At 48.0% G+C, this 211147-nt stretch carries 190 protein-coding genes and 1 riboswitch; of the genes, 110 read left to right on the top strand and 80 right to left on the bottom strand.

Translation table 11 applies throughout. From position 1 onward, the window contains the following. The first annotated feature begins 315 nt into the window (after window positions 1-315). Window positions 316-2070 (top strand): T9SS type B sorting domain-containing protein, encoded by a 1755-nt coding sequence (locus tag BM202_RS24030; RefSeq protein ID WP_245776759.1) that lies wholly within the window; start codon window positions 316-318, stop codon window positions 2068-2070. Window positions 2071-2116: 46 nt separating this feature from the next. Here BM202_RS24030 and BM202_RS24025 read toward each other — a convergent pair whose 3' ends face one another. Beyond that, window positions 2117-2830: a YebC/PmpR family DNA-binding transcriptional regulator gene (locus tag BM202_RS24025; protein ID WP_093830917.1), complete on the bottom strand. Its 714-nt coding sequence runs from the start codon at window positions 2828-2830 to the stop codon at window positions 2117-2119. A 105-nt stretch (window positions 2831-2935) separates the two neighbouring features. Further along, on the bottom strand, window positions 2936-4189 hold the full coding sequence (gene lysA, locus BM202_RS24020; RefSeq protein WP_093830915.1) for a diaminopimelate decarboxylase: 1254 nt from the start codon (window positions 4187-4189) through the stop codon (window positions 2936-2938). Between the two features lie 42 nt (window positions 4190-4231). Here lysA and BM202_RS24015 point away from each other — a divergent pair, with 42 nt between their 5' ends. The 7 genes from BM202_RS24015 (at window position 4232) to BM202_RS23985 (ending at window position 11704) form a co-directional block, all read left to right on the top strand. After that, a complete protein-coding gene (locus tag BM202_RS24015; protein ID WP_093830913.1) occupies window positions 4232-5623 on the top strand; it encodes an alkaline phosphatase D family protein in 1392 nt (463 codons plus the stop codon). A 93-nt stretch (window positions 5624-5716) separates the two neighbouring features. After that, window positions 5717-6448 carry a 6-phosphogluconolactonase gene (locus tag BM202_RS24010; RefSeq protein ID WP_093830911.1) on the top strand — a complete coding sequence of 244 codons (732 nt, stop codon included), beginning with the start codon at window positions 5717-5719 and terminating at the stop codon, window positions 6446-6448. Between the two features lie 120 nt (window positions 6449-6568). Continuing rightward, on the top strand, window positions 6569-7897 hold the full coding sequence (locus tag BM202_RS24005; protein WP_262507704.1) for an NCS2 family permease: 1329 nt from the start codon (window positions 6569-6571) through the stop codon (window positions 7895-7897). 22 nt (window positions 7898-7919) lie between these two features. Next, window positions 7920-8771, top strand: a complete 852-nt coding sequence (locus tag BM202_RS24000) for a 5'-methylthioadenosine/adenosylhomocysteine nucleosidase (protein WP_093830907.1) — start codon at window positions 7920-7922, stop codon at window positions 8769-8771. A 143-nt stretch (window positions 8772-8914) separates the two neighbouring features. Further along, window positions 8915-10096, top strand: coding sequence for a glycoside hydrolase family 1 protein (locus tag BM202_RS23995; RefSeq protein ID WP_394333803.1), 1182 nt, complete (start codon window positions 8915-8917; stop codon window positions 10094-10096). A gap of 50 nt (window positions 10097-10146) precedes the next feature. Continuing rightward, entirely contained in the window at window positions 10147-10581 is a 435-nt protein-coding gene (locus BM202_RS23990; protein ID WP_093830903.1) for an META domain-containing protein, read from the top strand. Window positions 10582-10621: 40 nt separating this feature from the next. Beyond that, window positions 10622-11704 (top strand): lipase family protein, encoded by a 1083-nt coding sequence (locus BM202_RS23985; protein ID WP_093830901.1) that lies wholly within the window; start codon window positions 10622-10624, stop codon window positions 11702-11704. A 71-nt stretch (window positions 11705-11775) separates the two neighbouring features. Here BM202_RS23985 and BM202_RS23980 read toward each other — a convergent pair whose 3' ends face one another. The 4 genes from BM202_RS23980 to BM202_RS23965 form a co-directional block, all read right to left on the bottom strand. Further along, entirely contained in the window at window positions 11776-12504 is a 729-nt protein-coding gene (locus BM202_RS23980; RefSeq protein ID WP_093830899.1) for an esterase family protein, read from the bottom strand. Between the two features lie 73 nt (window positions 12505-12577). Next, the gene (locus tag BM202_RS23975) at window positions 12578-13171 is read right to left on the bottom strand and encodes a GDSL-type esterase/lipase family protein (protein ID WP_093830897.1); all 594 of its coding nucleotides are present in this window, start codon (window positions 13169-13171) and stop codon (window positions 12578-12580) included. A 29-nt stretch (window positions 13172-13200) separates the two neighbouring features. Next, window positions 13201-14274 (bottom strand): homoserine O-acetyltransferase family protein, encoded by a 1074-nt coding sequence (locus tag BM202_RS23970; protein ID WP_093830895.1) that lies wholly within the window; start codon window positions 14272-14274, stop codon window positions 13201-13203. A gap of 93 nt (window positions 14275-14367) precedes the next feature. Then, a complete protein-coding gene (locus BM202_RS23965; RefSeq protein WP_093830893.1) occupies window positions 14368-15681 on the bottom strand; it encodes an O-acetylhomoserine aminocarboxypropyltransferase/cysteine synthase family protein in 1314 nt (437 codons plus the stop codon). 219 nt (window positions 15682-15900) lie between these two features. Continuing rightward, a riboswitch (SAM riboswitch) is annotated at window positions 15901-16005 on the bottom strand. 187 nt (window positions 16006-16192) lie between these two features. Here BM202_RS23965 and BM202_RS23960 point away from each other — a divergent pair. Further along, window positions 16193-16519 carry a DciA family protein gene (locus tag BM202_RS23960; protein WP_093830891.1) on the top strand — a complete coding sequence of 109 codons (327 nt, stop codon included), beginning with the start codon at window positions 16193-16195 and terminating at the stop codon, window positions 16517-16519. A 32-nt stretch (window positions 16520-16551) separates the two neighbouring features. On the opposite strand, the gene BM202_RS23955 is transcribed toward BM202_RS23960, so the two are convergent. The 5 genes from BM202_RS23955 to BM202_RS23935 all read right to left on the bottom strand — a co-directional run bounded on the left by BM202_RS23955 (window position 16552) and on the right by BM202_RS23935 (window position 22162). Beyond that, window positions 16552-17253 carry a class I SAM-dependent methyltransferase gene (locus tag BM202_RS23955; protein WP_093830889.1) on the bottom strand — a complete coding sequence of 234 codons (702 nt, stop codon included), beginning with the start codon at window positions 17251-17253 and terminating at the stop codon, window positions 16552-16554. Between the two features lie 39 nt (window positions 17254-17292). Then, a complete protein-coding gene (locus tag BM202_RS23950; protein ID WP_093830945.1) occupies window positions 17293-18456 on the bottom strand; it encodes a glycosyltransferase family 87 protein in 1164 nt (387 codons plus the stop codon). Between the two features lie 27 nt (window positions 18457-18483). Continuing rightward, on the bottom strand, window positions 18484-19290 hold the full coding sequence (locus tag BM202_RS23945) for a polysaccharide deacetylase family protein (protein WP_093830887.1): 807 nt from the start codon (window positions 19288-19290) through the stop codon (window positions 18484-18486). Further along, window positions 19236-20240, bottom strand: coding sequence for a glycosyltransferase family 2 protein (locus BM202_RS23940; protein ID WP_093830885.1), 1005 nt, complete (start codon window positions 20238-20240; stop codon window positions 19236-19238). The genes BM202_RS23945 and BM202_RS23940 overlap by 55 nt, the downstream gene beginning before the upstream one ends. Before the next feature lie 320 nt (window positions 20241-20560). After that, the gene (locus BM202_RS23935; protein WP_093830883.1) at window positions 20561-22162 is read right to left on the bottom strand and encodes a Na+/H+ antiporter; all 1602 of its coding nucleotides are present in this window, start codon (window positions 22160-22162) and stop codon (window positions 20561-20563) included. A gap of 116 nt (window positions 22163-22278) precedes the next feature. Here BM202_RS23935 and BM202_RS23930 point away from each other — a divergent pair, with 116 nt between their 5' ends. Continuing rightward, entirely contained in the window at window positions 22279-23271 is a 993-nt protein-coding gene (locus BM202_RS23930; RefSeq protein ID WP_093830881.1) for an ion channel, read from the top strand. 51 nt (window positions 23272-23322) lie between these two features. Then, entirely contained in the window at window positions 23323-24228 is a 906-nt protein-coding gene (locus tag BM202_RS23925) for a S66 peptidase family protein (RefSeq protein WP_093830879.1), read from the top strand. 47 nt (window positions 24229-24275) lie between these two features. Here the strand turns inward: BM202_RS23925 and BM202_RS23920 are convergent, their stop codons facing one another. Next, on the bottom strand, window positions 24276-25634 hold the full coding sequence (locus BM202_RS23920) for an amidohydrolase (RefSeq protein WP_093830877.1): 1359 nt from the start codon (window positions 25632-25634) through the stop codon (window positions 24276-24278). Window positions 25635-25938: 304 nt separating this feature from the next. Here BM202_RS23920 and BM202_RS23915 point away from each other — a divergent pair, with 304 nt between their 5' ends. The 10 genes from BM202_RS23915 to BM202_RS23875 all read left to right on the top strand — a co-directional run bounded on the left by BM202_RS23915 (window position 25939) and on the right by BM202_RS23875 (window position 41030). Continuing rightward, a complete protein-coding gene (locus BM202_RS23915) occupies window positions 25939-29097 on the top strand; it encodes a SusC/RagA family TonB-linked outer membrane protein (RefSeq protein ID WP_093830875.1) in 3159 nt (1052 codons plus the stop codon). Window positions 29098-29110: 13 nt separating this feature from the next. After that, window positions 29111-30721: a RagB/SusD family nutrient uptake outer membrane protein gene (locus BM202_RS23910; protein ID WP_245776758.1), complete on the top strand. Its 1611-nt coding sequence runs from the start codon at window positions 29111-29113 to the stop codon at window positions 30719-30721. An 893-nt stretch (window positions 30722-31614) separates the two neighbouring features. Next, the gene (locus BM202_RS38295; RefSeq protein ID WP_245776757.1) at window positions 31615-31869 is read left to right on the top strand and encodes a carboxypeptidase-like regulatory domain-containing protein; all 255 of its coding nucleotides are present in this window, start codon (window positions 31615-31617) and stop codon (window positions 31867-31869) included. 26 nt (window positions 31870-31895) lie between these two features. Further along, window positions 31896-34811, top strand: a complete 2916-nt coding sequence (locus tag BM202_RS23905) for a SusC/RagA family TonB-linked outer membrane protein (protein WP_245776756.1) — start codon at window positions 31896-31898, stop codon at window positions 34809-34811. A gap of 20 nt (window positions 34812-34831) precedes the next feature. Further along, entirely contained in the window at window positions 34832-36331 is a 1500-nt protein-coding gene (locus tag BM202_RS23900; RefSeq protein WP_093830941.1) for a RagB/SusD family nutrient uptake outer membrane protein, read from the top strand. 221 nt (window positions 36332-36552) lie between these two features. Then, complete coding sequence (locus BM202_RS23895; RefSeq protein WP_093830939.1) at window positions 36553-38052, top strand: arginine deiminase family protein; 1500 nt, start codon at window positions 36553-36555, stop codon at window positions 38050-38052. Window positions 38053-38187: 135 nt separating this feature from the next. Further along, a complete protein-coding gene (gene ctlX, locus BM202_RS23890; protein ID WP_093830873.1) occupies window positions 38188-39117 on the top strand; it encodes a citrulline utilization hydrolase CtlX in 930 nt (309 codons plus the stop codon). 161 nt (window positions 39118-39278) lie between these two features. After that, complete coding sequence (locus BM202_RS23885; RefSeq protein WP_093830871.1) at window positions 39279-39755, top strand: MarR family winged helix-turn-helix transcriptional regulator; 477 nt, start codon at window positions 39279-39281, stop codon at window positions 39753-39755. 46 nt (window positions 39756-39801) lie between these two features. Further along, window positions 39802-40011 carry a hypothetical protein gene (locus tag BM202_RS23880; protein WP_093830869.1) on the top strand — a complete coding sequence of 70 codons (210 nt, stop codon included), beginning with the start codon at window positions 39802-39804 and terminating at the stop codon, window positions 40009-40011. Window positions 40012-40307: 296 nt separating this feature from the next. Further along, a complete protein-coding gene (locus tag BM202_RS23875; protein ID WP_177236666.1) occupies window positions 40308-41030 on the top strand; it encodes a head GIN domain-containing protein in 723 nt (240 codons plus the stop codon). 91 nt (window positions 41031-41121) lie between these two features. On the opposite strand, the gene BM202_RS23870 is transcribed toward BM202_RS23875, so the two are convergent. Next, window positions 41122-41964, bottom strand: coding sequence for a porin family protein (locus BM202_RS23870; protein ID WP_093830865.1), 843 nt, complete (start codon window positions 41962-41964; stop codon window positions 41122-41124). A 235-nt stretch (window positions 41965-42199) separates the two neighbouring features. Here BM202_RS23870 and BM202_RS23865 point away from each other — a divergent pair, with 235 nt between their 5' ends. The 8 genes from BM202_RS23865 (at window position 42200) to BM202_RS23830 (ending at window position 48912) form a co-directional block, all read left to right on the top strand. Continuing rightward, entirely contained in the window at window positions 42200-42913 is a 714-nt protein-coding gene (locus BM202_RS23865; protein WP_093830862.1) for an SDR family oxidoreductase, read from the top strand. 130 nt (window positions 42914-43043) lie between these two features. Further along, window positions 43044-43793, top strand: a complete 750-nt coding sequence (gene sufC / locus BM202_RS23860) for a Fe-S cluster assembly ATPase SufC (RefSeq protein ID WP_093830860.1) — start codon at window positions 43044-43046, stop codon at window positions 43791-43793. 123 nt (window positions 43794-43916) lie between these two features. Beyond that, window positions 43917-45242, top strand: coding sequence for a Fe-S cluster assembly protein SufD (sufD, locus tag BM202_RS23855; protein ID WP_093830858.1), 1326 nt, complete (start codon window positions 43917-43919; stop codon window positions 45240-45242). 107 nt (window positions 45243-45349) lie between these two features. Then, the gene (locus BM202_RS23850) at window positions 45350-46267 is read left to right on the top strand and encodes an esterase-like activity of phytase family protein (RefSeq protein WP_093830856.1); all 918 of its coding nucleotides are present in this window, start codon (window positions 45350-45352) and stop codon (window positions 46265-46267) included. A gap of 114 nt (window positions 46268-46381) precedes the next feature. Next, on the top strand, window positions 46382-47620 hold the full coding sequence (locus tag BM202_RS23845) for a cysteine desulfurase (protein ID WP_093830854.1): 1239 nt from the start codon (window positions 46382-46384) through the stop codon (window positions 47618-47620). A 5-nt stretch (window positions 47621-47625) separates the two neighbouring features. Further along, a complete protein-coding gene (locus tag BM202_RS23840; RefSeq protein WP_093830852.1) occupies window positions 47626-48060 on the top strand; it encodes a SufE family protein in 435 nt (144 codons plus the stop codon). 12 nt (window positions 48061-48072) lie between these two features. Beyond that, a complete protein-coding gene (locus BM202_RS23835; RefSeq protein ID WP_093830850.1) occupies window positions 48073-48384 on the top strand; it encodes a DUF59 domain-containing protein in 312 nt (103 codons plus the stop codon). Window positions 48385-48480: 96 nt separating this feature from the next. Then, window positions 48481-48912, top strand: coding sequence for a BrxA/BrxB family bacilliredoxin (locus tag BM202_RS23830; protein WP_093830848.1), 432 nt, complete (start codon window positions 48481-48483; stop codon window positions 48910-48912). Window positions 48913-48981: 69 nt separating this feature from the next. Here the strand turns inward: BM202_RS23830 and eboC are convergent, their stop codons facing one another. Both eboC and BM202_RS23820 read right to left on the bottom strand, forming a co-directional pair. Continuing rightward, entirely contained in the window at window positions 48982-49857 is an 876-nt protein-coding gene (gene eboC, locus BM202_RS23825; RefSeq protein WP_093830846.1) for a UbiA-like protein EboC, read from the bottom strand. A gap of 75 nt (window positions 49858-49932) precedes the next feature. Continuing rightward, window positions 49933-50865 carry a TatD family hydrolase gene (locus BM202_RS23820; protein WP_093830844.1) on the bottom strand — a complete coding sequence of 311 codons (933 nt, stop codon included), beginning with the start codon at window positions 50863-50865 and terminating at the stop codon, window positions 49933-49935. Window positions 50866-51027: 162 nt separating this feature from the next. Between BM202_RS23820 and BM202_RS23815 the strand changes: the two genes are divergently transcribed. Both BM202_RS23815 and BM202_RS23810 read left to right on the top strand, forming a co-directional pair. Continuing rightward, window positions 51028-51696 carry a DUF4136 domain-containing protein gene (locus BM202_RS23815; RefSeq protein WP_093830843.1) on the top strand — a complete coding sequence of 223 codons (669 nt, stop codon included), beginning with the start codon at window positions 51028-51030 and terminating at the stop codon, window positions 51694-51696. Between the two features lie 6 nt (window positions 51697-51702). After that, window positions 51703-52377, top strand: a complete 675-nt coding sequence (locus BM202_RS23810) for a porin family protein (RefSeq protein ID WP_093830841.1) — start codon at window positions 51703-51705, stop codon at window positions 52375-52377. Between the two features lie 24 nt (window positions 52378-52401). On the opposite strand, the gene BM202_RS23805 is transcribed toward BM202_RS23810, so the two are convergent. From BM202_RS23805 to rpsU, 3 genes are all read right to left on the bottom strand, one after another. After that, window positions 52402-53076 carry an EboA domain-containing protein gene (locus tag BM202_RS23805; protein WP_093830839.1) on the bottom strand — a complete coding sequence of 225 codons (675 nt, stop codon included), beginning with the start codon at window positions 53074-53076 and terminating at the stop codon, window positions 52402-52404. Window positions 53077-53109: 33 nt separating this feature from the next. After that, window positions 53110-54012 (bottom strand): tyrosine-type recombinase/integrase, encoded by a 903-nt coding sequence (locus tag BM202_RS23800; RefSeq protein ID WP_177236665.1) that lies wholly within the window; start codon window positions 54010-54012, stop codon window positions 53110-53112. A gap of 229 nt (window positions 54013-54241) precedes the next feature. Beyond that, the gene (gene rpsU, locus BM202_RS23795) at window positions 54242-54439 is read right to left on the bottom strand and encodes a 30S ribosomal protein S21 (protein ID WP_093830837.1); all 198 of its coding nucleotides are present in this window, start codon (window positions 54437-54439) and stop codon (window positions 54242-54244) included. A 58-nt stretch (window positions 54440-54497) separates the two neighbouring features. On the opposite strand from rpsU, the gene BM202_RS23790 reads away from it, so the two are divergent. The 3 genes from BM202_RS23790 (at window position 54498) to BM202_RS23780 (ending at window position 56889) form a co-directional block, all read left to right on the top strand. Next, a complete protein-coding gene (locus BM202_RS23790; protein WP_093830835.1) occupies window positions 54498-55466 on the top strand; it encodes a Ppx/GppA phosphatase family protein in 969 nt (322 codons plus the stop codon). Between the two features lie 243 nt (window positions 55467-55709). Next, a complete protein-coding gene (locus tag BM202_RS23785) occupies window positions 55710-56222 on the top strand; it encodes a PaaI family thioesterase (RefSeq protein ID WP_093830833.1) in 513 nt (170 codons plus the stop codon). Between the two features lie 13 nt (window positions 56223-56235). Continuing rightward, window positions 56236-56889, top strand: a complete 654-nt coding sequence (locus BM202_RS23780; protein ID WP_093830831.1) for an alpha/beta hydrolase — start codon at window positions 56236-56238, stop codon at window positions 56887-56889. 12 nt (window positions 56890-56901) lie between these two features. Here the strand turns inward: BM202_RS23780 and BM202_RS23775 are convergent, their stop codons facing one another. The 5 genes from BM202_RS23775 to BM202_RS23760 form a co-directional block, all read right to left on the bottom strand. After that, entirely contained in the window at window positions 56902-57774 is an 873-nt protein-coding gene (locus BM202_RS23775) for an NmrA family NAD(P)-binding protein (RefSeq protein ID WP_093830829.1), read from the bottom strand. Window positions 57775-57903: 129 nt separating this feature from the next. Continuing rightward, on the bottom strand, window positions 57904-58608 hold the full coding sequence (locus BM202_RS23770; RefSeq protein WP_093830827.1) for a carboxypeptidase-like regulatory domain-containing protein: 705 nt from the start codon (window positions 58606-58608) through the stop codon (window positions 57904-57906). A 71-nt stretch (window positions 58609-58679) separates the two neighbouring features. After that, window positions 58680-58826 (bottom strand): CcmD family protein, encoded by a 147-nt coding sequence (locus BM202_RS37345; protein WP_177236664.1) that lies wholly within the window; start codon window positions 58824-58826, stop codon window positions 58680-58682. Window positions 58827-58838: 12 nt separating this feature from the next. Then, a complete protein-coding gene (gene ccsA / locus BM202_RS23765; RefSeq protein ID WP_093830825.1) occupies window positions 58839-59540 on the bottom strand; it encodes a cytochrome c biogenesis protein CcsA in 702 nt (233 codons plus the stop codon). Window positions 59541-59612: 72 nt separating this feature from the next. Further along, window positions 59613-60365, bottom strand: a complete 753-nt coding sequence (locus BM202_RS23760; protein ID WP_093830823.1) for an SDR family NAD(P)-dependent oxidoreductase — start codon at window positions 60363-60365, stop codon at window positions 59613-59615. Window positions 60366-60572: 207 nt separating this feature from the next. Between BM202_RS23760 and BM202_RS23755 the strand changes: the two genes are divergently transcribed. The 9 genes from BM202_RS23755 (at window position 60573) to BM202_RS23715 (ending at window position 69995) form a co-directional block, all read left to right on the top strand. Then, window positions 60573-61736: a 3-dehydroquinate synthase gene (locus BM202_RS23755; RefSeq protein WP_093830935.1), complete on the top strand. Its 1164-nt coding sequence runs from the start codon at window positions 60573-60575 to the stop codon at window positions 61734-61736. A 106-nt stretch (window positions 61737-61842) separates the two neighbouring features. Next, window positions 61843-63093, top strand: a complete 1251-nt coding sequence (eboE, locus tag BM202_RS23750) for a metabolite traffic protein EboE (protein WP_093830821.1) — start codon at window positions 61843-61845, stop codon at window positions 63091-63093. 51 nt (window positions 63094-63144) lie between these two features. After that, a complete protein-coding gene (locus BM202_RS23745; protein WP_093830819.1) occupies window positions 63145-64548 on the top strand; it encodes an alkaline phosphatase family protein in 1404 nt (467 codons plus the stop codon). Window positions 64549-64587: 39 nt separating this feature from the next. Further along, window positions 64588-65139 carry a hypothetical protein gene (locus BM202_RS23740; protein ID WP_093830817.1) on the top strand — a complete coding sequence of 184 codons (552 nt, stop codon included), beginning with the start codon at window positions 64588-64590 and terminating at the stop codon, window positions 65137-65139. 209 nt (window positions 65140-65348) lie between these two features. Then, the gene (locus BM202_RS23735; protein WP_093830815.1) at window positions 65349-66428 is read left to right on the top strand and encodes a hypothetical protein; all 1080 of its coding nucleotides are present in this window, start codon (window positions 65349-65351) and stop codon (window positions 66426-66428) included. A 24-nt stretch (window positions 66429-66452) separates the two neighbouring features. Beyond that, on the top strand, window positions 66453-67028 hold the full coding sequence (locus BM202_RS23730; protein WP_093830813.1) for an RNA polymerase sigma factor: 576 nt from the start codon (window positions 66453-66455) through the stop codon (window positions 67026-67028). Further along, the gene (locus BM202_RS36725; RefSeq protein WP_143100737.1) at window positions 67009-68232 is read left to right on the top strand and encodes a hypothetical protein; all 1224 of its coding nucleotides are present in this window, start codon (window positions 67009-67011) and stop codon (window positions 68230-68232) included. The genes BM202_RS23730 and BM202_RS36725 overlap by 20 nt, the downstream gene beginning before the upstream one ends. A 238-nt stretch (window positions 68233-68470) precedes the next feature. After that, the gene (locus tag BM202_RS23720) at window positions 68471-68875 is read left to right on the top strand and encodes a hypothetical protein (protein WP_245776755.1); all 405 of its coding nucleotides are present in this window, start codon (window positions 68471-68473) and stop codon (window positions 68873-68875) included. A 307-nt stretch (window positions 68876-69182) separates the two neighbouring features. Next, window positions 69183-69995 (top strand): LytTR family transcriptional regulator DNA-binding domain-containing protein, encoded by an 813-nt coding sequence (locus BM202_RS23715; RefSeq protein ID WP_093830807.1) that lies wholly within the window; start codon window positions 69183-69185, stop codon window positions 69993-69995. Window positions 69996-70020: 25 nt separating this feature from the next. On the opposite strand, the gene BM202_RS23710 is transcribed toward BM202_RS23715, so the two are convergent. Both BM202_RS23710 and BM202_RS23705 read right to left on the bottom strand, forming a co-directional pair. Continuing rightward, window positions 70021-70494: a response regulator gene (locus tag BM202_RS23710; RefSeq protein WP_093830805.1), complete on the bottom strand. Its 474-nt coding sequence runs from the start codon at window positions 70492-70494 to the stop codon at window positions 70021-70023. A 333-nt stretch (window positions 70495-70827) separates the two neighbouring features. Further along, the gene (locus BM202_RS23705) at window positions 70828-72027 is read right to left on the bottom strand and encodes a glycosyltransferase family 1 protein (protein ID WP_093830803.1); all 1200 of its coding nucleotides are present in this window, start codon (window positions 72025-72027) and stop codon (window positions 70828-70830) included. Window positions 72028-72427: 400 nt separating this feature from the next. Here BM202_RS23705 and BM202_RS23700 point away from each other — a divergent pair, with 400 nt between their 5' ends. From BM202_RS23700 to BM202_RS23690, 3 genes are read left to right on the top strand one after another with little or no spacing between them, the layout of a single operon-like run. Further along, on the top strand, window positions 72428-73609 hold the full coding sequence (locus BM202_RS23700) for an acyl-CoA dehydrogenase family protein (protein ID WP_093830933.1): 1182 nt from the start codon (window positions 72428-72430) through the stop codon (window positions 73607-73609). Further along, window positions 73593-74345 carry a PIG-L deacetylase family protein gene (locus BM202_RS23695; RefSeq protein WP_093830801.1) on the top strand — a complete coding sequence of 251 codons (753 nt, stop codon included), beginning with the start codon at window positions 73593-73595 and terminating at the stop codon, window positions 74343-74345. Before BM202_RS23700 ends, BM202_RS23695 begins: the two co-directional genes overlap by 17 nt. A 3-nt stretch (window positions 74346-74348) precedes the next feature. Then, the gene (locus BM202_RS23690; RefSeq protein WP_093830799.1) at window positions 74349-74945 is read left to right on the top strand and encodes a class I SAM-dependent DNA methyltransferase; all 597 of its coding nucleotides are present in this window, start codon (window positions 74349-74351) and stop codon (window positions 74943-74945) included. A gap of 2 nt (window positions 74946-74947) precedes the next feature. Here BM202_RS23690 and BM202_RS23685 read toward each other — a convergent pair whose 3' ends face one another. Then, on the bottom strand, window positions 74948-76123 hold the full coding sequence (locus BM202_RS23685) for a glycosyltransferase family 2 protein (protein ID WP_093830797.1): 1176 nt from the start codon (window positions 76121-76123) through the stop codon (window positions 74948-74950). A 193-nt stretch (window positions 76124-76316) separates the two neighbouring features. On the opposite strand from BM202_RS23685, the gene BM202_RS23680 reads away from it, so the two are divergent. Genes BM202_RS23680 through BM202_RS23660 form a run of 5 tightly spaced genes read left to right on the top strand, consistent with a single transcriptional unit; the run spans window position 76317 to window position 81628 of the window. After that, the gene (locus BM202_RS23680) at window positions 76317-77183 is read left to right on the top strand and encodes an SDR family oxidoreductase (protein WP_093830795.1); all 867 of its coding nucleotides are present in this window, start codon (window positions 76317-76319) and stop codon (window positions 77181-77183) included. A gap of 5 nt (window positions 77184-77188) precedes the next feature. Beyond that, window positions 77189-77806 (top strand): gluconate 2-dehydrogenase subunit 3 family protein, encoded by a 618-nt coding sequence (locus BM202_RS23675; RefSeq protein ID WP_093830931.1) that lies wholly within the window; start codon window positions 77189-77191, stop codon window positions 77804-77806. Window positions 77807-77866: 60 nt separating this feature from the next. Beyond that, on the top strand, window positions 77867-79411 hold the full coding sequence (locus tag BM202_RS23670) for a GMC family oxidoreductase (RefSeq protein WP_093830793.1): 1545 nt from the start codon (window positions 77867-77869) through the stop codon (window positions 79409-79411). Window positions 79412-79468: 57 nt separating this feature from the next. Further along, window positions 79469-80809 carry a family 1 glycosylhydrolase gene (locus BM202_RS23665; protein ID WP_093830791.1) on the top strand — a complete coding sequence of 447 codons (1341 nt, stop codon included), beginning with the start codon at window positions 79469-79471 and terminating at the stop codon, window positions 80807-80809. Between the two features lie 12 nt (window positions 80810-80821). Next, complete coding sequence (locus BM202_RS23660) at window positions 80822-81628, top strand: alpha/beta fold hydrolase (RefSeq protein ID WP_093830789.1); 807 nt, start codon at window positions 80822-80824, stop codon at window positions 81626-81628. 46 nt (window positions 81629-81674) lie between these two features. Here the strand turns inward: BM202_RS23660 and BM202_RS23655 are convergent, their stop codons facing one another. The 4 genes from BM202_RS23655 to BM202_RS23640 form a co-directional block, all read right to left on the bottom strand. Further along, window positions 81675-82244, bottom strand: a complete 570-nt coding sequence (locus BM202_RS23655) for a YceI family protein (protein WP_093830787.1) — start codon at window positions 82242-82244, stop codon at window positions 81675-81677. Window positions 82245-82288: 44 nt separating this feature from the next. Continuing rightward, entirely contained in the window at window positions 82289-82744 is a 456-nt protein-coding gene (locus BM202_RS23650) for a MarR family winged helix-turn-helix transcriptional regulator (protein ID WP_093830785.1), read from the bottom strand. 56 nt (window positions 82745-82800) lie between these two features. Next, a complete protein-coding gene (locus BM202_RS23645; RefSeq protein ID WP_093830783.1) occupies window positions 82801-84789 on the bottom strand; it encodes a hypothetical protein in 1989 nt (662 codons plus the stop codon). 62 nt (window positions 84790-84851) lie between these two features. Then, window positions 84852-85382, bottom strand: coding sequence for a GNAT family N-acetyltransferase (locus tag BM202_RS23640; RefSeq protein WP_093830781.1), 531 nt, complete (start codon window positions 85380-85382; stop codon window positions 84852-84854). Between the two features lie 78 nt (window positions 85383-85460). On the opposite strand from BM202_RS23640, the gene BM202_RS23635 reads away from it, so the two are divergent. The 16 genes from BM202_RS23635 (at window position 85461) to BM202_RS23565 (ending at window position 101997) form a co-directional block, all read left to right on the top strand. Beyond that, window positions 85461-86051: a Maf family protein gene (locus BM202_RS23635; protein ID WP_093830779.1), complete on the top strand. Its 591-nt coding sequence runs from the start codon at window positions 85461-85463 to the stop codon at window positions 86049-86051. A gap of 169 nt (window positions 86052-86220) precedes the next feature. Beyond that, entirely contained in the window at window positions 86221-87801 is a 1581-nt protein-coding gene (locus BM202_RS23630) for an alpha-amylase family glycosyl hydrolase (protein WP_093830777.1), read from the top strand. A gap of 665 nt (window positions 87802-88466) precedes the next feature. Next, entirely contained in the window at window positions 88467-89063 is a 597-nt protein-coding gene (locus tag BM202_RS23625) for a hypothetical protein (RefSeq protein ID WP_093830775.1), read from the top strand. Window positions 89064-89206: 143 nt separating this feature from the next. Continuing rightward, window positions 89207-89329 carry a hypothetical protein gene (locus BM202_RS38770; RefSeq protein WP_262507703.1) on the top strand — a complete coding sequence of 41 codons (123 nt, stop codon included), beginning with the start codon at window positions 89207-89209 and terminating at the stop codon, window positions 89327-89329. Then, window positions 89299-89814, top strand: a complete 516-nt coding sequence (locus tag BM202_RS23620; RefSeq protein WP_317039714.1) for a M20/M25/M40 family metallo-hydrolase — start codon at window positions 89299-89301, stop codon at window positions 89812-89814. Before BM202_RS38770 ends, BM202_RS23620 begins: the two co-directional genes overlap by 31 nt. Window positions 89815-89929: 115 nt before the next feature. Then, window positions 89930-91354 (top strand): arylsulfatase, encoded by a 1425-nt coding sequence (locus tag BM202_RS23615; RefSeq protein ID WP_093830773.1) that lies wholly within the window; start codon window positions 89930-89932, stop codon window positions 91352-91354. A gap of 215 nt (window positions 91355-91569) precedes the next feature. Then, complete coding sequence (locus BM202_RS23610; protein WP_093830771.1) at window positions 91570-92493, top strand: aspartate carbamoyltransferase catalytic subunit; 924 nt, start codon at window positions 91570-91572, stop codon at window positions 92491-92493. A 49-nt stretch (window positions 92494-92542) separates the two neighbouring features. Beyond that, window positions 92543-92740, top strand: a complete 198-nt coding sequence (locus BM202_RS23605) for a type II toxin-antitoxin system HicA family toxin (protein ID WP_317039713.1) — start codon at window positions 92543-92545, stop codon at window positions 92738-92740. A gap of 18 nt (window positions 92741-92758) precedes the next feature. Then, complete coding sequence (locus BM202_RS23600; protein WP_093830769.1) at window positions 92759-92977, top strand: type II toxin-antitoxin system HicB family antitoxin; 219 nt, start codon at window positions 92759-92761, stop codon at window positions 92975-92977. A 255-nt stretch (window positions 92978-93232) separates the two neighbouring features. Beyond that, window positions 93233-94237, top strand: coding sequence for an ABC transporter transmembrane domain-containing protein (locus BM202_RS23595; RefSeq protein WP_093830767.1), 1005 nt, complete (start codon window positions 93233-93235; stop codon window positions 94235-94237). Then, the gene (locus BM202_RS23590; RefSeq protein ID WP_093830765.1) at window positions 94230-95582 is read left to right on the top strand and encodes an HlyD family secretion protein; all 1353 of its coding nucleotides are present in this window, start codon (window positions 94230-94232) and stop codon (window positions 95580-95582) included. The genes BM202_RS23595 and BM202_RS23590 overlap by 8 nt, the downstream gene beginning before the upstream one ends. After that, complete coding sequence (locus BM202_RS23585) at window positions 95579-97168, top strand: TolC family protein (protein ID WP_245776754.1); 1590 nt, start codon at window positions 95579-95581, stop codon at window positions 97166-97168. Before BM202_RS23590 ends, BM202_RS23585 begins: the two co-directional genes overlap by 4 nt. A 126-nt stretch (window positions 97169-97294) precedes the next feature. Beyond that, on the top strand, window positions 97295-99187 hold the full coding sequence (locus BM202_RS23580; RefSeq protein ID WP_093830761.1) for a CocE/NonD family hydrolase: 1893 nt from the start codon (window positions 97295-97297) through the stop codon (window positions 99185-99187). A 153-nt stretch (window positions 99188-99340) separates the two neighbouring features. After that, the gene (locus BM202_RS23575) at window positions 99341-100444 is read left to right on the top strand and encodes a vWA domain-containing protein (protein WP_093830759.1); all 1104 of its coding nucleotides are present in this window, start codon (window positions 99341-99343) and stop codon (window positions 100442-100444) included. A gap of 75 nt (window positions 100445-100519) precedes the next feature. Beyond that, the gene (locus BM202_RS23570; RefSeq protein ID WP_093830757.1) at window positions 100520-101323 is read left to right on the top strand and encodes a serine hydrolase; all 804 of its coding nucleotides are present in this window, start codon (window positions 100520-100522) and stop codon (window positions 101321-101323) included. Next, a complete protein-coding gene (locus BM202_RS23565) occupies window positions 101320-101997 on the top strand; it encodes a uracil-DNA glycosylase family protein (RefSeq protein WP_093830755.1) in 678 nt (225 codons plus the stop codon). Before BM202_RS23570 ends, BM202_RS23565 begins: the two co-directional genes overlap by 4 nt. Before the next feature lie 75 nt (window positions 101998-102072). On the opposite strand, the gene BM202_RS23560 is transcribed toward BM202_RS23565, so the two are convergent. Beyond that, window positions 102073-102582: a lipocalin-like domain-containing protein gene (locus BM202_RS23560; RefSeq protein ID WP_093830753.1), complete on the bottom strand. Its 510-nt coding sequence runs from the start codon at window positions 102580-102582 to the stop codon at window positions 102073-102075. A gap of 337 nt (window positions 102583-102919) precedes the next feature. Between BM202_RS23560 and BM202_RS23555 the strand changes: the two genes are divergently transcribed. The 3 genes from BM202_RS23555 (at window position 102920) to BM202_RS23545 (ending at window position 106579) form a co-directional block, all read left to right on the top strand. Further along, on the top strand, window positions 102920-103240 hold the full coding sequence (locus BM202_RS23555) for a heavy metal-binding domain-containing protein (protein ID WP_093830751.1): 321 nt from the start codon (window positions 102920-102922) through the stop codon (window positions 103238-103240). Window positions 103241-103360: 120 nt separating this feature from the next. Then, a complete protein-coding gene (locus BM202_RS23550; protein ID WP_093830749.1) occupies window positions 103361-105607 on the top strand; it encodes a choice-of-anchor Q domain-containing protein in 2247 nt (748 codons plus the stop codon). A gap of 216 nt (window positions 105608-105823) precedes the next feature. After that, window positions 105824-106579, top strand: coding sequence for an SGNH/GDSL hydrolase family protein (locus tag BM202_RS23545; protein WP_093830747.1), 756 nt, complete (start codon window positions 105824-105826; stop codon window positions 106577-106579). 115 nt (window positions 106580-106694) lie between these two features. Here BM202_RS23545 and BM202_RS23540 read toward each other — a convergent pair whose 3' ends face one another. Beyond that, entirely contained in the window at window positions 106695-108227 is a 1533-nt protein-coding gene (locus BM202_RS23540; RefSeq protein WP_093830745.1) for a P-loop NTPase family protein, read from the bottom strand. A gap of 265 nt (window positions 108228-108492) precedes the next feature. Here BM202_RS23540 and BM202_RS23535 point away from each other — a divergent pair, with 265 nt between their 5' ends. Next, entirely contained in the window at window positions 108493-110052 is a 1560-nt protein-coding gene (locus tag BM202_RS23535; RefSeq protein ID WP_093830744.1) for an IPT/TIG domain-containing protein, read from the top strand. A gap of 92 nt (window positions 110053-110144) precedes the next feature. Here the strand turns inward: BM202_RS23535 and BM202_RS23530 are convergent, their stop codons facing one another. Further along, window positions 110145-111083 (bottom strand): NAD(P)-dependent oxidoreductase, encoded by a 939-nt coding sequence (locus BM202_RS23530; protein WP_093830742.1) that lies wholly within the window; start codon window positions 111081-111083, stop codon window positions 110145-110147. A 156-nt stretch (window positions 111084-111239) separates the two neighbouring features. Here BM202_RS23530 and pdxA point away from each other — a divergent pair, with 156 nt between their 5' ends. The 4 genes from pdxA (at window position 111240) to BM202_RS23510 (ending at window position 115172) form a co-directional block, all read left to right on the top strand. Further along, window positions 111240-112730: a 4-hydroxythreonine-4-phosphate dehydrogenase PdxA gene (pdxA, locus tag BM202_RS23525; protein ID WP_093830740.1), complete on the top strand. Its 1491-nt coding sequence runs from the start codon at window positions 111240-111242 to the stop codon at window positions 112728-112730. 90 nt (window positions 112731-112820) lie between these two features. After that, on the top strand, window positions 112821-113708 hold the full coding sequence (locus BM202_RS23520; RefSeq protein ID WP_093830927.1) for a YicC/YloC family endoribonuclease: 888 nt from the start codon (window positions 112821-112823) through the stop codon (window positions 113706-113708). Window positions 113709-113897: 189 nt separating this feature from the next. Next, complete coding sequence (locus BM202_RS23515; protein ID WP_143100736.1) at window positions 113898-114500, top strand: hypothetical protein; 603 nt, start codon at window positions 113898-113900, stop codon at window positions 114498-114500. Window positions 114501-114536: 36 nt separating this feature from the next. Next, on the top strand, window positions 114537-115172 hold the full coding sequence (locus tag BM202_RS23510) for a DNA-3-methyladenine glycosylase (protein WP_093830736.1): 636 nt from the start codon (window positions 114537-114539) through the stop codon (window positions 115170-115172). Between the two features lie 5 nt (window positions 115173-115177). On the opposite strand, the gene BM202_RS23505 is transcribed toward BM202_RS23510, so the two are convergent. Both BM202_RS23505 and BM202_RS23500 read right to left on the bottom strand, forming a co-directional pair. Continuing rightward, a complete protein-coding gene (locus BM202_RS23505) occupies window positions 115178-115828 on the bottom strand; it encodes a hypothetical protein (protein ID WP_093830734.1) in 651 nt (216 codons plus the stop codon). 90 nt (window positions 115829-115918) lie between these two features. Then, window positions 115919-117835 (bottom strand): pseudouridine synthase, encoded by a 1917-nt coding sequence (locus BM202_RS23500; RefSeq protein WP_093830732.1) that lies wholly within the window; start codon window positions 117833-117835, stop codon window positions 115919-115921. A 292-nt stretch (window positions 117836-118127) separates the two neighbouring features. On the opposite strand from BM202_RS23500, the gene BM202_RS23495 reads away from it, so the two are divergent. Next, the gene (locus BM202_RS23495) at window positions 118128-120158 is read left to right on the top strand and encodes an acetoacetate--CoA ligase (protein WP_093830730.1); all 2031 of its coding nucleotides are present in this window, start codon (window positions 118128-118130) and stop codon (window positions 120156-120158) included. Window positions 120159-120184: 26 nt separating this feature from the next. On the opposite strand, the gene BM202_RS23490 is transcribed toward BM202_RS23495, so the two are convergent. Further along, entirely contained in the window at window positions 120185-120370 is a 186-nt protein-coding gene (locus tag BM202_RS23490; protein ID WP_093830728.1) for a type II toxin-antitoxin system HicA family toxin, read from the bottom strand. Continuing rightward, the gene (locus BM202_RS23485; protein WP_093830726.1) at window positions 120370-120585 is read right to left on the bottom strand and encodes a type II toxin-antitoxin system HicB family antitoxin; all 216 of its coding nucleotides are present in this window, start codon (window positions 120583-120585) and stop codon (window positions 120370-120372) included. Before BM202_RS23485 ends, BM202_RS23490 begins: the two co-directional genes overlap by 1 nt. Before the next feature lie 227 nt (window positions 120586-120812). Here BM202_RS23485 and BM202_RS23480 point away from each other — a divergent pair, with 227 nt between their 5' ends. The 5 genes from BM202_RS23480 to BM202_RS23460 all read left to right on the top strand — a co-directional run bounded on the left by BM202_RS23480 (window position 120813) and on the right by BM202_RS23460 (window position 126753). After that, a complete protein-coding gene (locus tag BM202_RS23480) occupies window positions 120813-124262 on the top strand; it encodes a pyruvate carboxylase (protein WP_093830725.1) in 3450 nt (1149 codons plus the stop codon). Window positions 124263-124272: 10 nt separating this feature from the next. Then, window positions 124273-124596: a DUF3467 domain-containing protein gene (locus tag BM202_RS23475; protein ID WP_093830723.1), complete on the top strand. Its 324-nt coding sequence runs from the start codon at window positions 124273-124275 to the stop codon at window positions 124594-124596. Between the two features lie 175 nt (window positions 124597-124771). Further along, a complete protein-coding gene (gene rpsL / locus BM202_RS23470; protein ID WP_093830721.1) occupies window positions 124772-125200 on the top strand; it encodes a 30S ribosomal protein S12 in 429 nt (142 codons plus the stop codon). A gap of 130 nt (window positions 125201-125330) precedes the next feature. Continuing rightward, entirely contained in the window at window positions 125331-125798 is a 468-nt protein-coding gene (rpsG, locus tag BM202_RS23465) for a 30S ribosomal protein S7 (protein WP_012928933.1), read from the top strand. 85 nt (window positions 125799-125883) lie between these two features. Further along, complete coding sequence (locus BM202_RS23460) at window positions 125884-126753, top strand: aldose 1-epimerase family protein (protein WP_093830925.1); 870 nt, start codon at window positions 125884-125886, stop codon at window positions 126751-126753. A 71-nt stretch (window positions 126754-126824) separates the two neighbouring features. On the opposite strand, the gene BM202_RS23455 is transcribed toward BM202_RS23460, so the two are convergent. The 5 genes from BM202_RS23455 to BM202_RS23435 all read right to left on the bottom strand — a co-directional run bounded on the left by BM202_RS23455 (window position 126825) and on the right by BM202_RS23435 (window position 133541). Then, window positions 126825-128411, bottom strand: coding sequence for a hypothetical protein (locus BM202_RS23455; RefSeq protein WP_093830719.1), 1587 nt, complete (start codon window positions 128409-128411; stop codon window positions 126825-126827). A gap of 305 nt (window positions 128412-128716) precedes the next feature. Continuing rightward, complete coding sequence (locus tag BM202_RS23450; protein ID WP_093830717.1) at window positions 128717-129397, bottom strand: OmpH/Skp family outer membrane protein; 681 nt, start codon at window positions 129395-129397, stop codon at window positions 128717-128719. A 19-nt stretch (window positions 129398-129416) separates the two neighbouring features. Continuing rightward, window positions 129417-129986: an OmpH/Skp family outer membrane protein gene (locus BM202_RS23445; RefSeq protein WP_093830715.1), complete on the bottom strand. Its 570-nt coding sequence runs from the start codon at window positions 129984-129986 to the stop codon at window positions 129417-129419. Between the two features lie 117 nt (window positions 129987-130103). Beyond that, window positions 130104-132701 carry an outer membrane protein assembly factor BamA gene (gene bamA / locus BM202_RS23440; protein WP_093830713.1) on the bottom strand — a complete coding sequence of 866 codons (2598 nt, stop codon included), beginning with the start codon at window positions 132699-132701 and terminating at the stop codon, window positions 130104-130106. A 102-nt stretch (window positions 132702-132803) separates the two neighbouring features. Then, on the bottom strand, window positions 132804-133541 hold the full coding sequence (locus BM202_RS23435; protein WP_093830711.1) for an isoprenyl transferase: 738 nt from the start codon (window positions 133539-133541) through the stop codon (window positions 132804-132806). A gap of 263 nt (window positions 133542-133804) precedes the next feature. Between BM202_RS23435 and BM202_RS23430 the strand changes: the two genes are divergently transcribed. The 4 genes from BM202_RS23430 (at window position 133805) to BM202_RS23415 (ending at window position 140179) form a co-directional block, all read left to right on the top strand. After that, window positions 133805-134755: a fasciclin domain-containing protein gene (locus BM202_RS23430; RefSeq protein ID WP_093830709.1), complete on the top strand. Its 951-nt coding sequence runs from the start codon at window positions 133805-133807 to the stop codon at window positions 134753-134755. A gap of 92 nt (window positions 134756-134847) precedes the next feature. Next, on the top strand, window positions 134848-135777 hold the full coding sequence (locus tag BM202_RS23425) for an FKBP-type peptidyl-prolyl cis-trans isomerase (RefSeq protein WP_093830707.1): 930 nt from the start codon (window positions 134848-134850) through the stop codon (window positions 135775-135777). Window positions 135778-135996: 219 nt separating this feature from the next. Then, window positions 135997-136887, top strand: a complete 891-nt coding sequence (locus BM202_RS23420; protein ID WP_093830705.1) for an FKBP-type peptidyl-prolyl cis-trans isomerase — start codon at window positions 135997-135999, stop codon at window positions 136885-136887. Window positions 136888-137128: 241 nt separating this feature from the next. After that, window positions 137129-140179: a TonB-dependent receptor gene (locus BM202_RS23415; protein WP_093830703.1), complete on the top strand. Its 3051-nt coding sequence runs from the start codon at window positions 137129-137131 to the stop codon at window positions 140177-140179. A gap of 78 nt (window positions 140180-140257) precedes the next feature. Here BM202_RS23415 and BM202_RS23410 read toward each other — a convergent pair whose 3' ends face one another. The 5 genes from BM202_RS23410 to BM202_RS23390 form a co-directional block, all read right to left on the bottom strand. Further along, window positions 140258-141049 (bottom strand): 3-hydroxyacyl-CoA dehydrogenase, encoded by a 792-nt coding sequence (locus BM202_RS23410; RefSeq protein ID WP_093830701.1) that lies wholly within the window; start codon window positions 141047-141049, stop codon window positions 140258-140260. 143 nt (window positions 141050-141192) lie between these two features. Beyond that, the gene (locus BM202_RS23405; RefSeq protein ID WP_093830699.1) at window positions 141193-142788 is read right to left on the bottom strand and encodes an FAD-dependent oxidoreductase; all 1596 of its coding nucleotides are present in this window, start codon (window positions 142786-142788) and stop codon (window positions 141193-141195) included. A gap of 31 nt (window positions 142789-142819) precedes the next feature. Next, window positions 142820-143509: a YjjG family noncanonical pyrimidine nucleotidase gene (locus tag BM202_RS23400; protein WP_093830697.1), complete on the bottom strand. Its 690-nt coding sequence runs from the start codon at window positions 143507-143509 to the stop codon at window positions 142820-142822. Window positions 143510-143594: 85 nt separating this feature from the next. Beyond that, window positions 143595-143900, bottom strand: a complete 306-nt coding sequence (locus BM202_RS23395; protein ID WP_093830695.1) for a (2Fe-2S) ferredoxin domain-containing protein — start codon at window positions 143898-143900, stop codon at window positions 143595-143597. A gap of 51 nt (window positions 143901-143951) precedes the next feature. Continuing rightward, complete coding sequence (locus BM202_RS23390) at window positions 143952-144653, bottom strand: hypothetical protein (RefSeq protein WP_093830693.1); 702 nt, start codon at window positions 144651-144653, stop codon at window positions 143952-143954. Window positions 144654-144720: 67 nt separating this feature from the next. Between BM202_RS23390 and BM202_RS23385 the strand changes: the two genes are divergently transcribed. After that, window positions 144721-145164: a response regulator gene (locus BM202_RS23385; protein WP_093830691.1), complete on the top strand. Its 444-nt coding sequence runs from the start codon at window positions 144721-144723 to the stop codon at window positions 145162-145164. Here the strand turns inward: BM202_RS23385 and BM202_RS38765 are convergent. Genes BM202_RS38765 through kaiC form a run of 4 tightly spaced genes read right to left on the bottom strand, consistent with a single transcriptional unit; the run spans window position 145161 to window position 148817 of the window. Continuing rightward, window positions 145161-146474, bottom strand: a complete 1314-nt coding sequence (locus BM202_RS38765) for a sensor histidine kinase (RefSeq protein WP_093830689.1) — start codon at window positions 146472-146474, stop codon at window positions 145161-145163. The two genes, BM202_RS23385 and BM202_RS38765, sit on opposite strands and share 4 nt — an antisense overlap. Window positions 146475-146479: 5 nt before the next feature. Next, window positions 146480-146797 (bottom strand): circadian clock KaiB family protein, encoded by a 318-nt coding sequence (locus BM202_RS23375; protein ID WP_093830687.1) that lies wholly within the window; start codon window positions 146795-146797, stop codon window positions 146480-146482. Next, the gene (locus tag BM202_RS23370; RefSeq protein WP_093830685.1) at window positions 146798-147091 is read right to left on the bottom strand and encodes a circadian clock KaiB family protein; all 294 of its coding nucleotides are present in this window, start codon (window positions 147089-147091) and stop codon (window positions 146798-146800) included. Window positions 147092-147116: 25 nt separating this feature from the next. Further along, window positions 147117-148817: a circadian clock protein KaiC gene (gene kaiC / locus BM202_RS23365; protein ID WP_093830683.1), complete on the bottom strand. Its 1701-nt coding sequence runs from the start codon at window positions 148815-148817 to the stop codon at window positions 147117-147119. 442 nt (window positions 148818-149259) lie between these two features. On the opposite strand from kaiC, the gene BM202_RS23360 reads away from it, so the two are divergent. Further along, window positions 149260-149739 carry a hypothetical protein gene (locus BM202_RS23360; protein ID WP_093830681.1) on the top strand — a complete coding sequence of 160 codons (480 nt, stop codon included), beginning with the start codon at window positions 149260-149262 and terminating at the stop codon, window positions 149737-149739. An 81-nt stretch (window positions 149740-149820) separates the two neighbouring features. Here the strand turns inward: BM202_RS23360 and BM202_RS23355 are convergent, their stop codons facing one another. The 6 genes from BM202_RS23355 to BM202_RS23330 form a co-directional block, all read right to left on the bottom strand. Next, window positions 149821-152796 carry a protein O-mannosyl-transferase family gene (locus BM202_RS23355; RefSeq protein WP_093830679.1) on the bottom strand — a complete coding sequence of 992 codons (2976 nt, stop codon included), beginning with the start codon at window positions 152794-152796 and terminating at the stop codon, window positions 149821-149823. A gap of 367 nt (window positions 152797-153163) precedes the next feature. Continuing rightward, window positions 153164-153754: an outer membrane beta-barrel protein gene (locus BM202_RS23350; protein ID WP_093830677.1), complete on the bottom strand. Its 591-nt coding sequence runs from the start codon at window positions 153752-153754 to the stop codon at window positions 153164-153166. Between the two features lie 429 nt (window positions 153755-154183). Then, the gene (locus tag BM202_RS23345) at window positions 154184-154588 is read right to left on the bottom strand and encodes a hypothetical protein (RefSeq protein WP_093830675.1); all 405 of its coding nucleotides are present in this window, start codon (window positions 154586-154588) and stop codon (window positions 154184-154186) included. 22 nt (window positions 154589-154610) lie between these two features. Beyond that, window positions 154611-155852 (bottom strand): efflux RND transporter periplasmic adaptor subunit, encoded by a 1242-nt coding sequence (locus tag BM202_RS23340; RefSeq protein ID WP_093830673.1) that lies wholly within the window; start codon window positions 155850-155852, stop codon window positions 154611-154613. An 8-nt stretch (window positions 155853-155860) separates the two neighbouring features. Next, window positions 155861-160255: a CusA/CzcA family heavy metal efflux RND transporter gene (locus BM202_RS23335; protein ID WP_093830671.1), complete on the bottom strand. Its 4395-nt coding sequence runs from the start codon at window positions 160253-160255 to the stop codon at window positions 155861-155863. A 260-nt stretch (window positions 160256-160515) separates the two neighbouring features. Beyond that, window positions 160516-160902, bottom strand: coding sequence for a hypothetical protein (locus BM202_RS23330; RefSeq protein WP_093830669.1), 387 nt, complete (start codon window positions 160900-160902; stop codon window positions 160516-160518). Between the two features lie 441 nt (window positions 160903-161343). Here BM202_RS23330 and BM202_RS23325 point away from each other — a divergent pair, with 441 nt between their 5' ends. Then, a complete protein-coding gene (locus BM202_RS23325) occupies window positions 161344-162579 on the top strand; it encodes a PQQ-dependent sugar dehydrogenase (RefSeq protein WP_093830667.1) in 1236 nt (411 codons plus the stop codon). Window positions 162580-162912: 333 nt separating this feature from the next. Here BM202_RS23325 and BM202_RS23320 read toward each other — a convergent pair whose 3' ends face one another. Together BM202_RS23320 and BM202_RS23315 are read right to left on the bottom strand one after the other, a co-directional pair. Beyond that, complete coding sequence (locus BM202_RS23320; RefSeq protein ID WP_093830665.1) at window positions 162913-164367, bottom strand: Gfo/Idh/MocA family protein; 1455 nt, start codon at window positions 164365-164367, stop codon at window positions 162913-162915. Between the two features lie 172 nt (window positions 164368-164539). After that, window positions 164540-164878 (bottom strand): hypothetical protein, encoded by a 339-nt coding sequence (locus BM202_RS23315; protein ID WP_143100735.1) that lies wholly within the window; start codon window positions 164876-164878, stop codon window positions 164540-164542. A gap of 250 nt (window positions 164879-165128) precedes the next feature. Between BM202_RS23315 and BM202_RS23310 the strand changes: the two genes are divergently transcribed. From BM202_RS23310 to BM202_RS23295, 4 genes are all read left to right on the top strand, one after another. Next, window positions 165129-166289, top strand: a complete 1161-nt coding sequence (locus tag BM202_RS23310; RefSeq protein ID WP_093830661.1) for a sensor histidine kinase — start codon at window positions 165129-165131, stop codon at window positions 166287-166289. A 13-nt stretch (window positions 166290-166302) separates the two neighbouring features. Then, on the top strand, window positions 166303-167064 hold the full coding sequence (locus BM202_RS23305) for a LytR/AlgR family response regulator transcription factor (RefSeq protein WP_093830659.1): 762 nt from the start codon (window positions 166303-166305) through the stop codon (window positions 167062-167064). 126 nt (window positions 167065-167190) lie between these two features. Beyond that, on the top strand, window positions 167191-168123 hold the full coding sequence (locus BM202_RS23300) for a sugar phosphate isomerase/epimerase family protein (protein WP_093830657.1): 933 nt from the start codon (window positions 167191-167193) through the stop codon (window positions 168121-168123). Between the two features lie 74 nt (window positions 168124-168197). Further along, window positions 168198-168608 carry a hypothetical protein gene (locus BM202_RS23295; RefSeq protein ID WP_093830655.1) on the top strand — a complete coding sequence of 137 codons (411 nt, stop codon included), beginning with the start codon at window positions 168198-168200 and terminating at the stop codon, window positions 168606-168608. A gap of 27 nt (window positions 168609-168635) precedes the next feature. On the opposite strand, the gene BM202_RS23290 is transcribed toward BM202_RS23295, so the two are convergent. After that, window positions 168636-170078 (bottom strand): glycoside hydrolase family 125 protein, encoded by a 1443-nt coding sequence (locus BM202_RS23290; protein WP_093830653.1) that lies wholly within the window; start codon window positions 170076-170078, stop codon window positions 168636-168638. A gap of 230 nt (window positions 170079-170308) precedes the next feature. On the opposite strand from BM202_RS23290, the gene BM202_RS23285 reads away from it, so the two are divergent. Beyond that, entirely contained in the window at window positions 170309-173779 is a 3471-nt protein-coding gene (locus BM202_RS23285; RefSeq protein WP_093830651.1) for a ThuA domain-containing protein, read from the top strand. Window positions 173780-173895: 116 nt separating this feature from the next. On the opposite strand, the gene BM202_RS23280 is transcribed toward BM202_RS23285, so the two are convergent. Beyond that, the gene (locus BM202_RS23280) at window positions 173896-174093 is read right to left on the bottom strand and encodes a hypothetical protein (protein ID WP_177236662.1); all 198 of its coding nucleotides are present in this window, start codon (window positions 174091-174093) and stop codon (window positions 173896-173898) included. 446 nt (window positions 174094-174539) lie between these two features. Between BM202_RS23280 and BM202_RS23275 the strand changes: the two genes are divergently transcribed. Beyond that, window positions 174540-176891: an ABC transporter permease gene (locus BM202_RS23275; protein WP_093830649.1), complete on the top strand. Its 2352-nt coding sequence runs from the start codon at window positions 174540-174542 to the stop codon at window positions 176889-176891. A 109-nt stretch (window positions 176892-177000) separates the two neighbouring features. Beyond that, window positions 177001-177744: a DUF3108 domain-containing protein gene (locus tag BM202_RS23270; protein ID WP_093830647.1), complete on the top strand. Its 744-nt coding sequence runs from the start codon at window positions 177001-177003 to the stop codon at window positions 177742-177744. Window positions 177745-177762: 18 nt separating this feature from the next. Here BM202_RS23270 and BM202_RS23265 read toward each other — a convergent pair whose 3' ends face one another. After that, window positions 177763-179304 carry a YifB family Mg chelatase-like AAA ATPase gene (locus BM202_RS23265; RefSeq protein WP_093830645.1) on the bottom strand — a complete coding sequence of 514 codons (1542 nt, stop codon included), beginning with the start codon at window positions 179302-179304 and terminating at the stop codon, window positions 177763-177765. 194 nt (window positions 179305-179498) lie between these two features. Here BM202_RS23265 and BM202_RS23260 point away from each other — a divergent pair, with 194 nt between their 5' ends. Beyond that, complete coding sequence (locus BM202_RS23260; RefSeq protein ID WP_093830643.1) at window positions 179499-180020, top strand: hypothetical protein; 522 nt, start codon at window positions 179499-179501, stop codon at window positions 180018-180020. A gap of 204 nt (window positions 180021-180224) precedes the next feature. Here BM202_RS23260 and BM202_RS23255 read toward each other — a convergent pair whose 3' ends face one another. The 3 genes from BM202_RS23255 to BM202_RS23245 all read right to left on the bottom strand — a co-directional run bounded on the left by BM202_RS23255 (window position 180225) and on the right by BM202_RS23245 (window position 182819). Next, the gene (locus BM202_RS23255; protein ID WP_143100734.1) at window positions 180225-180761 is read right to left on the bottom strand and encodes a hypothetical protein; all 537 of its coding nucleotides are present in this window, start codon (window positions 180759-180761) and stop codon (window positions 180225-180227) included. 100 nt (window positions 180762-180861) lie between these two features. Beyond that, window positions 180862-181767 (bottom strand): 16S rRNA (cytosine(1402)-N(4))-methyltransferase RsmH, encoded by a 906-nt coding sequence (gene rsmH / locus BM202_RS23250; protein WP_093830639.1) that lies wholly within the window; start codon window positions 181765-181767, stop codon window positions 180862-180864. A gap of 44 nt (window positions 181768-181811) precedes the next feature. After that, complete coding sequence (locus BM202_RS23245; RefSeq protein ID WP_143100733.1) at window positions 181812-182819, bottom strand: hypothetical protein; 1008 nt, start codon at window positions 182817-182819, stop codon at window positions 181812-181814. A gap of 186 nt (window positions 182820-183005) precedes the next feature. Between BM202_RS23245 and BM202_RS23240 the strand changes: the two genes are divergently transcribed. The 4 genes from BM202_RS23240 to BM202_RS23225 all read left to right on the top strand — a co-directional run bounded on the left by BM202_RS23240 (window position 183006) and on the right by BM202_RS23225 (window position 188015). Further along, window positions 183006-184256 (top strand): peroxiredoxin family protein, encoded by a 1251-nt coding sequence (locus BM202_RS23240; protein WP_093830635.1) that lies wholly within the window; start codon window positions 183006-183008, stop codon window positions 184254-184256. Window positions 184257-184440: 184 nt separating this feature from the next. After that, the gene (locus BM202_RS23235; protein WP_093830633.1) at window positions 184441-184911 is read left to right on the top strand and encodes a MarR family winged helix-turn-helix transcriptional regulator; all 471 of its coding nucleotides are present in this window, start codon (window positions 184441-184443) and stop codon (window positions 184909-184911) included. Between the two features lie 12 nt (window positions 184912-184923). Next, a complete protein-coding gene (locus tag BM202_RS23230) occupies window positions 184924-185523 on the top strand; it encodes a nucleotidyltransferase (protein ID WP_245776752.1) in 600 nt (199 codons plus the stop codon). Window positions 185524-185564: 41 nt separating this feature from the next. Next, complete coding sequence (locus BM202_RS23225) at window positions 185565-188015, top strand: 3-hydroxyacyl-CoA dehydrogenase/enoyl-CoA hydratase family protein (protein WP_093830631.1); 2451 nt, start codon at window positions 185565-185567, stop codon at window positions 188013-188015. A gap of 124 nt (window positions 188016-188139) precedes the next feature. Here BM202_RS23225 and BM202_RS23220 read toward each other — a convergent pair whose 3' ends face one another. After that, entirely contained in the window at window positions 188140-189132 is a 993-nt protein-coding gene (locus tag BM202_RS23220) for a hypothetical protein (protein ID WP_093830629.1), read from the bottom strand. A gap of 113 nt (window positions 189133-189245) precedes the next feature. Between BM202_RS23220 and BM202_RS23215 the strand changes: the two genes are divergently transcribed. Next, window positions 189246-189884, top strand: coding sequence for a DUF1345 domain-containing protein (locus tag BM202_RS23215; RefSeq protein WP_093830627.1), 639 nt, complete (start codon window positions 189246-189248; stop codon window positions 189882-189884). Window position 189885: 1 nt separating this feature from the next. Here the strand turns inward: BM202_RS23215 and BM202_RS23210 are convergent, their stop codons facing one another. Continuing rightward, window positions 189886-190068 (bottom strand): hypothetical protein, encoded by a 183-nt coding sequence (locus BM202_RS23210; protein ID WP_093830625.1) that lies wholly within the window; start codon window positions 190066-190068, stop codon window positions 189886-189888. 76 nt (window positions 190069-190144) lie between these two features. Continuing rightward, window positions 190145-191380 (bottom strand): nucleoside recognition domain-containing protein, encoded by a 1236-nt coding sequence (locus BM202_RS23205; RefSeq protein WP_093830623.1) that lies wholly within the window; start codon window positions 191378-191380, stop codon window positions 190145-190147. 148 nt (window positions 191381-191528) lie between these two features. Between BM202_RS23205 and BM202_RS23200 the strand changes: the two genes are divergently transcribed. Then, window positions 191529-192212 carry a M15 family metallopeptidase gene (locus BM202_RS23200; RefSeq protein ID WP_093830621.1) on the top strand — a complete coding sequence of 228 codons (684 nt, stop codon included), beginning with the start codon at window positions 191529-191531 and terminating at the stop codon, window positions 192210-192212. A gap of 70 nt (window positions 192213-192282) precedes the next feature. On the opposite strand, the gene BM202_RS23195 is transcribed toward BM202_RS23200, so the two are convergent. The 3 genes from BM202_RS23195 to panC are packed head-to-tail and all read right to left on the bottom strand — an operon-like array spanning window position 192283 to window position 193824. Next, window positions 192283-192789: a DUF6169 family protein gene (locus BM202_RS23195; RefSeq protein WP_093830619.1), complete on the bottom strand. Its 507-nt coding sequence runs from the start codon at window positions 192787-192789 to the stop codon at window positions 192283-192285. Beyond that, window positions 192761-192943, bottom strand: coding sequence for a hypothetical protein (locus tag BM202_RS36720; protein ID WP_143100732.1), 183 nt, complete (start codon window positions 192941-192943; stop codon window positions 192761-192763). Before BM202_RS36720 ends, BM202_RS23195 begins: the two co-directional genes overlap by 29 nt. A gap of 41 nt (window positions 192944-192984) precedes the next feature. Further along, window positions 192985-193824, bottom strand: coding sequence for a pantoate--beta-alanine ligase (panC, locus tag BM202_RS23190; protein ID WP_093830617.1), 840 nt, complete (start codon window positions 193822-193824; stop codon window positions 192985-192987). A gap of 136 nt (window positions 193825-193960) precedes the next feature. Between panC and BM202_RS23185 the strand changes: the two genes are divergently transcribed. Further along, a complete protein-coding gene (locus BM202_RS23185) occupies window positions 193961-194767 on the top strand; it encodes a glycogen/starch synthase (protein ID WP_093830615.1) in 807 nt (268 codons plus the stop codon). Between the two features lie 189 nt (window positions 194768-194956). Then, a complete protein-coding gene (gene glmS, locus BM202_RS23180; RefSeq protein ID WP_093830613.1) occupies window positions 194957-196795 on the top strand; it encodes a glutamine--fructose-6-phosphate transaminase (isomerizing) in 1839 nt (612 codons plus the stop codon). 103 nt (window positions 196796-196898) lie between these two features. Here the strand turns inward: glmS and BM202_RS23175 are convergent, their stop codons facing one another. The 5 genes from BM202_RS23175 to BM202_RS23160 form a co-directional block, all read right to left on the bottom strand. Further along, window positions 196899-197372: a hypothetical protein gene (locus BM202_RS23175; protein WP_093830611.1), complete on the bottom strand. Its 474-nt coding sequence runs from the start codon at window positions 197370-197372 to the stop codon at window positions 196899-196901. A 380-nt stretch (window positions 197373-197752) separates the two neighbouring features. Further along, on the bottom strand, window positions 197753-197896 hold the full coding sequence (locus tag BM202_RS37850; protein WP_218160593.1) for a hypothetical protein: 144 nt from the start codon (window positions 197894-197896) through the stop codon (window positions 197753-197755). A 49-nt stretch (window positions 197897-197945) separates the two neighbouring features. Beyond that, window positions 197946-200162 carry a penicillin acylase family protein gene (locus BM202_RS23170; protein WP_093830609.1) on the bottom strand — a complete coding sequence of 739 codons (2217 nt, stop codon included), beginning with the start codon at window positions 200160-200162 and terminating at the stop codon, window positions 197946-197948. A gap of 37 nt (window positions 200163-200199) precedes the next feature. Beyond that, on the bottom strand, window positions 200200-201786 hold the full coding sequence (locus tag BM202_RS23165) for an amidase (RefSeq protein WP_093830607.1): 1587 nt from the start codon (window positions 201784-201786) through the stop codon (window positions 200200-200202). 210 nt (window positions 201787-201996) lie between these two features. After that, on the bottom strand, window positions 201997-202842 hold the full coding sequence (locus BM202_RS23160) for an SDR family oxidoreductase (protein ID WP_093830606.1): 846 nt from the start codon (window positions 202840-202842) through the stop codon (window positions 201997-201999). A gap of 98 nt (window positions 202843-202940) precedes the next feature. Between BM202_RS23160 and BM202_RS23155 the strand changes: the two genes are divergently transcribed. The 5 genes from BM202_RS23155 to BM202_RS23135 all read left to right on the top strand — a co-directional run bounded on the left by BM202_RS23155 (window position 202941) and on the right by BM202_RS23135 (window position 206666). Continuing rightward, on the top strand, window positions 202941-203390 hold the full coding sequence (locus tag BM202_RS23155; RefSeq protein ID WP_093830604.1) for a winged helix-turn-helix transcriptional regulator: 450 nt from the start codon (window positions 202941-202943) through the stop codon (window positions 203388-203390). A 107-nt stretch (window positions 203391-203497) separates the two neighbouring features. Next, complete coding sequence (locus BM202_RS23150; protein ID WP_245776751.1) at window positions 203498-204073, top strand: RNA polymerase sigma factor; 576 nt, start codon at window positions 203498-203500, stop codon at window positions 204071-204073. Beyond that, complete coding sequence (locus BM202_RS23145) at window positions 204045-204767, top strand: hypothetical protein (protein WP_093830602.1); 723 nt, start codon at window positions 204045-204047, stop codon at window positions 204765-204767. Before BM202_RS23150 ends, BM202_RS23145 begins: the two co-directional genes overlap by 29 nt. A 2-nt stretch (window positions 204768-204769) precedes the next feature. Continuing rightward, on the top strand, window positions 204770-205846 hold the full coding sequence (locus BM202_RS23140; protein ID WP_093830600.1) for a hypothetical protein: 1077 nt from the start codon (window positions 204770-204772) through the stop codon (window positions 205844-205846). Window positions 205847-205973: 127 nt separating this feature from the next. Next, window positions 205974-206666, top strand: coding sequence for a hypothetical protein (locus BM202_RS23135; RefSeq protein ID WP_177236661.1), 693 nt, complete (start codon window positions 205974-205976; stop codon window positions 206664-206666). 729 nt (window positions 206667-207395) lie between these two features. Here the strand turns inward: BM202_RS23135 and BM202_RS23130 are convergent. The 4 genes from BM202_RS23130 to BM202_RS23115 form a co-directional block, all read right to left on the bottom strand. Next, window positions 207396-207872 (bottom strand): hypothetical protein, encoded by a 477-nt coding sequence (locus BM202_RS23130; protein WP_093830598.1) that lies wholly within the window; start codon window positions 207870-207872, stop codon window positions 207396-207398. Further along, entirely contained in the window at window positions 207857-208750 is an 894-nt protein-coding gene (locus BM202_RS23125) for a sporulation-delaying protein SdpB family protein (protein WP_093830596.1), read from the bottom strand. Before BM202_RS23125 ends, BM202_RS23130 begins: the two co-directional genes overlap by 16 nt. Continuing rightward, a complete protein-coding gene (locus tag BM202_RS23120; RefSeq protein ID WP_177236660.1) occupies window positions 208747-209250 on the bottom strand; it encodes an SdpA family antimicrobial peptide system protein in 504 nt (167 codons plus the stop codon). The genes BM202_RS23125 and BM202_RS23120 overlap by 4 nt, the downstream gene beginning before the upstream one ends. A gap of 67 nt (window positions 209251-209317) precedes the next feature. Beyond that, entirely contained in the window at window positions 209318-210136 is an 819-nt protein-coding gene (locus BM202_RS23115; RefSeq protein ID WP_093830592.1) for a sporulation delaying protein family toxin, read from the bottom strand. Window positions 210137-210834: 698 nt separating this feature from the next. Here BM202_RS23115 and BM202_RS23110 point away from each other — a divergent pair. Then, on the top strand, window positions 210835-211147 hold a 313-nt coding region (locus BM202_RS23110; protein WP_143100731.1), incomplete at its 3' end, for a helix-turn-helix domain-containing protein.

The raw sequence follows: 211147 nt of genomic DNA, 5'->3' as shown, positions 1-211147 counted from the left end.
GACAATCTCAACAAACGCCCCCTCCTGACCCCCATCCCCGACCTGTGCGTGGAGGCTGGCACCCTGATCAACCAGCCCGTCACGGCCACCGATCCCGATGGCCAGCGCGTCATCATCACCGGCTTCGGGGGCGTCTTCAACGTGGGCCAGGATGGCACTGCTCTGGCGCCCGGTGAGCTCATCCAGCCCGCCTACGCCCGACTGCTCAACGGGGGGGTGGCCCAGGCCCAGCCCGCCACGGCCACCTTCAGCTGGCAGACCAACTGCAACCAGCTCCGGGAAGCCCCCTACGATGTGACCTTCAAGGTCAGCGATGTGCCCCCCAGACCCACCCCCTCGCTGGTCTCGTTTCAGACCTTCCGGATTCGGCTGGTGGGTCCCTCGGTGAAGAACCTGACGGCCCGGGCCACGGCCACGGCTAACGGGCGGGCCATCCAGCTGAGCTGGGACGCTTACAGCTGCGGAGCGGCTGGCACCACCCTAAGCATCTACCGCAAGGAAGGCTGCGCGCCGATTGAATCTCAGACTTGTGTGACGGGGGCTCCGGCGGGTTACACCAAGATTGGGGAGGTACCCAGCACGGCCACTACGTATACCGATACGTCCAGCCTGAGACGGGGGGTGAGCTACTCCTACCGCCTGGTAGCGGTGTATCCCGACCGCAATGGCGGCTTCAATGGAGGAGAAAGCATTGCCTCGACGCAAGCCTGCGTAGAATTAGCCTTGCTGGCCCCGGTCATCACCCAGGTTACCGTTGACTCTACGGGCCCCGATGGCCCCCGAAATCCTCGCATTACCGTCAAGTGGACACGGCCGCTGGGGCTCAACCCCGGCGATCTGCCGGGTCCCTACCAGTATCGACTCCAACGGGCTGAAGGGTTAACTGGCACCAACTATGCCCCCATTGCCACCATCAACACGACACTATTAGCCACGGCTCCCGACACGATCTACGTCGACCGGGGCAGCTCCACCAGCGCCATTAACACGGTGGCCAATGCCTACCGGTATCGATTGGAGTTCTATTACACCCTCAACGGGGTGCTAACTCGCCTGGACGTGACCGAGCCGGCTTCCTCCGTGCGGCTGGCCGCGGCACCCGCCAACCGGCAAATCGTGCTGAGCTGGCAGGCCAATGTCCCCTGGAGCAATGATGGTCAGAAACATGACATCTACCGGAGTCGCAGTGGACCGGGGGGACCTTTCAACAAGATCCGGGAGGTGCAGGTGATGACACCTACGTATACCTTCACTGATGATGGAAGTGATACGTTCCTGGCCGATGGCAACACCAGTCGGGTGCTCTCCGTCGACAGTAGCTACTGCTACCGGGTCATGACCACGGGTGTCTACACCGACCCCCAGCTGGCTCGATTGGGGCCGCTGACCAACTACAGTCAGGTGCTCTGTGCCAGCCCCGCGGACACCACCCGCCCCTGTCCGCCCACCCTGCGACTCGACTCCCTGAACTGCGCCAGCCTCACCCCCGAGAGCTTCTGCAACACCACCAGCTTTACCAACAAACTCAACTGGACACCCGCCAGTGGACCCACCTGCGATAGCAGGGTTGCTTCCTACAAGCTCTACTACGCCCGCTATGCCCAGGACACCCTGGGCCTGCTCACCAGCGTGGCCGCCCCCACCACCTCCTTCGAGCACGCCAGCCTGAGCACCGTGGCCGGCTGCTACTACGTCACCGCCGTCAGCCAGCGGGGACTGGAAAGTCAGCCTTCCAACAAGGTCTGTAATGAGGCCTGCCCCTCGCTGGTCTTGCCCAATGTGTTCACCCCCAACGGAGATGGCAAGAACGATCAGTTTGTGCCCCTGAAGTGTCCCCGGTTTGTGGAGCGGATCGAGTTTGTGGTCTACACCCGGTGGGGGGCCAAGGTCTACGAGAGTAGTGGGGCGAGTCTGGCCTGGGATGGCAAGAGCAATGAGGGGGCCGAGATGCCCACGGGCTTGTACTACTATCAGGCCACGGTGCACTACGCTTTGCTGGAGCGGAATGCGCCCCCCCAGATTCTGAAGGGCTGGGTCCAGATCCTGCGAGAAGCTGTTTCCCTTAGATAAGTAAAAAATGAAGAAGGCCGGTTCGATAACCGGCTTTCTTCATTTTTTACTTCATGTTGTGATATACCGTCTGCACATCGTCGTCCTCTTCGATACGTTCGATGAGTTTTTCAACGTCAGCAACTTCTTCGTCCGTTAGTTCTTTGAAATCGTTTGGAATTCGCTCAAATTCAGCCTGTTTGATTTCGTAGCCTTTTTCTTCCAGAAATTTCTGGATACTACCGAAAGCCGTAAACTCACCGTAGATGACGTACTGATTGGTTTCCTCTTCGAACTCAATATCATCGCCCCCAACATCAATTAGTTCGAGTTCGAGCTCTTCCTGATCAACGCTATCTGCTGGAATCCGAAACACCGATTTGCGGTCGAACATAAAATCCAGCATCCCCTGCGTGCCCAGGCTACCACCCAGTTTGTTAAGGTAACTGCGCACATTAGCAACCGTGCGATTGTGGTTATCGGTAGCCGTTTCGATTACCAGCGCAATGCCGTGTGGGGCATAGGCTTCGTAAACGATTTCTTTGTAGTCCTCCTGGTCTTTCGACGATGCTTTTTTAATCGCCCGGTCAACGTTTTCCTTCGGCATATTAGCCGCTTTGGCGTTCTGGATAATAGCCCGAAGCCGTCCGTTACTATCTGGGTCAGGACCACCGCTTTTAACGGCCATTACAATATCTTTTCCGATGCGGGTAAAGGTCTTGGCCATCTGCCCCCACCGTTTCATTTTCCGGGCTTTCCGGTATTCAAATGCGCGTCCCATTCTAATGAAAATTTAAAACACGGCGGGAACGCAGGTTTACATGAAGAACACAGAGAACCTCCCTTACCTCCGTGTAAACCTCCGTTCCCGCCGTGTTTGACTTTACTATTTTTTTACGAGTTCTTCCTCAAATTCAATAATCTCCTGTCCACGTAACAAGTCGTCGAAGGTTTCACGCTGCCGAATCAGGTACGGTTTGCCTTCGTACACCAACACTTCGGATGGACGGAAACGGGCGTTATAATTCGAAGCCATACTAAAGCCATAAGCACCCGCATTTTCGAACGACAATACGTCGCCGGGTCGAACTTCGGGCAGTGGCCGGTCGGTGGCGAACGTATCGGTCTCGCAGATGTAGCCCACTACAGTATATATCTTCTCTGCTCCCAACGGATTTGAGATATTTTTGATGTCATGATAAGCGTCATACATCATCGGCCGAATCAGGTGATTTAGACCCGAATCTACCGCAGCGAACGTCCGTGTTGGGTTTTCTTTGACAATGTTGGTTTTGACCAGCAGGTGACCGCTTTCGCTTACTAAAAACTTACCCGGCTCGAACCATAATTCCAGGTCACGACCGTATTGCTGACAAAAATTCTGGAAGGCTTCTGACACCTGACGACCTAATTCAGCGACGTCGGTTATGTGATCGCCCTCTTTGTAAGCAACTTTAAAACCGCTGCCAAAGTCAATAAACGTTAGATCGGGATAATCGGTGGCGAGGTCGAACAGTACGTCGGCACCTTTCAAAAAAGCGTTGGCATTCTTGAAATCCGAGCCCGTGTGTATGTGCAATCCAGCAACCGGAATCTGATATTTCTTAACAATAGCCAAGATATCAGGCCGTTGCAAAATTGAAATACCGAATTTGGAATCAGCATGGCCGGTCGAAATTTTGATATTTCCCCCCTCGCTGATGTGCGGGTTGATACGTATACTGATGGCAACACGACTGCCGTAGGTCTGCCCCACCCACTCCAGCAGGGACAGGCTGTCTACGTTTAGTTGCAAACCCATATCAACGGCTTCGCGGATTTCCTCGAACGATACACCACTTGGGGTAAACATGATCCGTCCCGGCTCAAAGCCTGCCAGCATGCCCATACGCGCTTCGTTGACCGACACCGAATCCATTTCGACGCCCTGCTGGCGCATCAACTTAAGAATCGATACGTTGGTTAATGCTTTTGCCGCATATTTAATCTTTAGGTTAACCCCGCTGAAAGATGACCGGAGTAAGCCGATTTTTTCGATAATTTTGTCGGCATCATAAACGTAGACTGGTAAGCCAAATTCGTCGGCAATTGCCAGTACATCAACATCCTGAATTGTGTATCGTTGGTTTGAGAGCTGCATATTTTCAGTAAACGAGCCGCAAAATTACGCCATCTTTCCACCATGTACAAGATTCGTTCTTACTTCCTGATGCTTACTCTTTTGAGCATCTATTCGTCATTTGGTCAGAAGCCTCAGCTTGTTCCGCTGAGAATCGATCCGCCAGGCGCTTCTTCACCCAAAGACAACTCGTCCGTACTTCAGGCTGGCCCGATGGTGGGCTACTCAGACACCCGTGAAGTAAAGCTCTGGGTGCAGACCAAAAAAGCCGCTAAAGTTCAGATTCGATACCATGAGGTCGGCAAGAAAACACCGGCGTATCTGACCAACGAAGTCTATACGAACCGGCAAACGGTTTTTATAGCCCACCTGCTCGCCGACAAGGTGGAACCCGGAAAAAAATACACGTACGACGTGTTGGTAGCGGACAGAAAGGTGAGCCTGCCCTACCCGACTCAGTTCCAAACCCAAAGCCTGTGGCAGTGGCGGGTGGACCCACCGGCGTTTCGCTTCGCCGTCGGAAGCTGCACATACGTCAACGAACCTGAGGTGGACCGCCCCGGCAAACCCTATGGCGGAGGCTACGAGATTTTTTCAGCAATATCAGCGCAGAAACCCGATTTCATGATCTGGTCTGGTGACAATACTTACACCCGCGAGGTGGACTGGAACAGCCGAACAGGTGTTCTCCGGCGCTATACACACACGCGTTCGTTGCCCGAAATGCAACCGCTGCTGGCCAATACGCATAACTACGCGCTGTGGGATGATCACGATTACGGTCCAAATGATGCCGATCGGTCTTACTGGCTGAAACCGGTCACGCTCGAAGCGTTTAAGCTATTCTGGACAAACCCGAACTATATTTTCCCGGAAGGTTGCGCCGGTACGTTCTTCTGGAACGATTGCCAGTTTTTTCTGCTCGATGATCGGACATTCCGAGCGCCCAACGATATGCCCGACGGTCCCGAGAAAGCCTATTACGGTGAAAAACAAATGCAATGGCTGGTGGACGCGCTGACGTTCAGTCAGGCGACGTTTAAATTCATTGTATCGGGCGGGCAGATTATCAATCCAACCAAAGCGTTCGAAAATTATTCGATCTACGGCACCGAGCGCGACCGTCTACTGAAAACCATTACCGACGCCAAAATTCCGGGCGTATTATTCATAACGGGCGATCGACATCATTCGATTTTGCATAAACTGGATCGGAGTGGTACGTATCCGCTGTATGATTTGACCATCTCACCCCTAACGTCCTCCGTTGCTCAACCCCGCGCAGATGAACTTAAGCAGCCTACCTATGTAGAAAATACGGTAGTAACGGAACGCAATTTTGGTCTTCTGAACGTTAGCGGTCCCTTAAAAGACAGAGTGCTGAATATCAAGGTATACGACCAGAAAGGCGCCGAACGCTGGAGCCGCGATATAAAAGCGAGTGAATTGAAGTGAGTTTGAGGTTTACAGTATTCAGTTCACGGTGGCTGACGCAGGTATAAACCATAAACTGAATATTATAAACCGAATACCGTAAACCAGACCCCCATGACCATCCACCAATTTCCCGATTACAGTACGTTATCGAAGTACACGGCTGAGCACATTGCCGCTATTATTAATCAGAAACCGGATGCCTTGCTCTGCCTCGCATCGGGTGACACGCCCGTTGAAACATTTCGTCAGTTTGTCAAACTCGCGCAGGATGAGCGCGTCGATGTGAGCCAATGTACGTTCGTGGGGTTAGACGAATGGGTTGGTTTTGGACCCGAGGATGTTGGCAGTTGTTCCAATTACGTATTTCGTGACCTGTTCACGCCATTGAATCTCCGCCCGGATCAGATTCACGTTTTCGATGCCAAAGCGGATGACCTTGCGGCTGAGTGCACCCGCATAGACGCTGTTATTGATGCTCGGGGCGGCCTGGATTTGCTGCTCGTTGGTATGGGGATGAATGGCCATATCGCACTGAATGAACCCGGTACGTCCTTCACACTAGGCTGCCACGTGTCTGAATTAGCCGAAAGCACCATAACGGTTGGACAAAAATATTTCGAGAAAGAAACCGCGCTGAGCCAGGGCATTACGCTCGGTTTACGCCACCTAAGTGAAGCGAAAGAAGTGATTTTACTGGTTAGCGGAGAAAAGAAAGCTTCTATCTTACATGACGCGTTGAAAGGTCCAGTTTCGGAGCAGGTTCCCGCCAGTATCATGCAAACGCACGCGAACGGGCAGGTCTGGATAGACGAGGACGCCGGAAGTTTCCTGACCAATTTTTGAGATTGTGGCCTGAAGTTCGTAGTTTGAGGCTATTCGTAGGCGTTTTTTGTTAAGAAATTCCTACGAATAGCCTGTATATATCTCATTTTGAGGTGCTACATCAACAAACGGCAAACACTATTGACTACTTCTTCCTCTCCAGCGGTTCCTGTTGTCTCCCGACGTACTGAAGTTTTAGCCGGTATTTCAACGTTTCTGGCCACGATGTACATCATCGTTGTCAATCCCGCTATTCTGAGTCAGGCCGGATTACCGTTTAGTGGCGTACTCACCGCTACGGTCCTACTCTCCTTTTTTTGTAGTCTCATGATGGGCCTCTATGCCCGCAACCCGATTGTCGTGGCGCCGGGCATGGGCATGAATGCGTTTTTCACCTTCACGGCGGTAAAGGGGATGGGTCTCCGACCCGAAGTTGCCCTCGGAGCCGTGTTCTGGGCGGGTATGCTGTTTCTTGTCATGTCTCTCCTGAATGTCCGTTCGGCTATTGTAAGGACAATTCCAGTGCCAATACGTTATGCCGTTTCGGCGGGAATCGGGCTATTTATTACGTTGATCGGCTTCGAAAACGCGAAATTCATCATCGCTAATCCGGCTACGTTGGTCAGTATTGCCAGCTTTAATGATCCCATTGTGCTGACATTTGTTTTCGGTTTGCTGCTGACGAGTGCTTTAGTTGTACGCGACGTACCGGGCGCGATCATCATCGGTATTGTGCTGACTACGTTAGCCGCCTGGCCCATTGGCCGGTACTGGGGCGATGCATCAGCGGTGAATTTCGGGCAGAAAACATTAGTAAATTTTCAGGGCATTTTGGCCGCACCTGATTTCTCCTTGATCGGTAAACTAGACCTGATGGGATCGCTGCAATGGTCACTTTGGCCGGTCATTTTCGCTTTTGCTTTCACCGATCTGTTCGACAGCCTGTCTACCTTCGTGGGCGTTGCTGAAGCCGGTAATCTACACGATGCCGATGGGCAACCACGCAACCTGAATCGCTCCCTTCTGACGGATGCCGTATCGACTACGCTGGCAGGCATTCTGGGCACCAGCCCTGGTACGGCCTACATTGAGTCGGCGGTGGGGATTGCGCAGGGCGGTCGTACGGGGTTGACGGCGATAGTTGCTGGTTGCTGTTTTTTGCCATTTCTATTTCTTTCTCCGGTCTTATCGGTTATTCCATCCATTGCCACCGCTCCGGCTCTTGTGCTGGTCGGGGCCTTTATGATGAAGCCTGTTACGCGCATAAAGTGGGATCAGTTAGACGACGCTCTACCCGCTTTTCTAGCCCTCGCGTTAATTCCCTTTAGCTATTCCATCACCCAGGGCCTAATTTGGGGGTTTCTGTCGTGGACGGTCATAAAAGTGGCGGTGGGTAAAAGCCGGGAAGTACCCCTTGGCCTATGGATTGTAGACGTATTTTGCGTGTTGGCCTTGACGGCTGGCCATTGATTCTAAAATTGATCTATTTATAATGAGAAAACTGCCCCTGATTGCCTATTTTTTTACTCTTTCGACCGCTGTTGCGGTACTCTTTCCCTCTCTCACTTTTGCACAGCGGTACAAACCGCGCTCCATAACGGGTTTGCTGGGTGCTTTTGGCGCGGAGGTAGCATTGGTAAAAAAAGCCATCCACAAACCTAAAAACGTTATCGTTGATGGTTTATCCTTCACAACCGGACGTATTGGCAAGCAGCGGGTTGTGGTCGCAGAAACTGGCATCGGCAAAGTTAATGCCGCGATGACGACAGCTCTGATGCTCGACCATTTCCGACCGACGCGAATACTATTCACCGGCATTGCAGGCGGCACAAATCCAGACTTGCAACCGGGCGACATCGTTATTGCCAGCCGAACAGCTTACCATGACTATGGCTCCATTACAGATAAAAACACACCAACCAAACAAACTCGTAACGCAATTACCAAAGAGTTTAACCCAGTCTATTTCCTGGCCGATTCAGTGCTGTTGCATCTGGCCGAGAACGTAGTGAAACGTGTTCCATTAGAAGGTATTCCACTCGCATCGGGTGGCGTTTCAGATCGGCCGGTCAAGGTGATGACAGGAACGGTCGTGACAGGCGATGTCTTCGTTGCTTCGTCGGATAAAGGAAAAAGTCTTCGAGCTGATTTTGGAGCCGATGCCACCGAAATGGAGGGCGCAGCCGTCGCGCAGGTATGTTATCAAATTCAGGTACCCCACCTGATTATCCGTAGCCTGAGCGACCGCGCTGATGCCGAAGCACACATTGCCTACGACAAATTTTATCCCACGGCAGCCCGCAATTCGGCCAATGTAGTCATTGCACTTATTAAAGCGTTGTGACCTACGTAGCGTTTCAGACTGATGCTTAGCAATCAACTGAAATCTATAAGTGGGAAAGGCGAAAATTCCCTTTCCCTCACACAGTCAAACATCCGGGCCATTTTTCCAGTCATATTTAGTTAACACTAACCATATTACATTTGATACTCAACACAAATACGTCTCTTCAAACCAATCCATTTCAATCGTTCTGGTGGGCTGGTTTCGAATGCACAGATCAACTCAACTGTTTTGGTAACCGTGTTGATTTCCTACCGCTGACCGGGCATTTACAACTCCTCGAAACAGATTACGAGCGACTGAATCCGTTCAATATCCGCACCGTTCGGGAAGGGATTCGGTGGAGCCAGGTTGAAAAAACGGCCTATCAATACGACTGGAGCACGGTTGAGCACATGCTGACGGTCGGTCATCGCCACGGCATTCAACAAATATGGGATCTCTGTCATTTCGGGTATCCCGACGATCTGACGCCTTTACATCCGATGTTCGCCCGTCGGTTTGCGGCTCTATGCCGGGCATTTGTTCGCTTTTACCGTGACCGATATCCCCACGAAACGTTAATCGTTACGCCCATTAACGAGGTTAGTTTTATGTCATGGCTGGGGGGCGATGTGCGTGGTACGTCCCCTTACTGTACCAAGCAAGGTTGGGAAGTAAAACTCGGACTCATGCGTGCCTACATTGAGGGCGTAGCGGCTATGCGAGAAATAGATCCAACCATTCGCATTTTAACGACAGAGCCACTCGTTCATATGGTCCCGCCTATAAATGCAACCAGGGAGCAGATTATAGCGGCTGCCATCGCTGACGAAAATCAATTTCAATCGGTTGATATACTGGCTGGGTTCATTGCGCCGGAATTAGGCGGCTCACCCAAATACCTCGACTTGCTCGGATTCAATTACTATTACAACAATCAATGGATTAACGGCACAGGTCAATTTATGGGCTGGAATGATGCCATTCCTGACCCGCGCTGGGTGCCGTTCCGGCAACTTCTGATGACAGCGTATCGGCGTTACAAAAAACCCATTGTCCTGACCGAAACCAGCCATCCAGGTATAGACAGGCCGCAATGGATTGAGATGATTGGTCGTGAATGTGCCGCTGTTCTGCAGGCTGGCGTACCACTTTTAGGCGTATGTTTATACCCAATTATTGATCGTCCTGACTGGGACCATCTTGATCAATGGCACAAGGCGGGTTTATGGGATGCCGATCTTTCAACCGATCCGCCCGGCCGAGTGCTATATGAACCGTATGGGCGTGCTTTATTAAGGGCTCAGAACGAGGTGGAAGAAGCCCGTTTTTTACCCATTTAAGAAAACGAAAAAGCTCATAAGCAGTTATTCGACTAACTAATACACGTAATATGAACTTTCAATCGATTGGTTCTTTATTCGTAAGTTTGAGTTTACTGGTTATGGCCTGTTCATCCTCAAAGCCAGCAACGGATACTTTATCTTTAACAGAAACACGATGGGTATTGGTTGACGTGCAGGGGCAACCCGTTAAATCATCGGGCACCGATCGGGATGCATCAATTCAGTTTACAGACGCAGATCATAAAGTCACGGGATCGACGGGTTGCAATCGCATGTTTGGTACGTATGAATTACCTGACGCGGGTAAAATAAAGTTCGTCGGCATTGGTTCAACAAAAATGGCCTGCCCGGATATGAGTACCGAAAGTGCTTTTGTCAAAGCCCTGGAACAAACGAATGCTTACAGTATTTCGGGAAATGAATTGCAGTTAAAAAATGACCAGACGCTGGTAGCTCGCCTACAAGCTCAAGCATCGAACTAGCGTAACGTTGAGCCCAGACACTCTCATTTCAGGTATGCTTATGAAACACCTCATTATTGTTCTCGCTCTCATCAGTCTACCATTTTCGTTGTTTGGGCAAAAACTTAAACCGGGTTTTGATAAAGCCGAATATATTGAGTTACTGAAAGTATCGGCCCAAGTTGGTGACTCTGCTTACATCAAGGCCATTCCACTACCACAACGATTCAAATTTGCGTACCGCTCCCCCGTTGTCGGTCTGGAAAATCGCTGGGATCTTTGGATTGATAATCAATCGGTTGCTGTACTCAGCATTCGCGGAACAACTGTAAACAGTGTTAGTTGGCTGGGTAATTTTTATGCCGCTATGGTGCCGGCAAAAGGCGAGATCCAGATTAGCGATACCGAAAAATTCACGTATGAACTGGCAACAAGTCCCCGGGCCGCCGTTCATGTGGGTTGGTTAGTAACTATGGGTTTCCTGGCCAAGGATATTTTACCCAAAATTGACTCATGCTATAAATCAGGCATCAAGGACATGATCATCATGGGGCACAGTCAGGGCGGGGCGCTTGCTTTTTTGCTGACATCTCACTTGAAAAATCTGCAAAAACAGTCCCGAATTCCCGCCGATATTCGTTTCAAGACGTACTGTAGCGCGGGCCCAAAACCAGGAAATCTACCGTACGCGTATGAATATGAAGCCGCTACGCAAGGTGGCTGGGCCTATAATGTTGTCAACTCGGCGGACTGGGTTCCAGAAGTGCCTCTTACTGTACAAACGGTAAATGACTTTAACCCGACTAACCCATTTGCAAGTGCGCCCGCCCTGATAAAGAAACAGAAGTTCCTAAATCGTATTGCACTAAAATACGCCTACAATGGCATGAGTAAACCAGCGCTGAAGGCACAAAAAAACTACCAGAAATATTTAGGTAAGTTAGCCTCCAGGACGGTTAGCAAAAATTTGAATGGCTACGTATCGCCTGAATATTATAACAGCAGTGATTACGTTCGGACTGGTACAACCATCGTGTTGCTGGGAGACAGCGACTATTTCAAGAAGTATCCGGATAGCAAAGAAAACGTTTTTATACACCACCTTCATCCACCCTATTTATACCTGGCGGAGAAGTTGCCCTAATTTGATATGTACGGATTGGAAAGTTCAAACAACACCGAATAACGTATTGTCAACTTCATAGTTACTGCCTTTTATAGATACAGCTGCACCATTTTCTGCCAGTCGTTTGACTCATGAGCCCGACCATTCCAGACATGCATTTCGTGGTTAATGTTCTTGGATGCAAATGACGCGCTCAAGCTAACGTTGCTGTCCATAAACGGGTCTTCAACGCCAATCGTCATTACGATTTTCAATCGACGCAAATGCTCAAGAACGGCACTGTCGGCCAGATTCGGCAGGAAGTGATTGGGGCTATGGAAATAAATCTCCTCGTCGTAATAATCGTCAAATAAACCGCGGAATTCTGCCACTGGCTCCGACAAGTTATATCGCCCACTGAACGCCACTATTTTATCAAACCACTGCGGATTTCGGAGGGCGATGTTCACCGCATGATACGCACCCAGGCTGCAACCGTGCGAAATCATGAACGGCTGTGAGTTTTTTAGCCGGGAAAACGGTAAGACTTCATTCAGAATATACCGCTCATACTGCCCATGCCGACGAATACGGTTTTGCGGAGTTGTATATCGATTGTAGACACTTTCCCGATCCACACTATCTACGCAAAAAAGTTGGAGCCACCCATTCTCCAGTTGCTCCGTCAATGCGCTGACAAGACCCAAATCTTCGTACTCATGAAATCGTCCGCGCCGGGTCGGAAAGACCAGAACCCGAGCTCCTGCGTGACCAAATATAAGTAACTCCATATCACGATTTAGATTCGGGCTAAACCATTTATGATACTCACGGTGCATAACAGTAGCGTTAGTTAGCAGTGAAGTTGCAACATTTGGACTTAAATTCTACAAAGGCTAGGTAAACAAATCGTTAAAAAATTCGGGCTTCTCGTATCAATTGCTGCTGCCAGGCTCGGTAACCGGCCGGGCTCAAGTGCAAGCCATCACGCTCAAAAAATTCCTGACGTGGTCTCCCGTTGCTGCCAAGTAAGGGTGAGGTCATGTCAATATATTGATAATTCGTATTTTTAGCTAGTTCGCCACATATCAATTCGTTGGCCTGTCGTATTTCCTGAGCAATATTCCAGCGGGCAGGACTGATTTTAATGGACAAAAAAGCTAGTGGCACATCAGGCAGTGTGTTACGTAGTTTTTCGGCAAAAGCACAAAAAAAGAGATACACTTCTTCAGGGTGCCGACCATCACCAAGATCATTGTCACCTGCATAAAAGACAATAGACTTAGGATTTGCCGGAACAATCAGTCGCTCGAAAAACCACGCACAGGCAGCTAGTGTAGAGCCACCAAAACCTAAGTTGAGCGAATTAATTTGAGGAAAATCCTGACTCAATGTCGACCAGAGACGCATTGAGGAACTACCATAGAAAATAACTCTGTCTGTAGCCAGTGGCAACGTAGCTATTTTATCTTCCAATTGCCGAACTTCGGCATCATACCAAACCATACTAGACTATTTAACGTACTAACAGCCAATTATTTCAGGCTTAGTCGATGCGATACATTCGGCGAACTTGCGCTCGCCATCCATTTGCGAATAATTCCGGCCAACGGCCGAAATTCAATAAGAAAACCGTCGTGTCCGTAAAGTGAATCTATCTCTTCATAGGCTGCGTCTGGAATATGGCGGGCCAGAAACTGCTGTTCCGAGGGGGGGAAAAGCAGATCAGAGCGAATACCAACCACCAGCGTTCGAGCCTTGATCTGTCCCAGCGCATTGGGAATACTGCCCCGGTTGCGGCCAACGTTGTGCGAATCCATTACTTTTGAGAGTATCCAGTACGTGAACGCATTGAAGCGGTCAACTAGTTTCTCTCCCTGGTACCGTTGATAACCAGCAGCTTTATAGCCATCCAGTTGTTCGTTATTATCAAGCGCCTGCGTAAAGCCGTACGTATCATAGTTCCGGTACGAAATCATAGCCATTGCTCGTGCTGCTTTCATCCCTGCCAGCCCTGCGTCATCGCGTCGTTCGGCCCAGCTTGGATCGGCCTCAATAGCCATCCGTTGCGCTTCGTTGAAGGCTATACACCAGGGCGAAGCCATGGCACTGGCCGCAATCAACACCAGATTGTCAATGAGATCCGGCTGCAAAATAGCCCATTCAACAGCCTGTTCACCCCCTACCGAGCCGCCAATGCAGGTATGAATTTTTTCAATACCTAATTCCTGACGTAGCAAATCCAGCGCACCGACCATATCACGAATTGTAATAGCCGGGAAGTCATGATGAAATGGTTTACCAGTCGCCGGGTTTAGGGACAGTGGCCCTGTAGAGCCATAACATGACCCTAATACGTTGGCGCAGACAATAAAATCCCGCTCGGGATCGAAATATTTTCCCGCACCAACCATACCGCCCCACCAGTCGCCGACATCGGCGTTTCCCGTCAGGGCATGACATACCCACACAACATTCGACCGCTCACCCGTTTCAAGGGTAGATGGGTTTAGCGTACCGCGTGTGGTATAGGCCAGCCGAAAACCCGGCAGACTCTCTCCCGATTCGAGCGGGAACGAATATTTATAATCAAAATACTGGAGGCTCAATTAAAAAATGTTTACGGTTTTCGGTTTATAGTCTATGGTCTGCAAGTGTCATAAGTACAGACCATAAACCATAACCGGAAACCAACCCAAAAACTACGTTAGAACTGGTTCGGCAATAGCAGCAAAGGCCTGTTCGAAATCAGCTTTGATATCATCAAAATATTCGATGCCCGCCGAAACACGTAACACGCCCGACTCAACCCCGGCACTGGCCTGCTCCTGTTCACTCAGTTGCTGGTGTGTTGTCGCTGCCGGGTGGATAATGAGTGTTTTTGCATCACCAACGTTGGCCAGATGACTCACCAGTTTCAAACTGTTAACAAACAGGTCAGCTGCATCTTTGCCACCTTTCACTTTGAACGTAAGCACGCCACCAAACCCCCGTTTTAAATATTTTTTTGCCAGATCATGATATGGGCTACTTTCCAGACCCGGATATTTTACGGCTTCAACCTGTTCATGCTGTTCCAGCCATTGAGCCAGTGCCAGCGCATTCTGCACCGTTCTGTCCAAGCGCAACGAAAGTGTTTCCACCCCCTGCAACAGCAGGAATGAGTTGAATGGACTAATGGCCGGGCCAAAATCGCGCAGCCCTTCAACACGGGCCCGGATGATGAACTGAATATTACCAAACGGTCCACCAACGCCAAATACGTCGCTGAACACCAGACCATGATACCCTTCTGATGGTTCACTGAACTGCGGAAACTTGCCGTTGCCCCAGTTATAGTTACCGCCATCTACAATTACGCCACCTATACTCGTACCATGACCGCCAATCCACTTTGTTGCCGATTCGACTACAACAGCCGCTCCATGTTCGAGTGGCCGGAAAAGATAGCCTCCTGCACCAAACGTATTGTCTACGATAAGCGGTAAATCATGTTCTTTGGCAAGAGCAGCAAACGCATCAAAGTCAGGAATATTAAATTCAGGATTCCCAATCGTTTCGAGGTAAATCGCTTTTGTTTTTTCGTCAATCAATTTCGCAAACGCTTTGGGATCACTCCCTTCAGCAAATCGCGCTTCGATACCCAGGCGCTTAAATTGAACCTTAAACTGGTTATATGTACCGCCGTATAGAAATGAAGTCGTAACAAAGTTGTCGCCTGCGCCCAGAATATTGCTTAACGCGATAAACTGAGCCGCCTGTCCTGAAGCCACTGCCAGAGCGGCCACACCACCTTCCAGAGCCGCAATGCGCTTCTCGAACACGTCGGACGTAGGATTCATAATGCGGCTGTAAATATTCCCAAATGCCTTCAGTGCAAACAAATCAGCTCCGTGCGCCGAATCGTTAAACACAAAGGAGGTCGTTTGATAAATGGGAACAGCGCGCGCGTTGGTAGCTGAATCGGGCTCCTGACCAGCGTGTAGCTGGAGCGTATCGAAATGAAGTTCAGACATGATTTTTATCGTTAATTGTTAGGAATAAGTGATTGGTTTTATTTCTGGTAGAAAGTCTGTAAGCGGATTAATCCTGGTAGCCACATTTCTTACAGGAAACAGACTACGTATGATTAATAGCCAGACACACGACAAACCCTCCCGGTTTTCGTGGTGGTTGAAGATTGCTTAGCAGGCCCTGGTGGGCATACAGCGCTGATTGTCGTGCATGTAAGTTCAGATTTATAGGCCCTAAAATAGCTTTAGGCAGGAGTTAGCACCTTGCCGTGTGGTAGGTTGCCAGCGGTTCACAGAGCCTGATCTCTCCCCGCTTCTTTATAAATCAATGCGCGTCGGTGATCGAATAATAGACGCGTAGCAATTGACTTGATGGCGCAAGTATACTAGCCAGACGGCGTGAATCCAAACACGCTCTGTTTTTTCTAGCCTGGAAGTTTTTTTTGCTTCGTCTGGCAACCGGTCATTTGTTACGTCGATTCATTGTTTACTTTTGTGGTAAGACACCGACTTCATGAACCAGCCGTACCGCTATAATCGCGAAAATGCTACCCGAGTAGCCGGAGTTACGTCCTTAAAAGACGCGATCAATCAATTGCTCAAAACGTACCAACTCCAGACCCGCTTCAATGAAACCTATCTCGAAGCGTTTTGGGGTCGTATGATGGGACCTGCTATTGCCTCCCGTACAAACCGGCTTTATGTGCGCGATCGTAAACTTCATATTGAGATCGCATCGGCTCCGCTACGTAATGAACTCGTTAACGCCAAGCAAAAACTTATTCAGCTGGTTAATAAAGACATGGGCACCGATGTCATTGAGGATGTCATTTTCATTTAGATTTTTAGGGGTTGCTGATCTTCAAAAATTGATCAGAATTGAATCAGCAAGTTTTGCCGTTCTTGCTGCAATGTTAACGGTTCGCTGATAAACCGGGCCTCTACCCCTACCCTCCGGGTTATATCCAGCCACTCCTGCTTCGACAGAATCAAAAAACCATTCTCTTTGCGAACAGCGTAATAGGGTGAAAAACGTAACCGGACTAATAGCTTAAGCATAGACAGTAGCTGCCCTTGTTTAAGCGACCGTCCAATAATACTCAGTATATCTTTCAGTACGCTTCCTCCGACCATCAAATCGCAGATCAGCGCTTTTGCACCCGGTGCTGCTACGTGCTTGATTGATCTAATCAACTGTTCGACTTCGTCAGCGCTACGGTAATACTGCACAACGCTCATGACGATGAAGGCTCCAAACTTCTCATCCGCTATTGGACTAAAATTCAAATAATCGTCGGCCGACAGATCGTGAAAATAAACGTTTGGATGGCTTTTGTGTTTGACGCGCGCCATTTCGTTGTATCGTTTCGAAATATCAAGACCATGAATTTCGCACACCCGATCATGCCATGCATCTTCCAGATTGCCCGGTCCAGAGCCGATATCGAGCACTTTCAACGTTTTCGATAAAGGAATATAATCCTCTACTCGTGCCAGAAAGTAAGTATAGTTCGCTGACATGGAGTCGTCAAACTCATTCTCCTTTTGCCAGAAATCCAGCCAAGTTGATGCCATAAGTGTTTTGTATTTATGACAATACGCTAGTGATTAATATTATGAATGTGCCGGTAGATCTATTTGCCGATGCTCTATCAGCGCTGATACATGCATTAGATAAATTACCCGGAACCAGATTAGCACACAGGGTAATGCTTTTAGCACGTAAGGTTTGACAAATTGCTCGCGTAGAAAAACTGGAAAGATGTCGCTTGGTGAGAAAACAGTAAAGATCAAGCAACTGATAAGCAAGAACCAATCAAGCCATAGTTTGGGGCAATAAAACCACCAGACAAGTACACCCGTAACGGCTGTGATATAGGTAGGCGATTCAGAAACTGGATTGAATATGACCTGAAAAATCAGGATAGAGGCTACCATAAGCATCCGAAAATCAGTTTGCGTAAACTTTCGAACCTGAATATAAACCGTACAGAAGAGTACTATTCCCAGACCGACGATTACAGATGTGGCCACATCAGGCGAAATGAATACGTGGGTTAGCCGATGAATTGACGTATTGGCCCATTTATCATGGTCAGATTTAACGAATAATTCGCTAATCCATAAATCATATTGCCAGATAAGCTTATCAAATGATGTAAAGAAGAGCGGCAATAATCCAAGTAAGACAGCCCAAAGCGAGGCCGACACTAAAAAACGACCTTTTTGAGGATAAAGCAGAAATAATGCACCCGCCACCAGACTGTATATTTTAATATTGAAGCCAAGTACAATAAAAAACGCGGCCCAGAAAGGTTGTTTTTTTTCAAAACTGATGAAGGCAAACAGAGGGATTGCAGCAATGAATGGATTTGTCTGACTATTGACCAGGGAAGTAAAAAGCTCCTGTAAACCAAACCAATAGGCGAAAACTTTTTGCTGATGCGTGAAAGGCATTCGATAAATGGCCAGTACCCAGACTCCGGCAAACAAAAAATGCCATAAAAATAAACCTACCGAATAAGGCAGCGCAAAAACAGGAGAAAACAGGGCTGCAAACGTAGGGGCGTAATGGTAGTGATCACTGTATTCGGTTGGGTAAAGCGCATAAAGACTTTTCCCATGTATTAAATGCTCAAGTGAATAGTAAAAAATCTGGTAGTTGTTGGAGCCGTCAACCAGAATAATTCGAAGACTAACAAATAAGGTAAGTAGAGCGTAGATACTAAATATAACCCGATAGTTGCTAAAAAACGGTTTTTTAAAAAATGCTACCATCCGGTAAAATAACATAAAGACTGACGTCTAGCGCGAATGCGATTTGAGTTGCTGCGTAAAATCGCCCATCGTGCTGAATTCACCAAGCGGTTTCAGATAACGTAGTAAGTTTTCGACGCGGTCGAGCAACTGATCTTTAGAATGCCGACGTACGTAGCCAGGTATCTTCTCATAGTCCGACAAGTCTGTAAACTCCCATGGATGAACATATAGATTCAGGAAACCATCCGTTCGCAGCGTTTGGCGACAGAGTCGTTTGTAAAATGCAAATGGAAAGTTTTTCAGACTTAACCAGAACAATGGCAAGCGTAGTCGGGGTGTGACCGATGCCGGAATTTGCCAGACGCCCCTTTCCTGAAACGGGTGCCGAGGTTCGCCCCAGTGATTATACCGACCCGGCAACCAGGTTGGATGCAAAGATGAGTTATACTGATAACCAGCCTGTTGCAAGTCGTTTGGATCAACAAAGCCCATCCGTGCGCGACGAAAGCCCGTTACCGGCTGATTCAATAACTCCTCCAATGCCAACCGGGATTTGAGTAAATCGGCGGGTTCGAACGTCGTATGGTAATAGCCGTGCGACGCGATTTCGTGTTTTTGAGCTAGTTTCCGAATAAGTGATGGCTCATGAAGGGCGTAGTTAGCGGTTGTAAACAACGTAGTACGAGCCCCAATCATGTCAAACCGTTCTGCGAGTGATGTCAATCCTCGCGTTGAAACGGCCACTTGTTCACTAAGGGGAATATCATGGCCGAATTCAAGCGCCGTATCAAACTCTTCTACATCAACGGTGAATAAAATATCTCGTCTTCCTTGCTTGTCTGGGCTTGCCATGATGTTACAGTCTCCTCTATCTCGCTCGTATCGCCGATAATATAGGCTGGTCTGCCTTTCACCTCAACAAACGTTTTGCCCAAATATACGCCGATAATGCCGATCATGATGAACTGAACGCCCCCAATCAATACCATCAGCACAACCAGCGTCGTCCAACCAGATACTGTAGCGTTTGTGAAGAAATACTCGTAGGTTGCTTCAGCCCCAAACAGCAGGGCGAAGAACGACATACAGAAACCGAGCAATACTGATAGATATAATGGCCGTGTCGAAAAGGACGTAATGCCCATTGCAGCCAGTTTAAGCATTTTTCGGAATGAATATTTCGAGCGACCAGCGTATCGAGCGGCTGGCTCATAAAGTACACGACACTGGCGGAACCCTACCCATGAAATAGCGCCACGCAGGAACAGATCATTTTCTTTAAACTGTTTGATCGTGTCTACTACTTTCCGATCGAGCAATCGAAAGTCGGCCGCGCCGTCTTCAATAGCAAGATTCGACGCACTACGCAGCAGTCGGTAGAAGTACTTTGAGGTCGCCCGTTTAAACAAGGACAATTTAGGGTCTGGCGCACGAACGGTATACACCACTTCATAGCCTTCGCGCCACTTGGCAATCAGCGTTGGGATCAGTTCCGGTGGGTGCTGAAGATCAGCATCCAGGCAGATTACAGCGTCTCCACGAGCGTTATCATAGCCCGCTCGCAGTGCCATTTGGTGACCAAAATTTCGCGAAAACGAAATGAATCGTACAACCGGATATTCTTTACTCAACTCCCTCAGCACATGACGAGTCTGATCGGAGCTACCGTCATCAATAATCAGGATTTCGTAGGATTCGTACCGCTTCATAACGGCTATGAGCCGATGCACGAGTACAGGTAAATTTTCTTCTTCGTTGAAAGCTGGTACGACCAAACTAATCATACCTGAATGAAATTTCATGTTCTAATCGTTAAACAGACACAGTTACGGAGAGCCGTTTGTAAATTTCCGGTTAAATATAGGTATATATACCTAATAATTCATCACTATTTCGTGAAATTTAATGAGTACTGTATTTATTATACTTACTATAGACTAAAAATCAATCAGTTATCATAATTCACTATGGTCAACCTCATTTAATTCATCTGTAAATACAGCTTATGGATCTTGTTCCACTTTCAGTTAACACCCCTGTAGAGAAAGGAAGCAACGGTTATAGGAATTTAAAACACATACCTTCCATTTAGTTTATAAGTGATTTAGCAAAAAGTCTTAAATCATATGGATGGTTGCACTAACGAAAGGCGGGCTGCCTCCAAATCCAGCTCCTGCTCCAGTTTGCGAAGGATCTCATCGTCCAGCAAGCTACCCGAACGCTGCTCACTCAGCACAGTCCGCTCTATAGATAATAGTTCCAGTTGAAGTCGGATAGCCTGTTGGTAAAGTTCGGCCGGCCGTTCGGACAAACTGCTTGCCCGAAGCATGCCATTTAGCTCGTTAATACGTAGTTCGTATGTGTTTTTGACGTAATTCAGTACGTCATCATGAACGGACCCGGCTGAGTGATTAGCTTCTAAGTGCGTGATAGCCTGTTGCGCCATTTTCCGACGCAGCTTGCGTTCTTCCTGTTTCTCATCGACCGTCTCCCGCACATTCAGTTCGTCAATCAATACGGGCAGCGTTAATCCCTGGAAGACTAACGTACAGAAAATAACCCCGAACGTAATAAACAGGATTAAGTCACGACCGGGAAACGTCTGCCCATTAGGCAGCGTAAGCGGCAATGCCAGTGCACCAGCCAGCGATACAACGCCCCGCATACCCGCCCAACTCAGAACAGACACTTGTTGCCAGGAAGGTTTTGCTTCCCGTTTCCGAATGCCTGCGCTCAGCAAGCGAGGTAAATAAGCGCCGGGAAAAACCCAGACAATCCGGCTTACAATGGCCACAGCACTGATGAGCAACGCGTACGTGACCGATTCAGGCAACGTATACCCATTTAATTCGGATACAATAGTGGGCAGTTGCAGGCCAATCAGGATGAACACCAGACTGTTAAGGAGAAAGACAACGACGGCCCAAACAGAATTTGTTTGCAACCGGGTTTGGTACGTAAATATTTCGTCACTACGGGCCGACAGAAACAGCCCAACCGTAACCACCACGAGTACGCCCGAAATATGAAGTTCTTCGGCAATCAGGTAGCAACCGTACGGTATCAGCAAGGTTACGGCGGTGTTGATAACACTGTCTTTGTTAATGGCCTGATGCACCCGCATCATGATCCAGCCGATTACCAATCCCAACGCGACACTGGCCAGGGCAATCCCAATAAACTGAAGACCAGCTTCCCATAGGGAAAACTGGCTCGTCAGAATGGCGACTAATCCGTAGCGGTAAATAATCAAACTAGTGGCGTCATTCACTAAGCTTTCCCCCTCTAAGATCGTCGTAATGCGCTTTGGAATATTCAGCCCTTTGGTTACGGAAGAAGCCGCCACAGCATCGGGTGGCGCGACTATAGCCCCCAGCAGGTATCCCTGTGCCCACGAAAAGCCCGGAATCCACGTGTGAGCCACCCAGGCAATAATCGTAGAAGTGAACAGCACAAGGCCGACAGCCAGAAACGACACCGAGCGGCTGTAAAGCTTTAACTCCACATTGTCGATTTGCCAGGCAGCCGCATAGAGCAGCGGTGGCAGAAAAATAAGAAAAACAACATCGGGCGATAAAACAATGGAAGGCAAGCCCGGTATCCACCCGATAAACAAGCCAGTGAGGACTAGTAAAATAGGAAAGGAAATACGGAATCGACGCGATATAACCGCCAGTAATGTTGTTAAACCAAGCAGACCCGTTACGCTTTCAATGGGACTCATAAAGTAAATGAAATGAAGTATATGTCAGGCTACGTGACAAAGAGGTTGGTTGGCAAATTTGCGATAACTTTGTTAACCAAGCTATTCATTATACACGACCAATCGACTGACCGACTATGAATCCAAATCCGACAAAACGTCGTCTTTTTAATAAGGCTCCTAAAAGCAGCCAATTAGTCGAACAGGAAGAACGACGTAGTGATCTTGGTTTTGGCACAAAACTAACCGATTCAAGCTCTCGGCTGGTCAATCAGAATGGCACGATTAATATTGCCCGGGTTAACGGTACCCTCTGGGATCGATTAAATATCTATAACCGACTTATTACCATGAGTTGGGTGCATTTTTTTTTCTGGCTTTTAGCGGCTTATGTGTTCACAAACACACTGTTTGCGGGGATTTATATGCTAGCGGATGCCAGAACGCTTATTGGCATTGATGACAAAATTCTGAATGGCCCATTCTGGAAATGTTTCTTTTTCAGTTCTCAAACCCTCACAACGGTGGGTTATGGACATATTTCGCCCAATAGTTTCCTGACCAGTTCCATTGCAGCTTTTGAGTCGATGATTGGTTTATTGGCGTTTGCGCTGGCAACGGGCCTGCTTTACGGTCGGTTTTCGCGCCCGGTGGCCCATATCCGCTTTTCGCGACAATCGGTCTTCGCGCCTTACCTAGACGTGAACGCCTGGATGTTTCGTCTCATCAACACTCGTGATAACCAATTAGTCAACTTAGAAATAACCGTCTCCATGTCACGACTGGAGCCCAAGCCCGATGGTACACTTTACCGGCGATATTATGGCCTCAACCTGGAACGAAATAAAGTAGCTTTTTTTCCGGCAAACTGGACCTTGGTTCACCCGATTACAGAAAAAAGCCCCCTATACGGCTGTACGCCCGAAGAACTCGAACAATCGGACGCCGAATTTTTGATTTCATTACAGGCCTTAGATGATACGTTCGTACAAAGCGTCCATACTCGTTTTTCGTATCGCTACGATGAGATACTCTGGGGCCATAAATTTCGACCTATCTATATTGACGATCAGCAGACGAAAATTGACCTGAATAAACTCGACGAAACCGAAGAAGTTGAGCTAAACTGAGTCGACCTAACGACCGGCACCAATACGTATTCATTGATAACTATTTCCTGAATGCTCCCTCCTTTTTTGCGCCCCGGCGATACGGTTGCCATTGTGGCACCCGCCAGTTGGTTTCCTTACTCAGAACTCGCCGATGGTCTACATATTCTACGCAATGTCTGGCACCTTAACGTAGTTGAAGGTGATAGTTTGCACGCTATAAAGGGGCCTTTTGCTGGCTCCGATGATCTCCGCCGAGCCGACCTCCAACGCTTTTTCGACGATCCTGCCATTCGGGCTGTGTTTGCGGCTCGTGGTGGGTATGGCTGTTATCGCATTGCCGATGATCTGAACCTGTCGGGTTTACAGGCCAATCCAAAGTGGCTTGTGGGTTTTAGCGACGTAACGGTGCTTCTGAGTTTATTATATAATCATGGCCTCGCCAGTCTGCATGGACTTATGCCCCGTCAATTTGGTGACCCTGACCGGGCCGATGCACTAGAGTCCCTGCGGCAATGGTTGTTTGGCGAGTCCCCAACACATTATACGGTATCAGCTCACCCACTTAATCGTTCAGGGCGAGCGCAAGGTCATCTGATAGGCGGAAATCTGACGATGCTTAGCAATTCAATCGATACGCCAACGGACCTGGATTTCAACGGAAAAATTCTGTTTATTGAAGATATTGATGAAACGCTTTTTTCCCTCGACCGAATGATGACTCAACTTCGTCGGGCGGGGCGACTGGCCAGGCTAGCGGGTTTAGTAGTAGGTCAGTTTACGGACATGCGTGGAAATCTGTCGTTACCTTTTGGGAAAGATTCCTACGAAATTATTGCCGACGCCGTTGTAGGTTACGATTATCCCGTGCTGTTCGATTTTCCGGCCGGGCATGTTAACTATAACCTGGCCTTGCCCATTGGTCAAACAGTTGAATTAGCTGTTCAGAAAAAAACGGGACGTATCAATTTTATTTAAATACAGAGGCCCAGCGATGTTAGTCTCTGGGCCTCTATATTTAAACATTATTTTCCATGCACATTGGCGGTAAGCTCTTTAACGGCTACACCCTTATTGGCCAGTTCCATATAATCAGTGGTCAGGTGGCAGAGTGATTTCATACCCAACACAAAACCACCTTCGTCGATTTGGAAATCAGGGGTGTGGTGTGGAGCAACCTCTTCTGCTTTTTTTCCTTTCGCCATACCACCCAGAAAGAAAAAGAAACCTGGTACTTTTTCCTGATAGAATGCAAAATCCTCAGCACCTGTCACGGCTGGCGTAAGTTTAACGTTGCCCTTACCCGCTACAGCTTCGAGCGTGGGCTCCATCTGATCGGTCAATTTGGGGTCGTTATAAGTAACCGGGCAACCAACGTTAATGGTCACGTCCGCTTTGGCCCCTGCGCTTTCGGCAATATTCGTAGCAATTTCATTGATACGTCGGTGAACCAGTTGTTGCGCTTGCGGGCTGAACGTGCGGATCGTGCCGATCATATCGGTTTCTTCAGGGATAATATTGGTCCGAATGCCACCATGCAACGCACCAATTGATACAACAGCGGCATCGTCGGTTAGGGTAACATTGCGACTGACGATGGTTTGCAGTCCCATGACAACCTGCGCCGACGTAACAATTGGATCTACACCCGACCAGGGAGACGCACCGTGCGTTTGTTTGCCTTTTATTTTAATGGCGTATGAATCTACAGCCGCCATCGTTGCACCGGGCCGGTATTTGATCGTACCAACTTCGGTTTGCGAATTAATGTGCAGCCCGAAAATGGCGTCCACCTTCGGATTTTCCAGTACGCCTTCTTTAATCATCAATTTTGCGCCACCTTCTTCACCGGCAGGGGCTCCTTCTTCAGCGGGCTGAAAAATAAACTTAACCGTGCCGCGCAGGTCACTTTTAACCGAAGCCAGCACTTCAGCCACACCCATTAGTATCGCTACGTGTGTATCGTGTCCACAAGCGTGCATGATACCCGTTTGCTGCCCATTGTATTCAGTTCTAGCTTCCGACTTAAACGCCAAATCTCCACGCTCTGTCACAGGCAAGCCATCCATATCTGCGCGCAGGGCGACAACTGGACCAGGTTTACCCCCCTTAAGAAGGCCAACGACGCCCGTTTTACCAACACCCGTTTTCACTTCCATACCAAGTGCCTGAAGGTGAGCCGCAATTTTGGTCGCCGTCTGAAACTCCCGATTCCCTAGTTCGGGATGCTGGTGAATATCCCGACGCCAGGCGACTACTTTTTTCTCAAGGCTTTCAGCTGTTTTATCCATTCGGGCGTTTAGAGAGGCCGTTTGCCCAAAGGCCGTTTGAATAAATAGGCAACCAGAAGCTACCAGACCGAAGCCAATAGAGTGTTTATTCATAAAATTGTTCAATTTTAAGGCTGTACATTATACTGATAAGCAATTTACATCATATACAGAATAAAGTAGCGATCAAATCGAAATTTATACGTTTATATTTTAAATAATATTTTCATTAAATACAATATATTTCGCAAATGTAACATTTAGACAAATTATACAATAAACTTATATTTTATAATTTCAACAAATTAGCGAAAAGACTACAAAAAACTTTTTCCTTTAAAGTACAAAATCGACTATCACAGTGTATATTTGTTCCCTATTTTCTGATTTTTAATGCTTCTTTAATCTCTACTAACAAATGCGGAAAATTTTATTAGGCAGTTGGCTACTTTCGCTACTGTTTTGTTTGCCCGTTTTGGCACAGGACGTAGCAGTGAGTGGCCGTGTCACTTCATCAGATGACGGTTCCGCCCTACCAGGTGTAACCATACAAGTAAAAGGTACCACTCGTGGTACAACCTCAGATGTACAGGGAAATTACCGCCTGAACGCACCCGCTAACGGCACCCTGGTATTTAGCTATATTGGCTACACTAACCAGGAAGCCACTGTTGGTAATCGTACAACAATCAATGTCGCCCTGGTTGGTGATTCACAGCAACTAAGCGAAGTCGTGGTGACGGGTTATGGCACGCAGCAGCGCCGGGATGTAACGGGTTCTGTCGGGACCATCAAAGGCGACGGTTTTAAAAACATAGCCGTACCAAGTTTCGACAAATACTTACAAGGCCAGGTGGCTGGTGTACAGGCTTCGGTACCTGGCGGTATGCTGGGCCAGGCAGCTACTGTACGGATACGGGGTACAAACTCCATTTCGAATGGTGCCGATCCGCTCTACGTAGTTGATGGCCTTCCGTATATCACAGGAAACCAGGGTGCTTCGACAAGCAACCCCTATAACCCACTTGGTGATATCAACCCCAACGATATTGAGAGTGTTGAGGTGTTGAAAGATGGATCGGCCACCGCTATTTATGGCTCACGAGCCGCGAACGGGGTCATTCTGATCACGACCAAGAAAGGTAAAAAAGGGGCTCCCCGTGTTTCGTACGACGGTTGGCTCGCCGTGGCTGAACCATCGAAGCGCTTTGACCTGATGAACGCAAATGAGTTTATCACCGTTGCGAACGAAAAATTGACGAACGCTGGCTTAGCGGCTGCTGCTTTTCCAACGTCGAACACGGCTACAGGACAGAACTACGATACCAACTGGCAGGACGTTATTCTTCGCAAAGGATTCCAGCAGAACCATGCGCTGTCGTTCAGTGGTGCTACCGACCAGACGAACTATTACTTCTCGTTAGGGTATGCCAATCTGGAAGGTAACGTCGCTGCTAACAATCAGACTAAATACAGCTTCCGGGCGCGGGTCGATCAGAAAGCGTTTAAGGATAAAGTAACGTTTGGCATGAATGCCTTCGTTACGCACACGACCAATACAGGATTGAACCAGGGAACAAACGCCTTGTCAGGCAACATTGCAGGCGCTATCTATGCGTTTCCGAACGTAGCTGTTCAATTCCCTGATGGGTCATACAACATCGAAGCGCAGAGCTTGGGCCGGGGTTCCAACACGCGGGCTATTTACGGTAACTATACCAACCAGAAGTTCATTCTGGACAACAATATCTACAAAAACCAGAACCTTAATTTGACGGGTAATGCCTACGTAGATGTTGAAATTGTGAAAGGCTTAAATGCTAAATCGCAAATTGGTATCAACTACCTAAGCAATGAAGATTTTGTTTACCAAAATCCGGATCATGGTGATGGCGTTTCAATCAAAGGCTCGGTTGACCAGACTTACCAGCCTCAGTTCCGGTATAACTGGCAAAATACGCTGAGTTATAATCGCACGTTAGGTCAGCACAAGATTGGTGCTGTCGTCGGGTATGAACTCCAGAAAACGACTTCCCGGTATTTTGAATCATACGGGTATGGCCTGTCCGATAAATACTTCGGTACGAATGGCAATATCATTACTGGATCGTTGACAAACCAGCAGATTTATGGTTCAGCAAGCCAACGTGCCTTTGAATCGTATTTTGCGCGCGCCAACTACTCCTACGGTGATCGGTATCTGATCAGTGCGACCGTTCGGCAGGATAAAATCTCTTCGCTTCCTATTGGTAACCAGGCCGCTACGTTGCCCGGCATATCAGTTGGCTGGCGCTTGTCGGAAGAAAGCTTCCTGAAATCGGTTTCGTTCCTGAATGAATTGAAATTGCGTGGTAGTTATGCGCAGGTTGGAAACGTTGAAATCGGCAACTATCCCTACGCTGGTGTGTTTGCTGCTACTCAATATGGCGACCAAAACGGTATTCGCTACAACCAGGTAGGCAACAACAACCTGAAATTCGAAACCAGCAACAAGGTTAACTTTGGTGTAGACGCTTCGTTCTTTTCCAACCGCATCAGCATCACGGCTGAATATTTCCGGAACAATATCGATAATCTGATCCTTCAGGCGCCAACGCCACCGTCACTGGGCGTTCCAGGGGCAGGAGCTAACATTAATACCATTGCTCAGAACATTGGTAAAATGAAAAACCAAGGATTTGAATTTTCGGTGAGCACAGTCAACTTCCAGCGGAATAACTTTTCGTGGCGGACCAACTTTAACGTAACTTTTGTGAACAACAAAATTCTGCAGTTGGTAAACGGCAACGATATTCCATCGGCCTACAACATTCTTCGCGAAGGTGAAGCAATCGGTTCGTTTTTTGGCTACGTAAGTCGCGGTGTGAATGCCTCGAATGGTAACCCGATCTTCGAAAAAGCAGATGGGTCGCAGGTTCAGTACCTGATTGGTAAAGTTGTAACGGCAACCAATAACTTCGCCTGGGCTGCTTACGATCCCGCTAATCCGAGCAACGTAACGACGGCTGCGGCTGCATTAACCCAGAATGATAAAAAAGTTCTTGGTGTTGGCAACCCAACCTGGTATGGTGGATTCAATAACTCCTTCAACTTTGGCAACTTCGACGCGTCGTTGTTCCTGACATTTGCGGGTGGTAACAAGATTTATAATATCACGCGCCAGGAGCAGTTGAACAACCAGGTTTTTGCCAACGCAGGCCGGGAACTATTGAACCGCTGGACCGCCGATGGTCAGGTGACCGATGTACCTAAGTTATATTTCAACTCCGATGCCAACGTATTGCAGACGGGCAGCCTGAACAGCCGCTTCCTGGAAGACGGCAAATTCCTTCGCGTTCAGAACATCAGCCTTGGCTATACGCTGCCAACAGCGCTTCGTAGCAAGATTAAAGCGAATACCTTCCGTATCTATGTTCAGGTACAAAATGCCCACGTATTCACCAAATACAAAGGTCTTGATCCGGAATTGAACGGCATTACAACGTCGAACCTGGCAGCTAACGCTCAGCCTGGCCTTGACAACCGTACCAATCCGGTTCCACGTACCTATACCGTGGGGCTTAATCTGAACTTCTAATTAACAGACATCAATGAAAAAAGCACTAAAAAATCCATTACGCTTGGGACAAGTGGCAACGGGTACCTTGCTGGGTGCATTGTTGCTGGTTTCTTCCTGCAAAAACTTTACTGAGCTTAACCCGTTAGCTTCTCTTTCGGAAACGACGGCGTTTACCTCGCCCAATAGCATTGAACTGGTTGCCAATGGGGTATACCAGGCTGCTGCTGTCGGTTTATACAACGGTGCGGCCGGTCGTGGCTATCCGTTTGGCGCTGCTTCTATTGAGCAGGGTGAAATGCGCGGAGAAGATATGGTGAATTTGCAGGCTTTCTACGATATTACGTATCGGGCAACCTACAACACCACATCGGCCAACAACGTCAACCTTTGGGAGCAGTTATATGCCTTGATCAACCAAACTAATGTCTTGATCGATGGGGTTAGCAAAGCGGGTACCAGCGGCATTATTACACCAGTAGTAGCCATCCAGTATGAAGCAGAAGGACGCTTTCTACGCGCACTTTCGCATCATGAACTGCTGATCCACTTCTCTCGTCCGTTTGCTGACGGTGCCGGATCAAAACCTGGTGTTCCTTATCGTGAAAAAGCCATCACATCGACAACGTCTGTACAGGAAGGACTGGCTCAGGATCGTGGAACCGTAGCGCAAACCTATGCTAAAATACTAGCTGATCTGGATTTTGCAGAGACTAACTTGCCGGCTACCCGATCAGGCACTGGTTCAGCTAATGGTATTGCACGGGCTACATCTGGCGCAGCGATTGCCCTTAAAACCCGGATCAAACTTCACATGCAGGATTGGGCAGGTGTTGTTACGGAAGGCGCTAAGCTAGGCACAGCGGCTACAACTGGTACATTCACAAGCCCAATTGGTAGCTACAAACTGGAAGCTAGTCCAGAAACACCGTTTACCAGCTATCAGGCCAATACAGAATCCATTTTCTCGATTGCCAACAGCGCAACGTCCAATGGAGGTACAAATGGTGCTTTGCCGGGTATGTTAGGTCCTGTATCGCTGGGTGGTCGGGATCTGGTAGCCACAAGCCCAAACCTGTATAACGCTCCGTTCTGGGTGACTGGCGATACACGTCGGACGCTATTGCAAGTGAAACAATCGACAGGAAGCTATCCTTTCTATTTCAACTACAAATACCGTCAGTATACGACCCGGGCTGACTGGGCTCCTATTCTGCGCTATCCTGAAGTATTGTTGAACGTAGCCGAGGCCTATGCTCGTCAAAACACAACAGCGCAGGCATTCTTACTGCTGAATGCCGTTCGTAATCGGTCTGTGCCTGCCGCTGAACGTTTTGCAACCGCGCCAACTGATCTGATCCAGGCTATTCTGAATGAGCGTCGGATTGAATTTGCGGGGGAAGGCCGTCGCTGGCCCGATATTCACCGGTTATCGCTGGATACGAAATATTCAACCAATGGAATACCGGCTAAAGTCGATGTCTCGCAAATCAAAGCTACCAGCTATGACTTGACGGCTCGTCCTATGCTTGCTCCTATTATTGCTGCCATACCCTACAATGATTATCGGTTCCTATGGCCAATTCCGACGTCTGAAATATCGATCAATCCAACATTGAGAGCGCAGCAGAACCCAAATTACTAAGCGTTTTTCACTATTTACGAAAGCCCTCCAAAAAATTGGAGGGCTTTTTGTTTGCCGCAATTTTTCGCCAACCTTGCTCAGCTAGTAGAACCAGGAATCTTTTAGTAGTACACTCAAGCAACTAATCTCTTCTATACTGATTGCCCTCAATTGGCTTATTTAAAGCTTCTCAACTATTTATTCAATTGTATTTAAACCCGATTAAAAATCAATTGGGACCTGAAGCAGGAAACTTAAAAAAACTCTGTTTTCTACGCGTTTATTGAAACGACAAAGAACCCAAACGGTAAGTAAATACAGCTTATATCACTAAGTACTTTTCTATAAATTATCCAATTAATCTGAAAAACAAATATTTTAATTAAACAGTAATTCTTAAAATAAAATATTAAATCAATCAAAATCATTTTATAATTATTTTGCCTAATAAGTATTACTATTACATGAGCTATACTTTAGTAAATGACTATTATTCATCAAACAGTAAGTATTAATAACCTGGTACTAATCACTTCACTGGAATATAAAATTAGTGGTTTTCCTCTAAGCTACATAAGATTTATACATACTGACAGTAAGCCTGTTAAATCTAATTAAGCCTATTTTTCTCTAATTTATTAACTTAACTAGTAGTGCCATACAATTGCCACGGTGGATTTTACGAAGACCATCTATCCATTCCAAATTACCCTTATCAGACCACTACAATCAGGGGTTAAGAGGTAATCATTTAACAGGTTACTATTCCTACTCAACTACAGCCTGTATATTTTGTCCTGTATCGGAATATTACAAAAAAACCTCATGCTAAAATGATGGTAATTTATCCTCTCTACTTTAACTTTGTATTCCCGTTCCGGGATTTTACTATATGTTCTAACTTATATGTTCTTATGAGCAAAATTTTATTAGGGAGCTGGTTGCTTTCACTGATATTCTGCTTGCCTGTTCTGGCACAGGATGCAACGGTTAGCGGTCGCGTCACTGCATCAGACGACGGATCACCCCTGCCAGGTGTGACTGTGCAGGTAAAAGGGGCTAATCGTGGTACAAACACAGACGCACAGGGTAATTACAGAATAACTGCTCCTGCTAATGGGCAGTTAGTATTTAGTTCATCGGCTACACAAATCAAGAAGTTGCCGTAGGCAATCAGACAACCATTAATGTTGCGTTGGTAGGCGACGCTCAGCAACTGAGCGAAGTAGTTGTTATTGGCTACGGCACGCAGACCCGGCGCGATGCTACGGGTAGCATTGGTTCGGTGAAGGGATCAGCCATTGCCAATATGCCTATTCAGAGCTTTGAATCAGGTCTGGCGGGCCGTACGGCGGGGGTTCAGATTACGGTTCCGAACGGCGTATTAAACAACCCACCTGTTTTCCGGATTCGCGGTACAAACTCGATCTCGCTTAGCTCGCAACCGTTGATTGTAGTAGACGGAGTTCCCGCCTTTACAGGAGATTATTCATCGACAAGTGCACCAGCTAACCCGCTAGCCAGTATCAACCCGAATGATATTGAAAGCATGGACGTAGCGAAAGATGCGGCTGCAACGGCTATTTATGGTAGTCGCGCGGCAAATGGCGTTGTATTCATTACCACTAAACGTGGTAAAGCGGGTGCGGTTAAGGTCAATTACGATGGCTGGGTTGGCTTTTCAAACGCTTACCGATTACCACTGCTGCTGAATGCACAGGAGTATATTAACTTCAAAACGCAGGCCGTTGCCAACAACCCTACGGCAAGTGCGGTTAAGTATACACAAATAAACGATGCAAATGGTAATCCTATCGATACTAAGTGGTATGACCAAGTTTATCGGCAGGGAGTTTCTCACAACCACAATGTAAACATCTCGGGCGGTTCCGAAAAAACCAATTACTATTTCTCAGTTGGTTACTCGAATCAACAGGGCATTCTGAAAAAGAATGATTTTCAGCGGATCAATACGTTGTTCAATATGGACAGCAAGCTTGGCAAACTGTTTACGGTAGGCGGAAAAATTTCGTACTCTAACGAGAAGAACCTATCGTCTTCGTCGTCAGGTTCGCTGTACGGCGAAGCATTCAATACCGGTGGTCTTGGGCGTCTGGCCATTGTGCTGCCTCCGATTATTGCGCCTTATAACAATGATGGGTCGTACAATCTAAATGGCGCTGCCATTGGTTCGTCGAACATTAGTGGCATAAGTTCATTGTCGTACTATAACCCAGTCGTTCAGCTCGAAAATAACCGTTCTAACTCCGAAAGTAATCATATTCAATCCAACGTCTATGCGCAGTTCAAACCCGCCGACTGGATTACGCTACGAAGCACCTATGGTATAGATTATCTGTTGATTAACAACGATATCTTCTGGTCGCCCAAAGGTGGAGATGGTTATAGCTATAATGGATATGGTAGTGCTATTTCTGGCACTTACAAAACCTGGGTATGGACGAACACCATACAGTTCGACAAAACGTTTGCTGGCAGCCATAATTTTAGCTTGCTGGCCGGTCAGGAGCAACAACGTCGTACATCGAACGCGTTTGGTATCAACCGTCAGGGATTATCGGACGATGCTTACAATCAAATTCAGGCAGGTTGGGTTACCAACAACGCTACGGGTATGACGTATGGCGAAAACTATCTGTTATCTGGTTTCGGTCGTTTAACCTACAACTACAAAGAAAAGTACTTCCTGAGCGGCAATGTTCGTCAGGACGAGTACTCAGCCTTAGGCGAGAAGAAAGGGGTGTTCTGGGGTGCATCAGCTGGTTGGGAAATCGCCCAGGAAGGTTTCTGGAAAGCAGCCAAGCTTGATAATGTGTTCAGCAGCTTTAAGATACGTGGTAGCTATGGTAAAGTAGGTAACATCGGTGGTATAGGCGACTATACGCCATACTCTACTTATGCTTCTGGTTTATACGGTGGTGCAGCAACCTTGTATTTCTCGAACGTAGGTAACCCAAACCTGAAGTGGGAAACCAGTTTGAAGACAGATGTTGGCTTCAACTTCGGTTTGTTCAATGATCGGATTACGGGAGAAGTTGCCTATTACAAAAATGACATCGACAACCTGATTCTGTACGTAGGTCAGTCTCCATCAACGGGCTTGCCAACTAACCCTCCTCAGAACGTTGGTACGATGTACAATAAAGGGCTGGAATTGTCGCTAAACGCCCGGATAATTAACGCTAAGAACTTCCAGTGGAATTCGAACTTTAACATTACGTTCAATAAGAACGAGGTTACCTCACTGGCACCCGGCTTAAATTCGATTCAGACGTGGATTGGTGGCGGAACCAGCGAAATTGTAAACCAAACACAGCCTGGTTATTCGCTGGGACAGTTGTATGTCGTTCGTACGAATGGCATTGATCCAGCAACCGGAAAACGGATTTTCGTTAACTCTCAGGGGCAGAATGTGTATTATCAGTACTACGTACCAACAAGTACAGATCCAGCGCAAAAGCAGTATGCTTACTCGACAACTCCTGATGGTAAAACCCAATATATTAGTCCTACTGGTGGAACAAGCATCACACAGGCGGCAGACGGCGTAATGTATGCCAATGTCTTGCCAAAACAATACGGTGGTTGGGATAACACGTTCAAATACAAAAACTTTGATTTGAGTGTTCTGCTTACCTACCAGCTGGGTTTCTACGTATACTATGGCACTAACGCCGGTTTGCATGACCAACGCTGGTGGAACAATGCCAAAGACGTATTGACGGATGCCTGGCAGAAAGAAGGCGATACCGGTAAGAAATATGCAAGACCTGTTTATGGCGATAACGTGTCAAACGGTTCGTCAATGCCGCTGGATATGAACGTGTTCAAAGGCGATTTCTTACGACTAAGAAGTTTGTCGTTAGGCTATACGCTGCCTTCTTCGCTACTGTCGAAAGCTAGAATCAGCAATTTGCGGGTTTATGTAAGTGGTCAGAACCTGGGCATCCTGACAAAATATCCAGGGCCAGATCCAGAAGTATCCGCAAACGGTGCCAGCAGCAATAATAGTACCTCGTCGCAAGGTGTCGACAGAAATACAATCGGTAACGCACGCACAATTACGGTTGGTTTACGAGCAGGTTTCTAATGCGTTTCATCAAAGATTTTATGAAAAAGAAAATAATATATTCGGCAGCTTTATGCCTGATTAGCTGGGGCTTTAGCGCCTGTAATCGGGATCTGCTTAGTCCTATTCCACAAACGTCGGTATCAGATGCGTCGGCGTTCAGCACCGTCAGTCGCGTACAAACACAATTGCTGTCGCTCTACGGATCGGCCAATGCCACCAATATTGGCGGTCTTAAAGATGGTAACTTGTACGGAGGCCGCTACGTAGTATATGGCGATATTCGGGGCGAAGATTTCATCAACGAAACAGGTAACCTCATTACCGGTTCTGACGTGTGGGCTGAAAACCCGACCAATAGCGCAACTGCTGTTGCGACGCTGTGGAATGCTGGCTATTTGACCATCAACAAGTGTAATATCTTTTTGGATGGGATGGCCGCCGGTGGCGCTACAGTAGTAGGTGCCGATTTGGGGAAACAGTATGTGGCTGAAGCTAAACTGATTCGTGGCCTGGTCTACTATAGCCTGCTTCAATACTACGCTCGTCCTTATGCTGACGGAAGTGGTAGTAAGCCTGGTCTTCCACTACGCCTTTCAGGTATTAAAGGGGCAGGTCAGTCTGACTTAGTAAGAAGTTCAGTAGCGGATGTTTACGCACAAGTTCTGAAAGATCTGAACGAAGCAGAAACGGACTTGCCGTCAAAATACACGGCGGCTTCTGACAACGTAACCCGTGCCCATAAGAATACGGCAATTGCGCTGAAAACACGCGTTTATCTGAGCATGCAAAATTATGCCAGCGTGGTTACGGAAGCTAACAAGATGGTAAGTGCTACGGCCCCATTCTCGTCGCCTGCCAATGTTGCGAATGCGTTGCAGCCTGATATTACGGCGGTCTTCACGACGTATACCACGCCAGAATCTATTTTCTCGATGCCCATGACAGGCACTGCGGGCGACAATCCAGGTACGCAGAACCAATTGGCGTATTACTATTCCCCAACGCCTGCCAACGGTGGGGTTGGAAATGGAGAGTTTTCGCTGAATCCTAACGGGATCATTGCCAATACGGGCTGGAAATCAACCGATAAACGCCGGTCATTTATCAAGCAATCCGGCACAACTACCGTTAAAAACTGGCTCAATAAATACAAGACTGCCAGCCCGTATACGGATTACGTACCCGTCATTCGCTATGCCGAAGTACTGCTGAATCTGGCGGAAGCCAAAGTACGTACTAGCAATACAGTTGATGCGCAGGCAGTAGCTCTATTAAATGCCGTGCGCAATCGGTCGGATGCAGCGACAACGTTTACAGCCGCCAGCTTTGCCGCTCCTACGGATCTTATCAATGCAATTCTAACAGAACGTCGTATTGAGTTCTTAGGCGAAGGGCTACGTAACAACGACCTGATGCGTTTGTTGCAAACCATTCCGGCTAAAGGAACAGCCCAGGCTAAAGCACCCACCGATAATGGTTACATCTGGCCAATTTCGGCGTCGGAACTTGCGTTGAATAAGCTAGCCACGGATAACTAATTCCGAATTTAATTAGTCAGTAACAAGAGGCTATCTCGCAAGAGGTAGCCTCTTGTTTGTTAAATCCAATCCATAAATTTAGTCTCCAAAGTGAAAGCTTCACTGACTTGACGTAATGGATTGGTCGAAGGCGACGAACGGCAAAACCCATTTCTTTTCAGTCCTAAACCCGTACCTTGCCGTTGTGAACTCGCTTGTTATGCTACGTTCCAATCATGTTTATGAAAACTGAAACTCAACTGACCGAAAGCGATAGGCACGTTATCGCTGAGCAAGGTGATACAACAGGCCGCATTAATGTTTCCTCCGAAATTGGCACGCTCAAACGGCTGCTTATTCATAGCCCCGACCGGGGATTAGGCAAAGTAATACCGTCTAAAGCCCAGGACTGGCTGTTCGAAGACATCGTGCATCTGGACATGATGCGCCGGGATGAATACGACTACTACGTTAAAATTCTGCTGTACTTCTTAGACCCCGACAAAGTGCGCGGAAAAATTGCCCAAATAGGGCCAGACTCGGATCGGTCTTTTTTCAAACCTGATCATGCAGACTATTTCAAATCAGATAAAGTCGTTGATATTCAGTGCCTATTATCGGATATTTTAGCCGATGAAGTGATTCGTACGCGTCTGATTGCCGCCATCTGCGGAATTGAACGGACGTCGTTTCGCACCCAGCAGCAATTGAATGAATATGATTCTACTGAACTGGCCAAAATCATGATTTCTGGCTCGTTGCCCAACCTGACAATGTTATTTGCGCCTTTGCCAAATTTCATTTTCACGCGCGACATTGGCATTGTCATCAACGATCATATTTTGCTCAACAAACCAGCAAAATTAGCTCGCACGCGTGAGGCTTTATTGACTCAGTACATCTTCTTCAATCACCCATTATTTGCTGATTATCAGGATAAGATCATTGAGATTCCGGACAATGAACATGCCTTCCTCCTATCTGACGCCGATACGAATCGGGACGTAACTCGCTCGACACTCGAAGGGGGCGACGTAATGATGATTGCCAAACGACACCTGATACTTGGTGTCAGCGAACGTACTACACTCTACGCAGCTCAACAGGTGATGCGGCTCGTATTTAGCAAAGATTTGGTGGATACGGTAACCATCATTAAGATCCCGAAGAAGCGCGATTATATGCATATTGATACGGTCTTTACGCAGGTTAAACGTAACATTTGGGTACTATTGGGTTCACTGGCCCGAACCGGCGATGAAGCTAAAAAACGGGACGTATTGCATTTCTTCGCACCGAAAGACATGTCGGAAGAGTTAAAAATAGTTCAGTTTATTAAGGGTCAGGAACAAAAGCCCATCGAGATTGAAAACCTCGAAGATTTGTTGACGGGTATTAGTATAAACGATTTGGGTGCCACCGAACCAGTGCAGTTTATTTATTCCGGTAACAACGAGTTTCCGTTCGGAGCGCGGGAGCAATGGACGGACTCCTGCAATCTCTTAGCCTTGAAAGACGGAGTTGTAATTGGCTATGATCGTAACGAAAAAACCGCTGATGCGTTTCGGGAGGCCGGATTTGAGGTCATTGGAGCTGCCAAATTACTGGAACGGTTTGAGCAGGGCCAATCATCGCCAGATACGATTCAGCATACATTTATCATGCTTCCATCAGCCGAATTATCGCGGGCGAGGGGCGGTTCGCATTGTATGAGTTTACCTTTATTAAGAGAAGACGTTTGATGCATTCAGACCGGTAGGATTTCAAAACCTTATGGCTCTCTCACCTGTCTTTAGTTGAATTGTTGAACAATTCGGACATCAGTGTTAATTTGCTAACCCATTTGGCCACACTGGCCGACTTATGCTTTTTTAATTATGCAATCACAAGCGACATCCCGCATCTTAATGATCCGTCCCGTTCGATTCGGTTTCAATGAGCAAACCGCTGATTCAAACGCGTTTCAGGACAGTAAACTAGCTGCGCAAACGAAGGATGTAGCACAGGAAGATGCCCGGCGCGAATTCGACGAAATGACCTATCAGCTCCAGGCTATGGGCGTGGACGTAATGATTTACGATGATACCATTGATCCTGAAACACCCGACTCGATTTTTCCGAATAACTGGATATCATTCCACGCCAGTGGTACGGTAGTCCTGTACCCGATGCAGGCCGAAAACCGCCGACTCGAACGGCGTCAGGACATTATCGACGATCTTAGTCAGCGCTTTCACGTTGCCCGAATCATCGATCTGACCCATTTTGAGCAGGAAGGGAAGTTTCTGGAAGGTACCGGCAGCCTGGTTCTCGATCGCATGAACCGGGTGGCTTTTGCCAGTCTTTCGCCCCGCACCCACCCCGATGTACTAGCCGAGTTTGGTCGTCAGACGGGTTACCGGACTATATCGTTTTCCTCCGCCGATGCCAATGGTCAGGCCATTTATCATACGAATGTGATGATGTGTATTGCGGATACGTTCGCAATCGTCTGCCTGGCCGCTATCAGCGATCCAGACGAGCGGCTTATGGTCCGGCAGGAACTGGAAGGCCTAAATAAGCGGATAATTGATGTTTCGCTGGAGCAGATGGCCAATTTCGCCGGAAACATGTTAATGATTCTGACAAAGAAGGGCCAAAAATTACTCGTCATGTCCACCCGCGCCTATAACTCCCTGACACCAAAACAGATTGATCTGCTGGATGACTACACAACTCTACTTCACTTCGACTTATCGACCATTGAAGGGAACGGCGGAGGTTCGGCCCGCTGTATGATAGCCGAGGTGCATTTGCCAAGGAAATAACCGGATAACTTCTATTTTTCAGGTGATTATAAAAAGGCCGTGCTACTATATTGGAAGCACGGCCTTTTTATAATCACCTGAATTTTTTTCTACTACAGTACTATTTTTTTTAGTTGTTGCTTGCACATACAAATATCAGCACTTACCTTTGTCAGCATAATATGGAAACTGAATTAATAAAGGAAGCGAATTGCGTAGCTGGCACAGTGAAGAATACAAAGCCTTACAGTGCCTGTTTACTATTTTCAGCAAACGCGTTAGCCAGGGCTATTACTGCCATTGGTGACGAAGAGTTTGGTCGCTTTGGTCTCTGCTACTCACACGCCTATTTGCTGTGTGAAGTAGTTGCTCAACCGGGAATCAGCCCATCGCAATTGAGTGAAACGCTGTATTTAACACCATCCACTATTACACGGTTGGTGGAGAAACTAGAATCAAAACGGTTAGTTCGGCGGGAATCGGAAGGAAAGAAGACATTAATTTATCCAACATCCGAAGGCGAAGCCTTACAACCCATAGTTAACGAAGCCTGGGACCGCGTAGGTACCCGTTATTCTCAGCTAATTGGCGAAAAAGACGTTTGCCAGCTAACGCAGCAAGTATTCAAGGCTGCGCAGGCATTAGGTGAGGGAGAATAAAAAATTTGCCGTAAAATTTGTTTGCACATACAACAGAATCAACAAGATGAAAACGAACGAGGAAACTGTAGGACTGATGATAGGCAAAGGAAATGCCACGACAAAAGAAATCTGCCAGTCGTTGGCTAAGCAGGGCATTTCGGCCATTGTTGTGCAAAAAGAAGCATCCGTATCTGACATTGACGACAAACCCCACAACTGGTCTGGACAGCCGGGTAAAGACCTGTTCTTTAACGGCTGGAAGCTACTTTTTTAATATAGATTTTTAGCATAAGCCCTACCCTTTATTGACCCAAGCCTGTTTACTGCCACATCTGGAAATTCAGTCTTAACAATGCAATTACGTTACAATTAGTAAAGCCACACCACGAAATTAGAAAGTGCTCATTAGTGAGCACTTTTTTTATGTGCTGTATATCCTGTCGAATCATGATCATGGAAGCCAGTGCGCAGCTTCGAATCAATTTTTAGTATCTTGGCCTAGTGAAGCAACGTTTATGCTATCAACATCATCATTCAGCTATGTGGCCAACTGTTAAACTCATTTTACCAATGAAATCGATTAAAACCGCTTTTCTTATTTTCCTGACAATTGCGTTAAGTCAATCGATCTATGCGCAGGGTCAAATAGAAGGAAATGGCCAGGTTATCCAGCAACAACGTAACGTTGCGACATTCAACAAACTAACCGTGCGCGTTGGGATGCGCGTGCGAATTACACCGGGCGATCCTAGTAAAGCCGAATTGGAAGGTGAAAGCAATATTCTGAAACACGTAGTAACGGAGGTCAAAAATAATGAATTGAGGATTATGCTGGAGAAGGATAAAAGCTTCAACCAATCGAAAACCGTCACCGTTACCATTCATGTAGCGAAACTCGATCAGGTAGACGTCAGCACAGGTTGCTCCGTCGAATCGACGCTGCCTATTCAAAGTGATAATCTGGCTGCTACCGTCGAAACGGGAAGTCGCCTGACGGCCCCTATTACGACCAAAAAACTAAACCTGACCGTGAAAGATGGCTCTCAGGCCAATTTGCAGGGCACTGCTACTGAATCGTACATTCATTTGTCGGGCGCCGGTAAATTAAGTGCGGACAAGTTGACCATCGCTCGTGCCACCATTCAACTCGATGGTGCCAGCCGGGCCGATATTCACGTAACCGAAACATTGTCGGCCGAGGCCAATGGGGTTAGTACGATAAATTATACCGGCAGCCCAACCATAAAATCACAGGAAGTGTCGGGCATGTCCAAAATTCGGAAGCAGGAATAAGTACTTACAAACCATACTCATAGGACACAAAAATGGCGACGCCCAACGGTCGTCGCCATTCTAAAACCCACTCTATGAGAAATAGTTGCGGTTACCGTCCGCCCCCCAAGGGAAACGAATAGCCTATAGTTCCTTGTGCCAATACCGTTTTTGTAGAAGGGGTAAAGCCAGCTTCCAAATCGCCGAACTGATACAGACCACGCACTTCAATCGTAACATGACCAGGACCCGCTTTGAGTGCCGCGCCTACGCCAGCTGCTGCTCCAAACTGAAAACGCTCCGTTCCACTGTCAATTGATTCTTTCTTGCCATTGACACTGACGCTGGCTAAATAAGAGCCATACGGACCGACATTTACGAAAAACCGATTTCCTGCATACGTTCCGGTCGCTATTTTCAGAAATAAAGGCACTTCTATTTGGTCAAAAGCGCCTGTTATTTTCGTCCCGCCAAAATTGGGCACTTTCAAATTGTACCGCGCGTAATTTACTTCAGGCTGGAAAGAGAACGTACCAGCTCCAACGTTCAACATCACTCCGCCAACAAACCCAATACCCGGGTCGATGAGCGGCTGACTCTCCGTGAAAAATACACGCGTAACGCCCCCACGTACACCAATCCTAAGGTTAGACACATACTCATTCGACGACGTCTTTTCAGGACGACCGGCTGTTCCCGTCACGGTTGGGCGTGACGTGCCAGCATTCGTGGACTGCGGTTGCGATTCGCCACGATTCGTTACTGGCGTGGCGGAAGGAGCGCCAGTGGCTGGTTTTTTCGTTATGCCATGGTACTCATCATAAAGCTCCTGCTGACGGTTGGTACTGGTCGTCGCCGTAGGCTTAGTCGTCGTGCCGCTTGTTTGTGCAAACGATAAGCCAATCGATAAAAGGATAAAAGCCAAAAAAGAATAAACCGATTTTACTGGGTTCATGGTCGGTAAATTAATTGTGTAAGATTAGTCGTTTAACTACAAAACTTCATAACAGCACTTAGGAAACGGTCATTGAGTTGATCATACGGTCTGATTTGTAAACATTTTATGGATAAGTGAAGTAACTAGAATGTCAGGCTTTCAACGAGCTGTGTCCCATCAATCGTACATCGCTTGCCTTGAGAAGTCCCAAAAAGTTAAAATAAGTTAACGCCCCTTTCACTACGTAACAATCATGAAAACCGAACACCAGCGCACGGCTCTGATTACCGGTGCCAACAAAGGCATAGGCAAAGAAATTGCCAGGCAGCTGGCACAGCACGGATTTGCCGTGTTTATTGGTGCCCGCGATATGGCTAAAGGCCGCGAAACGTCGGAAGAACTTTGCCAGCTTGGCTACGAATCCACGTTTATTCATCTTGACGTAACAGATCCTGTTAGTATCAAAAATGCCAGTGGTGTGTTTTCGCAAAAAGCAGATCATTTAGATGTCTTGATCAATAACGCGGGCATTCTGGAAGATCATGGCGAAACCATTCTGAAATTAAATACTGAAATGCTCGACCGAACCCTGAAATCGAACGTTACCGGGCCTATTTTAGTGATTCAGGATTTTCTGCCCTACCTGCAAAAGAGTCCCATGGGTGGTCGCATCATCAACGTATCGAGCGGAGCTGGTGCGCTTTCCAAAATGGATACCTATGCACCGGCTTACAGCATTTCCAAAACCGCGCTGAACGCCGTAACGAAGCAGTTTGCCGGTGCGCTCAAGCAAGATCGCATCGCCGTTAACTGTGTTGATCCAGGCTGGGTCCGCACCGATATGGGTGGAGCGAATGCTTCCCGCCCCGTTGAGAAAGGGGCCGAAACTATTGTATGGCTGGCTACGGATGCACCCCAGTCTGAAACAGGAAAGTTTTGGCATGATAAACAGGAAGTAGATTGGTAGCCTTTTAGCAATAGAGAATAAAGCGAAGCACATCAACTTTTAAGTACCCGATTTTGTTATTTAATCAGGACTGATACTGTTTAGTCTGCTATCTTTGCGGCTTCATTTAGCCGGTACGCTATACTCTATTATGTTATCCATCAGTAATTTACAAGCCTTTATTGGCAAGAAACAGATATTAAAGGGGCTTGATCTGGAAATCAAGGCCGGTGAAGTTCATGCGATTATGGGTCCTAACGGAGCTGGTAAGAGCACATTGGCATCGGTATTGGCAGGTCGCGCCGAGTATGAAGTAACGGGCGGCAGCGTGTTGTTCGAAGGTAAAGATTTGTTGGAATTAGCGCCCGAAGAGCGGGCAGCCGAAGGTATTTTTCTGGCCTTTCAATATCCAGTGGAGATTCCGGGTGTTAGCACAACTAACTTCCTGAAAACGGCGCTGAATGAAATTCGGAAACATCGCGGCCAGGAATCCCTTGATGCCGTGCAGTTTTTGAAACTGATGAAGGAGAAGATGAAGCTCGTTAATATCGATCAGTCGTTACTAAGTCGGTCGTTGAACGAAGGCTTCTCGGGAGGAGAAAAGAAACGGAATGAGATATTTCAAATGGCCATGCTTGAACCCAAACTGGCTATTTTGGACGAGACCGATTCGGGTCTGGACATTGACGCGCTACGTATCGTGGCCGATGGCGTTAATCAACTCCGGTCGCCAGAGCGGGCTACGATTGTGGTAACTCACTATCAGCGACTACTCGATTACATCGTACCCGATTATGTACACGTATTGTACAATGGCCGTATTGTAAAGTCTGGTCCCAAAGAATTGGCGATGGAACTGGAAGAAAAAGGCTACGATTGGCTCAAAGCCGAAGCAATTTGATGTATGATGTATACTATAGGCTATATGATGTAAAACCAGGTTCATACGCGTGAATTTGTCTTTAACATCATATAACATAGTTGACCAGCCCTCTATCATACATCCTACATCATATATCATAAAATGACTCCTTCTTACGCATCCTATAACGATTTTAAAGACCAGTTGCTGGCTGCTTTCCGAACCAATGAGGAGCTTATGAATGGGGCCAGTAAAACCCCGTTTCATCAACTCCGACGCTCGGCACTTAAGCAATTTGATCTACTGGGCTTTCCTACGATCCGCCATGAAGAATGGAAGTATTCGAACGTCAATGGCTTGTTCAAAGAAGCCTTCGATCTGGATGATACGACTACGTTGACGGCCAACGATCTGGACCCACTGGAAATTCCGAACCTTGATGGTAACATTATTTACATTGTCAATGGTCGCTATCATCCTGAGCTTTCACGGATTATCAGCCCGGAATCACAAGTTCAGATCACGAGTTTTGCGGAAGCGATCAAAGCCGATCCCGATTTTATAGGCTCGCACTTCGCCCGCTACGCCGACTATCAGGAGAATGCATTCACAGCACTGAATACCGCTCTGGCTAACGATGGGGTAGTAATACGTGTGCCAGATAACACAACAGTCGAGCAGCCCATTATCCTGCGCTACATTACCGATGCCCGCGATAAAAATATTGCAGCTCAGCCCCGCAACCTGATTGCGGTGGGTAAAAACGCCGAAGTAATGGTGGCCGAAGCGTACCGGACCTTAGGCGATCGGTCGAGTTTTGTTAATGTTGTCACCGAAATCGCTCTGAGTCGCGATGCCCGGATGCAGTATTACAAAGTGCAGAACGAAACCGAAAAAGCGTATCATATTGGCACCACGCAAGTAAACCAATCGGATAATAGCCACTTCTATTCGGCTACCGTAACACTAAACGGAAATTTCGTTCGGAACAACCTGAACATTGTGCTCAACGGTCAGCATGCCGAAGCGTTCATGTATGGTTTATACATGCCCAATGGTCGTCAGCACGTTGATAATCATACCCTTGTCGATCACGCTATGCCCAATTCGTATAGTAAAGAATTGTATAAGGGTATTCTGGATGACAACAGTACGGGCGTGTTTAATGGTAAAATTTTCGTCCGGCCCGACGCCCAGAAAACGAACGCGTATCAGTCGTGTAAGAACGTAGTACTGTCGCCGGGTGCTTCGATGAACACCAAGCCCCAGTTGGAGATTTTTGCGGACGACGTAAAATGCTCGCACGGAACCACGACAGGTAAACTCAATGACGAAGCGCTTTTTTATATGCGCTCGCGGGGTATCCCTAAAGATGAAGCCCGGTCGTTATTGCTCTACGCTTTCTCACAGGACGTATTGAGCCAGATCAAAATCCAGTCTATCCGTGACTATCTGGAACGCGTTGTCACAGAGAAGTTAATGAAGTAACTGCCTCCATCGGGGCAATCGATATATCGGTCAGTTGAACAGTTTTTCCTGCTGTTTGGCTGACCGATTCGCTTCTAAGGGAATAGATGTTGTTCTACAAATTATCTATGAGAATACTGTTTTTACTTGCCTTTTCTCTAACTGCCAGATTTGCGTCGGGGCAACGTATTGAATTCACCTTTGAAGGCGATTCGACCACCATTCCACTTGTCAGCGATAGTCTGCGCGGCATTTCAGGGCTTGAGATTGTACCAACCACGGGCGAATGGCATTTCGTTAGTGACCGGGGCTGGCATTTTATTTTCAAAAACATTCGAAACATCCGTGATTTGGGCGATAAGTCACGGTTAAAATTGGCTCAGAAAACGCCTTTCTGGTTTGAAGGCGTTCGCTACAATGCCCAGGCAACTACTTATTTCTGGACAGATGAACACGAATTCACTACGTCCCTTCTGTACGGTAAATCGATTAGTGATACTGCAAATAAGGTGTTATTGAAAATGCCGCTACCCGGCCCAAACAAAGGTCTTGAAGGGATTGCGTTAACGTCCTCAGGTGCGCTCTGGGTAGCGCCCGAAGCGGGTTGGGAAGGCGAAACTCGCATGAATCAGGATACGATAACGTTTTTTCGTTATCCAGATCCGCTTTCTCCCGACCCAGTCATTGAGCGCTATAAGTACCCGATAAACCGCTGTCCGTTCACGCAGGGAGAAGAACTCCTAGGCGGCATCTCTGAAATAGTAGCTGTCGATGACAAACGGGTACTCGTGCTGGAACGATGTTATGACGCGGGTAAAAAGCAGGTTACAGCCAATTTATACGTAGCAACGCCAGACGAAGCAACTCATACGTTAACCAAAGAACTGGCTTTTGATTTTACCCGACAGTTCTCCGGTATTACCTGCAATCTGGAAGCAATGGCCTGGGCCGATGAGGCCAAACAGACGCTGGTCCTCGTTGCCGACGATAATTTCCGTCGAAATAGAACCCTACGAAATCAGGTGATTGTTTTGCACAGACGATAGGATTTATACGAACCTAACCGACCATTGTTTACGTTTTCAATATAAGTGCTCCATCTCCACTGTAAATTTTCAAGTAGAGATACGAGTAATTTATTCCTTCAATACCAGTACGTTATGCAATCGGCCATAGAGACTACCCTCGACATTCAGCAAATTCGCCAGGACTTCCCTATACTTCATCAGGAAATAAATGGGCGTCCGCTGGTGTATTTTGATAATGCAGCCACCAATCAGAAACCGCTTGCGGTAATCAACGCCCTTACCCAATATTATGAAGGGTATAACGCGAATATTCACCGGGGGATTCACCATTTGGCCGAACAGGCAACCGCTGCATTTGAAGCATCCCGCCGGGCGTTTCAGGAGTTTTTGAACGCGAAGCACTGGCAGGAAATTATCTTCACCTACGGCACAACGGACGGAATTAATCTAGTGGCCCAAACCTACGGCCGCCAGTTTCTGAAAGAGGGCGATGAGATAATTATCTCGACAATGGAGCATCACTCCAACATCGTTCCCTGGCAAATGCTGTGTGAAGAAAAAGGCTGCATTCTGAAAGTTATTCCGGTAAACGACGAAGGCGAATTGCTTCTGGATGAGTATGAAAAATTGCTTTCAGAACGTACCAAAATCGTCTCCTGCGTTCACGTATCGAATTCTCTTGGCACAATCAATCCGGTCAAAACTATCATCGACAAAGCGCATGAAGTTGGCGCTGTCGTTCTGATTGACGGTGCACAAGCCAGTTCGCACCTTGAGATTGACGTTCAGGCGCTTGACGCTGATTTTTACGTTCTTTCGGCTCATAAACTCTATGGCCCAACGGGCATGGGCGTTTTATATGGTAAAAAGGACATTCTGGACGCCATGCCACCGTATCGGGGCGGGGGCGAAATGATAAAAGAGGTTACGTTTGCTAAAACGACATACAACGATATCCCCTACAAATTTGAAGCCGGTACGCCCAACATTGCCGACGTAGTGGCCGTAAAAACCGCGCTGGAATACATGGCAGGTTTGGGCAAAGAGAACATTGCGGCTCACGAAAATGACCTGCTTCAGTACGCTACCGAACAACTTAGCGAATTGGATGGGCTACGTATCATCGGACAGGCGAAGCATAAAATCGGTGTCATCTCCTTCGTGCTGGACGGTATTCACCATCAGGATACGGGCGTAATCTTAGACCAGCAGGGTATCGCTGTCCGAACGGGCCATCACTGCACGCAACCACTCATGCAGCGCTTTGGTATTGCCGGAACTACCCGGGCATCGTTTGCGGTTTATAACACCAGAGACGAAATTGACCGACTTGTTGTAGGACTTCGCCGGGTTCAAAAAATGATGCTTTAAGCAGAATGACAATCAACGAAAAGCAGGACGAGATCATTGAGGAATTTGATTTGTTCGATGACCAACTCGACAAGACGCAATACATTATTGACTTGGGTAAAAAATTACCACCTATGCCCGAATCCAGGAAAATCGACGCTAACCGGATTATGGGTTGTCAGTCGAAAGTGTGGGTTGAAGGTGAATTGAAAGACGACAAGCTCTATTTTTACGGTGACAGCGAACAAACGGCACAGATTTCCAAAGGTTTAGTTGGTCTGTTGATCCGGGTTTTGTCCGGTGAAAAACCCGAAGATATTGCCAAGGCTGACTTGTATTTTATACCCCGAGTTGGGATGGGTAACTTAATTACCTCGTTGCGGGCCGGTGGGCTGGCTTCAATGATTGAACGGATGAAAGCTTATGGCCGAGCATATTCCGTGTCAGAAAATAGTCATTAATGACGCAAGAAAATGACAGACGAAGAATTAAAAGAACAGGTGGTATTGGCGCTTAAGGGCGTATACGACCCTGAAATCCCAGTAGACGTATATGAGCTGGGACTTATCTACGATATCAAGATATTCCCGATCAACAACGTGTATATCCTGATGACACTCACCTCGCCTTCCTGCCCTTCGGCCGGTTCAATTCCCGCAGAGATCGAAGATAAAGTACGGGCTATCGAGGGTGTCAACGATGTAAGTGTTGAGCTGACGTTCGATCCCCCCTACTCTACCGAACTGATGTCGGAGGTAGCTAAATTAGAACTTGGATTTATGTAAAAATTAAGTCGTCAGTAATTAATCAACAGCCGTTAGCAAAGAAACGGTTATTGCCTAACACTTACGACCAGCGACTATTAACTAATCACTAAAATTATGTATCCTCCTCATTTGCTTATCCCAATGCGGGAAGACCTGACCAGCGTTGGGTTTGAAGAATTGACCACTGCCGACGACGTAGTGAATACCATGGAAAATGCTGAAGGCACCATGCTGGTTGTTGTGAATTCGGTATGCGGTTGCGCAGCTGGTGCAGCTCGTCCGGGCGTGAAAGCGGCTTTGGCAGCTAGTCCCGTAAAACCAGATAAGATGGTCAGTGTATTTGCCGGTGGTGATCTGGACGCGACCGCCAAAATGCGTGAGTATCTGCTTCCTTATCCTCCATCGTCGCCTGCCATTGGCATTTTCAAAGACGGCGAACTGGTACATTTCATTGAGCGGCATCATATTGAAGGCCGTTCGGCGCAGATGATCGCCCAGCACCTCGAAATGGCTTTGGAAGAGTTCTGCACACCACAAAACGCATAAAAAAAGTCGTCAGTCACGAGTCGTTAGTAACCAGTACTTTTACTAACGACTCATGACTGACGACTTTTTTTACGTTACCGCAAATACTTTCGCCAGTAGACGCGAGAGTGGCAGTAGGCAAAATACCAGCATTGCTAGAGGGAACGATGCAAATGACGCTACCCAGGCCGCATTCATGACAATGAGCGATAATACCCCCGCTCGCACAGCCAGGCCAATGTTTGGACCGGTCGGGTCTTTCACGGCCCGCCAAAGTGGTGGAAAAATATAGTAGCCAAATAAAATAAGAAAAGGCAAGGCGGTTCCCAACTGCTGTTGCCGTTGAGCTAGTGCCGCTACGCATCCAATCACAAGCGCATAGAGCAGACCAGCTACACGTAGTATTGTGGGACTGCCGCCATGCACCTCTCCCCGACTAATCATTGTAATGGCTGCGATGTAAGCAATCGGCACCAGCCCGACCCAGGCCCACGGTAGCACCTGTTCGGGTAATACACTAACACCCAGCAACAAATTCAGACCTCGGCAGAGTCCCATATTAACGGGTCCCAGCCAGTTATGATGTTTACCAAAACGATCGTATACAAGTGAGGCTATACTGATGGCAATTGCCAGAAAACCAGCTGTCTGATTCACTAAAAACGACGTAGCAATACCGACAATCAGCAAAGCGCTGCCTACTAAAACAGCCGTGTTCTTGTTAATGATCCCGCTCGGAATTGGCCGTTCGGGCCGCTCGACAGCATCTAGTTCGGCATCAAAAACATCGTTAAATACTACGCCCCCACCATACAACCCAACAGTTGCCAACGAGAGCCATCCTACCGGAGCCAGAGCCAGACCGGGAAGCATAAAATACCCTGCAATAGCCATACCCGCCAGCACGTCAGCAATAGCCGTAACGAGATTAGCTGGGCGAGTTAGGGAAAGAAGTGCCTTTAGCATAAAGAGCGAAAGAATGAAGAAGCGAAAGAATGATCAGAGCTGCTTTCGCTCCTTCATTCTTTCGCTTTTTCACCGTTATTTAATAATCGTTGATTCTTTATCCACTCTCGGTGCCTGTCCACCACGTAGTATCGAACTGCCATTGTAGCGTTGGCTCTGGTCGATACCCACCGGTTGGATGAGCTCTTCGAGGCTGAGTTGACCACTTTGGGCGAAGGCCGTAACGGCATTGGTGAACGTAACAAGCCGGATCGCTTCATCCGAAATACCCCGTTGTTTCATTAAAGCCGCTGTTTTAGGCACCGCCAATGGATCGCTGATGCCCCAGTCGGCAGCGGAGTTGATCATGATTCGTTCAGGACCGTATTGTTTCACGATATCCACCATGCGTTCGTTACCCATTTTGGTGAACGGGTAAATTGTGAACCCTGCCCAGAAACCCCGGTCCAGTACCTCACGAACAGTCTCTTCGTTGTTATGATCGACAATAACCATTCCGGGCTCCAGGCCGTGTTCCAGCGCGATGTCCATGCTCCGGCTGGTACCTTGTTTTTTATCACGGTGGGGGGTGTGAATTTGTACTGGCAGCCCTGCTTCTTTCGCTAAATCCAGTTGCGCCCGGTAATATTTGTCTTCGGCAGCGGTTTGATCATCAAAGCCAATTTCGCCCACGCCCACAACACCCTCTTTATAGATGAAAAGCGGCAGGATTTCCATAACCTGTTCGGCCAATTCTTCCTGATTGGCTTCTTTGGAATTCAGGCCAATCGTGCAGTAATGGCGAATCCCGAACTGCGACGCCCGAAATCGCTCCCACCCGACCAGACTGGCAAAATAATCCCGGAACGAGTCAACGCCCGTGCGGGGTTGCCCCAGCCAGAAAGCCGGTTCGATCAGGGCTACCACGCCCGCATCAGCCATAGCCTGATAATCGTCTGTAGTACGGGAAGTCATATGAACGTGCATATCGAAAAACGACATACCCCGTATTGAATCCATAAAATCCATAATGTCTGCTACGTTAAGGGCGTCATAAAAACGTCAGTTGGGCAACAAAGTTCTCAAAAATCTGACTCCTTCCTGCACGATTTTTTATCAACATTTAATTCGTATTCAATAAACTTCAGAGTAGTCTATTCGTTTTATAGATAGTAGATAACATTCTGAGTTATGAAAACGCGTAAACAACTAAATGAAAAAAAATGGGCCAGTTTTTTGGTTCTAGCCCTAGTTATCGGTGGCGGGCTGATGGCCTGTCAGGATAAGGCGATCAACGACCTTAGCCCTGAGGATAGTAAGGTTTATATTACGAACTACGACCGCACAGCAAATTTCAGTCAATACAAAACATTTAGTCTGCCCGATTCCGTCGTAATTGAATCGAATGATGGCTACCGGCCTTCGCTGGGCTCCTTAGAAAGTCGTTTTGTGACGAACGTAGCCAATGCGATGACTGGCCGGGGCTTTCAACGGGCAAGCGCAGGGCAAGCAGCGGATTTAGGTGTGGCCGTTATTCGGGTTACGAACCTGTATACCGGCGTGGGCGTTGACCCTTATTCCTATTACGGAAGCTATTGGGGCGGAGGCCTGGGCGGATTCGGCGGCTATTATCCTTACTACCCATCGTATTACACGTACCAGGTATCAGATGAATATTGGCGGGTTCAGATCGTCGATCTGAAAAATCGTACAACAACTGGTACAGGTAGCAATCCTCAGCCCTTAAATGTCCTGTATGATGCGACCATTCGTGGTTCGGACATTACTGATGTACAAGGTGTAGATACGGCGATCACGGCAATTTTCAATCAATCCCCTTATTTACGGGCAACTGAATAAGCAATCATGAAATCGATAATAGCCCTATTTGCCCTTCTGGCGTTAACGACAACGGCCTGGGCACAGTATAAAAATGATAATACGGGGAATAACGGACTTCCGTCTCCGTATCAGGAATACGTTACGTTCAATATTTCGGCTCGGTATGGCGTCGCCTTTCCCATGGGCGGCCAGCAAGGGTATATTGACCGCGTTTCACCCACCAATTTAGTGTTAGATGGTGAGTGGTTATTCCCAAAACAGTTTTCAATAGGTTTGAAAACGGGATACCAATACAGCAACCAACGGCTGGGACGACAAGTGTACAGCTCTATGGATGGCAATAGCGGCCAGGATATTTCGGCTGTACAAACCCGAACATTGTCGATCATTCCGGCGATGGTTTCGCTTTCCTATTATTTTGCGGATAACGCAGCGGCTATCCGGCCTTACGTACAGTTTGCGGGGGGCGGTGCTTTCGTCAACTACACCAATTATTTTGGACCGCTGGCCGATAAGGAAACGGGTTTCAAAGGTGCCATTGCGCCCGCTATTGGCCTAAAATATTACGGCAGACGGGAGCAGGGATTGGGCGTCGAGGTTCAGGCCCAATATCAGAACGTATTTTTCAATTATGATTTGTTGAAAAATAATGCGCCTTCACTGATGCTGTCAGCAGGAATTTCGTACCGATTCTATTAACGTAACGCGGGTATTTCACCTGCGTTACGTTAACCGCTCAATATTGGCAGGCAAACTACGCCCGGCAGCCCGGCGTTCGGCAGCATAATCTGCCAGCGTTTGGGCGAGTCGGGCGTTTTTACGTTCGTCCAGCCCAATGATTTGTGTTACGTCTTTATCCGTGAAAAACGCTTTTAAAATCATCTGATTCCAGGATGCTTCGTCAAAGTAATCTGCCGGAAAGGGATTGTTAATCATAATCGCTGACTGCACATCAGCAATGTTATTCCGAATACCTTCTGTGGCCTGAAACAGCCAGGCGTCCGGATAAGCCAGCACGGGCAGCGCCGAATATAAGGCCACCAGTTCGTTAAGTTCACCGGCTTTAAATAGCTGGCCGATCGTGTTCACATAAAATGATTTGTCGTCGGCTGGGAGTTGGAGCAGCCACCAAACGCGTGCTAGTCGGTCAAGTGTCCAACCGGTGACCGAAAAGCCAGATCGAACACGTTTCAGGGCAAAGTTCATATCCGCTGGTAGGTCAATGGATTGTTTACCCACAAAGCGCGGCATGGCCGTAAAAACCCGGTAGAACGTAGCAACCTGCGGATTACGTTGAAACGCTTCCGTCTGCTGGCGAAGATAGGTAACAGCTTTTTCGGAATTAGCCTGTTGCTCAATCAGATAGAACAGCGTTTGGCTCATAGAAAGAATATTCATCGGATAAGCGTAAGCTGGAAAGCTAGAATAACATTACTTTTTTGCCTTAGGGTGGGCCTGATCGTAAGTCTTTTTCAATTGCTCCAGGCTCGTATGTGTATAAATCTGGGTAGCGGCTAAACTACTGTGCCCTAACAAATCTTTAATAGCATTCAAATCGGCTCCCCGATTGAGCAAATGCGTAGCAAATGAATGACGTAATACGTGTGGGCTTTTCTTTTCAAGCGTAGTGACAAGCGTAAGATGCCGTTTTACAATGCGCTGGATCAGGACCGGATAAACTGGAATGCCCTTATCACTTACAATTAAATAGATACTGTCCTCGCCCGGAAACTCCTGCTTTTTCAGGTCAATATATTGCTTGATAAGCGCAAACAGGGGTTGGGTAAGTGGTATAAGGCGGTGCTTATTGCGCTTACCTAACACGATGATCGTTTTGTCGTACAGATTGACATCGGTCGTTTTCAGGCCTGTTAACTCACTAAGCCGGATACCGGTTCCGTATAGCAATTCAAGGACTAACTTATCACGCATTCCCTCAAACGTATCAGGAAATTCGATGTCGCTCAGCAGCATCTCCATCGGCTTTTCCTCTACGTATTGAGGCAGTTTTTTACTGGTTTTTAGCGCCTGAATCTTAGTCATCGGATCAAGGGTAATCACCTTCCGACGTAGCAGGAAATCATAAAAATTCCGCAGCGTAGCAATCTTCCGATTCACCGACGATTTATCCATTCCGCCTTCAATCAAACTCACGATCCAGGACCGAATATGCCGAAAATCAGCCAGCTCGGGTTGACTGATGTTGCATTCCGCCAACAGGAACGTACTGAACTGCTCCAGATCGTTAGCGTAAGCAGTCACCGTATGGTGGCTCAGGCGTTTTTCGTAACGAATGTGCTGGAGAAAGTCAGAACCGGGATTTATGGGATTCATTTGCTTGAAGGAAGTCAAAACGGGGATTTTTCTGATTGATATTATTCCCCTGATTTTGTGGCAACACCATCAAATCTAATCATGCTAGTCATAGTAATCATAAAAATCCCCATTCTGACCAACAAAAAAGCAGCAAACATAGCTGCTTGCTGCTCCTGTGTCTTCGTTGGATAAAGATCGCTGACTGCGCATTCAACGATTTATGACCAACGGCTCACTACCAAACTTTCTATTGCTCGGTGTGATTGCCATACATACGTTCTTTGTACGTGGCTTTGATAATCTCGGTGCGACGCTTTACTGATGGCTTCTGGAAAGCCGTCCGCGACCGCAACTGCCGCAACACACCCGTCTTCTCGAATTTCTTCTTGAAGCGTTTCAGGGCCTTGTCAATCGACTCGTTGTCTTTTACGTTAATGATAAGCATGTTGTAAATTTTCTGTTTTAGCTAAAAACCGGACGGCAAAGGTAATAGATTTGCGACTATGAAACAAGCCATTATTGACTTAGGCACTAACACTTTTCATCTATTTATTGCCGAAAAAAGCGGTGATACGTATACAACACTCTTCCGCGAAAGCCGGGTTGCCAAAATCGGGATGGCGGGCATCAACCAGGGCATCATTAGGGAAGATGGCATCAACCGGGCGCTAGGCGTCCTGACCTACTTCCGGCAAGTACTCGATCAATACGGAGTAGACCCCAAACAGGTTATCGCCATTGGCACGAGTGCGATCCGGGTGGCTCATAATCAGGCGGAGTTTATAACGCGCGTTCGGGAGGCAACCGGCCTTTCAATAAACGTCATTTCGGGCGATCAGGAAGCCGATTATATCTATCAGGGCATTCGGGCAGCCGGAGCATTGACCGGTCAGACAGGGAGCGAAACCAGTTTGGTGATCGACATTGGCGGGGGAAGTGTTGAGTTCATTCTGGGCAATGAGTCCCGGGTATTCTGGAAGCAAAGTTTTGAGATTGGTGGCCAACGGCTTATGGAACGATTTATGCCGGAAACGCCGGTGGTGCGGCAATCCGACCGCTCCAACCCTATAAATCCTGGCAGTATTAGGCGGTTAAACGACTATTTTCAGGAGCAATTGCTGCCACTAGCCAACGCGATTCACCAATACCAGCCAACGGTTTTGGTCGGCTCTTCGGGTTCATTCGATACGTTGGTCGATATGTGGTTTATGCACACGGAAGGCCATTTGCCAGATCCAGCACAAACCACGTTCACCTTGCCCGTCGCTGAGTTTTATCGCGCGTATGAATTGCTCATCACCAAAAATCATGACGAGCGAATGCAGATTCCCGGCATGATCGAACTTCGCGTCGATATGATCGTGGTAGCCGTCTGCCTGATTGACTACGTCCTGAAAACTTATGGTATTTCGCAGATCAAAACATCAACGTATTCCTTGAAAGAAGGCGTCTTGGCGTCTCTGAATAGCTGAAGTTTATTTTACACCGGGTTGAAACCAAGTGCAATGCATATCTTCCACTAAAAGAAATTGTGTTGAACAAATAGTTTCCAGCTTTCATCCGGGTGATTTGTGCATTACTAATCGGCGTCTGTATTGAAGTTTAATGCTGATTATCGAGATTACAAAGACTTTATGAAGCGTAACTAAGTGCAACAGCAGGCCAGAGTTACTTACTAGTCTTTTAAAACCACCTATTTAAACCAGTTTTATAGGATGATTAACGAGATAGATCAGGAACACCGCACGCGTACCTATTCGTGGGAAGATCAAACGATTGGCGCTAAAGTTGGCGCTACGTTGTCGGGCATGGAGTATTTGCAGGGAATGATGAGTGGTAAATATCCGGCTCCCGCCATAGCCCATACGCTCGACATGGGCATTGAATCGGTTGAAGAAGGCAAAGTCGTTTTTTCGATTGTACCGCAGGAATTTCATTATAATCCCATTGGGGCTGTACATGGAGGGGTATTTTGTACGATGCTCGATTCTGCATTAGCCTGCGCCATTCACTCGACGCTCCCCGCCGGAATGGGCTACACGACGCTCGAACTGAAAGTGAATCTCGTTCGTCCACTAACCATTAAAACCGGCAAAGTGCTGGCCATTGGCACAATTGTACACGCTGGTCGATCGGTTGCTACAGCCGAAGGCAGAATCGTAGATGAGCATGGGAAACTCTACGCCCACGCAACAACAACCTGTATGATTTTTCCGTGGAAAGGCTAATCTACCATCATTTATGACCGAGCACCATCTAGCTGTTCAACGCACGGCCCGCTATTATACGATTGGCGAACTGACTGACCAGACCAAAAACATTTTATTTTGTCTACATGGTTTTGGGCAGCTGGCGAAATATTTCAGTCGTAAGTTTATGGACCTGGACGAGGGCCAAACGTTTACCGTCGTACCCGAGGGTTTATCGCGGCTGTATCTGAACGGCGAATATGATCGCATTGGGGCGTCGTGGCTGACGCGTGAAGATCGGGAGTACGAAATCAACGATTTTTTGGGGTATCTCAACACGTTGTTCGACCTGGTTCTGAACGGCCGCGACCCAGCCGAATTTCACATTACGCTGCTGGGTTTCTCTCAGGGTGCTGCTACGGCCTGTCGCTGGCTCAATGCCGGTCACATTCGCGCTGACCGTTTGATTTTATGGGCGGGCTACTTTCCCAACGGCCTGACTGACATGATTGATCCGGATAACCTAACCGACGTTGATTGTTACTACGTCTACGGAAGACAGGATGAATATTTAGTAGAGTTAAGCGATATCGATGGCTATCTGAGCCGATTGCAAACCGACGTACCAAACCTGAAATTCACTGCCTTTGACGGTGGTCACCGAGTGGAATCGGACGTATTAAAAACGGTTCTTACGAGTCGCTGATACGTATTGAGGCTACTTTTCTTTCTTACTTTTCGCCACTACATCTGCAATGTAACTTAGTAACGACGTAGCCCCCCGATCTGGCAAATCTGGCTGTAGATATCTTTTTTCTACCGTAATAAGGGTCATGTTTGCCATTGACTCGGCGGCTTTATCGGAGAAACCCATTTGCTTCAATGTTGGCGCCCACTGCTCACGTGAGGTTGTTACAGCTTCTACAGGCTTGTTTAAGGCCAATGCAAAAGCCGCAGCGACATCGGTTGGTGAATACGTTTCTGGCCCTTCTACGTAGTGGAGTCCTGTTTTTTCTGCGGGCTCCGTCAGAAAACGAGCTGCAAATTGACCAATATCATCGGGCGCCACCATCGGCAATTTAAAATCAGCCGGGTAAAGAGCGTGTACCTTACCTTCCTGCTGAGCCGTCTGGAGGGATGCGTCCCAATTGCTCATGTAATAGGCAGCCCGGATGATCGTGGTTGGAATAGACATCCTGGCAAGGCCTTGCTCCATTTTATAAAGAACGCCCAGATCGCCAATCAGGTCGCCTGATTGGGCTCCATAGGTCGATTCCGCTACTATCTTTTCCAGACCAGATCCGTCGAGTGCGCCCAGAATAGCCGTTATATTTTTGCGTTCTTCTGCAACTATATCCGTTGACGGTGCCGCGGGCGGATTAAGCAGAAATAGTCGTTTCCCCTGTCGGAAGATACGTTTTAGCCCATCACCATCATGTACATCGACAACAGCGGCTTGTGCCCCTTTCTGCTCCCATTCGCTCGCTTTTTGCGGATTATGAGTGATAATTATTATGGGTTCTCCTTGCTTAAGCAACGTATTGGCCACTGCTGAACCAACGTGACCTGTAGCGCCTAAAATGATATTCATAACGTTAAAGAGTTAGTTGGAAGTATATTCAGGCTTTGTCGCCACAGGTCAGTTTATGGGCGTAAATCCTGTCTAACTTAAGTTAACGAAACAAAAAAAGAGGTTATTTATCAGAGACGTTCGAACTACCTAACGGCTAGCCCGAAGTCGATTCTTTAGTCTTTTGAAGAAGGTGGGTTTTCGAGCGCATACCGTACCTGTTACCACTACCTGACCCAGCGCTACAGAATCTTCAGCAAGCGAAATAGCTAACGGTAACTTTCGGGCTGGATTAATTTCTATTTCCTGCGATACAAAACCAATACCCATAACCCTCAAAATAAATTGGTCATCCTGCAGTGGCAGCGTCAGTTTAGATGTTCCGTTTGCATCAGTTGTCGTACCTTGTTGTGTACTCTTCACAATGATATAAACGCCGGGTAACGGTGCTTTATCTGTCTCGGCAATTACCTTACCCTCAATTACCCACGTTGAATCTTTTGCTACTGTCGTTTCGTGTTGGTCAATATGCTCACTTTTAGCTGATAATTCAGGCGTAATACGTTTGCCTATCAGCACACTTTGTTCCGACAATTGGGTGGATTGTCCTTGCGTTGAACTCCAGCTTAGTAGTCCGGCTGTCATAAGCCCAAGCCATCGCTGTTTCAAAACACTGTTCGAGGCATTTTGTGCAAGTACTACGTCCCGGTTTAATTGACCAGCCGTAAACCGACCGCATACATTTTTTGGCTGATTAGAAAAATAAGCGCCAATCTGCTGATCGGTCATAGTCGTGAAGTCCACTACCGTTTTCTGGCAGCTATCGCAGAAACGGCCTGACTCTTTTGGTTTCATGTCCTGCTAACGCTGCTGACAAGGCGCAGGAATGGCAAGTTCAATTCGTTTGTTTGGCATGGAACAATGGATTACAAGCCATTCTTCTTTCTCACTTTATTAATTCTGCCCCCTATTTTCAGTAGATAATAGAGCCAGCCCAGCAGAACAATCATAATAACGACAATGACGACCCATAACTTACCGTCACTTCGTAAGGCTTCCATAAGACTATCCATCAGCAAATGGGTTTAGTTAGTTTCCTTATCAAGCACTGGTTTTGTAGTCTCTTCCAATTCGTCAAAATGAATTTCGACCCGACGTAACCGAACCCGCAACTGCGTAATCCAAAGCCCCAACAGCGTAAAACCAACAAAAGCTGGTCGGATAATCGACTTGATCGACGCATCTGAATCGTATTGATTAAAGCCCGGATTTCCGCCATTTCCAGGATGCAGCGAATCGGTTAGGCGGGGCAGAATAAGGATCAGGGGAATAAATACGGCGAAGGCAAATATGTTATAAACGGCCGAAATCCGGGCGCGTCGCATGTCGTCGTCGAAGGAGCCACGTAGCACAAAATAAGCCAGGTACAGCAGCATACCCACGGCGACGCCGTTCGTTTTTGGATCATTGGGCCACAAATCTCCCCAGGCAAAATAGGCCCATACCGAGCCGGTTATACAGCCTAAAACACCAAATAGAATGGCCGTACACACAAATTCATAAGCGATTACGTCATCATCGTTATTGCCTTTTCTGAGGTAACGGATTGAGAATATGGTTGATAGAAGTAACATCACCATCATGGCAATCCATAAGGGCGGATGGAAAAAAGTGTTCCGTATGGCCTCATGTAAAATAGGCAATTTGGGAACGGGCCGCATTAGACCGGCTACGAAAACATACGCCAGTATAATAACGGTTAGTGCTTTCCACCAATGTCTTCTCATAAAAATGACGTTTAAATGAGCGCCTATGCTGCTCATACTGAAGGCCAAAGACGTCTACTGACCAACTCTTACTCACTTCCGATAAATCGTCGTAGCGGCAGCCTGTGCGGAAGCCAGAATCGTCATATCGGCGATGGTGACGTGAGCAGGGGCCGTAACGGCATACACAATCGTATCGGCAATGTCTTCCGCTGTAAGCGGTTCAAATCCTTCGTACACTTTGGCCGCCCGCTCGGTATCGCCACTGAAACGTACTACCGAAAATTCGGTTTCCACGGCGCCGGGCGCAATGTTCGTCACTTTGATGCCGTGTTGGGTCAGGTCCAGCCGCATACCGGCGCTGAGCGCTTCAACAGCCGCTTTACTGGCGCAATAAACGGCCCCATTTGCGTAGGTTTGTTTCCCCGCCACCGAACTTAAATTAATAATGTGGCCGCGTTTGCGGGCAACCATGCCGGGCATAACGGCCTTCGATACGTAGAGAACGCCCTGCACGTTGCCGTCGATCATCTGATCCCAGTCGTCAACGCTACCCTCCTGAATCGGCGACATACCGCGGGCACTTCCGGCATTATTGAGCAGTATATCAATAGCTTGCCACTCTTCAGATAAGGTGCTGATGGCGTCGTTAACCTCGCTCCAGTCGCGCACGTCGAAGTTGAGCGTCGTGACGGCGGTCTTCTGACTTAGTTGTTCCTGTAATTCGTCCAGCCGTTCCTGCCGACGGCCACAAAGGATTAACTGGTATTCGAGATCGGCGAAGGCTTCGGCGGTGGCGCGGCCAATGCCAGACGTAGCGCCAGTGATGAGTGCAATGCGAGACATAAAAATGGGTAAAAACGTATGAGTTGGCAAAGATAACCAGATTAGTAAACCTGAATCACCTGCCCCGCCAGGGCCACGCCAATACGTCGAAAAACAGGTTGCGCAATTCTTCAATACGGTGTGTTGGCAAATGAGTTTGATCCAGCGGACTTTTTTGGCCACTACTGGTGTTTTTTGGGTAATTTTGAGTTTTTACATGATAATGAGATGAGCCATTTGCAGCAGTCTTTCACGGTTCAATTCGTGTACAACGTCTTTTTTACCGAGAAACTTTTCGATACAACCAATTCACTCTTTGCCGATTTCTTTCATCAACAAGCCACTTCGGCAACGCAAAAAAAACTCCTGTTTGTCATTGACTCGGGTGTTGTTGAGACGCATCCTGGTTTAGTAGCTGAGATTAAGGCATACTTTACACAACACGCTGACGTTGTTGATCTTGCTTCAGATTTTCTGATCATTCCGGGTGGCGAAATTGCCAAAAACAATCCCGTGTTTGTCGAGAAAATCGTGGACGCGGTGGATACCTATGGTATTGATCGACATTCCTACGTAGCGGCCATTGGTGGTGGATCGGTGCTGGATATGGTAGGCTACGCGGCTGCCATTTCACACCGGGGCATCCGGCATATTCGTATTCCGACGACGGTGCTATCACAGAATGATTCGGGCGTTGGGGTCAAGAATGGGGTCAACTACAAAGGCAAAAAGAATTTCCTCGGTACGTTTGTTCCGCCCATTGCGGTGTTTAACGACAGTACGTTCCTGACGACGCTCGATGATCGTGACTGGCGGGCGGGCATCTCCGAAGCCATTAAAGTGGCCCTTATCAAGGACAAAGCATTTTTCGAGTGGGTCGAAACCAATGCGCATGCGCTGGCCGCCCGCGATATGGACGCCATGCAGTATCTCATCCACCGTTGCGCCCAGATGCATTTGCAGCATATTTCGGGCGGAGATCCATTCGAGATGGGCTCCTCTCGACCGCTGGACTTTGGTCACTGGAGTGCACACAAGCTCGAACAGTTGACCAACTTCGAGCTTCGTCATGGCGAAGCTGTAGCGATTGGTATCGCGCTGGATAGTATTTATTCCCAGCAACTTGGCTGGCTTACCGACGCCGACACCAACCGTATCCTGACGACGCTACGTACGCTCGGCTTCTCCTTGTATCAACCCATGCTCGACGCCGACAACAGTGCGGGTGTGCTGAAGGGACTTTCCGAATTCCGTGAGCATCTGGGTGGCCAATTGACCATCATGCTGTTAAAAGATATTGGTCTGGGCGTAGAAGTGCACGAAATGGATGCTACCCTTGTTCGACAGGCAATTGCTACGTTACGTGAACATGAATTGTCCACCACAGTTTAGTTCTTTATTAATCAAAGATTTTATTATTGAACACAGAGCCACGGAGAACACAGAGTTTTTATCAATTTCTTTATGTTCTCCGTGGCTCTGTGTTCAATAAAATTCTATGAAAACTTCTCTAGGGCATCTTGGCTATTGCACAAATATTCATGCGGGCGAAACGTGGGCCGATCACTTTGCCGCTTTGCAGCAGGCGGTTCCTGAACTAAAGAGACGGTTATCGCCCGATGCACCCGACTCCAGTACGTCCTTTGGCATTGGCCTGCGGCTTTCCAACGTAGCAAGTGAAGAACTGGAAACGCCCGAAAACCTGGTCGCTTTTCAGCACTGGCTGGCTCAAAACGACTGTTACGTCTTCACAATGAACGGGTTTCCGTTCGGTGGTTTTCATGATACGGTCGTAAAAGATCAGGTACATGCGCCCGACTGGACGACCGAAGCGCGGGTCGAATACACCAAACGCCTGTTCCGAATCCTGTCGGTCTTATTGCCGGTCGATGATTTGGGCAATGCCATTCAGGGTGGTGTTTCGACCTCGCCCCTCTCCTATCGCCATTGGTTCGAGTGGGAGCAACCGGCAGCGCGCGATTATATTTTTTCGCAGACCACGCAAAATGTGCTCGAAGTCGTGGCTGAGTTGATTCAGTTACGTCGCCAAACCGACCGGTTGATGCACCTCGATCTGGAACCCGAACCCGATGGCGTTATCGAAACCGCCGACGAGTTCATTACCTGGTTTACGGATTATTTGCTGCCGATGGGCATCGAGCAATTAAGTGAACAATTTGGCCTGACTGACGAGGAAGCCGAAGCTACCATCTGCGAACACGTCCGGTTATGCTATGATGTCTGTCATTTCGCCGTAGGCTACGAACGCCCGGCCGACGTGCTGGATAAACTCAAAAAATATGGGCTACGTGTCGGTAAAATTCAGGTCAGTGCGGCTTTAAAAGCTGAATTCCCTACTGATACTGAAGGGCGTGAGGCCGTGAAACAGGCATTCGAACAGTTTAACGAACCGACGTATCTGCACCAGGTCGTGGCCCGAACCACGCAGGGCGATCTGCTACGTTTTCCGGATTTACCCGAAGCATTAGCGGCTCTGGACGATACACATGCCGAATGGCGGGCGCATTTCCATGTACCCCTTTTCGTGGCCGATTATGGCGTGTTGAAATCCACACAAGACGATATTCGTGAGGTATTGAAATTACAGGCCGACCGGCATTTCACCAACCAGCTTGAGGTCGAAACCTATACGTGGGGCGTATTACCCGACGATTTAAAGAAAGATATAGTTGACTCGATCGAACGAGAAATGAAATGGGTGTTTAAATCAATGATGAACGATGAATGATGAATGCCAGATCTGGTTTAGTTCATCATTCATTATTCATCATTCATCATCATGAAAAAGACCGTAGTACTCGATGTTGTGGGCTTGTCTTATTCGCTGATTGGCGAACACACGCCTTTTCTGAAACAGTGGTTTGCCAGCAAGCATCAGGCTACCATTGACCCCATGCTTCCGGCCCTGACAACGTCGGTGCAATCGACCTACGTAACGGGGAAGTGGCCCAACGAAACCGGTATCGTCGGGAATGGCTGGTATGACCGCACCGATTCCGAAGTGAAGTTCTGGAAACAGTCGAACAAGCTCGTTGCCGGCGAAAAGATTTGGGAACGAGCCAAAAAAATCGATCCAAACTTCACCGTTTCCAAGATGTTCTGGTGGTACAACATGTACTCATCCGCCGATTACTCGGCGACGCCCCGCCCGCAATATCCATCTGACGGGATGAAAATCGCCGACTGCTACACGCATCCCGGTGATCTGCGTGATCGACTTCAGCAAGAACTTGGTACGTTCCCGTTGTTCCAGTTCTGGGGGCCCGCTACGACCATCAAAAGTAGCCGCTGGATTGCCGACGCATCGATGCTGGTGGACAAATGGCATAACCCAACGCTAACGCTGATTTACCTGTCGCACCTGGATTACTGCCTGCAAAAATTTGGCGGTCCTGCGTCCGGGCAGGATTTTTCGAAAATCGCCAACGACCTGCGCGAGATTGATGATGTGTGCCGCGACCTGATTCAGTTTTACGAGAAACAAAACGCTGAAGTCATTGTGCTGTCCGAATACGGCATTACGAACGTCAGCAAACCAATTCACATTAACCGGATTCTGCGCGAAGCGGGCATGATACGTTACCGGGAAGAACGGGGTCTGGAAGTCTTCGATGCCGGTGCCTCGCCCGCCTTTGCGACACCCGATCACCAGATTGCGCATGTGTATATCAACGACCCGACGGTTTTTAATAAAGTGCGCTCTCTGCTGGAAAAGACGCCGGGCATTGAATTAGTTCTGGACAAGGAACAGCAGAAGAAATACCACATCGACCACGAACGTTCCGGCGATCTGGTTGTGGTGGCTGATGCCGACAGCTGGTTTACATATTATTATTGGCTCGACGACGCTCGCGCGCCGGACTATGCCCGCCTGGTAGCCATCCATCAGAAACCCGGCTACGATCCCGTCGAGATGTTTATGGACCAGACCAATCCGCTCATAAAACTCAAGGCAGGCTATAAACTTGGCCGCAAAATGCTTGGCTTCCGGTACCTGATGAACGTGATCTCACTCGATGCTACGCTGGTAAAAGGCTCGCACGGACGTATTGGCACGGCACCGGAACATCATCCGGTTTTCGTGAGCAGCCAGAACGTAGGCAAGTCGCTGTTGGCCACTGACGTTTACGACAAAATCTGGGAGACGCTCGCGGTAGATAAATTAGAAAAACAGACGAAGTAAGTTGTTTGTTATTTAGCTGAAAGGAAGTAATTTAACTCTATGAAAGCCTTCGTCGCCCTCCTTTTGTTGGTTGCTGCCTGTAAGTCAAATCGACTGCCGAACGTGAACGCTCCAGCCGATGGGGCGGAATATTATCAGGCCAATAAGCCGATGGAAGCGACCATGCCCCGGCTTTATCCAGACCCACAGGGCGGCCTCGGCCACTCGCAGGACCCCGACATACGGGTGACGGATATTCGCCTGACAGCCAGTTATACGGTCTTGTACCTAACCTTTGGCAAAGACCCGAACGATCGTGACAACAATTATTACGGCACCAGCAGTATTTCGTTCAATCCTAAAGCGGTGCTGGCGTCGGCTGATGGTAAACGCACTTACGCCCTGTTGAAAACGGAAGGAATCCCAATGTCGCCTGACAGTCGAGAGATTAAGAATGACGAAAAAGTACCGTTCATTCTATATTTCGAGCGATTGGACAAGGGAGTCGAAACCTTCGATCTGTTTGAGTGCCAGAGTGATAATAACAATTCGTGCTTCAACGTAGCAGGCATGAGTCTTCGCAATTCAGCGGAATCGGAAGCTAAAAATTAGCCATTTTGTCCTCAAAAAAACAGTAGGTTCAACACAGCCTAAAGGGAGGGGTCATGGGTAGCACGGAGTCATTTTCTTGATTTTTAATCATTTAAACTCTGTGCCTTCTGTAATCTCTCCCTTTAGGCTGTGCTTAAATAAAAAATCTTGCCAGCGTTTTCGGTCCATTGTTCGTCTATGTCTGTATAGACTCAACAACGTCTGGCCTTATGAAAACACGTCGCTCGCTTCTGCCCATCCTGTTGATTTTTTTGTTTAGTAGCTGGCTTACTGTGGGGTGCAACTCCAATTCGGACGATGCGACACCCCAGGGTACCTGCCGTATTCAACAATACGTATCGGTATCAAAAACTCCCGTCTTAAACACAACCGCCCTCAATCAGACAGACTACGTGTATGATCCGCAGGGCAATCTGGCGAAGACGGTTACTACGTTTACTAAGCAAATTACGGGTAGCACCGATATGCAAAACGAAACGACAACGGTTAGCTATACCTACGATGCAGAAGGCTATTTAACGAAGATGGATTCGCAACAAAAAGCAACGAACGTATTTGCGGGTAAAACCAAAAACGAACAGTCGTCGGTGGTCAGTAATTATGCCTACACAAACAGTCGATTGACCAGCATCAACACCAGACGGATTGGTGCCTACGGTGTAAACACAACAACCATCGAGTCGTATGAGTACGATGGGTCAGGCGATTTGACGAAGAAAATCGCCACCATTACGTATGATTATGATCCGGCCGTAGCAATTGAAATTCCTGTCGGCCCTTCTGGAGGACAACAAATTTCTACATACCAAAAGAACCAGTTGGTTGATTACGTTGAAAAATCGGGTAGTACTGAATACCGACCACTTACCATTCAAAATGGCCTCGTGACTATGTTCAGCACAACGCCCAATTTTCGAACCGTTTGGGAATATGACAATCAGAAACGTCAGGCAAAAATAACTGACTACGTGGGTGATACGCTTATCCGGACAACCAGTCAGACCTGGAGCGATGCCAAACCAGCCATTGCCTCTTTGCCAGCCTTTAAAGGATTTCCCGCAACGATTCCCTCGTCCGATTTTGGGCAGCCTGGCGTTCTGGCTACCTCCACGAATGCAAACTGGAACAGCATCAGTAAAAAAATGGAGACGTCTGTCGAGCAAACATCAGTTATTCAGACAAATAGCCAGGGTTTCGTGACCAGCGTAGTAAGCACGGCTAAACATCCGGGTGTGGTTTCGCAGGACTTTACAACTACCGAAACGTATACATACGCAGGTTGCCAGTAACACCTACTCAACACGATCAACTACTTGGCGGACTATTCATTAGCCGATATCATCAAGGATTGCCACCGGGGTCGGGAGGCAGCGATGCAGGTGTTTTACGAACGCTTTTATAGCTATGCGCTGTCCGTTTGTGCTGCCTATGCCAGTGATCAGGAAGATGCTCGTGAAATGCTAAACGACGGTTTTCTGAAAGCGTTTCGAAAGCTGGGTGACCTGAAAAATGAGGAAGTGGTGCTGCCGTGGTTACGGCGAATTATGGTCAATACAGCCATTGATTATTACCGCCGAAATCGGAAGCGGGCCCTCGATGTACCAGCTGATTTAGTGGAACACAGCCTTGAAGAACCTTACCTGAACGACGAAGCTATTTTTGCCCAGCTGTCTGCCGAGCACATTTTAACGGTACTGCATCAGCTACCGGCTCCGTATCGCATGGTATTCAGCCTATACGTACTGGAAGGGTATTCACACCGCGAAATCGCGGAGCAGTTGGGTCTAGCCGAGAGTACATCCCGGGCGCATTTAACCGAAGCGAATCGGCTGCTACGTCAGGCGCTACGTTCACAAACCACCATGAATCATGAGCGAACAAGACGATAAATTACTCCATGATTGGGTACGTCAGTCGCTAACGACCTATCGACCTGACTACGATCCAAGCGATTGGGCTCGTGTGCAGCGTATGTTGAAACGCCGTCGGTGGTGGCGAAGGGGTGCCGTAGGTATACTAGCACTCTTCATTTTGGGTTTACTACGCTGGCTAGTGCTCTATCCTGTGACAGATAAACCAGCGACCGTTACTGTCCCGACCGACAAACCAAAACAACTCGTCAACTCAGCTCCGGTTCGTACTGAAAGTCTGGTAATTAATAAGTCAATAATACGTAGGTCACACGCGGGTAGAAAAACGAAATTGCCCTTCGTTGCCCATTCATCCGGGCAGCATCAATGGTCTGCACTACGTATTACAGACATCCCTTTTTTACGCACATCAACCACTAGAATTAAGCCATTGAGCACCAGGCTGACGGAGCAGATTCACCGATCGCAACCCGTAGCGTTCAGTAAAGAAGAGACGGCCATTAGCCGCCAAATGACAGATGGAGATTTTGGGGATGATTCCACATCATACCAGATCTTAACCCGCAATCTGCGCCGTTGGCCAGACGCTGTCATTGTGTGCGACCTGACCAGCAGCATGTATCCTTACACTACGCAACTTTTCGCCTGGTTCAAAAAGAACGCCCGTCATCCATCCATCAAAGGCATTGTTTTCTTTACCGACTGTGATAGTCTGGGGCTACAGACTCGCCCCGGCGGACCGGCTGGCCGCATGTTTGTTACCCGATCGTGGGAATCAACAACTGCCTTACCAATGTTGCTGGAAGCCGCCCGGAACACGGTTCAAAATAAGGATGATGCCGAAAATGACGTAGCAGCCCTGTTGTTTGCGCAGCAGGAATTTCCTGACGCCAGGCATCTGATCCTGCTGGCTGATAACATCAGCACCGTGAAGGACATGGCATTGCTCAACACTGTCAGGAAACCGGTTCATGTGGTGCTCTGTGGCACAACGGGCAGCGATACAGCGCTGGCTTTTCAACCCGATTACTATGTCATTGCGAATCAGACAAATGGCAGTTTGCACACGCTCGAAGATGACTTTACGCCCAAAACGATCTCACGCACTACGTCCATTCGGGTTGGTTCGCGCTATTACCGATACGTAGCGCGTAAAAATCGGTTCAAGCTGACTCCCTTTGATCATCGCCCGAAGCAATTTCTGGGCTTCATCTGGCTGTAAACTGAAAGCATGACTCAGTCTGTATAGTTAAATTAGAATCCTTTTTTTCCAGCCAGCTACACACCGAATCCAGCAATCAGACGTTAGAGAGGTATTGTTACTATGTAGTTTATGTCTGATTATGTTGTTTCCCACGTTCAGTAAAAGTCGTTTTCGTACACGTCGCTTTCTCCTTTTTTTCGCTACCTGCCTCTTTCTGAGTCTCTTTACGCTGGCCCAAGTTACGCTTACTCACCGCATGCTGACGGGTTACTTTTTGAGTAACGAAGCCCCGGTTAACAAAAGCAAACCGACCTTATTTATATTCGAGCGAGCCGACACATTCGAGAAACTTTTCCAACCAGCCACCACCACAAGCCGCAAGCCTACTGTCCCGAATTTCAACAAAGAGATGGTCGTTGGCATTGCACTTCCTCCAACCAACAAACCACCCAGGCTCTCAGTCAGCAAAGTTTTTGTACAGGATTCGGTATTAACGGTGCGGTATATTCGTTTAGCCGATACAACGTTAACGAAGAATCCACAATCGTTTACAAGCCAGCCTATGCTACTGCTGGCGATTCCAAAGCAAAACGTATTAAAAACCAAACTCGTGGAGAATGGAAAAGTCGTGGAGACACGCAAGAAAGAAGTTACCGAATAAGCGCCAGCTAAATAAGATTTCATTGTCAGTTCAAAGCCTGGGATCGCACGGATTCCAGGCTTTTTTGGTTAAAGCGATACGATTCCGTCCATCCCTATGACAACCCATTTATGGCAAAATAGTGAGGCAACGGCACCCCTCCCTACAGAAATGATAGAGAAAGGATTGAAGCCAAACAGTTAGATACGACAGACCGTTACAAACCCTGTATCCTGAGAAGTTTTTTGGCTTTGCTGGCATCTAATAATGTATTAATACGTGTAGCAAATCAGTCGATAAGTCCATTCCAAAGAATACCTTAATTTTCATGAGCGTCATTAAACCAGCCCTGCAACGACCAGAATTGATTGCCTATTTTTTGGGGGCTAATAATTATAGCTGGCTTCATTTTCGAAATGGTGAAAAGAAACTGCTGGCCAAGCCGATAAGCTACATGGAGGGTGTGTTACCGAACTTCCTTCGGGTGCACAAAACAGCCCTTATCAATCCATTGTGCGTAAAAAACCTCCATCAGCCGCCCCGTCAGAAGATGGCAGGACAGATAGAATTACACAATGGCGAAGTATTCCCCGTTAGCCGTCGACGGTGGCTTCAGGTTGCCCAGGCTTTGTACGGCCACCTGTCTCCAACTGCTACTAGTGACATGCCTACTCAACCGGTAGTTGATTTGCTGGAGCAGCGCAACATTCGGAATAAAAACGCAACATTGTCGATACTTCTGATCACCAATGATACATCAAATGCATTGCTGGCTAAGCAATCGATCAATAAAAAGTGGCCTCAATATACGTTGCAGACGGAGCAGTCCAGTGTGCATTTACCTGATCTGTTGACCGACTTACCTAAATCGGAATGCCCAACGTTGTTACTGTTAGATGCCCGAACCACTACCCAGGAACGGCTGCATACACTGCAACGCATGAAATACAGTCAGCACCTATGCCGGATACCCATTATTCTATTGGTATCACCTTCAAATCAATCGGTTATCGACGGCTATAAGCGTCAGGCGAATTCAGTAGTCTCGTTAACGGAGGGGCATATACCGTTCGCTCAGGCAATCGAGCGCGTCTGTCAATTCTGGTTACAGGTAGCGGCCTTACCAGACGACACAGCCTGATGTTAAGCTAATTATTCACCCTGGATTAAACAGAGAATCGCATGGGTGGTAACGTAACTGTTTCCCACCAGTAATTACGCAATTCCTGAAAGTACGCTAACCACTCTGCAATCGTAGTGGGTTTGACCATATAGGACGAGCCACCACGCTGATAGGCGTCAGCAATATCTGCCGGATGGTCGGATGCACTCAGCACAACAATTGGAATTTGACTACAGGGAGCAGGCATGGCTTTTATCTGCTTAAGCAAAAACCAACCATGCTCCCGGGCAGGCATATATAAGTCCAGCAAAATTAATTTAGGCATCTCCCATTCCTGAATGCTCCAGTCATTCAAGAAATCCATTGCCTGATCCGGTGTTTTGGCCCAAACAGTGGTCACTTCCGACAGACAATGATACATGGCGTTTTCTATCAGTATCCAGTGATCTTCGTTATCTTCAATAACTAATATCTTGGCTCTTTTAAAATTAGCGCCAATTGTTTCCTGAGTTTTCATAACGGTTAAGTACACAAGCAAGGAATCTCTAAAATACAAATAGCTTGTATAGTAAACTACAAAATACGTAAGTTATTTGTTTTTGGATTTACGCCTAAAGTTGCTGATTTGCTATTTAAACAGATAGGTATAAAATTCTACCTATCTGGAAGGTTCTCAAAGTAGCGGCCAGACTAAGGTACATTCTCCTTGTGACGAGTCTTCCTATCAAACTCAAATACCCAACTGGCTCACTACGTGCCGATTAGCTAATCGGTACGTAGTGAGCCAGTTGGGTATTTGAATTAGGGGAGCGCGTTAGTAAAAAATCCGGAACGCTACATTTATAGGCGTTTATTCGAAAACCAGCGCACGTTGCGCCTGCATAAGTCGGCTCATTTCTTCCCAGGTCGTATCCCAGGAATTGGCCAGCAGGTATTCATCCACTGCCGTCCAATCGTCAGACTGAGTAAGCATTTTTTCAATAGCCTGCTCAAACGACTGGGGCGAATCGGCAATCGCTACCGGCGCCCAGCCGCCATACGTACGAGCTACATCCTGGATCGGCGTTGACACAACAGGCAATCCAGCTGCCAGATATTCGGGTGTTTTAGTAGGACTGATGTAGCGGGTGGCCTCGTTAATAGCAAATGGCATGATGGCTACGTCCCAATGACTGAAATAAGCCGGCAACTCCTTATAAGATTTCATGCCGAGGTAATGAATATTAGGCCCCTGAGGCAACGTAGCATGGTTGATTTTCACAACCGGACCCAGCAGGACAAACTGCCAGTCGGGTCGACTATTCGCTAAGTTACGTAATAAAGTAAGATCCATCCGCTCGTCAATCACTCCACAGAAACCAATACGTGGCCCCGGAATATTTTGCAGGTCAGCGGGTTCGGGCAAGGCGTGACGCGCTGGTTCAAAATGGCGATAATCAATACTGCTAGGGAAAGCAAATACATTCGGATGCCTTGCCTGCTTGGCTTCAAACAAGCTCAGGCCGCCGGTAAACACCAAATCCGCCTGCGTGAGCAGGGCCTTTTCTTTATCCAATAAACTTGCGGGAGCACCCAGAAAGGCCGACAACTCATCCATGCAATCATAGATCGTCATTCGGGGCTTAAGATGATTGCTAAAACTGAGTGCCATTGGTGTATAATACCAGGCAATGAAGTCCTGAATATTCTGTTGAGCCAGCAGTTGATCAACAACTTCCCGTTGCTGACGTAGGGCCTCATCAGGATTGGTTCCATGTCGCAGGTGAGGTACGACTACCGTCATATTCTCGCTGATGGTACGTACTTCTACCCGTTGGTTGTCGCCATAAATAGGCTCTTCGATAAACCAGACCCGCCACTGTTTGCTGGCACGACTTAACAAATGCTGGGGACGCTGGTAGACAAAGTTCCAGCGCAGGTGAGAAAAACAAATCAAATCCGTTACACCATCGAGCGATGAGCCAACAGGCGGGGTTTGATTGATAAACAACGAGCTTGTTACTTCTCTGGAAACTTGGGAATTCTTGGGGTCAGGTTGATACTGAGACATACGTTGATGATAAAAAAGATAATTTCATGGACCAATCCCTGCTTATAAACCAGTCAACCTGAGTGCATAATACCCTACGCGCCCCCTGGTAATAAAACGGAAAATCAAACGGAGACAACAATAAGAACTGCGTAGACTCAACTTTGTTGGGTATATGAGGCAGCGGTCCATCTGAATAATAGATAAATTATCTGGCGGTTCAAAGCAGATACGCATCTATCTAAACAGGTACTTTGAAAAATGCCAAATAATACCTTCATTATGCACAAACAGCGTTTATAAGCATCTTTTCGGGCAGTGAATAGGAGCCGAATGGTTAGCCATTCGAGCCGTCAGGGTGGGGTTTCATCCGCTCACACAGTTTATAAAACAATCAGCGGTTCTGTCGATTTATACGGGTATGAATGCCATTCACTCAGTCTCGTCGCCTACCCCAGTTTCTATTCCTTTCGATAGTCCAGGTCAGCTAAATCCCTTGATCCAGCAGATTGCGGAGGCCGCTCCTGAAACGGATACCGAAGGCGCATTTCCCGAAGAAGCTTTTAACTGGCTGGCCGAGGCTGGACTTCTGTCTATTACCCTTCCCGGTCACGAACTCGATTTCAATCGGGGACAAACGGCCCGGCTTTTGCAGTTGCTTAAACGTATTGGTTCGGCGAATCTGGCCGTCGGGCGGGTGTATGAAGGGCACATTAATGCGCTTTATCTGATTCACCTTTACGCGTCACCCGAGCAACGTAGCAACTGGTATACGGACGTAATCCAACACAAGCGGCTATTCAGCGTCTGGAATACGCAGGCAGACAATGGAGTTCGGATTGATGAATTTACTACGTCGACAGGCGACCCGGCCTATCGTCTGACGGGTACCAAAACCTTTGGCTCGGGCGGCAAGTGGATTCAGCGTCCCCTGATCACGGGCGACTTACGGGCAACGGATAAACAGGGCTGGCAAATGGCGATCGTCCCCACGGAACAGGTCGAACCAATAGCCCAGGATGAACGATTCTGGAAACCGTTAGGCATGCGGGCTTCCGCCAGTTTTAAGCTTGATTTCACAGGTATCCATCTGAAAGATAATGATTTACTGGGCCAGCCCGGCGACTATCTGCGTCAGCCGTATTTTAGTGGGGGAGCCATTCGCTTTGCGGCTGTGCAGCTTGGCGGAGCCGAAGCAATCTATGAAGCGACCCGCCAGTTTCTGGCTACCCTGAACCGAACTGATGACATTCTTCAGCAGACACGACTCGCCGAAATGGCCTGTTTGATCGAATCGGGAAATCACTGGCTACGGGCTGCCGGAGAAAACACCGATCGTTGGCTGGCCGAAGGCGTCGATTGGCAAAAGATCGTCGCCTTCGCCAACATGACCCGGACAGCCATCGAGGAAATCTGTTTGCGCGTGATGCCGCTGGCTGAACGTTGCGTGGGTGCCAGAGGTCTACTCCGACCGCATCCATTTGAGCGAATCCACCGCGATTTGACTCTTTATTTACGGCAGCCCGCCCCCGACGCTACGTTGGTGGACATTGGAAAATTCGTTCTCACAAACGCTCAATTGTCCGATGAACTCTGGCGCTAATCAGGCTATTCTGGAAGAGCGTGCGGTATGGCTGGACGATCTACAGACAATCGGCCCGGCGCTGATTATTGCCCCACATCCCGATGATGAATCCTTGGGCTGTGGAGGCACCATTGCTCAACTGCGCGCGCTAAACTACGCGGTACATGTCATATTCGTGAGCGATGGAACGATGTCACATCCGAACTCAGCATCCTACCCGGCCGAACGGCTTCGCAACCTGCGGGAAGCGGAAGCTCGCGAAGCGTTGCGCATCTTAGCTATCAATGATGCGGATTGTACGTTTCTGCGCTACAAAGACCGGCAAGTACCGATGCGTGACCAGCCAGATTTTCTGGAAGCCACTACGGCCGTCGCGACCTTAATCGATCAGGTAAAGCCGTCCACCATCTTTGTGCCCTGGCGACGAGATCCACACCCCGACCACCGGGCCTCCTGGCAAATCATGCAGGAAGCCTTGCGGCAGACCACCAACAGACCCAGAGTACTGGAGTACCTGATCTGGTTGTGGGAGTTGGGAAATCAGCGCGATATGCCCGATCCCGATGAAATGAATGTATGGGAAGTCGCTATTGACACTGTCATCGACCAACGCAACCGGGCCATTGCAGCTCACTGTTCGCAGGTAACCCGCCTGATTGATGACGATCCGACGGCCTTCTATTTATCCCCTGAACTGCTCACCCATTTCGAGAAACCCCGTGAACTGTTTCTGGAAGCCAACTCACAAAACTAGCTTATGCCTACTCAACCCACTACGTTAAATCAGACCTATTTCGACGATGTTTACAAAGCGAACAGCGATCCTTGGTCGTTTGAGACTAGTTCCTACGAGCGTCAGAAATATGAAGCAACGCTGGCCGCCTTACCCAATACGCAGTATGAAAACGCCTTTGAAATCGGATGCTCGATTGGAGTATTGACCCAGCTGTTAACGGAGCGCTGCCAACGAATACTGGCGGTCGACGCCAGTGAATTACCGTTAAAGACAGCGCGCGCGCGGTTGGCTAATCAACCGAACGTAACGATTCGTCAAATGGCTATTCCCGACGAATTTCCCGACGATACGTTCGATTTGATTCTTTTGTCGGAAGTAGGTTATTATTTTTCCAAGCCGGATTTAGGTCGCGTCCGACAGTTACTTGTTGATCATCTAGCGCCCAATGGCCACTTATTGCTGGTCCACTGGACGCCGGTCGTTCATGATTACCCTTTGACAGGTGACGATGTTCACGACTTTTTTCTGGAGTTGGCCCAGCCTGATGGTACGCTGACACACGTAGTCAATCAGCGAGCCGAAACGTATCGACTGGACCTATTTCAGAAGAAAAAATAAAGTCAGGCATTCGAGGTATCTGCTGTATTCAGGAAGGCACGTAATTCCCGAATAGCAGTTGTAATGGGGACAAGTTTCCAATACACGGCCCATGCGCCGGTTGCTATCTTGGCGTCTACCTCCTGCCAAAGCTGCCCAAAATAGCTTGCTTGTTCCAGCTGGCACTCGAGCCAGTCGGTGTCGATCAATAAGTTAGTCGCAATGAGTTGTACATCAGCAGCAGACGATTTAGTAGCGCGATTTTGCCAGATGCTACGTAGCCGCTGTCTGTTTTGAATCCGGCGAATAATTGCTCCGGCTGATTCGACCAACTGCGATTGATTGGTTTGATTGAGCGTTTCCCAATAGCGTAACTGCTCCGAAAAACCAATGGCCACCCGGCCATGCATCCGGGTTGAGGTTGTCACCCGAACAGTAGGACTTTTTCGAATACGCGTATCGGTACGTAATAAAGCGGTATACAAAGCTTCATCCTCCAGATGAGGCACTTTCGGTAATCCGCCTACCCGTTTGTAAGCAACACATGTCAGCGCCAGACTGGCCCCGAAATGCTGAAAGTGCCGGGGCCAGGGGTCGAACGGTAAGGGGTCAAGGTAGGCTTCGAGCCGGGCAATCAACATCCGATACGTTACGTCACGCAGGTGGTTAAGCCTGACCTGATTGCCATCAGGGCGGGTTGAAATTCGTCCAGCGACTACTTCGCAACCCTGGTTGATTTCGGCCCGTATTTGTTCAATCCATTGACAATCAACGATGGTATCCGCATCTGTAGACGCAATAATACCGTGCGGCCTGCCAACTTGCAGAAGTCGCCGATAGGCTTCATCCATCAGCAGGCGCCGTGCAGTGCCTACATTGGCATTTTCCGGCGCCAGTTGAATGGTGGCGATACGTAGTGGGAAATCAGGATATCGCTGTTGATAAGACTCGGCAACGGCAACCGAACGATCCGTACAATTATTAAGCAGGATTAACACCTCATACTGAGCCCACGGAATCAGCGATCCATCGGCCTGCCGTTGAATGCGCAGGGCGTTCAGCGTGTGTTCAAGGTTGTCGGCCTCGTTGCGGGCGGGAATAACAACAGAAACACATAGCTGGGAATCAGGTGGATGCAGGGCAAGAAAAGGATTTCGTCGGGTTAGAAAAACGGGCAATGAATCAGGCGCAGACAGCATACAGACTGGAACCCCGCTTTGATGGCTAGTACAATTAGGCAAGCGAGCAACTTTGTAACCATATGTGTGGCCTATTGTTGCCGATAACCGAGACAATATTTGTGCCGCAACAAAACCGTTTGACAGCCGGTTAGATAGTTGTGCAGTGAGCGAATCAAGTTGACAGGCTTGCTGTAACCTACTTAACGAGCTCATGGAAACTATTGAATTTCGCCCGAAATCTGGAGAGATTCCCGGACAACAATTGCCTTACCCTGCCCGCCAGTCGGACATGAATCCTGCACCCGACAGCGATTTATCCAACTATAAACCAGCCGGTAAACTCACCGACAAAGTGGCCATCATTACGGGGGCCGATTCGGGAATTGGCCGGGCGGTGGCAATTGCCTTTGCCATGGAAGGGGCTGATATTGCAATCGTGTATAACGAAAACACAGGCGACGCCATGACCACCAAACACCTGGTCGAAAGCAAAGGCCGGTCCTGTCTGGTGATTCAGGCCGATGTTCGCAGTTCGGCCGCCTGTCTGGATGCCGTGCGGCAAACCGTCGCTCAGTATGGCAAATTGAATATCCTGATCAATAATGCGGCCTTTCAGATGGCGCAGGAAAAAATCGAAGACATTACCGAAGAGCAATTCCGGCGAACATTTGAGACCAACATTTTCGGCTATTTCTTCATGGTGAAGGCCGCACTGCCACACTTGCAGTCGGGCGATGCAATTGTCAACACGGGCAGTATTGTCGGTATTGTTGGCAACCCCATTCTAGTCGATTACACCGCCACAAAAGGGGCCATTCATTCCTTTACCAAATCATTGGCGATTCAACTGGGCAAACGAAACATTCGGGTCAACTGTGTTGCACCAGGCCCTATCTGGACACCCAACATTCCAGGCACAATGCCCGAAGATGAGGTTAAAAACTTTGGCCATGAAGTGGCCCTCGCCCGCCCTGGTCAACCGGAAGAAGTAGCTCCGGCCTACGTACTGCTGGCTTCGAGCGAAGGAAGTTTCATTACCGGCAGCATTGTGGAAGTAACAGGCGGAAAACTAGGATAATGCTCATGCACGATCAGTATCCTGATGGCACCGTCCGTGCCCTGCTTGCCACCGACCAGGTTACCGAAGCAACCCGACTGGCACTTACGGAGCGACTCACCATTTCACCGCAGCCACCGCAGTTTTTCACGGCCTCTGAATTTTCTTTATTACAGGCCATTTGCGACCGATTGATCCCACAGGATGAACGTACCGAACGTATTGATATCGCTGGCAGGATCGACGAACGGCTCATTCTGAACAAATCGGATGGCTGGCGATATGATGTTATGCCTGCTGACGGCGATGCCTATAAACTCGGTCTGGCGGGCGTGGACGAAGCGGCCCGGTTACTGTTTCTACAGACGTTTCAACAGCTTTCGGATGAATTAAAGGACGAAGTTCTTAAAGCGATTCAACACCAGGAAGCACCCGGTGAAACCTGGCAAAAACTTCCCGCCAACCGTTTTTTTGAGGAACTATTGACCGAAGTCGCGAATACGTACTACTGCCATCCGTTAGCGCAGGAAGAAATTGGCTACGTTGGTATGGCCGATGTACCAACCTGGCAACGTATTGGCCTGAATCAATTAGAAGATCGCGAACCCAAAAGCACGGAGCGAGGAGCTGGGGGCATGGTATAACGAGTTAATCCAGCTCGCTAAACCATATACCTCACTCCCTGCACCTTGCTCCATGCTTTTATGAAACATTACAAAACTTCCGAAACAGTTGACGCTGTTGTGATTGGTACCGGCGCGGGTGGCGCTCCCTTACTGGCACGACTCGCGGCTGCGGGTCTGAAGGTAGTAGCACTCGAAGCCGGAAAACACTGGAACCCGGCAACCGATTTCGCCACCGACGAAAAATCCCAGGAAAAACTATTCTGGAACGACGAACGGCTAAGCGCGGGCAATGATCCGATTCCTTTTGGCAGCAACAATTCCGGTACGGGGGTTGGTGGATCGACTTTGCATTATACTGCCTACACCCCTCGCGCCCAACCCGACGACTTTCAACTCCGCACCGACTTTGGTGTGGGTGAAGACTGGCCTCTCGGATTTGATCAGATTGAACCTTATTACGATGAGGTTGAGCAGTTTCTGGGCATTTCCGGTCCATCACCTTACCCATGGGGACCTGCTCGTAAACGTGCTTATGCGCTGGGGCCATTGCCCATAAACGGCGCGGGTCAGTTGATGGAAAGGGGTTGTAAAGAACTCGGAATCAAAACCTCCCCAGCGGCCAATGCGGCCTTGTCGGCAGGCTATTATCAGGAGGGGGTCGGTTATCGGCCTGCCTGTGCGAATCGGGGATTCTGCCAGGCAGGGTGCAACATTGGAGCAAAAGCCAGTATGGACGTAACGTACATCCCTCTGGCCGTACACCACGGCGCAGAGATCCGACCCGAGAGTTTCGTTACGCAGCTAATTAAAGATGCAGCCGGTCGAATCAGTGAGGTAATTTACATCCGAAATGGGCAGGAAGAACGTCAACGCTGCCGCTACGTGTTTCTCTGCGCCGGAACGATCGAAACGGCCCGGCTGCTCCTCCTGAACAACCTGGCCAATAGCAGCGGTCAGGTCGGCCGGAACGTTATGGCGCATACAGGATTGCAGATCTGGGGCGAATTTGAAGAGGACATACGACCCTACAAAGGCATTCCCGGCGCCCTGATTTCGGAAGATACCCATCGACCCGAAAAGGCTGACTTTGCCGGGGGGTACCTCCTCCAATCCATCGGCGTGATGCCTGTCACCTATATTTCACAGATGGCACGGGCACGAGGGCTTTGGGGACAAGATCTGAAGCAAGCTGCACTGGCTTATAACCACGTAGCAGGCATCAATATTCTTGGCGATTGCCTCCCCCATGCCCATAATTATCTGGAATTATCCGACGAGAAAGACATCCGTGGACTACCCAAACCGCGTATTTATTTCTCGAATGGTGAAAATGAGAAACGGATGACGGCCCATGCAGATAAGATTATGCGAGACATCTGGTCCGCAGCGAGTGCCAGAAATATCTGGGCTTTCCCCCGTAATGCGCACGTCATCGGTACGTGCCGTATGGGAACTGACCCGGCTACGTCAGTGGTGAGTCCAGACGGGCAATCATTCGATACTCCTAACCTGTTTATCAGCGATAACTCAACGTTTCCTAGTGCACTGAGCGTTAATCCGGCCCTGACAATCATGGCTTTAGCGCTCCGAACGGCGGATCGATTTCTGGAAAAGCACAAGTAATGCGGTAGAAACCCGCAATTAGCAATAGTTCATTTAGGGTTCCCACCCGCGCTACGTATGGCTCAAAAAGGATTTTTAGATCGAATTAAAAAACAGTTTGGCGATGGCAACTACGAGGGCGACCAGTTCGGTGGCGCGGGTGGTCATGATGGTAGTGGATTGCCCGTCAATACACCTGGCAATTTCATGTTTGCCACAGGAATCGAGTGTTCCTATCCCACTATTCAGCACGGCAAGGTTCGTCGGGATTTGCTTCGGGAGTGTGGTCATTATGAGCGCTTCAAGGAAGACCTTGGATTGGTTAGAGAGATGGGGCTGAACGTTTTGCGTTATGGTTTACCGTACTACAGCATCCATCAGGGATCGGGCAAGTTCGACTGGAGTTTCGCCGACGAAGCAATGGCCGAAATTAAGCGGCTCAACATAACACCGATACTTGATTTGATGCATTTTGGCGTACCAGACTGGATTGGCGACTACCAGAACCCCGACTTGCCCGTTCTTTTTGCGGAGTTTGCCGGAGCTGTGGCCGAGCGCTATCCGTGGGTGCGCTATTATACGCCCGTCAACGAGATTTACGTAACGGCTCGGCTTAGCGGCAAAGAAGGTGCCTGGAATGAGCAGCTTAAAACCGACAAAGGATTCGTTACCGCACTCAAGCATTGCGTGGCCGCCAGCATTATGGGCAATCACGAAATCGTCAAGCGCCGAAACGATTGCGTGATCGTGCAAAGCGAAAGTGCCGAATATACGCACGAAATTAAGGCAACGCCTTCACCGCAAATTATGCTGGAGAATGAGCTTCGTTTTCTATCGCTGGATCTACTCTATGCCAATCAGCCGTCAGCCTCGGTTGCTATGTACATGATGGACAATGGGTTGACTCGTGAGGAATACGATTGGTTTATGGCAGGTAAACCGCCGGGCTATCAAGTTATGGGCAATGACTACTATGGCCGTAACGAGCGCATAAAACTTCCTGACGGGTCGATTGAGACGTCCATGGATGTGCTGGGCTGGTATGAAATTACCAAAGACTATTACGAGCGGTATCGAATGCCGGTTATGCACACAGAGACCAATGTATTTGAGGCTGATCTGGCGCCAATCTGGCTGTTGAAACAATGGGTAAGTGTTATGCGCATGCGCCGGGATGGCGTACCCGTAATTGGCTTCACATGGTATAGCCTGATCGACCAGATGGACTGGGATTCGCAACTCAAAGAGGTTAATAACCACGTAAATGCCTGCGGGCTCTATGATCTTGACCGCAAGCCCCGACCCGTTGCCGAAACGTATAAGATGCTGTTGCAGGAATTTGGGCAGATTACGATTGTGCCACATGCTGAGATGCTTGAGATTACAGAACGCCCGGCGCAGCTGAAAGTAGCCACCTAACCCACGCTTCCTGTGCTTTATTCCACCAATAATACCCGGCTCAATGTCCTCGACGTAGGCAGTGGGTCTTTAACGCTTGTATTTCTCCACTATTTCGGTGGTTCGGCACTGGAGTGGCAAACGGTTATCGGCCAACTGCCTGACGCGTATCGCTGTCTGGCGATTGATTTACGTGGACATGGCGACTCAGATGCACCAGCTACGGGCTACTCAGTGGAAACGATGGCTGATGACGTAGTGGATTTGCTTGATACGCTGGACGTTCACGACTTCGTACTCGTCGGTCATTCGCTAAGCAGCAAGGTTGCTTTCGCCTTGGCCAGTCGGCAACCCATTGGCCTTCAATCACTTATTCTATTATCACCCTCACCGCCAAAACCCGAACCTATTCCGGATGCGGATCGGGAAGAGATGCTCAAAACCCACGGTCTGCGGTCGGCAGCCGAGAAAACATTCGCCAAAATCACAGTCAGGCCTCTTTCGGAAATGGCGAAAGAACAGATTATCGCCGACAACCTGCGAACGTCTGAAGCGGCCTGGAAAGCCTGGCTTACATTCGGAAGTAAAGAAGATATTTCGGCGCAGATAAGCGGTATTAACGTACCGGTATCAATTCTGGTTGGCACGGAGGACAAGGCTCTTGCACCCGATGTTCAACCAACCCTGACGTTGCCCTACCTAAAAAACGCTACGTTCGAAACGATTGACAATGCCGGTCATCTCCTGCCCTGGGAAGCCCCCAATGACGTAGCGGCCTTTATCCAAAAAAAATTGGCGAGATTACAGTTAACGCCAAAATCGTCACAAAAAAATCCCTGACACCGTTAGGTATCAGGGATTTCACTATAGTTTAGGTTAGGTTATCCTAGTTGGCCTTAACAAGCTCGCCAGTTGCCCGAATTGCAATTTCGTCGCTAACAACAGCAGCAGGAGCTGTACCGACGGTGAAATCAGCCCGTTTTACTTCACCCGTTACTTTGAAACCCGCTAAGGTTTTCTTGCTCTGTGGGTTCGTTACCGGACCCGTAATCACGGCGTCAAGTGTTACAGGCTTGGTTACACCGTGCATCGTCAGGTCACCCATCAGTTTGTATTTATTACCCGATACTTTGCTGATCGACTTGCTTTTGAACGACAGGGTAGGATACTTGGTAGCGTCGAAAAAGTCAGGGCTTTTCAGGTGACCATCCCGTTTTTCCTGGTTCGTGTTAATACTGGCTACATCGGCCGTTAAGTCAATCTGAGCATCGGTGAAATCATCTTTCGACGACGTCATTTTCACATCGAAATTCTGGAATTTGCCATCTACTTCCGATAACATCATGTGAGTTACCGTAAAGCCCAGGTTAGAGTGTGCTTTATCGAGTGTCCAGTTCTGAGCAAAAGCGCCAACTGAAGAGAATAATAATGCAGCAAATAAGGTTGCCTTTTTCATTGTTGTAAATTAATTGATTTATTAAAACGTGAATGATGAATAAATTAAGCGCGCAGTCTGTCCAGTAATTGACTCAGGTAAGTAGCTTCGTCTTCGGTCAATTTGTTACGTTGTTCATCGTTCCATTCGGTTTGGTGAACATCCAGTTTCTGGAGCAATTCCAACCCTTTATCCGTTATGACAACATCAACCGCCCGTCGGTCACTTGGGCATTCGGTACGTAGCACCAGTTTCTTGGCAACCAGCTTATCGATTAATCGCGACGCGTTCGACATTTTATCGAGCATCCGCTCTGTGATATCACTCACTTTAACCGGATTAGGGTACTGGCCCCGTAGAATGCGAAGCACATTGTACTGCTGCAGTGTCAACCCAGATGGTTTTAACAGTTTCGTCTGGCTGGCGGCAATCCAGTTGCTGGTATACATCAGATTCACCATTAACCGATGATAGGGTGTTCTGAATGGAGTGGCTTGTTTGATGTCTGTTTCTATTGACATGCCACAAATATAATGTATTTGTATTTAATGTACCAACATTTAATGTATTTATTTTTTTAACGATAAGGAACAAGTTGGGGTGCCGATAGATCAAAATCGCGCAGTCGTAGTGCCGGAATACCTTCAACCGCCTGACGAAACGGGATTGTGTTGCCGGGAATATTGGGATAATAACTCAGCCGGATCTGAAAACTATTGAACGTTAAATTTTCATTCCGGAGTCGAAAACCGATACCATATCCCTGATAAAAAGGGCCACTCAGGAAAGCGTGGTTTGTAAAACTGACTAAACCGATGTTAGCGAACGTAATGAACGCCACGCGAAATCCGATCAGGCTCAATCGGGAAAACAGAATATTTTCGTAGTTGATCAGAAAACGTTTTGTGCCACGGAGGGCATCGCTGTTGATACCAATCCCATCGGTATTGATACCACTCCCACTGCTGCTCAGTGTAAGATATTCATTATCAAAGCGATTGATCCCGGTTGTAAACCGTGTATTGAGAAAATGACGCATGTTGCCCCACCTCGTTTTCATCAGTGGACTGAAATAGTTCGATTCAAAGGAAAAAATGCCCTGTTCAATCTTATTCTTCCGAATGTAGCCACCAAAATTAATTAAGCCATAGAGGTAACCAATCCGACGGACATATTTGCCCTGCGAAAAATTCAAACCCATATACAGGCGCTCACCCAGTTCGGCATTGTCGAACCCAGCGATAGCCGCGACGGACTCCCCGATCGGTACGTCCTCTGTGCGCCCAAACCCATAAATTAACACGTCACGAACATATTTGCGCCGGGTATAGCCGACACTGAACAGCGTGGTACGACTATTCTGATAAAGCTGGTTCGTATCCGCTGTCACATTGGGCCGGTTGAAATACGTGTAACTCGTGTTTCGCAGTGAAATAACAAGGCGGGAACGACCTTTCTCATCGGTATCGGGCCGACTGTAGAACAAGCGAAACGACCGCCCGATCCAGACATCGGAATAATTATACGTTAGCGGAACTAGTATAGCCGTATCATTACGTGTCACTTCATTTCGCGTGACAATCCGGTTGTTGACCTGCGTACGATTCAATTCGATAGAACCGGCATATTTCATGTCGGGGGTCAGAAACGGCCGGTATAATTTAACAGCAGCCTGCTTCAAATCGCGTAAGTACAGCATGTCAGCCTCGGCCGTGAGGAATGTTTTGCCGATAAAGGGCACTTTGTAGCGTGCCTGATATTCCAGCTTTTGCCTCGGATCAGTACCCGAATACGCCACCTGCGCAAAAAGCTGGTGGCCCAATCCTCTAAAATTGACCTGATCAAAGCCAACGCTGAAGTTAGTAAGCCCCCCAAATCCGCCGTTGGGAAGTAAGGACCAGACGTCCTGCGTGATTACATACACGTCCACAAACTGTTTACTCCCCGGGCGAGGGAGCACCAGAATCCGGGCATCGTGAAAAATGGATGTCGTTCGTAATAAACGCTCGTTATCGCGCAATACGGTCGGGTTCAGGGCATCGCCCTGCTGGAAAAGCAAATATGAATTGCGGATGACGTGTTCGCGGGTATTGGTATGCAATCGGTTACCGGTTCGTTCGATCCAGTTAGCGGGTTTACGGAGGGTATCATAAACCGTTTGCCCGAATACGCTGAGCCGCCGGATGTAGATATCGCCAATGATACGTCCCTCGAACGTCTTGAACGGGTTAACTTCAAGCTGACTGACTTCACCCGTCCTCACCCGGCTGTTATAAACATCCTGAAAAACAGCGTCATAGAGCTGTCGTGTTAGTCGATGCTTATACATTGAGGCCTTTAGCTTTGTGTAGAAAACACTGTCGCGCTGCATCAGAATACTGTCCGTTACAGCTACGTGATGAAGTGTAAGCGAATCGACCGGTCCTTCGCTGATTTTCACATGCAAGGTGGTATCCTGTTGTGGCACCTGGGCAACGGCGCGGGTAGCGCATCCGGCAACAAGCAGCAACCCCACCAAAATATGGAGCAGGGTTAGCTTATAGACGCTCGGGTACGGCTGATTCATTGGTAAATAAAACGACTATTAGACGCAAATCGGCATGAATAGTTTAATGACGACCGCCTGAGTTAACCCGGCCTGTCTGTAACTGTTTTTTCGAGCCAGAAATCACGCTGCCGTTCGGAGCCAAACTGAAAATAATGGAAGCCTATTTTCCTGAAACCCAGCCGCTCATAAAAGGCTATTGCCCGGGCATTACGCTCCCAAACGCCAAGCCAGACAGCCGAAAAACCCTGCCTGCGTGCCCAGTCGAGACAGTATTCCATTAGCATTCGACCCTGTCCCTGACCAATTTGCGACTGAAGAAGATAGATACGTTGAATTTCGATTGCGTTTCGATCAGCCATCTGCCGTGGAGGTTTATGTCGACGCAGCTTGGCATAGCCAACGAGTGTTCCATCGGGCAGTTCAAGTACAAAAAACGCGGAGCGTGGATCGGTCAGTTCGGTTTCTAAAGCAGCTTGTGTAATGGACGACTGGATATATTCATCAACCAGTTCGGCTGGATTATGAGGTGGCCCAAAGGCTTCGCGCATGGTTAATGTAGCAAGCTCCGTTAGCGGAGCTGCGTCGGCGGTCGTAGCAGGTCGGATGGTCATAAGGCAGTGCAAGAAACTTACCAATATACGTAAAACCCCTGTCTTTGGGTTATTTTTGTGATTCGTACTTCTGATTATATGCTCACATTACGCTATCCACTTGTGCTGGCTTCGGGGTCACCGCGCCGAAAACAGCTCATGACCGATGCGGGCTTCGTGTTCACCATTGAAACCCGCCCAACCGACGAAATATTCCCGGACGACATGCCTGCTGATGAGGTAGCTGAATATTTAGCCTGTCAGAAAGCTGACCAATTCAGGGCTGATCTGGGGAGCCGGATCGTTCTCTGCGCGGATACAGTCGTGATCTTAGCCGATCAAATCCTGAATAAGCCACAGGATGAGGCCGATGCCCGTCGAATGCTACGTGCCTTGTCGGAACGTACTCACCGCGTTCGAACGGGAGTCGCGATTCTATCGCCCGCCAATGATGGTGAGCCACATCTGGACTCGTTCACCGACGAAACCACGGTACAATTCGCTACGTTAACCGACGACGAGATTACGTATTACATCCGCGAATGCGCCCCCTTCGACAAGGCCGGTTCATATGGGGCGCAGGATTTTATTGGGCTCGTTGGCATCGAACGACTGGAAGGCTCCTTTTACACTGTTATGGGCCTGCCAACGCACCGGGTCTATCAGGCACTGAAAGCCTATGTCCGTTAAGACTTTCTGAGAGGAGTAACAGGATTTCAGGATTGGAAACCCTGTCGAAAAAATACGATCTTTTCTGTATGTGTTAGGACAATTGTAGTACATACATCTATCTTAGGTTAGTTTTCAAACTCACCGGTTAATTTCTCGGTTTGGTAACGAGTAGCAATTCTCTCTCTGAATGCAATCCAGTCCTTCTAAATCAGTCGTTTCGCAGTCCAACGTGTCGTTTGACCAATTACCAGTAAGCCAAATTCGTACGGGTTGTTCGGGAGTTCATTACGAAATTTTCGTTCGTTCATTTGCCGACTCCAATGGCGATGGCATCGGCGATCTCAATGGCGTTACCAACAATCTCGATTATTTGAAGAGTCTTGGCATTTCGGCTATCTGGCTGATGCCTATCAATCCATCCCCAACCTATCATAAATACGACGTAACGGATTACTACGGTATCGACCCGGAGTATGGTACGCTGGACGATTTCAAACGACTGGTCAGCGAAGCCCACCAGCGGGGTATTGCTGTCATTATCGATTTAGTGATTCATCACACCAGCATTCAGCATCCGTGGTTTCGGGAAGCATCCAAAGGGCCGGACAATCCATACTGGAACTATTACAAATGGCTGCTTCCCGAGGAAATTAAATCGCGCAATCTGGCTACCCGCGACATTACGGCTGATTCGGGTGAACGAAATCCTTGGCATTCCGTTCGCGGTGCTACGTATAGGGAGAAATATTATGGTATGTTCTGGAGCGGCATGCCCGACCTGAATTTCGACCACCGTCCGCTGCGGGAAGAAATCTTTACCATCGCCCGCTATTGGCTCAACGAAATAGGTCTGGATGGCTTTCGGCTTGATGCGGCCCGTCACCTTTACCGGGAATTCGATGAACCCAAAAACCATGAGTTCTGGCAGGAATTCGGGGGGGTGGTTGAAGCGGCAAACCGTGGCGACGGACCGTCTCGCGCCTACACGGTGGGCGAAGTCTGGACGCGCCCCGAACGGATCGCGCCTTATTTCCGGGGGCTTAAAGCTAATTTCAATTTCGACTTACAACTAATGATTCCCGAAATCGTTCAGCAAGAGGACGATACCGAAGATTTAGTTGAGTTTATGACGTATGTTCATAATACGTTCGCTAAGGTGAATCCAGATTTTATTGACGCACTTATTCTGTCAAATCACGACCAGAACCGCATTGGGAGCTTGTTAAAGGGCAATCTTAACCGGTTAAAAGTGGCGGCAAATCTCCTGTTAACCTTGCCCGGCCTCCCCTATCTCTACTATGGGGAAGAAATTGGCATGTTGGGCATGAAACCCGACGAGAGCATCCGTGAACCATTTCTGTGGGACATCCGTGCCCGTGATAAACAGCGCACATCCTGGCGACGTGGCCGCTATTCAACCAGCCAAACGGTTAAACCCGTGAGCGAACAGGAAAATGACCCCAATTCCTTACTCAATCACTACAAACGCCTGATTCAATATCGCAACAGCCATCCAGTTCTGAATGACAACCTAAGTCGGTTAGAGCAAACGGGTATTCGGCAAAAAGGCACTGTATCATTTATACGTCGTACAACAAATGGACGGCGTGTTTTGGTGGTCCATAACCTGACAAAAAAGCCGCTCGAAGTCGTGTTTTCTCCAGATGAATACTGGTGCCGGTGCATTGTCTTCGAAACAGTCTCAGGCGGTTCGTTCACCGGTAACCGGGTGACGGTGCCGGCCTATGCGTGCGTGATTGTGGAATGATGATATCTTTTTACTAAAGTCTATTCGCCAGTAAGCTGTTCGAACCGCATATTCGTTGGCTTATCTCTATATCTGGCGTTTGTCTATCTTCTGCTAAATGCCCAATACGATTGGTACAGGCGCCATCGGCGGTATACTATTTGGTAGATTGCTGAGCGTGTTTTTGATTCCTACGCACCAATTTGAAGCCGACGACTGAGGTTAAATACGCGGCTAACACAAACTTTACAGACGTACTGACGGAAGAGCCGAATTTATTTGCCGCCCAAATCAATAGCGTTAACGACCACCTACAGCAGTTTCAGGCAGCCGCAATACTTTATCGAGCTCCAGGCAGTGACTGATGCTAGATTTAGCAACGTTTTATTTGAGCGAACGGGCGACGAAATGTGTTAATTCGTCTACTTAAATCCTGATTCTGTCGGTTTCCCCATTGGTAGGAACACCATTATAGGCCATGGAGGCGTTGTTAAGGTAGCCAGATCGATTGTAAACCGCCGTTTTGATAAATACATCGCAACGTTTCCGATCCGGCTGGAGTACAGGCTTTACTACTGAATCTAACCTCGAATCAACATAAATTATGGAAAAGGTCCGGCACCGACCGAATTCGCAGTGAGGTGCCAAGATTTCACCCATTTTTCATTCATTACTAATCATCCGTTATGAAAAATTTCATGATTGTGCTTGGCCTACTGGTTGGCACCGGGCTGTTTCAGAGCAGCTACGCACAGGTAAACGTCAGTATTAACATCGGAAGCCAACCCATCTGGGGACCAACCGGTTACGATTACGTAAATTATTACTACCTGCCCGATCTGGACATTTATTATTACGTTCCCTTGCAACAGTGGATTTACTTTGACGGAAGACGCTGGATTACGACGACCGTTTTGCCTCCCCAATACAGCAACTACGATTTATATCGTATGCACAAAGTAGTCATCAACGACAAGCAGCCATACCTACGTAGTGCTGTCTATCGAAAGCAATATGCCTCATTCAAAGGCAAATACGATCAGCAGCCTATCCGCGACAGCCGCGATGCAAGGTATTATGTGATCAATAATCATCCCATGCATAATCAGGTCGCAGGTGGTAGCAATCGCCCACAACAGGGAAATAATAATCGGCCGCAACAGGGAGTCAATAACAGGCCGCAGCAGGGAAATATTGATCGCCCACAGCAAGGGCATAACAATGGCCAGCAACAGAGGCCGGGATCTAACGACAGACCACAAGGTGGTCGCGGCCCGCGTTAAGTAATCGTTAATCAACGTAGTAATCTCCTGATTTTGCCCCATAATTCTGGCAAAGTCAGGAGGTTTTTGTGGGTGGGATACGAATTTATGCTTATACCGCAAAAGTCACATGTGTTGTCGTGCCAGATTGCTTACGGCAAGCTATGAACCTCATTGATTTTCTGGATAGTACAGCGCTCCATGCGATTGTGATTGGTGGCCATTACAATCATTTGGGACTTGGTCGGCAGGAAAAATTCACAATGGGGCTGATGATAATGCGTTAGGAGTAGCTGGCTTACTGGAGTTAGCGCAGTATTTCAGCAACAACGACGGGAAAGAGCCGTATAATTTCGTGTTTATGGCCTTTGATGCTGAGGAGTTAGGCTTGCAGGGGTCACGGTATTTTCTGAACAACCCGACCAAGCCACTCGACAAGTTACATTTCATGGTTTGTATGGATATGACTGGACAATATAATCCAAATCGGGGTATCAAAATAGGCGGCTATAATACCAGCGATACGTGGCCAACGGTATTTAAAGGCGTCGAAAGTTCGATTAAGTTCTTCACTGATCGGGCGAGCAATGGCGGCTCCGACAACGCGGCTTTTTATGGCCAACAGATTCCGGTTTTATTTATCCACACGGGCGGCCACGCCGATTATCACAAACCCACCGACGATCCCGAAAAAATCGACGCTATTGCTGAAGAAGTCATTCTCCAGTTGGAAACCAAACTCCTCGGAATGCCATACAACAACCCAAAATGACGTTTACAGCTGTCAGGTAAGGTAGCGCGGGTGGAAACCCGTGGTTATGAATTCATTTAATTAAGCCAGCTGGTTTCTACCCGCGTTATTTCCAACCGTCTGCATTACTCCAAGCATGAAAAAACTCCTCTTTCTACTGTTTATCACGTTTTCCGTTTCAATTCAAGCGCAGGCTCAACCAGCCAGGCGACCCAATATTATTTTCATTCTGGCGGATGATCTGGGTTACGGTGATGTGGGTTTCAATGGCCAGAAACTCATTAAAACGCCCAACATCGACCGGCTGGCTACCGAAGGCATACAGTTCAAACAGTTTTACGCTGGTACGTCGGTTTGCGCGCCATCACGGTCGTCGCTCATGACAGGACAGCATACGGGCCACACCTACATCCGTGGCAATAAAGAAGTGAAGCCCGAAGGTCAGGAACCGATTGCGGCTTCGGTCATTACGGTTGCCGAAGTACTGAAACAGGCCGGTTATACAACAGCCGCTTTTGGCAAATGGGGATTGGGTCCGGTTGGTTCAGAAGGCGATCCACTAAAACAGGGGTTCGACCGGTTTTACGGCTACAATTGCCAGGCACTGGCGCATCGGTATTATCCTGACCATCTGTGGGATAACGAGCAAAAAGTGGTGTTGACGGGAAATCAGAATCTGGAAAAAACGAATGACTATGCACCCGACCTGATCCATAAACAGGCCCTGAATTTTCTGGATACCCGCGATGGAAAGCAACCGTTTTTTCTGTTTTTACCCTATACCTTGCCCCACGCCGAGCTGGTCGTTCCCGACGACAGTATCTTTCAACAGTACAAAGGAAAATTTGCCGAGAAAGCCTTTGCAGGTGCCAACTACGGCCCTAATGCCAAAACGGGCGGCTATGCATCTCAAGCCTATCCGCATGCTACGTTTGCAGCCATGGTAGCACGGCTCGACCGATACGTTGGTCAGGTAATGGCCATGTTGAAAGCAAAAGGACTTGACCAGAATACGCTCGTGATCTTCTCCAGCGACAATGGCCCGCATATCGAAGGCGGGGCCGATCCAACTTATTTTAATAGTAGTGGCGGACTCCGGGGTGTCAAACGCGATTTGTATGAAGGGGGTATCCGTGAACCCTTTGTGGCTCGCTGGCCGGGTAAGATCAAGGCTGGCAGCCGAAGTGATTACGTTGGCGCTTTCTGGGACGTATTACCCACATTCGCCGAGCTGGCCGGAGCAAAAACGCCCGCTTACATTGACGGTCTATCCATCGTGCCATCGCTGACGGGCAAGGGTAGCCAGAAAAAGCACGATTATCTTTATTGGGAATTTCACGAAAACGGCGGTCGTCAGGCGGTTCGGCAAGGCAACTGGAAAGCGGTACGGCTGCAGGCGACCGACAATCCTAACGGTCCCGTTGAGTTATATGACCTCGCCAAAGACCCAGCTGAAACAACCAGCGTAGCGGCTCAACATCCCGAAGAAGCCCGAAAACTTAGCCAGTTAATGAATCAATCACACGTAGCATCGCCCTTGTTTCCGTTTGGGAAGGAGTGAAACCAGAAAAGCATTTCAACGTGCCGAGAATTGCAGACTTCTTTTCGGAAGCAATTCCATTGTCCAAGAAGTCAATTTATCCGTTATAAACCAAGCCATTAACCTGATGTCGGAACTTTATTCCAGCCTTTAAAAACCTATAAGGTCTGCAAAGACCAGCGTTGTTTTTACGTGTATAGCCCTATCTTTGGCTAATTTATAGGTATACTGCTCTCATGGCCCAATCCCTCAGTGTCCGCCATTTGGTGGGTATTAAAGACCTGACCGAGTCTGACATCCAACTCATTCTGGACACAGCCGGGCAATTCAAGGAAGTTATTAACCGCCCCATCAAGAAAGTCCCGTCGCTTCGTGACGTGACTATTGCCAACGTTTTTTTTGAGAACTCAACCCGCACCCGGCTCTCGTTTGAGCTAGCGGAGAAACGGTTATCGGCCGATGTGGTCAATTTTTCGGCGTCGGGCAGTTCCGTCAAAAAAGGCGAAACGCTGCTGGATACGGTCAATAATATTCTGGCCATGAAGGTCGATATGGTGGTGATGCGGCACAGCAGCCCCGGTGCTCCGCACTATCTGACCAAACACATCAAAGCCAACGTAGTGAATGCGGGCGACGGTACGCACGAGCACCCCACTCAAGCCCTGCTCGACTCGTTTTCCATCCGCGAAAAACTCGGTGACGTAGCGGGCAAACGTATCGCTATTATTGGCGACATTACGCATTCCCGAGTGGCACTTTCCAACATTTTCTGTCTGCAAAAACAAGGAGCGGAAGTAATGGTTTGCGGACCCAAAACCCTCATCCCCAAGCACATTGAAGCTCTCGGCGTGAAAGTCGGCCACGACGTACGGGCAGCTCTGGCCTGGTGCGACGTTGCGAACGTACTACGTATTCAGCTGGAGCGGCAGCAGATCAAATACTTCCCGTCGCTACGTGAATATTCGCTCTACTTCGGCATCTCCAAACAGATGCTCGACGAACTCGACCGGCCCATTGTGCTCATGCACCCCGGTCCTATCAACCGGGGCGTCGAACTGACCTCCGACGCGGCCGATTCATCTCACTCAATCATTCTGGATCAGGTCGAAAACGGCGTTGCTGTACGTATGGCTGTGCTGTATCTGCTAGCGCAGTTGTGAGCCTAAATTGATTGATTTTTTATTCGTAACTTTATTCTGTCTTCGGCTTATGGCAATGAAAGTAAGAGAGGTCATCAAGCTTTTAGAGGAAGATGGATGGTATTTGAAACGGCAAAGTGGTAGCCATCGTATTTATCGGCATCCAACAAAGCCCGGAATTGCAGTCGTTCCTGATCATGGGTTGAACAAAGAACTCAAACCGGGAACAGAGCAATCAATATTAAAGCAAGCTGGTTTAAAGCAATAATTAAGAAGCCATTTCACTATGCAATACGTTGTTATTATTGAGGAAACAGAAGGTGGCGGCTATTCAGCCTATGTACCTGATCTGCCCGTCTGCTTTACGGTAGGTGACACGCTTGATGAAGTGAAGGCAAACATTAAATCAGCAATAGAATTGTATCTGGAAGAGGCCCGTGAAACAGGAATGGTGTTGCCGATGCCCAAAACCATGACAACTTTGATTGAAGTTCGGGCAGCTTGACACAGCTGTAAACTCTCTATCTTCTTTCTATTTTCCTCCTACTTTATCATTCTGGATCAGGTCGAAAACGGCGTTGCGGTACGTATGGCCGTGCTGTATTTGCTGGCGCAGTTGTGAAGTTAAAGTATGTTAAAACGTTAAACTTCAACCATCCTGACAATTCCTTCCTCTAATCGTGCTAAACCAAACGGCTGATCATTGCGTTGTTATTAATAGGCTTTTAATGCCTTTTTAATCTCAACATTTACGATCATTATGGCGGTTAGTACAAACCTGCAGCCACCACCGTCGCCTTTACAGCGACTGCTACGGCTACTGGGAACCGAACGGAAAGATATTGTCTATATCCTTCTGTTCGCCATTATTACGGGTCTTATTGGACTTACCCTTCCACTGGGCATTCAGGCTGTTTTCAATTTAGTCTCCAGCGGCATGCTCTTCAGTTCGGTCTATGTAATGATCGGACTGGTTATCGTTGGCGTTCTGGCTGGTGGCCTGCTCACTATTGTTCAATTTACGCTGGTTGAAATCATTCAGCAACGTCTTTTTGTCAAAGCGGCTTTTGAGTTTACATACCGGCTGCCCCGCATCGAACCGGAGGCTATGGCGGATTATTATCCGCCCGAGTTGATGAATCGGTTCTTCGACGTAGTAACCCTCCAAAAAGGCATGACGAAGGTCCTGATTGATCTCCCGGCGGCCGCGGTGCAAATTCTCTTTGGTATCATTCTGCTTTCGTTCTACCACCCGGTCTTTCTTGGCTTTGGTTTTGTTGTGCTGCTGGTTATTTATGGAGTCATCCGGCTATTCGGTCCGGAGGGAACACGTACCAGCATCAAAGAATCGAGCGATAAATACAAAGTGGTCGACTGGCTCGAAAAGTATTCGAGAGACTTGTCTGAAAACCGCTCGACAGCAGGCACGCAGAATCCTATCGACCAGATTGATTATCGGTTAGCCAACTACATAAGCCATCGAAATGACCATTTTGCGGTCCTGAAACGCTTCTTCTATAGTTCCGTCGCCTTTAGGTCGCTGGTTACGGGTGGTTTGCTGATCCTGGGTACGTCGCTGGTTGTTAGTCGGCAAATGTCGCTTGGGCAGTTCGTTGCCTCAGAATTTGTCATTGTCCTTATTACGGGTGCTGTTGATAAGCTGACATCCAGTGTAGACACAATATTTGATATGCTGGCCGGTGTCGAAAAAATTGGCACCGTGACTGATTTACCAATAGAAACTGATACCGCAACACATGCTTAATTTATCGAATCAGCAGATTGATGAGCAGATGTTCGCCGAATATCCGCTTAAAACGTTACAGGAACTGCCGCATCCCCGCAGTAGTCGCCGACTTGGCCGCTGGATGCTCTTTTTTCTTTTTCTGACTATCGTGATTCTGTTCCTGCCCTGGCGTCAGAACATCAACGGTTTTGGCAGCGTAACCGCTTTGACCCCACAGGACCGCCCACAAACGCTCCAGAATGCCATTGCGGGTCGGATTGAACGCTGGTCCGTTCGCGAAGGCCAGTTTGTCAAAAAGGGTGATACGTTGCTGGTTATTTCTGAAATCAAGGACGAATATTTCGATCCAAACCTGCCTCAGCGTCTTGGTGAACAGTTGGATGCCAAACAAGGAACCCGGCTGGCCACAGACGCCAAGATTCAGGCACTCGACAGCCAGATTCAGGCATTAAGCGTGGGCGTAAAAGTAGATTTGGCCGAAGCCAGAAACCGGGTTCGCCAGAGTCTATTGCAGGTACGTATCGACAGCGCCGATCTGACCGCCGTCCGGCGGAACTACCAGATTGCCGTTGATCGGCTCGAACGGTACGAAAAAGGCTACCGGGATGGATTATTTTCGTTAACCGACCTCGAATCCCGACGGCTTACCATCCAGCAGGATTATGCCAAAGTCGTTGTACAGGAAAATAAACTGAACGTAACGCGGCAGAGCCTGGCCAACGCCCGACTCGATCTGGAGTCAATTCAGGCAAAATACGAGCAGGAAATTGCCAAAACGTTATCCGACCGAAGTTCAGCCTTATCGAGTAAGGCGAGTGCAAACAATGAAATCGCCGTTATGCGCAACAAAATCAGCAATGTAAACGTCAGGCGCAGCATGTATGTCGTGCGGGCTCCGCAGAGCGGTTTTGTCGTGCGATCTCTAAAAGCGGGTATCGGCGAAACCATTAAAGAAGGCGAAGCCATCGCCACGCTACAACCCGCTAATCCGACCATTGCGGTAGAGTTATTCGTTCGCGCTATGGACGTACCGCTTATTCAGCGCGGACGCCGGGTACGTATCCAGTTCGATGGCTGGCCTGCCATTCAGTTCTCGGGCTGGCCTGCGGTGGCAGTCGGTACGTTCGGAGGAAAAGTAGCGGTTATCGACGCGGTGAGCAGCACAAATGGTCAGTACCGGCTCCTGGTTACGCCCGATGCACTCCCCGGTGATCAGCCCTGGCCCGAATTGTTGCGCGTGGGTTCGGGCGTAGCGGGCTGGGTCATGCTCGACGATGTGCCGATCTGGTATGAACTATGGCGACAGCTTAACGGATTTCCACCGAGTTTAAAACAGGAACCTGCGAAGCCGGAAAAAATATGAAGTCTTTCGTTTTTCTTCTCTGCCTCGTAAGCATGTTGCTTTGGGTAGAATCGGCACTGGGGCAAACGCTTCCGATTACCCCTGCTGTTCCCCAACAGCCAGCGGTTCCGGTCTCATCCGACGTTTTATCCCGGACAGCCATTGCTACGTCGGAAACATCGACCGGTGAAGCGACCAGGTCGTTGACTCCTCCGGCGGGGGTGGCCTTACCAGATACGGGCATTGTATTTACTGCCCAGGAATTTTACCAGGCCGTTTTGCGGCACAATCCAATTGTAAAACAGGCGGCTTTGTTGAACCTGGAAGCGCAGGCGCAGGTCCAGCAGGCCCGTGGCGCGTTTGATCCCAAGTTATTTTCGACTTATAACCGGAAGAATTTTGGCAATACGTTATACTACGACAAATGGCAGTCGGGGCTGTCTGTGCCTGTTTTACCGGGTGGTCTTGACGTAAAAATGTCATATGACCGCAACACCGGAAAATACCTGAATCCGGAAAACAACGTACCGCCTACGGGCCTGATTGCGCTGGGACTAAGCGTACCCGTCACGCAGGGGTTGCTCATTGATGCACGCCGAAATACGTTACGGCAGGCTCAACTGGCCGTTAACCTGGCCGATGCCGATCGAATTTCGCTGATCAACAAAACGATTCTCGATGCTGCCAAAGCGTACTGGGACTGGTATCTGGGATATCAGCAGTTCCGCTGGATTGGACAGGGGTATCAGTTGGCTCAGACGCGTTTTGTGGCTGTTCGGCAACGGGCGCTGATTGGCGACGCGGCTCCAATCGATACAACCGAAGCTCTGATTACAGCTCAGGACCGACTGGTGCAGTTTCAACAGGCGGCTGTCGATCTGCAAAACGCCCGGCTCAACCTGAGCACATTTCTGTGGAGTAGTCAGGACGGCGCTGCTCCTCAGCCCGTTGATCTGCCACTGACGGTTATTCCGCAGGCCGCCCCCCCCGATCAGACCAGTCAGATGCAGCTTCAGGATTTGCTTAGTCGAGCCGCCCAACAACATCCGGATCTGGTTAAACTGGTTAACAAACAGCAGCAATTAACTATCGAAGAACGTTACCGACGGGCATTATTACTACCGAAGGTGAGCGTTGAGGCCAGTTTGTTGAGCCGGGGCCCCCTGTCGGATGCCGCTTTTGACGGATCGAATTCCTACGGTTTTCAGACCGACAATCATAAGATCGGCGTCGATCTGGCCTTTCCACTGTTTCTTCGCGCTGAACGGGGAAAACTTCGACAGGTGCAATTCAAGAATCAACAGATAGGTCTGGAACGGCAACAGACCGGGCGCGACATTGTTAACGAAGTACAGCGATCCTGGAATGAATTGGCAACCCTTGAAAAACAGATTATTACACAACAGCAGACGGCAGCGAACCAGCAGACCCTGGTTCAGGCAGAAGTAAGCAAGTTTCAATTGGGCGAGAGTTCGTTGTTTCTGGTCAATAGCCGGGAAACCAAACTTATTGATTTACTGATAAAACTAGAGGAGCTACGTTCCAAACACCAGAAAGCGCTTGCCAACCTATGGTACGCGGCCGGTTCCAATGTAGGCACCCGGTAGTTTTTCAAACACATTACTACTACGTATCCACAAAGCAGACGCACCTGGCCAGGTGCGTCTGCTTTGTTTTATGCCTATAAATTTGCTAATTCACTGCTTCTCATCTCATCCCTACTAAATCTGGTAATGAAACACCGCTCCTCTTTCGCAAGGCTGGCAGTTGCCATCGTCTTGTGCTTTACTCAGTATGCACACGCTCAGGATGATCTTTTCAAGAAGCTACAGGAAATCGCCATTATCGAGCAGAAAGTCATGATGCCCATGCGTGATGGCGTTCGGCTGGCAACGGATATTTATCGCCCCAAAACGGACAAAAAAGTCCCGATCATTTTCTCAAAAACGCCCTATAATTTCAATGGCTGGGGCGACGGCGAGCAACGTCAAAACTCTTACCAGGGTGCTCTCGATGCGGTAAAACACGGTTATGCCTACGTTGTCCAAAATGAGCGTGGTAAGTTTTTCTCAGAAGGCGATTGGGACATTCTCGGGCCACCAACTACCGATGGTTATGACGCCTTTTCGTGGATGACCAAACAGCCGTGGTCGAATGGCAAGATAGGAACACTAGGCTGCTCGTCAACCGCCGAATGGCAAATGGCCGTAGCCGCGCTGGATCACCCGGCCCATGCCGCGATGGTGCCGATGGGATTTGGCGCGGGCGTTGGTCGCGTTGGTCCGTTTATGGAACAAGGCAACTGGTACCGGGGTGGTGCGCAACAGATGCTCTTTACGGCCTGGCTATACGGCACTCAAGTCGATGCGTTTGCCCGGCCGCTTTTTCAAAAAACGGCGACCAGCGAAGATCTGGCTCGTGTGTCACGCTTTTACGACCTGGCCCCCGAAATGCCCAAAGTCGATTGGGCGCAGGGATTGCGCTACCTGCCCGTGCAGGACATCATCAAAAACGCCAACGGGCAGAAAGGAATTTACGAGAAAATGATCGTCCGCAAACCGAATGATCCGGCGTGGTATAAAGGTGGATTATATCACGACAATATGCCCTTCGGCGTGCCCAGTTACTGGTTTGCATCCTGGTACGACGTATCGACCGGCCCCAATCTCGCCCTGTTCAATCACGTTCGCAAAAATGGGGTCGATGCACAGGTGCGTGACAACCAGTTTCTGGTCATTGCCCCTACGTTGCACTGCGCCTACAAACGCGCGACTGAAAATACCATCGTAGGGGAACGTAGCGTTGGCGATGCCCGACTGGACTACGACGCTATGACCTACGGTTGGTTTGATTTCTGGCTCAAGGGCGAGAACAACGACGTAGTAAAAAACATGCCCCGCGTCAAATACTACACGATGGGCTCCAATAAGTGGCAGACATCAGACGCCTGGCCCCCCGCTACGTCCGAAATGACGACGTACTACCTCTCGAGTGCTGGAGGAGCCAACAGTCTTTATGGCGACGGGAAACTTACGACAAAGGCATTGGGCAAAGACGAAAAACCCGATGCGTTCGCTTATGATCCGGCCTTTCCGGTCCCGTCGTATGGGGGCAACGTCTGCTGTACGGGAACGGCGGTGCAGGGTGGGGCTTTTGACCAGCACCAGATGGAAACCCGGCAGGATATTCTGGTATACACCACCGAACCCTTTGCCAGCGGAGTCGAACTAACGGGGTCAATTGAGACGACGCTCTACGTAGCATCTGACGCGAAAGACACGGATTTTACGGTGAAACTGATTGATGTTTATCCCGATGGAAAAGCATATAATCTGGATGAAACGATTCTCCGTGCCCGCTACCGCGATGGCTTCGACAAAGAAGTCTGGATGGACAAAGGAAAAGTGTATAAACTCACCTTGAGCCCAATGGCAACGAGTAATTTTTTCGCACCGGGCCACAGCATTCGCGTCGAAATATCGAGCAGTAACTTCCCGCGTTTCGACCGTAATATGAATACCGGAGGAGATAATTACAGCGAATCGAAGGGCGTAATTGCTCACAATCAGGTATTTCATTCGGCACAGTATCCATCGATGGTGCGGTTACCGATTGCGAAAAAGTAAAGTATTTCTCGCGGGCAGTTCACTGAATGGGGGAACCACTCAATCAGGCGAACAAATCCGCGAAACACACTGTTCTTTCGACATACCCAGAAACTGTCTGGGGCCTATTTTCGGTATTCGACGACCAACGACTGACTACTAACGACTTTACGCATGAAAGGCTTTCAATTCTCTGATTACGTACCGCCCGAACAGAAAGAAGGCAGCAATTTCGATAAACTGCTCAACATTTTTCAGCAACTGTTGCTGCTAACCTCCGGCGATGTAGAACAGGCTATGTCGTGGATGAGTCAGCTCGACCGGCAATATGGCCTGACCGACGATAAATACGGCATTGGCAACTTCTTCGACGACCTCAAAGAAAAAGGTTACCTGACCGAAGAAAATCAGGAAGGCAAGATCGTGATGACGCCTAAAAGCGAACAAACGATCCGGCGATCGGCACTCGAAGAAATTTTCGGCAAACTTGAACGCTCTAAATCAGGCGGTAATCACCAAACGCCTTATACGGGCACGGGCGACGAACTGAGCAGCGACGTCCGAACGTATCAGTTTGGCGATTCGCTGGAGCAAATTTCCATGACCGAATCTATTCGCAACGCGCAGATCAACAGTGGCGTGGAAGATTTCACGCTCATGGAGCGCGATCTGGAAGTAACGCAGAAAGAGCAGAAAACCCAGACATCGACGGTGCTTATGATCGACATCAGCCACTCGATGATTTTGTATGGCGAAGACCGCATTACCCCCGCTAAAAAAGTGGCGCTGGCACTGGTCGAACTGATCAAAATCAAGTACCCGAAAGACACGCTCGACATTGTGGTATTTGGCAATGATGCCTGGCAGATTCAGGCTAAAGATTTGCCGTATCTGGAAGTTGGACCGTATCACACCAATACCGTAGCGGGTCTGGAACTGGCGATGGATCTGCTACGTCGGCGGAAGAACAAAAACAAACAGATTTTCATGATCACGGACGGGAAACCGACCTGTTTGAAAGAAGGTATTAAATACTACAAAAACTCATTCGGGCTGGATCGCAAAGTAGTGAGCAAAACGTTGACGCTCGCTGCGCAAGCCCGTCGGCTGGAGATTCCGATCACTACGTTCATGATTGCGTCTGACCCGTATTTGAAGCAGTTCGTGCAGGAATTTACGAAAGTCAATAATGGCCGGGCTTACTACAGTGGTTTGCAGGGCTTAGGTAACATGATGTTTGAAGATTTCCAGCGGAACCGGCGGAAGAATATCAAGTAGGCAGTAAATAATATGCAGCCAAAATTCCTATACAAAGTCGGGGCAACAGTCCCGACTTTATTTTTGCTTCTGAGCATGACAATCACTGCACGGGGCCAATTGCTGTCGGATTCGCTAACGACTTATTTACACGGTCTACCAGCGAGTGCGCGAGTGAGTCTATCGGTTAAATCCCTCTCTGACAACAACGTAGCGTTCAAATACCGCGCCGACGAGCGCGTTCCATCGGCCAGTGTTATTAAGCTGCCCATTATGCTCGAAGCGATGGAACGGGTGAAGGCAGGAACGCTGAATCTGGATAAAATTTACTTCCTGAAAGCTTCCGATAAAGTAGGTGGATCAGGCGTACTGCAAAACTATCCAGACCAAAGCCGTGTGAGCTACCGCGAGTTGCTTCGGCTGATGATGATTGAAAGTGACAATACCGCTACGAATATTTTCATAAATCTCCTGAGCCGCGACGCTATCAATCAGCGAATACGAACAATTGGGTTGAAACAAAGTCAGCTCAACCGGATCATGATGGATACGCTGGCCGCCCGAGAAGGCCGTGAGAACTACGTTACCGCGCAGGAGATGAGCACACTCGTGGAAAAGATTTACCGAAATCAGGTGGCTACGCCTAAACTCTGCCTGGAAATGATTGACGTTCTGAAGCAGGTGCCTGGTCCGCTGACCATCTCCCGGCTATTGCCCAAAGGAACGGTAGTAGCCCATAAAACCGGTACGTTAACATACGTTCGGGGCGATGTGGGAATTGTGTACGCAAAAGAACCGTTTCTGTTATCAGTTTTTGTCGAAGGCGTTCCAACTCCCGAAGCCGAGCGCATTATTGGCGAACTGTCGTTGATCTGTTACACCTATTTTTCTCACCGATGACCACGTTTGCGGATAAAGCCATTGCCTATTACAATCACCTCTCCGCTCCTACTACGTTGCCGCCAGGTGTTGACGTTATAAATCCATATCAACAGCCGGACGTAGTGCGAATTGTTCAGGAATTTTACACGAAGTTTTTTCTTGATACCAACCCTCGGGTGTTTATGCTGGGCATCAATCCGGGGCGTTTTGGCGCGGGCGTAACGGGTATTTCGTTCACGACACCCCAGAATCTGCGTCGGTATTGCGGCATTGAAAACGTCCTGCGCGATACGCCCGAATTATCGAGTCGGTTCATTTATCAGGTTGTCGATGCATTTGGTGGCGCTCAGGAATTTTATAAGCAGTTTTTTCTAACGTCTTTGTTTCCGCTGGCGCTAACCAAAGAGGGAAAAAACTACAACTTCTACGACGACCGCTTCACAACCGAAGCCCTCTGGCCGGCCATTACCGACACCGTCCGAACGCAACTTGACTTTGGTGCAAGTCGACACGTAGCAGTTTGCCTGGGCCGAAAGAATGAAACGTACCTCCGCCGACTGAATGACCAACAAGGTTTCTTTGACCGTATCGTCACGCTCGATCACCCGCGCTACATTCTACAATACCGAAGTCGAGACCTGAACAGCTATCTTGATCTGTACATCAGAACATTAGCCGATTGTCTTCCTTAGAGATATAGTAACCTGTAAAAAGCCGTGCCACCTTTTTGAACGGTGGCACGGCTTTTTTATAGCTTACTATATCTATTACACCCGCTTGAATTCAATCGTTGTGGTGAGCGTATCTTTCACACCATCGTTATCAAGGTCTTCCTGCTCCTGAATACTCCAGGTCATCGTGCTACTATTAACGGACAGGTCATAGGTCTCCAGGCCATCTTCATCGGTGATGGTTAATTTATTGCCAGTCACTTTCCAGGTAGAATTATTGGCTGCGGGATTGTAGTCATCCGCTCCATCCGATTTGCACAAAGGCGAAGGTGTGCCAGTTATTTTAGCATTGCTGTTAAACGTAATTTTCGTATCTGTCAGACAGGCAACAACATCTGCTCCCCCATTCGTTTTTATATAATCCAGATAATCAACCGTTTTGCTACCTGCCGTTATCTTCATGCCCGAAATTTTCCAGTTACCCTCAACAGAATTTGGAGCGGGGTTAATGGTTTCATTACCATCTTTCTTACAGCTTCCAAACCAAAGTGGCATTGCTACAACCATTCCCCAGGCGAGTAAACGTCCTGCATTCATCGTTTTCATTTTAGTATTTGTTTGAGTTGTTTTGATTACGATGCAAATCTATCAGGGCATTCGGGCATCAATAAGGCAGACTTGTGCAGGCAGTCATTTTTGATGGATGAATTGACTATAATTTGGTTTGGACTGATAGAGGACCGTAGCGAAGATGAGCAGGAAGTATAATAGATGAAAATCTCCTATAGATGAGCCCGGCTATATTGATGAAACAACAGCTTAAGCGTTCACTTTAGCAGTTATAAGGAAAGGGGATGTGATGAACGGCGTTTAACTAAACCAACAACTGTATAAATTTACAGTCAGAATGCCTCATTGTTGTTTAACCCTCCAACTCTCTTATATGCTTATAACCACTACGTCCAATATTGAAGGTAAACGGATCGCCAATTATGTTGGTCTGGTCAACGGTGAGGCCATTATTGGTGCCAACCTGGTTAAAGATTTCTTCACTACGATTCGTGATGTAGTTGGCGGCCATTCGGGCGCTTATGTACAGGCGCTGCGTGAAGCCAAAAGTATCGCCCTCAAAGAAATGATTGATCAGGCCACGCGGCTAGGTGCCAATGCGATTATCGGTGTTGATCTAGATTACCAGACCATTGGTACGAATGGAGCTATGTTGATGGTAAGCGCTAATGGCACCGCGGTGATTATGGAATGAATCTAACCTGACTAATAAGCAGTTAGCCAGCTTTTTTCTCAAGAAATATTATCAACAAAAGTGCGGGAGTCGATTTCGTGAACGTAACTTAATGGCCATTTCACACTGGTACATACATTTATGAAGCACCTTTTTACTACTCTTCTGTTTCTCCTGTCTTTTTCAACTTATAGTCAATCTATTGTTTATGTAACGACGACTGGTGCTGGCAATCAGTCCGGTTCGTCGTGGAGCAATGCGTTATCAGGCAATCAACTTCAAAACCAGTTAGCCTCTTCCTCTTCGGGAACGCAGTTCTGGCTAGCGGGCGGAGTATATAAACCAGGGGTACTACGTACTGCTACGTTCCGAATTCCGTCGGGTGTGCAGGTTTATGGTGGATTCAGCGGATTTGAATATACCCTGGACAGCCGGAATCTAACTACACCATCCAGCACAACCCTTACCGGCGAAATCGGCGACCCAAACATAACCAGCGATAACATTTACCACGTCGTTTCCTTCAAAGACGCAGCAGAAACCACACGATTGGACGGGCTAGTCATTACGGATGGCAATGCCGATGACAGCACAGCACCACATAATTCTGGCGGAGGAATCTATAATGAAACCAGTACTGGGAGCTACAGCACAAATACCTCATTCACCAGTTCACCTACGGTGGTAAATTGTCTGTTTATTAAAAACTATGCAGTAAGTGGTGGAGCTTTTTACAATAAAGCCAATACAAACAGCCAGTGTAACCCGACAATTACTAACTGTATTTTCAAAAATAATAAAGCTTCATTAGGAGGTGGTGGGATTTTCACCAGTGCAAGTAGTGGCACATCCAGTCCTATTATTTCCAGTTGCAAATTTATTGACAACGAGTCAACTTCTGCTGGAGCTTTTGGTAGTACGGCATCCTTCGCGGCAGGCTATAATAGGCCCTCGTTTGATGCTTGTTCATTCCAAAACAATAAGGCTACTTCAGGAGGGGCCCTTACGTTTACTAGTACGTTCGGAGCTGCTACGTTTCCAACCTTCTTAAATTGTGTATTTTCAGGTAATCAGGCAATTACCAATGGAGGGGTTAGTACCTTATTTGTCTTCGGCAGTGCACAGATGAATCCTACCTTTACCAACTGCACGTTTTCTAATAATACAGCGGCTTCAGGAAAAGACTTGTTTAGTACGCGTTATGATGAATCATACATAACCATTCGTTTGCTTAACAGCATCACCGGATACGATGCTTTTGCATACGATAACGGTGCTAACAGAATAGCGCCCACCTATAACATTACGTATTCTAACGTCCGGGGTGGGTTTGCTGGAACAGGCAATATTGATGCCGATCCCTTATTCGTCGATGCGGCCAATGGCAACTATCGTCTGCTCCGGAACAGCCCGTCTATCAACACCGGCGATCCAGCCAGCACGACGGCCAGCGTATCGGCGATAGATATAGCCGGGGGATCACGCATCTATAGCAATCGAATCGACATGGGTGCTTATGAGTTTGCTCCCTTTGCTGATTTGCGCATGTCTATGAGCGTTAGCAACCGAACACCCTCTGTCGATCAGTCGGTTGCGTATACCGTAACGATTACCAACGATGGTCCCGAACCAACGGCCAACGTTACGTGGCAAAATCAGTTACCCGCTACCATGCTCTTTACGGGTGGCGCTGGCGTGTCAACTTCAGCTAATCTGGTCTATGCTACGATTGCGTCACTGGCACCTGGCGAGGCCAGCACAACTACTTACCAATTGCAACCAAGCCAGCCGGGTCAGTACATCAATGCCGCTCAAATCACGGCCAGCGACCAGCCCGATCCCGACAGTCAGCCTAATTCTGGAACTGGCGATGGTCAGGACGACGCGGCCCAGGTAGACCTGCGCACGATTCCCGACAACGGTACAGTATATAGGTCGCCCAACCCTAACCAAGTTCCTCTACCACCCGTTGCCTCGAATCAGCCCCCGGCAGACCCTACCAAAGCCGATTTAAGTTTAGCCATGATCGTTTCCACGCTAACGCCAAAAGTAGGTGACGTAATGTCGGTTACGCTACGGGTCGATAACGCAGGAGGTTTGACAGCAACAGGCGTAGCGATTAAGCTTACTCTTCCGAGTGGCTTGTCGTTCGTGTCAGGGAATGGATTTAGCGCATCCGGGCAAACCATCACGGGCAACATAAGCTCAGTTGGCTTCGGTACGTCGGCTACCCTAACTGCGCTGGTACGAGTCGATACGAATAATCCGGCTAGCCTGACTGCCGAGATTTCAGCCAGTAATCAATCTGATCCTGATAGCCAACCCAACTCCGGGGTTACTGATGGCCAGGATGATACCACTACGGTTGACCTGCGAATCAATCAATAATTTAAATGCAGATTTTGGCTGTATAACAACGTATCAACTATTTACGGGGCCCTGCGGCCCTTTTTTTATGCCGTTTCCTTTCCTTTCTGCTTTCTAAAAACGACTAACTATTTGACGAACAAATAAATACGTAGCGATTAACCAGACTTTAACCAGAGTCTTGCAACAGGATGCGTTCTCGACACGTATTTCTCATCAAACTAGTCTTATTCGAGCATGAACGTAGTGGTAATCGGCGGCTGCCATGTAGACAATTATGGCGTTCAGTCACATCTGGGCTTTGTTCAGCAGTGGGCAACCCACTTGAAAATAAGTACCCATGAAGCGGTTCATATTAACTGTCTGAGTATGGTCAAGGTTGAGCACATCCCCAGTTTGATAAGTCAATACCATGCTGAATTAATGGATGCTGATCTGATTATCCTACAATTGGGACATTATGAATTATCGTGGCGGAAACGATTCAGCGAGCTTTTTCAGGCAGAATCCAGTGAGCGTATCGCCAATACAATATACCGCTCAACGTTGCCAAAATCGTTAGCTACGGCGACTTTCTCCCATAAACCTACCCATACCTCACAGCGGGAACAGCTTAAAAATGGGATCAAGACAGCTATTTTGAGCACGTATTATCAGTTGGGTGGAGAGATTCCCTTTCTGAATCAGTTTAGAAATAAGCTTACCAAAGCGTTAACGTTATTGAGTGCCTATCAGGACAAAATCGTTGTGTTAACCCCATTCCCTACGTTAAATAAGCTCGACCAATGGCTACGCAAAAAAAACAACTCATTCATTATCGAATCGGCGCTGGAAGCAGGTCTTAACGTTGCCGATACGTTCGATGCAGTGCCACGCCAGAAAGCTTATTTTTTGGCCGACGGTGTGCACCTTAACAGCCTTGGACACATGATAATAGCCCTGTACCTGAGTGAGTTGCCACTGCTAACGTATCATGCTGAGCAACCGACCTAGAGCGCCAGAGGGTTAATTTGTTTCAATAGACTTGGTAAAGATGTAAAAAGGGAGCGCTTTGTGAGCAACTCCCTTTTTCTTAAACAAGAATAAAAACTACTGTTCAACCTTAGTTCTAGTACCGATCATCGTCGTCCTCTTCTTCCTCTTCACCAAATTTGTTGCCAGGATTAAACATGGAACCGAGAAGGTCTTTGAACGACAGACCGGTATCCATTGCTTTTTTCCCGACCAGCGAATGTTCGGCCAGACCGTGCAGGGCAAATTCCATCATGAACAGTTTTTCGGACTTGCTCAGGCGCGGATGATAGAAATCCACTACGTCGTCGAGACCATCAATCGTACGCAGCCGGGCTTCGTAATCACGGTTGGTCAGATCGTTCAGGATGTCCATCGTGTTGTTATCGCCAAACCAATCCGTAATTTTCTTGTACGGATTGCCACGCTTGTCTTTCTTGGCTTTTTCGGGATTCGGGAAATAGGCTAGAAACTGATTTCGGATGGCCTTGCCAATCAAATTCTGCGCCACAATCACCGGGCCTTCCACCTCACCTTCATAGACCAGTTCAACTTTACCGCAGATAGCCGGCACGACGCCGTAGAGGTCGGCAATGCGAACATACGTTTCTTTTTCGCCGTTGATCAACGCCCGGCGTTCGGCCGAGGAAAGCAGGTTTTCGTAGGCTGAAATCGTCATCCGGGCCGAAACACCACTTTTCGAATCGACGTACTCGCTTTCGCGGGCTTCAATCGCCACCTGTTCAATAAGATCCGCAATAAGGTCATTGGTTTTCACCATGCCTTTCTGTTCCGTTTTAATAATGGCTTCCTGCATCGTGATCTTCTTGCCGATTTCAATAGATTTCGGATAGTGCGTCACAATCTGGGAGTCAATACGGTCTTTCAGCGGTGTTACAATACTTCCACGGTTAGTATAATCTTCCGGGTTGGCCGTAAAGACGAACTGAATATCGAGCGGTAAGCGGAGTTTGAACCCCCGAATCTGAATGTCGCCTTCCTGCAAAATATTGAACAGCGAGACTTGAATACGGGCCTGTAAATCAGGCAATTCATTAATAACGAAGATACACCGGTGCGAACGTGGAATCAGGCCAAAGTGAATTGTCCGCTCATCAGAATAGGGCAATCTGAGCGTAGCCGCTTTGATTGGGTCTACGTCGCCGATAAGGTCAGCGACCGATACGTCGGGCGTGGCGAGTTTTTCGGTATAACGATCATTACGATGCATCCACGAGATTGGGGTTTGATCGCCTTTTTCGGTGATCAAATCGAGCGCAAAACGGGAAAGGGGTTCCAGTGGGTCGTCGTTCAGTTCAGACCCAGCCACCACCGGAATATACTCGTCTAACAGATTGATCATCAGTCGCGCAATTCGGGTTTTAGCCTGCCCACGAAGCCCTAGTAGGTTAATGTGGTGCATGGACAGGATAGCCCGCTCAACATCGGGAATAACCGTGTCTTCGTAGCCCCAGATGCCGGGAAAAACAACCTCTTTTTCTTTAATACGGTCAATCAGATTATCCCGCAATTCCTGTTTAATTGAGCGGGGTTCATAGCCAGCGGCTTTAAGTTCGCCAAGCGTAGTGATAGACAGCAATTTTGATGCTTTCAGGCTGCGGTAGTTCATTCTTAATTAATGAATAATGAGCAATGTATAATGAACCGCACAGGCGGCCCCAAATGAAACGTGAACAATCAGGAATGCACAGGAATTAAGCGAAAGGCCTCACAAAAGGTAACTGGGTTACCTTTATTAATTACATACCTATTCTGCATTATACATTCTTCATTCTATACTATTCCTAACAGGCATTCAAACGAAATGGTTTTTAGATGACGAAATTGACTAATTTTACTTATTATGCACCGGAGGCAAGTTGCCGTTGCTACTTATGAAACCAATTATATCGCTTTTATTCCTCTTTAGTTTCGTCTTTGGTTTATCTGGCTGCCGCCTGAAGAATAACCCTCCAGAACTGATTGGTTTATCGGTTAAGCAGGCTTTTGTTGGCAGGGAAATTGTCCTGACAGGCTATCAATTCGGTTCCGATCCGGTAGTCATGTTTGGTATAGGCACATCGACCGTGACGGCTTCGATTAGTAGCCACGACGATAAAACAATCAACATCAAGGTACCTTACGTATCGCCCGGAATCACGCAAATTCGCGTCCAGACAGATCAGGGAACGTCCGACCCCTTACCGTTCATCGTTCAGCAACCGGGGCCCGAGGTTACATCAATTACACCAACCAACGGGTTGCCGGGCACACCTGTCGTTATAACAGGCGACTTTCTCAACCAAATCAAAACAATAAAAATTAAAGATGTCGAGGCCGTTCTGAAAGATAGTTCTGCCAATAAGATCACGGTACTCGTGCCCCAAAATATAGCGCGTGGCCCTGGATTTTTAACCATCAATACAAAAGGTGGTTTGTCGTCCAATGATTTTATTGTCGCCGGAACGCCCCAGATCACCAGCATAAGCCCTCTGAAAACAAAACCGGGAGCGGAATTAGTCATTAAAGGTGTCAATTTACTAGATGGCGGTGTACGTGTCAATGGAAAATTCCCCAACCAGTCACTGACGAACGTGACGGATACGGAAATACGTACCGTCGTTCCAACGGATGCCACAACGGGACGGGTGACCGTTACTGTTTTTGATAAGCTGGTGGCAACCAGTACCGATACGTTACAGATTTACCAGCAGCCCTTCATTACGCACCTGCAGGCGCAGGACGGCGTTGCAGGCGAGAAATTGATCATAGAAGGTCGCAACCTTTCGGCCGTATCCATTGTGCAGATCGGCGGTGTAACCGCATCGTTTCGGGCACTGAGCGACACCCAGCTTGACGTTACGCTACCTGCGCTAACTTCCTCGGGTTCAGTAGCTATCTCTGCCACCAGCGTGGGTGGAACGGCTACGTCGCTGGAGCCTTTCTTCTTTTTTCTGGCGCCTTCTGCCATTGTCGTTACGCCAGCCAGGCAACTACGTGGACAGCAGCTTACCGTATCGGGCAAAAATCTTTATCGCATCACCGACGTCCGTGTGAATGGGATAGTAGCGCAAATTTCCAGCCGAACCGAAGGCACTGACCTTCTGATTCACGTACCCGATAATGGCACCAGCGGCCCGATTGTCGTTACGAGTCGAGCGGGTTCAGCAACTACCGTAACGCCTTTGGTGGTCGTTCAGAAGGCGGTAGTCACTGATTTTCTTCCGGCAAGAGCAACGCCTGGTACACGCGTCGTTATCCGGGGCGATTTTCTACTGAATGCCCAGATCGTCTTTGCCGGATCAGCCACCGCGGCTGTCGATGATGGTAAAAATACAGATACCGAACGCTGGGTGCTGGTGCCCGCCGATGCCCAGACTGGCCCCCTGCGCGTGACCAACGCAACAAACGAGACGACTATAACGGCTACTCCGTTTACGATCATACCAAATTAGTACTACATAATACTGGGTTGAAACCCGGCGCAGTAATCATTTTTTTGCATTACGCCGGGTTTCAACCCAGTATTGTGTGAATCATTAAGAACCTAAATTTCTTTCAATTGCCTTACTAGCACTTCGTTGATTCGAACGTAGCTTTCGTGCGTCCAGCCCGCAATGTGTGGCGTCAGTACGACGCGATCCGACTGGCGGAGGTAATCAAAATCGGCTTGCTGCTCGGGGGTGAGTTTCGCTAATTTTTCGTTTTCCAGCACGTCTAAACAAGCCCCGCGTATTTTGCCACTTTCCAATCCCCGCACAACAGCCGACAGCGACGTAATTTCACCACGAGCCGCACTGATCAGATAAAAGGGCTTATTAAATCGTTCGATAAACGTATCGTTAATCATCATGCGCGTATCGTCGGTTAGCGGGACGTGCAAACTCAGTACGTCAGCATCGTCCATAATCTGACCCATTGTGGCTTCTTCAGCATAGCTATCACCGTAGTTGGTCAGGAATTTATCGTAAGTTAATACCCGACACCCGAAACCGCTCAATCGTTGAGCTGTAGCGTGCCCATTATTCCCATAGCCGACCAGGCCAACCGTCAGACCACCAAGTTCGTAACCCCGATTTCCTTCACGGTCCCAGATGCCCTGACGGACTTCCCGATCCGCTTTTAAAATATTCGCTAGCAAACCCAGCAACATCCCTACTACGTGTTCGGCCACAGCGTCGCGGTTGCCCTCGCCAGCATGAAACACGCGTATGGCCCGTTGTTCGGTGGCGTCCAGATCAATTAAATCCAGTCCGGCCCCGGCCCGGCCAACAAAACGTAGCCTAGGTGCCTGACGTAGTACCTCTTCATCGACCGTGGTTTTGCTTCGGATAATGAGTCCGTCAAAAGGAGCTAATTGTGCCAACAACTCAGCCCGCGTGATTTTTGGGAGATATGTATACGTAAAACCAGCCGTATCGAGCATGGCAAAAAGCGACGAGTGCATCTCGTCGGCAATGAGAATAGAAGGCTGATTCTGGGACATCCGTAGTGTTTTCGTAACTTGCGACTGTATCAGTGAAAAGCGAAGCGTGAAACGTGAAGAATAAACAGGTTTATTAAACTTAGTTAGTAATTATTCTGCACGTTTCACGCTTCATTCTACACAATTTTAAACTTTTGGCGAAACTACAAAAAGTGCATGGAACAACGCCAACCTGAGGAGCCGAACCCACAACGTGATGTGCCAGCAAGCGGCCCAAAGCCTGATGCTCGGCCGGGTAACATACAGGCCCCAGAAACGCAGCCATCAACAAAACAACCGCCTGCGAATCAACCGGCTGGCAATCGGCAGGATGCTGCCCAGCCGGAAAATCACAATAATGGCGGTGAGTCCGCCCAGAGCGGACAAAAGCAACGGGATAACCGACAGCCGAGTGGCCGGAATGACGAGCAACGGCAAAGAAACCAGCGGGACAAACAGCAAAACAACGGCCAGCGACCCAACGAAGCCCGTCAGCGGGATAATCCCCAGCAAGACCGGGATCGCACGCCTACCCGCAATCCGTCACGCGAACAAAGTTCTATGGCATCAGGCCTGCGCGATACCGGCATTCAGGACGCTGCTGACGCTACGAACCGAAACGTTGTTCCAGAACTACGTGACGACCGGCTTGTTATTGGCATTTCGCTCGGCGATTATAACGGCATTGGCCCCGAGGTGATCCTGAAGGCGCTGCAATACAATCGGTTACAGAAAATTTGCACGCCGGTTATTTACGGTTCCATGCGGATTTTGAACCGATATCGTAATCTGCTCAACCTGAAAGACTGGAACCTGAACGGTGCTCAAACGATTGGCCAGATCAGCCATAAATTGACGAATGTCATTACGTGCTGGCCTGATCAGAATCAGGAGATTCAACCGGGGCAGGTAACGGCCGAAGCCGGGCAGGCTGCGTTGGCTTGTTTACAGCGGGCGGTTGATGATCTCAAAGATGGCAAAATCGATGCCCTCGTCACGGCGCCTATCAACAAATACAACATCCAGTCGGAGGAATTCAAATTCCCCGGCCATACAGAGTATTTAGCGCAGGAATTTGGCGTTCAGGACAATCTGATGTTTCTGGTTAGCCAGACCTTGCGTGTAGGAGTTGTAACGGGTCACGTACCGCTGGGGCGTGTCCGTCAGAATGTTACGCGGGAGCGCATTCTACAGAAGATCACCCTCATGATGCAATCGCTGAAACAGGATTTCGGCATCGAACGGCCAAAAATTGCCGTCCTGGGCTTAAATCCGCATGCAGGCGAAGAAGGGTTGCTGGGTAACGAAGAACAGGACATTATTAAACCGCTCCTCGATGAACTACGTAACAAAGGTCAGTTGGTCTTTGGCCCCTACCCTGCCGATGGGTTCTTTGGGACCAGGGCTTACGCAAAATTCGACGCCGTTCTGGCCATGTATCACGATCAGGGGCTGATTCCTTTCAAAGCCATTGCCTTTGAGGAAGGTGTCAATTTCACCGCTGGCATGCCCGCCGTCCGAACCTCGCCCGACCATGGTACGGCCTACGATATTGCGGGGAAAGATCTGGCAGATGAAACGTCTATGCTACAAGCCATTTACACCGCTATCGACGTAGCACGCAGCCGAAAAGAATATTTAGAACTGGAAGCAGGAGCCCTTAAATAGTTTACGGTTTTGGTTTACGGTTGGCTGTCGCAAAGTGCTGACGCGACAGCCAACCGTAAACTAAAAACCGTAAACCCAACACTACAAACTATGTTAAAATCAATGACTGGCTTCGGCAATGCAACAGTAGAGGCCGCTGGCTTGTCTGTAACGGCTGAAATTAAAACCCTGAACTCTAAGTTCTTAGATATTTATTGCCGCCTTCCCCGGCAATTTTCTGATAAGGAAATTGAACTACGGGCTTTGCTGACCCAACGGCTGGAGCGCGGCAAAGTTGAACTGTCGCTGAACCTTGCCCGCACGAACGCCATACGGCCGGGCGTGACCATTAACCGGCCACTGGTAATGGGCTACGTGAGTGACATAAAAGAAACCGCGAACACCATGCTCATGAGCATTCCGGACAGCGACGTGCTGCAAATGGCTCTGCAACAGCCCAATGCGTACCTCACCGAATCGGCCGATCCAACGGCCGACGTATCGGATTGGGTGACGGTGCAGCAAGCCGTGCAGGAAGCGCTCCGCCGGTGCGATGAATTCCGTCGGCAGGATGGGGCTGTGCTGGAGAGCAAGTTTCAGGAGTATATCCAGATCATTACCGACCGGCTGGCCGACATCGAAGAACAGGACGTCCGGCGAATTCCGGCTGTGCGCGACCGTATGCGTAACTCCGTGAAGGAATTACTGGATAACGAAAGCTTCGACCACAACCGCTTCGAGCAGGAGTTGATGTACTACGTTGAAAAGTTTGACATTTCGGAAGAAAAAGTCCGGCTCAAAAACCACCTGAGTTATTTCCTGGAAGTGCTGGCAACGGAAGAAGCGAACGGCAAAAAATTGAACTTCATTTCGCAGGAAATTGGTCGGGAAATCAACACGATCGGTTCAAAAGCCAACGACTCATCCATCCAACGGTTTGTGGTGCAAATGAAAGATGAACTGGAGAAGATAAAGGAGCAGACGATGAATGTGATTTGATTTCTAACGGAAAACAAGTTTATATATTTATAACCCATCAAGCAGCAAATAATTCTCCTGGCTTTAAGTCATATGTATCACCTGCGCTTACTCTGCTTTGTATTCTTATTAAGCTGTGTCTTATCAAGTTGCGCCAAACACGCTTTTCATTTTGTTTCGCCTGATTACCAGCCTGACAAAAAAAACCAGGTGACTCTACTAAGTCCTTACTTGTATCAGGGCATTATTAGATCAGGAAACAAAGTCGAGCTAAAAGATTCCTTAAACTATGCGATTGCCACAATATTAGATGAGCAATTGCCTAAGCATCTGGCAGGAGCCGAGAACATTCAGCCAATTACGGTCTCACCAAAAACGCGCCGTGATTTAGGAACGTATCTCTACAGAGTTCGGCTTGATTCTGAATACAATCGACGTAAAATACGACGCGTCAAAATACCCCAGCAAATTTGTGAAGAACTCCAGCAGGAGGGTGCTCAGTTTGTTACCGTTTTTGTTAGCGACGGACACGCACGAACGACAAATAATTATAGTAATATGGCCGCTGCCAGCCGAGCGGCTAATGCAACATTAGCGCTTACAACGCTGGCATTCACGCCCTATCAGGTAGGCAAAGTAGGAAAGATAGGTGCAAAAAATGCTAGTATTCAACCGTATTCGAGCAGCCTTGAGCTTTTTGTGCTAGATGTACAGAAACAGGAAGTGCTCAAGTACCAGCGAAGTATGCTTTATTTACCTCCTACAAATCCCTTCACCATCAGACAACACCTAACATCCCTCTTTCTGGAATGAACACGGGTAATGAATTGATAGTCCGAATCAAGTACAATGGCAAAACTCGCAATTGATTTTTACCAATCTCACGACACCCTAACGTTGGCTCAACTCCTTCTTGGTTGTGAACTGGTGCATGAATCCCGCGAAGGGACAACGGCGGGGATTATTGTCGAAACGGAAGGGTATCTTACGGATGATCCGGCCTGTCATGCGTACCGTCGACAAACTACACGCAATGCGGCCATGTTCGGGCCAGCGGGAACCCTCTATGTGTATCAGATATACAATCATTACAACTGCATCAACGTAGTGGCAGGGCCGGAAGGCGTGGGCGAAGCCATCCTGATTCGCGCCCTCGAACCGACAGAAGGCCTTGACTTGATGGGAATGCGACGTAATGAAGCCTTTAAGACGGGTTTCGAGCGTTACCGAAACAATACCATTGATCCAGAAACAGCCGACGGTCAGCGAAATCTGGCAAATGGTCCCGGCAAACTGACAATTGCGATGGGCATCAGCCGAACGGAGCACAATGCGTCGTCCCTGATCAGTGGCGAGATTTATATTCGGGGGCCAGTACTCCATGATTTCGACATGGTGACAACAACCCGAATCGGCCTGACGCACGGAGCCGACTTACCGTACCGGTATTACGTGAAAGGCAATAAATACGTGAGTAAAAAGTAGTGCGTTTACAAATGTTCTATGGATAACCGCTCTACGCCGGCGGCTACTAACGCTTCCATCTGGCTCTCCGTCGCGCCGTTAGCCACTATCTTAACACCCACCGAAGTTGGTACACATTGGCGGAATTGCAAGGCTTCATCCAGCGAAAAAACAGGCATCGGTAAGCCGTGCTGGCGAGCACCCGTAGCGTTCTTGACAAAATCCGCACCAGCATCGGCTGAGATTTTAATCATGTTCTGAAGTTGTTCCTGACTGAGCAGGGCTGTTTCCAGAATAACCGTAAAAAACTTCTCCTGCGCGTGAGCGAGGGTAACCAGTTTAGCAAATTCAATCTTCAACCAGACCGACGTAGGCGAGAGCAGCGCTGAGGTGTTCAACACGACCTCAATCTCAGTGGCACCATCTTTCAGCGCCCATTCGATTTCGGTTTGTTTAGCTTCAGTACGTTGATAACCATAAGGATAGCCGACAACTGTGGATAATATAGCTGGATGACTATCGCCAAGTTCGCGCCGGAATTTCTTCACCCAAAAGGGAGCCACCGTCAACCCGGCAAACCCAAGCTGCATCACTTCATCGAGCGTATCATACTGCTCGTTGATCGTTATATCCGGACGTAGCAGTGTCCGTTCGATGTAAGGGAAGAGATGATTCATATCTGGTAAATAGCGAAAGAGTGAATGAGCGAAAATGGTTTGCGCCAGCTATTCGCTCATTCACTCTTTCGCACGTTCACTCTTTACTATTTATGAATTAAAGTATTTCAACTTCACGACTTCTTTCGGGTCGAGGAAGCGCCACTTGCCACGGGGCAGTTCTTTCTTTGTCAGCCCAGCATACGTAGTACGATCAAGTTTGGTTACTTCGTAGCCAAAACTCTCAAACATACGACGCACGATGCGATTGCGCCCCGAGTGAATTTCGATACCCACCACATACGCATCGGGTGTAACAATACTCAGTGCATCGGGTTTGATAGGACCGTCTTCGAGTTCGATACCTTTTTTGAGGGCCTCAAAATGCTCGTCCGTAATGGGCTTATCCAACTCAACCTGGTAGATTTTACGGATATTATTCGAAGGGTGCGTTAGCTTATCAGCCAGCTCGCCATCGTTGGTAACCAATAGCAATCCTGTTGTATTACGGTCCAGACGACCTACGGGATACATCCGGAAATTACCAGCATCGGCGACTAACTCCATAACGGTTTTGCGCTCTTCCGGATCTTCGGTAGTGGTGATATAATCCTTCGGCTTGTTCAATAGAACATAGACGAAACGCTCTGGATTCAGCACTTTCGTACCGTATTTGACCGTGTCGCCTTCCTTCACTTTGTAACCCATTTCGGTTACAACCTTACCGTTCACAAAAATATCGCCCTGGGCAATCAGTTCGTCGGCTTCCCGACGCGAGCATACGCCCGAATTAGCGATATACCGATTCAGGCGCGTCGTGCCATCATTAGCCGATTCCCGTTTCGGCTTTTCCGAACGAGATTCCTCATCACGACCCCGTTTAGATGACGTGTTGTCGCGACTTTCCAGATTATAGTTTGGGGCTTTTACGAAGTTCCCGGTGCGTCGATCCCCGGACTCTTTGCGTTGCTTCCCCGAAAAGCGTGATTCTCCATCTTTGCGGTCTTCATCGCGATCATTACGTCGACCGCTTGGGACGTCGGAACGGCTGTTATTACGTTCGTCGGCATCACGGCTGAAACCACCTACTCGTTTGAAGGGTAATTTCTCCGGACCACCATTAGGGCTACGCGAGTAGCGGGATGGTGGTGCATCCTTCCGGGTACGTGGCCGGCGAGCATCGCCATCGGCCGAACGCTCAGGCCGGTTAGAGCTACGGGGAAAACTTGGCCGGGGAGCAGAGTCTCCCGATCCAGCCGTCCGATCATCGCGGTTATTTCGGTCGTTACCAAAGCGATCTGTAGTACGATCGGTGCGTTCAGTACTACGTCCAAAGCGTGGCGCTTCGTCTGACCGGCGGTCGTTACCGCGGTCAAAGGAAGGCCGACGTGACTCTGGCTTACCCGACCGCTCTTCTTTGTCGAAACGAGGGCGAGGTTTATCATCCGTTCGGTTATCGCGCCGATCGCTGTCAAAGCGAGGTTTAGCCGCTCCTGCATCCCGGTCGCGGGATTGATTATCTCTGTTAAAAGCCGGCCGGTCATTTTTGTCACGACTAAACCGTGATGAAGGACCCGGACGTGATCCGGTATTACGTGGGTGCGCTCCGGCGGACCGGTCGTTACGGCGTCGATCGTCAGAATTACCCCAATTTCTATCACCATCGGCACGAGGACCTGTTGGCCGTGAAGGGCGATCTGAGGAACTATTATCACGGTTTCGATTAAAACCCGGGCGGTCGTTACCACGAGATTCAGGTCGATCGGTACGTTCCCGATTAAAACGGGGCTTGTCTCCTCCGTTATTATTGCTTCGTGGGCCACCATCGCGTTCGAAACGGGGTGGTCCTGATGGACGAGAGGAACGGCTCGACGGAGCAGAACCACTACGTCCTTTTCCGGCACTTCGGCCGTCCTTGTCATTGCTGCGATTGAAACGTGGGGCGTCATCACGACGGCCAAATGAACGACGCTCACCGTCACGGCTCGCTCCGGCGTCCCGGTCGTTCTTATCTGAATCCTGATTCATGGAAAAATACAGTAAATCTTACTTTGTATTCGAAAAATAGCGCTGATTATCAGCACACTTATTGAGGCAACTATAAAATGGGATGCAAAGTTAGAGCTTTTAAACACATCCACACCATACCCATTTTTACCTCAACGCTTTTTAGCTAAAAAACAATCCACAGACCTAACAAGTCGTTTACAGGTAGTGAGCTAAACAAGTAGTGAATTTGTGCGTACACGCATCCGTGTAAGCTGAGTCCGCGACGCATCAACAAATTACTCAACTGGCCCACGGATTGATTAACTACCCTATGACGCGACCAACGCTTACACCGCTCTACACACCCGACCGTCGTACCGCCGACCAGTCGATAATGAAGCAGTACATCAACTGGTTATTCGTAAAAAAAGGATTGTATTTCCGAAACTACGATGACCTATGGGATTGGTCCGTCACCGATCTGGAAGATTTTTGGGAGAGTATCTGGCAGTTTTTCGATGTGCAGGGTCACAGTCCTTACCACCAGTTGATTTACCGGCCAAATCAGGAAGACATGATCGGAACGGAGTGGTTTCGAGGGTCAACGCTGAACTACGCTGAACATATTTTCCGTCACCGCACTACCCAACGCCCGGCCCTTCTGTTTGGGTCGGAACAACAGCGGTTAACGTCCATGTCGTGGGCCACGCTGGAGCAACAGGTAGCCTCTGTAGCAGCGTATCTTCGGCAGCAGGGTGTCGGCATTGGCGACAGGGTCGTGGCCGTATTGCCCAACTGTCCCGAAGCGGTTGTGGCCTTTCTGGCAACCAATTCCCTTGGCGCTGTCTGGTCAAGCTGTTCACCCGATTTTGGTACGTCCAGCATTGTCGATCGTTTTCAACAGATCGAGCCCAAAGTCCTGATTGCCGCTGACGGGTATCAGTACAATGGCAAGCTGATCTATAAAACCGATGCTATTTATAAGCTACGAAGCAATCTACCCACCCTCAAACAAGTAATCTGGGTACCGTATCTGGATCGAACAAATGACCTGATCACCAGCCAGATCGACCACGTTATCCGCTGGCAGGACGTACTGGATACGCCAGCGCCGGATGGGTTGACCTTTACGCCTGTACCGTTTAACGATCCGATATGGGTGCTCTATTCATCGGGTACAACTGGCAAGCCCAAAGCCATTACACATAGCGTAGGCGGGTGTTTGCTGGAACATCTGAAGGCGCTTGCCTTGCATCAGGATGTGCGCGTTGGTGAACGCTATTTCTGGTACTCCACTACGGGTTGGATGATGTGGAACTTCGCCCTGGGCTCTATGCTGGTTGGTGCTACGTTAGTACTCTACGATGGCTCGCCTGGCTATCCTGATATGAACGTACTTTGGAAACTGGCCGACGACGCCCGTATTAATCATTTTGGTGGTGGAGCGGCTTATTATCTGGCTTGTATGCGAGCCGGGCTAAAGCCAAATACGGCCCTGTCATCCGAGTTTCGCGCCAATGACGTGGGGAAACTTACTCATTTACGCACAATTGGTTCGACAGGATCGCCTTTGCCGCCGGAAGGTTTTCGATGGATTTATGAAGCCGTAAAATCGAATATATGGCTGATATCTTTTAGCGGTGGCACCGATGTTTGCAGTGGCTTTGTAGGAGGCAATCCATTGTTGCCGGTCTACGAAGGGGAAATTCAGTGTCGATTATTGGGTTGTCATGTCGAAGCGTTTGACGAAAATGCAAAACCAGTACGTGGCGAATTAGGCGAAATGGTGATTCTGGAGCCAATGCCCTCTATGCCTATTTATTTCTGGAATGATCGTAATAACGAACGGTATCGGAAGAGTTATTTTGAGGAATATCCCGGCATCTGGCGGCACGGCGATTATATACGCATCACAGAACGGAACGGCATTATCATTTCGGGTCGGTCCGACGCAACCCTCAATCGGGATGGCGTCCGCATTGGTACTGGAGAGATTTACAATGTGGTCGAGCGCCTACCAGAGATCGCCGACAGTTTGGTAGTGGGTTTGGAGCAACCGGGTGGGCACTATTTTTTGCCGCTGTTTGTGGTGCTACGTAGTGATTTTACACTAACGGATGATTTGATTGATCGTATTAAACAAACGCTACGTAGCCAACTGAGTCCCCGGCACGTTCCCGACGCGATTTATTCGATCAGTGAAGTGCCTTACACAATGAGTGGCAAGAAACTCGAAACACCCATCAAGAAAATTTTGGCGGGGGTCGATGTGTCATTGGCCACCAGTCGGGATACGCTCCGCAACCCGGCTGCGCTGGATCAATTTATTGCATTTACGACAAATCAGCTTAAGCATAAATAAGGTTAACGGATTATTAATCTCTGAACTTAGGGATCAATAATCTGTAAATCGCGGCAAATTTTACGGGCTAAGAAGTCGTTAATTTCTCGATGGCGCGGCACTGTCGATGAACGTTGTGTAGCCCGGTTTACATATAACGTGTGACTTCCGCCTTCACGAAGCAACTCGCAGCCTTGTTTTTCTAAGTGTCGAATTAAATCAAGACGCTTCATCAGGCAGCAATAGGCATTTGCTCCCGAATGAATTCCTGACCGATGAGCGTTTCCTCAACTAATAATCGGTTTGCTTCTAAAACTAACTGAACAGCCTCCTGCAAATTAATTCTGGCTTCTTCCAGCGTTTCGCCCTGCGTATTCGCCCCGGGTAGCTCTTCCACAAAACCAACATAGCCTTCAGGTACTTTTAAATATACAGCGGTTAGTTGCATAAAATTTAGTCTTCAATTTTTAGAATATATATCTTGGTTGTGTTCCACTAAAAAAAACCATTCTCAAAGTTAAGTAGAACCTCTCGTTTAGCCAAACCTGTAATATTTCCCTAAAAAGCTGTCTTTTCTAATGATCGTGCGGTAAATGGCGGCATTTTCAAAATTTTCAACAATCTTGCTATGTTGTTTGGCACTCTCCTGGCCTAAAGCTGCTTTTGTTGAGAATCATGAAAGATTATATCAAGCCCATTAACCGTTTACTTGTCGCTAACCGGGGCGAAATTGCCATCCGTATCATGCGGGCGGCCACCGAGTTAGGCATCACCACCGTCGCGGTTTACACGTATGAAGATCGCTATTCGCTCCACCGTTATAAAGCCGATGAAGCCTACCAAATCGGTCGTGATGAAGATGCATTGAAACCTTATCTGGATGTCGAAGGCATCATTCTGCTGGCTAAGCGCCACAAGATCGACGCCATCCACCCTGGCTATGGATTTCTATCGGAGAATGTAAAACTGGCCCGGCGTTGTCGTGAAGAAGGGATCATCTTCATCGGCCCATCGCCGGAAGCAATGGATGCGCTGGGGGATAAAGTTCGGGCTAAAAACCTAGCAACTACAGCGGGCGTACCGCTCATTCCTGACTCCCGGGAGGAGAATATGACGCCCGAATTCGCGCTGACAGAAGCCGAACGTATTGGTTTTCCAATCATGGTGAAGGCGGCAGCCGGGGGTGGTGGACGCGGTATGCGCGTGGTCCGTCAAGCAGAAGAGTTCGAAAAAGCCTTCGCCGAAGCGAAAAACGAAGCTCGAAACGCTTTTGGTGACGATACAATTTTCCTGGAAAAATTCATCGAAGATCCCAAGCATATTGAAGTACAACTGCTTGGCGATCAACACGGTAACATTGTCCACCTTTACGAACGGGATTGTTCGGTTCAACGTCGTTTTCAGAAGGTTGTTGAAGTAGCTCCATCGTTTGGATTGAAGCAGGAAACGAAGGAAAAACTCTACGCCTACGCGCTACAGTTAGGGCGAGCCGTGAACTACTCGAATGCCGGTACGGTCGAATTTCTGGTTGACAAGCAGGAGAATATTTTCTTCATTGAAGTTAATCCCCGGATTCAGGTTGAGCATACGATAACGGAGGAAGTAACGGGTATCGACATCGTACGAACGCAAATTCTGATCGCGATGGGGTATCGATTGTCCGATAACCGCATCTTCATTGCCAATCAGGAGGATGTCCCGCTCAACGGTTACGCCATTCAGTGCCGCATCACGACGGAGGACCCAGCCAATGGATTCAAACCTGATTTTGGTACGATTACGGCCTACCGCAATGCAGCCGGCTTTGGCATTCGTCTGGATGAAGGCAGCAGCTATGCGGGCATGAAAGTATCGCCTTATTTCGACTCGATGATCGTTAAGGTTTCGGCTCGGGGGCGTACACTAAAAGGGGCCACCCAACGCCTGACACGGGCTTTGCTGGAATTCCGGATTCGGGGAGTTAAAACCAACATCGGCTTTCTGCTGAACGTGATCGGTAATCCAATTTTTCAGCGGGGCGAAGCACGGGTGTCATTCATTGAAACCCACCCTGAGCTGTTTAACTTCCGTAAACCCCAGGATCGCTCGACGCGGGTACTCAACTACCTGGCTGACGTAATTGTCAATGGAAACCCAGAGGTTAAAAAGAAAGACGACAGCAAAATATTCCGCACCCCCGTTGTACCCTTATTTGATACGTATAGCGCTTATCCGGCCGGAAACCGCGATCGATTAAAAGAGCTGGGCCGGGAGAATTTTGTGCAGTGGGTGAAAGACCAGAAATGTGTACTTTATACCGACACTACGTTCCGGGATGGGCACCAGTCGCTGTTGGCAACCCGCGTTCGAACCCAAGATTTGCAGAAAGTAGCCGAAGGCTTCGCCAAGAATCACCCGGAGCTATTTTCGATGGAAGTCTGGGGCGGTGCTACGTTCGACGTGGCCATGCGTTTCCTGTACGAAAGTCCGTGGAAACGCCTGGAAGCCCTTCGGGAAGCGATGCCAAACATGCTTCTGCAGATGTTGTTTCGCGGCTCAAACGCGGTTGGCTACTCAGCCTATCCTGATAATTTGATCGAGAAATTCGTTGAGAAATCCTGGGAAACGGGCATTGATGTCTTCCGTATTTTCGACTCGTTGAACTGGATAGAAGCCATGAAAGTGAGCATCAAGGCCGTTCGCGAACGTACCGATGCCCTTTGCGAAGCAGCTATCTGCTACACAGGCGATATTCTGTCGCCAACTCAGAAAAAATATACACTCCAGTATTATCTGGATATGGCCCGCCAGTTGGAAGACGAAGGGGCGCATCTGCTGGCGATTAAAGACATGGCCGGTTTGCTGAAACCCCTTGCTGCCGATGTGCTGGTACGGGAGTTGAAAAAGGCCGTTAGTATCCCGATTCACCTGCATACGCATGATACGGCGGGTATTCAGGCCGCTACGTATCTGAAAGCAATTGATGCCAATGTTGACATTGTCGACTGTGCCTTAGGTGCCCTATCGGGTCTGACGTCACAACCAAACTTCAATTCGGTTGTCGCCATGATGGAAGGACATGAACGCGAATGTCCGATGAATTTACCCTCGCTCAATGCCTATTCGAACTACTGGGAAGATGTTCGGGAATACTATTATCCGTTTGAATCGGGTATGAAAGCCGGTAGCGCCGAAGTCTATGAAAACGAGATTCCTGGTGGCCAGTACTCTAACCTGAAACCTCAGGCCATTGCAACAGGATTAGGCGATAAGTTTGAGACGCTGAAAAAGAATTATTCGGTGGCGAATCAGTTGTTCGGCGACATTGTGAAGGTAACACCTTCTTCGAAGGTTGTGGGTGACATGGCGATTTTCATGACCGCCAATAACCTAACGGCCAGCGACGTACTAGAAAAAGGCGAATCATTGTCTTTTCCGGAGTCGGTGAAAGAGCTGTTAAAGGGCATTTTGGGTCAACCCGTTGGTGGTTTTCCGGCCAATATTCAGGAAGTTGTGTTAAAAGGCGAAAAGCCAATTACGGGCCGCCCGAATGAGCACCTTAAACCGATTGACTTCGACGCTGATTTCAAGACCTTCCAGGAGAAGTACGTTCATAACGATGGGTTTGTAGATTATTTATCCTACCAGATGTACCCGAAGGTATATGACGAATACTACAAAGCAAACGAGCAATACGGTAACGTCAGCATCATTCCGACTCCTGCGTTTTTCTATGGACTAAAGGAGAACGAAGAAATTCTGATCAACATTGAGGAAGGCAAAAACATCCTTGTACGGCTGCTGTTCAAATCTGAAGCCGATGAATTTGGTATGCGGACCATTACGTTCGAACTGAACGGCCAGAGCCGCCAGGTGCAAGTTCGCGACAGGGCCTCGAAGGTAGAAAAAGCCATGAACGCCAAAGTGAGTAAACCTGGCGATGTAGGCGCACCTCTACAAGGCCGTTTGACGCGCATTCTGGTCAAAGAAGGTGATGTGGTTAAGAAAAATCAGCCGCTATTTGTTATCGAAGCGATGAAAATGGAAAGCATAGTTGCCGCTCAGAAAGAGGGAAAGGTTGCCAAAGTAGTACTCAAAGAAAGTACGGTTGTCGAACAGGACGACTGCGTCGTAGAACTTTCGTAATTTTGCCGCCATGAACCCTCAACAACAACCCCCCGAAGGCGCGATTGACGTCGAGCTGAGTGAAGAAATTGCCGAAGGCATTTATGCCAATCTGGCGATGATTGCTCACTCAAACAGTGAATTTATTCTGGATTTCATTCGACTGATGCCGGGTGTTCCAAAGGCCAAAGTAAAAGCTCGTATCATTCTTACACCCGAGCATGCCAAGCGTCTACTGGAAGCCCTGCGCGAGAATATTAGCCGGTATGAAGAAGCGTATGGCGGCATCAACGAGCCGAATGACACCTTCCGGTTTCCACCTGGAGGATTCGGCGGGCCAGTTGGTCAGGCCTAGTTTAACCAGATACACGAGAAAAGGCACGAAATCAATCAGTTAATTACTTAACTAACCTTGATTTCGTGCCTTTTCTCGTGTATCTATCAGGCGCTTGATTTGGCATTCAAACAGTTTTCCGTATCTTTGCACCTCAAAATTCGGGAAGACTCTTTTTTTGTAAACAAATTTAATAATGCCTACTATACAACAATTAGTGCGCAAGGGCCGCGAAAAGCTGATCGACAAGTCGAAGTCGCCAGCTTTAGACTCTTGCCCGCAGCGTCGGGGCGTGTGTACACGGGTGTACACAACGACGCCGAAGAAGCCGAACTCGGCTCTTCGTAAAGTCGCCCGTGTCCGGTTAAGCAATAATAAAGAAGTTAACGCTTACATTCCGGGCGAAGGTCATAACCTGCAGGAACACTCCATCGTACTGATTCGCGGTGGCCGGGTAAAAGATTTACCGGGTGTTCGTTATCACATCGTTCGTGGTGCTCTGGATACGGCTGGCGTAAGCGGTCGTCTGCAAAGCCGTTCGAAATACGGTGCGAAACGTCCGAAACCAGGTCAGGCTCCAGCGAAAGGTGGCAAAGGTGCACCTCCAGCAAAAAAGAAAAAGTAAGTAAATCCGTATGATATAAGATGTATGATGTATTCTCAAAACATATATCGTACACCCAACATCTTATATCACAACTGACTGGACGCTGGAAAGACTACGTTCAGAGTAAGATCAAAAATCTGAAGAAATCATGAGAAAGGCGAAACCGCCCAAGCGTTACGTATTACCTGATCCTAAATATAAGGAGGTTCTCGTAACCAAATTTGTTAACAACCTGATGTACGAAGGCAAAAAAAGCCTGGCGTACTCCATCTTCTATGACGCACTTGACGTAGTGGCAAAACGCACGAGCGAAAGTGGTCTGGATACCTGGAAAAAGGCATTGAACAACGTAATGCCATCAGTTGAAGTAAAAAGCCGTCGCGTCGGTGGAGCTACCTTTCAGGTACCAACCGAAGTACGGGCAGACAGAAAAGTCGCGGTAGGCATGAAATGGCTTATTAAGTATGCTCGTTCGCGTGGTGAAAAAACCATGGTAGACCGTTTAGCCGCTGAAATCGTTGCAGCCGCAAAAGGCGAAGGCGCAGCCGTTAAAAAGAAGGATGATACGCACCGTATGGCCGAAGCCAACAAGGCGTTCTCTCACTTCCGGTTCTAAACCAATTAAACTGGCTAGAATCCCGATGGCCATTGAATTCGCAAAAGCCGTCCAATATTGGACGGCTTTTGTTATTTTTGGCGCGATGACAACTCTAGAAAACGACTATCTCCGCGTCTCCATCCGGCCCAAAGGAGCCGAACTGACCAGCCTTCTTCATAAATCGAGTGGTATTGAACATCTTTGGCAGGCCGATCCGGGTGTTTGGGGATGGCACGCGCCAAATCTATTTCCGGTGGTGGGCGGTTGCCTAAACAATCAGCTATTGATTGACGGCAAAACGTATCCCATAGAGCGTCATGGTTTCGCCCGGCAGTCGCTTTTTGAAACAACGGAATCTACGACGACTCACGCCATTTTCACCCTCCGATCAAGCGACGCGACACGGGTACATTTTCCTTACGAATTTGAATTCCAGATTATGTATGAACTCGATGGCCCACGCCTAAGCATTACGTATCGGGTAGTCAATCAGGATGAGCAAACGATTTTCTTCTCCATAGGGGCGCATCCCGCCTTTACCGTTCCATTTTTCGTAAATGAAGCCTACGACGATTACTTTATTGAATTCGAGAAGGAAGAGCCATTAGAAACCCATATGCTTTCGGCAGGTGGGTACTTTACGGGCGAAACAAAAGCAGTGTCTACAGAAGACAATCGACTTCAGTTAACAACGCATTTGTTCGATCAGGATGCACTAGTGTTCAAAAATCTGACTTCCCGGCGTGTGACGCTACGTAGCGATAGACACAATCATTCCGTTACGGTCGATTACCCTCAATTTCCTTATTTGGGTTTGTGGGCTAAACCAGGGGCGCCCTTTGTGTGTATTGAGCCGTGGTTAGGTTGTGCAGATAGTGAAGGTCAGCCTGAACCGATTCAGCAAAAAGAGGCTATTCAGAACGTAGCGGAGGGGGATATTTTTGAGGCTATGTTCTCAATTACAGTAGCTTAAAAATATGTTTACGGTATTCGGGTTACGGTGCTGACGGAATAAGCAAACTTTCGCGTCAACACCGTAAACTATTATTGCGTTTCTTCCAGCGCGGTGAAGTCTTTAAACGTCTTCTTCAACGCCTTGTCGTTGGCTTCCTTCTTGCTTTGCCAGTTCGCATCCAACTCTAAAGCAACCAACCCACTCAAGCTCATTGACGTACGAAAGTCATCAAGTTTCTTTACAAATTCGCCATTGCGTCGAGTCGATTTCAACGCAAACTCACGGGCAAATACGTCGCCTTTATTTTGTAGTTCACTACGTTTTCCGAGCACATAATTATAGCGATCAAGCAAATCCTTCATAGACTTACCAATAACTTCTGTGGCTTCCAGCGTTCCCATTGTTAAGACAGCAGTGCCACCAATAGCCGAAATTAGACGACCATTATTCTGAGCGGTTTGACTAGTGCTCGATCCTGTCACTGCGGGTGTAACACCGGTTACGGCTCCCAACGACGCATTGGTTACAGAGCGGTTTCGCTTGCCTCCTTTAGCTTTTTTATAATCGTGCTTAAGTTGCTCCTCTTTATCGCTTAACTGTTCGATTAGTCCCCAGGCCTGCACCAGTACTTGCCGATACTGGTTATAATAATAACGGTCTTTTTCAGCTTCATTGACCGTATTTAAGATGGTGAATGTAATCCGGCGTTCTTCGCGATTCTGCGCTTTGTCCAGCACATAGAATGTAAGCTGAACGTTTAACGTAGTATCGGGATCTTTCACAAATTCATAGCCCGGCTGCCAGATGAATTCATACTGATTATCTGTGTTTTTCACCAGGGCGGTTTTAGGAATTTGCTGGTTATCGGCCAGGAAGCCAAATGTAGCTACATCATCTTCACCATTAGGATCTGACAGGTAGAATTTAAGGTTTACCGTTGCATTTTCCTTTAGCCTATAATGTGTTTCCTTTGGAACGATCTGAATATCAGGGGCCAGATCCATTGATGTCACCTCTATTTTTAGCCGGCCCTTCGTACGCGTTTTGGCAGGCTGATCCTCTACCCAGAACTCCATGTACTGGGGTGCTTGCTTCAACTTATTAAATTGATTAAGTGACAACGTCCAGGTTAGTTCGCCCTGAGATGAGAGCTTGCTGCCTTCCGGCATTTGATCAGCAATTGGAATAAATACGATTGGATCACCATCATCATCGTGCACTACCTGCGGATCGATTTTATACGTATTCTGTGTTCGGTAGCTTACATAAAATGGCTGTAATTCGCCTACTACAGGCGGGCGGTTTACGTGCTGCACTTTAAAATCAATGGTCTGCGTAGCTGTTTGTCCACGCTGATTGCGCACTTCAAAACTCACTGGGTACGTTTTGGTTGTTTGAATACGATCGGCCAGACCGTAGCTGGGCACCCATTTAAAATGTCCCAGCGAATCAAAAAACATCGTATCCTGCTTATCACGTACAATCGAAAATTTCAATGTGTCGGTGGGCAAGCCCGTGGCTTTCAGATCAAATTGTATGACACTACCCTCTTGCACAACATTCCAGTTGGTTTGCGTAGGGAATACAAGTTGTAGTGGTTTAGAATCCTGCGCATAGGTGCTGGTAACCGTAACGATTGATAGCACCCATGCCATTATACCGGCAGTTCGGTTCATGGGCAATGGGGAGAGGTGGTCTGTCTTGAAAAACGTAAAAATAAGACGAAGATTTCGTCCCTATAAGTTTATATGCCTGTTTTGAAGTTTTCCCAGCTTTTTTCTCTGTTTGACTAGCAATAATTATATTTTTCAAAGAAAAAATAATAGCATAAAATAAGCAGTTTAGCTAGTCAATATGTTAAAATCACATTCTCACTGGAGCCTTGTAAATCGTTACTACGTAGGAATGGCTATAAAAAAGTCGCTCTCCAGCTAGTAGAGAGCGACTATCATTTATGCGTAACGATATACCAGGGAAAACCTTAGTTTTTCTTGGTTGGTGATGTTGCACTACCACCTGTCGTAGCGGCTGGCTTGGTGGCAGCTGGCGTACTACCGCCGGTCGTAGCTGGTTTGTTAGCAGCGGCCGCTTTCGCTGGATCGATACCCAGTTTTTTCAATACCAGTTCCGTAATGTTATTTTCTTCCGGCGCTACCAGCAAAATAGGAATTGTGTTAGCACCAGCATCTAAATTGAATACGTATTGATAGCTGTTTTCTTTCGCGACAGCATCAATCGCCTTTTGAATTTTCTGAACAACGGGATTTACCAACTGTTGGTATTTAGTCTGTAACGATTGTTCAGCTGTCCGGCCGAATTCCTGAATCCGTGCCTGAAGACCCTGCAGTTCCGTTTCGCGATCTTTTTTGATCACATCCGACATCTGGGCCGCGCCTTTTTCATAAGCACCATATTTTTCTTCCAGTTCTTTCTGCATCCGCTTCAGTTCGTTTTCCGATTGCGTCCGCTGAATGGTTAACTGGTTTTGAATATCTTTTGCTTCAGGTGTTTGCGACAGAACGTAGTCAATGTTCGTATAGCCTAACTTTAGCGGACCAGCAGAGGCAGTAGCAGCTGGCGTTATCGTTGGAGCTTGTGCCTGTGCGTTTAAACCGCCCATCAGAAGAGCTGCTGCAAACGCCATCACGAGGTTTTTCTTCATTTCGAATTGATTGTTTGTATTACTTAGGATTTGTGGTTGTTTTGTTTGTTGGATTACTGGTCGTAGCTGTTGGTTTAATATCTAGTCCCAGTTCTTCCATTACGTAATCTGAATAATCGTGTCGGGGATTTGTGTAGAGCATAACGAAATCAGATGCTTTGTCAAAAATGAAGTCAAGCTTCTTCTGAAGTGCTACTTTCTCAACCGCCCGATTCACCATATCCATCGGGACTTTCATCAGTTCTTTCTTTTTCTCAAAAAGCAGTCCCTGATACCCAAACACTTTGTTGTTGTACTCCCGGGCTTCGCGCTCTTTATCGCTGAGCACACGCTGCCGGTCACGTTTCATATCTTCTGTCAACAGAATTTCTTCTGCCTGATACGCCTTTTGAAGTTTGTCGATTTCAACGTATTTATCCTGAATGTCTTTCGACCATTTATCCGCGAACTTATCAATTTCGCTTAAGGCTTTCTGATATTCGGGCATTTTGCCTAGAACAAACTCTGTATCAACGTACCCGAATTTCTGCGCTTTAGCGGGTATTGTCCAAACAGCACACAAAAGTACGAAAAATAGGGCTTTTTTCATTGGTGGCCAGTCATTTTTTGCAGGAAGTAATTGATTGTCAAATGTGATAAGGACTTGATCAATTCAAATCCTTATCGTACCTGACTAATATATTAAAACGTCCGGCATTCCTAAATCTTATCTAAACTGCTGCCCAATAGTGAAGTGGAACTGGCCCGATGCCTTGTCTTTCACACCCGGTATCTTGTCGAAGCCGTAGCCATAGTCAATACCAATCAAACCAAAAGCGGGCATAAATATCCGGGCTCCGAAACCTGCTGAACGCTTTAGATCAAAGGGGTTATACTGCTTATAACTACCCCAGTTATTACCGGCCTCCAGAAACGTCAGCACGAAAATAGTGGCCGACGGATTCAGTGAAACGGGATAACGAAGTTCAGCTACGAATTTGTTATACACAACTCCACCCTGGCTTCGAGACTGTTGATCGACAGCGCGGTCATAATCAGCGGTGTAAACACTCCGATCATCATAACCACGCAGACCAATAATGTCTTGCGCCAGTGCAAACTGCCCTTGTCCAGCCAGACCCGAACCACCCAATACAAAGCGTTCAAATGGTCCAATCGTGGTACGTGAGTTGTAGCTTCCCAGGAAACCCATGTGAGCGCGGGTGTTCAGGACCAGTTTCCCAAACACCGTCTGGAACCAGCTGGCATCGAACATCCATTTGTGATACTCGACAAACTTGTACTTATCCTTTGGAGCCTCGGTTGCGGTCGTGGTACGCCAGGCCGAGTAAGGCGGTGTAAACGAACCACTCAACGTAAATGACGATCCATTACGAGGAAACTGCGGATTGTCAATACTGTTACGCGACAGCGTAGTATTGAACGTAAGGTTATTAGAAATTCCGTCTTTGTAGCCGATATAAAACAAATCGAGGTTGTTCAAATCATAGCGCTGATAGGAAATCGAGTTACTGAGGCTAAAATAATCATCCGGAATTTTAAGCTGCCGTCCCAAACCTACTGTGAAAGCTGTATTGGTATACGAGCCCGTTGGCGTCCGGCCCTGCAAACTTTGATAAATACTGGCTGGATTGTTTGCATCGTAGAACGTCTTATAAACTGTGTGGCTGGCACTAACCGATAACGCATTCGGCTTGCGTCCACCAAGCCAGGGTTCCGTAAACGACAGCGAGTATACCTGATATTGCGATCCATTCGCCTGGAAACGTAGCTGTACTCGCTGACCGTCGCCCGCAGGCAGTGGTTTCCATGCTTTCAGGTTTGGTATGTTGCGGGCCGAGAAGTTATTAAACGTCAAGCCCAGCGTTCCTACAAATCCTACGTAGCCACCCCAACCACCCGACAATTCGATCTGATCAGACGGTTTTTCTTCAACTGTGTACTCGATGTCCACCGTGCCATCGGCCTGCGGAACGGGGTTGATCCCGATTTTTTCAGGGTCAAAATAACCAAGCGTAGCCAGTTCTCGCTGGGTACGTATTAAAGCCGTTTTAGAAAATTTCTGACCAGGCAGCGTCCGAACCGTACGCATCACTACGTGGTCACTGGTTTTTGTATTACCGTTTAGAATAACCCGGTTAATGGTGGCTTGCTTTCCTTCAAAAATACGTATTTCCAGGTCGATGGAATCTCCTTCAATGGACTTTTCAATGGGTTGCGCATTATAGTACAGATACCCAAGGTCCATGTATTGCGAACTTAAGTCCTGACCCGGATTACCGTTCATGCGTTTTTCCAAATCCTCCGGGTTATATACGTCGCCTTTAGTTACACCCAGTACCGAACGAAGCTGAGCTGCGGTATACAGGTAATTACCGGAGAAATCAATGTTGCGGTAATAGTATTTATGGCCTTCGCTCAATTTTATATTAAGCGTAATGGCCCGTGCCCCGTCATTAATAATCGTATCATGCTCGATGGCGATGTCTCGAAAGCCAAGCTTGTTGTAGTATTCAAGTAGCTTCTGTTTATCTTCTTCGTACTTTTTAGGAACGAATTTCGAGGGCGAAAATACCCGACCGAAGCGCATCTCCTTCGTACTTTTCATCTTCATCCGCACAGCCGACTCGTCAACTTCATTCAGGCCCTCGAAATTGATCTTTGCAATCTTAACTTTCTGGCCTTTGTCGACTAACACCCGCATGGTTGCGTTGTTGCGGGTACTATCAGGGATGGTCGTTATTTTAACTTTCGTGTTTAGGTACCCTTTGTCTACGAAGAACTTACGAACAGCCATCTGGGTATTTTTCGTAATCGTGTTGGTCACGATTTTACCCAGATTGAGTTTTACTTTTTCTTTCAAATTGTCCTGCTCGCCTTTTTTGACGCCCCCAAAGCTAACCCGATACAGGCGGGGCCGCTCCTGCGCCCGAAACGTAAGCGATATTTTACCTTCGCCTGCATGGGTAGCAAACAGTTCAACGTTGTCTAATAAACCCGATTCCATTAGTTTACGTACCGACGAGCCAACAGCCTCTCCCGGAATACGTATCTTATCGCCAATTTTAAGGCCAGCTAGCGAAACCAGCGAGTTAGGATCAAGGTAGCGGGTTCCTGTTACGGTTAGCCCGGCAATTTCATATTCTTTAGGACTTGCATAATTAAGTAGCTCGTCGGTGCTGAGCGGAGCTTCTGTAGCTCGGCCGGCGCCAACGCCCACGCGTACCTGCGCCCGAATATGAGCAGGTAACAGGCCAACGAGCAGGCAAACGGCTCCCAATATGACTTTTATACGGTGTTCCAAGTTTGTGGTATTTAAATAATCATCAGGATTCCGTTCAGGGTCAAATAGTTGTAATCTATACAACGTATTTATCCAATACTGAACCTAAATCCCGGCTTCATCTTATTTTACTAATTGTTCGCTGATTTTGCCAAATCGGCGTTCGCGCTGCTGGTAATTCAAAATAGCTTCGTAAAGATGATTTTTGCGAAAATCAGGCCAAAGCACATCGGGCATATACAGTTCGCAATAAGCCAGTTGCCAGAGCATAAAATTACTGATACGCATTTCGCCACTGGTACGAATCATTAACTCGGGATCGGGAATACCACCCGTCGTAAGGTGTTGTCCAAACATGGTTTCGTCAATCTGATCTGGCGTCAGTATCCCATCGCGCACTTTGGCTGCCAGTTGACGAGCGGCTTCCAGAATTTCCCAGCGGCCACTGTAGCTGAGCGCCAGCAAGAGCGTCAAACCCGTGTTGGCCTCGGTTGCGCGGATAGCTTCGGCCAGTTCATTCCGACAATCGGTGGGCAGGCTTTCAATATTACCAATGGTTCCCAGCCGGACATTGTTATCCATCAATGTTTTAATCTCCCCCCGAATCGTATGCACCAGCAACGTCATCAACGTATCAACTTCATATTTTGGACGATTCCAGTTTTCGGTTGAAAAAGCGTAGAGTGTAAGGTACTTTATACCTAGCTCAGCGCACCCTTCTGTTACCTCACGCACGGCCTTAATGGCATTTTTATGGCCGAGCACCCGCGCAAGTCCCTGCCGCTTCGCCCAGCGTCCGTTTCCGTCCATGATAACGGCTATATGCTGAGGCAGATTGCTTGGGTCAATGTGTTCCTTCATCCCAGTGGGGGAGTTTTAACAGTATTTAAGAATTAATCTTACAAAACTAACACAATCACCCGGCAAACCCTTAACTAACAATAAAAACAGCGCACAGCTTTTGGATTTATCCCGTAAACAGGTAGCCAGGCAGGGGTTTTAGGCTAGTATAACTGGGTCATACGAACGCACTAACTATCTGTCGTATCTTTGTCGGGAGAAAACATAAACGGGTTCGCTACGTTCTGAGGGTACAAACCTGATATTTCATCTTTTACGTTACTATGACTAATTCGTTTTCATTGCTTCTGAGTCGGGTTTCAGTGATTATGTTGCTGACACTCATTTCGCTTGGTTGTAAAAAGAATGATGATACCGTTGCCATGCCTCAAACCATTACCGATCGGGTTCAGGAGGATAGCCAATTCACTATACTTAAGGCCGCCGTCGTTTATGGGGGTGTAAGTGACGCACTGAAAGCCGGGAATCTGACGCTGTTTGCGCCAACCGATTCCGCCTTTCAGGCATCAGGCATCAGCATTCCAGCTATTTTAAATATGTCGAGAGATCAGGTACGTAATCTGGTTCTCTACCACGTATTGTATGGCGCCGTTCAGTCGACGCAGATTCCGACGGGTCAAAAATCCGTAGAAATGGCCAGCAAAGGCATCGCATTCGTTACAAATACCAGCAACGGACCGATTTATGTCAATAATGCGAAACTAACGAGAACGAACATAGCTGTAGCGAATGGCTACATTCATACGATTAATCGTGTGTTGACCCCTTCGACCGGTAATTTGCTGATGACCATTCAGAGCAATGCTAACCTGACTTTTTTGGCAGCTGCCATCAAACGTATTACCACGAGCAATCCTACCTTAGTAGCCTCACTAAGCAACACAACCAATAACGTAACCATTTTCGCCCCAAACGATGCTGCGTTTAAAGCCGATAGTCGCTACAATACGATCTCGGCAATTGAATCAGCGGATGCGCAAACGCTCTCCAATACGTTGCTGTATCACGCTACGTCGGGTTTGTTATTTTCCAACCAGTTACAAACGGGTACGCTTACCTCTCTGTATAATAGCAATAGATTTACCCTGACTGTAACATCAAGTCAGACGACGGTTAAAGGCAATAAAAACCAAACGTCCGCTACCATAAAGCAGACTGACCTGCCAATGTCCAATGGTGTAATTCATATTATTGACCAGGTATTACAACCCTGATGCCTGTAAACGTGAATGGCCATCACAACGCTTTGCCACAAGGGTGAGTCCGTAAGCGTAGTGTTTATATCTTTTTAGTACGCTAATTTTTCATGAGTAACCTTCATTTATTCATTCTAGGCCTACTGCTGATTGGCGGGATGACTTCCTGTAGCAAGGAAAATGTTGATCCCGATGCAGACCCCGCGGTACTGCAGTCCAACAGAGAAGACATTACGAACTATGCCACCACCAAGGGGCTGTCAGGGTCGCTAACGACAACGGGATTATATTATGTCGTGACGAAAGCCACTTCATCGACGGCAACACCTGTGGCACCGGCCATAGGCCAGGAACTTGAATTTACGTATACCTTATATACATTGACCCGCAGTGTCAGCAATTCAGCCATTGTGACCGACACGAAGGTTGATTCGACCAACAGCGTGAACTCTGTTTTCATCCCTTATTTTTCCGGTATACTTAAGGCTGGATTGGAGGAGGGATTATTGAAGATGAATGAGGGTGACCAGGCGACTTTGTTGGTACCTTCTAACCTGGCTTTCGGCAATGTAGTCAGTCCAAGCCCACCTGTTCCAGCCAATTCAGCCGTTCGGTATGATGTTACGTTGAAGCGAGTCCGAACAGAAGATCAGCAGATTAATGAATACGTAGCAGCGAACAAATTAACGGTCACAGAGACAACATCGAGTGGTTTGCGGTTTATCAAAACAGTCACTAGTTCCGCTGTAGATTACCCACAGGCAAACCAGACACTCACCATACGAGCGACAGGTAAGCTATTACGAGCTTCCATTCCGTTCGATAGTACAGGGAGTACAATTACCACGGCTCTGGCAAAATCGCTCATGGCCGGATTCAACGAAGGATTGGCGAAACTTAAAGTAGGTGAAAAAGCAACGCTGATTTTCCCGTCCTCAATAGGCTATAAAGACAAGGGCCTTGGTGGCCAGGCCGAAAATTTTGTTGTTCCTCCTTATACACCCATTCGGTATGACATCGAGTTAATTTCGGCGCAGTAAAAGCAAACGCCAGATAAGTAAGCAATCACTTACTAATCAACATAATAATAGAAGAGCGTTGGTCGTAATTAAACAGATTAACTAGATTGCTTAAACCTGTTTTTTGTTCATTAGACACCGTTGAATGAGGCTGTGTCAGAAAAATAATCCGCTTAACATTCCATCGCTTTGCCACATGTGTGGGTCAATAAGCGTAGTACAATTTGTTTTCCTATTTTCATGCATAAACTTCAATCATTCATTTTTGGCGCATTGTTGCTTAGCACAATGGCGGCCTGTCACACAGATGACGTCGGCCTCACCGACCAGGAAATTTTTCAATCGGACGAAGCAGATATTCTTAATTATGCCACCACCAAAGGACTATCAGGGACGTTGACCTCAACAGGCGTATATTATGTATCGACTAAACCCGGCTCTTCCTCAGTAAGTCCTGCGAATGGCCTGGAAGTCGAATATAATTCTACATTTTATGCGTTGTCGCGCAGTAGCAGCACAACGGCCGTGACAGAGCGATTTGTTGATTCGACCTATGCCACCAAATCCAGTTACTCCTATATTGTAGCCACTAATCCGGGTATAACAGAAGGGTTACTACGTATGCATGAGGGCGAGCAAGCCACCATTTTATTGCCTTCTATTTATGCTTTCGGTAGAACGGGGACTACAAATGGGGCTGTTCCGCCCAATACGCCTGTTCGAGTTGACGTTACCTTGAAGCGAGTCCGAACGGAAGATCAACAAATTAATGAGTATCTGACGGCAAATAAACTAACACCTTCAGAGGTAAGCACGACCGGCCTTCGAATCGTCAAAACAGTTACGAACTCCACAGGAGCCACACCAGCCAGCGGTCAAACGCTTGTAATACGTTATAAAGGTAAATTATTGCGTTCTGCATCTGCCTTTGACAGTACAGGTACGGGGACATATTCTGGCGCTTTAGGAAACTTTGTCCCTGGCTTTAGTGAAGGCTTGGCGAAACTCAAAGTAGGTGAGCAAGCGATTATTGTGTTTCCCTCTAGACTTGGCTATGGTTCGGATGGCCGTTCGGTTATTCCTCCTTATGCCCCATTACGATTCGATATAGAACTGGTTTCGGTGCAGTAAGTTTCGCGAATAAATACAAAAAGGCCTGTGTTCATCACACAGGCCTTTTTGTTTATCCGAAAAGATGAAGAACCGACAAGGCCAGTAGGCCTGTAAGTGACCATTAAGGTGAAGATACGTCAAACTAGCGGAATCTGGCACCTATATTCGGTGAAAGTAGACTTAAACCAAATAATATAGCAGCTATTCTTACAGTTACTGAATTTTAACTTAACTTGCGCGCTTATTAACTTTATTTTTTATGGACAACCAGTACATATTGAACCGTTTTCTGCTGAGTGGAGCTCTATGGTTGCTCACCCTGACTGCGGTATTTTCCCAGGGCGTTCGGGGCCGGATAACAGATGCCGTCACCAAGGCTGGTATTCCAGGAGCAACAATCGCCGTCACGAATGCCAAAGCGGGTACGACCGCCGATTCAAATGGTGATTATACGCTAAACCTAGCTCCAGGCAGCTACACCCTTCGCGTTACGTTTGTTGGTTATACTAATCAAACAGTTAATGTAACTATTAGCGGCAATGAAAATACAACAGTAGATGTTGCCCTTACAGAATCGACGGCTTCATTATCAGAAGTAGTTGTAACAGGAACAAGAAGTGCAGGTCGCGTAAAAACAGAAAGTCCTGTTCCTGTTGATATTATCAGTGTTCAGCAGCTAACAACCCAGGCTCCGCAGAACAACCTGAATCAAATTATGAACATGGTGGCGCCTTCCTTCACCTCTAACACGACAACAGTGGCGGATGGTACTGACCACATTGACCCTGCGCAATTACGTGGTTTAGGCCCTGACCAGGTACTGGTGCTGTTAAATGGTAAAAGAAGACACACATCGTCCCTGGTAAACGTGAATGGCACGCCAGGCCGTGGTTCTGTAGGTACTGATTTAAATGCAATTCCTGCCTATGCTATAGATCGCATCGAAGTTTTGCGTGATGGTGCCTCAGCCCAGTATGGTTCTGATGCTATTGCCGGTATTATCAACGTAAAAATGAAAGAAGCCACCGGTAAATTAGCACTATCAGTTTATGGTGGTGGTAACTTCTCGCAAGGTTCCAATAACTTCAAAGGTGGCATGGACGGCGGCAACGTCCAGGTTGATGCCAACTACGGCGTTCGTATTGGTAAAGCAGGGTTCATAAACCTCACCGGCTCGGCGCAAATGAGGAATTCAACAAGTCGTGCAATGCCAAATACGGCAAGTTTGATAAACCGCTACAATGCTATCGAATACAGAACGTTACAAGCGGGTGGCAATGTAAATACGTTGCCTACGGATCTTGCAGCGATCAAAAGAGGAGCTTTGGGTGTCTCGTATTTTGATCCAGCTACGCAGGCAAGCATTGCCGGAGCAACCACCCTTACTGGTTTACAGTCAATTCTGGCTACCGACGTAACAGATAATGAACTGGCCGCCCGTGGCTTGCAACGAAGCGATTTCAGTATGCGTGTAGGTCAGTCGAATTTACAAAGCATTCAGTTTTTCGCAAATTCAGCTATTCCAATCAACGAAAATCACGAATTCTACGCCTTTGGTGGCTACGGCCGCCGGACAGGTGATGCGGCTGGTTTCTTCAGAACGCCTAATCAGGCACGTGCTTATACCGGCATTTTCATCAATGGTTTCTTGCCCGAAATTCATTCCGAAATTATTGATGGATCGTTCGCAGCCGGTTTCCGGGGAAAACTCGGTTCATTTAATTATGACCTGAGCAATACGTTCGGCTCAAACTCCTTCAATTATGGTGTGGAGAATACGGTAAACGCTACGTTGTTAGATAAGTCGCCGACTGTGTTTAAAGCAGGTGGATTGAACTTCAAACAAAACACAATCAACCTTGATTTGAGCCGCAAATTCGATGTGCTGGCAGGTTTGAATTTCGCCTTCGGGGCAGAGGGTCGTTTTGAAAGTTACCGGATTAAAGCTGGAGACGAAAACTCGTGGGCCAGGTACGATGTAAACGGAAGAGTAATTACTACGGCAACGCAGGTAGCTCCTTCTGATTTCTTCGGTAATGCTCGTCCGGGTGGTTCACAGGTATTCCCTGGGTTCAGGCCTGAGAATGAGGCTGCGACAAAAGATGCCAACCGCCAGAGCATGGCGGTCTATGCCGATGGTGAGTTAGACGTAACAGACAAATGGTTGTTAGAAGGCGCTATCCGTTTCGAGAATTACTCGGATTTCGGAAGTACGACCAATTTCAAACTGGCAACCCGTTATAAACTGACCAACAACATTAATATTCGCGGAGCAGCTTCAACCGGATTCCGCGCACCTTCGCTGGCTCAGATTTACTTTAACTCAACCTCTACTCAGTTTGTAGGCGGGGTTCCTTTTGAAGTGGGTACGTTCAGTAATACGTCCAGACCCGCAGAGTTGCTGGGTATTCCGAAATTGAAACAGGAGGAATCCAGGAGTGTTAGTGCTGGCTTTACGGCTAAAATACCGAGTGCCAATCTGACAATTACCGCTGATGGTTATTTTGTACGCATTAATGACCGAGTGGTGCTAACCGATCAATTCGCAAGGCCAAGCGGTACAGTAACTGGTTCGGCTCTTGTGCTACAACAGTTGTTCGATCAGGCAAATGCTACAGCTGCTACGTTCTTTACGAATGCAATTGACACCCAATCAAAAGGTATTGACCTTGTGATTTCACACCGAGCTACACTCGGTCAGGGCGTTTCGTTGAAAAGTGATTTAGCCGGTACGGTTTCGCAAACCAAGCAGATTGGTGATATCAAAGCGTCTAAAATTCTGGTCGATAATGGTCAGATCAATAACTATTACTCCGAAGCAAACAGAATTTATTTAGAGCAGGCAGTGCCAAGGGTTAAATTTAACCTGAGCCATACCCTGAGTATGAACAAATTTGATTTCTTCCTGAGAAACGTGTACTTCGGTAAAGTGACCGACCCAAACACCGTTGATGTGAATGGAGATGGTATAATCGGAGCAATTGTTGTGAATGGGAGAGCTGTCGAAAACGAGCATCCAACCTGGGGCGGACGCGTAATCACTGATCTTTCTGTTGGTTATCAAATCACGCCTATTCTGAAGCTGGTAGTCGGGGCTAATAATATCTTTGATATTTACCCGGACAAAAACTATGGTCCTGTAACAGCTAAACGACCAACGGGCGTGGAAGCTAATGGAACTATTATTTACGGGTCAGCCGCTTCAACGGTAGATTTATCAAACTCAAATCAGTTCGTATATTCAAGGAATACATCTCAGTTCGGTCAGAATGGTCGATTCCTGTTTGGTCGGCTGAACTTTACATTTTAATTAACCTTGTTGATAGAACTACAAAAAGAGTCGCTCGATCGAGCGACTCTTTTTTGGCCTGTATGACAATGTAAGTGGCTATCTGGGGGCCATCCGAATAGCACCGTCCAGACGTATGACTTCACCGTTCAGCATCGGATTTTCGATGATGCTCTTAACCAGCAGTGCATATTCAGTGGGTCGACCCAACCGCGACGGAAAAGGTACCTGTTGTCCCAGAGACAGACGGGCGTCTTCGGGTAAACTGGCCAGCAGGGGCGTCTCGAACAGGCCGGGGGCAATGGTCATGACCCGAATGCCCGAGCGAGCCAGGTCACGCGCAATGGGCAGCGTCATCCCAACAATACCACCTTTCGAGGCCGAATAAGCGGCTTGCCCTATTTGCCCATCGTAGGCTGCCACGGAGGCTGTGTTGATAATTACTCCGCGTTCACCTTTAAATACCTCATCACTAGTGGGCTCGTTGTGTTCCATGGCCAAAGCGGCCAGTCGTATTACGTTGAACGTACCGATCAGGTTAATGGAAATGACTTTCTGAAAAGCCGCCAGCGAGTGCGCTCCATACGCACCATCTACTTTACCAACCGTTTTTCGGGCTTCGGCAACGCCCGCACAATTGACGTTAATGTGTAACCCACCGAAGGTTTCGATGGCCAGATTAATTGCCGCCTGTACATCCGTTTCATCGGTTACGTTAGTTCTATGAAACCGGACATTCGCCCCTAACTCCTCAGCCAGTGCGTTGCCACGTTCGTCGTTTAAATCCAGAATCACTACGTTGGCCCCGTTCGACACCAGCAAACGGGTCGTTGCCTCACCTAAGCCGGATGCTCCTCCGGTTACAATGGCCGTTGAATTGGTAAGTTGCATATGAATTTTGTCATGCTGGAACGCCAGCCCGGTGCCGAAGGAAGCATCTTCGGGAAAGCAATGAATATTTTTAGGGACTGTAACTCTCAGCTAACGAAAATGCTTCCTTCGTCACCGGGCTGGCGTTTCAGCATAACAAAAAATCACTTCATCAATTGAGCACTCTGCGCCTGAATCAATCGCTGTAGTTTTGGTACGTCTATAGCCTGTACCGCTTTGTTATCGTCAATGGCCAGACAGGCTGCCTGCGCGGCTGACTGACCCAGCACCATAAAAACCGGTTCCATTCGAATTGATCCATAAGCGATGTGGCTCGCCGACAGGCAAACGGGTACCAACAGGTTTTGTATACTACCCTTCTTTGGAATAATAGCCCGATAACTAACCGGATAAGGTGGAAAGCCCCCAACCTGTACGTCACCTTCATTTCTCACCACTCCGTCTACGACCATCCGCTGGCAGTTGTGCGAATCCATGGTGTAAGCCGCCATCCCGACGGCATCAGGCACCGTAACTTTGCCCTCGCAATTCGCTTGTGTCATTACGTACTCACCCACTAATCGGCGCCCTTCCCGAATGTAAAGCTGGGGCGAAAAGTTGGCGTTATCGGTATATTCGTCTTTCGGATAGCCCCATTGCAGCATTTCGTCGCGCAGATGTTTGGGCATTCGTGGATCGTGGCCGATAAAATAAAACAGCCCTTTTGTGTACTGAGCATGCTCCTGGATAATTTGATCCCGCCGGACGTAGTCAGCGTTAGGATACTCATAATTTGCCCCAATCATATCGGTCGAAAAACCTCCGCAGTTATTGATGTCTGTTTTGTGATTGGGCATCATTACAAAATGCATCAGATTCCACGTCAACTCTTTAGGCATCTTTTTGGCAATCTGACGTAGCAATAATTCGTATTTCGTTGAGTCGTAGCCATCAGGACGAGTTATTAGAACCCGGTTGGCGGGGTCGTCGGTCAGGCACAGGCGGAAATTATACGCTTGCACCGTCTGGTCAGCCGTGCCATTCGATGCCAGTGTCTGGGTACCAATGCCCCACAGCAGCCCACTCTCGGGTTTTCCAGGAATCTTGTACGGATCAACGCCATCCGGAAACTGGTGTTTATCGCGAAATTGAACTCCATTAAGTGGTTCATTGTATTGACTGGCAGCTTCCCGGCCTACAGTGTACGCTACGCCCGCTTTAGCCATCAGGTCGCCTTCATAAGAACAGTCGATGAATTGTTTGGCCTCGATGAGCTTGGTTGACGGCGTTCCTGATTGCTTACCCTTTTCGTACCATTGTGTCGGCACCGGCTCAAGCTTGATCGCCTTTATTTTATTGTCAGCAATGTCGGCAGAAGTAATCCGATACGTGTACAATGGCTCAATGCCTGCTTCTTTAAGATACTGTTTGAAAATAGCCTCGGCAACATGGGGCTCAAACGTCCATTGCTCAGCCTTACCATAATGCCGGCCAATACGTCGGTAAAAATCTCGCGACAGCCCCGTAATGGCTTGTTTATTACCGATATCAGTCGCGCCCAGCCCACCCGACGACATACCACCCAGATGCCGCCCCGGCTCAATTAACACAACCGTTTTACCCGATTTTTTCGCCGAATAAGCCGCAATGACACCTGCCGATGTACCGCCATATACGCACACATCCACCCTTATTGACTGACTGTACAGGAAAAAAGGCATTACCCAGCAAATGGAAGAGAGGCAGACAAAGCGCTTCATAAAGAGACTGAAATTGCTTATTTCGGCTAGATTACAAAATTGTCATTAATTCCGTCCAGTGGCGAATATCGTAGGTGGGTTTATCATCCACGACTACGCCCTCCGGGTTATAAAAGACGGTGTCTAAACGTACGCTTTTGGCCCCGAGAATGTCAGCCTCGTAATTATCACCGATCATTAAACTCTCATTTGCATTCGTGCCACTGATTTCCATCGCATACTGGAAGACCAATGGATCTGGCTTCTTAGCATTTGCATTTTCGCTCGTAATAACATGCGTAAAGTAATGAGCAATTTCGGAACTCTCCATCTTAGTTGCCTGAATTTCAGCAAAACCATTGGTGATAATGTGCATGGTGTAGCGTCCTTTCAGGTAATCGAGTACGTCTCTGGCGGAGTCCAGCAAATGCGATTTTCGGGGCAGCAGCCGTAGATATTCGGCATTCAGATCAACGTGAACGGCCGACTCATCCACCCCCAACGCCCGGAAAACCATCGGAAACCGATGTTTCCGAATGTAGCCGTGCTCGATGAGATTCTTGTCATAGTCGGCCCAGAGCTGGCGATTTATGGCGATGAAATGACGACTGAATTCTGCGGCCGATAGAATACCCAGGTCGGCCAGTTGGAACGTATCGAAAAGCTCGGCGATACACTCCGCCGAATTCCGGTCGAAGTCCCAAAGTGTGTGATCGAGGTCGAAAAAGAGGTGTTTGTACATGATGAGAAGTCGTTGGTCGTCAGTCAATAGTTACTGTACACTGTTTATACCAACCACTATTGACTGACGACTGATAACTAACGACTTAATAGTTCAGTTTAAGCCGCTCAACCGGTTGGTCATTCACCAGATGGCTATCAACAATTTCGGCCACGTCGGCGAGTTGCACATTGCCGTAATACGTTCCTTCCGGATAAACGACCAAGGCTGGCCCAAACGCACAGGCATCCAGGCAACCCGTTTTTTGAGCCCGCATTTCTTTGAGCAGGCCACGTTCGGCGAGAGCCGCTTTAAACGCATCGACCAATTCGTTGCCGTGGGCTTCGCCACAGGATTTTTTAGGCGCAGCTTTCTGATTTGTACAGATGAAAATGTGTTTCTTGTATTTCATAGATTCCAATTGAATTCGTACTCAAAGGTACACAACGAACCCAATGCATGGTTATAGCCTTGGGACCCGAACAACTTCATGTAGCGATCCCCAGGCCTGCTCCAGCTCCCGGTTGATCCGTTGCCAGTCGGCTTCGGTAGCGCCACCCGGGTGACGACGTACCTCATCGCATAAGCGCATGGCATCGGCCCGCAACCGACCGTAGGTAGCAAATGATGCGGCAGGTTGATCATACAAAGCAGCACTTGTCTGGCCGAGCGCATTGGCCAGATCGTTATACGAGTATCGTTCACGCTGGCGGTGAACAATCCACCATTCGAGCTCCAGATTAGCCACTTTCGATACGTTAAATGAATCGGTACTAAGCTTCTGAATGGCTTCATAATAGGTTATTAAATCGGGTAGTGTCTTTTGATACTCAAGCTGGGACGTTCCTTTTTTGAAAACAAAAGCGGCTTTGGTTGCCTGAAATCCCAACGTGAACGATCGCCAGAAGGGTGCATGAAATTGTTGACGTAAACCGCTGGCTAACTGCCAGAATAAAAGCACGGGTTTCCTATCATAATATGACCGCCACATGGCTGTTTCAAGCTGGGCGACCTCCGTCGGATCGAACTCCCGGATGCTATGTGGTTGTGACACAAACAGATCAACAGAAATCCAGATAAATAGAAACAGTAAGGTTCCCCGACCTATCCACCATCCCGGCTTACGATCAGGTAAGCGAGTGGGTTTTGGCATAATTTTTTCCATAGAATTAAGTAAATTTGTCGGACTGACTGGCTCTCCCAAAAACCACTACGTTCATTCATAGAAGTCTATGCCGAACTCTTCGTTTCCCATTTTAGTAGTTGATGACGATCCACAAATTGCTGATATTTTGAGTCGGGCCGCCCAGACGAGCTTTCCCGAAGCTTCGTTTATTCAGGTTCAAAGTTTTGAAGCTGCCAAAACATACATCAACGATTTAGAAGGGAGAGGACCAAAAATCGTTTTGCTGGATATTGATCTACAAGATAAGGTTGATGGATTAGATTTTCTGGCCTTACTACGGGCTCACCCCAAAGGACGTTTATTACCCGTCGTAATGCTGTCGGCCAGCAAAACCCTTAAGCTGGTTGAGCAAGCATACGCATTTGGAGCGTCGTCTTTTACAGTTAAACCCTTCAGCTATCCTGAATGGAAAACTTACCTGATTAACTTACGAAACTATTGGTTTGAAACCGTTACGTTGCTCGACGTCAGATACCGAAACGACAGTTAATTAGTCTCTGCGGGTAAATACACCTGGAACGTAGTACCTTCGCCTGGATGGCTATGAGCGGTGATCGCTCCGCCATGATTGAGTACTACTTTCTGGCAGATGGCTAGACCAACACCCGTTCCGGCAAATTCATTTCTGCCGTGTAATCGCTGAAAGACCTGAAAAATCCGGTCTACATATTTTTCATCGAAGCCAATGCCATTGTCTGCTACGTCGATTCGGTAGTAAGCGGCAGCCAGTTGGGCGGGCTTTATCGAAGATGGCAGGTCCGCAGCCGCTACTAGTTCCGAATGTATACGAATGCCTGGGGGAATATCCGGCCTACGAAACTTAAGCGCATTGCTAATCAAATTCTGAAAGAGTTGACCGAGTTGCGATGGGTCACCCAGCACAGTAGGCAGCTCATCTATCTCAACGACGGCACCTGATTCTTCGATAACCATCTCCAGATCGCCCAGAACAGGGGTTATAACTTGAGTCAGAGGAACGAGAACAGCATTTTCCTGCTGGGTAGATATGCGGGAAAAGGACAATAGATCTTTAATCAGAATCGACATGCGACTGGCCGCCGACTGCATTCGGTCTATATAATCGACACCGCCATCCAGCTGAGCACCATATTGAGCCCTCAACAAGTCACCAAAGGCTTGAATTTTACGTAACGGTTCCTGCAAGTCATGGCTGGCGACATAGGCAAACTGCTGTAGATTACTATTTGACCGATTCAATGCCAAATTACTGACTTCCAGCGCAGCATTGGTTTGGGCGAGCTGTTCGTTATTTGCTTTCAGTAATCGTTGTGTTTGTTTCTGCACCGTCAGATCAGTCAGAATCATACTCATACAGATCCCTCCGTCCAGTTCCAGCGCCGTCATCGAAAGCTGGCACGGTACTGATTTACCAGTCTTCCCATTAATCGTAAGTTCAATTTTACGGTCTTCTTTCCAGCCTCCTTCAAACAGAGCGTCAAAAGCGGCTTTATCAGCACGATCAACAAACTGGTCGAACGATAAACTAATAACTTTCGATAAGGGCAACTCAACCATGGAGGCAAAGGTTGAGTTGCAGTATAAAATAAGCCCTTCCTGATTCAGCGTTACCGCTCCCTCATTCATTGATTCAATAAAAACCCGGTAAGTATGATCGGCCGTTTTCAGCGTATAAAGCTCGTGTCCGTCTGCACCCTGAACAACCAATGCATCAATCTGGCCAGTACGTATCGCCTGCATTGTTTCGGTTACTTCGTCGAGTTGCCAGCGCAAACTTTCATTCTCGGCTACCAGTTGCTCATATGTTTTAGCCCCGTTCATTCTTTTCACCTAGAAAGTCCCAATCCATTAAGTACTTTACCCGTGTCCGACAGGTCACCAATCAATCGTCGTTCAGGTAAGGGAAACCGTTTGATCAGTAAGGGCAGCGCGATAAGCTGTTCCTGTTCTGCCAACGCTTTTTGCTGATACACATCTATTATTTCCAGGGAGTAGTTGCCTGGAAGATATTGCTCACAAATATGCTTGATATTCGTGATTGCCCGCGTTGAATTTAAAGAGGCCCCGGTTACAAATAAATGTAAAACGTAGTGCTGGCCTTCGCCATCCGGATCAACGTCCTCTTGTAGTGATGGCTCGCTCATCTATTTAATGGCCGGACGAATATTCAATCCTACTAATACTTTTTCCTTATTCGATAGATCCCCAATAATCTTGCGAATTGGTTCAGGTACTTTTTTCACCAACGTTGGCACCGCAAAAATCTGGTCACCTTCGGCCAGTTGTGGCTTCACCAATAGATCGATGACCTCAATGACATATTTATCTTTCAGATATTCCTCACAGTATTTTTTCAGGTTCGTAAGGGCCGTTTGGGACTTGGGTGTATTGCCGGCGACATAAAGTCGCAACTCCCAAATTTCTTCTTTTGTTTCCATTCACATTCAGTTAGTCATGGTAGGATTACTCATTATGCCGGCTGCGGGTTATCTGTTCCCGATTCTTTTCCAGCACCTCTTTTCGCAGTTCATCTTCAATGTACGTTTTGTTCAGTTCTTCCTGCATTGATTCAAAGTCTTCTTTGAGGCCAGCTATTTTTGCTTCAAGTACTAGCCTTTTTCGCTCGATTTCCCGGTCTTTCCGGCTGACGGCATGTTCACGTAAGACATTACCCGTATCCTGCTGTAATTTCTGGGCCTCGCGGGCAGAACCGGTCAGTACGCCTTCCGGGCCTAAAAATACGTCGACCAACTCCAGTCCTTTATTAGTAATCATAAATTCCCGTACCTGATTGGAATGCTTCATGCCACGGGATTTCATGACATACATACCCCGGTTGCGTTCGCCATTCGATTCAATATCTCTGACCAGTAACCAGGCATCGACCAGCGACGAAACCCCTTCGTCTGTTTGCTCATTGATTATACTATTCAGGGCAAGCGCCGTAAACATAACGGTAATTTGCTCAGACTGGAGAAAATCGATCAAGCGCATTAACATTGACTTTACATCGCTGACCGAACCAACCGTGATCAAATTCGTGATGGGGTCCAGTACAACAACGGATGGCTTAAAGTCTTTGATTTGCTTGTGAATGGCAACCAGATGCATTTCCAGCCCGTTCAACGTAGGCCGGGACGCATGAAATTTCAACAGCCCCTCATCGATATGTTCCTGAAGTTCAAGCCCTATTGAAAGCATGTTGCGAATGATCTGTTGGGGTGACTCTTCGAAAGCGAAGTAAAGACACCGCTCCTTTCGCCGACAGGCTTCATTAGCAAACGTAGCAGCAATGCTGGTTTTGCCTGTACCGGCAGTCCCTGAAACGAGAATACTGCCCCCCCGAAAAAAGCCCCGGCCATCCAGCATTTTATCCAGCGCCGGAATACCCGTCGGAACTCGTTCAGACGAAACGGGGTGGTCCAGTGTCAATGACGTAACGGGCATTACCGAAATACCCTCTTCATTAATTAGGAAGGGGTATTCGTTCGTCCCATGCATCGACCCCCGGTATTTGACGATACGTAGTAGTCGGGTTGAAATCTGATTATTAACCCGGTGGTCCAGTAAGATGACACAATCCGATACGTATTCCTCGAGGCCATTACGGGTTAAAGTACCATCCCCTCTTTCACCTGTGATTATGGTGGTAACTTTCTTTTCTTTCAACCATTCGAAAAGTCGTCTTAATTCAGCCCGCAGAATCCCCTGGTTCGTCAGGCCCGAAAACAAATTTTCGATGGTATCCAGCACGACTCGTTTTGCCCCGATACTATCAATGGCATAGCCTAATCGAATAAACAGGCCATCCAGATCATATTCGCCTGTTTCTTCGATTTCGCTACGTTCAATATGGACATGATCGAGCTTGATGAGCTTGTCTTTCTGAAGCTGATCAAGATCAAACCCCAGCGACGCTACGTTTATGGACAGTTCCTCGGCTTTCTCCTCAAACGCCATGAAGACGCCCGGCTCATTAAACTCAAGCGCGCCCCGGACAACAAATTCGAGTGAAAACAGTGTTTTGCCGCTACCAGCGCTACCGCACACAAGAGTTGGTCGTCCTTTTGGTAGCCCACCTCCGGTTATTTCGTCCAGTCCCCTAATACCCGTCAGGGACTTAGACAACGATTTCAACGGTTTGTTAGCTGATTCTAAGCTCATTTAAATACAAAAAGTGGCTGATCCTGAAAAGGCTTATACTACTATTCTATATACTTCAAAACTCCAGAATAGTTTGAGGTACCTACGTATTAAGGGGCGGTTGGGTTTGCACATCAACCGGGAACTCTTCCAGAACCAAGTGGATGGCGGTGAAGCAACGTTTGTTACTAGCTGTTGAAGCCAGGAACGCTTAACGAAATCTGATTCATCAGCTTTAATGGTTCTGTAAAAAATTCATGGCTATAGACTTATTTCCGCCCCATACGAAAGAGTGAGCATAAGGCCGACTTTGTGAGGTAGCCGGCGTACTCCAAACACGAGCGAGTTAATACGTGTTTAGGATAAGTGGAGTGATTAAGACAAGGTTGAGTACAGCAGAGCCCATTTGATAACTCACCCCTGCCGACTGCCAACACAAGGAGGTTACTAAACGACTAACGCAATGTATAGTAGCAGGCCACAAAAACAGGTATTCTTTAGTGAGGCTGAACCGTATTTTTGGTACAGTGCCGGGGAGTCTATTAACGAAGGAGCCTTGTGGTATAATCTTGCCACAGGCCGTTTATTCTGTTATGATACGGGGGAATGGAAAGTAGAAAGCTCGGACAGGCTGACCCTGTTTCGGAAGTTTTATGCACAGGCATTCAACTTATCCAACGTCACGACTACGCAAGTCGGCGATGGTTTACGACCTCGTGAACAACATGTATTCGACGCTTTCGGCTATGATATTACGATTGTGGGCCAGCAGCCTAAAACCCTGTTTTTATTTCATGATCACCTACCAGACAAAAAGATAGACGTAAACTATTTGCGTAGTAACGAGGAATTGTTTGGGCTTTTGGCTGCCTATCTTGACAAGGTTGAGGGGCAGGAGATAGATGAAGCAGACCTGAAAAACTGGATTGAATCTGTCGGTTGATTTTTCCAGTTATCATGGCTGAAATTAAGGCTACAGGAAGTCCTGTCAGTTAGTACAACCGGACTTCCTGTAGCCTCCCTATTAACCAAAGACCTTCAGATACTTTTGGAACACGGCCTCATATTTAGTGGCCGCTGCCAATTGGTTGGCGTCCTTACAGGCGTCAACAATTGCCTGGAGCACATATAAATCGGTATTGGGATTACTAAACTGCCCTTCTCTGCGTAATGCATACGACAGGTTCTGGTCAGCGCGGGTCACCATCGTATCAGCAATAGTCAGCGCTTTCTTGTGGTCATTTATAGCGAACAGGAGCCGTACGTAGTTAGGCGAAACCTGGTCGTACGGTAGGCTCTTATCCGGCATGACTTTCAACGAGTAATCCAGTACCCGACGGGCTTTGTCGGTCTTTCCTTCCCGGATCAATTGATCGGCCAGACGCAGAAAAGCAATGCGGGCGGAGATAACGGGCGGGCCTTTGTAGGTTTCGTCGTAATACACATCCGGGTTATCGAATTCCCGCCAGAAGGTCTTGTGCATCATGTTGGTGTACATGATGTCCGAGTTGATATAGCCATCCGTAGCGCCCGGTACGGCAACTGGCATCAGGCGATACGTATACCCCTCCAACTGCATGTAATTCTTCAGGTTCAGGTAGTGATCGTTGGCCAGCGTACTTGAAAAATAGATTGGGCGCTGCCAGTTGTTAGTGGCAATCATGTCGAGCATAATCAGGTCAGGCTTGAACAGATCTTTTTTGCCCAGCGTCCACTGCAACGTATCTTTCATGAACGGACGTAGCGTGGGCGGCACAAACTTAGCCTGATCGACCGCCTTTTTGTCAATGGGCAGGAACAGTACGGACGAGGGTAAAATATTCGTCATCTCACCCGTAGTCAACGGCACCTGAATGGCGGGATTATTGGTCTTAACCAGACTGAGGTACTGTTGTAGATCAATGCCATTTTTCACCCCCGGCACTTCATAGAAAGGCACAATATCATTTTTACCCTTGTTGAACTGATCGAATTCCAGCGTCATGGGCACCGCATCCGACTCATAGGTTTTCCGCTTCATCTGCTGGATGTACCACTCGGTACCCAGCAGACTCAGATTACAGACCCGTATATCCCGACGGAAGCCTTCTACTTCCTGCACATACCAGAGCGGGAACGTATCGTTGTCGCCCTCAGTAAACAGGATGCCATTATACGCACAGGAATTGAGCATATTTTTGGCGAAATCAACGGAGTGAAACCGGTGGTCGCGGTTATGATTATCCCAGCTTTTCACGCACATCATAACGGGCACCAGCAGACACATACCAAGGACAAATTCGTTGCGAAACGTAACCGATTTAAACTTAAGAAAGAACGTTCGTAATACGTCGGCGACGGCCATAACGCCCAGCCCAAGCCAGATGGCGAAGAAATAAAATGAGCCTACGTAGATGTAATCTCGTTCGCGCGGCTCCGATGGTGGCGAATTCAGGAAAACCTGCAGGGCAATTCCCGTCAACAGAAACAGCAAGCCCACCACCAGAAAGTCATGCCGACGACGGACGTACTGAAATATACTCCCGAAGAGGCCCAGCAGAAACGGGAGCATATAAAAGTTATCGCGGGCTTTGTTCGCTTTCAACAGATCGGGCACATGCTGATTCGATGACCAGGGCATTAAATACCCTGCGCCTTCTTCGTCGCTCTCCCGACCGGCAAAATTCCACATCAGGTACCGCCACCACATGTGGTTTAACTGATAGGTAAACAGAAATCGAAGGTTGTCGATCATGGTCGGCTTTTGCCCTTCGGCCAGACCAAGCATTTGCCGGTACAGTTGCGGGTGGTTCAGGTGGCTGCTGTACAGGCGGGGAAACAGCATTTCATCGCCGGACGCATAGATATACTCGGGCTGATAATCGAAAATGACGTATTTGTCTTTCTCTTTCTTCCACATGGGCGCCCCCCGCTTCTGATCGATGGGGTGCGCCGTGAACACAGGCCCATAGAGCAACGAACGGCTGCCATACTGTTCCCGGCTCTGGTATGACCGAAAGTTCAGGATGCCGTCGGGACTGTTTTCGTTGATGGGTGGGTTAAAGCTCGCTCGCACCAATACCTGCATATATGACCCATAACCAATTAACAGGAATGTAAGGGCCAGCAACGCGGTATTGACCATCGGCCGTTGCTGGCGAACCGACCAGACGATTCCGTAGGCAATAGCTCCCAACAATGTAACGGCAAAGAAAACGGTACCCGAATTAAATGGCAAACCGAGGGTATTCACGAAGAATCGTTCGACGGCAAAAGCAATACCCAGCAAGCCTGGAATTGATGCGTTGATGATCCCCAGAACGACCAGACCAATAACCAGCGTCAGCACACCGCCCCAAAAGGTTGGTTTAGGGTATTTATGAAAATAGTAGATAAGCGCCAGCACGGGCACAATAACCAGATTCAGCAAGTGAACACCAATGGATAAACCCGTCAGATAAGCAATAAGAATAAGCCAGCGATTGGCCGATGCTACGTCGTCAATACGTTCCCATCTGAAAGCCGCCCATACCACAATAGCCGTGAAGAAAGAGGACATCCCATACACTTCGGCTTCCACGGCTGAGAACCAGAACGTATCGGAGAAGGTATAGGTCAGGGCACCAACGGCACTTGTACCAATGATCAGCCAACTATCCGTAGTTGTGTAGTCGCGTTTGGATTGACCAGCCTGCTGACTCGCCAAGACTTTCTGAGCCAGCAGGGAAATGGTCCAGAAGAGAAACAGAATCGTGAAGGCACTGGCCAGTACCGACCCCATGTTGACCCAGTAAGCTACACGAGTTAAATCCCCCAGCGACAGCATCGAGAAAATCCGGCCCAGCAGCAGAAATAATGGCGCACCAGGTGGATGAGGAATCTGGAGTTTGAAGGAAGAAGCAATGAATTCACCACAGTCCCAGAAGCTGGCGGTGCGTTCGACCGTCGTGGCGTAGGTGACGAACGCAATGGCGAAAACGAGCCAGCCCGTCAGGGTGTTCAGGCGTTTAAAGCTGGGCATACCGATGTAGAATTAGCGATGAATGTTTGTGTAAGTCCTCGCCAAAACTACGTTAGTGAACCCTTCAGCCCAGAATCGAACCCGTTAAATTATGTTAATAAACTACTGATTTACAAATAATTAACAATTTCATGATTTTTAAGAGCTGCCATATAGGGCAAACAAAAGCCCTAGCCAAGCGGCTAAGGCCCTGTACCTTCTCTCTATATAATCTTAACTCCAGCAACGCCCAAAAGTCACACCCTTGATAGAATTCTTCACAATCAGGATAGAATCGTTTACAACGATCACCCCGGGACGAGCCGCAGTCTAAAAAAACGATCCGCCTAACGTTAGTTAAGCGGATCGTTTGGCAGAAGGGTACGACTCAACGACGACCGCCACCGATATCTACGCCCACCTTGATGCCCAGATAAGCATTTTCGCTCGTGACTTCCAGACTGGATGAATTATTCTTGCTTGTTGGTACAGCATTGTATTCAACAGCCGCCACAAAGTGGCCCGCTTTGATACCCGCCCGAATCATGCCCCCAAATTTAGTGTCACTAACCAGTGTAATATTCTGATTAGCTTGCCCATTGCTAGAGATGACGACGGTACCAGCCGCGCCAATTGTGTATACACCTGCTCCCGCACCAATAAAAGGGCGAACGCCACCCGTTCCAAACAAATACGTACCCGTTACCAGATAAGAAACATAGGTTCCCACGTCCCCCGTTGTCGTGCTGCCGTTTTGTTGAACACCCCGCGCTACAGAAGCCAGTTCCAGGCGAAGGCCCAGGTCAAATCGGTCAGAAAGCCCGTATTTAGGCTCTATTGCGGCAAGAAAGCCACCCGATACGCCTGCATTGAAGGGTTTGGCATAGCCAATGGATACGTTTACTTTAAATGGTTTGTACTCCTGGGCAGTAGCCGATAGAGCTACCAGCATTAATAATCCGGCGAGATAATTTCTCATTAGTGTAGTTCTGATGGTTTATAAAACTGGCACTATAACTGCTCCCGGAAATCACTTGTTTAACTTTTAGGTAAATACCCGATGTTTAGCTGACCCCTTACGCCAGTAACTTCGTTTGACGGAGATGAAGCTTTGGTGCGGTTTTTTATGGCGAACCAGAAGATAATCTGCACCCCAGCAGAATAAAATGAGCTATTCAATACACAGCTAATAATACAATGGCTGGCAGCTGAATATGAGTTGGTTGGATCGCATAAACAACCCGATCTCCCCAGCTATCTATGCCCATTTGAGTAAGGCATGTATTTTTACCCGTCAATCTCAATCTGACAAGGTGGCTTTACGCTGGCAAAACAAGTGATTGTCTGAACACTAACCTGATTACGATGCACGAGGTAGCTTCGAAGAGTACCTGAAGATAACTCATTGTCAGTCAGAAGCTTCAACAATTATTTCTTCGAAATAATCATCGCCAGCGTTAGGCTCAACCGACCGTTTAGGCCGGTCGATGTACACCCGGATTTTATAAAATAAACTAGCTGGATTTGTCCAGTCGGATGGCTGCACAAGAAAGGGCTTTAGTACCCGATGGAGATGCTCGAAAACAACCCAGTCGGCAAATACCTCCTGATTGATTCGAAGCTGATACGTAGCACTCAACTGAGTCAGTTTGGCCATCAGTAACTCCTCGGGTAATTTTGAGGAACGATGCCGTTTGTGAAGGACGGACGGTCTTACCCGCGCGATCGTGCGCGTGTCCAGCAGCAGCCGGGCATAATCCATTACGTTGTACCAGACTGTATTTTGATGGATGATATAGCGGATGGGCTGCATAGTTGAGTTAGCGGGAAGATGCTTATTCTTCTTCGCTGTTGTTTAGTTTGGCTAGTAAACTATAGGCTCCGTTCAGCACAATCGGGCTGAGTTGGGGATTTACATCTGACGGCAGATTGATCGCTACGTACCCGTTTTCCCGAACGCCCGTTTTAATCTCAATCTGCCGAAACTGATACGTAGCGGGATTGGCCTGTTTTTTCTCCAGCACATAAATCAGTGATTTGCCCCCATAACTGACCACCGCCGATTCGGGTAGCGCCGATAGTGGCTGTGTTTTCACGTCAATCTGAGCCGATACGTAGCCCCCCGGAATAAAGTCGTCGGCATACCCGTCGGGATGGGCCAGCACAGAAATGGTCCGGTCGGCGGCAATAGACTTACCAATCAGGAAAATCTCTCCCCTGTGTACCAGCGACGCATCCCCTCCCATGCCAAACCGAACGATCTGCCCGGTATGAATCCGACTTATATCTTTCTCAAAAATGCTGAGCTGAACGTGCAGGTGATCGACGTTGGTGATCTCAACCAGCACATCGGCCGGGTTAACGAACCGCCCATTGTTAACGGGTACGTTGGTAATAAATCCCGATACGGGCGAGGGAATCGTGACCGTACGCGTAAGCTGGTCCGGGCTTAGCTTAGCCGGATTAATCCGTAAAATGGCTAATCGCTGGGCCATCCCCGCCAGTTGCGCCTGTAAACTCTGCCGGTTCGAGCGGACTTGCTGAAAAACCTTCAGGGCGCCGACATTTTCCCGGCTTAATTCCTGCTGGCGGGCAAATTCCAGGTCGGCGTATTCCAGCTTGGCTTTGGTATCCAGATAATCCTGCTGAAGCTGGATGTAGTCAGGATTTTCCAGCACGACAAGCGGCTGGCCTTTGCGCACCCGCATACCGGGCTCCAGGTTAATTTGTCGGATATAGCCACCAAACGGCACCGAAACCGACATCCTATTCTGGGCCGGAACGTCAATGGTACCGTTCACTTTCAGGGTAGTGCTCAGCGTACGGAGCGTCGGTTGGCCTAACTCAATGGCCGCTACGTTGTATTGGGCCTGCGTGAGCGAAACCCGGACAATGCCAGCCACTGAGTCGTTTTTTACACTCGTTGAATCCGATTTCTCGGATTGCCCTTTATCACCTTCAGTATCGGTCTTGGAACTACCTGATCCACAACCCGAAAGCAGGGGCAAGGCGAGGAGCAACCCGATGAGTAGGCGTGTACAACGACTAAGGACTATTTTATTCGGTTTGACTTTCATAGATGTGGTTAAGAATTGCCCAGCAGGTAGTTGATATAAAGGACGGACTGATTGTACTGATTGAGCAGGTCAAGATAGTTCGAGCGGATGGTAAGCGACTGTTGCAGCGCGAGCGAAAATTCGACGTACCCAATGTCGCCACCACTGAAAGCCCGGCGGGCGTTGGTCTGAATAAGTCCCGCCTGAGGCAGACCGTTCGCTTCATAATTCGTAAGTGTGCTGCGATACTGCTCATATTGTCGGAACGCCTGCTGTAGTTGCTGGTCGAGCGCAAACCGCTGATTTTCCAGATCCGTTTGCGCGATTTGCTCCCCGATTCGGGCGGCACTGATCCGCGATTTTTGTGCCTGACCGAGGAGTGGCAACGTAACGCCGATTTGTCCGCCGTTGAACCGATAACCGGGTCCGAAATACAATTCCTGCCCATTGATCAACTGATTACCCGTGAGCGTCTGACTGAAAAGTTCGACCAGAAAATCGGGTTTAAGGCGAGCCTGTTCGACCAGCCGATTTTGCTGGGCAACCTGAATTTGTTGCTGTAGCTGACGTAACAGTGGGTTATTCGCTAAAGCCACACTGTCTCGCAACGCCGTCAGCACCAGTTTCGGCAGTGGCTGGGGCGATACGTCTACTGGAGCCTTGCTATAGAGAAGCGTTTGCAATTGAGTCCGGCTAGCGGTCAGGTTTGCTTCGTTTTGTGCCAGCCGCACGCGCTGATCGGCTAGCTGACTTTCGGCTGTTGCTTTCTCCAGACTGTTGGTTTCGCCAGTTTTGACCCGAAGGGTCGCGGCTCTCACAAATTCAGCCAGAACCGTATCCTGCTGTTGATACAACCGGCTTTTCTGGTACAGGTAGTTCAGCGCGTAGAAAACTGACTTCACCTGATAGATCACCTCGTTACGGGTAACAACCACGCCTGATTCCCGTAACCGAACCGTCTGGTCATTTAACTCGGCCAGGCGACGCATCAGCGTAGGATTCGGAATGGTTTGGGTGACGGTCAGGTTATTATCGAAATGGCGGCTGTTGTACTGCCCCAGCATCGCCAGCACCGAAAGCCGTCCGGCGTCGTAGGCGGTTCGGCGGAGCGCCTGTTGCTGATTGACATTAAGTCCCGCAATCTGAAGCTGTGCATTTCGACTGCCCGCCTGTTGCAGCGCCTGATCCAGCGTCATAGCCTGCATGGGAGCCGATTGTCCCCAACTCTGTATTGACAGCAATAACAGGGCTACAATCGTTGCCGCTGCAACTGATTTCGGCCCCGTTTTTTTAGCGGCCTGTGCTTCTTTCTCTACCGACTTTCGCTCCGACAGCGAATACAAAATGGGCAGAACGATCAGGGTCAGTAACGTAGCGGTGAGCAGTCCCCCAATCACAACGGTAGCCAGTGGTTTTTGTACTTCGGCCCCGGCCGAGTTGGAAATGGCCATCGGGATAAAGCCAAACGAGGCTACCAGCGCCGTCATGATGACAGGTCGAAGCCGGACTTCGGCCCCCTGCCGGATAATTTCCGTTAAATCCGTTAGTCCTTCTTCGTGGCGAAGTCGGTTAAACTCGGCGATCAAAACAATCCCGTTGAGCACGGCGACCCCGAAGAGGGCAATGAACCCTACGCCCGCCGAGATGCTGAAGGGCATTCCCCGAATCAGCAACGCAAACACGCCCCCGATGGCCGCCATCGGAATCGCCATGAAGATCAGTAGACTCTGCCGAACAGAGCCAAACGTAAAAAACAGGAGGGCAAAGATCAGGGCGAGCGCAATCGGCACCGCAACGGTCAGCCGCTTTTTGGCATCCACCAGATTCTGAAACTGGCCGCCGTAGGTGATCGAGTAGCCCGGCGGAAACTTGATCCGCTGGCCAACTTTTTGCTGTAGCTCCGCAACGATGCTCTCTACGTCGCGGCCCCGTACGTTGAAACCCAGTGTGATACGTCGGTGCGTATCGTCTCGCTGAATCTGGTTGGGTGCCTGCTCCAGGCTGACCTGCGCAATCTGACTCAACGGAATCTGCTGGTTAGTCGGTGTTGCTACGTACACATTGCGGATATCCTCCAGGCTCTGGCGCTTATCGGCCGCCAGGCGAACAACCAGATCGAAGCGTTTTTCGCCCTCAAACACCAGCCCCGCCGATTGGCCGGCAAAGGCTGTGTTGATCACCCGATTAACATCTGCTACGTTGAGGCCGAACTTGGCGATCTGCGCCCGATCGAGTTTGATCAGAATCTGCGATAAACCACCCACCTGCTCAATATACAGGTCTTTGGCACCGTCGATGGTGCGGACAAGCCCCCCCACTTCTTCGGCCAGTTTGGTCAATTGCGCCAGGTCGTCCCCGTAAATTTTCAGTGCTACATCCTGCCGGGCACCCGTCATCAGTTCGTTGAAACGCATCTGCACCGGCTGCTGAAAGCCGAAGGTTACGCCCGGAATCACCGATAACGCCTTCGCCATCTTTCCGGCCAGTTCATCGCGGGTTGTCGCCGACGTCCATTCATCTCTGGGTTTGAGAATAACCATCAAATCCGACGCTTCAATCGGCATCGGATCGGTGGGAATTTCGCCGGAGCCAACCTTGCCAACCACCTGCTCCACTTCCGGAAACTGTTTCAGCAATATCCGTTGTGCCTTGGTAGTAGCGTCCACCGTTTCGGAGAGCGAGCTGCCTGTCAGCGTACGGGTATCGACTGCAAAATCACCTTCGTCGAGTTGAGGGATGAACTCCCCACCCATGCGGGTAAACAGAAAAACCGTCAGTACCAGAAGGGCCAAAGCACTACTCAGAATAAGCAGTCGGTGGTTCAAAGAACGTAGCAGCAGGGGTTCGTACACCCGCTGAATCCGTTTCATAATCTTGTCCGAAAACGTTTCTTTGTGCACGATGGTCTTATTCAGCATCAGGGCCGAAATCATCGGTACGTAGGTCAGCGAGAGAATAAACGCGCCCAAAATAGCGAAGGCAACCGTCAGGGCCATTGGACGGAACATCTTGCCTTCGATTCCCGATAAGGCCAGAATCGGCAGATAAACAATCAGGATAATAATCTCCCCAAATGCCGCCGACGAGCGAATACGACCCGCCGACAGGAAAACTTCCTCATCCATTTCGTCCTGCGTGAGGGTTTTGTCTTTGTTACGTAGGGTAATGTGGTGCAGCGTCGCTTCAACAATAATGACGGCCCCATCCACAATCAATCCGAAGTCGATGGCCCCCAGACTCATCAGATTACCCGATACGCCAAACAGGTTCATCATCGAAATGGCGAACAACAGCGCCAGCGGAATCACAGAAGCCACGACGAAGCCCGCCCGGAAGTTACCCAGCAGAAGCACCAGCACGAAAATGACAATGGTTGCCCCTTCCAGCAGGTTGCGCTCCACGGTTCCGATGGCGCTATTGACCATTTTTGTTCGATCCAGAAAGGGGATGATTTGTACACCCGGCGGAAGCGTCTTTTGGATTTCGGCGATTTTTGTTTTCACCCGTTTGATGACGGCCGAGGAGTTATCTCCCTTGATCATCATCACCACCGCGCCCACCGTTTCGCCCTCGCCATTGCGGGTTACGGCACCATAACGTACCGCCGAACCGATCGTTACCTGCGCCACATCGCGCACCCGAACGGGCAGCCCCTGAGTATTCAGATGGATAACAATGTCGGCAATGTCACTGGCCGACCGGATCAGGCCGTCGGAGCGAATGAAAAATGCATTGGGTTTTTTATCGATATAAGCACCCCCCGTATTCTGGTTGTTTTGTTGGAGGGCGTTAAAAATGTCTGTGATAGTAATGCCTACGCTACGCAGCCGATCGGGATCGACCGCGATTTCGTACTGCTTCAGCAAACCGCCAAAACCACTGACATCGGCCACGCCGGGCGTTCCGAGCAGCCCGCGCCGGATGGTCCAGTCCTGAATGGTCCGCAGGTCGGTGAGCGAGTATTTGTTTTCATAGCCTTTTTTGGGAACAACCGTATACTGGAAAATCTCACCCAGCCCTGTTGTGACGGGTGCCATAACGGGCGCTCCCACACCGGGCGGAATCTGCCCCACTACGTTCTGCAACCGCTCGGCAATCTGCTGACGAGCCCAGTACACATCAGTGGCATCGGTAAAAACTACGGTAACAATCGACAGGCCGAAACGCGAAAACGAGCGTAATTCGGTAATACCCGGAATGTTGGACAGGCTTACTTCAATTGGGAACGTAACCAGTCGTTCGATGTCTTCGGCCGCCAGCGATGGGCTGCTGGTGATAACCTGCACCTGGTTGTTGGTAATATCAGGAACCGCATCAATCGGCAACTGCGTCGCCGACCAGATTCCCCAGCCTACCAGCGCGAGGGTGAACAGCCCGATGATGAGTTTGTTACGAATAGAAAAATGGATAATCGCATTGAGCATATCCGTAGGATTTGTAGAGATTATGTGCAGGCCTGAGTCAGACTTTTATGGCTAACCCATAGCGTAAACAGCGCACGTAGTGAGGATGAACGAGTAGCTTATTCAGGAAGAGCCGACGAATTAACGCTATGGAAATGCGACAAAATCAGCACAGAGCCTACGTCAATTCGGAGGACCAGTAAATAGACAGAAATGAGGCAACGTAAGTAGGTTACGCATCCGGTTCGTGTGGACCCACTTCGGCCAGGGGCGCAGGAAAATTACGCTCGGGGAGGATTAATCAGCGCAAAAACCGTCAGAAAGGCGTATAAATCAGCCTTACGGAAATAATCGGCTTTTGTTGAAGTCAGGAACTGTACCGGGAAGATCGCGGCCAATCGAATGGCACTGGGTGTATAGGCGGGTACGGAATGACTGCTGGACGGCAAATTCTGATGCGAATGGTTGGGATGTTTCTGGTGTTCGGAATTTGCACCATAATGCATCACCATAAAATCAAGGAAGCTAAGATCAGGTTCTGTCTGTCGATGCTCCTGGTAATGCTGAACCAAATCGACCAGTTTGGCCGATTGATCGACACCAAAACCGGGTAGCAAACTGCTTCCCAGTACCAGGCCCGCCAGCAAAAAAGCAACTATTGATTTCATAAAACCTGTCCCTGATGTAGGCTATACAGTAAAGATTGGCAGAATGTTTGAGTAAGCCTAAAAAGCGGTCTAATTTAGAAATAGACAGAATTGACGTGACGTTGATTATGACCAGGGAACAGTACGTCCTGGACCGAATCCTCACATTTCAGCACAGGTAAACAATTTGTAGGTTATAGGACGACGTAACCTGACTCATTCTTATTCATTTTCTAACGTCTTTCACCTGAACGGCAACTATAGACAGACTACTCTTTATACTGATCTGGTATTGCCTGACGTATACTAAGACCAGCGCCATAATGGCAGCCAATCTTAAGCTTGAAAATATATTGAATAGTTACCCACGAAACCAAGAAGCTATTTGGGTGGCAGGTCCCTTTTGGCCCGTCAATTTGAAACAGTTCCTTCTGCTTACTCAACATCAAACTGAATAATTCTATGAAAAATCTGGTTCCACCAACCCTTTTTGTTGGTTTTGTCATGACGTCTTTACTCTTGGCCTGTAGTAAAAACGAACCTTTTGATACGCAGATTCCTGAAACGAACAAACAGCCAACGTCGGCTCAGGTGGAAGGAAATATATTTGAACCAGCTTTAGTTGATGCTACTGATCAACGAATAGCCCAGCTTAAAGTACCTGCCGGATTTAGCCTTGCAAAGTTTGCGGACCAACTCGGTAAGCCCCGGATGCTGGCCGTCAGTTCCTCAGGAAATGTCTACGCGACCAGCCGTGAAGCCGGTACCGTTACCCTGCTACGTGACACAAATGCCGATGGTAAGGCTGATCAAAAGCAGGTGGTAGCCACGATCAAAGACGTTCACGGCATTACGATTTATACCGACAAGATGTATCTGGTGGCCATCCACGAAGTCTATCGGGCCGATATAAAGTCTGATGGCACATTGGGTCAGCCGCAGGTACTAATTACCAACCTGCCCGATGCCGGCCAGCATCCTAACCGAACCATCGCCTTTGGCCCGGATGGATTCATGTATATCACCGTAGGTAGTACGTGCAATGCCTGTGCTGATTCCAACCCTGAAAACGCAACCATCCTACGAGCTAATCCCGACGGTACGGGCCGTATCATTTTTGCCCGTGGGCTTCGTAATACGATTGGTTTTGGCTGGCATCCTCAAACCAAAGAACTCTATGGCTTTGACCATGGCATTGACTGGCTGGGTGATGAACAGCAAAAAGAAGAGTTCAATCAACTCAAACAAGGGGCTTTTTATGGCTGGCCATATATTTATGGCGATGGCAATTACAACCCACATCCCCGGCCAATGGGTGATACGACCTACGCCCAGATTCTGGCTAAAACGACGCTGCCAGTTTTATCCTACAATGCACATGCGGCTCCGCTTGGTCTGGTGTTCTATACGGGAAGCAGCGGGGCGGCCAGTAATTTTCCGGCCGAGTATCAAAACGATGCGTTTGCTACCATGCGTGGATCGTGGAACCGCACACAGCCCTCGGGCTATAACGTAGTACGTGTCCATTTTGATAACGGTAAACCCACGCGCATCGATGACTTTATAACGGGTTTTCTAGTGGACAATAACCAGTCCCAGTTTGGCCGACCGGTGGGCATTGCCACGATGCCCGATGGCTCTCTGCTCTTCTCCGATGATAACAACGGCGTTATCTACCGGGTGAGCTACAAGCCGTAAGCGGTATAGCCGGAATAAAGTCATCCTGCGGGGTTGTTACTAGCGGGCTATGTACCAATCTGTTCAATGATTAGTATCAGAGCCGTATTACGTCCTGTATGAAAATAAATCAGCCACTTACAAGTAATTCTTGTAAGTGGCTGATTTATTTTCAACGTAACAACGAAAAGATTCGACCTGTCGGTCCATTGATTAAGACGGGGCCACCCGTAAGGCCAATTGCTCCACCAACTAAGCTACGAAGTCAATCAAAGATTTTAGGGTAACTATTAAATCTCAAAAAGAGGTACCATAACCGACGGTTAATACGTGCTTTTGGAGAGCGGGAAACAGCTACGTTTTTTTCGTCGTTGATTTTGTCGAAGCGATCGTCTTTTTCCTGGTAGATGTCGGGGCTGTCGGGTTCTTCTGCGTCATTGTAATGGGGTCCCAGTGCACCACTTTTTGCTCAAAAAAGCTTTCGTTGCAGGCCAATACCGGCGCGGCAGCCCGGAATCCAAACACAGGGTCTTCAAGGGTACCCTGACTTCCCTTGCGAACGTTGTCGAAAAAGTCGGCGAAGTGTTTAGCATGGGCATCGTCATCTTTGGGCGCGGTGAACTTCACCTCTTTTACGGGTTCGGAGGTACGGGTTTCGGGTGGGTATTTGGCGTCGTATCCTTTCACAAATTCCTGCTGCACAGGCTCCGTAAACGTAAAGAAACTGTCGTAGCCACCGTAGCCGGGAGCAATCGGCAGCTTCTTTTTGGTCATGATCAGGTTATTTTCCGAGAACTCGATCTGCCCTTCGTTGCCAATGATTCGCGTTACGTCGTTGATCTTACCCGCATTGGCAAAATTCACCCGCAACACCATCTGGAAAGCCTCGTGCTGCTCTGTTTTTGGGTAATCCATAATGCACGCCATGATGTCGGGAACGTCGCGGCCATCTTTCCAGTAAGCAAGGTTACCCGATGAATAAATACGGGTAGGCCCCATTGTGTTGGTCACGAAATGGACACCCGTGATGAGGTGAATAAATAAATCCCCGGCTACGCCCGTACCATAATCTTTGTAATTCCTCCAGCGGAAAAAGCGCTTCTCGTCGAACGGACGTTTAGGCGCGTCACCCAGAAAGCGATCCCAGTCGACGGTTTGCGTCGATGCATCGGGCGGGATCGAATAATCCCAGGCACCAATCGCACTGAACCGGTCATTGTTGGATTCGATGTAGTTGATCTGACCGATTTCGCCCGCTTCGACCAATCGTTTGGCTTCCTGAAAAGCGGCACTACTGATACGTTGGCTACCGACCTGCATCGTTTTACCCGACTTTTTCCAGGCGTCAATTACGGCTTTCCCTTCGTTCAAATGCTGTACCATCGGCTTCTCGCAATACACGTGCTTGCCCGCTTTGAGTGCTGCAATTGTGATGTGATCGTGCCAATGGTCGGGCGTAACGACCAGTACGGCGTCAACGTCGGAGCGAGCCAGAATTTCGCGGTGGTCGCGGGTAGTAAATAAATCCTTGTCTTTGCCGTAGGCGGTTTTGGCATGTTCGAGCCGTCCCGTGTAGAGATCGGCAACGCCAACTAATTCGACATCGGGATTGCGCAATGCAGCCTGTGTATCGAAGTTGCCCTGAATGCCCATGCCGATGGTCGCAAAACGAATTTTGTCATTCGGACTCACTTTCATCAGATTGGGAATATAAGCCGGTACACCGAATGGCTTGGCAACGCTCTCAGTAGCGATCAGCGCCGAAGCCGCCGACAGGCTTTTTATAAACGTGCGTCTGTTGGATTGCATGGGAACGAGTAATTTACAGATATGTCTGAAAAAGCGGGGCCGCCCTAAAATTTACCTACTCCACCTTCAATCTATGCACATTCAGAACGTATCACCTGAAACCTGTAAACACAAACAGGGCCCGTGACGAATCGCAGGCCATGTTTGGTGTCAATAGAGGAGAGAAAACTCGTTACCGTTCGAATCGCACGGCTACCCACTGCCGGTCGGTGGGAACCTTATGGGTAGCATTCCAGACAAACATAGCCTGCTCCAGTGCTACGTTCAACTGTAGCCTGGTTTGTTTGCGGTCGATGTTCAGGCTACGGTTCATGGTTTCCTGGTAAATGAGTTTTTGCTCGTTCGTATAAAACCGTACTGTACACTGGTGACTTTTGGGAGTTGTTTCAATAACCCAGAATCCGTCACGGACTACGGGTGGACTGTTTTTCGATTGTGCCTGCGTACCAAACGAAGCAACAAGAATCATGAGAACTGTAATGGCTAAGCGGGGTTGCGAAAGAGTGTTCATATCATGTCTGTTTAGTGTGTGCACTTTAGTCGGGAACTGAGTCAAAAGTAGAAACACGCCCAATAACCCGCCAGGATTATCGGCCAGTAACACCAGTGCGTCTACATACACCTATTCGTTGTCTGTTTCCGTCGTTTGTTGAGCTAAAACGTTGTTCATCAACTACAGCCCGTTGTTTGTCGACAATGGGGTTGATTGATAGGCCAATACGTTACGTTTGTCTATATTCGGGGGAGTAATTACCTGACCTATGCAGCGTTTGACCAAAGAGTTTGTCTTCTCGAATGAACCCCGTCATCGACTGATGCGGCATGGTTTGTTCTGGCTGGTTTGGACACTATTTTTCACGTTCACGTACGGTTTTTTACCCGCTGGTTATCTGCATGGACAAGGGCTGTCCTGGCCCATATCCTTCCTGAAAGGCTTTACCATGGCGGGCATTGATGCACTGCTGTTCATGCCCGCGCATATGGTATTCACCTATAGCATTATTTATAGGCTGATGCCTCATTTCCTGTTTAGAGGCCGTTACGGTTGGGCAGTGATTGCACTCCTTTTTATTGTCGTTGTCACGTCGATCTGTTCGGCAACACTATCCATATTTGTTGTGGACCCAATACGTTTATCCATCGGTGCCCCAACCGTAAGAAATACGTTTGTAGCGGCTATGATGGCAGGTATGCGCGGAGGCACCACGATTGGCGGTTTTGCGGCTGCCATTAAGCTGGTAAAGGTGTGGTATCTGAAACAGGAAGCCTATCAACAAATTGAGCGGGAAAAATTACAGGCCGAACTGCAACTACTTAAATCACAGATACATCCGCATTTTCTGTTCAATACCCTGAATAATTTATATGCCCTTACGCTCAGCAAGTCGGATCAGTCGCCAGCGGTGGTGCTGAAACTGTCGGAGTTGCTACGTTATATGCTCTATGAGTGCAACGCGCCCGAGGTACCGCTCACCAAAGAGATCGCGTTTATGCGCAACTACATCGGGCTGGAACAACTGCGCTACGGTGATCGGCTGGATATGTCCGTTACCATCTCAGGCGATTGCGAGGGCAAATTGATTGCCCCGCTCCTACTGATCCCTTTCCTGGAAAACGCCTTCAAGCACGGCACCAGCGAACAACTTGAACAGGCCTGGATGCATGTTGAGGTGTCGGTTCAAACTAACGTACTGAAATTCAAGGTGATCAATAGCCGGGAAGAGCACCCCCATAACGATACGTATGCTGGTGGAATCGGTTTGCAGAACGTACAGAAACGCTTGCAACTACTCTATACCGACCGTCATGAATTAAAAATTGTGGCCGAAGAAGAAACCTTCATGATTGCCCTAACCCTGGAACTTCAATCAACAACAGTCCCTTCTCTGCTGCCTGTCAACCAATTGGCCGAAATTGCCTAATCTGCCTAGATGTATGCCGATCCGCTGTCTACTTGTTGATGATGAACCTCCCGCGCTGGACATAATTGAGTCCTACGTCGCTATGGTTGATGGCCTGGACGTGGTGGGAAAATGCCACAATGCCATCCAGGCATTCAGTGTGTTACAATCAACACCCGTTGATTTGATGCTGCTGGATATTAAAATGCCCAAGTTGCTTGGTACAGACTTCGTGCGCAGTTTACGCCAGCCACCCAGAGTCATTTTTACGACGGCGTATCGGGATTATGCCCTGGATGGCTACGAACTGGATGTGGTCGATTACCTGCTGAAACCCATTTCGTTTGAGCGGTTTCTGCGGGCGGTTTCCAAAGTAATGCGGGTGGACCAACCCCTGGTAAATTCAGGACAGTTCCAGCCAACGAATATTCTCGCTACACAGTTGACTGATAAACAGACCAGTACGTCCTCCGAAAATACGTTTCTGTATTTCCGGGTCGATCGCAAGATGGTGAAAGTTTTTATCCGCGACATCCGGTACATAGAAAGCCTTCGGGATTACGTCAAAATTATAACCGTGTCGGCTCAGCCGCTGGTTGTCAAACAAAGTATCAGTTCGCTGGAAGAGATGCTTCCCGATGCCGATTTCTTACGTATCCACCGGTCGTTCATCGTGGCCATTGACAAAATAACGGCCTACACCCCCAGCCACATCGACATCGGCGGACAGGAGCTACCCATCGGTCGATTGTATCACAAAGAAGTGGGGCGCGTATTAAAGATTGGTATGGAGTAGCGAAAAAACGGCAACTGGAACCTAGCGTATTGACTCTCGATACGTAGCGGTTTTTCGGTGGGCATCATAGATTAAACGGTCTTGTGGCTTTTATAGACAACTGGCAAACCACAACCGTCCTTTCCAATGAAATTCATTGCTCGTCGCCGTTTTTTGCAGTCATCGGCTGTTTTAGCGGGTAGTCTGTTTATACCGTCTCTTCCAGCCTTTCGGCTGGCGCAGAAGCCGTTGCGGCTGGGTGGCCCAATCTTTCTCAAAAGCGACGATCCGGACGAATTAGCACGGGAACACCGACGATTGGGCTACAGCTCGGCCTACGTGCCAACGGTTGATGTGAAAGATACCACTAAAATTGACGCCATTCGGAAAGCGTTTGCGGCTCAGAATGTGATTCTTGCCGAGGTGGGTGCGTGGGTAAATATGCTGGATCAGGACGCCGAAAAGCGTCGAAAAAATCTGGCCTACGTAACCGAGCGCCTGGCTCTGGCCGAAGCTGTTGGCGCCCTGACCTGTGTCGATATTGGCGGCTCATACAACCCCACTAAATGGGACGGTCCTGACGCTCGCGACATTAGCAATGACTACTTCGATGCAACGGTCGAAAACTGCCGTAAAGTGATCGACGCGGTAAAGCCCAAACGGACCAAGTTTGCACTGGAAATGATGGGATGGAGTTTACCCGATGGACCCGATTCATACCTGAAATTTATAAAGGCCATTGACCGACCCGCCTTTGGCGCCCATGTCGACATGGCCAATATCATCAATACGCCAACGCGTTTCTATAACAATACAGCACTCATCAACGAAACCTTCCAGAAGTTAGGCCGCTGGATCGTGTCGTCGCATGCGAAAGATATCTACGGAAAAGACGGCCATTTTGCCGAAACCATGCCGGGACGGGGACAACTCGATTACGCTACGTATCTGCGTAACGTTACGTCCCTGCCGCAGGAAGTTCCCTTTATGCTTGAGCATTTGCGCACCCCAGAAGAATATGACGAAGCGCGGCAATACGTTATCAATCAAGCTACTAAAGTGAAAATCTCGTTGGCCTGAAATCTAAACGCTCAGGTTCATGCAACGTTTTGTTGATTAGTTAACTCTTACAGCATACTATAAACCAATTCGCCATGTCTATCAAAATCCTACTTTCAGCCATCATTTTACTCGTTGTTACGTTCCAGACAGCCCAAGCCCAAACGTCAGTTAAGAACGATACGTTAACGACCGTCGCGGGAAAATGGGCAGGTACCTATTCGGGCGATTCTTCAGGAAAATTCGAGTTAGTTCTTAATCAGGATAGTAGCAAGAAGCTAATGGGTCAGGTAACGATGATAACCGACGATGGCAACCGGCAAACTGCCAGCTTGAAAACGATTAGCTGGCAAAACGGGCAGCTCAGCGCTACGTATATGGACCCTGCTGAAGACGATGAAGTAAGCTTTACAGGTTCATACGCCAATTCGCTGCTAAAAGGAACCTGGAAATCAGACGGTGGCCAGGCCAAGGGAACCTGGCAACTAACCCGTTCAACCCGATAATGGTGTAGGCGAAAACTCGCTTTCAGCCTATATCTCTTTACTCAGCAACTGCGGACGTTCGTTCGCCACTTTCAGGATGAGTTCGCCGAAAAGCGTGTTCGCCCAGGCAAACCACTTGCGGGTGAATTTGGCCGGATCGTCCTTGTCGAACGACTCATGCATGAAGCCCGTACCCGCGTGGGTCTGCTTTAATTGGCGCAGTTGGGCCAGAATCTCCTGGTCATCGGTTGAGGTGAGCGCCCGCATGGTCAGGCTCATCGTCCAGATGTTGTTGATCAGCGTATGCGGACTCCCGACACCTTCAGCGGCTTTTCCTTTGAAAAAATAGGGATTGTCGGGACTGAGCACAAACCGTCGGGTAGCCCGGTAAATCGGATCAGCGGCAGGCATAGCGCCCAGATAGGGCAGCGCGAGCAGATTCGGCACATTCGCGTCGTCCTGAAGCAAATAATTTCCGTAACCGTCCACTTCCAGCGCGTAGATTCTGCCATATACCGGGTGCGTATAGATGGCGTACTTTTTCAGGGCAGCTTCTACTTCATTGGCCAGCGCGCGGCATTCGCTTGAAAACGTAGGTAGTTCGGCCTTCGGGCTGGGAAAAAGCTGATCGAGCATAGCCGCTAACTGCCGGAACGAGACAACAGCAAACCAGTTCGACGGCACGTAAAACGGAAACACGGTTGCATCATCAGATGGGCGAAAAATGCTGTGAATCAGCCCAATGGACCGAGTTGGGTTGCCGAATCCATCGCCCGGCACCGTATCGGTCGACCAGGCGGTTTCGCGACTAAATTTATAGGGACCCCGGCTGGTTTTTCGCTGTTGCTCCTGACAGGTTTTCAGGACCAACTGCATCGCCTGTAGCCAGTCAGCATCGAATGGGCTAGTATCTCCGGTCGTTTTCAGATAGTGATACGCCAGTCGGATTGGATAACAGAGCGAATCCAGCTCCCACTTGCGCTCGTGTAGACCCGGCTTCATGGTCGTTTTATCGCTTTTCCATTCGCCTTCCTTGGTCTGATCGGCATAAAACGCATTTGCATACGGGTCCCAGCGAATGCATTGCGCCTGCCGTCGAATGACCCCCGCAATCAATTGCCGTAACGTAGGGTCTTCCTTGATCAGCGGCAGATACGGCCACACCTGCGCCGTGCTATCTCGCAGCCACATGGCGTCAATATCGCCCGTAATCACGAACGTATCGGGTTGGTCATGCGTGATTTTAAACTGAACGGTCGTATCGAGCGTGTTGGGGAAGCAGTTTTCAAACAGCCAGGCCAGTTCCGGGTCGCGAATGGTTTTGTGCATCCGCTCAATCGTCTGCTCGACGAAGGCACTGGTAAATTTCCGTTGTCCAGCCGCCGTTCGAACCACGGGAAAAGCGGATGCGGGCATTGCCCATATTGGCTGGCTGGCTAGTGCTAGACCGGCCCCCACGGCCGATTGCTGGATAAAGTGACGACGATTCATAAGCAGAGGAATTGACCATATCGTACCGCCGAAGCGGAGGCACGAAGAACACAAAGAAAAATCAAAACTCTGTGTTCTTCGTGCCTCCGTGGTTAATAAGTTTATTTAAAGCGAGAACAGAGTAATACTTTTCCATGATTTGACAGGGCATTAGGTAGTTTATCCAGTAAAATGCCTTATCAGGCAATCACACGCTCCTGAAAATTAGCTACTCAACTTTTCGTTTTCTTATGTTATCAACATCTAGTACGTACTGGCACCGCCTGTTTGGCATCTCAGCAATTGCGCTCAGCTTATTTGCCTGCCTTAGTACGCAAAAGGCAGTCGCTCAACCAACACCAACGTCGGCACGAGTGCTGGTTTTCGCGAAGACCAAGGGCTGGAAACACACCTCGATTCCGTTCGGGATTGCCGCCATTCAAAAACTTGGTCGGGAAAATAATTTTCGGGTCGACACCACCAAAAACTCAGCTTATTTCAATGACGATAGCTTAAAGCACTATCAGGCGGTGGTCTTTCTGAGTACAACAGGGAACGTACTGAATCAAGTCCAGCAAGCGGCTTTTGAGCGGTATATCCAGTCGGGTGGCGGCTACATGGGCATTCATGCTGCCGCCGATACCGAATATGACTGGCCGTGGTACAACAAGCTGATGGGTGGTTATTTTTCCAGCCACCCCAGCAATTCCAACGTCCGCAAAGCAACGGTTGAGGTCCTTGACAAAAAACACATTTCCACGGCTCATTTACCCGACCGCTGGGAACGTACCGACGAGTGGTATAATTATCGGTCGCTCTATTCAGACCTGAACGTACTGGCCAACCTGGACGAAAACACCTACGACGGTGGCACCAACGGCAGCAACCACCCCATTGCCTGGTATCATGAATTCGATGGCGGCCGGGCGTTCTATACCGGTGGTGGCCATGAAGACGCAAGTTTCAGCGAACCCTTATTTGTGCAGCACGTATGGGGTGGTTTGAAATGGGCGATGGGAACCGGCAAGCCTCTCGATTACAGCAAGTCATACGCGGTAGTGATGCCCGAAGAGAATCGGTTCGTTAAAACCGTTCTGGTCAATGATCTAAACGAACCAATGGAGGTTGCCGTGGCCGATGACGGCCGGGTTTTCTTCACGGAACGTAGCGGCAATTTATCAGTCTATAACGCCAAAACGAATAAGCACCAACTGGTGCATAAGTTCACGGTACCTACCAAACAGGGGCACGGTGTACAGGGAATAACGCTTGACCCAAAATTCTCGACTAACCATTTTCTATACATTTATTACTCACCCGACGTTGAAAAAGATCCTTTCTATAACCTCTCGCGCTTTGTTATCAAGGACGATAACACACTCGATGTAGCATCCGAAAAAATACTGCTGAAGGTGCCGAGTTTGTTTGAGCCTGGGTCGCACCACGGCGGCTCGCTCACGTTCGACAAAGAGGGAAATTTGTACCTCTCCACGGGCGATCACACGAACCCTTTCCCCTCTAATGGCTACGCACCCATTGACGCCCGGCCCGACCATCTGGCCGCTGATGCGCGGGGGACAGCGGCAAATACCAACGATTTCCGGGGAAAAATTCTGCGTATTCATCCACAACCCGATGGTACGTACACCATTCCGGACGGAAACCTGTTTCCTAAAGGCACGGCCCAGACACTACCCGAAATCTACACGATGGGCTTACGGAACGCCTACCGAATTGCGGTGAACCCGAAAAGCTCCGTCCTCTACTGGGGTGAAATCGGACCGGATGCCGGGAAGGACAGCAGCACATTAGGACCACGCGGTTACGATGAGTTCAATCAGGCGAAAAAAGCGGGAAATTTCGGCTGGCCGCTGTTTGTCGGGAATAGTCAGCCGTATGGCGATCTGGACTTCGCCACGAATACCGTCGGGGCGCACTTCGATCCGAAAGCACCCGTAAACAACTCACCGAAAAATACCGGGCTAAAAAATCTGCCGCCCACCAATCCGGCCATGATCTGGTATCCCTACGCAGCGTCTAAAGAATTCCCGGAACTGGGTCAGGGGGGACGTAGCGCCATGGCGGGCCAGTTTTACAGCTACGACAAAAACTCGTCGTCCAAAAATAAATTCCCTGAGTATTACGACGGCTCGCTGTTTATTTTCGACTGGATGCGCAACTGGGTGTTGGCGGTCAAGGTCGATAAAGATGACAATTACCTTCGCACGGAGCCGTTTATGTCGGCAAGTGGCGATTTCCGACGCCCCATTGATCTGGCATTCAGCAAGGATGGCATTATGTATATGCTCGAATATGGCTCCGTGTACGGCGCTGATAACGACGACGCCCGGCTCGTAAAAATCGAATACAATACCGGCAACCGGGCGCCCATTGTCAAAGCAATGGTCATTGATTCTGTCGCAGCGGCCCAGTTCAGCGCCCGCTCCTACCTGACCTCCGACGGACGTAATGCGCCCGTGATCCATGAAGCATTCGGGCAGGCGCCCCTACGCGTGAAATTTGGTGGCCGCGGTACAGATCTGGATGATGACGACAAACTAACGTACCAATGGCTGTTTGACGGCAAAACGGTGGGCGATACAAAACCCAATGCTACGTATACCTACACCAAGCCCGGTATCTACAAGGCTATCCTGAAAGTGACCGATCAAACGGGTCTGGTGGGCATGGATACCATCGTCGTGAAAGTGGGAAATGCGAAACCGGATGTAGCGATTACGACACCGGGCAACAAATCATTCTTCTGGGGAAACAAGCCGTTAACGTATGCCGTAAAAGTGACGGACAAAGAAGACACGAAGATTGATCCCAAACGCATTAAGGTTTTCTATGAATACAGCGCTCAGGCAGGCAGTGCGTCATCGGCAACTCCGCAGATTGGGCATCAGGATGTAGCGTCTATTGGGAACGGTTCGTTAGGTAAAAACCTGATAGCCAGCAGCGATTGTAAAGCGTGCCATACGATTGACAAACCATCGGTTGGGCCAACGTTCCTGGCGGTTGCCGAGCGGTATAAAGGCCAGGCGGGCAGCGTGGAAAAACTAGCCAAAAAGATCATTGAAGGCGGTGGTGGCAACTGGAGCAAAGACCACCTAATGAGTGCCCACCCGCAAATTCCGGTTCAGGACGCTCAGGAGATGGTGAAATATATCTATTCGCTCACAGACGCCCGCAATCAAAAAGCGATTCCGCTACAGGGGGAGCTAGCCTTAAATGAACACAAGGCCGACGATCCACGCAGTCAGTATACACTGTTTGCTACGTATACCGACAATGGCGGCAAAGTGGTTGGGCCGCTCACGAGCACTGACGTCGTAACGCTGCGTAATGCCCAGGTCAAAACGCTAAACGCCGATGCTTATGTTGGCTTCCCACGGTTTGGCAATCGGCTGGGCGCGGGAAATCATAAATCATATGTGTTGCTAAAAGGCATTGACCTGACAACTATCAAATCGCTGACGTATGACTATTCATCGCTAAACAAAGACGGCGAAATCGAGGTACGGCTCGATTCCTACCAGGCACCCGTGGTCAGTCGAACAACCTATAAAGCAACTGGCGACTGGAAAACGGCGGGACAGGTAACCGCTACATTTGACAAGCCAATAACGGGCAAACACGATGTGTATGTAGTGGTGGTGAAACGGGACAAGCCAAACGACAGTATCATTCAGTTGAATAGTATTCAGTTTAATCAGTAACTTTTTTGTCATTCTGAGGAACGAGGAATCTGCGGGCGCGAATTCATGCTTACCCGCAGATTCCTCGTTCCTCAGAATGATAAATTCATGCCTGGTCTGAATCGATGAAACAGACTCTACCGAATGGATTGGAAATACTGGTAGAGGGACGCCAGCTCTTTATCGCTATACTGAGCGGTCATTTTCCAGGGCATGTTCTCGTTGTCGATCTGATGACCGCTGGGTGTTTTACCGGTACGTAGCGTCGCAAAAAACTGGGCCTTTGTCCATTTCCCTACGTTGCCAGTGCTGGTGAGATTCGGTACTGGGGGCATACCGGGCGCTAATAGCTCACCACCTTTCAGCGTGGGGCGATGGCAGCCAACGCTTTTCCATCGCGTTTAAAAAGTACACAGGTTCAACGCCCTCCTACTATCAGCACGGAAAGCAACGTAGTGGTATGCCTACGTCTTCACTTGGTTTTGCGTAACCTCTGTCGCCATCAAGCAGATAAAATCTGTTAAGCCTATCAAAAACGTATTGGCGCTCCACCATTCTTGATTGAACGCTTTGCCAACCTCATTCGATGAGCCAACGAAATAATAGTAAAGAATATGCCACATTCAGGTGCTGTTAACCCTACAGAGCATTTAAAACAAGCGTTTGATTATCAGCCCAATAGCAAGCGAAGACAATCTAAGTTAAATTTTCTTAATTACGTAACGGCAATACAACTTGTGGACGACACGAAGCATCCTGTTTCTGTAAACCCTGCTAAACAATGCTTCGTAACTACGTCAAAATCGCGCTCCGAAACCTCTGGCGGAACAAACTATACACCGGCCTGAACGTTGGTGGTCTGGCTATTGGTCTGACGGCCTGCCTAATCATGGTGCTGTATGTTAATCATAAGTTCTCATACGATACGTTCCATCCGAAATCGGAGCGGATTGTTCGGGTAACGACCGCCATGAAAACGCCGGAGTCACCCTTGTTGATAGCGTCCAGCCCACTGCTATTGGCGGACATGCTCATGCGCGATTACCCGGAAGTCGAGACGGCCATCCGGCTCCAGCCAATATCGGCTATCATTCGTACTAAAGACAAACTGCTTAGCCAACTGGATGTGTACTATGCCGATAAGAATCTGTTTTCGGTATTTGACTATAAATTTCGGGCGGGAAATCCGACACTGGCGCTGACTGATCCCCATAGTGCGGTTGTCACAGAAAGCTTTGCTACTACGTATTTTGGTCGACACGATGTGCTGGGCCAATCGATTCAGGTAAATAAACAGAATTACAAAATTACAGGCCTCATCGCCGACGTACCCAGCAACACCGATCTGCCCATCAGTGTGTTACTATCGAAGAAATTTTCGGGTACTTCCTGGGTGGACGATGATTTCCCGTGCTACACCTACGTCCTTTTTCGCAACCAGCCGAATCTGCCGGATTTTACCAAAAAACTGGCCTACATTGCCAGGACCTACGCCAACCCGGAGTTCAGGAAAATGGGTGCAGAAGGGTACTCCATTGGTTTTCCGGCTGAACTATTAAAGGACGTACATTATGGCAAGGGCAAGCTGGCCGATACGCCAAAGGGTGATAAACAATACGGCTATCTGTTCGCATTCCTGGCCGCCTTTATTCTGGCAATTGCCCTGTTGAATTATATAAACCTGCTGACGGCCAAAGCAACCGAGCGGGCCAAAGAAGTGGGCGTTCGAAAGGCGAATGGCGCTATGCGGAGTCAACTGGTTCGGCAGTTCCTGTTTGAATCGTTTCTATTGAGTGGCCTGGCCGTTGGTTGCTCAATCGTTTTACTACCGATTACTATTCCCTACTTTAACAAATTATTGACAATCCGGCTGCATATTTTCTGGCTTGATGCTATTCGGTTATTCGGGTTTACCTGGCTTGTGATCACGCTGCTGGGTGGCTTATATCCAGCCTTTGTACTCTCTGGGTATGATCCGGTTGCTGTGCTGAGAGGCACTGCGAGCACCCGGAATAAGGGGGCATGGCTGCGGAAAACGATCATTGTGTTTCAGTTTGTGCTGGCGGCTGGCATGATTGCCGGTGTGCTGGTTATTCATCGGCAGATGGATTATATGCAACGCTATGATATTGGGTTCAATACGGCCCAGATTCTCAGTGTCAACATACCCGACGATTCAACCGCCCGGGCTGGAGCATCGGCCTTCGGGAACAGCCTCAAACAACGTAGTGAAATCGATGCGGTAACCCTCGGATCAGGGTTGCAGCTGAATGGGTTGCTGCCAATGGCATCGACAAGTTTTCAGACGAATGGCAAAAAACGGGACGTCATGAGCAACTACCTGTTTGTCGATGAGACGTTTCTGCCACTCCTCGCCATTCAGTTGAAAGAAGGTAGGAATCTATCCGCTCAGTCGGCCGCCGACCGGAACGGTGGCATTTTGATCAACGAAGCATTTATGAAACTGGCGGGCTGGAAGACGGGTGTCGGGCAGGCAATCGGGGGATTTGGACACAAAGGCAACGTAGTGGGTGTAGTGAAGAATTTCAATTATCGCTCGCTGCACAACCCGGTCGAGCCCTTAGTTCTCGTCTACAATACGTCGCCCGTTAGTAACCTGATGCTACGTATCAAACCGGCTCATCTGCCGGTCGTAAAAGCGATCTGGCAGCGTCATTACCCAAACTATCCGTTTGAGTACACTTTTCTGGATGAATCGTTCGACGCTCAGTATCGTAAAGACCGATTGATGGTGGCCATCTTTAACGGTTTTGCCGGGTTAACCGTTCTGGTTTCCTGCCTGGGGTTGTTTGGCCTCGTTGCGTTCACGACCGAACGGCGCACGAAAGAAATCGGAATCAGAAAGGTACTTGGTGCGAGTATATTGGGCATCGTTACGTTACTTGCCCGAGATTTCTTAAAATTAGTGCTAATTGCTATTATCATCGCGTCGCCCATTGCGTGGTATGCAATGGATAAATGGTTACAGGATTTTGCCTACAAAATTGACATGGAGTGGTGGGTTTTCGCCCTGGCCGGATTCCTGGCTGCGGGCATTGCCCTCCTGACGGTCAGTTATCAATCCGTTAAAGCTGCCCTAATGAACCCCGTGAAATCGCTAAGAACGGAATGAGTAAGGGAGAAGAGTAATGGGAAGAGGGGAATAAAGACAAGAATAGAAAATACCTTTCGGCCCTCTCCTCCTCTTCATCCCTTTACGACCAATAAAAAACTATCTCAAAATGAACCTACAAACTACTGGTCTACTTCTCTTAAGTGTGCTGGGTATTCACCATCAAGGCCTGGCTCAAGCCAGGCTAGTGCCGTCGACAACGCTGCTGGCTAACTACGTAGTAACGACCGAAAAACAGAATAGCAACTGGTATATGTGGCAGGATTCCGCCAAACGCGAGTTAGCGACCATCACGACCACCATTCAGCCGGGTTTTCAGGGCGACAAAGTGCTTATTGTTCAAAAAATTGCCATGAAAGGAGCACCAGGCACTTGGGTCGATACGACGGTTGCGCTGCAAAAAACAATGGCGCCCATTTACCATTCCTCGTTTAATGGGCAACGCAACATGGTTTTGGCGTTCAATGGGCAACGAATTGAGGGCTATTACAAGAATCAGAAAGATGGAATAGTTACACTTGTAAACGATCAGATGAGTGAACCTTATTTTGATTCAAATATCTATCCGCACTTAATCCGATTTCTGCCGTTGAAGGCAGGCTATCAGGCAACTATACCTATTTACGACTTCAATCCACGCCAGCATGGGCTTCTGTTCGCTCGAGTCACAGATGTTAAAGAGACAATGTTGACGGATAAAAATGGCCAGAAAATACCGTGCTACGCTGTTCAGGTGACCGATGATCTTTCGCCCGACTCCCAAACCACGCATTATATAGCAAAAAAGGATCGGGCCGTCGTAAAATTAGAGCTGGTAGCCGGAAGCCGACGCATGAGTATTGAAGCTCAGTGAAACGTAGTTTGTAAATTTCTATCCCGCCCAGTTCTCCCGATCCAGACTCCGGTATTGAATGGCTTCGGCGAGGTGCTCAATACGTATTTCGTCGGTAGCAGCTAAGTCGGCAATCGTGCGCGAGACTTTTAAAATACGGTCATAAGCACGGGCCGAAAGGCCCAGGCGCTCCATCGCGGTTTTGAGTAAAGCCCGTCCGGCATCGCTGATCACACATACTTCCTTTACCAATTGCGAGGGCATCATGGCATTGGAATAGATACCCGGCTGATCGGCAAAACGGGCCGTCTGGCGCTCCCGTGCCCGTATAACCCGCTCACGAATGGCTTCACTGGTTTCCGATGAACGGTTAGCCGTCATCTGGTCGAATGATACAGGCGTTACTTCTACATGCAAATCAATTCGGTCGAGCAGTGGCCCGCTGATTTTAGCCAGGTACTTCTGAACGACACCCGCTCCACAAACGCACTCTTTTTCAGGATGATTGTAGTAACCACACGGGCAAGGGTTCATACTGGCAATGAGCTGAAAACTAGCCGGAAACTCGACCGCCCATTTTGCCCGCGAGATACTCACTTTACGATCTTCCAGTGGCTGACGCATCACCTCCAGCGCCGAGCGTTTAAACTCAGGCAATTCGTCCAGAAACAGGACGCCATTATGCGCTAACGAGATTTCGCCCGGCTGCGGAAAACTGCCCCCACCAACAAGTGCCGCATCAGAAATTGTGTGGTGCGGGCTTCGATAAGGCCTCGTAGCGATCAGATTGGCCTTTTTTCCGAGCTTCCCTGCCACCGAATGAATCTTTGTTGTCTCTAACGCTTCTTGTAAAGTCAATGGAGGAAGTATACTCGGCAAACGTTTGGCCAACATGGTTTTACCCGCGCCCGGCGGCCCAATCATGATCACATTGTGGCCACCGGCGGCCGCAATTTCCATCGCCCGCTTGATGTTTTCCTGGCCCTGCACGTGCGAAAAATCGGCGTCATAGGCATTGATCTGCGTCATGAACAGGTCTCGGGTATCGCTCACCAACGGCTCAATATCTTTTTTGCCCTCGAAAAACTCGACGGCGTCCTGCATGGTCGATACGGCAATCACATCCAGTTGATTGACAATGGCCGCTTCCTGCGCATTTTCGGCCGGTAGCACGAAGCCTTTATAGCCTTGTTTGCGGGCTTCGATGGCAATCGGTAATACCCCCTTTATGGGACGTAGCGTACCATCGAGCGCCAGTTCACCCATAATCACATAGTCTTCGAGATTCCGGGTTGTCGTGATCTGTTCTGACGCTTGCAACACACAGAGCGCAATGGGCAAATCATAAGCTGAACCTTCTTTACGAATGTCGGCGGGAGCGAGATTAACGACGACTTTCTGGCGGGGCATGCGATAGCCAAAGAACTTAAGTGACGCTTCAACCCGCTGCTCACTTTCTTTTACGGCACTGTCGGGCAAACCAACCAGATGAAAATGCAACCCCTGTGCAACAACCACTTCAATGGTAATGAGACTGGCATTAACACCATAAACGGCACCGCCGAAGGTTTTAGCTAACATAAAACGTTATAAGTAAACGATTAAGAGAGATGGGTATCAAAGCTACGGAACGAACGGGCAATAAAAAAGTCAGTATACAGTCGGAATATTGTACTATACTGCCATTTATACAAATTAAAGAATTGAGTATATAACTATTTGGTTGCTAATTTGCTTAGTCTTTAATACGACCAACGTTAATAAGGACAGCTATAATGATACTTTTTTTTTCTGCTCTGGATCACCAGGCTAATCATCGCGATTTTAGCTGTGGACTAAGTTCGTTAGAAGCTAACTGGGATTTATTGAGTAGCCTCGTCGCGCAAGGAAGTACCTTGCTAACGGCTTACGTAATCGATGATGATGTTCGGACAAATCTCCCGCTAGCTGCTTTCGATGGTTTTCCATTGTCAGTCGATATACAAGCGCTACAAACTGAGTGGCGAACCATCCTGAGCACACCACGTTCTGCTAACTCGATCCACCGAGAAGAACTGATTGCCTTAACCCGTCAGCGAGTCCATAACGCTGAAAGGGCTATAATTGCACAGGAACGGATGATCGATTATTTTGGCAAATGGCTTGAGCGCACTCAGAAGAAATCCATAAGTGAGTCTCAACGATCTCAACTTGTTCATCAATATGAGATGCAATTAGCTAAACATCGGGTGCAGTTAGGCAAAGCTCATTTTTATAGCCGGTTGGCAACTGATCGACTAAATCAGTTACTAGCCTGATATACATAACTTTAAGATCACACCTAGTGCAAAGTCCTTCATAGCTCTTTTATCGATCGCATAACATAATCCGAGTGGCTATTGCAAACGTCAATGTGGCCAGGAGCGGTCAGGTTGACTAGCCAACTTTTGGCCAATAGATGCACCAATTGTGGCCTACTATCAAGCTTATTTGACTGCTCCTGGACTTTTGAGCAAGCCATCTCACTTCATTTTACCAACATACAGTGACAAGTTCAGGCCCAGGAAAGAGCGCCTGGCGTTCAGATTTCCAAAAGCTGTTAGACCAATTCCCACATCTTTTGTCGAAATAATAAACCGAACCTCGGCGGGTAGACCAACGGTCGAGTATCGAACAGATTCGTACAAATGTTCACCATAGAGGAATGGGTCACTGACTGCCGAGAGATATTTACCCCGATTTCTACCCCAAACGTTGCTTACACCCGTTGAGAAGCGGAATTTACCTGTTTTAACGCCATACATTAGAGCGATTTCTTGTGCCATAATGCTGGGATCATTGGCAGAAAACAGTTCACGATTATCCGTATAGCGAGCAATCAGTAAAGTAGGCGTGTTACTAAATTCGTACCCTAAGGCTATCATGCCACTATGGTATTGGCTCTTTCCTAAACCTACCCCAAGCCAATAGTTGTTTCGGTCAGCCCGCTGTGCGTAACCAATTGTCGTGGTTAAGCAAAGGAGGGATAAAGCCCAATAGCAAGCGAAAGATTTTGTCATAACGTATTGCCAAATGTATATCACTGTAAAGGCATAAAAATGATAGAAATTGGATGCTATGATATCCTGAACCAGCAGCCTGATTGTGTTCGAAGGGGCGCTAAATTTTCTCCGCTATCCTGAGTTTCGCACTTCGGGCGCGAGGATTGCGGGCGATTTCGTCGGGCGTGGCTTCAATGGGTTTGCGCGTGATCGCATGCAGCGGCTTGAGCTCGTTGCCGAACAAATCTTTCTCAACTTCGCCCTGAAACTTGCCCTTGTTAATGAAGTTTTTCACCAATCGGTCTTCGAGCGAATGATAAGACATAACGACCAGGCGACCACCCGGTTTTAGTATGTCAGGCACCTGCTCCAGAAACTCCTCCAACGCCTGCAATTCTTCGTTGACTTCGATACGTAGCGCCTGAAATACCTGCGCGAAATACTTATTTTCCTTACCGCGTGGAGCGAACCGTTGAAGCGCATTTTTCAGGTCATTGACCGTATTGAGTGGGCGATTCGAGCGGGCCGACACGATGGCACCAGCAGCCGTACGGGCATTGGTCACCTCCCCATACATACCCAGAATCCGGTGTAATTCATTTTCGGGGTAGCTGTTCAGTACCTGCTTGGCGGTTTTGTCGGCCTGCTGATTCATGCGCATGTCGAGATCAGCATCGAAGCGGGTCGAGAACCCACGTTCGGGTGTATCGATCTGATGGGACGAAATCCCCAGATCGGCCAGAATTCCATCGACCTGATCCGCTTTGTAAAGTCGCAGGTAGCGCTTTATATTGCGGAAATTCGAGGCCACAAATGTCAATCTTGGATCGCCAATCGCTTGTGCATTCGTGCGAGCATCGGCGTCCTGATCAAAGCCAAACAATTTTCCGCCTTCAAGCTGATTCAGGATTTCGCGACTATGCCCTCCCCCACCGAACGTAATGTCAACGTAGGTGCCGCCGGGTTGTAAATTCAGCCCATCAATGCAGGCTTGTAATAAAACTGGTTCGTGGTAATTGCTCATTCAGCAATAAGATTAGTTGAGCACTTGTGCTTCTTCCTACGTGTTTATCGGGAGGCTGGGCGGCCGATAGGTATTGTTGCACTGAGATTAATCAATGGCTGAATATATAAGCTGTCTTGTTCACGGAAGCCGCTAAAAAGACCCGAAAAAACTGGATATCTAAGTTCCATTGAAATCATTTTTCGATAGCTTAACCCAACCCCGGTATCAAATGCGCCAAACAAAGTTGACAGACCTGTGTATATCTTTCCCTGAATAGCCCGTCGACCAAAGTATTGACCACCATATATGCCTATGATTATAGCAGATCTAGCACCTAAAACTGTTTCCTGACTTGCTTTACCAACATTAAGCATGATGAAAACGTTGTGAAGCCGCCGAGGGAGCAATACCTGCACGTTCAATCCATAAACTAAATGTTGCGCGTATGCACTATTCCAATAAGAAGCATATGGCCCTATGCCAATCATAGCTTTACCAAGTTCCTTTTGCTCTAAATATATTTTGGAATCAATTCGACAAAACGATAAGTAGTCTTTCAAGAGATTAATTAAACTAACCTCCGTATATTGAGTATTATCGGTATTCAGAGTAGGACATTCGTATAGGGCAGTACGTATTTTTTTACGATAAACGTGGCTTTCAAATTTAAATACAGTTCCACTTTTGATAAGTTGAACCTGAATATCATCTAATAAAATTAGGGAATCATATTTGGTGATGAGAAATCGGAGATGGTTATTGTTATCAAAAAAGCGGTAAAATTTTACCGGCTCACTATCAAGTAATAACTCGGCCAGACGATACGTTGAATCCGTATGATCGATGATATTACTTCCCGGCAATACAGGATCTGTAGAGTAATAAGGCACTTTCAAGTATAAGCTCTCATATAATGGGCCATCCTTGATGGATAGCTTTCGTATAGTTCGCAAGGGAAATGTATTCATCGATCCTGATGAATCTTCACCAAATTCTATACTTTTAGGACTCTTATCCCAATCATAGTATTTAACAAATCCAGATATTGTTTTTTCAATACGATCTGTCAATGTAGCTGACCTTATTTGGTATTGGGCTAACAGAGAAATTGGTAGTAATAACAAAAGGAGAGTAAAAAATGGCCGCATGAATAACCGTGAAGGTGATGGAAAATGATTTATTTGCTTTCGTCTTACAAACCTCAAGTTATTCAAGTCTATTCGCAAGCTATTTAAGTAAATCAATAAGTGTTTTTCATGAAAAAAGTAATTATTTATATCATTTTCCTTGCAGTTACAGCCTGCTCCGGGCAATCATCGCCAACGGTCAAAACCGGTACGTATCGGGCGGTTCTGAAAACACGTGGGGGCGAGTTGCCCTTCGGCCTCGATATTCAGTCCGCGCCCACCGATGCCAAAACGTATACCGTCTTCGCGCTCAATGGCAAGGAACGGCTACCGATGGACCCCGCCATCGTACAGGGCGACTCGCTCCGTATACCGATGGCGCTGTTTGATTCAGAATTAATGGCAAAGATAGACGGTAATATGTTGCGGGGCGTCTGGCGTCGCCGTCGGGCAGCACAACAATACCAGACGCTGCCCTTTGAAGCCCAATATGGTGTGAATTATCGGTTTGTGCCCGACGAAAAAACAGGCTCGACCACGACCAACCTGACCGGCTCGTGGGCAACTAATTTCGGCAGTAAAACGGGCAAGGTCGATACGGTCAATGCCGTAGGCGTGTTCGACCAGAAGGGGAGCCATTTAACCGGTACGTTCCTGACACCCACCGGCGATTATCGGTATCTTGATGGCAACGTTGTGGGTGACAGTTTGTTCCTTTCCTGCTTCGACGGGTCGCACGTTTATTTATTCAAAGCCAAACACGACCCAGCCACGAAAACCCTTACGGGTGGCCAATGGGCGGGTGTTTCGGGCTATGATTCCTGGGTAGCTAAGCTCGATCCCAATGCCAAACTTCCCGATGCCGCTACGTTAACCTACCTGAAACCAGGCGCAAAAACGCTCAATGCTTCCTTTCCTGAACCAACTGGCAAAATGGTCTCGTTAACCGATCCGCGTTTTAAAAACAAAGTAACAATCGTGCAGATTCTTGGCTCCTGGTGTCCTAATTGTATGGACGAAACCAATTTCCTGAGTCCCTGGTACAAACGGAACAAGCAGCGGGGCGTTGAAATTTTGGGGCTGGCCTTTGAACGATCGGCCGAAATGACCGAGTCTGGCCCGAAGATTGAGCGTATGAAGCAACGGTTCAACATAGACTATCCTGTTGTGCTGGCAGGCACGAACGATAAAGCACAAGCTTCCAAAGCATTACCAGATCTGAACGCCGTTGTCGCTTTCCCCACAACGATTGTTCTCGATAAAAAAGGACAGGTACGTCACATTCACACGGGCTTCTCCGGCCCCGGCACGGGTAAATTCTACGATCAATACGTAGACGAGTTTAATCGGCTGATGGATAAACTCATTTCCGAACTGTAACGACGGCCCGGCGGGATTTAATTGATTTTATTGACCGACTATGGTTTTCAGCGAAAGCCGATTCAAAAAATCATAGTCAGTCAAAAGAATCAAACGAATCCCGGTTCAAACGTTATGCATGCATACTGTTTTTCAAAAAAAATGGTAGATTTACGTCTTGAAGTTGGACAGGACGACACCTACCATGAAAAAAGAAAAAACCGTTGATTTTCATATAAAATGGGGTTGGCATGCCATTTCACGGATGTACAATGCCTACGCAGGCCGCTTCGACATTACGATGGCGATTGGCTACGTATTGCTGAATATTGACCTGGACGAAGGCACCCCCGCCACTAAAATTGGGCCGCTTCTGGGCATGGAACCGCGCTCGTTGGTCAGGATGCTGAAAAGTCTCGAAGAGCGGAGATTGATTCGGCGCGAAGTTGACGGCAACGACAAACGATTCGTCCGGATTTACCTGACAGAAGAAGGCAAAGCGAAACGCGAGATGGCCCGTGAAGGCGTCATTCAGTTTAATAACATGATCCGGGAGAAAATCCCGCTCGACAAACTGGTCGTTTTCTTCGACGTGATTAAAGAAATTAATCGGATGGTCGAAGACGAAAATGCCCGGATCAAGGCAGGTGAACCCGAAGAATTACCTCTCGACTAAGTACAAAGAGCTATGCGTACTATCCTCAACAACAGTGCGAAAACCCGAATCAAGGCGTTTACACGGTTAATGAGGACGGCTTCGAAACTTTACCACGCCAATCCCAAAAACTCTCCCAAAAACATGAACATTGCCGATGACGACGTACTGCAATTACTACGAAGTCTGCACCGATACAACGTTCAGTTTTTATTAGTGGGTGGTATGGCAGGCGTTGTCCATGGGCATATCCGAACAACGCAGGATATGGATTTGTGGCTAAAATCAGATGCTGAGAACAAGGTGAATCTAATCTACGCACTGGAAGAAAACGATGTTGCCGGGTCTACTAATCTGAAAGACGTTCCGCTAATTTTTGAATGGACGTCTGTTGCAGTCGGCAAATATGGATTCATGCTGGACACAGGCTATCATCTGAAAGCCTTTCGGGATATAGATTTTGACGCCTGTTACGAACGAGCCATCGACGTAACGTTTGATGGCGTATCGTTTAAAGTTATCCGATTGAATGACCTGATTACCGAAAAACTGGCCACTGGTCGCCCGAAAGACATAGGAGACGCCGAAGAATTAATCAAAATAAAAGATAGGAACGACGGTTCAGACACGTAGTACGCCATCTGTTTAATCCGTGTTCCCTCTAGTACAAAACCATGGAAGCAACCCTAGAAAAACCTAAATCGGAGAGTCGTACTCCGCAGACAAAGAATCGTACCATCCGGCGCGTGGCCGTATTGGGATCGGGCATTATGGGATCGCGTATTGCGGCCCACTTCGCTAATATTGGCGTCGACGTATTGCTACTGGACATTGTTCCGAAAGAGCCCAACCCGGTTGAACAGGCTAAAGGACTAACCACAGAAAGTTCGGCCGTACGTAACCGGATTGTCAATGATGCCTTTCAGACCATGTTGAAGGCAAGTCCGGCATCGCTTTACAGCCCTAAGTTTGCGGAGCGGGTCAAGCTGGGCAATTTCGATGACAACCTGAAAGAGATTGCTACGTACGACTGGGTGATCGAAGTGGTTGTCGAACGACTGGATATCAAACGTTCTGTTTATGAACGCGTTGAGCAATTCCGTAAGCCCGGCACACTCATTACGTCGAACACATCGGGGATTCCCATGCATTTGCTGGCCGAAGGACGTAGCGACGATTTTCGGCGGAATTTTTGTGGTACACACTTCTTCAATCCACCGCGCTACCTGCGTTTACTCGAAATCATTCCCGGCCCCGACACTGATCCGGCCGTTATTGATTTCCTGATGAACTACGGCGATTTGTACCTCGGCAAAACGACCGTATTGTGCAAAGACACACCCGGTTTCATTGCCAACCGGCTGGGAATCCAGTCGCTGATTCAGACGATTCGCGTGGCTGAAGAACTAGGTTTGACCGTTGAAGAAGTGGACAAACTCACCGGTCCAGTGGTGGGTCGGCCGAAATCCGGTACGTTCCGGTTGTCGGACGTAGTGGGGCTAGATACAACGGTCAACGTGGCCAGCAACCTCGTCAAAATGGAACACGACGAGTCGCGGGCAAGTTTTGAGTTGCCTGCGTCGGTGCAGAAACTAATGGAGAATAAATGGCTCGGCGACAAAACCGGCCAGGGTTACTACAAGAAAACGAAAGACGATAAAGGGCAAACGCAGATTCTGGCGCTCGATCTGAAAACGTTTGAATATAAGCCGTCTGAGAAGGTCAAATTCGCTACGTTAGACAGTACAAAAGCGATTGACAATCTCCGAAAACGCTTCCCGGTACTGATTGCCGGAAAAGATAAAGCGGGTGAGTTTTATCGTAAAACCTTTGCCGATGGTTTCCAGTACGCTACTCATCGCATTCCCGAAATTTCGGACGAATTATATCGGATTGATGCCGCCATTACGGCGGGTTTTGGCTGGCAAATGGGTCTGTTCGAGACCTGGGACGCGATTGGTGTTAAGCAAGGCATCGAGCTAATTGAAGCGCAGGGCAAGAAACCCGCTCAATGGGTGTATGATATGCTCGACGCTGGCTTCGATACGTTCTACAAAGTTGAGAATGGCAAGCGTAAATACTACGACATTCCGACCAAAAGTTACAAAGCAATCCCAGGCGTTGAGTCGTTCACGATTCTGGAAAACCTCAGCAATAATGTTGTCTGGAAAAACGCCGATGCCAACATCTATGACATTGGCGACGGCATTCTGAACGTCGAATTCCGGAGCAAGATGAACACCTTTGGGCAGGGCGTTTCGGAAGCACTCCTGAAAGGTATTTCACTGGCTGAAAAGGATTTCCGGGGTTTGGTAGTCGGCAACGACTCAGCCGAAGCGTTTTCGGCAGGGGCCAACTTAGCGACGTTGTTCATGTTTGCCGTTGAGCAGGAGTTCGATGAGGTCAACCTGATGATCGCTCAGTTCCAGAAACTCATTACGCGCCTACGTTATTCATCCATTCCCGTGATCGTAGCGCCCCACACGCTCACTCTTGGCGGTGGCTGCGAGGCTACCATGCACTCCGACCGCGCCGTAGCGCATGCTGAAAGTTATATTGGCCTGGTCGAAGTAGGCGTGGGACTAATTCCGGCCGGGGGCGGTACGAAAGAAATGGCGGCTCGGGCTTCCGATCTTTACCAAACCGGCGATCCCGAATTGAACATTCTGCAAAACATGTTCATGAACATTGCTACGGCGAAGGTTTCTACGTCAGCGCAGGAAGCGCGCGACATGAATTACCTACGTTCAACGGATCAGATCGTCCTGAATCGCAGTCGCCTGCTAGCCGAAGCGAAACAAGCCGCCATCGAGCTGGCCGAAGATGGTTATACTCAGCCTAAACCACGCGCTGACATTAAGGTGCAGGGAAAAACCGGGATCGCGCTCTTCAAAGCCGGCATCGCGGCCATGCGCATGGGTCGTTACATTTCGGACCACGATATGAAAATTGCCGATAAACTGGCCTATGTCATCTGCGGGGGTGATCTAAGCAGCCCACAGAACGTATCGGAGCAATACCTCCTTGATCTGGAACGTGAAGCCTTCCTGTCACTCACGGGTGAAAAGAAAACACTGGAACGTATTCAGAGCTTGCTGACAGGCGGGAAACCGTTGCGGAATTAACACACAAAAGTTTTGACCAAAGGGGCACGAAGAACACAGAGAAATGATATTGAAAGCTCTGTGTTCTCCGTGCCCCTTTGGTTAAAAAATTCTGTCAAAAGAAACTTCAGTTAGCTGCGCAACGCTAGTTAAATTTCAACCATTGTTTCAGGATATCATCATTAGCCAGGGCTTTGACGTCGGCTTTGATTTGTTTTACAGTCCGTTTCAAATGAGCAATATCGCTGTTGAGGCTAAACTCCAGCGCAGTACGCGACGTAACGGCAAAGGCTGGCTTGCCAGTCATGGCAGCTAGTTGATTTTGTAGCCCAGTTAGTTCGTCGTCCAATTCCTGCGCCTGTTCCCGAAGAATCTTGTTGTAATACTTGAGTTGGGTTTCGGCGAGATTTTCCAGATGAGTTTGGTCAATGCGTTCAAATTCAAGTTGAAGCCGCAGCAAAGCCAACAAATCTCCTTTTTCGTAAGCATCCGTCACACGATGCATGATCTCGGTTTTACGCTGTTTTTCGGTCTCGTCAGGTTCTCGATCGGGGTGAAACGCTTTCACCAAATCCATGTAAACGGTCCGAACGGCCTTCGTGATGTTACGTTCTTCAAGTTGTTTTTTCGCTTCACGCGCCTGCCGTTTCTCACTTTTGGGTTTGGCCGCCTTTTGTTCAGCCTCATCGGCCTTTACCGACTCTTCCTGCTCATCGGCCGGAAGTGCCAGCTTATTCGGTTCGGCGCTTATTTTGTCGAATCCCTGCGAATCATATTTATCATAAATGGGCTTGAGCTCATCAATGTCATGAGTAGCAATTAACTCAAAAGCCATACGCTGAATCAGGACTTCGAGTTTTTTTCGTTCCGATTTATTGAGGTCACTACGCTCGTAAGCACGATCGAGCAACCGGATTAAATCAGCTTGAAATCGTGTATATTGATCAATCAAAGGCCAGTAATCCGCCTGCATACGTTGCTGAACGTACTGAGTAATGTCGCGCAACTCACGTAAATCAGTGCTCGATTTTTCAATCTTATCAATGAGCCGATTAAACTCTTTCTGCGCTTTCGAGAGCGGTACTTTTTCTTTGTTCGTTTCAATCCGAACAATGTACTGTTGGTCTTGTTGGGGCATAAGGATTATCGACTCATCTCGAAGACAAAGGTAAGCTTGTTATAAACACTGGTTGATTGTTACTCGACCATTCAAACAACGCTGCTCTACTTCTACGTTCTTTATTCGTCAATATGTTAACTGCTTTAATACGTCGCATTGCCTGCCTGGACTCCCATCATCGGCTACTGATTGGCCTATTTGTATCGGCAATTGCCTATTTTATATTTCCTGCAAACGGCAATACGTCAGCTCATTTCGCCATCGTCTGGGTGAGCTTTATGATGACCGTATTAGCCCTGATGTGGACAACCATCCTCACGGTTCATCCGCGTGATCTACCGCAGCTTTCGCGTCTTCAGGATTCGAGCCGACTACTGATTTTACTATTCGTAATCGTGGCGGCCGGAGCCAGTATGTTTGCAGTTATTGATTTGATCAATAATCATACCCAGACCCTGCTGGCGATTGCAGCAATTATTGGCTCCTGGACTTTAGTTCATTCGGTCTTTTTAATCCGATACGCCCACCTTTATTATGGCAATACTGGGAAACAAACCAAGCCGTCGGGGGGGCTGGATTTTCCGCATGAACCCGAGCCTGATTACCTGGACTTTGCGTATTTCTCCTTTGTTATCGGCATGACCAGCCAGGTTTCCGACGTATCGATCGGCTCAAAAGCTATGCGTCGAACGGCCCTGGCTCATGGTGTCCTGTCGTTTGGATTTAATGCCATCATCATAGCCCTAACCGTCGGCGCTTTTTCGCATTGATTTAGTTCGAACGTCGTTCGCTGGTCCGGGACTGTTTTTTAGCTTTTTCGGACTGTTCGCGTTCGTAATCTTCGCGCTGGCGCTTGTCGGAAATCAGGGTACGATACAGGCCATTCAGTACGTAGATATCGTCTACTTCATCGATTAACCGATGAAGGTGTTCTCGGACTTGGGTAATGTTCATTCGATTGGACCGCTGAAACGGTACGTTTGTTGACTTAGCTAAGCTACTTAACTAACACAATTACGAGCTTTTTTGCTCAGTGAAAGAAGAAATAACCCAGCGCAATACCCGCGATAATGCCCATCAAATCGGCAAACAACCCAAATGGAATAGCGTATCGGGAATTTCGAATGCCAACCGAGCCAAAGTAGAGGGCAACGATGTAGAACGTAGTGTCGGCAGCCCCCTGAAACATACAGGCCAGCCGACCGACAAATGAATCAGGGCCAAACTGTTTCATCGCGTCGATCATTAATGCCCGCGATCCCGAACCACTTAGTGGCCGCATCAAGGCAACAGGCAGGGCATCTGTAAATTCAGTATTCAGACCGGTAAGGCTAAATACATACTTAAATCCATTGATGACGTAATCCATCGCCCCCGAATTTCGGAAAGCACTGATGGCCACGAGCATACCGACCAGATACGGAATAATTCGGACCGAGGTTTCAAAGCCACCTTTCGCTCCTTCGATAAACGTATCGAAAATATTCACCTTTTTGCGCATTGCCCCTAACAGGAACGATACGACGATACCCATCAAGATAAGGTTGCCCGTTACTTTCGAGATAACTTCAATCTCTTCCTTAGTTTTGGTAGACAGGAACCATAATATCAATGCAATCAGGCTAGTAATACCACCAAGCCAACCAATTACAGTGCTGTTTATCAAGTTAATACGTTGCTTGATGGCTACTGCGATCATGCTCACAACTGTAGCGACATACGTAGCAATCAGACACGGAATGAAAATATCGGATGGATCTTTGGCGCCTAAAATAGCCCGCTGTGCCATAATACTTAATGGAATAATTGTTAAGCCTGACGTGTGCAGCACCAGAAACATAATTTGGGCATTGGAGGCCGTTTCCTTCTCCGGATTTAGCTCCTGCAAGCTTGCCATCGCTTTCAGGCCGAAAGGCGTTGCGGCATTGTCCAGACCGAGCATATTGGCCGAAAAATTCATAATCATCTGTCCATTAGCCGGATGTCCTTTGGGAACTTCGGGAAAGAGCTTGTGAAAAAACGGACCAATGATACGTGCCAGTAAGTTGATGGCTCCAGCTTTCTCGCCAATGTTGAGCAAGCCCAGGAAAAATGTCATGACGCCGGCCAGCGGTAAAGCAATGTCCATCACGGCTACTTTCGATGAGTCGAACAGCCCTTCCACAACGATTTTGAATATTTCGGTATCGCCCAGAAAAATCAGTTTAGCCAACGCCACCAGAAAGGCAATCACAAAAAAAGCAACCCAGATGTAGTTTAGTGCCATCAGTAAGTAAAGAGCGAATGAGTGAAAGACCGGGCTGGCGTTCCAGCAAGCTAATAGATATGCTAATATCCACTAATACCTTTCAGGTTAGAAATCCTGTAAGTTTACAAGATCATTCGTCTCAAACCAACTTTGGCTTAACGTAGCAATGCGACATATTTCTGTTTTCACAATCATTCTTTCGCTCGTTTACTCATTCGCTCTTTCACTTTTTGCCCAGCCCAAAGTTGAGCAGGCGATGATCAAGCAGGGGCTTGTCGACGTGCAGAAAGTGGACCCAAGCATTCTGGTTGAACTTAAATATTCGACTACTGATAATTTTGTTGGTAAAGACGTGTACGACGACCTCACTCGGGCGTACATGCAGCCGATGGCGGCCCGCAAACTCGCAGCCGCCAGTAAGTACCTGCAAGACCATCACCCCGAGCTGCGGCTACTGGTCTATGATGCAGCCCGCCCTCGCACGGCTCAGTGGAAATTATGGAATGCGCTTCCCAATATGCCCGAACGTGAACGCCAGACCTACGTAGCCGATCCGCGAAAAGGCTCGATCCATAACTACGGTTGCGCCGTGGATTTAACGGTGGCGACCAAAGAAGGCAAGCCGCTCGACATGGGCACGAAATATGATTTCTTTGGGGTACTGGCCTATCCTTCCCGCGAAGACGAATTGCTACAATCAGGAAAGTTGACTCAGAAACAGATCGACAACCGGCACATTCTGCGGACCGCGATGCGGGAAGGTGGTTTCAGTTCAATCGAGTACGAGTGGTGGCACTTCAACGCTTTATCGCGCGAAAAGGCCAAAATGGCGTTTCGGATTGTGGATTGATACGTTACTGGTCAATTTAGATTGAATGGTTGATTCTAGATCAATTTGTTAGTCACCTTAGACAAAGCGCCTATTTATCGGCATTATATCGTTGTCCTAGTAAGCCAAACTCATCTATTATAGTGTGACGTTGAGGATGATTCCAGCGAAAAATAAGTGATACATAGTATGTTATATCATTTACATCAGGAAAGTTAGCGTCAATTTTCAAGAAGTGGGCATCCTTGAATTCACGAAACCAAGTGTCAAACTTACGAACCCGAGCCAAGTGGCGAACGTCGGCGGTTTCACAGATATAGAGTAAGATACGTTCTTTATCCGCAAAAAAATCTTTACAAATGGCAGCAATTGTTACGGCAATGGCCGAGTCTAAGCCAGATCGGATAGAAGCAGGGCGTATCAGTTCAATGACCAGCTCGTATACTTGGTCGGCAATCTCAGGATGATTCTCAAACAGATAGGGAGTCGGCTTAAATTTAATAGAATAAGCAGCCTTATAAACAGTGGTAAAGAGATAGCTATTTGTTAGCCCTAGTGTAAGTTGAAAACTATACGGCTTGACGTCTTTTTTCAGCATGCTGACTATCTAGTTTCTCTAGCGCTTTTTGTACCTCTGGGTCGGTGGTAAACGACTCCCGCATCTGTCGCTTTGTTTCGCGCTTTTCTACAGATAGCCGACGTAGCAACATAATAGTCGCATTAGGGGCTTCTTGCGTATTGGTCGATTTCATAGCAGTTGTTCGTTTAGTACGTAAAGATAACCATTTACCTCTCAAAACACCAGGTTGTCAATCAGTCTGACATTGCCCAGGTGCACGGCTAAACAGATGGCCGTTTGGCCCGGAGCCAGCACCTCATTAACTAGTTGGAGCGTATCGGCATTGACAACCTCGACGTATTCCAGGCGAAAATTGGGATTAGCTGTAAAAAAACCTGTTACGGCGGCTTTGGCCTGCGTTGTACTGTGCCCTTCGGTTATTAGTTCGTGAGCGAGTGTCAATGCCTGAAAGAGCGCCGGAGCCTGCGCGCGCTCCTCCGGCTTAAGATTACGGTTACGAGACGACATCGCCAGTCCATCAGACTCACGGACTGTAGGGCAACGTACTAACTCAATAGGGAAACTCAGATCACGAATCAGGCGCCGGATGACAGCGACCTGCTGCAAATCTTTCTGGCCAAAATAAGCGCGGTCGGCCTGTACAATGTTGAATAACTTGGCGACTACGATGCCAACACCGTTGAAATGCCCCGGCCGAAAAGCCCCTTCCATCAGCGTTTCCAGTTCGCCAAAATTCAATCGCAGCTTAGGTGGTTCAGGGTAAATTTCGTCGACGGATGGCGTAAAAACTATATCACAACCGGCCGCTTCGAGTTTCTGACAATCTTCTTCCAGCGTACGCGGGTAGCAAGCCAGATCGTCTGGATTATTGAATTGAGCTGGATTAACAAAAATGCTGCTCACTACGACATCATTCTCCTTTTTAGCTTTTTCGATAAGCGTTATGTGGCCTTCGTGCAAGGCACCCATCGTAGGAATCAGGCCAATTGTTTGTTCGGAGCGGATTTTGGCCAGATGTTGACGCAGTGAGGCAATGGTCTCGAAGCGATGCATAACGATTGATTTATTTTTTAGGCCGCAATGATAGTACATTTGCAACTTTTTTGCGCAAACTGTATTGAAATACGGGAAAAATTTGTATAATTTTGCAAGTTTTTTTGTTCTCACAGACAATACACACTTCCCTATTATGAGCAAATTACGTATCCTTTACGTTGCCAGCGAAATCAACCCTTTCCTCAAAACCTCTGATGTCGCTGACTTCGTCCGCAAACTGCCACAGGCTATGCAAGAGCGGGGGATGGAGATCCGAATTCTGGTGCCGCGCTTTGGTCTTATTAACGAGCGCAAAAACCGGTTGCACGAAGTGGTACGATTGTCGGGTATCAATATTGCCGTAGGTGATGACGAAAAGCCGCTGATTATTAAGGTGGCGTCGATCCCAACGGCCAAATTACAAGTGTATTTCATTGATAATGAAGACTATTTTCAACGGAAATATGTTTTTCACGACAAAGAAAACCGATTCTACGACGACAACGACGAGCGGGCTATTTTCTTCTGCAAAGGCGTGCTGGAAACGGTTAAGAAATTAGGCTGGGCGCCTGATATCGTCCACTGTAACGACTGGATGACGGCCCTGATTCCGCTGTATCTGAAAACGACCTACAAAAACGACCCCATGTTCAAGGACACCAAGTCAGTTTTCACGGTCTATAATAATTCATTTGAACACCGTTTCGAAGGCGACATCATCGAAAAAGCGCGGATGATGGATATCGACGACGAAATGCTGGCCGAATTAAAAACGGCTGATTTTGAAGGCTTTATACGTATCGGTTCCACATATGCCGATGCTGTCGTTCGGGCCGAAGAAGAAACGAGTGAAAGCCTGAATGCCATCTTGACTGATTTTCCGGAACACAAATTTGATTCCGTAGAAGACGAGGACGTAACCGACCGTTACTACAATCTTTATACGCAATTGGTAGGCTGAACAATACGTCCTAAATCACCCAACAGCGTAGACAGTCAGGTTTCGGCAGTGGACGTTGCACCAACTTATCAAAAAGCCGGGGATTCCCGGCTTTTTGCATTTACTTTACTTGTCGAACCAGCTTATTTATTCTGAGAAACTCGATTAATAACAGATAAACGTACCGGCGTTCCGGTATCAACTGAGATTATGTGCGGAATTGTGGCATATGTTGGACATCGGGAAGCCTGTCCATTGGTGATAAAAGGCCTGAAACGTCTCGAATATCGGGGGTACGATAGCGCAGGTGTAGCCCTGATGAACGGGCACGGCCTGGAAGTCTATAAGAAAAAAGGCAAAGTTGTGGCGTTGGAACAGGAATTGGCGGGAAAGGAACTCCACTCCACGATTGGCATGGGCCATACCCGCTGGGCAACCCACGGCGAACCGAACGACGTGAACGCTCACCCGCATTACTCATTTCATCGCAAGCTGGCCATCATTCACAATGGCATTATTGAGAACTACGCGGCCATAAAACAGGCACTGATCAAAAAAGGGCATACGTTCGCCAGCGAAACCGATACCGAAGTATTAGGCCAGTTTATTGAAGACATTTGGGAAAACAACGGCGGTACGCTCGAAGAGGCTGTGCGGCTAGCCTTGCAGGAGGTAGTGGGCGCTTACGCTATCGTGATCATGAACGAAGCCGATCCGACCCAGCTTATTGCAGCCCGCAAAGGCTCGCCCCTGGTAATTGGCGTTGGCGAAAACGAGTTCTTCCTGGCGTCGGATGCCACACCCATTGTTGAGTATACCAAAGACGTAATCTACCTGAACGACTATGAAGTTGCGGTTATCAAAAATGGAGTGCTCACCGTAGTAACCCTCGATAATGCTACGACAACGCCCTACGTCCACAAAATCGAACTGGAGCTGGAAGCCATCGAAAAAGGGGGGTTTGACCACTTCATGCTTAAAGAAATTTTTGAGCAACCACGTTCCATAGCCGATTCCATGCGGGGCCGCGTTCGGGTCAACGAAGGAACGCTGCAACTGGGTGGCCTACGGGATTATCTTGATAAATTGGCCAAGTCGAAGCGAATTGTTATTGTCGGTTGCGGTACGTCCTGGCACGCGGGTTTGGTGGCTGAGTACATTTTTGAAGAACTCGCCCGCATTCCCGTCGAGGTGGAGTACGCATCGGAGTTTCGCTACCGAAATCCGATTATCAAAGAAGGCGACATTGTAATTGCCATCTCGCAGTCGGGTGAAACGGCGGATACACTGGCCGCCATCGAATTGGCGAAGTCAAAAGGGGCAACAATTTTTGGCGTTTGCAACGTAGTAGGTTCGTCTATCGCGAGGGCTACCCATGCGGGTGCTTACACACATGCGGGACCAGAAATTGGCGTAGCCAGCACGAAAGCCTTCACGGCGCAAGTAACCGTCTTGACGCTGATTGCGCTAGCCGCAGCCAAGCGAAAAGGTACTATTTCTGATTCGCTATTCCGGCAATTGTTAGCCGAACTGGAGAGCATTCCGGCAAAGGTTGAGCGAGTCTTACAAGCTGCCGACAAGATCAAAGAGATCGCTTATATCTTTACATACGCCCGCAATTTCATCTACCTCGGCCGCGGGCTCAATTTCCCTGTTGCGCTGGAGGGAGCGTTGAAACTAAAAGAAATCAGCTACATACACGCCGAAGGCTACCCTGCTGCCGAAATGAAACACGGCCCGATCGCACTCATCGACGAAGATATGCCAGTAGTCGTAATTGCCACTAAAGATTCGTCCTACGAAAAAGTCGTCTCGAACATTCAGGAGGTAAAAGCGCGCAAAGGCCGAGTTATTGCCATCACAACCGAAGGTGATACGCAACTGCCGGGTATTGTAGACTTTACAATTGAGATTCCAAAAGTTCATGAAATTCTCATGCCACTTGTATCGGTAGTACCGCTGCAATTATTGGCCTACGACATTGCCGTGATGCGCGGCCGCAACGTAGATCAACCAAGAAATCTGGCGAAGTCAGTGACAGTGGAGTAAGTTTGTAGGCTTTATATTGAAAGGGTCTCCCATAGGTGTAAATCAACTACGAGAGACCCTTTCTCTTATTATTTATTACCACAATCGACTAAAATAGGTTTTTCTAAAATCTAATATTCATGCCTATCTGGGTTATATGGTCATCATTTTTGACGAATGGCCTAAAAGAAGTTTTCGTTGAATTAGTGCTATTATACAAGTCGACAACCTGTTTTAATGCATTATTAGCGGAAGCACCAAAAAGTAATGCAATCCCTATAGCACCAGCTCCGCCTGCTAAAAGCCCTCCACTAATCTTTCTACCACCAATAGCACTACCTAACGAATAGCCTATTCCAAATCCGCCGATAAATCCAAAAACCTGTGCTGCTCCTCTATTAGATTTGAATTTATTAAAAGCAGTCACTATTTCTGGAGACTCTTTCTGCAAAATGATTGGCAAAATCTCTTTAGGCTTTTGGATAGTTTTTCCCTGATATGAAATTCCACCGCCTTTCACAAACGTTATTTCTTGTGCATTGGAAGAACCCGACATACTGAGCAATAACATTGTAATCCAAAATAATACTGTTTTCATAAATACTTTTCGTTTTTCGCACCCGATGAAAGCTGAGATTGATGATCGGGTATATACTTATCTGACTCTTGATTGCGAAGTAGTGACATATCTCTTCTTTAACTGAGCCACTATGGAATCTAATAATAACAGGCTAAAATTCATCCGGTCACTAGTTGCTTCGGTAAGTTAAAGGCTATTGCAGACAGAATACATGGTCTTTCTGACATAGTCAATTGAAGATTGTAGCCAGTAACCACAATTATGAAACAGCACCCTTTTTGTTACGTTTCAATTCAACTGTTGCTAGAAGCGGCACTACGTTAGTAACGTGGGGTATCGAGCTGCAAGTAAGCTAAAAGCGTATGACTTTCCAATCAATCAGCCTGACCTAAGCGTTCCTACGAAAAGCACCGCGTGCGTTCGGGTGCAGGGTGCATTGACTGTAAAAGCCATCGGAGCGTTCGATGTTCACTATCGGATACCTGCGTAAACTCGGACGTATTGGTTTCCAGCACGTTGGCGCAGGAGCAAAAGAATTCCATCGTGACAACTTTCCGAAAGATTGAAGTTTTCGGGAAGTTGATCAACAGATCAATTATCGCCCGGATGATACGTCTTTTCGACGTGCTTCTGGACATCTTCAGGGTAAAATAATACGTCCTTAAACTTGCCTTCGCAGTAGAGCGGAGCCTGATCCGTGAAATGCTCAGTGCCGGGTTGGCTACTTTGTCCACCTGTAACCACCGATCGGGCTTTTACGCGTTTACCGAACTCCACCACAGCCACAAAACTATTGCCTACGCTGCCATAGCGCTTTTTGGTACCGGGATAGGTTCTGGCCGCAAAAGCCGCCAGTGACCCCCAGGCGGATGATGTAAACCCAACCGGAATGCTCGGCTTCTGGTCGTCGTAGGTTTCCTGAATTTTTCCCGTCAGACGCTGATACCGGTTGATGTCGCCCCAGGGGGTTTTCCAGGTGCCAAAATCGCGCGTCAGTTCCGTTAACACGTCGGTCAGCGCCGTCACTTTTTCTTGCGGTGATGTCTTGCTGATCGTAAACGCGGTGAGACTCAAGTTATCAAATCGCTGATCGCTGGCAGCACGACTACGAGCAAGCTTCTGTATTTTTTCGCCCCAGAAGATAGCCAGCGTCTGACCGACGGACGTAACACCATATGTTTTGTTCCAGCCTTTCAGAATCTGCATGGCTTCGGCCAGGTCTTTCGATTGGTTTACCGCATCGCTGGAAACCGTTTGGTAGGCACTTAATAGTGGTGGCAGCAGTTCATCAAACGCTACCAGATGTGGGTCGTTGGCGGCCGCAATCAACGTATCGAGTGTGTAGACGGATTTCTGACTTAGCACACGAACCGCATTGATGCCCCGGTAGTTTTCGGCATCGGGTGCCATGTAGTCCGGATACTTGCTCTTTTCCGGGCTGCTGCTACCCGACACCGTAAACGGAGTCGAATTGCAATTCTGAATCCAGCCGCTGGCCGGGTTACGTACCTGCACAATGTCATCAATCGAATGCAAACCCTTCCAATCGGTTGCAGGATTGCTGCCATCAACGGGCTGGCTCCAGTCAAATTTGGGGTCTCGCTTCGGCATAAAATTGCCGTGCCAGTAGGCTATGGTACCGTCTTTATCAGCAAAAATTGTATTATTGGAGGCATTGCCATTCAGTTTCATGACCTCTTTGAAACTTGCGTAACCCGTTGCTTTCGTGCGTAAATATGATTGTTCCAGCGCATTCAGGGGTGTATTCATCATATCAATGGCAATCCATTTTCCATCTTTTTCACCAGCTATAGGACCGTGTTGCGTGAAGTACATCGGAAACTCTTTGTACTGAACACCGTTTCCCGATTTATAGGCCAACCGGACTTTTTGCGTCCGAACGGGCTTGAGATCAGTACCGTGTTTGTAATAGATTACGTTTCCTTTCTTCTCGATCGTTTCCAGATACTCGTCCATCGAATCAGCATAACTGGTCGTGTGCATCCACCCACAATTCTCATTAAAGCCCTGATAAATAAAAAATTGCCCCCACGTAACAGCCCCGTACGCGTTCAATCCGCCCTGACTAACCATGTGCACCTCCGACCGAAAATAGAAGGACGTATGCGGATTAATCAGTAATAGTGCGTTTTTCGTAGCGCTTTTGGCCGGTGCGATAGCAAACCCATTCGAGCCAACAGATTCGCGTTCGTAATGATCGAAAGTATTGATCCACGACGTTGATTTGCGCTGCTCATAAAACGCTTTCAATCGCTCGATGGGGACTACACTGATGTTGCCACCAATACTGCCTTCGCTAAACATCAGCGGCATCCAGGGTTGGAAGCGTTTCAGCAATTTGGGCGTTACGGTCGGATGCGTATAGAGATAATAGTTGGTTCCATCGGCGAACGCGTCCAGTAGTTGTTTCATCCAGGATGGACTCTTTTTATACGTAGCAATCGCCTGTGTGCTATCCATGAATAACCGAGCTCGCAAATCATGATAGAGCGCGGACTCGCCTTCTACTTCGGCTAAGCGGCCAATTGACGTAATATAGTTTTCCTCAACCCGCGCAAAATCGTCTTCACACTGAGTGTATATGAGTCCAAAAACGACGTCCGCATCGGTTTTGCCGTAGATGTGTGGCACACCCCACGTATCACGCGTGATGGTGACCTGTTTGGCCTGCTGCTGCCATCGGGCGATTTCAGCTTTACCCAACGGTTGGCCTTGTGCTGAAAAGGAAAATAAAATGGCAAACAGGCTGAAAAATGAAATGATTGGATGCGACGTAAGGCGATTCATTGATAGTAGTCTGATGAATTGAATGTAGATCTGATAATTATTGACCAAGGGCTGGAAACCGTTTTGGCATTACACGGTGGTGAGTCGCCTGTTCATAGGCATACGTCAGTCGAATTAACGTTGGCTCATCGAACATACGACCCAAAAACTGAATTCCGGCTGGTAAATCGCCGGTTGTGAATCCCATTGGGATGGTGAAAGCAGGCTGACCCGTAGCGGGAGCAATCAGCTGACTGTTGTCCCCTTTGTAACCTTTTGCATCGCCAACCAGCGCAGGTGGATAATTCCAGCTTGGGTAAATCAACGCATCGACATGTTGCCGATCCATTTCGGCTTCGATGGCTTTACGGTACGCAATACGCAGTGGATCGGTAAACGCATCTCCGCACGGAATTTCGGGGTGATTAGCCCGACCTGTATGGGTTTGCTGATACGTTAACCGATCGCGGACAATGTCCGAATAACCGCCAGCCCGGATAATGTCCTCCAGCGTCTTCAGGGAATCCCGCTTAACAAACGTTCGGAGATACGTTTCAACGTCATTTCGAAAATCGGCGCACCACTGATTGGTCCGTAGCGAATCAAAATCAGCGATCGTTACGTCAACAACCTGGGCGCCCGCACGAGTCATATCAGCGATAGCCTGATCGAAAAGTGCTTTGATTTCCGGGTGAATATTCTTGTCGCTCAGCTGACGTAGCACGCCAATCCGGGCACCTTTCAGGCCATCTTTCCGTAAAAACTGCGTGTAATTTTTGGGGATTTTGCCCTGACTGTTTTTTGTGATTGGATCATTGGAATCGTAGCCTGCCGTAACATCCAGCAACCGGGCTGCATCTTCCACCGTGCGACACATCGGCCCGCCCACGTCATTGCGAGAGTAAAGCGGAATAATTCCGTAACGACTTACCAGCCCAAGCGACGTCCGAAAACCCACCAACGCGTTATGCGATGCCGGTCCACGTATTGAATTTCCCGTATCCGAACCTAAGCCAATTGCGCCTAAATTAGCTGCCACAGCTGCCGCCGTACCACCACTCGATCCGGCGGGCACGTAGGCTAAGTTGTAAGGGTTCCGTGTTTCACCCGCCATCGAACTCTGCGAGTGCATAGGCGTAAATGCCCACTCAGCCATGTTGGATTTGGCCAGTATGATGGCGCCCGCTTCACGCAGTTTCCGAACCTGATAGGCATCTTCAGCAGGAATAAACCCTTTCAGCGCAACGGAACCACCCGTCGTTTGGAGCCCTTTTGTATTGAAATTGTCTTTGATAATAACCGGAATACCATGCAGTGGACGCAGTTTTCCGGTTTTCTTAAACTCAATATCCAGCGCACGGGCCGTAGCGAGTGCTTCCAGATTTACGACAATAATTGAGTTGAGTTTAGTCGGCTGGTCGTAGGTTTTGATACGTTCCAGATAAGCGTTAACCAATTGTTCACTGGTTAGCGAACCCGTGCGAAAAGCCCGGTGAATATCGCCAATGGTAGTTTCAACAAGGTCAAACTTAACAGTAGACCCTGATTTAGGTAGCGACTGGGCAGCCGCTGGCCAAACTAAACTCAACAGCGCCAGAAAGAAAGAAATATATGGTTGATGAAGAAGACAAATAGGTCGAGGCATACGGTATATAAGCAAATGTTATAATCGTATGGCAAAAATAGTCTTTCTTAATAGGAATAAGCCTACAAGAGCATAAGTAAGCTTTTTTATATGGGTACTACCCTGATTATCGAAATAATAGAATAAAGGTAACTCCGGCCTTTAGTCCGTTTTTAATCTATTTTCAATTAGAAGAATGGCTTAAAAACGGACTAAAGGCTGGAATACCTGTTACAGACTTTTCAGATATGCATCCAGTCTAACAGGGGTACGGCCTAGCAATTTTTCCAGCGTCGGTGAAGGAACATTAAAATCGTTTTGTTTTATGCCTTCTGCCATGCCAGCGTAAATCTTAGCGGCTACCGGCGGCAAATGTTTAACCAGTTCTGCTTCGTAGGCACTGCCCGGAATATCGACATACTCAACCGTCGTTCCATTATGGCTCAGGCCATTTGCAATATCGCTGAATGACAAGGCCGTAGGTGCGCCGATGTCGTACACTTTATTCTCGTGTCCCTCAGTCGTCAGGGCGTTGGCCAAGCCTTCGGCAATATCAGTGCGTAGCACAAAATTGACTTTTCCTTCGCCAGCGGGATAATAGAGCTTACCCGATTGAGCCGCATCGCCAATAACCATCGGCAGTACGTCCAGATACAAGTTGTTGCGGAAAAAGGTGTACGTCAAGCCAGACTCTATAATCAAATTCTCGGTGCGAAAATGGTCAATAGCGGGCGTAAACAACGCGTTCGGCGAAGGGTTTGGGGCACTGGTGTAGAAAATATGTTTCACACCAGCTTCTTTCGCGGCATTGATAACGTTGCTATGCTGACGAACCCGATCATCGCCCAATACCGCACTGGAAATGAGCAGTAACGTATCAACACCGGCAAGGCCTGTCACGAACGACGTCTGATCCTCATAATCGCCCTGGCGAACCGCTACGCCTTTGTCAGCAAATTCGGCGATTTTTTGTGGGTCCCTAACAATGGTAACCAATGATTCAGGGTTTGTTTTACTAAGCAGAAATTCGAGTATGGCTTTACCTAAATGGCCAGAGGCTCCGGTTATGGCGATCATAGCACTGTTCTTTATAATTCCTTAGTTACTTTTGGTAACTCAAAGGTATTCAGTAGGTATAGCGCTCACAAGAGGGCATTTTTTAATTCGTCAGGCACATGGAGAGAACTATTGTTGATTATCAGGAAGATCGGCTGGAAGAAAAATTGCAAAAAATTTTAGGGACCGTAGAAACTCAAGGTGGTACGTGTCCGATTCGCCATATTCTAGCTCGTTTCAGCGACAAATGGTCGACCTTATCCATTTTCCATTTGGGCGATGCAGGCACACTTCGTTTTAATGAACTGAAGAAACGTATCGACGGTATTTCGCAACGGATGCTTACGGTGACGCTCCGCAATCTTGAGCGCGACGGCCTGATTACGCGCCGGATTTACGCTGAAATTCCGCCCCGCGTCGAATATCAACTGACTGATTTAGGCCACAGTCTTTTAATCCAGATAATCGAACTTGGCGACTGGGCCAGTAGCCACAGTAATCAAATTCTGGAAGCCAGAGCGCAGTTTGATTCTCGTGAACAGAGAGTTGTGAGCGCCGAGTTGGTTTAACGTATTTTTTGAGAGGATTTAATCGATTATTCGGGCCACTTCTTGCCAGTTGTGGCTTATTTTTTTGTCCCCAGGCAACCCTTTTACCAAACCCGGCATTTCTGTCAATGAAATCAATCGCAACTATGTCGCAGCAACTCGTCGAACAATGTCAACGGGGCAATTCATTTGCTCAAAAACGACTGTTCGACCAGTACGCGAATCGGTTGTTTCGAGTGAGTCTGCGCTACGTTCGACATGAGCCGGAGGCCGAAGAAGTGTTAATGAACGGGTTTCTGAAAGCGTTTCGCGCAATCAGTGGGTTCGCCTACCGCGACGATAACGGACTGGAAGCCTGGCTTCGCCGTATCGTGATCAATGAGGCTTTACAGCATCTGCGGGCAAATCGACACTTATCGCTTTTTCAGGCGGATGATGAAACCGAAGCGCAACCCGATCCCGAACCATTACCCGATACGGGATTAGATGCCGAACGGATTTACGCCCTCATTCGGGAATTACCGCCCGGCTATCGAACGGTGTTCAACCTCTACGCCATTGAAGGCTACACTCACCGCGAAATTGCCGAGCAGCTACGTATCTCCGAAAATACTTCAAAATCACAGTTAAGCAAGGCTCGTGCTTTGTTACAAACCTGGTTAGCACAAAACGGCTATGAAGCAGAAACCCGACGAAACGCTTGATCAGTGGGTGCGTCAGACACTGAGTCAATTGCCTGATACGCCCCCACCCGGTTCGTCCTTCGACCCCGCTCGGTTGTGGGCACAGCTTCATCCTGAACTTCAGGCCGCTCCCGTCCGTCGGAAGATTGGGATAGTGTGGTGGATCGCTGCCGCTTGTCTCACTGGATTGACGCTGAGCTGGTTTTGGATGAATCCGTCACCTGCCGATCGCAAGACAGTTGCCGTACAAAAAATTGATCGGAAAGAAGACGTAGCAACTGCAAGTCATCCTACCCCGAATTGGGCGGCTGAAGTCGTCAATTCAAAAACCATTTCTACCGAGAAAAATCGGCCAATGGTAAGTCTGAAGATACGTAGTCGTCAGAAACAAGGTCCTGATCAAGAAGTGATTCCAGTACGTAGTAAAGCTGTTAAAGCAGAGCCTCCGGCAATTGAATTACCAGCCGTTGCTGAAGTATTGCCAATTATTGAAAAACCAGTTGAACGTAGTAAACCGAACGTAGCAGCGACTGCCTTGAAGCGACGGTTTCGGGTTGTTCACGAAAACGAATTACAGGCCGAAGAGGAAGCACGTCCTAAACTTTATCGGACCGAACATTTTGTTCGAATAGGTACCGGAGAACGTAGCGAACCTGCACCCAACGAAAACCGTCCAGCCCTTAGGCTCCCATTAACGCATAAACCAAACCAATAACCATGCGCATATTTTGCCTGATTACTGTGCTCCTGATGAGCATAGTTGGGATTTCTATTGCCCAGCCGACCGGTTCACGATTAACAGAACCGGATGCCAAGCAGAAGTTTGTCGGCTTTAGCCACATCGAAGCAGATTTAGGCCAGCGCAATACGTTGCTGATTGGCTTCGACCGATACGCTCAGGTTCAAGCCCGGCAGAATATTGATTCGGTACTTCGCTTATTTGTGGCCGACTATCAGAAAGTAGAAGATACCACCCAAAGCCAAACTCGTGCGACTCATGCGCTCTTTCGGCTCGGCGACACCGACCGGGCGTTGGCATTACGTTACACGCCCCAACTAATTAATTCGTTCCGGTTTAGGGACGGCGAAGAACCGATACAGGTGAAAACAAATCAGGATACGCTGCAGATTGTCTGGACATCGGCGGTATCTCAGACTATTCACGACGATTTCAGTATGTATTTGTTTGTCAACAGTCTCCACGATATTGATCGACTGCTACGTAGTGGCGGTATTAATCAAAAGCTACAACAGGCCCTCGAATCGATACGGCAATACAAAGCGCACGACCTGACTAGCCCAAAAATGGCGTTCAACATGGTACAGGATGTCGCCAACAAACCCACATTTTTACAACCTGGTCTGGCAAAAAGCCCATTTCTGAGTCTCCATCCAAGCATCGGCGTTGGTCTGATACGTAACGATTGGGTGCCGTCACTCAATCTTGATCTTGAGTTCGTTCCAAGCCGATTCCGCCGGATAAGTTATAGTATTGGCTATATATCAAACTTCTTTTTCAGACAATCGGAAGCTGGTTATTACAATTTCCTCAACCTGGGTATCTCTTTTTATCGCTACAATAAAGATGGGCGAACAGTGGCATTTAATCGGCAGATTGGTTCATTTTATGTAGGATTTCCGGTTCATAAAAGTAACTCTTACTTTGAAAAAAATACGATCCGGTTGGGCGGCACGGTGTATCAAAATGGCTTATTTAAGGTTCAGCCGGAGATCTATATGAACGAATTTTTTAAGAACGTATATCCCGGCTTACGACTAGTGGTTGGGTTCTGATTATGTTTATGTTACGTCTTTGAAATCAGCGGTTTGTTGTGTATATTTACTACCCCAATTTCCAACAAACAACCATACTAATGAGTCGGGTTTTGGCTTAAAAACAGTGCCCGGCAACTCAATCCGCATGAAAAAAGGACGCTCTAATTCGAACCAACTCCAGATTGATTTTCTGGCAGCTTATCGCCGAATGCTTATCAGCCTAGGCAGTCCCGAAAACCTGCCCGTCAACGAGAGTTTATTTATGCGCATGACCGACCAGTGGGAAAATACGCGCGTCATGCCTAATGATCTTTTATTCCACAAAAGCCCCGTCGAAGCCGTTGTTTTCCGGCTTCAGAAAAATGATGAACCAGGCGAATCGGCTCGGCTAAACTTTCCGGATGAGCTGATTGCGGGCGAAATCAGGGGAGAGCAGGGATTAACAGGTTTTTCGGCTAAGTTCCGGGATCAGGGCTGGATTATTCTACCTGCCGAACTGTCGTCTACCTACAAAAATCTGTTCCTGAATATCCTGGCCGCGTCTATCGGCCTGGAACATCTTTATCCATCCCGAAAAGAATTGCTGGTCGAGGCCGAACGTATAGCACTGGCAGCGATGCTACCCGAGGCCGAGATGCGCAAGTTCTTCGGACTGCGGTTGTCCCGCTTTCCGGATAGTTTCCGGAGCGAAGTGGTCAACTATTACAACGTACCGTTTGATTACGTATTGAAACGGGCGAATCATCTAGGCATGGTATCGGAGCAGGTTATCGAAGAAGCGAATCAACCATTACGTTCCACGATTCTGCGCAGACCATCGAGCAGTCGGGCCGCGTAGTTTATAAGTTAATCCGCCTTGAATCAAGGTGATTTTAGCCGATTCAATACGTTAACGTATTGAATCGGCTTTTTTGTAGTAATAACAAAAAGCTATATAGACGTGTAGCAATTCTTTGGCAACAGTCCCATGTAGGATAACTATACTCTACTGATCCTTCTTATCAGCCGCGTTTAGCGCAAGACATTAAGCCTCCATACTGCTGGTCAACTTTTTCCTGTGGAAAAAATAGTGACGCGAGAGAATAGTTCGCTTGTGGAGTGAGTCCACCTTTGTTTTCAAAAGGTGGTACGCGCGCGAAAGCAACGGCAAGATAAGAAACGATTTGAGATAGTTATATAGGCAGGTAGATTTCTTCCCCTTCATACCGTTACACTATGATAGCTTCTTATAACTTGGGAAAGTTATGAGTAATAAGTGAAGGAAGTTATGGCTCAGGTTATGATCATTTTACCCTGTAACATCGCTGGCCGGAAGGAAGTATTACTTACTCAAAAAGCAATGTTTCTTAGCTGGCCAGGAGACTTCTTAGCAAACCCTAGTAATCAAACCAATCCAATTCTCAGTACCCTATTTTCAAACTATAAACTCACCCATCCATATGGGCACACCGCTGTTTCCGGGCATTATAAGAAAGACTAGAAGAATTAAGAGCTTGTTTAGAAATTTAGAATTTTAAAATTTCCAAACAAGCTCTAATTTTGTTACAGACTACAATCTCAATAATACTCAAACGAAAACATTGGCTACTCTATTAAATTCTTCAGCTTTTCTTGTACCAAAATAATAGATGTCACCGTTATTTTTTTCAACGATTATAGCATTATTACCGCTCATTGAATAAAGCTTTTTTTTACCCGACTTCCTTATTCCCCAACCACCAAACTCAGATATAGGATCATAAGCTTGAGCTCTTATTGTTTTAATCTCATCTATGCGTATTATTCGTTGATTTAAGATGAACGGAAAGTATCTGAACATAATCTCTTTTTCTGTTATCACCAAAATAAACTTTGAATTAGCTATTAATATAAGTATTGTCAAAATCAAAGTGAATAACAAAAATGAATATAAGTCAAATTGGTTATTTATAAGGAGATATAAAACTGCTATGATAATAGCAGAAATTGACAAATAAAGCAAATAAATAATTACTTTGTTTTGTTTTGCAACTTGAACTTCCGAAAAAATTACCTTTGGTTCCATGATAATAATCTTTTAAAATCAAGTGGTTGGTTAAGTGGTAGCAAATATAATATAAGTCCTCCACTCATTACTAGTGAGAAGCTATATAGACCTATTATTACGGCTATAAAAATATGAAATAATAAAGCAAATGGAAAAAGCTTGATTCGCATAGACGATTTCATAAACAAGGCTCCAAATAGAATTATTTCAAGCAAGACTACGCTCCATGTGAACAAGCTAACGAATGAAGGTTCAACAAGCAATTTATCAAAAAATAATTTTGACCATGCAGGGTAACCAAACAATGGATCATTCAAATAATAATATAAGGCTGTGCCGTTTTTCCATTCCTCAACCTTATATAATTTCTCAACTCCTGAATGTAAGTACAGAATGGCCATTTGAAGTTGAAGCAAGTAGAGGGGTATTAATGCGAAAAAGTTTCTTTCAGGACTACTTTTATGAGATTTACCCCAATGATTAATACGGTTATCGGATAAGGTTATTGGTATTAGTAACAAAGTTAGAATAGAAGCTATCTGATCGCCACCTTCAGTGATATTACCAGCCTGCTGAAAGCTAAAAGTAACCCACCAGTGTAGTATCCCGGTTATATAGGGATAAAAGCCACTGATTACCAATAAGCATATCACCACAACTATAATCTTCGCTATGTACAAATTTCCATATCCAACAAGAAAAAACAGATTAATTTTGTCGAAGATAGTATCCAATGATTGTATACCAAATAAATACTTATCAAATAGTACGTCAGTAGAACTGAACAAAAAAGTTATTAGCAAACTAAATGCAATAAAACTTCTCCCTAGTCCATATACGTTGTTAAATGGATTGGATTGGGCAATTTCATCAAGATATAATAAGAACTTTCTCATTGAATAATAATATATAATGAATCTATTTCTTGTTTAAAGTTCTCGGGGTATTTAGCCCATACCCAAGGAGTAGGTATATATTTTTTAATTTTATATTTACCAGATTTAATATATATTAACTGATCTTTAAACCCGTCTAATTTTAAAATTTTTATTTTGTATTTATTATCTATCCATGCACTATCAGGCAATTTTGACAGGATTCTTTGAAACTCAAGATTAACTCGTCGGCTTTTTCTTGAAAGTCCAAATAAATTTGATGGATCTGTATTCTTTACAGTAATAATTTCGGCATTAGGTTGTTCAAATCGTTCCATAACAAATTGAACTACTCTTGGATTTCTTGTAAAAAATCCCCAACCTTCAGGAGTAAAAATAGACACTACATATCTATGGATAAATAATGTATTTGTAGCATTAATACCCATACTTGCGGTGAATACCTTTATGGTTATATACGCCCAAAAAGAAACAATAGAGAGGAAATATATATTTTTCAATTGTAAGTTGATCAAAAATGAAATATGTGTTTCATATGGATGAAACACATATTCAAAATGAAATTATTTAATCTAGATCAAAGGCTATTTGTTTAATCAAAGTCTCTTTTTCCAAATTTGATGTATTATTCTCTTCACCATTTGCTCCCATGCGTAGGTAAGGAAGACTAGGGCCTCTAACTTTTGTGTAGGCAAATACACCCGCTACTACATTTATGGCCGCTACTACATTAATTGCTACTGCAACTTCCCAGATAGCTACTGCTACTACTCCCGCGAAAGTCAAGCACATCTGTTTGGCACCCTTTTGAGTAGCTTGTTGTTGGTTTTTAGTGATATCACCAAGCAATTTTTCAGAATCTTCTAAAAACTTCTGAGTATCTTCCTGTTTGGAAAAGTCATAATTGTTCAAATTCATAGTTGAAACAATATCTTTTCCTTTGAAATAATCTTCTTTATAAACTTCATTCAAAAGAATTGCTGATTGTGCTAGACCAGCCCCTTTGGCAAGGGACTTTTCGATTCTATTAAAGTTTTTCGATTCAATCTCACCCTTTAATTCATCGAAGAAAGAAGGATTCAGTGATTTTACACGTAGAGCAAGTTCATTGACCATCTTAGACTTTTCGGCTAAAAGACTAGGGTTAGTTTTAGCTTGATTTTCTAATGTGTAATTATAAACATCAAAAAAATGAATTTTTTTAGCTATTTCTCCCTCCAAGAAAAATATTCCTTTGAATAATTCTTCTCCTGAATAGTCGTTGGATTTAGAAACATTTGGTTCGATACGATTTGTAGGTGTACAACCGATGACAATGAATGTTAATGACAATAACAAACAAAAAATTTTAGCCAGAGACGAGTTTCTGATTTTTTGAACTATCATGATTAAAAGTGTTTAAAAGTTTGACATGTGTATTTAATTTTTACTCCACTACCTGTGAAATACCAACTCATGGGCCTTTTATTCTTAGACGCTATTTAAACTTGAATGGACACTATTTCGGGATATCTATGTATGAAATCACCATTTTCCCGGACAGAATCACCCTAATATCTTTACCTATAAATTTAGCATATTAATTATTATACAGTAATTCTATTTAATAGTCTTTGTGGTCTATCTAATCTATCTTTTATAGATTATAATATATTTTCAGTTACATACTAGATAATTTTATACGCCATACGCAAATAGGATTTATGTACTATATAACCCTATGCTTACCAATAGTATATTTTTAATATAAAGTCCAGTCATTTTAGTCAATATGGTTTCTTAGAAAAGTTTCTTAACATAATCTCCCTTATACAATAGCCCTCCAAAAAGTGCAACTTTCGTTTGCAAAACAAACTAAGCCAAGTACTGTACTTTTTCAGGATAACCCGTGCTTAATCACACATTTTTCCCAGAATTTTTGCCTCTCTACGATCGAACGCGTGAACTCAATTTTTGATCATAGAATGTCAGCTAAAACAAGCATAATATTGTCTTTTTTGAAGACTAATCATTTATTAGTCAAGAAAATCAGTCGACTTATTGACCTGTGAGTAGGCTTGTAAAGATTGACTCTTTGGTTCTGTATGGCAGCGTACAAACCATCTGACTACGAACTTTTACGTCGGCGATGTGCCGAATTGAAAGAACAAGGCTGGAAGCAGTCTAAAATTGCTCAAGCACTGGGACTGACCCAGGGCTGGGTCAGTCGAACTTTGAAAAAATATCGCCAAGAGGGCCAGGCTAGTTTAACTTGGCGAAAGCCCAGTGGACCCGACTGCCGCTTAACCAATGAACAAATCGTCCAACTGCTTGCTGAACTCAACAAAGGGGCTGAGCATCATGGGTTTTCGGGAGCGGTTTGGACTCGACCTCGGGTGAATGAGGTGATCAAGAAGC

The sequence above is a fragment of the Spirosoma endophyticum genome (assembly GCF_900112365.1).
Lineage (GTDB): Bacteria > Bacteroidota > Bacteroidia > Cytophagales > Spirosomataceae > Spirosoma > Spirosoma endophyticum.
Note: the sequence above shows the minus strand (reverse complement) of the source record. Positions and strands in the feature narration are given on the sequence as shown.

Bases quoted from the DNA above. Each gene is read 5' to 3' on its own strand.
- BM202_RS23475 (WP_093830723.1), top strand. From the start codon at position 124,273: ATGAACCCTCAACAACAACCCCCCGAAGGCGCGATTGACGTCGAGCTG.
- BM202_RS23135 (WP_177236661.1), top strand. From the start codon at position 205,974: ATGAAAAAAGGACGCTCTAATTCGAACCAACTCCAGATTGATTTTCTG.
- BM202_RS23150 (WP_245776751.1), top strand. From the start codon at position 203,498: ATGAAATCAATCGCAACTATGTCGCAGCAACTCGTCGAACAATGTCAA.
- BM202_RS23700 (WP_093830933.1), top strand. From the start codon at position 72,428: ATGAATGCCATTCACTCAGTCTCGTCGCCTACCCCAGTTTCTATTCCT.
- BM202_RS23870 (WP_093830865.1), bottom strand. From the start codon at position 41,964: ATGAACCCAGTAAAATCGGTTTATTCTTTTTTGGCTTTTATCCTTTTA.
- BM202_RS23275 (WP_093830649.1), top strand. From the start codon at position 174,540: ATGCTTCGTAACTACGTCAAAATCGCGCTCCGAAACCTCTGGCGGAAC.
- BM202_RS24025 (WP_093830917.1), bottom strand. From the start codon at position 2,830: ATGGGACGCGCATTTGAATACCGGAAAGCCCGGAAAATGAAACGGTGG.
- BM202_RS23375 (WP_093830687.1), bottom strand. From the start codon at position 146,797: ATGAGCGAGCCATCACTACAAGAGGACGTTGATCCGGATGGCGAAGGC.
- BM202_RS23495 (WP_093830730.1), top strand. From the start codon at position 118,128: ATGACGCGACCAACGCTTACACCGCTCTACACACCCGACCGTCGTACC.
- BM202_RS23425 (WP_093830707.1), top strand. From the start codon at position 134,848: ATGAGTAACCTTCATTTATTCATTCTAGGCCTACTGCTGATTGGCGGG.
- BM202_RS23945 (WP_093830887.1), bottom strand. From the start codon at position 19,290: ATGGCAAGCCCAGACAAGCAAGGAAGACGAGATATTTTATTCACCGTT.
- BM202_RS23850 (WP_093830856.1), top strand. From the start codon at position 45,350: ATGAGAATACTGTTTTTACTTGCCTTTTCTCTAACTGCCAGATTTGCG.
- BM202_RS23445 (WP_093830715.1), bottom strand. From the start codon at position 129,986: ATGAAAAAAGCCCTATTTTTCGTACTTTTGTGTGCTGTTTGGACAATA.
- BM202_RS23735 (WP_093830815.1), top strand. From the start codon at position 65,349: ATGAAAACACGTCGCTCGCTTCTGCCCATCCTGTTGATTTTTTTGTTT.
- BM202_RS23990 (WP_093830903.1), top strand. From the start codon at position 10,147: ATGAACTTTCAATCGATTGGTTCTTTATTCGTAAGTTTGAGTTTACTG.
- BM202_RS23155 (WP_093830604.1), top strand. From the start codon at position 202,941: ATGGAGAGAACTATTGTTGATTATCAGGAAGATCGGCTGGAAGAAAAA.
- BM202_RS23885 (WP_093830871.1), top strand. From the start codon at position 39,279: ATGGAAACTGAATTAATAAAGGAAGCGAATTGCGTAGCTGGCACAGTG.
- BM202_RS23225 (WP_093830631.1), top strand. From the start codon at position 185,565: ATGGAAGCAACCCTAGAAAAACCTAAATCGGAGAGTCGTACTCCGCAG.
- BM202_RS23675 (WP_093830931.1), top strand. From the start codon at position 77,189: ATGCACGATCAGTATCCTGATGGCACCGTCCGTGCCCTGCTTGCCACC.
- BM202_RS23215 (WP_093830627.1), top strand. From the start codon at position 189,246: ATGTTAACTGCTTTAATACGTCGCATTGCCTGCCTGGACTCCCATCAT.
- sufC (WP_093830860.1), top strand. From the start codon at position 43,044: ATGTTATCCATCAGTAATTTACAAGCCTTTATTGGCAAGAAACAGATA.
- BM202_RS38770 (WP_262507703.1), top strand. From the start codon at position 89,207: ATGAACCTCATTGATTTTCTGGATAGTACAGCGCTCCATGCGATTGTG.
- BM202_RS23455 (WP_093830719.1), bottom strand. From the start codon at position 128,411: ATGAACCGAACTGCCGGTATAATGGCATGGGTGCTATCAATCGTTACG.
- BM202_RS23580 (WP_093830761.1), top strand. From the start codon at position 97,295: ATGAAACACCGCTCCTCTTTCGCAAGGCTGGCAGTTGCCATCGTCTTG.
- BM202_RS23775 (WP_093830829.1), bottom strand. From the start codon at position 57,774: ATGAATATCATTTTAGGCGCTACAGGTCACGTTGGTTCAGCAGTGGCC.
- BM202_RS23390 (WP_093830693.1), bottom strand. From the start codon at position 144,653: ATGGAAAAAATTATGCCAAAACCCACTCGCTTACCTGATCGTAAGCCG.
- BM202_RS23605 (WP_317039713.1), top strand. From the start codon at position 92,543: ATGGCAATGAAAGTAAGAGAGGTCATCAAGCTTTTAGAGGAAGATGGA.
- BM202_RS23830 (WP_093830848.1), top strand. From the start codon at position 48,481: ATGTATCCTCCTCATTTGCTTATCCCAATGCGGGAAGACCTGACCAGC.
- BM202_RS24010 (WP_093830911.1), top strand. From the start codon at position 5,717: ATGACCATCCACCAATTTCCCGATTACAGTACGTTATCGAAGTACACG.
- BM202_RS23635 (WP_093830779.1), top strand. From the start codon at position 85,461: ATGCTCACATTACGCTATCCACTTGTGCTGGCTTCGGGGTCACCGCGC.
- BM202_RS23570 (WP_093830757.1), top strand. From the start codon at position 100,520: ATGACAATCACTGCACGGGGCCAATTGCTGTCGGATTCGCTAACGACT.
- BM202_RS23565 (WP_093830755.1), top strand. From the start codon at position 101,320: ATGACCACGTTTGCGGATAAAGCCATTGCCTATTACAATCACCTCTCC.
- BM202_RS23770 (WP_093830827.1), bottom strand. From the start codon at position 58,608: ATGAAACCAAAAGAGTCAGGCCGTTTCTGCGATAGCTGCCAGAAAACG.
- BM202_RS23415 (WP_093830703.1), top strand. From the start codon at position 137,129: ATGGACAACCAGTACATATTGAACCGTTTTCTGCTGAGTGGAGCTCTA.
- BM202_RS37850 (WP_218160593.1), bottom strand. From the start codon at position 197,896: ATGGAATTCTTTTGCTCCTGCGCCAACGTGCTGGAAACCAATACGTCC.
- BM202_RS23555 (WP_093830751.1), top strand. From the start codon at position 102,920: ATGCTTATAACCACTACGTCCAATATTGAAGGTAAACGGATCGCCAAT.
- BM202_RS23130 (WP_093830598.1), bottom strand. From the start codon at position 207,872: ATGGAACCAAAGGTAATTTTTTCGGAAGTTCAAGTTGCAAAACAAAAC.
- BM202_RS23670 (WP_093830793.1), top strand. From the start codon at position 77,867: ATGAAACATTACAAAACTTCCGAAACAGTTGACGCTGTTGTGATTGGT.
- BM202_RS23740 (WP_093830817.1), top strand. From the start codon at position 64,588: ATGAAAGCCTTCGTCGCCCTCCTTTTGTTGGTTGCTGCCTGTAAGTCA.
- BM202_RS23820 (WP_093830844.1), bottom strand. From the start codon at position 50,865: ATGGATTTTATGGATTCAATACGGGGTATGTCGTTTTTCGATATGCAC.
- BM202_RS23650 (WP_093830785.1), bottom strand. From the start codon at position 82,744: ATGTCAATAGAAACAGACATCAAACAAGCCACTCCATTCAGAACACCC.
- BM202_RS23695 (WP_093830801.1), top strand. From the start codon at position 73,593: ATGAACTCTGGCGCTAATCAGGCTATTCTGGAAGAGCGTGCGGTATGG.
- BM202_RS23350 (WP_093830677.1), bottom strand. From the start codon at position 153,754: ATGAGAAATTATCTCGCCGGATTATTAATGCTGGTAGCTCTATCGGCT.
- BM202_RS23865 (WP_093830862.1), top strand. From the start codon at position 42,200: ATGAAAACCGAACACCAGCGCACGGCTCTGATTACCGGTGCCAACAAA.
- BM202_RS23310 (WP_093830661.1), top strand. From the start codon at position 165,129: ATGCAGCGTTTGACCAAAGAGTTTGTCTTCTCGAATGAACCCCGTCAT.
- BM202_RS23545 (WP_093830747.1), top strand. From the start codon at position 105,824: ATGAACGTAGTGGTAATCGGCGGCTGCCATGTAGACAATTATGGCGTT.
- BM202_RS23450 (WP_093830717.1), bottom strand. From the start codon at position 129,397: ATGAAGAAAAACCTCGTGATGGCGTTTGCAGCAGCTCTTCTGATGGGC.
- BM202_RS23550 (WP_093830749.1), top strand. From the start codon at position 103,361: ATGAAGCACCTTTTTACTACTCTTCTGTTTCTCCTGTCTTTTTCAACT.
- BM202_RS23835 (WP_093830850.1), top strand. From the start codon at position 48,073: ATGACAGACGAAGAATTAAAAGAACAGGTGGTATTGGCGCTTAAGGGC.
- BM202_RS23430 (WP_093830709.1), top strand. From the start codon at position 133,805: ATGACTAATTCGTTTTCATTGCTTCTGAGTCGGGTTTCAGTGATTATG.
- BM202_RS23265 (WP_093830645.1), bottom strand. From the start codon at position 179,304: ATGTTAGCTAAAACCTTCGGCGGTGCCGTTTATGGTGTTAATGCCAGT.
- BM202_RS23210 (WP_093830625.1), bottom strand. From the start codon at position 190,068: ATGAACATTACCCAAGTCCGAGAACACCTTCATCGGTTAATCGATGAA.
- BM202_RS23965 (WP_093830893.1), bottom strand. From the start codon at position 15,681: ATGTCTGAACTTCATTTCGATACGCTCCAGCTACACGCTGGTCAGGAG.
- BM202_RS23710 (WP_093830805.1), bottom strand. From the start codon at position 70,494: ATGAAAACTCAGGAAACAATTGGCGCTAATTTTAAAAGAGCCAAGATA.
- BM202_RS23690 (WP_093830799.1), top strand. From the start codon at position 74,349: ATGCCTACTCAACCCACTACGTTAAATCAGACCTATTTCGACGATGTT.
- BM202_RS23805 (WP_093830839.1), bottom strand. From the start codon at position 53,076: ATGAATATTCTTTCTATGAGCCAAACGCTGTTCTATCTGATTGAGCAA.
- BM202_RS23590 (WP_093830765.1), top strand. From the start codon at position 94,230: ATGCTTAATTTATCGAATCAGCAGATTGATGAGCAGATGTTCGCCGAA.
- BM202_RS23260 (WP_093830643.1), top strand. From the start codon at position 179,499: ATGATACTTTTTTTTTCTGCTCTGGATCACCAGGCTAATCATCGCGAT.
- BM202_RS23705 (WP_093830803.1), bottom strand. From the start codon at position 72,027: ATGTCTCAGTATCAACCTGACCCCAAGAATTCCCAAGTTTCCAGAGAA.
- BM202_RS23940 (WP_093830885.1), bottom strand. From the start codon at position 20,240: ATGAAATTTCATTCAGGTATGATTAGTTTGGTCGTACCAGCTTTCAAC.
- BM202_RS23395 (WP_093830695.1), bottom strand. From the start codon at position 143,900: ATGAAATACAAGAAACACATTTTCATCTGTACAAATCAGAAAGCTGCG.
- BM202_RS23285 (WP_093830651.1), top strand. From the start codon at position 170,309: ATGTTATCAACATCTAGTACGTACTGGCACCGCCTGTTTGGCATCTCA.
- BM202_RS23810 (WP_093830841.1), top strand. From the start codon at position 51,703: ATGAAATCGATAATAGCCCTATTTGCCCTTCTGGCGTTAACGACAACG.
- BM202_RS23955 (WP_093830889.1), bottom strand. From the start codon at position 17,253: ATGGCATCAACTTGGCTGGATTTCTGGCAAAAGGAGAATGAGTTTGAC.
- kaiC (WP_093830683.1), bottom strand. From the start codon at position 148,817: ATGAGCTTAGAATCAGCTAACAAACCGTTGAAATCGTTGTCTAAGTCC.
- BM202_RS23490 (WP_093830728.1), bottom strand. From the start codon at position 120,370: ATGAAGCGTCTTGATTTAATTCGACACTTAGAAAAACAAGGCTGCGAG.
- BM202_RS23125 (WP_093830596.1), bottom strand. From the start codon at position 208,750: ATGAGAAAGTTCTTATTATATCTTGATGAAATTGCCCAATCCAATCCA.
- BM202_RS23720 (WP_245776755.1), top strand. From the start codon at position 68,471: ATGCTGACGGGTTACTTTTTGAGTAACGAAGCCCCGGTTAACAAAAGC.
- BM202_RS23790 (WP_093830835.1), top strand. From the start codon at position 54,498: ATGAAACAAGCCATTATTGACTTAGGCACTAACACTTTTCATCTATTT.
- BM202_RS23175 (WP_093830611.1), bottom strand. From the start codon at position 197,372: ATGAAAACAGTATTATTTTGGATTACAATGTTATTGCTCAGTATGTCG.
- BM202_RS23295 (WP_093830655.1), top strand. From the start codon at position 168,198: ATGTCTATCAAAATCCTACTTTCAGCCATCATTTTACTCGTTGTTACG.
- BM202_RS23815 (WP_093830843.1), top strand. From the start codon at position 51,028: ATGAAAACGCGTAAACAACTAAATGAAAAAAAATGGGCCAGTTTTTTG.
- BM202_RS23595 (WP_093830767.1), top strand. From the start codon at position 93,233: ATGGCGGTTAGTACAAACCTGCAGCCACCACCGTCGCCTTTACAGCGA.
- BM202_RS23880 (WP_093830869.1), top strand. From the start codon at position 39,802: ATGAAAACGAACGAGGAAACTGTAGGACTGATGATAGGCAAAGGAAAT.
- BM202_RS24000 (WP_093830907.1), top strand. From the start codon at position 7,920: ATGAGAAAACTGCCCCTGATTGCCTATTTTTTTACTCTTTCGACCGCT.
- glmS (WP_093830613.1), top strand. From the start codon at position 194,957: ATGTGCGGAATTGTGGCATATGTTGGACATCGGGAAGCCTGTCCATTG.
- BM202_RS23925 (WP_093830879.1), top strand. From the start codon at position 23,323: ATGCTCCCTCCTTTTTTGCGCCCCGGCGATACGGTTGCCATTGTGGCA.
- BM202_RS23480 (WP_093830725.1), top strand. From the start codon at position 120,813: ATGAAAGATTATATCAAGCCCATTAACCGTTTACTTGTCGCTAACCGG.
- BM202_RS23520 (WP_093830927.1), top strand. From the start codon at position 112,821: ATGTTAAAATCAATGACTGGCTTCGGCAATGCAACAGTAGAGGCCGCT.
- lysA (WP_093830915.1), bottom strand. From the start codon at position 4,189: ATGCAGCTCTCAAACCAACGATACACAATTCAGGATGTTGATGTACTG.
- BM202_RS23745 (WP_093830819.1), top strand. From the start codon at position 63,145: ATGAAAAAGACCGTAGTACTCGATGTTGTGGGCTTGTCTTATTCGCTG.
- BM202_RS23630 (WP_093830777.1), top strand. From the start codon at position 86,221: ATGCAATCCAGTCCTTCTAAATCAGTCGTTTCGCAGTCCAACGTGTCG.
- panC (WP_093830617.1), bottom strand. From the start codon at position 193,824: ATGCATCGCTTCGAGACCATTGCCTCACTGCGTCAACATCTGGCCAAA.
- BM202_RS23160 (WP_093830606.1), bottom strand. From the start codon at position 202,842: ATGATCGCCATAACCGGAGCCTCTGGCCATTTAGGTAAAGCCATACTC.
- BM202_RS23195 (WP_093830619.1), bottom strand. From the start codon at position 192,789: ATGCTGAAAAAAGACGTCAAGCCGTATAGTTTTCAACTTACACTAGGG.
- rpsL (WP_093830721.1), top strand. From the start codon at position 124,772: ATGCCTACTATACAACAATTAGTGCGCAAGGGCCGCGAAAAGCTGATC.
- BM202_RS23645 (WP_093830783.1), bottom strand. From the start codon at position 84,789: ATGAATCAGCCGTACCCGAGCGTCTATAAGCTAACCCTGCTCCATATT.
- BM202_RS23330 (WP_093830669.1), bottom strand. From the start codon at position 160,902: ATGAAATCAATAGTTGCTTTTTTGCTGGCGGGCCTGGTACTGGGAAGC.
- BM202_RS23335 (WP_093830671.1), bottom strand. From the start codon at position 160,255: ATGCTCAATGCGATTATCCATTTTTCTATTCGTAACAAACTCATCATC.
- BM202_RS23370 (WP_093830685.1), bottom strand. From the start codon at position 147,091: ATGGAAACAAAAGAAGAAATTTGGGAGTTGCGACTTTATGTCGCCGGC.
- BM202_RS23220 (WP_093830629.1), bottom strand. From the start codon at position 189,132: ATGCCCCAACAAGACCAACAGTACATTGTTCGGATTGAAACGAACAAA.
- rpsU (WP_093830837.1), bottom strand. From the start codon at position 54,439: ATGCTTATCATTAACGTAAAAGACAACGAGTCGATTGACAAGGCCCTG.
- BM202_RS23485 (WP_093830726.1), bottom strand. From the start codon at position 120,585: ATGCAACTAACCGCTGTATATTTAAAAGTACCTGAAGGCTATGTTGGT.
- rsmH (WP_093830639.1), bottom strand. From the start codon at position 181,767: ATGAGCAATTACCACGAACCAGTTTTATTACAAGCCTGCATTGATGGG.
- BM202_RS36725 (WP_143100737.1), top strand. From the start codon at position 67,009: ATGAGCGAACAAGACGATAAATTACTCCATGATTGGGTACGTCAGTCG.
- BM202_RS23780 (WP_093830831.1), top strand. From the start codon at position 56,236: ATGACCGAGCACCATCTAGCTGTTCAACGCACGGCCCGCTATTATACG.
- BM202_RS23915 (WP_093830875.1), top strand. From the start codon at position 25,939: ATGCGGAAAATTTTATTAGGCAGTTGGCTACTTTCGCTACTGTTTTGT.
- BM202_RS23340 (WP_093830673.1), bottom strand. From the start codon at position 155,852: ATGAAAGTCAAACCGAATAAAATAGTCCTTAGTCGTTGTACACGCCTA.
- BM202_RS23165 (WP_093830607.1), bottom strand. From the start codon at position 201,786: ATGCCTCGACCTATTTGTCTTCTTCATCAACCATATATTTCTTTCTTT.
- BM202_RS23435 (WP_093830711.1), bottom strand. From the start codon at position 133,541: ATGAAGGAACACATTGACCCAAGCAATCTGCCTCAGCATATAGCCGTT.
- pdxA (WP_093830740.1), top strand. From the start codon at position 111,240: ATGGAACAACGCCAACCTGAGGAGCCGAACCCACAACGTGATGTGCCA.
- BM202_RS23680 (WP_093830795.1), top strand. From the start codon at position 76,317: ATGGAAACTATTGAATTTCGCCCGAAATCTGGAGAGATTCCCGGACAA.
- BM202_RS23170 (WP_093830609.1), bottom strand. From the start codon at position 200,162: ATGAATCGCCTTACGTCGCATCCAATCATTTCATTTTTCAGCCTGTTT.
- BM202_RS23960 (WP_093830891.1), top strand. From the start codon at position 16,193: ATGAACCAGCCGTACCGCTATAATCGCGAAAATGCTACCCGAGTAGCC.
- BM202_RS23280 (WP_177236662.1), bottom strand. From the start codon at position 174,093: ATGCCCCCAGTACCGAATCTCACCAGCACTGGCAACGTAGGGAAATGG.
- BM202_RS23935 (WP_093830883.1), bottom strand. From the start codon at position 22,162: ATGAGTCCCATTGAAAGCGTAACGGGTCTGCTTGGTTTAACAACATTA.
- BM202_RS23800 (WP_177236665.1), bottom strand. From the start codon at position 54,012: ATGAATCCCATAAATCCCGGTTCTGACTTTCTCCAGCACATTCGTTAC.
- ctlX (WP_093830873.1), top strand. From the start codon at position 38,188: ATGCAATCACAAGCGACATCCCGCATCTTAATGATCCGTCCCGTTCGA.
- BM202_RS23655 (WP_093830787.1), bottom strand. From the start codon at position 82,244: ATGAAAAAGGCAACCTTATTTGCTGCATTATTATTCTCTTCAGTTGGC.
- BM202_RS23510 (WP_093830736.1), top strand. From the start codon at position 114,537: ATGGCAAAACTCGCAATTGATTTTTACCAATCTCACGACACCCTAACG.
- BM202_RS23600 (WP_093830769.1), top strand. From the start codon at position 92,759: ATGCAATACGTTGTTATTATTGAGGAAACAGAAGGTGGCGGCTATTCA.
- BM202_RS23980 (WP_093830899.1), bottom strand. From the start codon at position 12,504: ATGCACCGTGAGTATCATAAATGGTTTAGCCCGAATCTAAATCGTGAT.
- rpsG (WP_012928933.1), top strand. From the start codon at position 125,331: ATGAGAAAGGCGAAACCGCCCAAGCGTTACGTATTACCTGATCCTAAA.
- BM202_RS23410 (WP_093830701.1), bottom strand. From the start codon at position 141,049: ATGCAACTTACCAATTCAACGGCCATTGTAACCGGAGGAGCATCCGGC.
- BM202_RS23895 (WP_093830939.1), top strand. From the start codon at position 36,553: ATGAAAACTGAAACTCAACTGACCGAAAGCGATAGGCACGTTATCGCT.
- BM202_RS23900 (WP_093830941.1), top strand. From the start codon at position 34,832: ATGAAAAAGAAAATAATATATTCGGCAGCTTTATGCCTGATTAGCTGG.
- BM202_RS23235 (WP_093830633.1), top strand. From the start codon at position 184,441: ATGAAAAAAGAAAAAACCGTTGATTTTCATATAAAATGGGGTTGGCAT.
- BM202_RS23685 (WP_093830797.1), bottom strand. From the start codon at position 76,123: ATGCTGTCTGCGCCTGATTCATTGCCCGTTTTTCTAACCCGACGAAAT.
- BM202_RS23625 (WP_093830775.1), top strand. From the start codon at position 88,467: ATGAAAAATTTCATGATTGTGCTTGGCCTACTGGTTGGCACCGGGCTG.
- BM202_RS23985 (WP_093830901.1), top strand. From the start codon at position 10,622: ATGAAACACCTCATTATTGTTCTCGCTCTCATCAGTCTACCATTTTCG.
- BM202_RS23840 (WP_093830852.1), top strand. From the start codon at position 47,626: ATGACAATCAACGAAAAGCAGGACGAGATCATTGAGGAATTTGATTTG.
- BM202_RS23255 (WP_143100734.1), bottom strand. From the start codon at position 180,761: ATGACAAAATCTTTCGCTTGCTATTGGGCTTTATCCCTCCTTTGCTTA.
- BM202_RS23975 (WP_093830897.1), bottom strand. From the start codon at position 13,171: ATGGTTTGGTATGATGCCGAAGTTCGGCAATTGGAAGATAAAATAGCT.
- BM202_RS23535 (WP_093830744.1), top strand. From the start codon at position 108,493: ATGAAACCAATTATATCGCTTTTATTCCTCTTTAGTTTCGTCTTTGGT.
- BM202_RS23585 (WP_245776754.1), top strand. From the start codon at position 95,579: ATGAAGTCTTTCGTTTTTCTTCTCTGCCTCGTAAGCATGTTGCTTTGG.
- BM202_RS23320 (WP_093830665.1), bottom strand. From the start codon at position 164,367: ATGCAATCCAACAGACGCACGTTTATAAAAAGCCTGTCGGCGGCTTCG.
- BM202_RS23345 (WP_093830675.1), bottom strand. From the start codon at position 154,588: ATGCAGCCCATCCGCTATATCATCCATCAAAATACAGTCTGGTACAAC.
- eboC (WP_093830846.1), bottom strand. From the start codon at position 49,857: ATGCTAAAGGCACTTCTTTCCCTAACTCGCCCAGCTAATCTCGTTACG.
- BM202_RS23610 (WP_093830771.1), top strand. From the start codon at position 91,570: ATGGCCCAATCCCTCAGTGTCCGCCATTTGGTGGGTATTAAAGACCTG.
- BM202_RS23500 (WP_093830732.1), bottom strand. From the start codon at position 117,835: ATGAATCAGGATTCAGATAAGAACGACCGGGACGCCGGAGCGAGCCGT.
- sufD (WP_093830858.1), top strand. From the start codon at position 43,917: ATGACTCCTTCTTACGCATCCTATAACGATTTTAAAGACCAGTTGCTG.
- BM202_RS23910 (WP_245776758.1), top strand. From the start codon at position 29,111: ATGAAAAAAGCACTAAAAAATCCATTACGCTTGGGACAAGTGGCAACG.
- BM202_RS23205 (WP_093830623.1), bottom strand. From the start codon at position 191,380: ATGGCACTAAACTACATCTGGGTTGCTTTTTTTGTGATTGCCTTTCTG.
- BM202_RS23950 (WP_093830945.1), bottom strand. From the start codon at position 18,456: ATGGTAGCATTTTTTAAAAAACCGTTTTTTAGCAACTATCGGGTTATA.
- BM202_RS23920 (WP_093830877.1), bottom strand. From the start codon at position 25,634: ATGAATAAACACTCTATTGGCTTCGGTCTGGTAGCTTCTGGTTGCCTA.
- BM202_RS23140 (WP_093830600.1), top strand. From the start codon at position 204,770: ATGCGCATATTTTGCCTGATTACTGTGCTCCTGATGAGCATAGTTGGG.
- BM202_RS23185 (WP_093830615.1), top strand. From the start codon at position 193,961: ATGAGCAAATTACGTATCCTTTACGTTGCCAGCGAAATCAACCCTTTC.
- BM202_RS23530 (WP_093830742.1), bottom strand. From the start codon at position 111,083: ATGTCCCAGAATCAGCCTTCTATTCTCATTGCCGACGAGATGCACTCG.
- BM202_RS23640 (WP_093830781.1), bottom strand. From the start codon at position 85,382: ATGACCATCCGACCTGCTACGACCGCCGACGCAGCTCCGCTAACGGAG.
- BM202_RS23385 (WP_093830691.1), top strand. From the start codon at position 144,721: ATGCCGAACTCTTCGTTTCCCATTTTAGTAGTTGATGACGATCCACAA.
- BM202_RS38765 (WP_093830689.1), bottom strand. From the start codon at position 146,474: ATGAACGGGGCTAAAACATATGAGCAACTGGTAGCCGAGAATGAAAGT.
- BM202_RS37345 (WP_177236664.1), bottom strand. From the start codon at position 58,826: ATGGATAGTCTTATGGAAGCCTTACGAAGTGACGGTAAGTTATGGGTC.
- BM202_RS23240 (WP_093830635.1), top strand. From the start codon at position 183,006: ATGAAAAAAGTAATTATTTATATCATTTTCCTTGCAGTTACAGCCTGC.
- BM202_RS23315 (WP_143100735.1), bottom strand. From the start codon at position 164,878: ATGAACACTCTTTCGCAACCCCGCTTAGCCATTACAGTTCTCATGATT.
- BM202_RS23360 (WP_093830681.1), top strand. From the start codon at position 149,260: ATGTATAGTAGCAGGCCACAAAAACAGGTATTCTTTAGTGAGGCTGAA.
- BM202_RS23560 (WP_093830753.1), bottom strand. From the start codon at position 102,582: ATGAAAACGATGAATGCAGGACGTTTACTCGCCTGGGGAATGGTTGTA.
- BM202_RS23665 (WP_093830791.1), top strand. From the start codon at position 79,469: ATGGCTCAAAAAGGATTTTTAGATCGAATTAAAAAACAGTTTGGCGAT.
- BM202_RS23845 (WP_093830854.1), top strand. From the start codon at position 46,382: ATGCAATCGGCCATAGAGACTACCCTCGACATTCAGCAAATTCGCCAG.
- BM202_RS23715 (WP_093830807.1), top strand. From the start codon at position 69,183: ATGAGCGTCATTAAACCAGCCCTGCAACGACCAGAATTGATTGCCTAT.
- ccsA (WP_093830825.1), bottom strand. From the start codon at position 59,540: ATGAGAAGACATTGGTGGAAAGCACTAACCGTTATTATACTGGCGTAT.
- BM202_RS23460 (WP_093830925.1), top strand. From the start codon at position 125,884: ATGACAACTCTAGAAAACGACTATCTCCGCGTCTCCATCCGGCCCAAA.
- BM202_RS23230 (WP_245776752.1), top strand. From the start codon at position 184,924: ATGCGTACTATCCTCAACAACAGTGCGAAAACCCGAATCAAGGCGTTT.
- BM202_RS23145 (WP_093830602.1), top strand. From the start codon at position 204,045: ATGAAGCAGAAACCCGACGAAACGCTTGATCAGTGGGTGCGTCAGACA.
- BM202_RS23305 (WP_093830659.1), top strand. From the start codon at position 166,303: ATGCCGATCCGCTGTCTACTTGTTGATGATGAACCTCCCGCGCTGGAC.
- BM202_RS23615 (WP_093830773.1), top strand. From the start codon at position 89,930: ATGAAAAAACTCCTCTTTCTACTGTTTATCACGTTTTCCGTTTCAATT.
- BM202_RS23505 (WP_093830734.1), bottom strand. From the start codon at position 115,828: ATGAATCATCTCTTCCCTTACATCGAACGGACACTGCTACGTCCGGAT.
- BM202_RS24015 (WP_093830913.1), top strand. From the start codon at position 4,232: ATGTACAAGATTCGTTCTTACTTCCTGATGCTTACTCTTTTGAGCATC.
- BM202_RS23200 (WP_093830621.1), top strand. From the start codon at position 191,529: ATGCGACATATTTCTGTTTTCACAATCATTCTTTCGCTCGTTTACTCA.
- BM202_RS23575 (WP_093830759.1), top strand. From the start codon at position 99,341: ATGAAAGGCTTTCAATTCTCTGATTACGTACCGCCCGAACAGAAAGAA.
- BM202_RS23755 (WP_093830935.1), top strand. From the start codon at position 60,573: ATGAGCCATTTGCAGCAGTCTTTCACGGTTCAATTCGTGTACAACGTC.
- BM202_RS23760 (WP_093830823.1), bottom strand. From the start codon at position 60,365: ATGTCTCGCATTGCACTCATCACTGGCGCTACGTCTGGCATTGGCCGC.
- BM202_RS36720 (WP_143100732.1), bottom strand. From the start codon at position 192,943: ATGAAATCGACCAATACGCAAGAAGCCCCTAATGCGACTATTATGTTG.
- BM202_RS23115 (WP_093830592.1), bottom strand. From the start codon at position 210,136: ATGATAGTTCAAAAAATCAGAAACTCGTCTCTGGCTAAAATTTTTTGT.
- BM202_RS23540 (WP_093830745.1), bottom strand. From the start codon at position 108,227: ATGAACTACCGCAGCCTGAAAGCATCAAAATTGCTGTCTATCACTACG.
- BM202_RS23930 (WP_093830881.1), top strand. From the start codon at position 22,279: ATGAATCCAAATCCGACAAAACGTCGTCTTTTTAATAAGGCTCCTAAA.
- eboE (WP_093830821.1), top strand. From the start codon at position 61,843: ATGAAAACTTCTCTAGGGCATCTTGGCTATTGCACAAATATTCATGCG.
- BM202_RS23420 (WP_093830705.1), top strand. From the start codon at position 135,997: ATGCATAAACTTCAATCATTCATTTTTGGCGCATTGTTGCTTAGCACA.
- BM202_RS23290 (WP_093830653.1), bottom strand. From the start codon at position 170,078: ATGAATCGTCGTCACTTTATCCAGCAATCGGCCGTGGGGGCCGGTCTA.
- BM202_RS23875 (WP_177236666.1), top strand. From the start codon at position 40,308: ATGAAATCGATTAAAACCGCTTTTCTTATTTTCCTGACAATTGCGTTA.
- BM202_RS23400 (WP_093830697.1), bottom strand. From the start codon at position 143,509: ATGTACAAACACCTCTTTTTCGACCTCGATCACACACTTTGGGACTTC.
- BM202_RS23300 (WP_093830657.1), top strand. From the start codon at position 167,191: ATGAAATTCATTGCTCGTCGCCGTTTTTTGCAGTCATCGGCTGTTTTA.
- BM202_RS23355 (WP_093830679.1), bottom strand. From the start codon at position 152,796: ATGCCCAGCTTTAAACGCCTGAACACCCTGACGGGCTGGCTCGTTTTC.
- BM202_RS23270 (WP_093830647.1), top strand. From the start codon at position 177,001: ATGAACCTACAAACTACTGGTCTACTTCTCTTAAGTGTGCTGGGTATT.
- BM202_RS23405 (WP_093830699.1), bottom strand. From the start codon at position 142,788: ATGAAGCGCTTTGTCTGCCTCTCTTCCATTTGCTGGGTAATGCCTTTT.
- BM202_RS23325 (WP_093830667.1), top strand. From the start codon at position 161,344: ATGAAAAATCTGGTTCCACCAACCCTTTTTGTTGGTTTTGTCATGACG.
- BM202_RS23785 (WP_093830833.1), top strand. From the start codon at position 55,710: ATGATTAACGAGATAGATCAGGAACACCGCACGCGTACCTATTCGTGG.
- BM202_RS38295 (WP_245776757.1), top strand. From the start codon at position 31,615: ATGAGCAAAATTTTATTAGGGAGCTGGTTGCTTTCACTGATATTCTGC.